This is a genomic window from Halarchaeum rubridurum, assembly GCF_014647115.1.
Lineage (GTDB): Archaea > Halobacteriota > Halobacteria > Halobacteriales > Halobacteriaceae > Halarchaeum > Halarchaeum rubridurum.
Window position 1 is genome coordinate 1 of sequence record NZ_BMOO01000004.1, and the last position, 221113, is coordinate 221113.

General features: G+C 69.4%; 231 protein-coding genes, 5 tRNA genes and 1 pseudogene. 117 read left to right on the forward strand and 120 right to left on the reverse strand.

Annotated features, from left to right (window positions below; all coding sequences use genetic code 11):
- Window positions 1-71: 71 nt before the first annotated feature.
- Both IEX84_RS08785 and IEX84_RS08790 read right to left on the reverse strand, forming a co-directional pair.
- Window positions 72-1433 carry a GntP family permease gene (locus IEX84_RS08785; protein WP_188871988.1) on the reverse strand — a complete coding sequence of 454 codons (1362 nt, stop codon included), beginning with the start codon at window positions 1431-1433 and terminating at the stop codon, window positions 72-74.
- Window positions 1434-1481: 48 nt separating this feature from the next.
- A complete protein-coding gene (locus IEX84_RS08790; RefSeq protein WP_188871990.1) occupies window positions 1482-2531 on the reverse strand; it encodes an ArsA family ATPase in 1050 nt (349 codons plus the stop codon).
- Window positions 2532-2850: 319 nt separating this feature from the next.
- On the opposite strand from IEX84_RS08790, the gene IEX84_RS08795 reads away from it, so the two are divergent.
- Entirely contained in the window at window positions 2851-3069 is a 219-nt protein-coding gene (locus tag IEX84_RS08795) for a hypothetical protein (RefSeq protein WP_188871992.1), read from the forward strand.
- Between the two features lie 274 nt (window positions 3070-3343).
- On the opposite strand, the gene IEX84_RS08800 is transcribed toward IEX84_RS08795, so the two are convergent.
- On the reverse strand, window positions 3344-4441 hold the full coding sequence (locus IEX84_RS08800) for a pyridoxal phosphate-dependent aminotransferase (protein ID WP_188871994.1): 1098 nt from the start codon (window positions 4439-4441) through the stop codon (window positions 3344-3346).
- A gap of 25 nt (window positions 4442-4466) precedes the next feature.
- A complete protein-coding gene (locus IEX84_RS08805; protein ID WP_188871996.1) occupies window positions 4467-4751 on the reverse strand; it encodes a DUF7571 family protein in 285 nt (94 codons plus the stop codon).
- A gap of 108 nt (window positions 4752-4859) precedes the next feature.
- On the opposite strand from IEX84_RS08805, the gene IEX84_RS08810 reads away from it, so the two are divergent.
- From IEX84_RS08810 to IEX84_RS08820, 3 genes are read left to right on the forward strand one after another with little or no spacing between them, the layout of a single operon-like run.
- The gene (locus IEX84_RS08810; protein ID WP_188871998.1) at window positions 4860-5219 is read left to right on the forward strand and encodes a nuclear transport factor 2 family protein; all 360 of its coding nucleotides are present in this window, start codon (window positions 4860-4862) and stop codon (window positions 5217-5219) included.
- A 46-nt stretch (window positions 5220-5265) separates the two neighbouring features.
- On the forward strand, window positions 5266-5781 hold the full coding sequence (locus IEX84_RS08815) for a CinA family protein (protein ID WP_188872000.1): 516 nt from the start codon (window positions 5266-5268) through the stop codon (window positions 5779-5781).
- Complete coding sequence (locus IEX84_RS08820; RefSeq protein WP_188872002.1) at window positions 5778-6290, forward strand: metal-dependent hydrolase; 513 nt, start codon at window positions 5778-5780, stop codon at window positions 6288-6290. The genes IEX84_RS08815 and IEX84_RS08820 overlap by 4 nt, the downstream gene beginning before the upstream one ends.
- Before the next feature lie 10 nt (window positions 6291-6300).
- Here IEX84_RS08820 and IEX84_RS08825 read toward each other — a convergent pair whose 3' ends face one another.
- Complete coding sequence (locus IEX84_RS08825; RefSeq protein WP_188872004.1) at window positions 6301-7056, reverse strand: PHP domain-containing protein; 756 nt, start codon at window positions 7054-7056, stop codon at window positions 6301-6303.
- A gap of 90 nt (window positions 7057-7146) precedes the next feature.
- Here IEX84_RS08825 and IEX84_RS08830 point away from each other — a divergent pair, with 90 nt between their 5' ends.
- Entirely contained in the window at window positions 7147-7431 is a 285-nt protein-coding gene (locus IEX84_RS08830) for a hypothetical protein (RefSeq protein WP_188872006.1), read from the forward strand.
- Between the two features lie 286 nt (window positions 7432-7717).
- Here IEX84_RS08830 and IEX84_RS08835 read toward each other — a convergent pair whose 3' ends face one another.
- The 3 genes from IEX84_RS08835 to IEX84_RS08845 form a co-directional block, all read right to left on the reverse strand.
- Window positions 7718-8155 (reverse strand): transcription elongation factor Spt5, encoded by a 438-nt coding sequence (locus IEX84_RS08835; protein WP_188872009.1) that lies wholly within the window; start codon window positions 8153-8155, stop codon window positions 7718-7720.
- Between the two features lie 3 nt (window positions 8156-8158).
- Window positions 8159-8335, reverse strand: coding sequence for a protein translocase SEC61 complex subunit gamma (locus IEX84_RS08840; RefSeq protein WP_188872011.1), 177 nt, complete (start codon window positions 8333-8335; stop codon window positions 8159-8161).
- Window positions 8336-8401: 66 nt separating this feature from the next.
- Window positions 8402-8857: a methylated-DNA--[protein]-cysteine S-methyltransferase gene (locus tag IEX84_RS08845; protein WP_188872013.1), complete on the reverse strand. Its 456-nt coding sequence runs from the start codon at window positions 8855-8857 to the stop codon at window positions 8402-8404.
- Window positions 8858-8951: 94 nt separating this feature from the next.
- Between IEX84_RS08845 and trpC the strand changes: the two genes are divergently transcribed.
- The 6 genes from trpC to IEX84_RS08875 all read left to right on the forward strand — a co-directional run bounded on the left by trpC (window position 8952) and on the right by IEX84_RS08875 (window position 14889).
- Window positions 8952-9719, forward strand: coding sequence for an indole-3-glycerol phosphate synthase (gene trpC, locus IEX84_RS08850; RefSeq protein WP_188872015.1), 768 nt, complete (start codon window positions 8952-8954; stop codon window positions 9717-9719).
- Window positions 9716-10984 (forward strand): tryptophan synthase subunit beta, encoded by a 1269-nt coding sequence (trpB, locus tag IEX84_RS08855; RefSeq protein WP_188872017.1) that lies wholly within the window; start codon window positions 9716-9718, stop codon window positions 10982-10984. The genes trpC and trpB overlap by 4 nt, the downstream gene beginning before the upstream one ends.
- Complete coding sequence (gene trpA / locus IEX84_RS08860) at window positions 10981-11814, forward strand: tryptophan synthase subunit alpha (protein WP_188872019.1); 834 nt, start codon at window positions 10981-10983, stop codon at window positions 11812-11814. The genes trpB and trpA overlap by 4 nt, the downstream gene beginning before the upstream one ends.
- Before the next feature lie 26 nt (window positions 11815-11840).
- Entirely contained in the window at window positions 11841-12620 is a 780-nt protein-coding gene (locus IEX84_RS08865) for a 2-amino-3,7-dideoxy-D-threo-hept-6-ulosonate synthase (protein WP_188872021.1), read from the forward strand.
- A 42-nt stretch (window positions 12621-12662) separates the two neighbouring features.
- Window positions 12663-13451: an SDR family NAD(P)-dependent oxidoreductase gene (locus tag IEX84_RS08870; RefSeq protein WP_188872022.1), complete on the forward strand. Its 789-nt coding sequence runs from the start codon at window positions 12663-12665 to the stop codon at window positions 13449-13451.
- A gap of 271 nt (window positions 13452-13722) precedes the next feature.
- On the forward strand, window positions 13723-14889 hold the full coding sequence (locus IEX84_RS08875) for a 3-dehydroquinate synthase II (RefSeq protein WP_188872024.1): 1167 nt from the start codon (window positions 13723-13725) through the stop codon (window positions 14887-14889).
- Window positions 14890-14902: 13 nt separating this feature from the next.
- Here the strand turns inward: IEX84_RS08875 and IEX84_RS08880 are convergent, their stop codons facing one another.
- Both IEX84_RS08880 and lonB read right to left on the reverse strand, forming a co-directional pair.
- Window positions 14903-15346, reverse strand: coding sequence for a DUF7575 domain-containing protein (locus IEX84_RS08880; protein ID WP_188872025.1), 444 nt, complete (start codon window positions 15344-15346; stop codon window positions 14903-14905).
- A gap of 130 nt (window positions 15347-15476) precedes the next feature.
- Complete coding sequence (lonB, locus tag IEX84_RS08885; RefSeq protein ID WP_188872027.1) at window positions 15477-17516, reverse strand: ATP-dependent protease LonB; 2040 nt, start codon at window positions 17514-17516, stop codon at window positions 15477-15479.
- Between the two features lie 177 nt (window positions 17517-17693).
- Between lonB and IEX84_RS08890 the strand changes: the two genes are divergently transcribed.
- Both IEX84_RS08890 and IEX84_RS08895 read left to right on the forward strand, forming a co-directional pair.
- Window positions 17694-18221: a nicotinamide-nucleotide adenylyltransferase gene (locus IEX84_RS08890; RefSeq protein WP_188872029.1), complete on the forward strand. Its 528-nt coding sequence runs from the start codon at window positions 17694-17696 to the stop codon at window positions 18219-18221.
- Between the two features lie 43 nt (window positions 18222-18264).
- Window positions 18265-19017 carry an SAM hydrolase/SAM-dependent halogenase family protein gene (locus IEX84_RS08895; protein WP_188872031.1) on the forward strand — a complete coding sequence of 251 codons (753 nt, stop codon included), beginning with the start codon at window positions 18265-18267 and terminating at the stop codon, window positions 19015-19017.
- Here the strand turns inward: IEX84_RS08895 and IEX84_RS08900 are convergent, their stop codons facing one another.
- Window positions 19018-20856, reverse strand: a complete 1839-nt coding sequence (locus IEX84_RS08900; protein ID WP_188872033.1) for a flippase-like domain-containing protein — start codon at window positions 20854-20856, stop codon at window positions 19018-19020.
- Window positions 20857-21088: 232 nt separating this feature from the next.
- Here IEX84_RS08900 and IEX84_RS08905 point away from each other — a divergent pair, with 232 nt between their 5' ends.
- Window positions 21089-21331 carry a DUF7123 family protein gene (locus IEX84_RS08905; RefSeq protein WP_188872035.1) on the forward strand — a complete coding sequence of 81 codons (243 nt, stop codon included), beginning with the start codon at window positions 21089-21091 and terminating at the stop codon, window positions 21329-21331.
- A gap of 13 nt (window positions 21332-21344) precedes the next feature.
- On the opposite strand, the gene IEX84_RS08910 is transcribed toward IEX84_RS08905, so the two are convergent.
- From IEX84_RS08910 to pyk, 5 genes are all read right to left on the reverse strand, one after another.
- A complete protein-coding gene (locus IEX84_RS08910) occupies window positions 21345-21941 on the reverse strand; it encodes a winged helix-turn-helix transcriptional regulator (RefSeq protein ID WP_188872037.1) in 597 nt (198 codons plus the stop codon).
- A gap of 60 nt (window positions 21942-22001) precedes the next feature.
- Window positions 22002-23207: an SPFH domain-containing protein gene (locus IEX84_RS08915; protein ID WP_188872040.1), complete on the reverse strand. Its 1206-nt coding sequence runs from the start codon at window positions 23205-23207 to the stop codon at window positions 22002-22004.
- A gap of 293 nt (window positions 23208-23500) precedes the next feature.
- The gene (locus IEX84_RS08920) at window positions 23501-24073 is read right to left on the reverse strand and encodes an NfeD family protein (protein ID WP_188872042.1); all 573 of its coding nucleotides are present in this window, start codon (window positions 24071-24073) and stop codon (window positions 23501-23503) included.
- A gap of 69 nt (window positions 24074-24142) precedes the next feature.
- A complete protein-coding gene (locus IEX84_RS08925; protein ID WP_188872044.1) occupies window positions 24143-24343 on the reverse strand; it encodes a DUF7312 domain-containing protein in 201 nt (66 codons plus the stop codon).
- Window positions 24343-26094, reverse strand: coding sequence for a pyruvate kinase (gene pyk, locus IEX84_RS08930; RefSeq protein ID WP_188872046.1), 1752 nt, complete (start codon window positions 26092-26094; stop codon window positions 24343-24345). Before pyk ends, IEX84_RS08925 begins: the two co-directional genes overlap by 1 nt.
- 109 nt (window positions 26095-26203) lie before the next feature.
- On the opposite strand from pyk, the gene IEX84_RS08935 reads away from it, so the two are divergent.
- Window positions 26204-26689 (forward strand): hypothetical protein, encoded by a 486-nt coding sequence (locus IEX84_RS08935; protein WP_188872048.1) that lies wholly within the window; start codon window positions 26204-26206, stop codon window positions 26687-26689.
- 21 nt (window positions 26690-26710) lie between these two features.
- Here the strand turns inward: IEX84_RS08935 and IEX84_RS08940 are convergent, their stop codons facing one another.
- The 5 genes from IEX84_RS08940 to proS all read right to left on the reverse strand — a co-directional run bounded on the left by IEX84_RS08940 (window position 26711) and on the right by proS (window position 35606).
- On the reverse strand, window positions 26711-27769 hold the full coding sequence (locus IEX84_RS08940) for an NAD(P)-dependent glycerol-1-phosphate dehydrogenase (RefSeq protein WP_188872050.1): 1059 nt from the start codon (window positions 27767-27769) through the stop codon (window positions 26711-26713).
- A 46-nt stretch (window positions 27770-27815) separates the two neighbouring features.
- On the reverse strand, window positions 27816-28805 hold the full coding sequence (locus IEX84_RS08945; protein WP_188872052.1) for an NAD-dependent epimerase/dehydratase family protein: 990 nt from the start codon (window positions 28803-28805) through the stop codon (window positions 27816-27818).
- Between the two features lie 51 nt (window positions 28806-28856).
- Entirely contained in the window at window positions 28857-29420 is a 564-nt protein-coding gene (locus IEX84_RS08950) for a hypothetical protein (RefSeq protein WP_188872054.1), read from the reverse strand.
- Between the two features lie 66 nt (window positions 29421-29486).
- Entirely contained in the window at window positions 29487-33971 is a 4485-nt protein-coding gene (gltB, locus tag IEX84_RS08955) for a glutamate synthase large subunit (protein ID WP_188872056.1), read from the reverse strand.
- A 129-nt stretch (window positions 33972-34100) separates the two neighbouring features.
- A complete protein-coding gene (gene proS, locus IEX84_RS08960; RefSeq protein WP_188872058.1) occupies window positions 34101-35606 on the reverse strand; it encodes a proline--tRNA ligase in 1506 nt (501 codons plus the stop codon).
- A gap of 101 nt (window positions 35607-35707) precedes the next feature.
- On the opposite strand from proS, the gene IEX84_RS08965 reads away from it, so the two are divergent.
- Window positions 35708-35860 (forward strand): hypothetical protein, encoded by a 153-nt coding sequence (locus IEX84_RS08965; protein WP_188872060.1) that lies wholly within the window; start codon window positions 35708-35710, stop codon window positions 35858-35860.
- 94 nt (window positions 35861-35954) lie between these two features.
- Here IEX84_RS08965 and IEX84_RS08970 read toward each other — a convergent pair whose 3' ends face one another.
- Window positions 35955-36434, reverse strand: a complete 480-nt coding sequence (locus IEX84_RS08970; RefSeq protein ID WP_188872062.1) for a hypothetical protein — start codon at window positions 36432-36434, stop codon at window positions 35955-35957.
- 242 nt (window positions 36435-36676) lie between these two features.
- Between IEX84_RS08970 and IEX84_RS08975 the strand changes: the two genes are divergently transcribed.
- The 3 genes from IEX84_RS08975 to IEX84_RS08985 all read left to right on the forward strand — a co-directional run bounded on the left by IEX84_RS08975 (window position 36677) and on the right by IEX84_RS08985 (window position 39725).
- The gene (locus IEX84_RS08975; protein WP_188872064.1) at window positions 36677-38596 is read left to right on the forward strand and encodes a beta-CASP ribonuclease aCPSF1; all 1920 of its coding nucleotides are present in this window, start codon (window positions 36677-36679) and stop codon (window positions 38594-38596) included.
- Window positions 38597-38762: 166 nt separating this feature from the next.
- A complete protein-coding gene (locus IEX84_RS08980; protein ID WP_188872066.1) occupies window positions 38763-39146 on the forward strand; it encodes a methylglyoxal synthase in 384 nt (127 codons plus the stop codon).
- An 81-nt stretch (window positions 39147-39227) separates the two neighbouring features.
- Window positions 39228-39725 (forward strand): DUF7332 family protein, encoded by a 498-nt coding sequence (locus IEX84_RS08985; protein ID WP_188872068.1) that lies wholly within the window; start codon window positions 39228-39230, stop codon window positions 39723-39725.
- On the opposite strand, the gene IEX84_RS08990 is transcribed toward IEX84_RS08985, so the two are convergent.
- From IEX84_RS08990 to IEX84_RS09000, 3 genes are all read right to left on the reverse strand, one after another.
- Window positions 39722-40573, reverse strand: a complete 852-nt coding sequence (locus IEX84_RS08990) for an endonuclease III domain-containing protein (protein WP_188872070.1) — start codon at window positions 40571-40573, stop codon at window positions 39722-39724. The two genes, IEX84_RS08985 and IEX84_RS08990, sit on opposite strands and share 4 nt — an antisense overlap.
- A gap of 63 nt (window positions 40574-40636) precedes the next feature.
- Complete coding sequence (locus IEX84_RS08995; protein ID WP_188872072.1) at window positions 40637-41281, reverse strand: alpha/beta hydrolase; 645 nt, start codon at window positions 41279-41281, stop codon at window positions 40637-40639.
- Entirely contained in the window at window positions 41282-41704 is a 423-nt protein-coding gene (locus IEX84_RS09000; RefSeq protein WP_188872074.1) for a DoxX family protein, read from the reverse strand.
- A 135-nt stretch (window positions 41705-41839) separates the two neighbouring features.
- Between IEX84_RS09000 and IEX84_RS09005 the strand changes: the two genes are divergently transcribed.
- Window positions 41840-42166 carry a winged helix-turn-helix transcriptional regulator gene (locus tag IEX84_RS09005; protein WP_188872076.1) on the forward strand — a complete coding sequence of 109 codons (327 nt, stop codon included), beginning with the start codon at window positions 41840-41842 and terminating at the stop codon, window positions 42164-42166.
- A 233-nt stretch (window positions 42167-42399) separates the two neighbouring features.
- Here IEX84_RS09005 and IEX84_RS09010 read toward each other — a convergent pair whose 3' ends face one another.
- Both IEX84_RS09010 and IEX84_RS09015 read right to left on the reverse strand, forming a co-directional pair.
- Window positions 42400-42693, reverse strand: a complete 294-nt coding sequence (locus tag IEX84_RS09010) for a hypothetical protein (RefSeq protein WP_188872078.1) — start codon at window positions 42691-42693, stop codon at window positions 42400-42402.
- Window positions 42694-42898: 205 nt separating this feature from the next.
- A complete protein-coding gene (locus IEX84_RS09015) occupies window positions 42899-43315 on the reverse strand; it encodes a DUF371 domain-containing protein (RefSeq protein ID WP_188872080.1) in 417 nt (138 codons plus the stop codon).
- Between the two features lie 279 nt (window positions 43316-43594).
- Between IEX84_RS09015 and IEX84_RS09020 the strand changes: the two genes are divergently transcribed.
- From IEX84_RS09020 to IEX84_RS09040, 5 genes are all read left to right on the forward strand, one after another.
- A complete protein-coding gene (locus tag IEX84_RS09020; RefSeq protein ID WP_188872082.1) occupies window positions 43595-44494 on the forward strand; it encodes a coiled-coil protein in 900 nt (299 codons plus the stop codon).
- A 205-nt stretch (window positions 44495-44699) separates the two neighbouring features.
- Window positions 44700-45701, forward strand: a complete 1002-nt coding sequence (gene sppA, locus IEX84_RS09025; protein WP_188872084.1) for a signal peptide peptidase SppA — start codon at window positions 44700-44702, stop codon at window positions 45699-45701.
- Between the two features lie 106 nt (window positions 45702-45807).
- Complete coding sequence (locus tag IEX84_RS09030) at window positions 45808-46935, forward strand: DUF373 family protein (RefSeq protein WP_188872086.1); 1128 nt, start codon at window positions 45808-45810, stop codon at window positions 46933-46935.
- Window positions 46936-46978: 43 nt separating this feature from the next.
- A complete protein-coding gene (locus IEX84_RS09035; protein ID WP_188872088.1) occupies window positions 46979-47743 on the forward strand; it encodes a diphthine--ammonia ligase in 765 nt (254 codons plus the stop codon).
- An 84-nt stretch (window positions 47744-47827) separates the two neighbouring features.
- A complete protein-coding gene (locus IEX84_RS09040; protein ID WP_188872090.1) occupies window positions 47828-48895 on the forward strand; it encodes a PAS domain S-box protein in 1068 nt (355 codons plus the stop codon).
- A gap of 1 nt (window position 48896) precedes the next feature.
- On the opposite strand, the gene IEX84_RS09045 is transcribed toward IEX84_RS09040, so the two are convergent.
- Complete coding sequence (locus tag IEX84_RS09045) at window positions 48897-49871, reverse strand: sugar phosphate nucleotidyltransferase (protein ID WP_188872092.1); 975 nt, start codon at window positions 49869-49871, stop codon at window positions 48897-48899.
- A gap of 93 nt (window positions 49872-49964) precedes the next feature.
- On the opposite strand from IEX84_RS09045, the gene IEX84_RS09050 reads away from it, so the two are divergent.
- A complete protein-coding gene (locus IEX84_RS09050; protein ID WP_188872094.1) occupies window positions 49965-50255 on the forward strand; it encodes a transcriptional regulator in 291 nt (96 codons plus the stop codon).
- Here IEX84_RS09050 and IEX84_RS09055 read toward each other — a convergent pair.
- The 4 genes from IEX84_RS09055 to IEX84_RS09070 all read right to left on the reverse strand — a co-directional run bounded on the left by IEX84_RS09055 (window position 50252) and on the right by IEX84_RS09070 (window position 53533).
- A complete protein-coding gene (locus IEX84_RS09055) occupies window positions 50252-50692 on the reverse strand; it encodes a Rieske (2Fe-2S) protein (RefSeq protein WP_188872096.1) in 441 nt (146 codons plus the stop codon). The two genes, IEX84_RS09050 and IEX84_RS09055, sit on opposite strands and share 4 nt — an antisense overlap.
- Window positions 50692-51465 (reverse strand): helix-hairpin-helix domain-containing protein, encoded by a 774-nt coding sequence (locus IEX84_RS09060; protein WP_188872098.1) that lies wholly within the window; start codon window positions 51463-51465, stop codon window positions 50692-50694. The genes IEX84_RS09055 and IEX84_RS09060 overlap by 1 nt, the downstream gene beginning before the upstream one ends.
- Before the next feature lie 26 nt (window positions 51466-51491).
- The gene (locus IEX84_RS09065) at window positions 51492-52289 is read right to left on the reverse strand and encodes a shikimate dehydrogenase (RefSeq protein WP_188872100.1); all 798 of its coding nucleotides are present in this window, start codon (window positions 52287-52289) and stop codon (window positions 51492-51494) included.
- Between the two features lie 104 nt (window positions 52290-52393).
- Window positions 52394-53533 (reverse strand): sodium:calcium antiporter, encoded by a 1140-nt coding sequence (locus IEX84_RS09070; protein ID WP_188872102.1) that lies wholly within the window; start codon window positions 53531-53533, stop codon window positions 52394-52396.
- A 106-nt stretch (window positions 53534-53639) separates the two neighbouring features.
- On the opposite strand from IEX84_RS09070, the gene IEX84_RS09075 reads away from it, so the two are divergent.
- The 3 genes from IEX84_RS09075 to IEX84_RS09085 all read left to right on the forward strand — a co-directional run bounded on the left by IEX84_RS09075 (window position 53640) and on the right by IEX84_RS09085 (window position 57249).
- Window positions 53640-55091, forward strand: coding sequence for a D-aminoacyl-tRNA deacylase (locus tag IEX84_RS09075; protein ID WP_188872104.1), 1452 nt, complete (start codon window positions 53640-53642; stop codon window positions 55089-55091).
- 26 nt (window positions 55092-55117) lie between these two features.
- A complete protein-coding gene (gene ftsZ / locus IEX84_RS09080) occupies window positions 55118-56257 on the forward strand; it encodes a cell division protein FtsZ (RefSeq protein ID WP_188872106.1) in 1140 nt (379 codons plus the stop codon).
- A 98-nt stretch (window positions 56258-56355) separates the two neighbouring features.
- Complete coding sequence (locus tag IEX84_RS09085) at window positions 56356-57249, forward strand: dihydrodipicolinate synthase family protein (protein WP_188872109.1); 894 nt, start codon at window positions 56356-56358, stop codon at window positions 57247-57249.
- A gap of 136 nt (window positions 57250-57385) precedes the next feature.
- Here the strand turns inward: IEX84_RS09085 and IEX84_RS09090 are convergent, their stop codons facing one another.
- From IEX84_RS09090 to IEX84_RS09100, 3 genes are all read right to left on the reverse strand, one after another.
- The gene (locus tag IEX84_RS09090; RefSeq protein ID WP_188872111.1) at window positions 57386-58066 is read right to left on the reverse strand and encodes a type I 3-dehydroquinate dehydratase; all 681 of its coding nucleotides are present in this window, start codon (window positions 58064-58066) and stop codon (window positions 57386-57388) included.
- A gap of 24 nt (window positions 58067-58090) precedes the next feature.
- Window positions 58091-58459, reverse strand: a complete 369-nt coding sequence (locus IEX84_RS09095; RefSeq protein ID WP_188872113.1) for a hypothetical protein — start codon at window positions 58457-58459, stop codon at window positions 58091-58093.
- 96 nt (window positions 58460-58555) lie between these two features.
- Complete coding sequence (locus tag IEX84_RS09100) at window positions 58556-59524, reverse strand: transcription initiation factor IIB (RefSeq protein WP_188872115.1); 969 nt, start codon at window positions 59522-59524, stop codon at window positions 58556-58558.
- Between the two features lie 124 nt (window positions 59525-59648).
- Between IEX84_RS09100 and IEX84_RS09105 the strand changes: the two genes are divergently transcribed.
- Window positions 59649-60386, forward strand: coding sequence for a helical backbone metal receptor (locus IEX84_RS09105; protein ID WP_188872117.1), 738 nt, complete (start codon window positions 59649-59651; stop codon window positions 60384-60386).
- A 45-nt stretch (window positions 60387-60431) separates the two neighbouring features.
- Here the strand turns inward: IEX84_RS09105 and IEX84_RS09110 are convergent, their stop codons facing one another.
- Both IEX84_RS09110 and IEX84_RS09115 read right to left on the reverse strand, forming a co-directional pair.
- The gene (locus tag IEX84_RS09110) at window positions 60432-61757 is read right to left on the reverse strand and encodes an APC family permease (RefSeq protein WP_188872119.1); all 1326 of its coding nucleotides are present in this window, start codon (window positions 61755-61757) and stop codon (window positions 60432-60434) included.
- A gap of 76 nt (window positions 61758-61833) precedes the next feature.
- Entirely contained in the window at window positions 61834-63147 is a 1314-nt protein-coding gene (locus IEX84_RS09115) for an APC family permease (protein WP_188872120.1), read from the reverse strand.
- A gap of 125 nt (window positions 63148-63272) precedes the next feature.
- On the opposite strand from IEX84_RS09115, the gene IEX84_RS09120 reads away from it, so the two are divergent.
- Window positions 63273-64229 carry an LLM class flavin-dependent oxidoreductase gene (locus IEX84_RS09120; RefSeq protein WP_188872122.1) on the forward strand — a complete coding sequence of 319 codons (957 nt, stop codon included), beginning with the start codon at window positions 63273-63275 and terminating at the stop codon, window positions 64227-64229.
- A gap of 49 nt (window positions 64230-64278) precedes the next feature.
- Here the strand turns inward: IEX84_RS09120 and thsA are convergent, their stop codons facing one another.
- The 3 genes from thsA to IEX84_RS09135 form a co-directional block, all read right to left on the reverse strand.
- Window positions 64279-65847: a thermosome subunit alpha gene (gene thsA, locus IEX84_RS09125; protein ID WP_188872124.1), complete on the reverse strand. Its 1569-nt coding sequence runs from the start codon at window positions 65845-65847 to the stop codon at window positions 64279-64281.
- A 137-nt stretch (window positions 65848-65984) separates the two neighbouring features.
- Window positions 65985-66905 (reverse strand): glycosyltransferase family 2 protein, encoded by a 921-nt coding sequence (locus tag IEX84_RS09130; protein ID WP_188872126.1) that lies wholly within the window; start codon window positions 66903-66905, stop codon window positions 65985-65987.
- Between the two features lie 45 nt (window positions 66906-66950).
- The gene (locus IEX84_RS09135) at window positions 66951-67655 is read right to left on the reverse strand and encodes a class I SAM-dependent methyltransferase (protein WP_188872128.1); all 705 of its coding nucleotides are present in this window, start codon (window positions 67653-67655) and stop codon (window positions 66951-66953) included.
- A 199-nt stretch (window positions 67656-67854) separates the two neighbouring features.
- Here IEX84_RS09135 and IEX84_RS09140 point away from each other — a divergent pair, with 199 nt between their 5' ends.
- The 3 genes from IEX84_RS09140 to IEX84_RS09150 are packed head-to-tail and all read left to right on the forward strand — an operon-like array spanning window position 67855 to window position 69626.
- Entirely contained in the window at window positions 67855-68124 is a 270-nt protein-coding gene (locus IEX84_RS09140; RefSeq protein WP_188872130.1) for a MarR family transcriptional regulator, read from the forward strand.
- Window positions 68125-68129: 5 nt separating this feature from the next.
- The gene (locus IEX84_RS09145; RefSeq protein WP_188872132.1) at window positions 68130-68885 is read left to right on the forward strand and encodes an MBL fold metallo-hydrolase; all 756 of its coding nucleotides are present in this window, start codon (window positions 68130-68132) and stop codon (window positions 68883-68885) included.
- 51 nt (window positions 68886-68936) lie between these two features.
- Window positions 68937-69626: a YkgJ family cysteine cluster protein gene (locus tag IEX84_RS09150; protein ID WP_188872134.1), complete on the forward strand. Its 690-nt coding sequence runs from the start codon at window positions 68937-68939 to the stop codon at window positions 69624-69626.
- 391 nt (window positions 69627-70017) lie between these two features.
- Here the strand turns inward: IEX84_RS09150 and IEX84_RS09155 are convergent, their stop codons facing one another.
- Complete coding sequence (locus IEX84_RS09155) at window positions 70018-70458, reverse strand: TRAM domain-containing protein (protein WP_188872136.1); 441 nt, start codon at window positions 70456-70458, stop codon at window positions 70018-70020.
- A gap of 90 nt (window positions 70459-70548) precedes the next feature.
- A complete protein-coding gene (locus tag IEX84_RS09160; protein WP_188872138.1) occupies window positions 70549-72246 on the reverse strand; it encodes a radical SAM protein in 1698 nt (565 codons plus the stop codon).
- 115 nt (window positions 72247-72361) lie between these two features.
- On the opposite strand from IEX84_RS09160, the gene IEX84_RS09165 reads away from it, so the two are divergent.
- Window positions 72362-72520: a DUF7559 family protein gene (locus IEX84_RS09165; protein WP_188872140.1), complete on the forward strand. Its 159-nt coding sequence runs from the start codon at window positions 72362-72364 to the stop codon at window positions 72518-72520.
- The gene (locus tag IEX84_RS09170) at window positions 72517-72912 is read left to right on the forward strand and encodes an Hsp20/alpha crystallin family protein (protein WP_229732347.1); all 396 of its coding nucleotides are present in this window, start codon (window positions 72517-72519) and stop codon (window positions 72910-72912) included. Before IEX84_RS09165 ends, IEX84_RS09170 begins: the two co-directional genes overlap by 4 nt.
- A 67-nt stretch (window positions 72913-72979) precedes the next feature.
- Here IEX84_RS09170 and IEX84_RS09175 read toward each other — a convergent pair whose 3' ends face one another.
- The gene (locus IEX84_RS09175; RefSeq protein ID WP_188872143.1) at window positions 72980-74032 is read right to left on the reverse strand and encodes an NAD(P)/FAD-dependent oxidoreductase; all 1053 of its coding nucleotides are present in this window, start codon (window positions 74030-74032) and stop codon (window positions 72980-72982) included.
- A gap of 238 nt (window positions 74033-74270) precedes the next feature.
- On the opposite strand from IEX84_RS09175, the gene IEX84_RS09180 reads away from it, so the two are divergent.
- Window positions 74271-74429 (forward strand): hypothetical protein, encoded by a 159-nt coding sequence (locus tag IEX84_RS09180; protein WP_188872145.1) that lies wholly within the window; start codon window positions 74271-74273, stop codon window positions 74427-74429.
- Here the strand turns inward: IEX84_RS09180 and IEX84_RS09185 are convergent.
- From IEX84_RS09185 to IEX84_RS09265, 17 genes are all read right to left on the reverse strand, one after another.
- On the reverse strand, window positions 74426-75202 hold the full coding sequence (locus IEX84_RS09185) for a DUF7388 family protein (RefSeq protein ID WP_425342209.1): 777 nt from the start codon (window positions 75200-75202) through the stop codon (window positions 74426-74428). The genes IEX84_RS09180 and IEX84_RS09185 overlap by 4 nt on opposite strands.
- Window positions 75203-75342: 140 nt before the next feature.
- On the reverse strand, window positions 75343-75936 hold the full coding sequence (locus IEX84_RS09190) for an NUDIX hydrolase (protein WP_188872147.1): 594 nt from the start codon (window positions 75934-75936) through the stop codon (window positions 75343-75345).
- A 46-nt stretch (window positions 75937-75982) separates the two neighbouring features.
- On the reverse strand, window positions 75983-76522 hold the full coding sequence (locus IEX84_RS09195; protein ID WP_188872148.1) for a DUF7109 family protein: 540 nt from the start codon (window positions 76520-76522) through the stop codon (window positions 75983-75985).
- 30 nt (window positions 76523-76552) lie between these two features.
- Window positions 76553-77644 (reverse strand): glycosyltransferase family protein, encoded by a 1092-nt coding sequence (locus tag IEX84_RS09200; protein WP_188872149.1) that lies wholly within the window; start codon window positions 77642-77644, stop codon window positions 76553-76555.
- A 46-nt stretch (window positions 77645-77690) separates the two neighbouring features.
- Window positions 77691-78578 (reverse strand): SDR family oxidoreductase, encoded by an 888-nt coding sequence (locus tag IEX84_RS09205; protein WP_188872569.1) that lies wholly within the window; start codon window positions 78576-78578, stop codon window positions 77691-77693.
- Between the two features lie 2 nt (window positions 78579-78580).
- Window positions 78581-79009 carry a DUF5791 family protein gene (locus IEX84_RS09210; RefSeq protein ID WP_188872151.1) on the reverse strand — a complete coding sequence of 143 codons (429 nt, stop codon included), beginning with the start codon at window positions 79007-79009 and terminating at the stop codon, window positions 78581-78583.
- A 34-nt stretch (window positions 79010-79043) separates the two neighbouring features.
- Entirely contained in the window at window positions 79044-81722 is a 2679-nt protein-coding gene (locus tag IEX84_RS09215) for a DUF7286 family protein (protein ID WP_188872153.1), read from the reverse strand.
- Window positions 81719-82210: a DUF7284 family protein gene (locus IEX84_RS09220; RefSeq protein ID WP_188872155.1), complete on the reverse strand. Its 492-nt coding sequence runs from the start codon at window positions 82208-82210 to the stop codon at window positions 81719-81721. The genes IEX84_RS09215 and IEX84_RS09220 overlap by 4 nt, the downstream gene beginning before the upstream one ends.
- Window positions 82207-82596 carry a DUF7285 family protein gene (locus IEX84_RS09225; RefSeq protein WP_188872157.1) on the reverse strand — a complete coding sequence of 130 codons (390 nt, stop codon included), beginning with the start codon at window positions 82594-82596 and terminating at the stop codon, window positions 82207-82209. Before IEX84_RS09225 ends, IEX84_RS09220 begins: the two co-directional genes overlap by 4 nt.
- Window positions 82577-83044 (reverse strand): DUF7283 family protein, encoded by a 468-nt coding sequence (locus IEX84_RS09230; protein WP_188872159.1) that lies wholly within the window; start codon window positions 83042-83044, stop codon window positions 82577-82579. Before IEX84_RS09230 ends, IEX84_RS09225 begins: the two co-directional genes overlap by 20 nt.
- A 36-nt stretch (window positions 83045-83080) precedes the next feature.
- Window positions 83081-84766: a hypothetical protein gene (locus tag IEX84_RS09235; protein WP_188872161.1), complete on the reverse strand. Its 1686-nt coding sequence runs from the start codon at window positions 84764-84766 to the stop codon at window positions 83081-83083.
- A complete protein-coding gene (locus IEX84_RS09240) occupies window positions 84763-86556 on the reverse strand; it encodes an ATPase, T2SS/T4P/T4SS family (RefSeq protein ID WP_188872163.1) in 1794 nt (597 codons plus the stop codon). Before IEX84_RS09240 ends, IEX84_RS09235 begins: the two co-directional genes overlap by 4 nt.
- Window positions 86553-87077 carry a DUF7311 family protein gene (locus IEX84_RS09245; RefSeq protein ID WP_188872164.1) on the reverse strand — a complete coding sequence of 175 codons (525 nt, stop codon included), beginning with the start codon at window positions 87075-87077 and terminating at the stop codon, window positions 86553-86555. Before IEX84_RS09245 ends, IEX84_RS09240 begins: the two co-directional genes overlap by 4 nt.
- Window positions 87074-87559, reverse strand: coding sequence for a DUF7310 family coiled-coil domain-containing protein (locus tag IEX84_RS09250; RefSeq protein ID WP_188872166.1), 486 nt, complete (start codon window positions 87557-87559; stop codon window positions 87074-87076). Before IEX84_RS09250 ends, IEX84_RS09245 begins: the two co-directional genes overlap by 4 nt.
- A 45-nt stretch (window positions 87560-87604) precedes the next feature.
- Window positions 87605-88954, reverse strand: coding sequence for an alkaline phosphatase family protein (locus IEX84_RS09255; RefSeq protein ID WP_188872168.1), 1350 nt, complete (start codon window positions 88952-88954; stop codon window positions 87605-87607).
- A 166-nt stretch (window positions 88955-89120) separates the two neighbouring features.
- A complete protein-coding gene (locus IEX84_RS09260; RefSeq protein WP_229732348.1) occupies window positions 89121-89270 on the reverse strand; it encodes a hypothetical protein in 150 nt (49 codons plus the stop codon).
- Window positions 89271-89403: 133 nt separating this feature from the next.
- The gene (locus IEX84_RS09265; RefSeq protein WP_188872172.1) at window positions 89404-89934 is read right to left on the reverse strand and encodes an inorganic diphosphatase; all 531 of its coding nucleotides are present in this window, start codon (window positions 89932-89934) and stop codon (window positions 89404-89406) included.
- A 114-nt stretch (window positions 89935-90048) separates the two neighbouring features.
- Here IEX84_RS09265 and IEX84_RS09270 point away from each other — a divergent pair, with 114 nt between their 5' ends.
- Window positions 90049-90402: a PadR family transcriptional regulator gene (locus IEX84_RS09270; RefSeq protein WP_188872175.1), complete on the forward strand. Its 354-nt coding sequence runs from the start codon at window positions 90049-90051 to the stop codon at window positions 90400-90402.
- Between the two features lie 21 nt (window positions 90403-90423).
- On the opposite strand, the gene IEX84_RS09275 is transcribed toward IEX84_RS09270, so the two are convergent.
- Window positions 90424-90972 (reverse strand): DUF7108 family protein, encoded by a 549-nt coding sequence (locus IEX84_RS09275; RefSeq protein ID WP_188872177.1) that lies wholly within the window; start codon window positions 90970-90972, stop codon window positions 90424-90426.
- Window positions 90965-91561 (reverse strand): ribonuclease HI, encoded by a 597-nt coding sequence (rnhA, locus tag IEX84_RS09280; RefSeq protein ID WP_188872179.1) that lies wholly within the window; start codon window positions 91559-91561, stop codon window positions 90965-90967. Before rnhA ends, IEX84_RS09275 begins: the two co-directional genes overlap by 8 nt.
- 133 nt (window positions 91562-91694) lie before the next feature.
- Between rnhA and IEX84_RS09285 the strand changes: the two genes are divergently transcribed.
- The 5 genes from IEX84_RS09285 (at window position 91695) to IEX84_RS09305 (ending at window position 96965) form a co-directional block, all read left to right on the forward strand.
- Window positions 91695-92405, forward strand: coding sequence for a phosphoglycerol geranylgeranyltransferase (locus tag IEX84_RS09285; protein WP_188872181.1), 711 nt, complete (start codon window positions 91695-91697; stop codon window positions 92403-92405).
- 76 nt (window positions 92406-92481) lie between these two features.
- Window positions 92482-93783: an aspartate--tRNA(Asn) ligase gene (aspS, locus tag IEX84_RS09290; RefSeq protein ID WP_188872183.1), complete on the forward strand. Its 1302-nt coding sequence runs from the start codon at window positions 92482-92484 to the stop codon at window positions 93781-93783.
- A gap of 565 nt (window positions 93784-94348) precedes the next feature.
- Complete coding sequence (locus IEX84_RS09295) at window positions 94349-95182, forward strand: pantoate kinase (protein ID WP_188872184.1); 834 nt, start codon at window positions 94349-94351, stop codon at window positions 95180-95182.
- Between the two features lie 121 nt (window positions 95183-95303).
- Window positions 95304-96065, forward strand: a complete 762-nt coding sequence (locus IEX84_RS09300; RefSeq protein WP_188872186.1) for a 4-phosphopantoate--beta-alanine ligase — start codon at window positions 95304-95306, stop codon at window positions 96063-96065.
- 78 nt (window positions 96066-96143) lie between these two features.
- The gene (locus tag IEX84_RS09305) at window positions 96144-96965 is read left to right on the forward strand and encodes a DUF7551 domain-containing protein (RefSeq protein WP_188872188.1); all 822 of its coding nucleotides are present in this window, start codon (window positions 96144-96146) and stop codon (window positions 96963-96965) included.
- A 13-nt stretch (window positions 96966-96978) separates the two neighbouring features.
- Here the strand turns inward: IEX84_RS09305 and IEX84_RS09310 are convergent, their stop codons facing one another.
- Both IEX84_RS09310 and dcd read right to left on the reverse strand, forming a co-directional pair.
- Window positions 96979-97884 (reverse strand): thiamine-phosphate synthase family protein, encoded by a 906-nt coding sequence (locus IEX84_RS09310; RefSeq protein ID WP_188872189.1) that lies wholly within the window; start codon window positions 97882-97884, stop codon window positions 96979-96981.
- Window positions 97885-98493 carry a dCTP deaminase gene (gene dcd, locus IEX84_RS09315; RefSeq protein ID WP_188872191.1) on the reverse strand — a complete coding sequence of 203 codons (609 nt, stop codon included), beginning with the start codon at window positions 98491-98493 and terminating at the stop codon, window positions 97885-97887. It lies immediately after the preceding gene.
- Between the two features lie 100 nt (window positions 98494-98593).
- On the opposite strand from dcd, the gene pth2 reads away from it, so the two are divergent.
- The 8 genes from pth2 to IEX84_RS09355 all read left to right on the forward strand — a co-directional run bounded on the left by pth2 (window position 98594) and on the right by IEX84_RS09355 (window position 102782).
- Window positions 98594-98932 (forward strand): peptidyl-tRNA hydrolase Pth2, encoded by a 339-nt coding sequence (gene pth2, locus IEX84_RS09320; protein WP_188872193.1) that lies wholly within the window; start codon window positions 98594-98596, stop codon window positions 98930-98932.
- A complete protein-coding gene (gene truD / locus IEX84_RS09325; protein ID WP_188872195.1) occupies window positions 98932-100332 on the forward strand; it encodes a tRNA pseudouridine(13) synthase TruD in 1401 nt (466 codons plus the stop codon). Before pth2 ends, truD begins: the two co-directional genes overlap by 1 nt.
- A gap of 42 nt (window positions 100333-100374) precedes the next feature.
- A complete protein-coding gene (locus IEX84_RS09330) occupies window positions 100375-101097 on the forward strand; it encodes a DUF2103 domain-containing protein (RefSeq protein WP_188872197.1) in 723 nt (240 codons plus the stop codon).
- 139 nt (window positions 101098-101236) lie between these two features.
- On the forward strand, window positions 101237-101524 hold the full coding sequence (locus IEX84_RS09335) for a 50S ribosomal protein L37ae (RefSeq protein ID WP_188872199.1): 288 nt from the start codon (window positions 101237-101239) through the stop codon (window positions 101522-101524).
- Between the two features lie 6 nt (window positions 101525-101530).
- The gene (locus IEX84_RS09340; protein ID WP_123074201.1) at window positions 101531-101665 is read left to right on the forward strand and encodes a DNA-directed RNA polymerase subunit P; all 135 of its coding nucleotides are present in this window, start codon (window positions 101531-101533) and stop codon (window positions 101663-101665) included.
- A gap of 22 nt (window positions 101666-101687) precedes the next feature.
- The gene (locus tag IEX84_RS09345; protein WP_188872201.1) at window positions 101688-101960 is read left to right on the forward strand and encodes a KEOPS complex subunit Pcc1; all 273 of its coding nucleotides are present in this window, start codon (window positions 101688-101690) and stop codon (window positions 101958-101960) included.
- A gap of 194 nt (window positions 101961-102154) precedes the next feature.
- Window positions 102155-102535 carry a prefoldin subunit beta gene (locus IEX84_RS09350; protein WP_188872203.1) on the forward strand — a complete coding sequence of 127 codons (381 nt, stop codon included), beginning with the start codon at window positions 102155-102157 and terminating at the stop codon, window positions 102533-102535.
- Between the two features lie 4 nt (window positions 102536-102539).
- Window positions 102540-102782 carry a DUF3194 domain-containing protein gene (locus IEX84_RS09355; protein WP_188872205.1) on the forward strand — a complete coding sequence of 81 codons (243 nt, stop codon included), beginning with the start codon at window positions 102540-102542 and terminating at the stop codon, window positions 102780-102782.
- A gap of 280 nt (window positions 102783-103062) precedes the next feature.
- Here the strand turns inward: IEX84_RS09355 and IEX84_RS09360 are convergent, their stop codons facing one another.
- The 4 genes from IEX84_RS09360 to IEX84_RS09375 all read right to left on the reverse strand — a co-directional run bounded on the left by IEX84_RS09360 (window position 103063) and on the right by IEX84_RS09375 (window position 107293).
- Window positions 103063-104994: a DUF2070 family protein gene (locus IEX84_RS09360; RefSeq protein WP_188872208.1), complete on the reverse strand. Its 1932-nt coding sequence runs from the start codon at window positions 104992-104994 to the stop codon at window positions 103063-103065.
- 6 nt (window positions 104995-105000) lie between these two features.
- Window positions 105001-105552, reverse strand: coding sequence for a GMP synthase subunit A (locus IEX84_RS09365; RefSeq protein ID WP_188872210.1), 552 nt, complete (start codon window positions 105550-105552; stop codon window positions 105001-105003).
- Window positions 105553-105627: 75 nt separating this feature from the next.
- Entirely contained in the window at window positions 105628-106443 is an 816-nt protein-coding gene (locus IEX84_RS09370) for a hypothetical protein (RefSeq protein WP_188872212.1), read from the reverse strand.
- A 232-nt stretch (window positions 106444-106675) separates the two neighbouring features.
- Complete coding sequence (locus IEX84_RS09375; protein WP_188872214.1) at window positions 106676-107293, reverse strand: DUF7097 family protein; 618 nt, start codon at window positions 107291-107293, stop codon at window positions 106676-106678.
- 81 nt (window positions 107294-107374) lie between these two features.
- On the opposite strand from IEX84_RS09375, the gene IEX84_RS09380 reads away from it, so the two are divergent.
- From IEX84_RS09380 to IEX84_RS09390, 3 genes are all read left to right on the forward strand, one after another.
- Window positions 107375-107719, forward strand: coding sequence for a DUF192 domain-containing protein (locus tag IEX84_RS09380; protein ID WP_188872570.1), 345 nt, complete (start codon window positions 107375-107377; stop codon window positions 107717-107719).
- Between the two features lie 256 nt (window positions 107720-107975).
- A complete protein-coding gene (locus IEX84_RS09385; protein WP_188872216.1) occupies window positions 107976-109508 on the forward strand; it encodes a 2-isopropylmalate synthase in 1533 nt (510 codons plus the stop codon).
- Window positions 109509-109662: 154 nt separating this feature from the next.
- A complete protein-coding gene (locus IEX84_RS09390; RefSeq protein WP_188872218.1) occupies window positions 109663-110028 on the forward strand; it encodes a DUF7522 family protein in 366 nt (121 codons plus the stop codon).
- A gap of 97 nt (window positions 110029-110125) precedes the next feature.
- Here IEX84_RS09390 and IEX84_RS09395 read toward each other — a convergent pair.
- From IEX84_RS09395 to IEX84_RS09435, 9 genes are all read right to left on the reverse strand, one after another.
- Window positions 110126-110210 (reverse strand) — tRNA-Ser (locus tag IEX84_RS09395).
- Window positions 110211-110272: 62 nt separating this feature from the next.
- Window positions 110273-110665, reverse strand: a complete 393-nt coding sequence (mnhG, locus tag IEX84_RS09400) for a monovalent cation/H(+) antiporter subunit G (protein WP_188872220.1) — start codon at window positions 110663-110665, stop codon at window positions 110273-110275.
- Window positions 110662-110946, reverse strand: a complete 285-nt coding sequence (locus IEX84_RS09405) for a monovalent cation/H+ antiporter complex subunit F (protein ID WP_188872222.1) — start codon at window positions 110944-110946, stop codon at window positions 110662-110664. The genes mnhG and IEX84_RS09405 overlap by 4 nt, the downstream gene beginning before the upstream one ends.
- A complete protein-coding gene (locus tag IEX84_RS09410) occupies window positions 110943-111617 on the reverse strand; it encodes a Na+/H+ antiporter subunit E (protein ID WP_229732349.1) in 675 nt (224 codons plus the stop codon). The genes IEX84_RS09405 and IEX84_RS09410 overlap by 4 nt, the downstream gene beginning before the upstream one ends.
- Window positions 111614-113176 carry a complex I subunit 5 family protein gene (locus IEX84_RS09415; protein WP_188872224.1) on the reverse strand — a complete coding sequence of 521 codons (1563 nt, stop codon included), beginning with the start codon at window positions 113174-113176 and terminating at the stop codon, window positions 111614-111616. Before IEX84_RS09415 ends, IEX84_RS09410 begins: the two co-directional genes overlap by 4 nt.
- Complete coding sequence (locus IEX84_RS09420; protein ID WP_188872226.1) at window positions 113173-113511, reverse strand: sodium:proton antiporter; 339 nt, start codon at window positions 113509-113511, stop codon at window positions 113173-113175. The genes IEX84_RS09415 and IEX84_RS09420 overlap by 4 nt, the downstream gene beginning before the upstream one ends.
- The gene (locus IEX84_RS09425) at window positions 113508-113987 is read right to left on the reverse strand and encodes an MnhB domain-containing protein (protein ID WP_188872228.1); all 480 of its coding nucleotides are present in this window, start codon (window positions 113985-113987) and stop codon (window positions 113508-113510) included. Before IEX84_RS09425 ends, IEX84_RS09420 begins: the two co-directional genes overlap by 4 nt.
- On the reverse strand, window positions 113984-116350 hold the full coding sequence (gene mbhE / locus IEX84_RS09430) for a hydrogen gas-evolving membrane-bound hydrogenase subunit E (RefSeq protein ID WP_188872230.1): 2367 nt from the start codon (window positions 116348-116350) through the stop codon (window positions 113984-113986). The genes IEX84_RS09425 and mbhE overlap by 4 nt, the downstream gene beginning before the upstream one ends.
- A gap of 263 nt (window positions 116351-116613) precedes the next feature.
- Window positions 116614-117024 carry a hypothetical protein gene (locus IEX84_RS09435; RefSeq protein ID WP_188872232.1) on the reverse strand — a complete coding sequence of 137 codons (411 nt, stop codon included), beginning with the start codon at window positions 117022-117024 and terminating at the stop codon, window positions 116614-116616.
- Window positions 117025-117264: 240 nt separating this feature from the next.
- Here IEX84_RS09435 and IEX84_RS09440 point away from each other — a divergent pair, with 240 nt between their 5' ends.
- The 12 genes from IEX84_RS09440 to IEX84_RS09495 all read left to right on the forward strand — a co-directional run bounded on the left by IEX84_RS09440 (window position 117265) and on the right by IEX84_RS09495 (window position 130260).
- Window positions 117265-118014, forward strand: coding sequence for a DNA-directed RNA polymerase subunit epsilon (locus IEX84_RS09440; RefSeq protein ID WP_229732350.1), 750 nt, complete (start codon window positions 117265-117267; stop codon window positions 118012-118014).
- 269 nt (window positions 118015-118283) lie between these two features.
- Window positions 118284-119831, forward strand: a complete 1548-nt coding sequence (locus IEX84_RS09445) for a sodium:solute symporter family protein (protein ID WP_188872234.1) — start codon at window positions 118284-118286, stop codon at window positions 119829-119831.
- Window positions 119832-119976: 145 nt separating this feature from the next.
- Window positions 119977-121017, forward strand: a complete 1041-nt coding sequence (locus tag IEX84_RS09450) for an AbrB/MazE/SpoVT family DNA-binding domain-containing protein (RefSeq protein WP_229732351.1) — start codon at window positions 119977-119979, stop codon at window positions 121015-121017.
- A 263-nt stretch (window positions 121018-121280) separates the two neighbouring features.
- Window positions 121281-122393 (forward strand): agmatinase family protein, encoded by a 1113-nt coding sequence (locus tag IEX84_RS09455; protein WP_188872236.1) that lies wholly within the window; start codon window positions 121281-121283, stop codon window positions 122391-122393.
- Between the two features lie 196 nt (window positions 122394-122589).
- On the forward strand, window positions 122590-124752 hold the full coding sequence (locus IEX84_RS09460; protein WP_188872238.1) for a type II/IV secretion system ATPase subunit: 2163 nt from the start codon (window positions 122590-122592) through the stop codon (window positions 124750-124752).
- On the forward strand, window positions 124749-126575 hold the full coding sequence (locus IEX84_RS09465; RefSeq protein ID WP_188872240.1) for a type II secretion system F family protein: 1827 nt from the start codon (window positions 124749-124751) through the stop codon (window positions 126573-126575). The genes IEX84_RS09460 and IEX84_RS09465 overlap by 4 nt, the downstream gene beginning before the upstream one ends.
- Window positions 126572-127306 (forward strand): DUF7289 family protein, encoded by a 735-nt coding sequence (locus IEX84_RS09470; RefSeq protein WP_188872242.1) that lies wholly within the window; start codon window positions 126572-126574, stop codon window positions 127304-127306. Before IEX84_RS09465 ends, IEX84_RS09470 begins: the two co-directional genes overlap by 4 nt.
- Window positions 127303-127758: a DUF7266 family protein gene (locus tag IEX84_RS09475; protein ID WP_188872244.1), complete on the forward strand. Its 456-nt coding sequence runs from the start codon at window positions 127303-127305 to the stop codon at window positions 127756-127758. The genes IEX84_RS09470 and IEX84_RS09475 overlap by 4 nt, the downstream gene beginning before the upstream one ends.
- Window positions 127755-128441 (forward strand): DUF7263 family protein, encoded by a 687-nt coding sequence (locus IEX84_RS09480; RefSeq protein ID WP_188872246.1) that lies wholly within the window; start codon window positions 127755-127757, stop codon window positions 128439-128441. The genes IEX84_RS09475 and IEX84_RS09480 overlap by 4 nt, the downstream gene beginning before the upstream one ends.
- Window positions 128434-128862 carry a DUF7262 family protein gene (locus IEX84_RS09485; protein ID WP_188872248.1) on the forward strand — a complete coding sequence of 143 codons (429 nt, stop codon included), beginning with the start codon at window positions 128434-128436 and terminating at the stop codon, window positions 128860-128862. The genes IEX84_RS09480 and IEX84_RS09485 overlap by 8 nt, the downstream gene beginning before the upstream one ends.
- Window positions 128859-129401, forward strand: coding sequence for a DUF7261 family protein (locus tag IEX84_RS09490; RefSeq protein WP_188872250.1), 543 nt, complete (start codon window positions 128859-128861; stop codon window positions 129399-129401). The genes IEX84_RS09485 and IEX84_RS09490 overlap by 4 nt, the downstream gene beginning before the upstream one ends.
- 202 nt (window positions 129402-129603) lie before the next feature.
- Window positions 129604-130260: a hypothetical protein gene (locus IEX84_RS09495; RefSeq protein WP_188872253.1), complete on the forward strand. Its 657-nt coding sequence runs from the start codon at window positions 129604-129606 to the stop codon at window positions 130258-130260.
- A 317-nt stretch (window positions 130261-130577) separates the two neighbouring features.
- Here IEX84_RS09495 and IEX84_RS09500 read toward each other — a convergent pair whose 3' ends face one another.
- Entirely contained in the window at window positions 130578-131096 is a 519-nt protein-coding gene (locus tag IEX84_RS09500; protein WP_188872255.1) for a hypothetical protein, read from the reverse strand.
- Window positions 131097-131870, reverse strand: coding sequence for a nucleotide-binding protein (locus tag IEX84_RS09505; RefSeq protein ID WP_188872257.1), 774 nt, complete (start codon window positions 131868-131870; stop codon window positions 131097-131099).
- Between the two features lie 153 nt (window positions 131871-132023).
- On the opposite strand from IEX84_RS09505, the gene IEX84_RS09510 reads away from it, so the two are divergent.
- Together IEX84_RS09510 and IEX84_RS09515 are read left to right on the forward strand one after the other, a co-directional pair.
- Complete coding sequence (locus IEX84_RS09510; RefSeq protein WP_188872260.1) at window positions 132024-132965, forward strand: UbiA family prenyltransferase; 942 nt, start codon at window positions 132024-132026, stop codon at window positions 132963-132965.
- Window positions 132966-133070: 105 nt separating this feature from the next.
- Window positions 133071-134729, forward strand: a complete 1659-nt coding sequence (locus IEX84_RS09515) for a histidine kinase N-terminal 7TM domain-containing protein (protein WP_209590381.1) — start codon at window positions 133071-133073, stop codon at window positions 134727-134729.
- A gap of 51 nt (window positions 134730-134780) precedes the next feature.
- Here IEX84_RS09515 and IEX84_RS09520 read toward each other — a convergent pair whose 3' ends face one another.
- Together IEX84_RS09520 and IEX84_RS09525 are read right to left on the reverse strand one after the other, a co-directional pair.
- Entirely contained in the window at window positions 134781-135239 is a 459-nt protein-coding gene (locus IEX84_RS09520; RefSeq protein WP_188872262.1) for a hypothetical protein, read from the reverse strand.
- Window positions 135240-135733: 494 nt separating this feature from the next.
- Window positions 135734-135807 (reverse strand) — tRNA-Tyr (locus tag IEX84_RS09525).
- Window positions 135808-135910: 103 nt separating this feature from the next.
- Here IEX84_RS09525 and IEX84_RS09530 point away from each other — a divergent pair.
- From IEX84_RS09530 to ftsZ (IEX84_RS09540), 3 genes are all read left to right on the forward strand, one after another.
- Complete coding sequence (locus IEX84_RS09530) at window positions 135911-136456, forward strand: double zinc ribbon domain-containing protein (RefSeq protein WP_188872574.1); 546 nt, start codon at window positions 135911-135913, stop codon at window positions 136454-136456.
- Between the two features lie 168 nt (window positions 136457-136624).
- Window positions 136625-136798, forward strand: coding sequence for a ribbon-helix-helix domain-containing protein (locus IEX84_RS09535; RefSeq protein ID WP_188872263.1), 174 nt, complete (start codon window positions 136625-136627; stop codon window positions 136796-136798).
- Window positions 136799-136801: 3 nt separating this feature from the next.
- Window positions 136802-137974 carry a cell division protein FtsZ gene (ftsZ, locus tag IEX84_RS09540; RefSeq protein ID WP_188872265.1) on the forward strand — a complete coding sequence of 391 codons (1173 nt, stop codon included), beginning with the start codon at window positions 136802-136804 and terminating at the stop codon, window positions 137972-137974.
- A 94-nt stretch (window positions 137975-138068) separates the two neighbouring features.
- Here ftsZ (IEX84_RS09540) and ncsA read toward each other — a convergent pair whose 3' ends face one another.
- On the reverse strand, window positions 138069-139040 hold the full coding sequence (gene ncsA / locus IEX84_RS09545) for a tRNA 2-thiolation protein NcsA (RefSeq protein ID WP_188872267.1): 972 nt from the start codon (window positions 139038-139040) through the stop codon (window positions 138069-138071).
- A gap of 112 nt (window positions 139041-139152) precedes the next feature.
- On the opposite strand from ncsA, the gene IEX84_RS09550 reads away from it, so the two are divergent.
- Window positions 139153-139758 carry a TetR/AcrR family transcriptional regulator gene (locus IEX84_RS09550; protein ID WP_188872269.1) on the forward strand — a complete coding sequence of 202 codons (606 nt, stop codon included), beginning with the start codon at window positions 139153-139155 and terminating at the stop codon, window positions 139756-139758.
- 126 nt (window positions 139759-139884) lie between these two features.
- A complete protein-coding gene (locus IEX84_RS09555; RefSeq protein ID WP_188872271.1) occupies window positions 139885-140523 on the forward strand; it encodes a DUF7095 family protein in 639 nt (212 codons plus the stop codon).
- A gap of 133 nt (window positions 140524-140656) precedes the next feature.
- Here IEX84_RS09555 and IEX84_RS09560 read toward each other — a convergent pair.
- A pseudogene (locus IEX84_RS09560) lies at window positions 140657-141442 on the reverse strand (class I SAM-dependent methyltransferase); the annotation flags it as partial.
- Between the two features lie 267 nt (window positions 141443-141709).
- Entirely contained in the window at window positions 141710-142588 is an 879-nt protein-coding gene (locus IEX84_RS09565) for a deoxyribonuclease IV (protein ID WP_188872275.1), read from the reverse strand.
- Between the two features lie 91 nt (window positions 142589-142679).
- Here IEX84_RS09565 and IEX84_RS09570 point away from each other — a divergent pair, with 91 nt between their 5' ends.
- A complete protein-coding gene (locus tag IEX84_RS09570) occupies window positions 142680-143213 on the forward strand; it encodes a redoxin domain-containing protein (protein ID WP_188872277.1) in 534 nt (177 codons plus the stop codon).
- A 116-nt stretch (window positions 143214-143329) separates the two neighbouring features.
- Here IEX84_RS09570 and IEX84_RS09575 read toward each other — a convergent pair whose 3' ends face one another.
- Window positions 143330-143650, reverse strand: a complete 321-nt coding sequence (locus tag IEX84_RS09575; protein ID WP_188872279.1) for a tRNA-binding protein — start codon at window positions 143648-143650, stop codon at window positions 143330-143332.
- A gap of 88 nt (window positions 143651-143738) precedes the next feature.
- Here IEX84_RS09575 and IEX84_RS09580 point away from each other — a divergent pair, with 88 nt between their 5' ends.
- The 4 genes from IEX84_RS09580 (at window position 143739) to IEX84_RS09595 (ending at window position 147557) form a co-directional block, all read left to right on the forward strand.
- The gene (locus IEX84_RS09580; protein WP_188872281.1) at window positions 143739-144161 is read left to right on the forward strand and encodes a hypothetical protein; all 423 of its coding nucleotides are present in this window, start codon (window positions 143739-143741) and stop codon (window positions 144159-144161) included.
- A gap of 142 nt (window positions 144162-144303) precedes the next feature.
- Window positions 144304-145140, forward strand: coding sequence for a helix-turn-helix transcriptional regulator (locus IEX84_RS09585; RefSeq protein WP_188872283.1), 837 nt, complete (start codon window positions 144304-144306; stop codon window positions 145138-145140).
- A gap of 125 nt (window positions 145141-145265) precedes the next feature.
- Complete coding sequence (locus tag IEX84_RS09590) at window positions 145266-146438, forward strand: ABC transporter substrate-binding protein (protein WP_188872286.1); 1173 nt, start codon at window positions 145266-145268, stop codon at window positions 146436-146438.
- A gap of 6 nt (window positions 146439-146444) precedes the next feature.
- Window positions 146445-147557, forward strand: coding sequence for a FecCD family ABC transporter permease (locus IEX84_RS09595; RefSeq protein ID WP_188872288.1), 1113 nt, complete (start codon window positions 146445-146447; stop codon window positions 147555-147557).
- A 3-nt stretch (window positions 147558-147560) separates the two neighbouring features.
- On the opposite strand, the gene IEX84_RS09600 is transcribed toward IEX84_RS09595, so the two are convergent.
- Window positions 147561-148709 (reverse strand): methionine synthase, encoded by a 1149-nt coding sequence (locus IEX84_RS09600; protein WP_188872291.1) that lies wholly within the window; start codon window positions 148707-148709, stop codon window positions 147561-147563.
- 111 nt (window positions 148710-148820) lie between these two features.
- On the opposite strand from IEX84_RS09600, the gene IEX84_RS09605 reads away from it, so the two are divergent.
- The 3 genes from IEX84_RS09605 (at window position 148821) to IEX84_RS09615 (ending at window position 151595) form a co-directional block, all read left to right on the forward strand.
- Complete coding sequence (locus tag IEX84_RS09605) at window positions 148821-149582, forward strand: GAF domain-containing protein (RefSeq protein WP_188872293.1); 762 nt, start codon at window positions 148821-148823, stop codon at window positions 149580-149582.
- Window positions 149583-149647: 65 nt separating this feature from the next.
- On the forward strand, window positions 149648-150556 hold the full coding sequence (locus IEX84_RS09610; RefSeq protein ID WP_188872295.1) for a serine/threonine-protein kinase RIO2: 909 nt from the start codon (window positions 149648-149650) through the stop codon (window positions 150554-150556).
- Window positions 150557-151004: 448 nt separating this feature from the next.
- A complete protein-coding gene (locus tag IEX84_RS09615; protein ID WP_188872297.1) occupies window positions 151005-151595 on the forward strand; it encodes a 50S ribosomal protein L15e in 591 nt (196 codons plus the stop codon).
- Window positions 151596-151674: 79 nt separating this feature from the next.
- Here the strand turns inward: IEX84_RS09615 and IEX84_RS09620 are convergent, their stop codons facing one another.
- The 5 genes from IEX84_RS09620 to IEX84_RS09640 all read right to left on the reverse strand — a co-directional run bounded on the left by IEX84_RS09620 (window position 151675) and on the right by IEX84_RS09640 (window position 158133).
- Window positions 151675-152658, reverse strand: coding sequence for a hemolysin family protein (locus tag IEX84_RS09620; RefSeq protein WP_188872299.1), 984 nt, complete (start codon window positions 152656-152658; stop codon window positions 151675-151677).
- A gap of 39 nt (window positions 152659-152697) precedes the next feature.
- A complete protein-coding gene (locus IEX84_RS09625) occupies window positions 152698-154470 on the reverse strand; it encodes a P-loop NTPase family protein (RefSeq protein WP_229732352.1) in 1773 nt (590 codons plus the stop codon).
- Window positions 154471-154512: 42 nt separating this feature from the next.
- On the reverse strand, window positions 154513-154965 hold the full coding sequence (locus IEX84_RS09630) for a GtrA family protein (protein ID WP_188872301.1): 453 nt from the start codon (window positions 154963-154965) through the stop codon (window positions 154513-154515).
- 166 nt (window positions 154966-155131) lie between these two features.
- Window positions 155132-157294 carry a catalase/peroxidase HPI gene (gene katG, locus IEX84_RS09635; protein ID WP_188872303.1) on the reverse strand — a complete coding sequence of 721 codons (2163 nt, stop codon included), beginning with the start codon at window positions 157292-157294 and terminating at the stop codon, window positions 155132-155134.
- Window positions 157295-157512: 218 nt separating this feature from the next.
- Window positions 157513-158133: a DsbA family oxidoreductase gene (locus IEX84_RS09640; RefSeq protein ID WP_188872305.1), complete on the reverse strand. Its 621-nt coding sequence runs from the start codon at window positions 158131-158133 to the stop codon at window positions 157513-157515.
- Between the two features lie 177 nt (window positions 158134-158310).
- Here IEX84_RS09640 and mutS (IEX84_RS09645) point away from each other — a divergent pair, with 177 nt between their 5' ends.
- On the forward strand, window positions 158311-160947 hold the full coding sequence (gene mutS / locus IEX84_RS09645; protein ID WP_188872307.1) for a DNA mismatch repair protein MutS: 2637 nt from the start codon (window positions 158311-158313) through the stop codon (window positions 160945-160947).
- A gap of 120 nt (window positions 160948-161067) precedes the next feature.
- On the opposite strand, the gene IEX84_RS09650 is transcribed toward mutS (IEX84_RS09645), so the two are convergent.
- Window positions 161068-162870 (reverse strand): outer membrane protein assembly factor BamB family protein, encoded by a 1803-nt coding sequence (locus IEX84_RS09650; RefSeq protein ID WP_188872308.1) that lies wholly within the window; start codon window positions 162868-162870, stop codon window positions 161068-161070.
- A 313-nt stretch (window positions 162871-163183) separates the two neighbouring features.
- Between IEX84_RS09650 and IEX84_RS09655 the strand changes: the two genes are divergently transcribed.
- The 4 genes from IEX84_RS09655 to IEX84_RS09670 all read left to right on the forward strand — a co-directional run bounded on the left by IEX84_RS09655 (window position 163184) and on the right by IEX84_RS09670 (window position 169805).
- The gene (locus tag IEX84_RS09655) at window positions 163184-164098 is read left to right on the forward strand and encodes a tetratricopeptide repeat protein (protein ID WP_188872311.1); all 915 of its coding nucleotides are present in this window, start codon (window positions 163184-163186) and stop codon (window positions 164096-164098) included.
- 250 nt (window positions 164099-164348) lie between these two features.
- Window positions 164349-167555 carry a tubulin-like doman-containing protein gene (locus IEX84_RS09660; RefSeq protein ID WP_188872312.1) on the forward strand — a complete coding sequence of 1069 codons (3207 nt, stop codon included), beginning with the start codon at window positions 164349-164351 and terminating at the stop codon, window positions 167553-167555.
- A complete protein-coding gene (locus IEX84_RS09665) occupies window positions 167552-168994 on the forward strand; it encodes a P-loop NTPase family protein (protein ID WP_188872314.1) in 1443 nt (480 codons plus the stop codon). The genes IEX84_RS09660 and IEX84_RS09665 overlap by 4 nt, the downstream gene beginning before the upstream one ends.
- 82 nt (window positions 168995-169076) lie before the next feature.
- Entirely contained in the window at window positions 169077-169805 is a 729-nt protein-coding gene (locus IEX84_RS09670) for a hypothetical protein (protein WP_188872316.1), read from the forward strand.
- Between the two features lie 335 nt (window positions 169806-170140).
- On the opposite strand, the gene nucS is transcribed toward IEX84_RS09670, so the two are convergent.
- Window positions 170141-170860, reverse strand: a complete 720-nt coding sequence (gene nucS, locus IEX84_RS09675) for an endonuclease NucS (RefSeq protein WP_188872318.1) — start codon at window positions 170858-170860, stop codon at window positions 170141-170143.
- A 112-nt stretch (window positions 170861-170972) separates the two neighbouring features.
- Here nucS and lysW point away from each other — a divergent pair, with 112 nt between their 5' ends.
- Genes lysW through IEX84_RS09690 form a run of 3 tightly spaced genes read left to right on the forward strand, consistent with a single transcriptional unit; the run spans window position 170973 to window position 172890 of the window.
- On the forward strand, window positions 170973-171137 hold the full coding sequence (lysW, locus tag IEX84_RS09680; protein ID WP_188872320.1) for a lysine biosynthesis protein LysW: 165 nt from the start codon (window positions 170973-170975) through the stop codon (window positions 171135-171137).
- Window positions 171138-171995, forward strand: a complete 858-nt coding sequence (gene lysX, locus IEX84_RS09685) for a lysine biosynthesis protein LysX (RefSeq protein ID WP_188872322.1) — start codon at window positions 171138-171140, stop codon at window positions 171993-171995.
- Window positions 171996-172050: 55 nt separating this feature from the next.
- Window positions 172051-172890: an acetylglutamate/acetylaminoadipate kinase gene (locus IEX84_RS09690; protein WP_188872324.1), complete on the forward strand. Its 840-nt coding sequence runs from the start codon at window positions 172051-172053 to the stop codon at window positions 172888-172890.
- A 132-nt stretch (window positions 172891-173022) separates the two neighbouring features.
- Here the strand turns inward: IEX84_RS09690 and IEX84_RS09695 are convergent, their stop codons facing one another.
- On the reverse strand, window positions 173023-173181 hold the full coding sequence (locus IEX84_RS09695; RefSeq protein WP_188872326.1) for a hypothetical protein: 159 nt from the start codon (window positions 173179-173181) through the stop codon (window positions 173023-173025).
- A 171-nt stretch (window positions 173182-173352) separates the two neighbouring features.
- Between IEX84_RS09695 and IEX84_RS09700 the strand changes: the two genes are divergently transcribed.
- The 3 genes from IEX84_RS09700 to mutL all read left to right on the forward strand — a co-directional run bounded on the left by IEX84_RS09700 (window position 173353) and on the right by mutL (window position 179158).
- Complete coding sequence (locus IEX84_RS09700; RefSeq protein ID WP_188872328.1) at window positions 173353-174183, forward strand: ion transporter; 831 nt, start codon at window positions 173353-173355, stop codon at window positions 174181-174183.
- 212 nt (window positions 174184-174395) lie between these two features.
- Window positions 174396-177062 carry a DNA mismatch repair protein MutS gene (gene mutS / locus IEX84_RS09705; RefSeq protein ID WP_188872330.1) on the forward strand — a complete coding sequence of 889 codons (2667 nt, stop codon included), beginning with the start codon at window positions 174396-174398 and terminating at the stop codon, window positions 177060-177062.
- A 44-nt stretch (window positions 177063-177106) separates the two neighbouring features.
- Entirely contained in the window at window positions 177107-179158 is a 2052-nt protein-coding gene (gene mutL, locus IEX84_RS09710; RefSeq protein WP_188872332.1) for a DNA mismatch repair endonuclease MutL, read from the forward strand.
- Window positions 179159-179168: 10 nt separating this feature from the next.
- Here the strand turns inward: mutL and IEX84_RS09715 are convergent, their stop codons facing one another.
- Window positions 179169-179762: a flavin reductase family protein gene (locus tag IEX84_RS09715; RefSeq protein ID WP_188872334.1), complete on the reverse strand. Its 594-nt coding sequence runs from the start codon at window positions 179760-179762 to the stop codon at window positions 179169-179171.
- Window positions 179763-179843: 81 nt separating this feature from the next.
- Between IEX84_RS09715 and kdgK1 the strand changes: the two genes are divergently transcribed.
- Both kdgK1 and IEX84_RS09725 read left to right on the forward strand, forming a co-directional pair.
- Complete coding sequence (gene kdgK1, locus IEX84_RS09720; protein WP_188872336.1) at window positions 179844-180797, forward strand: bifunctional 2-dehydro-3-deoxygluconokinase/2-dehydro-3-deoxygalactonokinase; 954 nt, start codon at window positions 179844-179846, stop codon at window positions 180795-180797.
- A gap of 42 nt (window positions 180798-180839) precedes the next feature.
- Entirely contained in the window at window positions 180840-182234 is a 1395-nt protein-coding gene (locus IEX84_RS09725) for a dihydrolipoyl dehydrogenase family protein (protein ID WP_188872338.1), read from the forward strand.
- Window positions 182235-182390: 156 nt separating this feature from the next.
- Here the strand turns inward: IEX84_RS09725 and ubaA are convergent, their stop codons facing one another.
- The 3 genes from ubaA to IEX84_RS09740 all read right to left on the reverse strand — a co-directional run bounded on the left by ubaA (window position 182391) and on the right by IEX84_RS09740 (window position 185821).
- On the reverse strand, window positions 182391-183200 hold the full coding sequence (gene ubaA / locus IEX84_RS09730) for an SAMP-activating enzyme E1 (protein WP_188872340.1): 810 nt from the start codon (window positions 183198-183200) through the stop codon (window positions 182391-182393).
- A gap of 57 nt (window positions 183201-183257) precedes the next feature.
- Window positions 183258-184685, reverse strand: a complete 1428-nt coding sequence (locus IEX84_RS09735) for a DUF6498-containing protein (RefSeq protein ID WP_188872342.1) — start codon at window positions 184683-184685, stop codon at window positions 183258-183260.
- A gap of 137 nt (window positions 184686-184822) precedes the next feature.
- Complete coding sequence (locus IEX84_RS09740) at window positions 184823-185821, reverse strand: PLP-dependent cysteine synthase family protein (RefSeq protein WP_188872344.1); 999 nt, start codon at window positions 185819-185821, stop codon at window positions 184823-184825.
- Between the two features lie 105 nt (window positions 185822-185926).
- Here IEX84_RS09740 and IEX84_RS09745 point away from each other — a divergent pair, with 105 nt between their 5' ends.
- Window positions 185927-186397 (forward strand): hypothetical protein, encoded by a 471-nt coding sequence (locus IEX84_RS09745; protein WP_188872346.1) that lies wholly within the window; start codon window positions 185927-185929, stop codon window positions 186395-186397.
- 325 nt (window positions 186398-186722) lie between these two features.
- Here the strand turns inward: IEX84_RS09745 and IEX84_RS09750 are convergent, their stop codons facing one another.
- Genes IEX84_RS09750 through IEX84_RS09760 form a run of 3 tightly spaced genes read right to left on the reverse strand, consistent with a single transcriptional unit; the run spans window position 186723 to window position 188286 of the window.
- A complete protein-coding gene (locus tag IEX84_RS09750) occupies window positions 186723-187760 on the reverse strand; it encodes a tyrosine-type recombinase/integrase (protein ID WP_229732353.1) in 1038 nt (345 codons plus the stop codon).
- The gene (locus IEX84_RS09755; protein ID WP_188872348.1) at window positions 187757-187942 is read right to left on the reverse strand and encodes a hypothetical protein; all 186 of its coding nucleotides are present in this window, start codon (window positions 187940-187942) and stop codon (window positions 187757-187759) included. Before IEX84_RS09755 ends, IEX84_RS09750 begins: the two co-directional genes overlap by 4 nt.
- Window positions 187939-188286, reverse strand: coding sequence for a PadR family transcriptional regulator (locus tag IEX84_RS09760; RefSeq protein WP_188872350.1), 348 nt, complete (start codon window positions 188284-188286; stop codon window positions 187939-187941). The genes IEX84_RS09755 and IEX84_RS09760 overlap by 4 nt, the downstream gene beginning before the upstream one ends.
- A gap of 212 nt (window positions 188287-188498) precedes the next feature.
- Here IEX84_RS09760 and IEX84_RS09765 point away from each other — a divergent pair, with 212 nt between their 5' ends.
- Genes IEX84_RS09765 through IEX84_RS09775 form a run of 3 tightly spaced genes read left to right on the forward strand, consistent with a single transcriptional unit; the run spans window position 188499 to window position 189665 of the window.
- A complete protein-coding gene (locus IEX84_RS09765) occupies window positions 188499-188834 on the forward strand; it encodes a MarR family transcriptional regulator (RefSeq protein WP_188872352.1) in 336 nt (111 codons plus the stop codon).
- Between the two features lie 4 nt (window positions 188835-188838).
- Window positions 188839-189147 (forward strand): hypothetical protein, encoded by a 309-nt coding sequence (locus tag IEX84_RS09770; protein ID WP_188872353.1) that lies wholly within the window; start codon window positions 188839-188841, stop codon window positions 189145-189147.
- Between the two features lie 2 nt (window positions 189148-189149).
- Window positions 189150-189665, forward strand: a complete 516-nt coding sequence (locus IEX84_RS09775) for a hypothetical protein (RefSeq protein WP_188872355.1) — start codon at window positions 189150-189152, stop codon at window positions 189663-189665.
- Between the two features lie 965 nt (window positions 189666-190630).
- On the opposite strand, the gene IEX84_RS09780 is transcribed toward IEX84_RS09775, so the two are convergent.
- The 3 genes from IEX84_RS09780 to IEX84_RS09790 form a co-directional block, all read right to left on the reverse strand.
- On the reverse strand, window positions 190631-191776 hold the full coding sequence (locus tag IEX84_RS09780) for a DNA-methyltransferase (RefSeq protein WP_188872357.1): 1146 nt from the start codon (window positions 191774-191776) through the stop codon (window positions 190631-190633).
- Window positions 191777-191788: 12 nt separating this feature from the next.
- A complete protein-coding gene (locus IEX84_RS09785) occupies window positions 191789-194050 on the reverse strand; it encodes an ATP-binding protein (protein ID WP_188872358.1) in 2262 nt (753 codons plus the stop codon).
- 193 nt (window positions 194051-194243) lie between these two features.
- The gene (locus IEX84_RS09790) at window positions 194244-194840 is read right to left on the reverse strand and encodes a site-specific integrase (protein ID WP_188872360.1); all 597 of its coding nucleotides are present in this window, start codon (window positions 194838-194840) and stop codon (window positions 194244-194246) included.
- 175 nt (window positions 194841-195015) lie between these two features.
- Between IEX84_RS09790 and IEX84_RS09795 the strand changes: the two genes are divergently transcribed.
- From IEX84_RS09795 to IEX84_RS09830, 8 genes are all read left to right on the forward strand, one after another.
- Window positions 195016-195420: a hypothetical protein gene (locus tag IEX84_RS09795; RefSeq protein WP_188872362.1), complete on the forward strand. Its 405-nt coding sequence runs from the start codon at window positions 195016-195018 to the stop codon at window positions 195418-195420.
- A gap of 3 nt (window positions 195421-195423) precedes the next feature.
- Window positions 195424-195564 carry a hypothetical protein gene (locus IEX84_RS09800; RefSeq protein WP_188872364.1) on the forward strand — a complete coding sequence of 47 codons (141 nt, stop codon included), beginning with the start codon at window positions 195424-195426 and terminating at the stop codon, window positions 195562-195564.
- A complete protein-coding gene (locus IEX84_RS09805; RefSeq protein ID WP_188872366.1) occupies window positions 195561-197084 on the forward strand; it encodes a hypothetical protein in 1524 nt (507 codons plus the stop codon). The genes IEX84_RS09800 and IEX84_RS09805 overlap by 4 nt, the downstream gene beginning before the upstream one ends.
- 2 nt (window positions 197085-197086) lie before the next feature.
- Entirely contained in the window at window positions 197087-197329 is a 243-nt protein-coding gene (locus tag IEX84_RS09810) for a hypothetical protein (protein WP_188872368.1), read from the forward strand.
- 53 nt (window positions 197330-197382) lie between these two features.
- Entirely contained in the window at window positions 197383-197925 is a 543-nt protein-coding gene (locus IEX84_RS09815) for a hypothetical protein (RefSeq protein ID WP_188872370.1), read from the forward strand.
- Window positions 197926-197927: 2 nt separating this feature from the next.
- Window positions 197928-198707, forward strand: coding sequence for a hypothetical protein (locus IEX84_RS09820; protein ID WP_188872372.1), 780 nt, complete (start codon window positions 197928-197930; stop codon window positions 198705-198707).
- Entirely contained in the window at window positions 198700-199935 is a 1236-nt protein-coding gene (locus IEX84_RS09825; protein ID WP_188872374.1) for a DnaA/Hda family protein, read from the forward strand. The genes IEX84_RS09820 and IEX84_RS09825 overlap by 8 nt, the downstream gene beginning before the upstream one ends.
- A 187-nt stretch (window positions 199936-200122) precedes the next feature.
- Window positions 200123-200521: a hypothetical protein gene (locus tag IEX84_RS09830; protein ID WP_188872376.1), complete on the forward strand. Its 399-nt coding sequence runs from the start codon at window positions 200123-200125 to the stop codon at window positions 200519-200521.
- A 32-nt stretch (window positions 200522-200553) separates the two neighbouring features.
- On the opposite strand, the gene IEX84_RS09835 is transcribed toward IEX84_RS09830, so the two are convergent.
- The 5 genes from IEX84_RS09835 to IEX84_RS09860 form a co-directional block, all read right to left on the reverse strand.
- A complete protein-coding gene (locus IEX84_RS09835; protein WP_188872378.1) occupies window positions 200554-200745 on the reverse strand; it encodes a hypothetical protein in 192 nt (63 codons plus the stop codon).
- Entirely contained in the window at window positions 200742-201290 is a 549-nt protein-coding gene (locus IEX84_RS09840) for a hypothetical protein (RefSeq protein ID WP_188872380.1), read from the reverse strand. Before IEX84_RS09840 ends, IEX84_RS09835 begins: the two co-directional genes overlap by 4 nt.
- A 169-nt stretch (window positions 201291-201459) precedes the next feature.
- Window positions 201460-201909 carry a hypothetical protein gene (locus IEX84_RS09845; RefSeq protein ID WP_188872382.1) on the reverse strand — a complete coding sequence of 150 codons (450 nt, stop codon included), beginning with the start codon at window positions 201907-201909 and terminating at the stop codon, window positions 201460-201462.
- 287 nt (window positions 201910-202196) lie between these two features.
- Window positions 202197-202303: transfer RNA gene (locus IEX84_RS09855), tRNA-Ile, on the reverse strand.
- 214 nt (window positions 202304-202517) lie between these two features.
- Window positions 202518-202590: transfer RNA gene (locus tag IEX84_RS09860), tRNA-Asn, on the reverse strand.
- Between the two features lie 102 nt (window positions 202591-202692).
- Between IEX84_RS09860 and cca the strand changes: the two genes are divergently transcribed.
- Window positions 202693-204054: a CCA tRNA nucleotidyltransferase gene (gene cca, locus IEX84_RS09865; protein ID WP_188872386.1), complete on the forward strand. Its 1362-nt coding sequence runs from the start codon at window positions 202693-202695 to the stop codon at window positions 204052-204054.
- On the opposite strand, the gene IEX84_RS09870 is transcribed toward cca, so the two are convergent.
- The 3 genes from IEX84_RS09870 to IEX84_RS09880 form a co-directional block, all read right to left on the reverse strand.
- Window positions 204033-205046, reverse strand: a complete 1014-nt coding sequence (locus tag IEX84_RS09870) for a histone deacetylase family protein (protein ID WP_188872388.1) — start codon at window positions 205044-205046, stop codon at window positions 204033-204035. The two genes, cca and IEX84_RS09870, sit on opposite strands and share 22 nt — an antisense overlap.
- The gene (locus tag IEX84_RS14825) at window positions 205043-205480 is read right to left on the reverse strand and encodes a histone (RefSeq protein ID WP_188872390.1); all 438 of its coding nucleotides are present in this window, start codon (window positions 205478-205480) and stop codon (window positions 205043-205045) included. Before IEX84_RS14825 ends, IEX84_RS09870 begins: the two co-directional genes overlap by 4 nt.
- Window positions 205481-205652: 172 nt before the next feature.
- Window positions 205653-207074 carry a single-stranded DNA binding protein gene (locus IEX84_RS09880; protein ID WP_188872392.1) on the reverse strand — a complete coding sequence of 474 codons (1422 nt, stop codon included), beginning with the start codon at window positions 207072-207074 and terminating at the stop codon, window positions 205653-205655.
- Between the two features lie 233 nt (window positions 207075-207307).
- On the opposite strand from IEX84_RS09880, the gene IEX84_RS09885 reads away from it, so the two are divergent.
- Together IEX84_RS09885 and IEX84_RS09890 are read left to right on the forward strand one after the other, a co-directional pair.
- Window positions 207308-207380: transfer RNA gene (locus tag IEX84_RS09885), tRNA-Arg, on the forward strand.
- A 486-nt stretch (window positions 207381-207866) separates the two neighbouring features.
- The gene (locus IEX84_RS09890; protein WP_188872394.1) at window positions 207867-208463 is read left to right on the forward strand and encodes a DUF309 domain-containing protein; all 597 of its coding nucleotides are present in this window, start codon (window positions 207867-207869) and stop codon (window positions 208461-208463) included.
- A gap of 35 nt (window positions 208464-208498) precedes the next feature.
- Here IEX84_RS09890 and IEX84_RS09895 read toward each other — a convergent pair whose 3' ends face one another.
- The 4 genes from IEX84_RS09895 to IEX84_RS09910 form a co-directional block, all read right to left on the reverse strand.
- Window positions 208499-208723, reverse strand: coding sequence for a hypothetical protein (locus IEX84_RS09895; protein WP_188872396.1), 225 nt, complete (start codon window positions 208721-208723; stop codon window positions 208499-208501).
- Between the two features lies 1 nt (window position 208724).
- Window positions 208725-209591 carry a M48 family metallopeptidase gene (locus IEX84_RS09900; protein ID WP_188872576.1) on the reverse strand — a complete coding sequence of 289 codons (867 nt, stop codon included), beginning with the start codon at window positions 209589-209591 and terminating at the stop codon, window positions 208725-208727.
- Window positions 209592-209724: 133 nt separating this feature from the next.
- The gene (gene azf, locus IEX84_RS09905; protein WP_188872398.1) at window positions 209725-210492 is read right to left on the reverse strand and encodes an NAD-dependent glucose-6-phosphate dehydrogenase Azf; all 768 of its coding nucleotides are present in this window, start codon (window positions 210490-210492) and stop codon (window positions 209725-209727) included.
- A gap of 45 nt (window positions 210493-210537) precedes the next feature.
- Window positions 210538-211317: a hypothetical protein gene (locus IEX84_RS09910; protein WP_188872400.1), complete on the reverse strand. Its 780-nt coding sequence runs from the start codon at window positions 211315-211317 to the stop codon at window positions 210538-210540.
- Between the two features lie 124 nt (window positions 211318-211441).
- Between IEX84_RS09910 and IEX84_RS09915 the strand changes: the two genes are divergently transcribed.
- Together IEX84_RS09915 and IEX84_RS09920 are read left to right on the forward strand one after the other, a co-directional pair.
- Complete coding sequence (locus IEX84_RS09915) at window positions 211442-211786, forward strand: dihydroneopterin aldolase family protein (RefSeq protein WP_188872402.1); 345 nt, start codon at window positions 211442-211444, stop codon at window positions 211784-211786.
- A 70-nt stretch (window positions 211787-211856) separates the two neighbouring features.
- Entirely contained in the window at window positions 211857-212303 is a 447-nt protein-coding gene (locus tag IEX84_RS09920) for a DUF5790 family protein (protein ID WP_188872405.1), read from the forward strand.
- Window positions 212304-212382: 79 nt separating this feature from the next.
- On the opposite strand, the gene IEX84_RS09925 is transcribed toward IEX84_RS09920, so the two are convergent.
- The gene (locus IEX84_RS09925) at window positions 212383-213120 is read right to left on the reverse strand and encodes a creatininase family protein (protein WP_188872407.1); all 738 of its coding nucleotides are present in this window, start codon (window positions 213118-213120) and stop codon (window positions 212383-212385) included.
- Between the two features lie 176 nt (window positions 213121-213296).
- On the opposite strand from IEX84_RS09925, the gene IEX84_RS14960 reads away from it, so the two are divergent.
- The 3 genes from IEX84_RS14960 to IEX84_RS09935 all read left to right on the forward strand — a co-directional run bounded on the left by IEX84_RS14960 (window position 213297) and on the right by IEX84_RS09935 (window position 216571).
- Window positions 213297-213455 carry a DUF7563 family protein gene (locus IEX84_RS14960; protein ID WP_425342208.1) on the forward strand — a complete coding sequence of 53 codons (159 nt, stop codon included), beginning with the start codon at window positions 213297-213299 and terminating at the stop codon, window positions 213453-213455.
- Between the two features lie 75 nt (window positions 213456-213530).
- Window positions 213531-215384 carry a UvrD-helicase domain-containing protein gene (locus tag IEX84_RS09930; RefSeq protein WP_188872409.1) on the forward strand — a complete coding sequence of 618 codons (1854 nt, stop codon included), beginning with the start codon at window positions 213531-213533 and terminating at the stop codon, window positions 215382-215384.
- Window positions 215385-215386: 2 nt separating this feature from the next.
- Entirely contained in the window at window positions 215387-216571 is a 1185-nt protein-coding gene (locus tag IEX84_RS09935; protein ID WP_229732354.1) for a M24 family metallopeptidase, read from the forward strand.
- Window position 216572: 1 nt separating this feature from the next.
- On the opposite strand, the gene IEX84_RS09940 is transcribed toward IEX84_RS09935, so the two are convergent.
- The gene (locus IEX84_RS09940; RefSeq protein ID WP_188872411.1) at window positions 216573-216848 is read right to left on the reverse strand and encodes a DUF7533 family protein; all 276 of its coding nucleotides are present in this window, start codon (window positions 216846-216848) and stop codon (window positions 216573-216575) included.
- Window positions 216849-216928: 80 nt separating this feature from the next.
- On the opposite strand from IEX84_RS09940, the gene IEX84_RS09945 reads away from it, so the two are divergent.
- Window positions 216929-217531 (forward strand): riboflavin synthase, encoded by a 603-nt coding sequence (locus tag IEX84_RS09945; RefSeq protein ID WP_188872413.1) that lies wholly within the window; start codon window positions 216929-216931, stop codon window positions 217529-217531.
- An 8-nt stretch (window positions 217532-217539) separates the two neighbouring features.
- Here IEX84_RS09945 and IEX84_RS09950 read toward each other — a convergent pair whose 3' ends face one another.
- A complete protein-coding gene (locus IEX84_RS09950) occupies window positions 217540-218550 on the reverse strand; it encodes a PrsW family intramembrane metalloprotease (protein ID WP_188872415.1) in 1011 nt (336 codons plus the stop codon).
- A gap of 81 nt (window positions 218551-218631) precedes the next feature.
- Here IEX84_RS09950 and IEX84_RS09955 point away from each other — a divergent pair, with 81 nt between their 5' ends.
- Window positions 218632-219009, forward strand: a complete 378-nt coding sequence (locus IEX84_RS09955) for a DUF7532 family protein (RefSeq protein ID WP_188872417.1) — start codon at window positions 218632-218634, stop codon at window positions 219007-219009.
- On the forward strand, window positions 219006-220424 hold the full coding sequence (locus tag IEX84_RS09960) for a DUF402 domain-containing protein (RefSeq protein ID WP_188872419.1): 1419 nt from the start codon (window positions 219006-219008) through the stop codon (window positions 220422-220424). Before IEX84_RS09955 ends, IEX84_RS09960 begins: the two co-directional genes overlap by 4 nt.
- A gap of 181 nt (window positions 220425-220605) precedes the next feature.
- Here IEX84_RS09960 and IEX84_RS09965 read toward each other — a convergent pair whose 3' ends face one another.
- The gene (locus IEX84_RS09965) at window positions 220606-220986 is read right to left on the reverse strand and encodes a NifU family protein (RefSeq protein ID WP_188872421.1); all 381 of its coding nucleotides are present in this window, start codon (window positions 220984-220986) and stop codon (window positions 220606-220608) included.
- Window positions 220987-221113: the final 127 nt, after the last annotated feature.

Here is a 221113-nt window from a genome sequence, read left to right on the forward strand (position 1 = left end):
AATCTCTCCGCTTCAACTCCTTTGATTTAGCGCCCCACCCCGACGCCGTCTAATGATTCAACACAGCCGTTTCAGGCCACCGCGACGACGATGTGCTTGAGGACGACGATCCAGACGATGCTGACGATGCCGAGCGCGAGCGTGGCGAGCGTCCACGCCTGGTAGGCCGTGGCGGTCTCCATGTCGGAGAACTCGGTGATTATCCAGAAGTAGGAGTCGTTGGCGTGGCTGACCGTCATGCTCCCGGCGCCGATGGCGAGCACGGCGAAGACGCTCCCCCACGTGCCGGCGAGGCCGAGGTTGGGGAGGAGCGGCGCGACGATGCCGGCGGTGGTGAGGATGGAGACGGTCGAGGAGCCGAGCGTCGTCTTGAGCGCGGCGGCGAGGATGAAGACGGCGATCAGGCCGAGCCCGAGGCCGCCGAGGGCGTTGCCGACGAAGTCCTGGAGCGGGAGCGCGCCGAGGACGCTCCCGAACGCGCCGCCCGCGCCGGTGACGGCGAGGATGACGGCGGCGTTCGTCAGCCCCTCGCTGACCCACTCGCTCGACATCTCGTCGGTGTACGTCGGGACGGTGGCGAAGCCGACGAACGCGCCGATGATGAGCGCGACGGAGGGGTCGCCGACGAACTGGAGCGCGCTCTGGAGTTGGCCGGTGACGAACGCGGGGTTCTCCGCGCTCGGATAGGTGGCGACGCTGCCGAGCGCGATGAGGACGATGGGGATGACGAGCGGGGCGAACGCGGCGGCCGGCGAGGGGAGCTGGCCGTACTCGGCCTCGATCTCCTCGACGGTCGTCTCGGGTGCGGGGTCGATCTCGTAGTTCGAGGCGACGCGGTCGGCCCACTTCGCGGCGACGAATATCACGGGGACGCTGACGACGAGGCCCGTGAGCATCACGAGGCCGATGGGTGCGCCGAGGATGCCCGCGGCCGCGATGGGGCCGGGCGTCGGCGGGACGAAGACGTGCGTCGTGTAGAGCCCGCCGGCGAGCGCGACGGAGACGGTGGCGAGCGAGAGCGACGAGCGCTCCGCGATGGCGCGGTTCAGCCCGGAGAGGATGACGAACCCGGAGTCACAGAAGACGGGGATGCTGACGAGCCCGCCCGTGGCCGCGAGCGCCTCGGTCGTCAGGTCCTCGCCGAAGAAGCCGAGGACGGTCTCGGCGATGACGATTGCGCCACCGGACTTCTCCAGGATGGTGCCGATGATGGTCCCGGCGAGGATGACGATGCCGATGTAGCCGAGCGTCCCGCCGAAGCCGTCGGTGACGAGCGTGGCGGCCTCGGCGGGGTCGATCCCGCCGAGGAGCGCCGTTCCGTACGCGGCGACGAGCAGCGTCAGGAACGCGTGCAGTTCGAGTCGCGCCGTCGCCACGACGATGAACGCGACGGCGAGCAACAGTAACGCGAGCAGTGCGTAGCCCTGTAACATACGCTCCGTACTGGGCGTCCGCTAGTAATAATCATTATGTTCGAGTCGTCAGGCGAGACAGGCCGCGACGACGCGGAGGGCGTCGGGGCCCCGGACCTCCTCCGCGAGCAGCGGGACGCGCTTCACGTCGTGGCCCCGGAAGAGGTCCTGGGCCTCCGCGAGCGCGTCCTGCTGGACGTCCCAGCGGCGCTGGCAGAACGCACACGCATCGAGGTTCGGCGAGACGAACGTCTCCGCGGGGACCTCGGGCACCACGTCCACGAGCGGCTCCATCACCTTGTTCACGACGACGGTCGAGACCGGGATGCCGAACTCCGCCAGGCGCTCGCGGAGGCGCTTGGCCTCCGTCACGCTCATCCCCTCGGGGACGGTGACGATACGGAAGTCCGTCCGCGCCGGGTCGGTCAGGACGGCGCGGAGTCGCGTCACGCGCTCGCGGACCTCCTCGACGCCGGCCATCCCCGCGTCCGCGTCCGCGCCGCCGCCGAACAGCCCCTTCATCGAGTCCATCATCCCGCCCATCTTCTCGCGGAACTGGAGCATCCGCCCCATCATCGAGTCCATCAGCTCCGGGAGTTCGAGCAGGCGGAGCGTGTGGCCCGTCGGCGCGGTGTCGACCACGACGCGCTCGAAGCGCTCGTCGTCGAGGTACTCCACGAGCAACTGCATCGCCGCCGCCTCGTCCGCGCCCGGCATCGGCCCGCCGAGCGGGGTCGCCATCTCGTCGCCCGCGCCGCCGAGGAGGTCCCCGAGGCCGCCCATCGGCCCCGCACCGTCCTCCCCGCCGAGGCCCATCGCGCCCGCGCGCTCCATCGCCTCGTCCGGGTCGATCTCGACGCCCCAGAGCGGGACGTCCTCGCGGAGCCGCCCGGGCTGGCTCGGGACGTCCACCCCGTACGTGTCCGAGAGGCTGTGCGCCGGGTCCGTCGACACCACGAGCGTCGGCGTCCCGTCCGTCGCGCTCGCCAGCCCCGTCGCCGCCGCCATCGTCGTCTTTCCCACGCCGCCCTTCCCGCCGTAGAGGACGTACTCCGCCGTCCCCGCCGCCACGCTCGGCGCGTCGAGGTCCTCGACGGCCTCCACTTCGAGTTCGCTCATACGTGGGTGAGGGGGTTCCCGTCAGGTAGGTCCTCCGTCTTTTTCCCGTTCGGGTCGCACGAAGCGCGAACCTCTCGAAGCAAAAACACGGTCCGCGCGAGCGAAGCGAGACGTGGGGCGAGCCGGGCCACAGGTCCCGCGAGAGAGAAAATCCCGCACGGTGAAACTCGCGCCCACGCCACGGGTGCGCTGGACCGGATGCGTTCGATACAGACCCGTCTGGACCGAATCGAAGAGATGATTCCGCCACGACGTGACCGAAGCAGCCAGTGTATCTACTGTCGAAAAGGCTATTCGGTTACATAATCGAGTTGCCAGTATGGGGGAACATGATGGGGATAATGGCTTGAGAGAAACGATTGTAACATTTCTTGGAGAGTGGCAGCTAGGAGCGATCCTTCTAGTCGGTTCCACTATTGTCGGGTTTGTTTTTGGCGCTATTGTGGGATCGGTGTGGTCTGGATTTTTCGGGGTAGTTAGCGTCGTTATCGGCTCAATACTGGCATTTTCTCTATTCTCGTACTTGCTCTACGGGTGATAAGGCATCACGTCTACTAAACAGTCGTTTCACGACGAGCGACGACGCATCGAACGAGGCGGGCTAGCGTTCGCGGGACGAGCGGTCCAAGGGACCCGGTAGTCCCGCGGTTCACTCGCGCAAAGCGCGAGGCGCAAGGACCACCGGAGGTGGTCCGCCGCGCTTTTGCGTGCGAGACGACGGAGTCGCCTCACTGCATAGGAAGAAACGACGCTTCTTCCGATGGCCGACCGTTTGCCAGCGATGGCGAAGCCGTCGCACAGCAAACGGTCGTTTAGAAGAACTCGACTAACCGTTCGGCAGCGGTCTCGACGCGCGGGGTGACGAGTGCGAAGCGGAGCCAGTCGCTGCGGGCGTCGCCGAAGGCTTCGCCGGGCATGCCGGCGACGCCGGCCTCGTCGATGAGGCGTTTGGCGTTCGCCATCGTGCCGGGGTAGTCGGGGAAGCGCGCGAGGACGTAGAAGGCTCCCTCGGGCGTCGTGTATTCGGCGCCGGCGCGGTCGAGGGCGGCGGTGAAGGTCCGAACGCGCTCGCGGAGGCGTTCGCGGTTCGCCTCGTGGTAGGACGCGTCAGTCGTTTCGAGGGCGCGGAGGACGGCGGCCTGGGCGGGCCTGCTGGTCGCCACGTTCGTGAGCATGTTGCGCGTTCGGGCGGCGGCGGCGTCGCGCTCGGGGAGGACGGCGTACCCCACCCGAAAGCCCGTGATGGCGTACGTCTTCGAGAAGGAGTTGGTGACGACGACGTGCTCGGAGTCGAAGGCGAGCGCGGAGGTGAAGGTGCCCGTGAAGTCGTAGTGGTCGTACACCTCGTCGGAGACGAGCATCGCGTCGTTCGCCTCGGCGATGCGGACGAACTCGCGCATCGTCTCCTCGCCGTACACCGCCCCCGTGGGGTTGTTCGGGGTGTTGACGACGATGCAGGCGGTCTCGTCGCTCGCGGCGGCGCGGACGTCCGCGGGGTCGAGGCCGCCGTCGTCGGCGACGGGGACGAAGCGCTGGACGCCGCCGAGCATCTCGGCCTTCCCGGGGTAGTAGGGGTAGACGGGGTCGGCCATGAGGACCTCGGAGCCGTCGAAGCGTTCGAGGGCGCGGGCCATCCCGAGGGTGTTCGCCATGCCGCCGCCGTTGGTGACGATGACGCGCTCGGTGGCGACGCCGCGGCGCTCGGCGACGCGCTCGCGGAGCTCGCGGAGGCCGGCGCTCGGCGGATATTGGAACGCCTCGCCGCCGGTGTCGGCGTAGTCGTGGAGGCCCTCGCCGATGCCGTCGGGCGCGCCCCAGTCGGGGTTCCCCGAGACCATGTCGACGACGTCGCGGTCGGCGGCCTCCGCGTACTGCATCACCGTGAAGAAGAGCGGTTCCTCGTACTCCATGCGGGGAACCGCGGCCGCGAGGGTGTTAAGCGCTTCCCGACGAGGACGAGGCCGCGTCGCGCGTCCACCCGGGGTCGCGGCCGGTCCGGGCGATGTGGCCGGCGCGACAGGCCGGACAGACGTCCGGCGTCTCGTCGGTGCTCCGCGGGACGTACACCGCCCCGCCGCACTCGACGCAGGCGTCCGCGACGACGGTCGCGCAGTCCGCACAGACGTTGAAGTCGTCGACCGTCAACTCGCGGAGAGGTTCGAGTCGTTTGTCCAGGACGTACTCGTCGATGACCGACCCGCAGTTCTGACACGATTGCATAGCGATCCGTATTGGTGTCTGTTGGCACGGCACATATAGTTGTCCCCCGAGTGGCGAAGCGACGCGCGGGCCGAACCGCTTACGTGTGCGACGCGACCCACAACGGGTATGACGAACAACGCGGACCCGGACGCGGCGCGACGCTACTACGACCTCGTCGACGACGAGGACTACGAGGGCCTGCTCGGGCTGTTCAGCCCCGACATCGTCTACGAGCGCCCCGGTCAGCCCGCCATCGAGGGCCTCGCGGACATGGAGGCGTTCTACGAGACGGGCCGGCCCCTGGAGGACGGCGAGCACACGGTCTTCGACGTCGTCGCGGACGGGGACACCGTCGCCGTCCGCGGGCGCTTCGAGGGCGTGCAGGACGGCGAAACGGTCGCCTTCGGCTTCGCGGACTTCCACGAGTTCGACGACGAAGGGTTCATCGCGCGGCGCTACACCTACACGGACCGGGACACGGTCTGAGACGACACCCACAAGCGCAATACCGCTCCTCTCTCTACACCGGTGTATGCGCGACTACGCCGACGACCCGCCGGTCGAGGAGCGTCTCGGCGACGCCCTCCGCGCGGCCGGTGACACCATCGCCACGACGGAATCCTGCACGGGCGGCCTCGTCGGGTCGCTCCTCACGGACGTCCCGGGCTCCTCGGACTACTTCGACCGGACGTACGTCACCTACACCTACGACGCGAAACTCGACACCGGCGTCTCCCGCGAGGCACTCGACGGCCACGGCGCGGTGAGCGAACCCGTCGCCCGCGAAATGGCGCGCGCCGTCCGCGACGCCGCGGGGACGACGTGGGGCGTCTCCACGACGGGAATCGCCGGCCCGACGGGCGGGAGCGAGACCAAGCCCGTCGGCACCGTCTACGTCGGCGTCGCGCACGCCGGCGCGTGGGGCGCGGACGACACCTACACGACCGTCGAGCGCTACGAGTTCGACGGCGAGCGGACCGAAATCAAAGAGCAGATCGCCCGGCAGGCGCTCGACGACGCCCTCGCCGCCGTGGAGGCCCGCGAGTGAACAAGAAAGACCACATCCTCAACGGCGGCCTGCTCGGGATCGGTCTCGGCTTCGTCCTCCACCCGGAGGGGAACGTCCAGACGCTCGTCACGATGGCCGCCGTCTTCGTCCCCGTCGTCCTCGGCGCGCTCTTCCCCGACATCGACACCGAGTTCGGCAAGCACAGAAAGACCCTGCACAACGTCTTCGTCGTCGCCCTCCTCTACGGCTACACGATCTACTTCGGGAACCTCCAGTGGGTGTGGATCGGCGTCGTCTCCCACTTCGTCCTCGACGTCCTCGGCTCGAAGCGCGGCATCGCGCTCTTCTACCCGCTCTGGGACGAGGAGTTCGGCACGCCCGTCGGCGTCACGACGGCCTCGCAGTACGCGACGGTCATCACCATCGTCATCACGCTCGTCGAGCTCGCCGCGGTGTACGCCCTCCTCACCTACGCGCCGAGCGTCATCCCGAACGTCGACCTCTCCGCGGTCTCCGTGCAGGCCCTCGGGCTCGCGCCGTGGGTGTGACCCCCAGTACTCAGTAGACCCGGACGTCGTCGAAGCGCCCCTCGTAGGCGATGTGGCGCGGGTGGGTCGGCTCCATCCCCGAGAGCAGGACGCGGTCCATCTTCTCGTAGGTGTTCTCCCACGCGAGGTGACAGAACTCCGCGCGACAGCGCAGGGTGTGTCGCCACCCGGTGCGGTGTTCGACGCGCCGCGGCGCGCCGTCCTCGAAGGCCGCACAGAGGTCGGCCGCGCTCTCGATGTCGCGCTCGAACGTCGTCCACACCTCCCCGACCGTCGCGCGCCGGTGGGCGTAGCTCGACCCGAACGCCGGGAGCCCGTGGGCCTCGACGAGTTCGCGCGCCCGCTCGTTCTGGTACGGCCACTGCTTGGGGTTGTACACCTCGCCCGCGGCGAGTCGGTCGCCGTAGCGCTCGAAGTCGGCGGGCCCGAGGCTCACCGTCGCGAACGTCGGGTGCGGCGCGAGCACGGTCGCGTCCTGCTCGTCGAAGGCCCCGAACGCGCCGTCGAGCGTGATGAAGTCCGGGACCGGGTCCTCGAGGCCGAGCGCGAGCACGTGTCTGCGCGCCTGCCACGGGCCCGTGAAGACCTCGCGGGCCGGGACGACGAGGAGGTCGTCGTCGGTGAACGCCGCGGCGCGCTCGCGGATCGCCGGGAGGCGCGTGAAGTGCGGTGCGTACACGAGCACGTCGATGCCGCGGGCCTTCGCACGCGCCGCGACGTCGGCGTCCAGAACTTTCACGTGTGGGTCGACGCGGGTCTCCGTCACGCGACGGCGTACGCGGGGCGAGGCTTTTAGCGTTACACTTTCGCGCGCCCGGCCGGACGCTTTTTCCGCGCGCCGCGAGACGCCCCGGTCATGACCGACGACTGGCGCGACGACGACATCGACGCCGTGCTCCGCGTCCTCTCGCAGGGCGGACTCGGCGTCTCGCCCGCCGGAATCGCCGCGAACGCCGACGCGCTCCTCGACGAACACCTCTCGATAACCGACGTCGAGGCCGCCCTCGACGCCCTCGCCGAACGCGACATCGTCGAGACGCTCGACAGCGACGCCTCGGGCGCGTACTACCGGCTCACCGACCACGGCCGGGACTACGTCGACGCCGAGTTCGCGGCGAACGCCTTCGGCTACGTCGACTGAGCGGAGAGCCGAAGGGACGCGACGCGAACCGTCGTTCGGTCGGTTCGGCGGTCCGCGCCCCTCCGGGTCACCGCGTTCCCCGCTCGTGTTCGTGTCGCCGGGGAACGCGTCGCGTCGCTCGGCGTTCCTCGAAGTCGTCTCACGGCGCTTCGCGCCGTTCGACGGGCGACATCTCGCTCGTCGAGCCAGTGGGACGCGCCGCGTCCCCACCCTGTTCGACTGTTCGAGGAGCTATCGCTCCTCGCTATCCGCGTGAATGAGAACGAACGCGGGGTCGGGGAACGCGCTAGCGTTCCTCGGAGTCGAGCACGCGAATCTGGTCCCCACGGACCGTGACGGGGATGGGGACGGTGGCCTCGTAGAGTTCGACGGTGACCTGGTCTTTGCCCTCGTCGATGCGCTGGACCTGGGCCTTCTCACCCTTGAACGGGCCGGCGATGAGTTCGACGATGTCGCCCTCCGCGATGCCCTCGACGTCGGGCTTCGGGCTGAGGAAGTGCTCGACCTCGCTGATGGAGGACTCGCCGGGCACCATGCTGCGCGCGTGGGGGATCTCCTCCATGACGCGCGAGATGACGGCGTCGTTGTCCGCCTCGACCATCACGTAGCTGGTGAGCGCGTCGGGCGCGAGGACGGCGTGGATCTCGTTCTCCTCGCGGTTGGCGATCATGCTCGCGACCGTCTGCTCCTGGCTCGCGGTCGTCTTGACGGCGAACACGCCCATACGTTAGACACCCGTCCCGGGGATGACGCCCATGACGAGGAAGATGACGAAGCCGATGATGCCGATGAGGAGGATACCGGCCCCGGCGATGAGGGCGATCTGGGAGAACTCCTCCCACTCCGGGGTGCTGGCCAGTTTCAGCACCCGCGTGTACGCTGAAAGCTCTAGGGGAACGTCCATACGGGCGATTCGGCGTCGGTACTTTTCTATCTTCCGCAACGCTCGCGGGGCGCGGCGACGCGATCCTCAGAGGCCTTCGAGGCTGCGGAGCTTCTGCTCGACGTCCGGGGGCGCGCCGCTCGGGGCGTCCCGGACGCAGTGGTCGGGGACGAGGAGGGGGACCGGGTTCTCGGCGAGCGCGGTGCGCGCGAGTTGTCGGTCGGCCTCCTCGTCGGCGTCGAGGCCGGGCGTCATGCGCGTGAGCGTCTCGACGGTCACCTGCTCGCCGTAGCCGACCTCGCGGACCTTCTCCAGCACCGCGCGCTGGTTCGTCGGCATCGTGAGCCCGACGGCGACGTCGGCGAAGTCGTCCTCGACGCCCTCGAAGTAGGCGCTCAGGCGCTCGAAGAGCGGGTGGTCGTCCCGGGCGTCCTCGTCGGGGTCCTTCGGGAAGGAGACGTCGATGACGCGGTCGCCGGCGACGCCGAGCTGCACGTAGCGGTCGAGGTACGTCGAGGCGAGCGCGTAGATGCCGGCGTCCATACGCGCCCGGTCGGCCAGCGCGGACTTGAAGGTTCGTGGTCCCGACGGTCGGAGGGAAACTCTCTTGTACAGATACGTGCATCAGTGTACAGTAATGGACGATAGTCTCGCACCACAGGTGCGTTCGATCCTGCGCGCGGCGCGCGAGCGCGACGTCGCGGACGGCCGGGTGTCGGTCGAGCCGCGCCCGCTCGGAGCGGCGTTCACGGACGCCGAGGCGGACGGACGCGTGCCCGTGATCGCGGAGGTGAAGCCGACGAGCCCGACGACGGAGGGCGAGCGGACGGACGACCCCGTCGAGCTCGCGGAGGCGATGGTCGCCGGCGGCGCGAGCGCGCTCTCCGTGCTCACCGAGCCCGAGCACTTCGGCGGCTCGACGGCGAACCTCGAACGGGTGCGGGCGGCCGTCGACGTCCCCGTGCTCCGCAAGGACTTCGTGGTGCGCGAGGCGCAACTCGACGCCGTCGAGGCCGACGTCGTGCTCCTCATCGCGCGCTTCATCGGCGACGACCTCGAACGGCTCCACGACGCGGCGCGCGAGCGCGGCTTCCAGGTGCTCGTCGAGGTCCACGACCGCGCAGAACTCGAACGCGCCCTCGACGCGGGTGCCGAGTACGTCGGCGTGAACAACCGCGACCTCGCCGAACTCGACGTGGACCTCGGGACGTTCGAGGACGTCGCGCCCGCGGCCCCCGAGGACGTGACGCTGATCGCGGAGAGCGGAATCAGCTCGCCCGCGGACGTCCGGCGGATGCGCGCGGCGGGCGCGGACGCGCTCCTCGTCGGCTCCGCGATCATGGACGGCGACGTCGCCGCGAACACCGAAGCGTTGGTGAACGCGGAGGTGGTGGAGTCCACATGAGCCGACGCGAGACCGCCGCGGACGCGGAGACGAACGCGGGCGCGAGCGCGGGGAAGTTCGGTCGCTACGGCGGCCAGTACGTCCCCGAGGTCCTGATGCCCGCGGTCGAGGAACTCACGGACGCCTACGAGCGCTACGTCCTGGAGAACGAGGACGGCTTCGTGGACGACTTCCGCGAGCGCCTGCGCGACTTCGGCGGGCGACCCACCCCGCTGGGACGCGCGGACAACCTCTCGGAGCGGTACGGGATCGACGTCTACCTCAAACGCGAGGACCTCCTGCACGGCGGCGCGCACAAGCTGAACAACGCGCTCGGGCAGGTCCTGCTGGCGAAGTACATGGGGAAAGAGCGGATCATCGCGGAGACGGGCGCGGGCCAGCACGGCACCGCGACGGCGATGGCCGCCGCGTACCTCGACATGCCCTGCGAAATCTACATGGGTCGGACGGACATCAACCGCCAGCGCCCCAACGTCTTCCGGATGCGCACCCACGGTGCGGAGGTCAACCCCGTGACCGTCGGTTCCGGGACTCTGAAGGAGGCGACGAACGAGGCGATGCGCGACTGGGCGACGACCGTCGAGAACACCCACTACGTCATCGGGTCGGTGGTGGGTCCCCACCCCTTCCCGACGATGGTCCGGGAGTTCCAGTCCGTCATCAGCGAGGAGGCCCGCGAGCAGGCCCGCGAGCAACTCGGCGGGCTCCCCGCGGCCGTCATCGCCTGCGCGGGCGGCGGGTCGAACACGATGGGCGCGTTCCACGAGTTCGTCGGCGACGAGGACGTGGACCTCTACGCCGTCGAGGCAGGCGGCTCGGGCCTCGGCGTCGAGGAGTCGGAGAACTACGCGCCGAACTCCGCGAGCCTCGGCACGGGCTCCGTCGGCGTGCTCCACGGCGCGAAGACGAAGCTCCTCCAGACGGTCGAGGGCCAGATCGTCGAGTCCCACTCGGTGTCGGCGGGCCTCGACTACGCCGGTGTCGGCCCCGAGCTCGCCCACCTCGTCGACGAGGGGAGAGTGACGCCCGTGAACGTCGGCGACGACGCGGCGCTCGCGGCGTTCCACCGACTCTCGCGCGAGGAGGGGATCATCCCCGCGCTGGAGTCGAGTCACGCCATCGCCTACCTGGAGGCGTACGAGGGCGACGGCCCCGTCATCGTGAACGTCTCGGGGCGCGGCGACAAGGACCTCGACACCGTCATCGAGGAGTCCGAGAAGCGTGACCTCGATGAGGCCCCGGACATGGAGGTGTTCCGCGCGTGAGCGCCGACGACGTCACCGCGGCGTTCGCGGACGGCCCCGCGCTCGTGCCGTACGTCGTCGCGGGCGACCCGAGCGCCGACGCCACCGAGCGGTACGTCGAGGCGCTCGTCGACGGCGGCGCGGACGTAATCGAGCTCGGCCTCCCCTTCTCGGAGCCCATCGCGGACGGCCCGACGATTCAGGAGGGCATCCGGCGCGCGCTCGACGCCGGGATGACGCCGGAGCGCTATCTCGACCTCGTGCGCGACCTCGACGTCGACGTCCCGGTCGTCTGCATGACGTACTACAACCTCCTCCTCCAGTACGGCGAGGGCGACGAGGTCGAGACGTTCGTCGAGGCGGCGGCCGACGCGGGCGTCTCCGGGCTCATCGTCCCCGACCTCCCCGTCGAGGAGTCCGCGGAGCTCGAGGCCGCCTGCGAGGCGCACGACGTCGCGCTGATATTCATCGTCGCACCGACCACCACCGCGGAGCGCGTCGAGCGCATCCTCGGGCGGGCCTCGGGCTTCGTCTACGTGCAGGCGCGCATGGGGACGACGGGCGCGCGCACCGACGTCTCCGAGGACACCTACGAGAGTCTGGAGCGGCTTCCCGAGGGCGACCTCCCGTACGCGGTCGGCTTCGGCGTGAGCGAGCGCGAGCACGCGAGAGCCATCGTCGAGGGCGGCGCGGACGGCGTCGTCGCCGGCAGCGTCTTCGTCGACATCGTCGCGGAGGCCGAGAGCGTCGAGGCGGCCGCCGCGGCGCTGCGCGAGAAGGCCGCGGAGCTGACGGCCGGCATCGCGGACGCGACGCCGGGCGGAGCGCCCGAACCGGAAACGACAAAGTAGCCCGTACGGTACCACGTACCAACACGATGCACACGGGTACACGGGCACGCCTCGACCGGATCGGCACGGACGGCAACTACCTCACCGTCCCGATGGACCACGGCGTCACGCTCGGGCCGGTCGCGGGCCTGCGCGACATCGAGTCGACCATCGACGCGGTGACGAGCGGCGGCGCGGACGCCGTCCTCACCCAGAAGGGGATCGCCGAGCGCGTCCACCCGAACAAGAACGACGCGGGCTACATCGTCCACCTCAACGGCTCGACCGTCATCGGCCCGGACGAGAACGACAAACGCCAGACGGCCACCGTCGAGGACGCCGTGCGCGCCGGCGCGGACGCCGTCTCCTTCCACATCAACGTCGGCAGCGACCACGAACCCGACCAGCTCACCGCGCTCTCCGAGGTGACGAGCGAGGCCCACCGGTTGGGACTGCCCGTGCTCGCCATGGCGTACGCCCGCGGCCCCGGCGTCGACGGCCACGACCCCGAGGCGCTCGGACACGCCGTCCGCCTCGCCGAGGAGCTCGGGGCGGACCTCGTGAAGACCGCCTACTCGGGCGACGCCGAGAGCTTCGCGCACGTCGTCGGCTCCACCGCCAAGCCCGTCATCATCGCCGGCGGCAGCCCCGAGGGCGACCGCGCGACGCTCGCCGCCGTCCGCGGCGCGATGGACGCCGGCGGCCGCGGCGTCTCGATGGGCCGTTCGATCTTCCAGCACGACGACCCCGGTGCGATGGCCAGCGCCGTCTCCGCCATCGTCCACGACGACGCGGCCGTCGACGACGCCCTCGCGCACTTCGACTGAGTCCCCCGATTCCTTTTTTCCGCCGCCGCGCTATCGGTCGCCGTGGGACGACTCAGCTACGACTTCGACGGCGAGACGGTGATCGTGACCGGCGGCAGTTCCGGTATCGGACGGGCGGTCGCGGCGCGCTTCGGCGAGGCGGGCGCGACGGTCGTGGTCGCCGACGTGGACGAGGAGCCGCGCGACGTGGACGCCATCGTGCCGACCGCCCAGCGCATCCGCGACGCCGGCGGCGAGGCGCACTTCGTCGAGACGGACGTCTCGGACCCCGACGACGTCGAGAGCGTCGTCGCGGCCGCCCGCGAGTTCGGCGGCGTCGACGTGATGGTGAACAACGCGGGAATCAGCCGGCAGGCCCCCTTCCTCGACATCGACCCGGACGACCTCGACGCGCTCTACGAGGTGAACGTGAAGGGCGTCTTCGTCGGCACGCAGGCCGCCGGCCGCGACATGGTCGAGCGCGACGACCCCGGCTGTATCGTCAACACCGCCTCCATCAGCAGCGAGGTGAGCCAGTTCGGCCAGTCCGCCTACGACGTCTCGAAGGCCGCGGTACAGATGGCGACGCGCGGGGCCGCCCTCGAACTCGGCGAACACGGCGTCCGCGTGAACGCCGTCGCGCCCGGCCACATCGGCACCGAAATCACCGAGGGGTGGACCGAAGAGGCGCGCTCGTACGACCGCGAGAGCGACCTCCTCAAGCCGTTGCCGCTCGGCCGCGCCGGCACGCCCGAGGACGTCGCGGGCGCGTTCTGCTGGCTGGCGAGCGAGGACGCGGCGTACGTGACGGGGGAGACGGTGACCGTCGACGGCGGCTGGCTCGTCACCTGACACCTCACGGTGCGTTCTGCTGGCTGGCGAGCGAGGTTCACGAGAGCGGCGCTCTCGTGAGCCAGCCGGGCCGGCGACGCCGGTCCGGCGCTGACGCGGCGTACGTGACGGGGGAGACGGTGACCGTCGACGGCGGCTGGCTCGTGACGTAACGCCCCGACGGCGCTCCCCCCATCGCTCGACGCACGGTCGCGTCGCGCCGCCGGCGATACCGACGGGCGGCGTGGCCGTAGTCGCCACGTTCAAGCCGCAGCGTACTGAGGTGCAACTAATGACACGCGAAGTGTGGCTGAAGGCCGACGGTGCCGTCGGCGACTGGGAGGCGCGAAAGCGACGCATCACCGCCGGTCTCGAAGCCGGCGTCGACTGGGTGCTCGTCGACGAGGCCGACGTCGCGCGCGTCCGCGAACTCGGCCAGGTGAACGTCGCCGCGTTCACGAGCGAGGACGCCGACGTGATCGGCGAAGCGGAGGACGACGCCGCCGAGGCCGACGCCTACGTCGTCGGCAAGAACGGCGAGGGCGACGGCACCGTCGACCTCCCCAGCGACTTCTCCGGGAGCGCGGACCTCACGACGCTCCGGCGGAACGACGACGTGACGGGCGCGTACGTCCGCATCCTCGGCAAGGAGTACGAGGCGTTCGCCGAGGCCGCCGCCGAGACGGCCGACTACACGTTCGTCGTCGGCGAGGACTGGACGATCATCCCCCTGGAGAACCTCATCGCGCGCATCGGCGAGGAGACGACGCTCGTCGCCGGCGTCACCACCGCCGAGGAGGCCGACACCGCCTTCGAGACGCTCGACATCGGCGCGGACGCCGTCCTCCTCGACAGCGACGACCCCGACGAGATCAGACGCACCGTCGGCGTCCGCGACCGGGCGGAGCGCGAGACGCTCGACCTCGAATGGGCGGAGGTCGTCGAAATCGCCGAGGCCGGCGCGGCCGACCGCGTCTGCGTCGACACGGGGACGCTGATGGACGGCGACGAGGGGATGCTCGTCGGCTCGATGAGTCGGGGGCTCTTCTTCGTCTACGCCGAGACCGCGGAGTCGCCGTACGTCGCCTCGCGGCCCTTCCGCGTGAACGCCGGCGCCGTCCACGCCTACATCCGGACGCCCGGCGGCGGCACGAAGTACCTCGCCGAGCTCGAGAGCGGCGACGAGGTGCAGGTCGTCGACGTCGAGGGCCACACCCGCGAGGCCGTCGTCGGGCGCGCGAAGATCGAGCGCCGCCCGATGTTCCGCCTCACCGCCGAGACCGACGACGGCGACCGCATCGACACCCTCATCCAGAACGCGGAGACCATCAAGGTCGAGACGGAGGACGGCCGCACCGCCATCACGGACGTCGAGGCCGGCGACCGCGTCAAGGTCTTCACGCAGGAGGGCGGCCGTCACTTCGGCGAGCAGGTCGAAGAGCGCATCATCGAGAAGTAGGGACCGACCCTCCCTAGGCGTCGCGGTCCGGATTCCGGTTCTCCTCGCCCGGATACTCCCACTCCAGTTCGGTCGTACACCACGGGCAGAAGTCGAGTTGGGTGTCGAGTTCCTTCCCGCAGACCGGGCAGGTCGGTTCGCCGCTCGCCGAACGCGCCGGCGTCGACTGACGGACGGCGAGGAAGTAGGCGTCGACGACGTTGCAGAGGCGCACGATGAGGAGCGCCGCGGCGGCCTCCGTGGGCAGCGTCGCGGCGCTGAGCGCGCCGAAGTCGCCGTTCGCGAGCGCGAGCTGGTACGTCTGGATGAGCGAGTCGGGGACGAGGACGTACGCGGTGGCGAAGGAGAGCACGACCCACCCGAGTGCGCGGAGCCACGCCCGAAGGTACGCGTGTCCGATCCCCGGGTATATCACGGAGAGGGCGGCCGCGACGACGCCCCTGCGGTTGACACTCACGGTTACGCGGTATAGACCGGGGTGGCTCTTAAACGCGGTCCTCTCGGGCGACGCGCGGCGGGAGCGCACGATGCGACGGGAGGACGGAACGGAAAACCGGAAACCGAGAGCCGAGAACGAGCGCGCCGTCCTACTGCGGCGACGGGCTACCGCCCTGCGCACCGGCGCTGCCCTTCTCCAGGGCGCCGCCGGTGATGTTCTTCAGCCGGTCGACGAGCGAGTCCTTCTCGGGCTCGCCGACGAGCGCGAGGTCGAGGACCTCGCTGATGTGGCTGACCGGGATGACCTCGATCTGGTCTTTGTACTCGTCCTCGATCATGACGTCCTGCTCGTTCGCCTTCGGGATGATGACGCGGTCACAGCCCGCCTTCGCGGCGGCCTCGATCTTGTGCGTCACGCCCCCGACGGGGAGGACGTCGCCGCGCACGGAGAGACTGCCGGTCATGGCGAGGTCCTGCGCGATGGGAATGTCTTCCAGGGCGCTGATGACGGCGGTGGCGACCGTGATGGACGCGGAGTCACCCTCGACGCCCTCGTAGGACTGGACGAACTGGATGTGGATGTCCTTGTCCGCGATGGATTCCCCGGTATATTTCTTGATGATGGCGGAGACGTTCTCGACGGCCTCCTGGGCGATTTCCTGGAGCTTCCCGGTGGCGTATATCTCGCCGCCCTCGCCCTGCCGGGGCGTGACTTCGGCCATGACGGGCATCATGATGCCGGAGTCCCCGCCCATGACGGCGAGGCCGTTGACGCGGCCCACGGCTTCGCCGTCGGAGGTCTTCAGCTCGTAGTCCTTGCGGCGCGCGATGTAGTTGTCCGCGACCTGCTGCTCGATGGAGCGCGAGCGCTTCTTCGCCTCGAGGACGTCGTCGCGCTCGGTGTACTCGTGGCCCTTCGAGCGGGCGATGTCGCCCGCGACGCGGACGAGCCCGCCGAGGTTACGCAGTTCGAGCGTGAGGTGCTCCTTGCGGCCCGCGCGGCGTTTCGCCTCAAGGATGACCTCGCGGACGGCGTCCGGCGTGAAGTCCGGGAGCTGGCCGTCGCGTTCGACCTCCTGGGCGACGAAGCGCGCGAACTTCCGGCGCATCTCCGGGGTGTCGTCGATGGTGTCGTCCATGTACACCTCGTAGCCGTACCCCTTGATGCGCGAGCGCAGCGCCGGGTGCATGTTCTCCATCGCGTCCATGTTCCCCGCGGCGACCATGATGAAGTCGCAGGGGACGGGCTCGGTCTGCACCATCGCGCCCGAGGAGCGCTCGGACTGGCCGGTGATGCCGAACTCGCCCTCCTGAATCGCCGTCATCAGGTGCTGTTGGGAGCGGACGTCGAGCGTGTTTATCTCGTCGATGAACAGCACGCCCTTGTTGGACTTGTGTATCGCGCCGGCCTCGACGCGCTCGTGGGCCGGGGTCTCCATGCCGCCACTCTGGAACGGGTCGTGGCGAACGTCACCGAGGAGCGCGCCGGCGTGCGCGCCCGTCGCGTCCTCGAAGGGCGCCGTCTGGCGCTCGGCGTTGTTGATGAGGAGCTTCGGAATCATCGCGTCGCTCCCGCGATTCGAGTAGCGGAACGCGAAGTAGATGATCCCGGCCGCGAGGATACCGAGGAGGATCGCGCCCTCGACGAGGAAGGCGTAGCCGACCACGACCGCGAGGACGATCCACATGAGGAAGGTGCGCATCTGGTTGCGCTTTCGCACCTCCTCCTGGTGGGCCTCGACGATCTGGTCGCCCTTCCCGGCGGGGACGGTCCGGACCTTCGGTTCGTTCGAGTCGTCCGGGTTGTGGTAGACGAGGACGTCCTGCAGACTCTCCTTCGGGAGGAGTTGGCTCATCGCCTTCGCCAGCATGGACTTCCCCGTCCCCGGAGTGCCGATCATCATCACGTGACGGTGCTGTTTGGCCGCGCGCATCACGATGTCGCGGGCCTCCTCCTGGCCGATAACCTGATCGACCAGGCGGTCTGGCACCTTGATGTCCGCCGTCGAATCGACCTTGAGGCCGCCGAGGAGGTCGTCCTCCGCTGCGTCCTCGTCGATCTCGACGTCGCCCTCGACGTCCACTTCGCTACCGAGGTCGTCGAGGTCGCCGTCGGGCGAGGGGTCCGGGCGGGCGTCGGTGTCGTTCTCCCCCTCGTAGGGAGTGTCGGTCGTACGGTCGTTGCTCATAGAACCCTTATCGCTAGCTGTTCGAAGGGGTGCGCGATTGATATACTTTCTCCCTCCGCGGAGCGACGAAAACGCCCGACACCGGCGCGGAGCGCCGGATATTCGCGGGGCGGTGAGGACGTCTCGCCACGCTTATGCGGGCCCGGTGGGTGAGTGTGGGTACCGAATCACTACACCATGACTCGTGGGTTCTACATCGGGCGGTTCCAGCCGTACCACCAGGGTCACCACCGCGTCGTGGCGGACATCGCCGAGGAGGTCGACGAGCTCGTCGTCGGCATCGGAAGCGCGGACCAGTCCCACAGCGTCCGCAACCCCTTCACGGGCGGCGAGCGCATCATGATGATCACGAAGGCGCTCGCCGACCTCGACCTCGTGACGTACGCCGTCCCCCTCGAGGACATCAACCGCAACGCCGTCTGGGTGAGTCACGTCCGCTCGATGAGCCCGAACTTCGACGTCGCGTACTCCAACAACCCGCTCGTCGTCCGCCTCTTCGAGGAGGCCGGCATCGAGGTCCGGGGCTCCCCGATGTTCGACCGCGAGGTCCTGCGGGGCACCGAGATACGCGAGCGGATGATCGCGGGCGACGACTGGACCGAACTCGTCCCCGACGCCGTCGAGAACGTCGTCTCCGAGGTCGACGGCGTCGAGCGGATTCGACAGGTGAGCGACACGGACGTCGAGGCAACCCCGAACGACTGAGCGACCCCCGCGCTTTTCTCGCTCGCTCGCGTTCGGCCCCGACGTGATAACCCTCGCCTCCGACTTCGGCTCGCCCTATCCGGCGGCGATGCGCGGCGTCCTCTGTGCGCGCACCGACGCCCGCCTCGTCGACGTCGCACACGACTTCCCGAGACAGGACGTCCGCACCGCGGCGTTCTGGCTCCGCGAGCTCCTCCCGACCTTCCCGGCCGCCGTCCACCTCGCCGTCGTCGACCCGGGCGTCGGCACCGACCGCCGGCCGCTCGTCGTCGAGGCGGGCGAACACGCCCTCGTCGGCCCCGACAACGGGCTCCTCCTGCCCGCCGCCCGCGCGCTCGCCGACGGCGCGGACGTATCGTGCTACGAGATACCCGTCGAGGACCCCGAGAGCGCGACGTTCCACGGCCGCGACGTCTTCGCGCCCGCCGCGGCCGCCGTCCACGACGACGGACGAGCGGCCCTCGACTATCCGCCCGTCGACGACCCGGTCGACCTCGCCTTCCCGGAGCCGACCGTTCGCGGCGACGAGGCACGCGGCGAGGTGCTCGTCGTCGACGGCTTCGGGAACGCCATCACCAACGTCCCGGGCGACGTCCTGACCGGACGCTGGGGGACGTACGCTCACGTCGACGGCGAACGCGTCCCGGTCGCGCGGACGTACGACGCCGTCGGGGCGGACGAGCGACTGCTGACGGTCGGGAGCCACGGGAACGTCGAACTCGCGGTGAACAGGGGACGGGGCGACGCGGCCTTCGGCGTCGAGGCCGGGAGTCGAGTCCGGCTCGCGCTCCCGTGATCAGTCGGTCGTCCGGGTCTCGGTCTCCGTCTCGACCGCATCGGCACCCGCGCCCTCGACGGCCTCGGTGAGCGAGACGTTGAGCGTGAGCATGCTGACGACGCCGCCGGCGACCGTGACGACGTTCTTCACGGCGTGGTCGACGATGGCGACGGCGAGCGCCGCGGGCGCGGTGACGGGCGTGAGCGCGACGACGAGCAGGGTGAACGCGCCCTCGTAGAGCCCGATGCCGCCGGGCGAGAGCGGGAGGACCTTCGCGAGGTTCCCCACGGAGACGGCGAAGAAGCCCGTGGCGAGGAGCGTCCAGAGCGGGAGGTCGACCCCGAACGCGACGAGGACGCAGAGCGCGGTGACGACGTCGATGACCCAGACGAGGACGCTCGTCGCGCCGACGCGCGCGAACGCCGGGCCGTCCGCGGCGACGGTCTGCACGTCCGCGACGAACGACTCCACGACGCCCGCGACGAGCTCGACGTAGCCGTCGTCGCTCGCCCACTCGACCACGCGGCGGACGTAGCCGCCCTCCATCCGGGCGGACGCGACGATGACGACGACGGCCGCGATGGCGAGCGCGCCCACGAGCCCCGCGACGGCGAGGGCGGTCTCCGCACTCCGCTGGTCGGCGCCGAGCGCGTCGCCCGACACCGCTCCGAGAATCGCCGCCACCTGCTCGGGCGCGAAGGCCGCGAGACCGAGCAGAACCGACCCCGCGAGGAGCGTGATCGTGAGCAGGTCGAAGACGCGCTCGACGGCGAGCGACGCGAACCCGGACGTGTAGGGGACGCGACGACGGGCCTTCACGACGTACGCGCGGATGAAGTCGCCCCCACGCATCGGGAAGACGAGGTTCCCGGTCTGCGAGACGAACACCGCTCCGGTGAGGAACCCGACGTCCGCCCTGTAGCCCAGTTCCGAGAGGATGTCCCGGTAGCGGAGCCCGCGCAGCGGCCACGAGAGCGCGTAGACGGCCGCGCCGAGCGCGACGAGCGCGGGGTCGGCGTCCGCCATCGCGGCGAGCACCGAACTCGGGTCGAGGTAGAAGAGCATCAACCCGAGCGCGACGAGCGTGAGCGCGATGCCCGCGAGCGCGCCCGTCCGCCGGTTCACGTACGGGGCGACGCTGAACTCCCACCAGCAGCGCACGACCTGCGAGCCCATCCCGAAGACGTCGCGCACCAGATCGACCTTCGAGTCGCCCTTCGGCTCCCAGTCGACCGGGAACTCGTGGACGCGGAGGCCCCGGCGTTGCGCGCGGACGAGCATCTCCGTGTCCCAGAACCAGTGGTCGTCCTCGACGTCGGGTTCGAGCGTCTCGAAGGCCCGGCGCGAGAACGCCTTGAAGCCACACTGGTGGTCGCGCAAGTCGGAGCCGAGGAAGAGGCGCGCAGCGAGGTTGAACCCGCGGGAGGGGACGCCGCGTTTCGCCGGCCGGTCCGCGACGTTCTCCGACATCCACCGCGACCCGGTGGCGACGTCGTACTCGCCCGAGCGGACGCTCTCCACGAGGTGTTCGAGGTGGCGCATGTCCGTCGCCAGGTCCGTATCGAAGTAGACGAGGACGTCGCCGTGTGCGGCTTCGAAGGCCGCGTCGAGCGCGCCGCCGCGACCGAGGCGCTCGTCGCTGTGGAAGTGCCGGACGTCGTCGAACGCCGCGGCGAGTTCGTCCGCGATCTCGGGCGTGCGGTCGTCGCAGCCGTCCTCGGCCACGACGACCTCGTAGCTCCCGGCGGGGAGGAACGCACCGAGCGCGTCGCGCGTCGTGCGGACGGTGTGTTCGATGGTGTCCTCCTCGTTGTACGCGGGGAGGACGACGCTGACCTCGATCTGCCGGTCGCTCATCTATCAGTACTCGCCGCGCTCGGAGTAAGTACCTTCTGCTCTCCGGTATCGCGGGTGTGGACCGCGGGGGACGTCGTCGTTTTCGCCTTCCTACCACGTCGGCCCCGAGCGGGCTCGCGTGCGCCGACTTCGAAGTACCGGAAGTCGCGTTTCGACAGGCTAGGACGCCTGAGGAGCGCGTTTCGATGGCTGTACCAAACCCCCTATAGCCGTTCCCGCCCTTCCGAGACGTATGAGCACGAGCGCGGCCACGGCGACGAGCACCCTCACCCCGAAACAGGAGCGCATCCTCGCGTACCTCCGCGAACACGCCGGCACGCGGACCTACTTCAAGTCGCGGCTCATCGGCGACGCGCTCGACCTCTCGGCGAAGGAGGTCGGGACGAACATGACCGCGATACAGCAGGGCGACTACGGGGTCGACGTCGAGAAGTGGGGCTACTCCTCCGCGACGACGTGGAAGGTCTCGCTCTGACTCGCGGGTCCCCTCAGGGGTCGTACGCGAGGAGCGTGTCGGCCTCGCGGGCGAGCGCGGCCGCCCGGTCACCGAACGAGTTCGCGTAGCGCACCACGAGGACGAGCACCGTCTCCGGCCGCGTGATCGCGTAACCGCCCTCGCGGGTGAGGAGGCCGACGCCGTCGAGTTCCGCCGCGTACTTGCTGATCGTGCCGCGCGAGACGCCCGCGGCCTCCGCGAGCGCCGCACCGTCCGCGTCCGGGTCGCGCAGGAGCGTCACGAGCATCGCCCGGGGCGTCTCGCGGCGGAGGTAGCCGAGCGTCACCTTCTCGAAGTCGGCGAACTCCCCCGCCGGGTAGAAGCGCCGGTAGTCGCCGTCCCGGTAGCTCTCGACCGCGCCGGCCTCGACGAGCCGCCGGAGGTGGTGTTGAGCCTCGCCGGTCCCGAGTTGGAGGTCGTCGCGGAGCTTCGAGAAGTGCGCGCCGGGCGTCGTCGTCAAGTAGCCGCCAATCGCGCCCCGGACGTCGCTCTCGCCCGCCGCCTCGTCCGCGAGACCGACGAGCGGGCTCGCCGCCCCGACCGCGGCGAACCGTCTGAGGGTGGCGCGCTTGCTCTCGTCGATCCCCATTCGAGTACGGCTAGGTCGGGCGCGCGCAAAAAGTTTCGGACGCCCGCGGACGCGCCGGCGTTACGAGCGCTCCGACTCGGTCTCGGCGTCGTCGGGCGCGTCGGTCGGCGCGTCGGACGACCCCGCGGGCGACGCGCCCCCGGTCCCGCCCTCGAACTCGGCATCCATCTCCTCGATGACCTGGTCGGTCTCCTCGGCGCCCGTGTCCTGCCCGGCCATCACTTCCTCCGCCTGCTGTTCGAGCTGCTCCGGGTCGACGTCCGCCTCCTCGCTGATCTCGTTCAGCAGTTCGTCGATGCTGTCGAGCCCGAGGAGCTCGCGGGTCTCCTCGTCGAAGTCGAGGCTGTCCAGCCCCTCGGACTGCGTCGCCACGTCGCTGTCCGTGAGGTGTTTGCCGTAGCGCCCGACGAGGCTCGTGAGCTCCTGCGGGAGGACGAACGTCGTCGACTCGCTCTCGCCCATGTGCTCGATGGCCTCCATCCCGCGCTCGATGACGGCGCGCTCGCCCATCGACTCCGCGGACTTCGCGCGAAGGACGGTGGAGACGGCGTCACCTTGCGCTTCGAGGACCTGCGACTGCTTCTGGCCCTGCGCGCGGATGATGTCGGACTGCTTTTGGCCCTGAGCCTCCTCGATGGAGGACTGGCGTTCCCCCTGCGCTTCGAGGATCATCGCGCGGCGCTTGCGCTCCGCCGACGTCTGTTGCTCCATCGCCTGCTGGACGTCCTTCGAGGGGTTGACCTCCCGCACTTCCACGCTCTCGACCCGGATACCCCACTCGTCCGTTGGCTCGTCGAGCTCCTTGCGGATGCGCGCGTTTATCTCCTGGCGCTTGTTCAGCGTGTCATCGAGCTCCATGTCGCCGATGACGGCACGCAGCGTCGTCTGCGCGAGGTTGGAGACGGCGCGTTTGTAGTCGTCGACCTCGAGGAAGGCCCGCTTCGCGTCCATCACGCGGATGTAGACGACCGCGTCCGCCGTCACCGGCGAGTTGTCGCGCGTGATGGCTTCCTGACGCGGTACGTCGATAGTCTGCGTCCGCATGTCGAACGTGTACGTCCGCGAGACGAACGGCGGGATGAAGTTGATACCCGGTTCGAGGAGCCCGCGGTACTCCCCGAAGACCGTGAGGGCCTTCTTCTCGTAGGCGTCCACGATCTCCACCATCTGATAGACCGTGACCGCCGCGAGCGCGACGAGGAGCACCGCCACGACCGTAAGCGGCAGGCTCCCGCCGACCGTCTGCAGCGGAACAGCTGGGACCATACGTGCACGGTCACACAAGTCGGGGATAAATCTTCGCCCCAACCGTTTGCTGTGAGCGCCCTGCGGGCGCTCCGGCAAAAGCTCGACCAAAACCCGTCGAGCCTCCCGACGGTCGGCTCTCGGGTCCGCTCGCTCCCGGCGGTCGCTCGCGGGAGGGACACCGACTGCGTCCGCGTCCGCCTCCCGCCCCCGCTCAGCCGCCGCCCACCGCTTCACCTCCCGCACCCATCGACCGCTCCCGCCTCGCCTACCGCTCCGCTCCCGCCTCGCCTACCGCTCCGCTCCCGCCTCGCCTACCGCTCCGCTCCCGCCTCGCTTTCCGCGTCCGCATCCGTCCCGCTTTCCGCATCCGCCTCACGTCCCGCGGCGAGTTCGCGGTCGATGTCGTCCACACCGTCGGCTTCCGCGACGGTGAGCACGTTCCCCCCACCGGGGTCGACGACGAGCACCTCGACGCCGTCCTCGATTGCGTCCGCGCCGTCGATGGTGCGCGCGGCGTACGTCGGGTCGAAGCCGCCGGCGTCGCGCAGGCGTATCTGCCCCGTCGAACCCGTGACGCGCTCGGTGACGACGCCGCGCGCGCCGCGCAGCGACGTCGACCCCTCCGTCTTCCCGCGCCCCGTCCCCTCGTAGAACTCGAAGCGCCGGTAGCCCCAGAGCGCGAGCGCGCCCACGGCGAAGACGAGGACGGCGAGGACGACGGGCGTGACGACGCCCGGGAGGAGCACGCCGGCGAGGCCCGCCGCGAGGAGCGCGACGCCGATGACGACGAAGTGCGCGCCCGGCGCGAACGCCTCCGCGATGCAGAGTGCGACCCCCGCGACGACGAGGACGAGCGAGAGCGACGCCCCGAATAGGTTCGCCATGGGTGTCACTCGGGGTGCGACCGGGAAGAACGTTACCCGCGAGCGGGCGCGACGGTCGGCGACCGCGACTCAGAGGAGCAAGAGCGCGAAGGTGCCGACGGCGAGCGCGACGCCGACGACGAAGAACGCGACGTTCTCGGCGCTCGGCGAGCCGGGCTCGACCGGCGGGCTCTCGGGCTCCTGCGCCACGGCGCCGTCCTCGCCGACCTCGTCGACGCCGAACCGCCACTCCCCGTCGTCCGTCGCGTCGTCACCACCGGTCCCGGCCATCAGCGTTCACCCTCGCCGCTGACGCGGCCGCCGTAGACGACGCCGCGTTCGCCGTCGACGGTGACGACGTCGCCGTCCGCGACCGCCTCGCTGAGCGCCGCGCTCCCGACCATCGGGAGGTCGAGTTCGCGCGCGACCATCGCCGCGTACCCGGTCAAGCCGGTGTCGGCGCTGATGACGCCCGCGAGTCGCTCCAGGTCGCCCTCGAACTCGCCCTCGAAGTCGGCGGAGAGGACGGCGATGGCACCGTCGGGGGCGTCCGCGAGGTCGCCGTCCGCGACGCGGTAGACGGGGCCGCTCACGCGACCGCCGACGACCGACCGGCCGGTGGCGACCGTCTCGGCCGCGACGTGGACCTTCAGCGTGTTCGTCGTGTCCGTCCCGTCGAGTTCGGTCATCATCCCGGAGATGACGACGACGGTGTCGCCGGAGTCGACGACGCCGGCGTCGATGGCCGCCGAGACGGCGTTCTCGATAACGGCGGAGGCCCCGCCGGTCGTGTAGTCGGCGTACTGGGGCGCGATGCCACAGGAGAGCGCGAGGTGCCGCCGAACGTCGTCGTTCGGCGTCGTCGCCACGACCGGCATCGCGGGACGGAACTTCGCGGCCTTCCGCGCGGTGTAGCCGGATTCGGAGGCGACGACGACCGCGCTCGCGTCCACGTCGCGCGCGAGGTAGCGCGCGGAGCGCGCGAGCGCGTCCGTCCGTGAGTCGTCCGCCTTCGGGACGCGCTGTTCGCGGAGTTCGTCGTACTCGTCGCTCGCCTCGGCCTCGCGGACGATGCGGTCCATCGTCTCGACGACGTGGACCGGGTCGTCGCCGACCGCGGTCTCCGCCGAGAGCATCACGCCGTCCGTGCCGTCGAGGACGGCGTTGGCGACGTCACTCGCCTCCGCGCGGGTGGGCCGGCGGGAGTGGACCATCGAGTCCAGCATCTCCGTCGCCGTGATGACCGGCGACCCCGCCTCGCGGCACTTGCGGATGATTCGCTTTTGGGTCACCGGGACGTCCTCCATCGGGCACTCGACGCCGAGGTCGCCGCGCGCGACCATCACGCCGTAGGCGGCGTCGATTATCTCGTCGAGGTTCTCGACCGCGCCCGCCCGCTCGATCTTGGCGATTATCGGGATGTCCGCGCCGAACTCCTCCAGCGTCGAGGAAATCTCGTAGACGTCGTCCGCGCTCCGGACGAACGACGCCGCGACGAAGTCCGCGTGCTCCTCCGCGGCGAGTTCGAGGTCGCGGCGGTCCTTCTCCGTGACGACGTCGAGGTCGAGGTCGACGCCCGGGACGTTCACGCCCTTTCGGGAGCCGAGTTCGCCGCCGCTGACGACGTGTGCGGTGACGACGCCGTCCGCGACGGCCTCGACCCGCGTCTCGATGCGGCCGTCGTCGAGCAGGACGACGTCGCCGGGTTCGACCGCCGTGATGTCGTTCGAGAGGCCGATGCGCTCGGGCGTCGCGGTGTCGCCGACGGCGAACTCCACGGTCGCGTCCGTCTCGATCTCGATCGGGGCGTCTATCTCCGCCGTGCGGACCTCCGGACCCTGCGTGTCGAGCATCACCGCGAGGGGTTCGTCGGTGACGTCGTCGACCTGCCGGACGGTGTGAATCCGCTCGCGGCGGTCCGCCACCGTTCCGTGGCTCGCGTTCAGTCGTGCGACGCTCATCCCGGCGTCCGCGAGTTCGCGGACCGTCTCCCGGTCGTCCGTCGCCGGGCCGAGAGTGCAGATTATCTTCGCGTTCCTCATTGTCGCCCGCTTCGCTCGCGGTGCGGTAAAAGGTCGGGGGTTACTACGTCCCGAGTTCCATTTCTCGAACTGGCGCTACGCTCTTCCCCACGGGGCGCCTACGCGGCGTATGGGCCCGAGGACACGAATCGTCAGCGTACTGCTCGTCGCCGCGTTCCTCGTCGCCGTCGCACCCGGGAGCGTCGCGGCGGCCGGCGACTGCACCACCGGTGAGGTCGCGCACTCGGACGTCGAGGCGTTCGTCGCCGGCTACAACGACAGCACGGACCGGCTCCCCGGGCTGCTCCGCGACCGCCTCGCGGACGAGCGCGTCGCCGTCGACGTCGGCGGCGTGAACGCCACCTACACCCTGCACACGAACGGGAGCGCGCACGTCACGACGGTCGAGAACGGGAGCGTCGACCCGACGCTCCGCGTGACGACGACCGCGAGCGTCGTCTGTAACGCCACGGCGTCCGACGACCCCGCGGGCGCGATGCTCGCCGCCTACGACCGCGGTGACGTCGACGTCGAGGGCGTCGGCATCGTCCGCGGCGCGGCCGTCACGGTCGGGAAGGCCGCCTACGGCGTCGGGAGCGCCCTCGGCATCTGGTGAGGGCGAGAGTGAGGAGCGACCTCAGACGACCCCGGTTTTCGCCACGGCCTCGCGCGCCGCGGCCTCGCTGAGACCGTTCCCGAGAATCGTGTAGCGGTCCCTGATCTCGTGGGCGGTCGTGAGCGCCTCCAGGAGTTCGTCGTCGTCGATGCCGAGCGCCGCGGCCGTCGTCGGCGCGTCGATGGCGTCGAGGGCGTCGCGGACGGCGCGCCAGTCGCCGCGCTCGCCGCTGTGGAGGTACTCGGTGACGATGGCGGCGACGCCGACCTGGTGGCCGTGGAGCGCCTTCCCGGGCGCGATGCGGTCGAGCTGGTGGCTCACGAGGTGCTCCGCGCCCGACGCCGGCCGCGAGGAGCCCGCGATGCTCATGGCGACGCCCGAGGAGACGAGCGCCTTCACGACCATCCACGCCGCCTCCTCCAGGCCCGGTCGGACGCTGTCCGCGCTCTCCACGAGGAGTTCGGCGGTCATCTCCGCGAGCGCCGCCGCGTACTCGCTGTATTCGACGTTCTTCAGCCGGTTCGCCAGCCGCCAATCCTTCACGGCGGTGTAGTTCGAGATGATGTCCGCACAACCCGCGGTCGTGAGCTCCCACGGCGCGTCGGCGAGCACGCCCGTGTCCGCGACGACGGCGACCGGCGGGTCCGCGGCCACGCTGTGACGCGTATCGCCCTCGGGGACGGAGCCGCGCCCGGAGACGATGCCGTCGTGGCTCGCCGCCGTCGGGACGGAGACGAATCCGAGGTCGCAGCGGTCGCTCGCCATCTTGGCGATGTCGATGGCCTTCCCGCCGCCGACGCCGATCAGGTACGCGACCTCGGCGGCCTCGGCGGCGTCGATGACGCGCTCCACCGCGTCGAAGCTCGCGGTGTCGACCTCGACGAGACCGGGGTCCGTGCCGGCCGCCTCGTACTGCGCGACGATGTCCGCCGCCGCCACCTCCTTCGGCGTCGGGCTCGTGACGACGAGCGGCCGCCCGCGGAGGTGCGTGTCCGCGACGACGTCCCGGACGTCCCCGAGGACGTCGTGGCCGACCACCACGTTCCGCGGGAGCTTGATCCACGACGTTTTGGTGAACATACCGGCCCGTCGGGGGCGCGCGACAAAGCGGTTGTCCTCTCCGCCCTCAGATAGTGTCGAGGACGGAGAGGACCGTCTCCTCCGCCGCCCGGTCCGGGCCGTGTTCGGTCCCGGTCCGGTCGCTCTCGCGGTGGTCGGCGGCCGTGCGCGCCATCGCCTCCCCGACGGGCGTCGAGGACCAGCCGAGCGCGGCCAGCTTGTGCGTATCGAGCAGGTGCGGCGCGGGCCGGTAGAGCGGGAACGACCCGAGGTCGAGGCCCGCGGTCGAGAGTTCGCGGTCGCTCGCGCGGACGAGTTCGACGTCGGTGTCGAGGGCGTCCGCCGCCGCGCGCACCGTGTCCGCGAGCGTGAGCGCGTTCCGGTCCCCGACGTTGTACGCCTCCCCCGGCGTCCCCGACTCGGCGACGATTCGGAGCGCGGACGCGACGTCCTCGACGTACGCGCGCTGCCAGAGGTTCGTCCCGTCGCCGGGGACGACGACCCGGTCGTGCGTCCCGACGCGGTGCAGCCAGTAGTCGAGGCGCTCCGTGTAGTCGTGGGGGCCGTAGACGACCGTCGGGCGCACCGCCATCGCGTTCACGCCGCGCTCGGCCGCGCGAAAGACCATCCGGTCGCCCTCCGCCTTCCGGTTGCCGTACGTCGCGTCGGTATCGTCGGCGGCCTGGTCCGCCGAGCAGTCCCGAAGCGGCGTCTCCCCCTCGCGCTTCGGGACATCGTCGGCCGCGTACGACGCCCCCGAGGAGACGTAGACGTACGCGCCGACGTCCGCGAATATCTCCGTCGCCTTCCGGACGTCCCGCGGGTGGTAGGCCGCGCAGTCGACCACGACCTCGGGTTCGACCTCCCGTTTCGCCGTGAGGAGTTCGCGGTCGTTCGCCCGGTCCCCCTCGTAGTGATGAACGCCGTCCCGCTCCGCGAAGGGGTTCGCGTGCTCCCCGCGGTTGAACACCGTCACCCGGTAGTCGTGCGCCAGTAACTCCTCGACCGTGTGCCGGCCGATGAACCGCGTCCCGCCGACGACGAGCGCTTCGTCCATACCGACGGATCGCGCGGCCCGCAAAAAGGGGTGACGGGCTCGGTCGATAGCTCAGACGACGCGGAAGCGCGCGACGTACGCCGTCCATCCGTCGTCGCCCTGCGCCGCGACGCTGAACGCGTACGTCCCGTCGTCGAGGTCGAGCGGCCCGCAGCCAATCGCGTCGTCCTCGGGCGTCGGTGCCGTCCCCACGCCGAGCAGCCACGCCTGCGACGCCCCCGGCGGGAGCTCGCGCCACGGTTCGACCGTCGCGTCCGGCGCGACCCGTTCCCAGCCGGCCGCCGTCTCGCGGTGGACCGCCCAGTCGTAGGGGTTCGTGCCGAGCGTCGACGCGCCGCCGTTCGACAGCGTGAAGCGAAGCGTCCCCGGCGCACCGAGGGACGTCGCCGACGGCCGGAGGACGACGGGCGCATCCGCGCCCGTCGTTGCCGCACAGACCGTCCGGTCGGCGTCGCGGAGCGCCGGACAGCTCTCCTCGACGGGGGTCGTGGTCGTCCCGTCGCCCCCGCCGTCGGTGCCGTTCCCGTCGGTCCCCGAGCCGTTCGTGCAGCCGGCGAGCGCGACGCTCACCGAACCGGCGAGTACGGCACAGAGACGGCGTCGTGAGAGCGGCATACCGTCGTCGACGCGTCGGACGCGAAAAGCCGTTTCGGGGGGTGAAACGCGCGTTTCAGCCGGCGGTTAGTCCGCGCGGCCGGTCGCCTCGGGTTCGCTCGCCGCGGGCGCGGGGAGCGACTTGCGCGCGTCGTCCTCCGGGCGCTCCGCGATGGCGTCCGCGTAGGCGTCCGGCATGACCTTCACGAAGTCGTCGCGGGCGTCCGACCACGTGCCGAGGAGGGTGGCGGCGCGGTCCGAGTCCGTGTACGCCTCGTGGTTCTGCACGAGCCGGCGGAGCATCGCCTCGTCCTTATCGGAGAGGTCGTCTTCCAGGGTGACCATCCCGGCGTTGGCCTTCTCGGCGAGTTCGTCGTCGGGGTCGTAGACGTAGGCGATCCCGCCGCTCATCCCGGCCGCGAAGTTGCGCCCGACGTCGCCCAGCACGGCGACGACGCCGCCCGTCATGTACTCGCAGCCGTGGTCGCCGACGCCCTCGACGACGGCCTTGACGCCGGAGTTCCGGACGCCAAAGCGCTCGCCGGCCGTCCCGTTGACGTAGAGTTCGCCGTCGGTCGCGCCGTAGAGCGCGACGTTCCCGATGAGGGTGTTCGTCGCGGGGTCGAAGGGGGCCTCGTTGGGCGTGTTCACGACGACCTTCCCGCCGGACATGCCCTTGCCGACGTAGTCGTTCGCCGCGCCCGTGAGGTTGAGCGTGACGCCCTGCGCGAGCCACGCGCCGAAGGACTGCCCGGCGATGCCGTCGAGGTCGAGCGACACCGTGTCGTCCGGGAGCCCGTCGCCGCCGTGCGCCGTCGAGACGGCGTTCGAGAGCACGCCGCCGACCGCGCGGTCGACGTTCGTCACGTCGGTCTCGACGCGGACGGAGTCGCCGGCCTCGATGGCGTCGCCGACCGCCTCCAGGACGTCCCAGTCGAAGTGCTCGTCGTGGTCGGTGTCCTGCTCGCGCGTCCGGTGGCGGTCGTCGTTGTCGACGGGGTCCGCGATGACGCGCGAGAGGTCGAGCGTCCGGGCCTTCGGGTGGTCGACGTCGCGCTGGTCGAGCAGCTCGGTCCGCCCGACCATCTCGTCGAGCTCCGTGAAGCCGAGCTCGGCCATGATCTCACGCAGCTCCTGCGCGACGAACATCATGAAGTTCACGACGTGCTCGGGCTGGCCGGGGAAGCGCTCGCGGAGCTTCTCGGACTGCGTCGCGATGCCGACCGGGCAGGTGTTCGCGTGACACTGCCGGGCCATCACGCACCCCGAGGTGACGAGGCTGCCCGTCCCGAAGGCGAACTCCTCGGCGCCGAGGAGCGCGCCGATGGCGACGTCGCGGCCCGTCTTGAGCCCGCCGTCGACGCGGAGCGTGACCCGGGAACGCAGGCCGGTCTCGCGGAGGAGCTGGTTCGCCTCCGCGAGGCCGAGCTCCCACGGGAGGCCGGCGTGCTTGATCGAGGTCTTCGGGGACGCGCCCGTCCCGCCGGCGTGCCCGGAGATGTGGATGCAGTCCGCCTTCGCCTTGGCGACGCCGGCGGCGATGGTGCCGATGCCGGCCTCGGAGACGAGCTTCACGTGCACGCGGGCGTCCGGGTTGCCCGAGCGCAGGTCGTAGATGAGCTGCTTGAGGTCCTCGATGGAGTAGATGTCGTGTTGGGGCGGCGGGCTGATGAGGCCGACGCCGGGCGTCGAGTAGCGGACGCCCGCGATCATCTCGTTCACCTTCGAGCCGGGGAGGTGGCCGCCCTCACCGGGTTTGGACCCCTGCGCCATCTTGATCTGCAGGTCCTCGGCCTCGGAGAGGTACTCCGAGGTGACGCCGAAGCGCCCGGAGGCGACCTGCTTGATCTTGCACTCGCGCTCGGTGTCGAAGCGCTCCGGGGGCTCGCCGCCCTCGCCGGTGTTCGCCTTCGCACCGATGGAGTTCATCGCCTCCGCGTTGTTCTCGTGGGCCTCGGGGCTCAGACTCCCGAGGCTCATCGCGGCCGTCGAGAAGCGCTCGACGATGTCCGCGGCGGGCTCGACGTCTTCGAGCGGGACGGCGTCGCGCTCCGAGCCGTCGATGTCGATGAGCCCGCGCAGCGTCTGGAGCTGCTGGGTCTGGTCGTCTATCAGCTCGGAGAACTCGCCGAACTGCTCGTAGTCGTCCGAGCGGACCGCGGCCTGCAGGGCGTTGACCGTCTGCGGGTTCCACTGGTGGAAGCGGCCGTTCGAGGTGTTCGTGAACTCGCCCTGTCGTTCGAGGTCGACGTCCTCGCTGCCGTACCCCTGCTGGTGGCGTTCGCGGAGGTCGTCCTCGATCTCGTCGAGGCCGATGCCGCTCGTCTTGTTCGGCGTCCCCTCGAAGTACTCGTCGACGAGCCCGTCGTTCAGGCCGACCGCCTCGAATATCTGCGCGCCGCGGTAGGATTCGACCGTCGAGATGCCCATCTTGGACATCACCTTCAGCAGGCCCTGTTCGAGCGCGTCGACGTACGTGTCGACGGCTTCGGCGTCGTCCATCCCGTCCGGGCCGGCGACGAGGTCCGTCACCGTCTCCATGGCGAGATAGGGGTTGACCGCGCCCGCGCCGTAGCCGACGAGCGTCGATATCTGGTGGACGGTCCGGGGGTCGCCGGACTCGACGACGAGGCCGGCGCGCGTGCGCAGGCCCTCGCGGACGAGGTGGTGGTGGACGGCGCTCGTCGCCAGCAGGCTCGGGACCGCGAGCCGGTCGCGCCCGACGTCGCGGTCGGAGAGCACGACGATCTCCGCGCCGTCGCGGATCGCGGCCTCGACCTCCGCCCGGACGTCCTCGACGGCGTCTTCGAGGTCCGTCTCGGGGTCGTAGGTGATGTCGACCGTGACGTCCGGGACGTCGGTGTCGCGGACGCGCGCGAGGTCGTTGTCCGTGAGGACCGGGGAGTCGAGGACGACCTGGTTCGCGTGCGCGGGCGTCTCGTCGAGGAGGTTGCGTTCGCGGCCCAGTCGGGTCTGGAGGGAGGTGACGACGTCCTCGCGGATGTAGTCGATGGGCGGGTTCGTCACCTGCGCGAACATCTGGCGGAAGTAGCTGAACAGCGGGATGTTGAACTTCGAGAGCACCGCCAGCGGCGTGTCGTCGCCCATCGAGCCGACGGGGTCCTTCCCGGCGTCGAGCATCGGTTCGAGGACCTCGTTCAGCTCGTCGTGCGTGTAGCCGAAGGCGGCCTGGCGGGCGCGCAGCGCGTCGCCGTCACCGCTCGGGAGCGGGTTCTCGGCGTGCCCCTCGTAGTGGGTCTGCTCGGCGTCGACCCACTCGCCGTACTTCTCGTCGGTGAGGTCGTCGAAGACCTCCTCGTCGGGGATGACGCGCCCCTCGGCGGGGTCGGCGACGAAGAGCTGGCCGGGCTGGAGGCGGCCGCGCTCGGCCACCTCGGCCGCGGGCGTCTCGATGGCGCCCGCCTCGCTGCCCATGACGAGCGTGTTGTCCGTGGTGACCTCGTAGCGACACGGCCGGAGGCCGTTTCGGTCGAGGGCCGCGCCGACGCGGTCACCGTCGGTGCCGACGACGAGCGCGGGGCCGTCCCACGGCTCGATGAGCGAGGCGTGGTAGTCGTACCACTCCTGGCGCTCGTCGTCCATCGCGTCGTCGCCCTCCCAGGCCTCCGGGATAAGCATCCGGAGGGCGTGGGGGAGGTCGCGCCCGCCTTGCATCAGGAGTTCGAGGGCGTTGTCGACGCTCGCGGTGTCGGACTGGTCGGGGTCGGGGATGACCGGCCGGACCGTGTCGAGTTCCTCGTCGCTGAAGCGCTCGCTCTCGACGTCGGACTCGCGGGCGCGCATCCAGTTGACGTTGCCCTTGATGGTGTTGAACTCGCCGTTGTGGACGATGTTCCGATAGGGGTGTGCGAGGTGCCACGCGCCGAGGGTGTTCGTGGAGAAGCGAGCGTGCACGAGGACGAACGTCGAGGCGAGACGCTCGTCCTGCAGGTCGAGGTAGTAGTCGCGGACCTGGTCGCCCTTCAGGAGGCCCTTGTAGACGAGGGTCTGTCGGTCGAGCGAACAGACGTAGAAGCGCTCGTGGTCGACGGCCTTCTCGACGGCGCGTCGGCCGACGTAGAGCGCGCGGTCGAAGTCGTCGTCGTCCATGTAGTCGGCGGGGGTGACGACGAGCTGGGCGACGTGGGGTTCGGAGTCGAGGGCCGTCTGCCCGAGGTCGGCGTTGTCGGTCGGGACGTCGCGCCAGGCGACGACGTCGAGGCCGTGCTCGTCGAGGGCCTCGGCGACGGCGTCCTTGCTGTCGGCGCGCTCGTCGGCGTCCTGCGGGAGGAAGAACGACCCGACGGCGTACTGCTCGGGCAGGTCATCGATCTCGTCGGCGAAGAAGTCGTCGGGTATCTGAACGAGGATGCCGGCCCCGTCGCCGGTCTTCTTCTCCGCGCCGGTCGTGCCGCGGTGTTCGAGGTTCGCCAGAAGGTCGAGACCGTCGGAAACGACGTCGTGGCCGCCCTCACCGTCGAGGTCCATGACGACCCCGACGCCGCAGTTCGAGCGTGCCTCGGCCGGGTCCGCGAGGCGCCGGCCGCCGCTCCGTGCGTCGTGCTCAGTCATATGTGACTGTAAGACACGCATCGGCGCATAAAACACCTTCCATCAGCACCTTAGGACATATAACCACAGCCTTAGACAATATAAGGCCGACCCCTTCACAATCAATAACGAGAAACGGGGCGCGTCGCGTCAGTACGAGCGGGCGAAGTAGGCCGTCTCGACCGCGTCGTCGCCGCAGACCGTACACTCGTCGTCCTCGCCGTGGATGGCCTCCGCGCGGTGGGCGTTGTCGCGGTGGTCGCCCTCGACGGCCGACTCGTCGAGCGGGACGGCGACGATCTCCGCGTGGACCTTCTCCTTGATGGCCGCCTCGCAGGCCTCGTCGCCGCACCACGGCGTGCGGACGTAGCCGCCGTGTTGGCCGATGGTTCCCATGATGTCCTCGGGGCTCTCCGCCTCCCGGACGTTCTCCTCCAGGTTCTCCTCGGCGGCGGCGTAGAGTTTCGCGTAGACCGTATCGAGGTGGTCCTCGACGTCCGCGACGAGCGTGTCGCGCTCCGTCGTCGTCTGCTCGCCGTCGGGGCGGTGGACGGCCGTGACCTCCGCGTCCGCGACCTCGTTCGGGCCGATTTCCAGGCGGAGGGGGACGCCCTTCAGCTCCCACTCGTTGTACTTGAAGCCGGGGTTGCGCTCGTCGCGGTCGTCGAGGTGGACGCGGACCCCCGCCTCTTCGAGTTCCGCCGCGATCTCCGCCGAGTACTGGAGGACCTCCTCTTTCGTGTCCTCCTGCCAGATCGGGACGATGACGACCTGCTCGGGCGCGACCGTCGGCGGCAGGACGAGGCCCTGATCGTCCGAGTGCGTCATGATGAGCGCGCCGAGCGCGCGCCACGAGAGCCCCCACGAGGTCGTGTGCGCGACGCGCTCCTCCTCGTCCTCGTCGCTGTAGGTGAGGTCGAAGGCCTCCGCGAAGGACTGCCCGAGGTTGTGCGACGTCGCGCCCTGCACGGACTTCCCGTCCGGCATCAGGGCCTCGACCGTCGTCGTCGTGTCCGCCCCCGGGAACTTGTCGTGGTCCGGCTTCGCGCCGCGCATCACGGGCATGGCGAAGACGTCCTCGTAGAGTCGCTGGTACTGATCGAGGCGCGTCAGGGTCTCCTCCCACGCGCCCGCCTCGTCCTCGTGGGCCGTGTGGCCCTCCTGCCAGAGGAACTCCTTCGTGCGGAAGAACGGTTTCGTCTCCGTCGCCTCCCAGCGGACGACGCTACACCACTGATTGAGCCGCATGGGCAGGTCGCGGTGCGAGCGCACCCACTGGGCCATGTAGGGCGCGATGATGGACTCGGAGGTCGGCCGGACGGCGAGGCGCTCTTCTAGTTCGTCGTGGCCGCCGTGGGTCACCCACGCGACCTCGGGGTCGAACCCCTCGACGACGTCCTTCTCGCGTTCGAGGTAATCCTCGGGGATGAACAGCGGGAAGTAGGCGTTCTCGACGCCCGTCTCGTCGAACCACTGATCGAGGTTGTCCTGGACGCTCTCCCAGAGGCTGTACCCGCGCGGGCGCGTGACGATGAAGCCACCCATCCCCTCGGGGGCGTAACTCGCCAGTTCGGCCTTCTCGACGACCTCGGCGTACCACTCGCCGGGGTTGTACTCCTTTTGCTCGGTGATGCCGAGCTCCTGGTCCTCGCTCATTGTCGGTTTCGAGGCCGACTGCGGCCTTAAATCTCCTGAAGGGGCCCGCCGACCGGACGGGGGATAGAGTTAAGTGGTATGCGGACCCATACCACGATGTAATGGGAGATACGAAACGCGGCCGCGAACGGAAGGGCATGGGCAAGCGCCAGCAGCGTCGCGAGCGCGAGATGTATCGAGCGCTCCGCGAGGACGACGAGCCCTCGGAGCCGTTCGTGCCCGAGGACACCGAGCTCTCCATCGGAAGCGACTGAGGGGGCGCTCGCCGCGGTCGCATCGGTGTCGGTCACTGGTCTGGTCATTCTTCCCGCGCGCCGGGAACGGTAGGTCCCGGCGACGCGGTCGTCGCTACGGCTCGAAGGGGTTCTCGCGCTCGCGCCACGCCCACCCGGGGAGCCGCGTCTGCACGCCCGCCGCGAGCGCCGCGTCGAGGTCGTCGAGACCCGCGCGGCCCGGCGTGTCCGCGACCGCCGTCACGTCCGCGTAGTGGAACGTCGCCTCCGCGAGCAGTCGGAGGGGCTGCTCGCCCGCGAGCGTCGCCGCGAGTTCGCGCCCGAGCAGTTCGTCCACGACGAACCCCGGGTAGTCGTCCGCGACGTCGAGTTCGCGCAGGCACATGGCGAGGCCGGTGACGTTGACCGCCCGGTCGCCGTCCGCGAAGACCGCGTCGATGGCGTCCCGGTAGTCCGTCTCGTCGATACCCGGCACCTCGGTGTCGAACGCCGCCCCGAGGTCCGCGCGGACGGCGTTCACGACCGGAACGACCGCGTCGGCGCGCTCGCGGAGGCGCTCGTGTTCCGCGCGAACCGTCGTCGGTGTCACGTCCATGGGACACCTCCCGGGGCGGCGACCGTCTACCTTGCGAAGGTGTTTTATAACCGCACGGGTATAGACCCGGGCAAGCGGGTTTTCACGACTGCTCCCGCGGGACCCACGGGCGACACCCGTGGGTCGACCGCACTCACTACGATGACATCTCTCGGCCAGTCACCGAGCACGGGACGTGCGGACGGTGCGTCCCGTCCGCGCGCTCGTGCCGTGACGCCCCGACGAAGCCCGCCAGGTTCACTATGAGCTCCGTAGACACGCAACTCGAAGAACTACAGCAGACGATTGCGGACGAAGTGCCACCGGACATCTCGGTTACCGAGGTCAAGTACGAGGGTCCCGAACTCGTCGTCTACACCCGCGACCCGAAGAAGTTCGCGGAGAACGGCGACCTCATCCGTCGGCTCGCCTCCCAGCTCCGCAAGCGCATCACCGTCCGGCCCGACCCGGACGTCCTCTCCCCGCCCCGCGAGGCCCGCGAGGAGATAATGGACGTCGTCCCCGAGGACGCCGGCGTCACCGACCTCGACTTCCACGAGGACACCGGCGAGGTCGTCATCGAGGCCTCGAAGCCGGGCATGGTCATCGGACGCCACGGCTCGACGCTCCGCGAAATCACCCAGCGCGCGGGCTGGACCCCCGAGGTCGTCCGCACGCCGCCCATCGAGTCCTCCACCGTCCGGAACGTCCGGAACTTCCTGAAGACCGAGCGCGACGACCGCCGCGATATATTGGAAAAAGTCGGGCGACAGATTCACCGCGAGGAGATGTCGGACGACGAGTACGTCCGCATCACGACGCTCGGCTGCTGTCGCGAGGTCGGGCGCGCGAGCTTCATCCTCTCGACGCCCGAAACGCGCGTCCTCATCGACTGTGGGGACAAGCCCGGCAGCGAGGACGAGGTGCCCTATCTGCAGGTCTCGGAGGCGCTCGGCGCCGGCGCGAACACCATCGACGCCGTCGTCCTCACCCACGCGCACCTCGACCACTCCGCGTTCATCCCGCTGCTCTTCAAGTACGGCTACGACGGCCCGATCTACTGCACGGAACCCACTCGGGACCTGATGGGGCTCCTGACGCTCGACTACCTCGACGTCGCCGCCAAGGAGGGCCGAACGCCGCCCTACGACTCAGAGATGGTCCGAGAGGCCATCAAACACTGCATCACGCTCGACTACGGCGACGTCACGGACATCGCGCCGGACGTCAAGCTCACCTTCCACAACGCCGGCCACATCCTCGGGAGCGCCGTCACGCACTTCCACATCGGCGACGGCCTCTACAACGTCGCGTTCAGCGGCGACATCCACTACGAGGACACTCGCCTGTTCAACGGCGCCGTCAACGACTTCCCGCGCGTCGAGACGCTCGTCCTCGAATCCACGTACGGTGGCCGGAACGACTACCAGACCGACCAGGAGGACTCGGAGCGCAAGCTCCTCGAAGTCATCAACGAGACCTACGAGCGCGGCGGGAAAGTGGTGATTCCGGCGTTCGCCGTCGGGCGCTCCCAGGAGCTCATGCTCGTCCTGGAAGAGGCGATGCGCAACGACAAGATTCCGACCATGCCTATCCACCTCGACGGGATGATATGGGAGGCCACCGCGATTCACACCACCTACCCCGAGTACCTCCGCGACGACCTCCGCGACCGCATCTTCCACGAGGACGAGAACCCGTTCCTCGCCGAGCAGTTCAACCACATCGACGGCGGCGAGGACGAACGCATGGACGTCGCCGAGGGTGAGGAGTGTATCGTCCTCTCCACCTCCGGGATGGTCACCGGCGGCCCCATCATGTCCTGGCTCGAACACCTCGGGCCCCAGGAGGACAACCAGATGATCTTCGTCGGCTACCAGGCCCAGGGGACGATGGGTCGGCGCATCCAGAGCGGCTGGGACGAGATTCCCATGGGCGGTTCCGGTGGTCGGACCCAGCACCTTCAGCTCAACATGGACGTCGCCACCGTCGACGGCTTCTCCGGCCACGCCGACCGGCAAGGCCTCGAGAACTTCGTGCGCACGATGAACCCGCGCCCCGAGAAGGTCCTCTGCGTGCACGGCGACGAGCGCTCCACGCAGGACCTCTCCAGCGCCCTCTACCACGACTACAACATGCGGACGTTCGCTCCGAAGAACCTCGAAACGTTCCGCTTCCTGTAGCCCGACCGTTCGCGCCGCGAACGGCCTTCGGGCGTGCCGGTACCGCCCGAGCGAGCGTGGCCCCGTTCCTCGGCCGGAGCGAGGCGCCTCCGCTCACTCGCCGCGACGGCCGGGAAGGAGCCGACGTGGACACTAGCTTCTTACTCCCACCCCCCGGAGTGTCGGTATGCGTATCGCGCTCATCGCGCACGACGAGAAGAAACCGGCCCTCATCGACTTCGCGCAGACCCACGAGGAGCGCCTGGCGCAGTTCGACCTCATCGGGACGGGGACGACGGGGAAGCGGATCATGGAAGAGACGGATCTGGAGGTCGAGCGGAAGGCCTCGGGGCCGTACGGCGGGGACATGATGATCGGTGCGGAGGTCGCCGAAGGGACGTGTGAGGCGATAATCTTCATCCGCGACGTGTTGACCGCCCAGCCCCACGAGCCCGACATCTCGGCGCTGTTGCGCATCTGCGACGTCCACGACGTCCCGCTGGCGACGAACCTCGCGTCGGCGGAGCACGTCATCGACGGCCTCGCCGCCGAGGTCGGGGCGGACGGGTAAAGCACCCGGGACGGCCAACGTGGTTAAAGGGCTCCTGTCACAACTACCGGTGTGTTCTCGTCCCGTCACGTTCTGATCGCGTTGAGCGTTCTGGTGGTCCTCGCACCCGCGGGTGCACTCGCCCAACCGACCGGCACCCCCGCGGCGACGGACCGGCCCGGCGGGGCGAATCAAGTCTGCTTCGACGAACCCGGCCACGAACTCGGGATGGGCAACGAGAGTCGGGGCGTCACCATCGACGGCGTCGTCCACACGTCGCTGTTCGAGCACCTCATGACGCGCGGCGGCGTCGGCGTCGAGATGTACGGGAAGCTGAACGGGTCGACGATACTCGCGCTCCGGACGGGCGTCGTCTTCGACGGCGTGCAGAATCCCGGGCGGTTCGTCTCGAATCCCTTCGACTCGTTCGCGGTCGTCTACGATTACCGCTTCCAGTTCCCGATGTTCTCGGCGCTGACCGGGAACGACTTCGGACACAGTTCGAGTGACGCCGGCATCGAGGGCGTCGAGGAGGCGGAGTGCAGTTGGGGTGATGGGGGCGCGTCGAACGCGAGCGGCCACTCGAACGCGGGCGCTTAGTCGGCCGTGTCGGTCGCGTCCGCCGGGTCGACCACCTCCCCCGTGTCGGGGTAGACGCCGACCTGCGCGCAGCAGTCGGCCATCGGGCAGGCCTCCGGGTCGTCGAGGCACGCGGGTTTCCGGGCGCTGCAGAAGTCCCGTCCGAACTGGATCATCGCCGTGTGGCCGAAGCCGCACTTCTCCGCGGGGAGGTCGCGCTCGATAGCTTCCCGTACCGCCTCGTGGTCGGCGTCGGGCGGCGCGAACCCCATCCGGCGCGCGATCCGGTGGACGTGGGTGTCCACGGGGAAGACGCCGTCGCGCCCGCCCGCGAAGAGGAGGACGCAGTCGGCCGTCTTCGGCCCGACGCCCTTCATGTCGAGGAGCGCGTCGCGGACGTCGTCGGGGTCCTCCCGCTTGACGAACGCGTCGAAGCCGGCCGCCCCGCCGTACTCGTCCAGCACGCGCTCGGCGAGGCGGACGAGCGTCTCCGACTTCCGGTTGTAGAGGCCCGCCGAACTGATAGTCTCCGCGAGGTCCGGCTGGTGGGCGTCCGCGAGCGCCGCAGCGAGGTCGTCGTCGGCGTCGACGTCGGCGTCATCGGCGGGTTCGGGGCCGTAGCGCGCCATCAGGGCGTCGTGGGCGGGCTGGCTCGCCGTATCGGAGGTGTTCTGCGAGAGGACGGTGCGGACGAGACACTCGAAGGCGTCCTGTCCACCGTAGGTCTTCTGCCAGTAGCGTTCGCCGAGGCGGTCGACGACGCGCTCGACGAGCGGCGCGTCCGGGTCTTCGCTCGCGTCGAAGGCCGCGGCCGCGCCGCCGCCCGCGTCGCCGCCCGAGATGTTCCGGGTCGGCTCGTCGTCGCTCATACCCGCCGAAACGAGCGGGGGATACACGTACGTACCGGCCACGGCCGCGGGTACTCGCGGCCCTCAGTCACCGAGGCCGGCCACGAGGTCGTTCACGGCGTCGACCTCGTCCGCGAAGATGCCGTGAGGCGCGTCCGGGTAGAGGCGCTCGTCGACGGCCGCCCCGAGGTCGTCGAGGACGTCGGTCGTCTCGTGGACGCGCGACTCCGGAATGTGGGGGTCGGAATCGCTGCAGCCGACGAAGGCGGGCGTCCCATCGAAGTCGCCACCGTAGCGCTCGCGCTCGATGGTCTCGCCTATGAGCCCCCCGGAGAGGGCGACGACGCCGCCGTAGCGCCGGGCGTTCCGCGCGGCGTACTCGGTCGTGAGACACGCCCCCTGCGAGAACCCCAGCAGGAGGACGTTTCGATACGCGATTCCGGCGTCCGTCAGCGTCCCGACGGCGCGCTCGACGACCCCGAGCGCGGAGTCGAGGTGCGGTTGGTTCGATTCGGTCGGCGCGGTGAACGGGTTCGGGTACCACGTCCGGTTCGCGGCCTGCGGGGCGACGCACGCGACGTCGTCGCGCTCGAACTCGTCGGCGAGCCCGAGGACGCTCCCCGCGGTCGCACCGCGGCCGTGAATCAGCACCACGCCGACGTCGGCGTCCGCGGGGTCGGGACCCGCGGTGGCGAACCCGGCGTCCGCGTGGGGGTCGTTCGCCGCCATCTAGAACAACCCGACGTTGAGCGCGTACTGCCAGTCGACGCCGCCGAGCGCGAGGAAGCAGAGCGCGCCGCCCGCGAGCCCGACGTTCTTCAGGAACGCCGTCTGCTCGTCGCTGCGCTGGTCCTCCGGTGCGGCCCAGTAGTCGTGAATCGTGACGGCGGAGACGAGCAGGAAGACGGCGAGCGCGCCCGCCGCGAGCACCGGGAACGCGCCGACGACGATGGCGAGGCCGCCGAGGACGAGCATCCCGCCGGAGACGAGGACCCCCGCCGTCGGCGCGGGGACGCCCTTCGACTCCGCGTAGCCCGCCATGTAGTCGGTCGCGCGGAAGTGGTTGAGCCCCATGTAGGCCAGCGTGAGGCCGAAACAGAGCCGCGCGAGGAGGAAGACCTCGCCGGCGAGCGGCGTGTTCGCGACCGCCATCAGAGCGCACCTCCCGTCCGGCCGCTGGTCGTCGTTCGGTCCGCCGCGGTGTCGCACACTGGTTGCATCACGTCACCTGATACGGTGGCGAACTACTTATTCGCACGCGAACGTACACGTAAGTAGGTGACACCCGTGTCAGTAGGTTCCGAGGTCGAGGTCGAGAACGAGGAGGCCTGCGCGGCCGTCGACTCCCTGGAGTTGATCGGCTCGCAGTGGCGACTCATCGTCCTCTACGCCCTCCAGGACGGCGAGAAACGGTTCAACGAACTCAAACGCGCCACCGGCGCGAACGCCCGCACGCTCTCGCGCGTCCTCGACGACCTCGGCGACGCCGGCCTCGTCTCCCGGCGCGTCGAGGAGGACGCCCCCATCGCCACCTACTACGCTCTCACGGAGAAGGGCGGCGCGCTCTGCCCCGTCTTCGACGAGATAGAGGCGTGGGCGGACGAGTGGCTCTAACGCACGACCGTTTACTCTGCGCGCGGCTTCGCCGCGCTCGGTAAAAGCTCGACCAAAAGCGCGTCGCGCTCCCGTTGGTCGCGCTCGCGCCTCGCCTACGGCGAGTGAACCGGCGACCGTCCGGGCTCTCCGAGCCACTCGGTCGCCGGACGCTAACTCCGTAGTTTGACCCAGCGTTCTCGCGGTAGAACGTCCGCTAGGTGGGTGTGCGTACTTCTCAAGACAGACTCCACTCACTCAGCCCAGATTACCTCTGGAGCCAGTATGAGGAGGCCGAGAAAGACGATGAGGACACCGAGGCCAACTATTCGAAGCACTCCTGCTGAACGCTGTCGGGTCGGCGGAAGAGATTCGGCTATCCCGGTGAACGCGAACGCGATACCCAAAAAGAGCATATTGTGAGGGCCGTCGAGCACAATGGCGAAATACGCCCAGCAGAGGAGGCAAATGACGGAGAAGAGTGAGAAGAGGAGCCCCTTCCGCCGTCCATCTGGCTCACGAAACAATATCCGGCGAACTGTGTTCACACGTACTAACAGATGTTTGACCAAGTAAATTGTTCGACTGTATCTAACATAGTCGGGGCGGTCTGCGGTCTATCGTACTCGCGCCGGTCGGCGCGAGTTTCGACGCGAATCTCCGATTCGTGCTTTTTTCACCCGTGTTTTTGCGGGGAGGGGTCCCCACAGCGAGCGAAGCGAGCGAGGAAACCCGACCCGGAAAAACAGGGTTCTACTCGACGGTGAGGGTGAACGTCGCCTCGGCGCCGTCGGCGAGGGCGGCGACGAGGGCGTCGTCGAACCCGTCGGCGGCGTATTCGGCGTCGAGCATGACTGTCCGGTCGTCGACGTAGTCGCTCGTGCGCCCGACCATGGAGCGCTCGCTCGCGTAGGTGAGGGCGGGGTCGCCGCGACCTTCGACGGAGACCTCGTGGCCGTGGGCTTCGAGCGTCGCGGTGACGGTCGCGTCGGCGTCGCTCACGGCGGCGACGAACGCCTCGTCGAAGTCGGCGGGGGCGCGGTCGGCCTCGACGGCGAGGATGCAGTCGCCGGCGGGCGTGAGGTAGTCGTCGGTCGTGACTTCGAACGTACTCGCGTGCGCGGCGGTGACGTTCTCGTGCCCGTGCGCGCGGACGACCTCGCGGTGCATGTCCCGGAGTAGCCCGCGGGGCGTATTTCAGTCCGTCCGTTCGGCCGCGGCGCGGACCGGCGAGGCTGCCACGTACGCGCGGTGTGCTAGCTGTTTACAACACCTCAGACAGCGGAAATTTTAAGTGCGGGAAACCCATACGTGGGAGTACCAGAACGCCGCGGGCGTTCGTCAGCACCGTTCGAGAATGAACCGACGCTCTCCTTACGACGGGCAACAGGACACCACGAGCGGTCGCCGTGCGCGACGCTCCGGCGGTATGGAACCGAGGATCAAACAATGGTAGAGGAAGCAACTCTCGAAGTATCCGACGCGGACGAACTGATCACCGACGAAGAGCTCCAGGAGAAGTCCAAGGGGCAGCTCATCAAGAAGGCGGGTCAGTTCCGCGACCGACGTAACGAACTCAATCAACTCGCTTCTTCGCGCGCCTCCGACCGCGACGACCTCAACGCCAAGACGCGCGAGAAGGTCGACGAGGCCCAGGAGCACCGCGAGAAGCGCGACGAGCTCAACGAGCGCGTCCAGGAGCACAAGGAGCAGCGCAACGAGCTGAACGCGAAGGCCAACGAGCTCTTCGACAAGGTCGACGAGCGCAAGGGCGACCTCGAACTCGACGAGGGCAAGGACCTCGACGAGCTCAAGGAGGACATCGAGCAGCTGGAGTTCAAACAGCAGACCGAGGTCCTCTCCCCCGAGGACGAGCGCGAGCTCATCGAGAAGATCGAGAACAAGCGCGAGGAGTACCAGAAGCGCAAGGAGACCCTCGAGGACAACGACGACCTCGAAGACCTCGTCGACGAGGCCGAGGAGGTCCGCGCCGAGGCCTCGAACCACCACGAGAAGGTCACGGAGCTCGCTGACGAGGCTCAGCAGCACCACAACCAGATGATCGAGGCCTATCGGGAGGCCGACGATATCCGCGACGAGGCCGACGAGATGCACGAGAGCTTCGTCGAGGCCCAGGAGTCCGCCGACGCCCACCACGAGGCCTTCGTCCGCGTCCAGAAGCGCCTGCGCGAACTCGACAAGCAGGAAGAAGAGGAGCGCAAGGACGAGCGCGCCGCGAAGCAGGAGGAGGCCCGCGAGGAGGCCGAGGAGATTTACGAGCGGTTCAAGGAGGGCGAGACGGTCGACACCGAGGACCTCCGCAAGCTCCAGAAGTCCGGCCTGCTGTAAGTCCGGCATCGACGCAGTCTTTCCCCGTTTTCTCTTGTTTTCCACCCGGCGAGTGGCTACCACGCGCCGCGCTACGTGACGGCGGGCCGAGCGTGCCGCGCCACCCGGTGAGTGGAGCGCGACGCCGTCCGACAACAGGTAACGTGACGACGCGTACGCGACCGTGACCCGTGCGTTTAGGTGACTCGCGCACCCCGAACGCGGTATGGACACCTTCGGGAAGCGACTGGGGCGGTTCGGGCTCGTCGTCGTCGCCGTGCTCGTCGCGCTCGTCGTCGGCTGGACGGTCTTCGTGCGGGTGCCGGGCGACGTCGCCGACCTGCTCGGCGTCGTGCTCGTCCTCGCGCTCGGGGTCGCGACCGCGCGGGCGGCGGCTCGAATCGGTCGGCGGTGGCTCGCCGCGTACGACGTCGCGGAGGTCGCGGTCGAGGGGCCGATCACCCGCGACGGGAACACGGGCGGGGTGACGGGCGGGGTGGTGACGCCGCCCGCCGACGCCGTCGTCGAGCAGATAGAGCGGGCGGACGACGACCCGAACGTGGAGGGGCTGCTCGTGGAGCTGAACACCCCGGGGGGCGAAATCGTCCCGAGCGACGACATCCGGCTCGCCGTGGAGCGCTTCGAGGGGCCCGTGGTCGCCTACGCGACCGACCAGTGCGCGAGCGGCGGCTACTGGATCGCGTCGGCGTGCGACCGGCTGTTCGCCCGCGAGGGGAGCCTCGTCGGGAGCATCGGCGTCATCGGCTCGACGGTGAACGCGGCGGAGCTCGCCGAGGAGCTCGGCGTCTCCTACGAGCGCTTCGCCGCGGGGAAGTACAAGGACGCCGGCCAACCCCTCAAGGAGCTCGACGCGGACGACCGCGACTACCTCCAGGGGATCGTCGACGACTACTACGACGACTTCGTCGAGCGCGTCGCGGAGGGCCGCGGCCTTGACCCCGAGACCGTCCGGGAGACGGAGGCGCGCGTCTTCCTCGGCGGGGAGGCCGAAACGCGCGGCCTCGTCGACGAGCTCGGGACGGCGCGCGACGCGGAGGAGACGCTCGCGGACGAGCTGGGTCACGAGGTGACGGTGGAGGCGTTCCACGCGTCGCCCGGCCTGTTCCGACGGCTCCAGGGCGGTGGACGCGCGCTCGCACGGGCCGCGGGGGCGGGCGTCGCGGACGCGCTCGCGGGCGACGACGACGCCGAGTTCCGCCTGCGCTGACGCGCGGTTTCGCGCGTCGAGCGCACGGGGCCGGCGACGCCGAGGGCGCGAGCGGCGCGCGAGTGTGAGTCTTTTTACGCGGCGCGCGCGAGGAACGGAACGTTCGATGCGTACGTTGGTCGTGTGTGTCGACCGCGCGGGCGACGTCGCGCGGTCGACGGAAGTGGCGCTGCCGGTCGTCGGCCGGGACGCCGTCGAGTCCCTGGTCGTCGACCTCGGGTACCGCGACCCGGAGGACTCCACCGTCAACTGCCTCCTGGAGGCGCTGCGCGTCGGCGCGGACGTCGAGGACGGCGGCGACGAGGCGGTCGTCGCGGTCGTCTCCGGCGCGGCGGACACCGCGGTCGGGGCGGACCGCGCGCTCGCCGCCCAACTCGACGAACTCGTCGCCGCGCACGACCCGGACACCGCGGTGGTCGTCATCGACACCGCGGGCGACGAGGGCGTCGTCCCGCTCGTGGAGAGCCGCGTCCCCGTGGACGCCGTCGACCGCGTCGTCGTCCGGCAGGCCCGCGACATCGAGAGCACGTACTACCTCCTGAAGCAGTTCCTCGCGGACGAGGAGCTGCGCGAGAGCGTCCTCGTCCCCCTCGGGGTCGTCCTCCTCGTCTTCCCCGTCCTCCTCACGGTCACGGGGAGCCTCGCGCTCGCCATCGCCTCCATCACGGCCGTCATCGGCGCGTTCCTCCTCTATAAGGGCCTGAGCGTCGACGAGCGCCTCGGAGCCGTCTCCTCGCAGGCCCGCGAGGCGCTCTACTCGGGGCGCGTCTCCATCGTCACCTACGTCATCGCGGCCGGGTTGACGCTCGTCGGGGCGTTCGCGGGCGCGCTCGGCGTCTCCGGGCTCGGCGACGCCGGCGCGTTCGTCGCCGCGATGGCGTTCGTCTACCACAGCGTGCCGTGGCTCGCGCTCGCCGCGCTCGCGGGCGCGACCGGCCGGCTCACCGACGAGTTCATCCGCGAGGAGGGGGTGCGCGCCTCCTACCTCAACCTCCCCTTCGGCGCGGTCTCGGTCGGCCTCGTCGTTCGGGGGTTCAGCGCGTACTTCGTCGAGCAGGCGGGCGTCATCGCGCCCGTACACACGCCCGCGCTCCCGCTCGTCGCCGCGAGCGTCCTCTCCCCCGAGGAGCGCCTCACGGCGTACGTGTTGCTCGGCGTCCTCGTCAGTCTCGTCGGCATCCGGGTGTCGAGTCGGCTCACCGCCGACGGCCGCGGGCGCGACGAGACGCCGTAGGCCGGAGCGCGGGACCTTTAGCCGTCGGGGCGTACGGGAGCGTATGAGCGACGGCGACGCGAACGGCGGCGACGGGCGGGGGAGCGAGGCGGCCGACGGCGAGTGGGTGGCGCTGTTCTCCGGCGGAAAGGACTCCAGTTGGGCGCTCTACGAGGCCCTGCGAGCGGGGATGAACGTCACGCACCTGCTCACCGTCCACCCGAGCGAGGACTCCTACATGTACCACGTGCCGGCGACGCGCCTCACGAGCCTCGCCGCCGAGAGCATCGGTATCGAGCACGTGAACGTCGAACCCGACGACTTCGACGCGCCGAACGCCGTGGACGCGGGCGCGCAGGGCGACGCCGAGCTCGAACCGCTGGAGCGCGCGCTGCGCGACCTCGCCGACGACCTGGAGGGAGGGCTCGCGGGCGTCACCGCGGGCGCAATCGAGAGCGAGTTCCAAACCTCGCGCATCGAGGCGATGGCCGACCGCCTCGGCTGTGAGGTGTTCGCGCCCCTGTGGGAGGAGGACCCCCGCGAACTCGGCGAGGCGATGCTCGAGGCGGGTTTCGAAATCACGATCCTCCAAGTCGCCGCGTACGGCCTCGACGAGTCGTGGCTGGGCCGAACGCTCGACCACGACGCGCTCGACGAACTCGACGCGCTCAACGACGAGTACGGCGTCCATCCGCTCGGCGAGGGCGGGGAGTTCGAGACCTTCGTCACCGACGGCCCACACATGGAGCGCCCCATCGAGCTGGCGTACGACACCGTCTGGGAGGGGAACCGCGGCCACGTCGAGATTACCGACGCGCGACTCGTCTGAGCGTTCGACGGCGGTGCGGGGCGGTTCCAGCGGGGACGAGTGAGGCCGGAAACCATTAACAGCCGGTGCCCCGAGTACGTCCGTATGGGGGACGTCGCGGATTTCGTTCGGGCCGGGGGATCGCTCCGCGAGGAGTCGGAGTTCCTTCGGGTGCTCGTTGAGAACAGCTCACAGGGGATTCTGACAATCGACACGGACAGCGTCGTGTTGTTCGCCAACCCGGCAATCGAGCGCATCCTCGGCTACACGCCCGAGGAGTTGGTCGGGAGTTCGAAGATGACGATAATCCCGGAGCGCCTGCGCTCGGCGCACCAGAGCGGGCTGGACGCGTTCGTGGAGACGGGCGAGAAACACATCGACTGGGACGGGGCCGAGTTCCCGGCGCTCCACAAGGACGGCCACGAGGTTCCCGTCTCCGTGAGTATCCGCACGCACGAGTACGACGGCGAGCAGGTGTTCACGGGGATGTTCACGGACATCACCGAGCGCAAACACCGGGAGGCGGCGCTCCGCGAGCAGAAGGCCGAACTGGAGGAGTTCGCGGACGTGCTCTCGCACGACCTGCGCAACCCGTTGCAGGTGGCGAAGGCACAGCTGGCGCTCGGGCGACACGCGGAGGACGCCGCGGAGCGCGAGGAGTTCTTCGACACCGTCGACAAGTCGCTCGACCGGATCGACGCGATAATCGAGGACATGCTGGCGCGCGCCCGCGACGAGGGGGAGGCGCGGACGCCCGACACGCTCCTGTTGCACGCGAGTGCGCGCGCGGCGTGGGACACGGTGGCGACGCGGAACGCGACGCTGACGCTCCCGGACGGCGCGTGGCAGGTGCGGGCGAGTCGGAGCCGGCTCAGGCAACTCTTCGAGAACCTCTTTCGCAACGCGGTGGAGCACGGCGGCGACGACGTCGCGGTCCGCGTCGGTGTTCTCGACGACGGCTCCGGGTTCTACGTCGCCGACGACGGCCCCGGGTTCGACGACGGCGTGAAGGCGAAGTCGGTGACGGGTGAGGGCCCCGTCGGGGGCCACTACGGCCTCCACATAGTCGGGACGGTCGCGTCCGAGCACGGGTGGGAGATGCGCCTCGCGGACGCCGTCGGGGGCGGCGCGCGAGTCGAGTTCCACGACGTGACGCTGGTCGAGAAGGAGTGAGCTACTCGCCGTCGTCGTTCGTGATGTGCGTGTGCGCGCCGACGAGCGCGCCCGAGAAGTCGATGTTTTCGAGGCGGGTGTCGCGGTCGATGATGGAGTTGCGGACGTCGCACTCGTAGAGGGTGGCGTCCGGGAAGACGACGGCGCGGTCGAGGCTGGAGTCGAAGACCTCCGCGCCGCCCATGACGTGGACGTCGTCGCCGACGACGGTGTTCTCGACGGTGGCGTCGTCGTCGACGAGCGAGTCGCCGTCGAGGGTCCACGCGACGGCGTCGAGGTAGGACTCGGGCGTCCCGATGTCGAACCACGCGCCCTCGAAGGTGTAGGCGTGGACGCCGGTCCGGGCCTGGAGCCACTGGATGAACCACCCGGGTTCGTCGGGGTTCTCGCCGGCCGCGAGATACTCGTCGAAGAGCGGCACGACGTCCTCGGGGAAGGCGTAGCAGGCGATGGAGACGAGCGTGCTCTTCGGGTCGTCGGGTTTCTCCTGGAAGTCGACGACCTCGTCGCCGTCGAGGTCGACGAGCCCGTAGGACTTCGCGCGCTCGTAGCTCCCGACGTCGTAGGCGGCGAGCGTCGGCGTCTCCTTCGACTCGAAGAAGTCGAGGAAGTCAGCGACGTCGAAGCTGATGAGGTTGTCGCCGGCGATGACGAGCGTGTCGTCCGCGACGTTCTCGCGCTCGAAGAGCTGGGCGAGCGCGCCGACGACGCCGAACTTCTCGTCCTCCTCGCTCGTGTCCTCGATGGAGAGCGTCGGCTTCTCGTACGCCGAGTCGGCGAGGTGCTCGCGGAAGTCCTCGGCGAAGCGCTCGTTCGTCGAGACGTACACCTCGTCGATTCGGTCGTCGGCCTCCAGCTCGCCGAATATCCGGTCGATGACCGTTGAGTCCCCGACGGGGAGGAACATCTTCGGGCGGTTCTTCGTGATGGGCCAGAGCCTCGTCGCGTACCCGCCCGCCAGCACGACGGCTTTCATACGCGCACCGACCACCGCGCTCGGTAAGTCCTTTTTGCTCTTCCGGGGTGTACGCACCGCTAGCGCTAAATCGCGAGACGCCCCAGTGGAGGTATGGAGTCACGGACGACGCGAGAGCGCATCGCCGACGCGCTCCGCGAGGGCCCGGAGACGCCGAGTTCGCTCGCGGAGGCGTTCGAGGTGACGCCGCACGCGGCGCTCGGGCACGTCGAGCACGTCGCACAGTCCGTTCGGAGCGCCGCCGACGAGGAGTTGCTCGTACGCCCGCCCGAGTGTCGGGAGTGCGGCTTCTCGGGGTTCGACGACCCGCTGAACCTCCCCTCGCGCTGTCCGGAGTGCAAACACGAGGGCATCGAGGAACCCGCGTTCGTCGTCGAGGACTAGAAGCCGAGGCGCTCGCCGGGGTTCGTCGAGCGCCCGCGGTCGGCGTCGGCGCCGGTCGCACGCTCGCTCTCGCCGACGCGGACGACGTCGTAGTCGTCGTCGACGAGGTGGACGGCCCCGTCGGCGACCGCGACGTCGGCCGCGTCGAGCGTCGCGCCCTCGGGCGGCCCGAAGTCGCAGTAGCCGCTGTCGCAGTCGAAGGTCGCGCCGTGTTTCTTGCAGACGAGTTCGTCGTTCCGGACCGTCGCGCCGTCGCCCGCGTCGAAGCGGACGTCCGTCCAGTGGGGACAGACGTTGCGCCACGCCGCGACATCCCCGCCGCCGACGCGCACGAGGACGAACTCGACCTCCTCGCCCGCGGCGTTCCGGAGCGTGACGAGCAGCGTCGACTCGGGCGGGACGTCGTCGAGAGCCGCGAGTCGGGTGCCCGCCGCCATCAGTCGAGGCGGTCGGCCGCGTCGTCCACCCAGCGGCGGATGCGCTTGGGCGAGAGGCCGGTCTCGTCGGCGAGGTCCGCGACGTCCGCGTCGGCGAGGTCCGCGACGGTCTCGACGCCGGCGTCAGCGAGGCGCTCGGCGTACGCGGGGCCGACGCCCGAGATTATCTCGACGGATTCCGCGCCCTCGGTGTCGGGGACGTCGTCGGTGTCGTCGGGTTCGACGTCGTCGACGTCGGTCTCCATGTCGGCCTCGCTCGGCCCCGCGGCCTCCGCGGGTTCGGCGGCGTCCGCGGGCGAGGCGGGTTCGGCCTCCTCGACGGCGTCGTCGACGAGCGATTCGGTGGACGCCGCCGCGTCGGTCGCCGCGGCGGACGGGTCCCCGTCCTCGTCTTCGTCCTTGCTGTCCACGCTCTCGGATTTCTCGGTACCGGCGTCGCTCTCGACCTCGCTTTGGGAACTCGCACCCTCGGCCTCGCTGTCCGCACTCTCCGCCACGTCCTCGGTCGGATCAACGTCGTCGACGTCGGTCGTCACGTCGTCCGCGCCGGGGCCGGCGGCCTCCGCGGGTTCGGCGGCCTCGGCGGGCGAAGCGGGGTCGCCCTCCTCGACGGACTCCTCGACGAGCGACTCCGTGGACGCCGTCGCGTCCGTCGCCGCGGCCGGCGGTTCGTCGACGCCGTCACGGTCGTCGGTGACGGTGGCGTCGTGCCCCCGTCCGGACCCGCCGGAGCCGAGTCCGAGCAGCGTCTTGAGTTTCGAGATGAGGCTCATACACCCGGGTAACACCCGGGGAGGACTTAAACCCGGTCCCGGAGCGCGGCGTTCATCGCGTCGACGGGCGCGTCGCGGCCGGTCCAGCGCTCGAAGGCGGCGACGCCCTGATAGAGGAGCATCCACGCGCCGTCGATGGTCGTCGCGCCCGCCGCGTCGGCCTCGCGGAGGAGGCGAGTCTCCAGGGGCGAGTAGACGGCGTCGAGCACCGCGAGGTCGCCGTGGAGGGCGTCCGCGGGGACGGGCGAGACGTCCTCCTCCATTCCGACGCTGGTCGCGTTCACGAGGACGTCCGCGTCCGCGAGGACGTCCGGGAGGGCGTCGAGTCCGGAGGCCGTCGCGCCGACGTCGTCGGCGAGGGCCTCGGCGCGCTCCACCGTCCGGTTGGCGACGTGGACGCTCGCACCGTCCTCGACGAGCGCGACGGCGGCCGCGCGGGCCGCCCCGCCCGCACCGACGAGCACGGCGTCGGCACCCGCGAGCGGCACGTCGAAGCGCTCGAAGGAGCGTCTGACGCCCGCGACGTCCGTGTTGTGGCCGGTCGGGACCGGCCCGGAGAAATCGACGGTGTTGACCGCGCCGACGCGGCGCGCGAGGTCGTCCGGTTCGACGGCGTCGAGGGCGTCCCGCTTGAACGGGATGGTGACGTTGAGGCCGGCGAGGCCGAGCGTGTCGGCGGCGGTGATCGCCGCCGCGCCGTCCGCGGCGTCGGGTTCGAGCGTGACGTAGCGCGCGTCCATGTCGCGGGCGGCGTAGGCGGCCTCGTGCATCGGCGGGGAGAGCGAGTGCCCCACGGGGTTCCCGATGAGTCCGTAGACGTCCATGGCGGTGCGGGGGCGGCCGGCGGCAAAAGTCCCCCGCTCGCGCGCCGTGGGGTCGACGGAGGGTGCGGACGTCGAGGCGGAGCGACGACGGCGTCGGCGTGCGCTCAGTGGCCGGCGCTGGCGGTGACGCCGAGCACGAGCACGAAGTAGACGACGAGGGCGATGAAGACGGCGTAGAAGAGCCCGCCGACGAGGAAGGGGCGGGGCTTCATCGGGTCCTCGGCGGCGGTGCGCGCGCGGAGGTAGAGGATGCCGCCGGAGACGACGGCGAGGACGACGGAGACGGCGTTGAGGAAGCCCGAGGTTCCCCAGGCGAGCGAGAGGTCCCAGTCCGTGAAGACGATGCCGAGGGTGACGGGGAGGGTCCCCTGGAACGCCATCGCGCCCGTGATGTTGCCGAGCGCGAGGGTGTCCTTGTCGCGGCTGATCCAGAGGACGGAGTTGAACTTCTCGGGGAGTTCGGTGGCGAGCGGTGCGATGAGGAGCGCGACGATGGCGATGGGGACGTCGAGGACGTGCGTGGAGAGCCACTGGACCTCGCTGACGAAGAGGTGCGCGCCGCCGACGATGACGGCCAGCGCGAACAGCGTCTGGGCGGCGACGAGGACGAATCGGGGGTTCTCGCCGTGCTCGCGCGGGTCGTAGCCGAGTCCGGCGAGGGCGCGCTCGACGAGGAGGCCGAGGTGGAGGGCGTCGATGTCCTCGCTCTCCGTGAGTTCCCCGCTGCGGAGCGAGCGGACGAGGTAGACGAGGTAGAGGACGAGGAGGAACGCGGCCATCGCGTACTCGACCGGGCGGGCGTCGACGAACGCCGCGGCGAACGCGACGACGTAGCCGACGAGGAAGAAGGAGAGGTCGCGGCGGGTCGCGGCGTCGTTGAAGTGCATCTCGTCGCCGAACGTCCGGCGGTCGCGAAAGCGGAGGACGCTCGCGCCGACGAGGAACATGGCGATGGTAGCGAGCATGAAGGGCGCGCCGAGTATCGCACCGACGCCGACGTGCGCGGCCTCCTCGCCGCCCTGCAGGATGGCGAGCACGGGGATGAGGGTCTCGGGGAGCGCGGTGCCGACGGCCGCGAGGATGCTCCCGGTCGCGGATTCGCTGACGCCGAGGCGGTGGCCGAGCCACTCGACGCCGTTGGTGAACACCTCCGCGCCGGCGAGGAGGAGGGCGAACGAGCCGAGGAGGAGGAGCGAGCGGTCGGCCGTCGCGGAGAGGAGCGCCGGCGCGAGCCCGTGATACATGCCTCCGCGTAGCGCGAGCGGCTTTGTAAGCGCGTCCATTCCCCCGCCCCCACCCCGGGTTCTGCCGACCCGACGGCCCTAAGCGCGCCCGCGCCGTTCGCCCGGTATGACTGTCGGAATCATCGTGAGTCGCGCCGACAGCGCGTCGGTACGGATCGGCGAACAGCTACGCGAGCGCGCCGACTGGGAGCGTGCGGGAACGGGCGCGGACGGCGCGAGCGAGGAGGCGGCGAACGCGGAGGCGGCCGAGGGGGAGGAGACGAACACCGAGAGCGCGGCGAGCGCGGACGACGTCCCCGCGCCCGTCGCGCGCTACGTCCGCGAGGGCTTCGAGCTCCTCGCGTTCGAGCCGTGGCACCTCGAACTCGACGGGGTCGCGGCGGCGTTCGACGACCCCGACGTCGTCGTCTTCGCGTCGCGCCACGCGGGCGAGACGGGCCCGCTCCTCACCGCGCACTTCACGGGGAACTTCGGCGCGGCGGAGCACGGCGGGTCGGACCGCGCGCTCGCGCCGGCGTGCCCGAACGCCCACCGCGCGGTCGTGCGGGCGCTGGCCGAGCACGCCCCAGAGGGGTACGACGTCGGGATGGAGTGCACCCACCACGGCCCGACCGAGGTCGGCGCGCCCTCGATGTTCGTCGAGCTCGGCTCGTCGGAGGCGGAGTGGGGGGACGACGCGGGCGCGGCGGCGGTCGCGGACGCCATCCTCGACCTGGAGGGGGTCGCGCCCGAGACCGAGCGGACCGTCGCGGCCTTCGGCGGCGGCCACTACGTCCCGCGTCCCACCCGAATCGTCGAGGAGACGGACTGGGCGGTCGGGCACGTCGCGGCCGAGTGGTGTCTGGACGACCTGGGCGACCCCCGCGAGCACCGGGACGTGGTCGAGCGCGTCTTCGCGGCGAGCGGCGCGACGCGCGCCGTCGTGGACGGCGAGAAACCCCGACTTCGTGACGTGATCGACGACCTCGGCTACGGCGTCGTGAGCGAGACGTGGCTCCGCGAGACGACGGGCGTCGCCCTTGACGTCGTCGCGGCGCTCGAAGGGGAGCTGACGGGCGTCGACGAGGGACTGCGCTTCGGCGACCCGGCGCGCGAGGCGGGCGCGGACGGGGCGGAGCCGGCCACCGACGCCCTCATCGTCGACCACCCGGACGACCTCTGGGCGGACGCGCACAGCGTCGACCCGGACGCGGCGCTGGCGGCGGCCCGGGAGCACGCGCTCGCGTACACGACCGAGGAGAACGGCAACCGCGTCGCGGGCGACATCGCGTTCCCGGACGCGGACGCGTACGACGCCTACGTGGACGCGCTCGTCGGGCTCCTGCGCGAGAAGTACGACGAGGTCGGGCGCGACGACGGGACGGTCCGGATCACCGACACCGCCTTCGACCCCGCGGCGGCGGCCGAACGCGGCGTCCCCGAGGGCCCGAAGTTCGGGCGGTTGGCAGACGGGGCGGCCGTCGAGGTGGACGGCGAGACGGTCACGCCCGCCGACGTCGCGCGCGAACGGACGGAGACGTACGGGCTCTCGAATCCGAGCGAGGGAAAAGGTAATTAAACACTTCTCGTTTACTGTATAGGCAAATGGACTCCATCGTGCAGGACGCAATCGACGAGGCCGAGGAGGACGAGGCGTCCTCCACCGGCGTCTCCCCCGACGCAGGCGGTGGGGGTGGCGGGGGCGACTCCGGACGGATGTCCGACGAGGAGCTGCTCGGGGTGCTCGAAGAGCTCCAGACGAACATCACGGTCGTCGGCTGTGGCGGCGCGGGCTCGAACACGGTCAACCGGATGTTCGAGGAGGGCATCGAGGGCGCGAAGCTCGTCGCCGCGAACACCGACGTCCAACACCTCGTCGACATCGAGGCGGACACGAAGATTCTCATCGGCCAGGAGAAGACCCGCGGGCGCGGCGCCGGGTCGCTCCCGCAGGTCGGCGAGGAGGCCGCGCTGGAGTCCCAGGACGAGATCAAGGAGGCCATCTCGGGCTCCGACATGGTCTTCGTCACCGCCGGACTCGGCGGCGGCACCGGCACGGGGAGCGCCCCCGTCGTCGCCGAGGCCGCCCGCGAGGCCGGCGCGCTCACCATCAGCATCGTCACGACGCCGTTCACCGCGGAGGGCGAGGTCCGCCGGAACAACGCCGAGGCCGGCCTGGAGCGTCTGCGCGACGTTTCTGATACAGTTATCGTCGTCCCGAACGACCGCCTGCTCGACTCCGTCGGGAAGCTCCCGGTCCGGCAGGCGTTCAAGGTCTCCGACGAGGTGCTGATGCGCTCCGTGAAGGGGATCACGGAGCTCATCACGAAACCCGGCCTCGTCAACCTCGACTTCGCCGACGTGCGTACCGTCATGGAGAAGGGCGGCGTCGCCATGATCGGCCTCGGGGAGTCCGACAGCGAGTCGAAGGCGGTCGACTCGGTCAAGAGCGCCCTCCGCAGCCCGCTCCTCGACGTCGACATCGGCCAGGCGAACTCCGCGCTCGTGAACGTCACCGGCGGCCCAGACATGTCCATCGAGGAGGCGGAAGGCGTCGTCGAGGAGATTTACGACCGCATCGACCCCGACGCGCGCATCATCTGGGGGACCTCGGTCGACGAGGAACTCGACGGCGAGATGCGCACGATGGTCGTCGTCACCGGCGTCGAGTCCCCGCAGATATACGGGCACAGCGACGACGCCGAACTCGACACGAGCGGCCGCGACATCGACTACGTCGAATAGAATCGGCCCGGTTTCCCGTTCGTGACGGCCGCGTCGCCCGCCGCGATGTCGCCGTCGCGTGGCAGAATCGTTATGTATCGAGGCGATGACCGACAGGTATGCGCGAGACCGACGTACTCTGTCCGCTCGTCACGCCGATGGACGCCGACGGGGAGATCGACGACGAGGGCCTCGACGCCGTCGTGCGCGGCGTCCGCGACGCCGGCCTCGACGGCTTCGTCCCCTGCGGGACGACCGGGGAGTTCGCCAGCCTGACGCGCGCGGAGAACCGTGCGGTCGTCGAGCGCGTGCGGGAGAGCGCGGGCGACGACGCGACGGTGATCGCCGGCGCGGGCGCGACGTCCGTCCCGGACACCGTCGACGCGCTGACCGACGCCGCGGAGGCGGGCGCGGACGCCGGCCTCGTCGTCGTCCCCTACTTCCACACGGCGAACGCCGCGGACGGGAACGCCCGCTTCCTCCGCCGCGTCGCCGAGCGGAGCCCCCTCCCCATCTACCTCTACAACATCCCGGCGTGCACGGGGAGCGAAATCCCCGTCGAGACCGTCGTCGAACTCGCCGGGCGCGACGACGTCCACGGGCTGAAGGATTCGAGCGGCAACTTCGGCTACTTCACCGACGCCCTCGCGGCGACGCCCGACGACTTCGCGGTGTACCAGGGCGTCGACGACCAGCTCGTCCCCGCGGGGCTGATGGGGGCGAGCGGCGGCATCAACGCCCTCTCGAACGCGGTGCCGGAAGTGTTCGCGGCCGTCCGCGAGGCCCTGAACGCGGGCGACGACGAGCGGGCGCGCGAGCTCGGCCGCGGCGCGCTCAAACCGCTGTTCGCCTTCTGTGCGGACCACGGGTTCGCGCCGGCGACGAAGGCCGCGCTCGCCGCGCGCGGCCGTATCGACGACGACGCCGTCCGCCCCCCGCTCGTCGAACTCGACGAGGGCGCGCGGGCGGCACTCGACGCGGCCGTCGAGGACGCGCTCGCGCTCGTCGACTAGCCCTCTGAGCGTCGCCAACTCAGGTACTCGACCGTTTGCTGCGAGCGCGCGGCGGCGCGCTCTGGCAAACCCTCGGCGAAAAGCGCTGCGCACCCCCTCCGGGGGTGCTTGCGCCTCGCGCTCCCGCGCGAGTCGGTTACGCCCCGCGGAGGTCGTCGACTAACCCTCTCAGCGTCGCCAGGTCGTACTGGCCGGGGGCCGTGGCGTCGGCGGGGTCGACGGGCGCGTAGCCGATCCGTGAGCCGTAGACGGGGCAGACGGCGCGGGAGTGGCGGCCGGCCTCACCCATCGCCATCGTGGCGACGCGTTCGCCCTCGACGTCGTACTCGTGGGTCACGCTGACGAGGTCGAGGACGTCGGTGCGCTCGACGGCCGTGACTGCGAGTTTGGCGACGTCGCCGTACTCCAGGGCGTTCCCGAGAATCCCGCGCATGTCCTGGCGGAGCGGCGTCCCGTCGAAGTCGTGTGCGGAGACGACGACGGACGCGCCGTGCTCGCGGGCGGCCTCGCGGACGGTCCGGCCGCGACCGTCGAGACAGGTGTCGAGTTCGAGGTCGATGGCACCGACGGCGTCGTGCTCGACGGCGTCGCGGAGCGCGTCGAGGCGCGCCTCGTCGTCCGCGGCCTCGCCACCCTGGCCGTCGTGGCGGTTCGTCACGAGGAGCGGGAGGTCGCCGTCGTAGTCGCGGAGCTGTGCGGTCGGGTTCTCGGCGAGGTCCATGCGGAACTCGACGGCGTCGGCGTGCCCGCGGGCGGCGGGCTCGTCGGCGAGGTCGGCCGTCGCGGCGCAGAGCGTGAAGTCGTCGAAGGGGAGCACGAGCGGGGTTCGCCCGCCGCGCTCTTAGGCGCGGGGGATTCGCTCCAGGACGAACCGCCCGCCGTACTCCGCGGCGAGGAACGTCGCGGCGGCGGTGAGCCCGATGGTGGCGTACTGGCCGAGCGCGAGCGCGAGGACGAGCGCGCCGACGACACAGCCGGCGACGATGCCGCAGAGCGCGGCGACGACGCCGACGGCGAGCGCGCGCTCGCGCTCCGCGGGGACGGTCTCGGGGTCGAGCGCGACGTCCATCACGGGAACGGCGACGGCGAGGCCGACGGCGAACGGGAACGGCGTCGGCGCGACGGTCGAGACGACGCCGGCGACGGCCCCGGCGAGGAGCGCGCCGGCGACGAAGACGGCGGCGCGGACGTGGAGGGCGGGCGTGTGCACGGCCGCGTGTTGGCGCGCCACGGCCTAAAAGCGACGGTCGGCGGCGGCACGGCTGAGGGGGAGACGGGACGGCGCGCAGAAGGGAGTGCCGCGGCGTTACGCGGGGAGGGTGTCCTCGGCTTCGAGGAGCTCGTGGTAGCGGTTGCGGATGGTGACCTCGCTGATGTCCGCGACTTCGCTGACCTTCGCCTGCGTCGTCTTCTCGTTGGTGAGGAGCGCGGCGGCGTAGACGGCGGCGGCGGCGAGGCCGACCGGCGACTTGCCGGAGTGGACGCCCTTGTCCTTCGCGGTCTTGAGGAGGTCGCGCGCGCGGTGTTCGGCCTCGTCGCTGAGACCGAGCGAGGAGGCGAAGCGCGGGACGTAGCTCTCGGGGTCCGCGGGCCGGACTTCGAGGCCGAGCTCCCGGATAACGTAGCGGTAGGTCCGGGCGATTTCGGCCTTCTCGACGCGCGAGACGTCGGTAATCTCGTCGAGGCTGCGCGGGACGCCGGCCTGTCGGGCGGCGGCGTACACGCAGGAGGTGGAGACGCCCTCGATGGAGCGCCCCGGGAGGAGGTCCTCCTCCAGCGCGCGGCGATAGATGACGGACGCCGTCTCGCGGACGTTGTCGGGGAGCCCGAGCGCCGACGCCATCCGGTCGATTTCGCCGAGCGCCTGCTTGAGGTTGCGCTCCTTGGCGTCGCGGGTGCGGAAGCGCTCGTTCCACTTGCGCAGGCGCTGCATCTTCTGGCGCTGGTTCGAGGAGAGGCTGTTGCCGTAGGCGTCCTTGTCGCGCCAGTCGATGTTCGTGGAGAGCCCCTTGTCGTGCATCGTGTTCGTCGTCGGGGCTCCGACGCGCGACTTCTGGTCCTTCTCCTGGGAGTCGAACGCGCGCCACTCGGGGCCGCGGTCGATGTCGTCCTCGTCGACGACGAGGCCGCAGTCCATGCAGACGGACTCGCCGTGCTCCTCGTCGGCGACGACGAGGCCGCCACACTCCGGACACTCGTCGGTCGATTCGGTGGTGTCTTCCTGCTCCGTTTCGCGCTCTCCGTGCTGTCGTGCTCTGGTGCGTGCGTTTTGCATACTGCGTGTGCCCCCGGAAAACCCGGAAATCGTCGTGACGTCTTCCTTTTCGCAAAACACACTTAACGGTTCCGTAATAGACCGACAGCGGTATGCGTAGGCGGGCCATACTCGGGCATCGTTCGTGAGAGTCTGTTCGCTCGCGCCGGCCGCGACAGCGACCGTCGTCGCGCTCGGCGCCGAGGCCGACCTCGTCGGCGTGACGCACAACGCGACCGTCGAGGTCGATGCACCCCCGGTTGGGGGGTGGCTGAACCCCGACTACGACCGCCTCGCCGACGTCGACCCGGACGTCGTCCTCACCGGTGACGCCCTCCAGCGCGACGTCCGCGACGAGCTCGACGCGCGCGGATACGACGTCCGACACCGCGAGCCGACGCGCCTCGCCGACGTCCTCGCGGGGTTCGCGGCGCGGGGCAACGACGTGGGTCGGGCGGCGGCGGGCGAGCGCCTCGAAGCCGACTGCCGCGCGCGAGTCGAACGCGTCCGCGAGGCCGTCGCGGGTGCGGAGCGCCCGACCGTCTACTGCGAGGAGTGGGACGACCCGCCGATGGCCGCGGGCAACTGGGTGCCGGACGCGGTGCGCGCGGCGGGCGGGCGCCACCCGTTCGTCGAGCCGGGGGCGCGCTCCCGGGAGGTCGAGCGAGAGGTGGTCGAGGACGCAGACCCCGACCACGTCGTCGCGCACTACTGCGGGCGCGGGGGCCGCGGGGGGCGCGCCCGGCCGGACTTCGACGCGCGCGGGTGGGACGTCGACGCCGCGGTGCACGTCCTCGACGACGCGCTGCTCAATCAGCCGAGTCCGGCGCTCGTCGACGGCATCGAGGCGCTCGCACGGCGACTCCACCCGGAGCGCGCGTGACCGGGGCGTCCGGGGCGGGCGACACGCGCGACGCGTCCGCGGTCGCTACACGAGGCGCTCGAACTCCTCGATGCCCTCGCTGATGGTGTCGCGCTCCGTGAAGTAGAGGAGTTCGAGGGCGAGGACGGCGGCGGCGACGACGCAGACGACCCAGAAGACGTGGCGCTCCGCACTCCAGAGGTGGTAGACGAGGAGCGGGACGAAGCAGGCCATCCCGAGCGCGCCGAGGGCGGGCGGGATGGGGTTGATGTCGTCGTCGTCGCGTTCGCGGACGGCGAGGTAGCACATCGCGCCGAAGACGACCATGAACGCGATGGAGCCGAAGGAGGTGATACCGTTGAGGCTCCCGTAGGCGGCGAACGCGGCCGAGAGGACGCCGATGAGGAGGACCGTGCGCTCGGGGACGCCGTCGGCGTCGCCGTCGCCGGCCTCCTCGGGGAGGAGCGAGTCCGAAATCATCCCCTTGGCGAGGTTCGCGCTGGAGAAGAGGGTGCCGTTTATCGCCGAGCCCGTGGAGAAGAGCGCGGCGACGGAGACGACGACGAAGCCCGCGTGGCCGACGAAGGTCTGCTCGACGGCGTACGCGAGCGCGCGGTCGGGTTCGGACGCGATGAGGTCGGGGCTGACGAGGCTCGTGACGACGACGGCGATGAGCGCGTCGATGACGATGCAGATGAGTATCGAGGAGTAGACGCCGATGGGGAGGTTCTTCAGTGGGTCTGCGATCTGGTCCTGGTCGTACATCAGGAGCTGCCACCCCTGAAAGGAGACGAAGCTGATCGCGGTCGCCATGATGACCGGCGTCCCCTGCCGGACCGTCGAGAGCCCGTATTCGAGGCTGGCGTTCTTCCAGCCGTACCAGAGCCCGAGGCCGATGAAGGCGACGAGGATGGAGACCTTGGTGACGACGAGCGCCTCCTCGGAGGTGCCGGTGGCGCGCGCCCCGAGGAGGTTGAAGCCGACGAAGATGCCGACGGCGACGACGGCGAGTATCGGGTGGAGCGGGAGGCCCGCGACGGCCGTCCGGCCGACGAGACCGATGGCGAAGCTCCCGAAGGCGTAGGCGTACATGGCGATGGCGCCGACGTAGCCGAAGAGGAGCGTCCACCCCACCATCCCCGAGAGCGTCGTGTTGTCGACGAACTCCTGGAGTTGCGCGACGCTCCCCCCGCGGTTCTCGCCCTTCGCGTTGAGCTTGAGGTACGAGTAGGCCGCGCACAGCGACCCGAGGCTGGCGAGCGTGAACGCGAGCCACGACGCGGCGTGCGATATCTGGACGACGACGCCGAGCACGGAGAAGACCCCGCCCCCGATCATGCCGCCGACGGCGATGCTGACCGCGCCGAACAAGCCGAGTCGGTCGTCACCCATACACCCGCCCGTTCGGCGGACCGCCATTTCGGTCCTGTGGCCGTCGTGCCCCCGAATAACCAAAGAATCGGACGTATCAGAGGCGGTCCTCTGCGCGCTTGGCGGCGCGGGCGAGGCGGGTGCGCTCGAAGTACGTGAGCTCGACGACGAAGAGCGCCGCGAGCGTGAGGACGACGAAGCCGAACGTCTCGGGTTCGTGGGCGGCGAGGTGGTAGCAGAGCAGCGGGAAGAGACAGGCGGCCCCGACGACCCCGACCGCGGGCGGGAGCGGGTGGACGCCGTCGTGGTCGCGCTCGCTGAACGCGATGGCGCTCATCGTGCCGAAGACGACGAGGAAGGCGAAGGAGGCGAGCGCCGTGATACCATCGAGCGTCCCGTAGACGGTGAGCCCGAGCGTGACGATGCCGAGGAGGAGGACGGTGCGCTGTGGGACGCCGTCGCCGTCGCTCGACGCGACGCGGTCGGGGAGGACGTCCTCGTCCGTCATCCCGTTCGCGAAGTGCGCCGCGGAGAAGAGCGTCGCGTTGATGGCGCTCCCCGTCGAGACGACGGCCGCGACGGCGATGACCGTGAAGCCGAGCGACCCGAGGACGGGTTCGGCGGCCTTCGCCAGCGCTATCTCGCCGTATCGGGCGATCTGTGCGGGCGTGAGGAGGCTCGTCGTCGTGACGCCGACGAGGACGTACGTGGCGACGGCGGTCGGGATAGCGACGTAGACGGCGCGCGGAATCGTCGTCTCGGCGTCGGCGATGCTCTCCCGGTCGTAGAAGAGCAGCTGCCATCCCTGGAAGGCGACGAAGGAGACGCCGGCGGCGACGACGGGCGCGACCGTCGCGGCCCCCGCGGTCCCGAAGTCGAGCAGGCCGTTCGCGCTCCCGTAGACCGCCGCGAGGACGCCGAAGCCGACGAGGACGAGCATCTTCGCGGCGACGAGGACGTTCTCCGCGGTGCCGGTGGCGCGCGCGCCCATACGGTTGAGCGCGACGAAACCCACGACGGCGAGCGCGGAGACGAGCGGCCGCGCGAGCCCGCCGAGGACCTCGCGCAGCCCGAGGAGGCCGACTGTGTACTCGCCGAAGGCGTAGGCGTACATCGCCATCGAGCCGACGTAGCCGAAGAGGAGCGTCCACCCCACCATCCCCGCGACCGTCGTGTTGTCCGTGTAGCGCTGGACGAAGGTGACCGAAGCACCCGTCCGGTCCGACACCGCGTTGAGACGGTTGTACGAGTAGCCCGCACAGAGCGCGACGACGCCCGCGACGACGAACGCGAGCCACGTCCGCGTGCCGGCGATCCGCGCGACGACGCCGAGGACGGAGAAAATCCCGCCGCCGATCATCCCGCCGAGCGCGATGGAGACCGCCGAGGGGAGCCCGAGTCGTTCCGACATCACGCCGCCGTAGGGCGAGGGGACGCTTAGGGGTACGGGCCGGCGGGGGTGACGGAGCGGACACGCGAAGCGAGGCGCGCCGCGGCCCCGAACGCTAAACGAGCCCCGGCCGTACGCCGTCGCGTATGCGCTTTGGCTACCACAACGCCTCGTTCCACTACCCCGACGCCGACGACGCCTTCGAGGGCGCGATGGCGCTCGCGCGACGCCTGGAGGGCGCGGGCTTCGAGTGGGTCTCCGTCATGGACCACCTCTGGCAGCTCCCCTTCGTCGGCGTCCGCGACGAGCCGTTCTTCGACGCCTACACGACGCTCCCGGCGCTCGCCCGCGAAACCGGGTCGATGGACCTCTCCGCGCTCGTGACGAGCCCGCACTACCGCAACCCCGCGATGCTCGGCCGCCAGCTCGCCACGCTCGACCACGCGAGCGGCGGGCGCGCCGTCCTCGGCATCGGCGCGGGCTGGTTCGAGGAGGAGTACGACGCCTACGGCTTCGACTTCCCCGAGATTCCCACGCGCGTCCACCAGCTCCGCGACACCGTGAACCTCGTGCGTGCGATGTGGACCGAGGAATCCCCCGTCACCTTCGAGTCCGACTACCACGACGTCGAGGAGCTCTACCTCGAACCCAAGCCCGTCCAGGACGGCGGCCCGGACGTCCTCGTCGGCGGCGGTGGCGAGGACCTCACCCTGAAGGCCGTCGCGGACCTCGCCGACCGCTGGAACGTCCCCGGCGTGAGCCCCGAGGCGTTCGCGCACAAACTCGACGTCCTAGAGGGGTACTGCGAGGACTTCGGGACCGACTACGACGCCATCGAGAAGACCGTGCTCCAGACGGTCATCGTCCGCGACGACGAGGACGACGCCCACGCCGTCTACGAGGACCTGCAGAACGAGACCGCCGCGGCCGACCCGACGCCGCGCGGCGAGTACCGGGGGCTGGTCGGTACGCCCGCGCAGGTGAAGGCGGGCATCGAGCGCTTCGAGGCGGAGGGCGCGGAGATGGTGATGCTCCGCGCCGAACGCAACGACCCCGAGACGATAGACCGGCTCGTCGAGGACGTCGTGCCGGAGATGGGGTGAGTGTCGGACGCGGAGAGCGCGCCGTCGACGCGCGCGACGGGAGGCCGCGTCACTCCGCGGCGATGACGTCGTCGATGCGGACGACCATGGTCGCGGCCTCGGTGGCGGAGGCGAGCGCCTCGTGCTTGACGGCGGCGGGGTCGATGACGCCGTGGTCGACGGGGTCGGCGATCTCGCCGCGTTCGCCGACGGTGACGACGCCGGCGCGGCCGGTCTCGTTCGCGGCGCGGAGGTCGACGAGGGCGTCGATGGGGTCCATGCCGGTGTTCTCGGCGAGGGTACGCGGGAGGGCGTCGAGGGCGTCGGCGTAGGCCTCGGCGGCGAGCTGGGCGCGGCCGTCGATGCGCGCGGCCTCATCGCGGATGCGGTCGGCGATGGCGATTTCGACGCAGCCGGCACCGGGGACGACGCCGCCGTCGTCGAGGGCGACGGCGACGACGTCGAGGGCGTCGCCGATGGCGCGTTCGAGTTCGTCGAGGACGTGCGCGGTGCTCCCGCGGACGAGGAGGGTGACGGTGCTGGCGTCGGCGCCGCCTTCGATGAACGTGAGGTCGTCCCCGCCGTAGCGTTCGACGCGGACGGACTCGGCGGAGCCGAGGTCGGCGTCGTCGACGTCGTCGACGCTCCCGACGACGGTCGCGCCGGTCGCCGAGGCGATTGCGTTCACGTCGGACTGCGTCACGCTCTCGAAGGCGAGGACGCCCGCCTCGGCGAGGAAGGCGGCGACGCGGTCGTCGATGGACTTCTGGGAGACGAGGACGTCGACGCCGGCGTCGCGGACGGCCTCGGCGTAGCGGCGGAGTTCGCTCTCCTCGGCGTCGAGCGCGGCGCTGAGCTGGTCGACGCTCGTGATGGTGTACTCGACGTCCGCGCTGGTCTCGCGGGTGTCGAGTTTCGCGTCGAGGACGAGGACGCTGGCGTCGGTCACATCGCGGGGCATGTCGTCGCGGACGGGGTCGGTGTCGGCGACGATGCCGCGGACGAGTTCGGTCGCGCCGGAGGAGGCGCCGGATTGGGCGTGGACGCGGACGGCGTCGCGGTTCGCGCCCTCGTCGTCCGCGACCTGCTGGACGGCCTCGACGACGAGGTCCGCGAGCGCGTCGGCGTTCGCGTCGCCCGTGCCCTTCCCGGTCATCGAGGTGGCGGCGACGCGGCGGAGGAGGTCGTCGTCGACGTCGTCGTCGAGTCGGAGGTCGTCGATGGCGGCGTGGCCGATGTCACGCGCGGCCGCGTACCCCTCGACGATGGTGGTCGGGTGGACGTCGTCGGCGAGGAGGTCCTCGGCCTTCGCGAGGAGTTGCCCGGCGAGGACGGAGGCGGTGGTGGTGCCGTCGCCGACCTCGTCCTCCTGGGTCCGGGCGACCTCGACGAGCATCTGCGCGGCGGGGTGTTCGATGTCCATCTCCTCTAAGATGGTCACGCCGTCGTTCGTGATGACGACGGTGCCGGTGGAGTCGACGAGCATCTTGTCCATGCCCCGGGGGCCGAGGGTCGTGCGGACGGCGTCGGCGACCGCCTTCCCGGCGGCGATGTTCGACGTCTGCGCGTCGCGCCCGCGGGTGCGCTGCGCGTCGTCACCGAGGATGAACACCGGACTTCGAGTACCCTGTACGGACATAGGTGCAGGAGAGGCTAGCAGGTCTACATATAGTTTCCGTGGCGTGTGCTGTGCAAGAACGCGAGAGCGGTGCTGACGCGGGCGGCGACGGGCGACGGCACGGGCAGGTGACGAGCGGATACCCGACTACGGGTGGCTCACGGGTCGTAGCGCGACATCGCGCGGTCCATCCGCGAGGAGACGCCGTTGGGGTTCCGGGTCGGGGTGCGGTCGCGGCGTCGCGCCCGGAGGCCGTCCTCGACGCCGGCGGCGGCGTTCGCCACGACGGCGCGCCCGCGGGAGAGCCACGAGGAGGGCGTCTCGTCGCCGCCGAGCACGTTGCGCGCCGCGGTGCCGGCCTCGCGGAGCGCGTGCGTGACAGCGCGCCACGCGACGGGGGGGCTGAGGCCGTAGTTCTTGGCGAGGCGATAGCCGAGGGCGCGGTACTTCAGGCCGGTCGCGGACCCGTCGGGGGTCTCGGCGACGCGGTCGGGCACGTCGTCGCCCTCGGCGCGCAACACGGCGAAGGCGGGCTTCCACGCGACGCGGAGGTCGAGGCCGGCGAGGCGGTGGGCGGCGTCGCGGGCCGCACCCGTCTCCAGGTACTCGTCGAAGCCGTCGAGGGCGTCCGCGGCCGCGCGGGTGAACGCGACGTTGCCGCCGTCGAAGTAGCGGACGTCGCGGCCGGCGACGGTCTCTCGCTCGCACTCCTCGGTTGTGACGCCGCCGGAGACGGCGCGGTGGACGGGACCGGTGACGACGTCCGCGCCCGTCTCGATTGCCGCCGCGAGCGCGTCGTACCACTCCTCGCGGACGACCGAGCGGTGGTCGACGAAGGCGACGACGTCGCCGCTCGCGGCCGCGAGCCCGGCGTTCCGGGAGGCGTTGATGTTCCGCTCGGGGAGTTCGAGGAGGACGTCGACGGCGGGGTGGTCGCGGACGAGCCCCGAGGTCCCGTCGCTTGAGGGACCGTTGACGACGACGACCTCGACGTCGGGGAGGCGCGTATCGAGGGCGTCGAGGACGCGCGCGAGGCGGCGGCGCGCGTTCAGGGTGGGGACGACCACCGACAACTCCATAGCACTACCGAGCGGGGCCGCGCGTAAAAACGCCGCGGCACGGCGTCAGACGTGCGCGTGCCAGTAGGAGACGGACGCGAGGTGGTCGCCGAACGGGGTGTCGCCGACGGCGACGTCGGCGTCGCGGATGGGGTCGGCGAGCCAGCCGGGGAGCTTGCGGTAGAAGCCGTAGGGGAGGACGAAGTCGTGGGCGTCGCTGCGGAGCGTGAGGCCGGCGCCGCGGAGGAGGTCGTGGACCTCGCTCGTCGAGTAGAGGCGCGACCCCATCGGGAGCAGGGAGTTGTAGAGCGAGCGCGTGCTGTAGCGGTTGAAGGTGTCGAAGAAGACGTCGGCCTTCGAGACGCGGGCCATCTCGCTGAGGAACTTCGCGGGGGTGTCGGCGAGGTGGAAGAAGCGCATGGCGAAGACGGCGTCGAAGTAGTCGTCGGGGAAGGGGAGGCGGGCGGCGTCGCCGCGCATGAACGCCAGGTGGTCGTCGACGCCGACGTCGCGGGCCTTCGCGCGCCCCTCGCGGAGCATCGCCGCGGAGATGTCCATCCCGGTGATGTCGGCGCCCCGCTGGGCGCAGAGGACGGTGAACCGGCCGGTCCCGCACGCGACTTCGAGCACCCGCTTGCCGTCGAGCGGGCCGAGGGCGTCGAGAACCGCCTCCTTCTCGCGGCGGTCGATGAGCCGGCCGCCGCCGGAGAAGCGCTTGTCCTCGTACTCCGCCGCGACCTCGTCGGCCTGGTACCACTCCTGTCCCTTCACGGTCTACTCGTCTCTACCTCGGCGGGGAGGTAAAACGATACTGGATGCGCGCCGGCGTGGGGAACGTCGCGGCGAGTCGGGACGCCCCACCGACGGGCGACCGCCCACGGGACCCCCTCGGATACGACCTTATACTGTATAAGGACCGAGGGCGTCGAAAGTACCAACCTTTATCTACGGGTGTGTGCGATTTACTGCCATGAGTACGACGGGAGAGCAGCGACGTTCACCGATAAAACACGACGAGGAGTTCCGCGAGCGCCTCCGCGAACTCCCGCCGAGCGCGAAGCTCGTCGCGAAAGTCCTCGAAACCGAGGAGCCCCTCTCGCAGGGCCAGCTCGCCGAGGAGTCGCTGCTGCCGGACCGAACCGTCCGCTACGCCCTCAACCGCCTCGACGAGGCCGGACTCGTCGACTCGCGCTATAGCTTCCGCGACGCGCGCAAACAGGTCTACTTCCTCGACCACTGACTCGCGTGCCCGGCGTCGAGCGCGTTCCCGTCCCCGTCGACTACCCCGTCCCGAGCGGTCGGACGAACGCGTACGTCGTCGACGACGTCCTCGTCGACCCCGCCGCGCGGTGCGCTCGACTCGACGACCTGGACGGAGTCGCGCACGTCGTCGCCACGCACACCCACGCCGACCACGTCGACGCGCTCGCGCACTACACAGAGCGGACCGGTGCGACCGTCTGGGCGTACGCGCCCTACGCCGAGCGCTTCGCCGACGCGACCGGCGTCACACCGGACCGGACCTACCGCGAGGGCGACGCCATCGGGCCGCTCGACGTCGTGGCGACCCCCGGCCACGCACCCGACCACGTCGCGTTCGCTGTCGGCGACACCTACCTCGTCGGCGACTGCGCTCGCGCCGGCGGGAGCGTCGCCATCACCGACGAGGGCGACCTGCGCGCGTCCCTCACGAGCCTCCGCCGCCTCTACGCCCGGGCGCCCGACAGGCTCTATCCGGGCCACGGCGAGCCGATACGTCGGCCCCGCGAGCGCCTCGCCGAAATCGTCGCGCACCGCCGCGAGCGCGACCGGGACGTCCTCGCCGCCGTCGCGGCCGGGGCGGGGAGCGTCCCCGAGGTCGTCGACGCCGTCTACGAGCGCGACCTCGGCGACTACCGCGGTCTCGCCGCCGCGACCGTCCGCGCGCACCTCGAGAAACTCGTCGTCGAGGACCGCGTGACGCGCGAGACGACGCGCGACGGCGTGCGGTATCGTGAGTGAGGGGACGGTGGACGCGGGAGGTTTTTCCGGGTCGCGCGCCGACGCATCGGCATGGAGCGCCTCGAAGACGAACTCGACCGCGCGCGGGAGTTGGAGGTGGCCGCGCTCGCGGACGCCATCGAGGAGATCGGCTTCGAGTGCACGCGCTGTGGCGGCTGTTGTAAGGGCCTCGGCGAGGAGCACACGGCGACGGTGTTTCCCGAGGAGGTCCGCGAGCTCGCCGACGCCGAGGAATTGGAGTGGCGCGACGTCGCGCGCCCGATGCCGTTCGGCCTCGACGCCGACGGGACCGGCGAGACGTTCGAGTGGGCCCTCCAGACCGACGACTGCGGGGATTGTGCGTTCTACGAGGAGGACGACGCGAGCGCGGCGAGCGGCGGGGACGCCGCCGACGGGGAGCGCGGGACGGGCGCGTGTACCGTCCACGAGCACCGCCCGCTCATCTGTCGGACCTACCCCTTCTCGGTCGCGCTCGGCGGGACGAGCCAGCCGATGGGCGAGGCCGTCGACGAGGCGGGGATGGTCCGCGCCCACGAGTGCGAGGGGTTGGGACGCGACATCTCGCGGGCCGACGCCGAGGAGCTCGCCGCGGCGCTCAAAGAGCGCGCCGTCACGGAGCTAGAGGAGGCAATCGCCGTGCGCGACGAGTACGACCCCATCAACGCCGGCCCGGACGAGACGGTCGTCCACGACTCCGAGGGCGCGAAACGCCCCGACGGCACGCGGTACGAGGCGGAATAGCTCTCGACGGCCGAGCGAAGTGAGGTCGGAATTTTTCGCCCATGTTTTTGCGGCGAGCGGGTAGCGGAGCTACCCCGAGTCGGAAAAAGATGGGATGGCACGCGGTACGAGGCGGAATAGCTCTCGACGGCCGAGCGAAGTGAGGTCGGAATTTTTCACCTCCGCGAGAACCGCGTTCTCGCTGATCCCGCACTCACTTCGCCGCACGGGCGACTCGTGGGTCGCCCGTGCGGCCAGCGGAACGCGACGCGTCACGCGTCGTTCGCGCGGACCATGTTTTTGCGGCGAGCGGGTAGCGGAGCTACCCCGAGTCGGAAAAAGATGGGATGGCACGCGGTACGAGGCGGAATAGCTCTCGACGGCCGAGCGACGCGAGAGGAGAGAGGGGGAGTCAGGCGTCGGCGTCGTCCTCGATGGTCTCGCCGACGGCGAAGTTGGACTTCACCTGCGTGATTTCGACCTTGACGCGGTCGCCGATTTCGACGCCGGGGACGATGATGACGTAGCCGCGCTCGACGCGCGCGATGCCGTCGCCCTGCTTGCCGATGTCCTCGATTTCGACGTATCGGATTTCGCCCTGCTCGACGGGGGGCTGTGGCCCCTCGCCGGTGGCGTCGCCGGTCGCGGGCGTGGCGCTCCCGGAGGCGGTGTCGGACGGGGCGGCGTCGCTCGCGCCGGCGTCGTCGCGCTCGATGAGCGCGACGCGATAGACCTCGCCGGGGTCGACGGCACCCGTCTCGATTTCGCTGGTCGGGACGCGGACGACGTACTCGTCGTCGCTGACAGTCACTTCGGCGTTGAACAGACAGAGGAGCTGATCGGAGATTTCCACTGTGAGACCCTCGTGGTGTCATCGGTATCGTCCATAATAGTTCTACCCCAACCCGGCCTCTGCCCCGGTGTCCGAGGCCGGTGTCGGCCCCTACCCGCGGGTGAAGCGCGCGAGGTCGGCGTCGCCGGGGGCCTCGCTCGGTGCCTCGTAGGGGCGGTTGACGACGATGTCGCCCGCGGTGCCGGAGCCGACGCCGGGGAGCGCGCGGAGTTCGTCCATCGACGCCGCGTTGAGGTCGAGTGGGTAGGGGACGCCGGTGACGGAGCGATAGCCGTGGTCGGTGACGGCGACGTCGGTGACGGTCCCGAGTTCGCGCTCGCCGGGGACGGCGACGAGGAGCGCGTACGTGCCGAGCGAGCGCCCGAACGTCTTGCCGTCCTGGTGGTACTCGAAGTGGACGTCCTCCAATACGGTGCCGGGCGGACAGACGCGTTCGAGCATCGGCTGGTCGACGTCCTCGCGGACCGCGCTCTTGTACCGCTTGAAGCGCTGTTTGTTCGCCCGCGCGACGTCCGCGCCCGTCTCCGCCATCTCGGTGCCCTCGAAGGCCATCACCTGCCGGATGTTGATGCGCCGGAGCATCAGCCCCTCCTCCAGGACGCGTTCGAGGAAGCGCTTGTTGTGCTCGTAGGTCTCCTCGCGTTCGCCCTTCAGGCCGTGCAGGAGGTTGATGCCGGGGAGGAGCTTCGGGAGGCGCTCGACGTCGTCGCCCGTCGAGGGCCCGACGCGCTCGTCGTCGCCGGGCCGCCAGCCGCCCTCCTCGTTGACGATGCGGACGGCCTCCAGGCACTCGTCGGCGTCCACGAGGAGGTTGTTCTCCTCTTGGACGACGGGGTCGGCGGATTCGAGGCCGAACGCCGCGGTGTCGCCGGGCGTGTTGTGCTCGGCGATGACCCGAATTGCCTCCCGCGACTGCTCGGGGTAGTCCACGATGGTCACGGGGTTCATGTTGTCGAGGTGGAGTGTCCCGAGGTCGGGGACGGCCTCGCGGATGCCCCCGTAGAGCGCGCGGAGGGCGTCGGGGTTCGGGGCCTCGCCGTCGCCGCCGTAGGCGAGGATGTCCGCCTGCCGGCCGATGCGGTAGTCGTTCACGCCGGCGTCGGCGAGCGCCGCGACCTCCGAGACGACGGAGTCGGGCGTCCGGAAGTCCGGGTCGCCGTACATCGGCTCCGTGCAAAAGGAACAGCGGTAGGCGCACCCCCGCGAGGTCTCCAGTTCCGCGATGAGGTAGTCGGGGTGGTTGGGGTGTTGCTCGACGACGAACGCGCCCGCCTCGGCCCACCGGTCGAGTTCGTCGTTGTCCCGGTAGCGGTCCTCGAAGCCCTCGAGGCCGCTTGCGACGAGGTCGTGGGCGGCGGCCTCGACGTCCGCCATGGCGAGGAAGTCGAAGTCGAGGTCGTCGCGCGCCATGTCCTGCGCGCCGGCGTTCTCCTCGCCGACGCCGAAGCGAATCGGGCCGCCCATCAGGCTCGTGCCGTCCGCGGTCCACGCGAGCTCGCGCACCTCGTCGGGTTCGGCGGGCGTCCCGCCCACGTACTTCCCGGGGACGGTCATCCCGCCGAGGTAGATCATCAGGTCGGCGCGCTCGACGTCCAGCCAGCGCGAGCGGTCCTCGCGGAGCGCGTCGATGGTGTGGTAGGTGATCCGCTCCGGGGGGACGCCCGCGTCGACGAGCGCGCCCGCCGTGTAGCGCGGATACGTGGAGATGTACGGCGGCACCCCGAAGTGGGCCGGCTCGTCGACGTAGCCGTCCACGATGGTCACGTCGAGGGTCGCGGGGTCGGTCATGGGCGGGGAAGGGGTTCGACGCGTAAAAACGCGCCCGTCCCGGCGCGCCGCACGCGGACCGGCCGGACTCGCGGAAGCCCGCGCGTTTATTGGCCCCGCGGGCGAACGCGGGAGTATGCCCGCGACGATGGAAGTCGAGTGTACGGCGGACGACTGCGAGCTCGACATGGCGGAACTCCACTACACGTACGACGTGCCGGACGACGTCTCGACCGCCGACCTCCGGTGTCCCTACTGCGGGTCGGAGACGTCCCTCGAAGAGATAGAGCTGTGAGCGACCTCGTGACGTACGGCGAGGCCGCGAGCCGCGCCGTCCTGAAGCGCGTCGGTCGCGCGATGAGCCGCGTCCAAGAGCGCACCCCGCTGGCCGTCGACGTCCTGGAGAGCGACGACGAGTACCTCCTCGTCTTCGACGCGCCGGGCGTCGAGACGCGCGACGTCGAGGTCACGGCCGAGGACGGCGGCGTCACCGTCCACATCGACCGCTACCGGGAGTACCGCGACGGCTTCCGGACGCTGCTCGCCGGCCGCGGCCTCGCGCTCGACGGCCACGCCGACCTCCCGGCGGACGCCGCGGTGTCCGATCCCGACACGCGCGCCGAACTCCGAGATGACGGCACGCTCCACGTCTACGTGCCGAAGGGCGACGCCGTCGCCATCGAGTAGCGCGACACCCGACGACTCCCGCCAACGCCGAGCGCGCGGCGTCCCGGAATCGCCGCGCCCGCCGCGCTCAGAACCGCGTCGGGTCGAAGGCGCCGACGCCGTCGCGCTCCCCCAACACGTCTTCCGCGAGGCGCTCGCCGGCGGCGGGCGCGCGCATCAGCCCGTGGCCGTTCCAGCCCGCGCCGACGTAGAGGCCGTCCGCGAGTTCGCCGAGCAGCGGGTCGTTGTCCGGCGTCCGCGCGCAGACCCCCGCCCACGAGCGCCGGACCGGGACGCGCGCGTTCACGACGCGGTCGCGGAGCCGGTCGGTGAGCCGGTCGCGGAAGTCGTCGTCCGCGTCGCGGTCGTAGTCGTCGGGGTCGGCCGGCGTCGTGACGCCGTCGCCCGCGATGACCCCCTGCGGGTGCGGCCGGGCGTAGTAGTCCCGCGTCGCGTCGTAGAGGATGGGTATCGCCGGCCCGCCGGTGACGGCCGCCTGCACGCGGTACGGTTCGAGGGGCACCGAGACGCCGGCGTCCGCGAGTACCTCGCCCGTCCACGCGCCCGCAGCGACGACGACCGCGTCGTAGGCCGTCCCGTTCACCCGCGGCGGGTCGAGTGCGACCGCGGCGGGCGCGTCGGTCCGCAGCGTCGCGCCCGCCTCGCGCGCCTTCGCCGCGAGCAGGTCGACGTACCCCTCGGGGTCGACCGTGCCCGCCGTCCGCGCGAGGCCGGCGGCGACCACGTCGTCCGCCCGGAGCACCGGAAACCGGCGTCTGATGGCGTCGCTCTCGACGAGTTCGACGTCGCGGTCGTGGTGGTGCATCCGCTCGACCTGCTCGCGTATCGCGCCCGCGGCCGCCCCGCCCTCCGTGACGAACCAGAGGTAGGGCGCGTGCGCGAAGCGGAAGTCGCGCTCGCCCGAGAAGGCCCGGAAGCGCTCGATGGCGCGCTCGGCGAGCGCGACGTCGACGTCCTCGGCGTAGGCGTCATAGGCGATGCCGGCCGCGCGCGCCGTGCTCCCCGCGCCGAGGGCGTCGCGCTCGTACAGCGTCACGTCCGCGTCGCGGCGCGCGAGGTCGTAGGCGGCCGTGAGCCCGACGGCACCGCCGCCGACGACCGCGACCGAGCGCGCCGTCATCGCGGCCACCCCGTCGAGGCGCGACCACCCGCGGAGGCGGCCCGCCGTCCGTCGCCCGCGCGCCCGTCACCCGCGCGTCCGAGTCCGTGCATACGCATCGGTGACGTGGCGGCCACTTCAACGTACGCGGGTTCGACGCGGCGGGCGAAATAGCGGGACTGGCACTGTGAGGCCATCACTTTCACTTTCACCGCGCGCACGGGTGAGTTATTAGCAATCCCGGGGTGTAGGCCGGTGTATGAGCGTCGATGGTGCGGCGGTCGTCGGGGAGTCGAGTCGTGAGGAGGCGCGGATCGACGTCACGGAGACGTCGTTCGCGTGGGTGCGCTCGTTCGTCCGCGGGCGCGACGCGCACTTCGAGCGCGACGGCGAGAAGACGTACCTCGTCCTCGACTAGCGGAAGGCGTCGGGGCCGCGGGCGGGGTAGCCGACGACGGTGTCCGCACCGGCCTCTTTCAGTTCCGCGACGCGGTCGCCGACCGTCTCGGCGTCGCCGACGAGCGCGTAGTCGCGCACGGCGGCCGAGAGCACTTCGCGGGCGCGACCCGTCGCCGAGCCGTCCGTCGCCGCGTCGTCGGGGAGCGCGCGTCGAACGGGCCCGCGGCGGGCGGTGTAGTCGCCGACCGCGTCGAGGATGGCGTCCTCGTCGTCGTCGAGCACCACGGGCGCGTAGAGCGACACCTGCCCCTCGTAGCCCGCGGCGCGGAGCGCGCTGAGGTCGCGGTCCGTCGAGCGCGAGAGCAACTCGAACTGGCCGGCACCGGTGGCGAGCGCGACGCGCTCGATTCCCGCGGTGCCGACCCACGCGTCCGGGTGGGCCTCGACGGCCGCGCCGAGGCGCGGCGCGATGCGCTTGTCCCGCTCGTCGTCGTCGAGGTACGCGCCGTGGCCGGCGACGAGGACGCGGCCCGCCTCGGCCGGGAGCGACGCGGCGAGCGAGTCGTCGCCGAGCGGGTCGAAGCCCGCCGCGCGGACGGGCGTGGTGAGCCGGAGGTCGCGGGCGGCCGCGATGTCCGCGAGGACGTCGGACTCCGGGAGGTGTTCGCGGCCCTCGTAGTCGACGACGACCGTGTCGAAGGGGAGGTCGGCGGCGACGCTGACGTCGCACTCCATCGGCTTCAGCGCCACCGCATCAATACCGGTCTCGCGGGCGCGGGCCGTCGCGCTCAACGTGCCGTCCCCTCCGTGTCGGCGGCTCGGCGTGACTCGTTCACGGGTGAGAACTCAGAACGGTGCTGGAACGCGACCACTCGTCTGGACGACCATGTACACGCGTACTAGGCCGCGTCACCGGCAAAAGCGTAGCGGATTCAGGGCTCGGCGTCGGGGTCGACGACCCGGTCCGGCGTCGTCGGGCGCTCCCACCCGCAGGCGAGTTCGAGGAACTGCGCGAGGATGCGCCCGGTCGCCCCCCAGACCGTGTAGCCGCCGACGCGGAAGAAGTGGACGTCGAGTTCGCCGTACTCGGGGTGGTCGCGGCGCTCCAGCTCGTGGTTCGTGGGCTCAAGCAGCCCCGCGAGCGGGAGGACGGCGATCTCCGCGACCTCGCGGCGGTCCGGGTCGTACTCGCGGTCGGGGACGCGGGCGACGACCGGCGTGATCGCGTAGTCCGTCACGGTCTCGATGTCGTCGAGGCGGCCGACGACGCGCGCCTCCTCGGGCCGGAGGCCGATCTCCTCGTCGGCCTCGCGGAGCGCCGTCGCGGTCGCGTCGGCGTCGCTCGGCTCGCGGCCGCCGCCGGGGAAGCTCATCTGCCCGGGGTGTTCGCCGAGGTGGTCCGCGCGCTTCGTGAAGAGCAGCGCGGGGCCGTCGGCGCGCTCGACGACCGGCACGAGGACGGCCGCCTCGCGCGCCGCGTCCGCGGTCGTCTCGGGACGGCGGGTGGCGATGCGACCGAGGTCCATACGGATGTGCAGACACCTCGCCCCCTTAATCGTTCCTCGGGGCGCGTCACCGCGCGTCGGCGATGCGCTCGCGGACGTCCGCGAAGTCCGTGCCCGTCAGCGCCGCGGCGTCGTACGTGACGTCGATGAGCACCGCGGGGTCGGGCGGTTCGACGTCGCGTTCGGCATCGGCGTCGCCGTCCTCACCATCCGCCGCTTCGTCGCCCTCGTCGGCATCGTCGAGCGCGGCCACGTCGGCCGCGAGGCGCGCGCGGAGCGCCGTCTCGACGACGTCGCGCGGCACGTCGCGCCGCGGCGCGTCGAGCAGGTGCGGGAGGTCCTCACCACCGGAGGGGAGCGTCGGGAACGCCCGCGGGCCGGGGACGAGGAGCGATTCGTCGGCGTCGACCCCGTCGATACCGCCCGAATCGACGTCGAGGAGCGCGTACGCCGCGCGGGCGTCCGCGACGGCCGCCTCGTGCGCCGCGGGGTCGTGGTCGCCGCCGCGGCGGGCGGCGAGGTCCGCGACGGCGCCGGCGAGTTCGTCGCGCGTCAGGCCGCCGAAGAGGTCGCAGACGCCCGCGAGTTCGTCCGGGTCGAGGGGCATGGTCACTTCACCGTGCGCGTCGCGGGCGCTTCAACGTACCGCGTCGAGGTCCGCCGCGGCGGCCTCGCGCACCTCCGCGGTCGAGAGCGGCGCGTCGTCCCACGCGGGGAGGCGGGTGTCGGGGCCGGGCGCGCGCACCGCGGCGCGGTACGTCTCGACCTGCTCGCGCTCGGCGGCGGCGTCGTGCTCGAAGCCGTTGAACGTCGCGTCGGCCGCGTAGCCGCGCTCGAAGCGCTCCGCGGCCGCGACGTAGCGCTCGGGCAGGGTGTCGTAGTCGGGGTCGACGCCCGCCTCCTCGACGACGCGGAGGAGCGCGTCGCCGACGCCCTCGCTCATGTCGCCGAGCCCCGTGGGCCCCGAGACGGCGCGGTGGTCGTGCTCGTAGAAGCCGAGGTCGACCTGCGCGACGCCGTCGGGGCCGGTCGTCCGATAGGCCTCGCCGAGCGTCCCGACTTCGAGCCCCCAGCGCCGCTGGACGCGCAGCGAGCGCGCGACGTCGCCCGTCATCGCGCACTCGCCGGCGAGCGCGTAGCGGAACGCGCCGAGGTAGTCGAGGACCTCGTGGTCGTGGGCGTCGGCGAGCGCCGCGACCAGGGGCTCGTAGAAGAGCCGGAAGAGCCGCCCGTAGAGCCGGCCGGACTCCACGCGGGCGTAGTACCCCTTCGTGAAGTCGAAGTCGCCGGCGAGCGGCGCGAGGAGCTTCGGGACGTCGCGTTCGTCGTAGCTCTCCGCGTCCGCGTCGTGGAGGGCGACGTAGTCGGCGTCGGCGGCGAGCCCGAGCGCCAGCCAGACGTCCCGGCCCTTCCCCGCCGCGCCGTCGAGGCCGGCGGCGTCGAGCAGGTCGGCGAGGCGCGGCCCCGAACACCAGAGCACTTCCAGGGGGAGGTCGAAGCCGTCGAGCCACTCGCAGAAGGCCGGGACGCGCTCTGCGGGCGCGCGCAGCGGCACGAGCACGCGCTCGGGGTCGAGCGACGCGAGCGTCGAGAGGACGCCCTCCGCGGCCAGTCCCGCGTACTCCCGCTCGGTCATCGGGACGACGACCGTCGCGCGGCCCACCGGGGCGTCGGGGTCCGCCCCGCCGTAGTCGTGGAGCGTCGCCACCCGCTCCTGCGTGTAGTCCATGGGCGAGCGTGCGCGCGCCGACGGCAAAAGTCGGGCGAAGCGGGCGCTAGTTACCGGCGCGGTACGCGCGGACCGCGTCGGCGTACCCCTCACGGTAGGTCGGATACGCGTACTCGTAGCCGAGGTCGCGGAGGCGCGCGTTCGAGCAGCGCTTGCTCGTCGTGAGCCGCCGCCGCGCGGCCTCCGAGAGGTCGCCGTCGGCGAGGCGTTCGTCGCGCGAGACCGTCTCGGGGCGCGCGACGCCGCAGGCGTCGGCCAGCCAGGCCGCGAGCTCCCGGCGGTCGACGGGTTCGTCGTCGACCGCGAGCAACAGCGGTTCGTCCGTCTCGGTCAGCGCGAAGCGGACGACCCCCGCGGCGTCGTCGCGGTGGAGCATATTCAGATATCCCTCGACGACCGAGCCCGTCGTGTAGCGCTCCAGCCGGTAGCGCTCGGGGCCGTAGAGGCCGGCGAAGCGGACGACGCGACCCGCCATCCCGTGCGCCGCGGGGCGCTCGCGGGCGACGCGCTCGGCCTCGACGAGCACCTCCGTCTTCTCCGTGGTCGGTTCGAGGGGCGTGTCCTCGTCCACCCACGCCCCGCCGTGGTCGCCGTAGACGCCCGTGCTCGACGTGTAGACGAACTGGTCGGGGGCGCGCTCGCGCTCGCCGAAGGCGTCGATGGCGGTCCGAAGGCCCTCGACGTAGACGCGCCGGGCGGCGTCGGCGTCGCGCCCGCCGGAGGAGGCCGCGAAGACGACCGCGTCGGCGTCCGGGACGTCGTCGAGGCTCGCGGCGTCCGTCACGTCCGCGCGGATGGCGTCGAAGCCCGCCTCGCGTATCGCCGCGAGCCCGTCGTCCGAGCGCCGGACGCCGACCGGGTCGTGGCCGGCCGCGGCGAGCTGACGGCCGAGTTCGAGGCCGACGTAGCCGCAGCCGAGGATTGCGACCCGCATCGTCACCAGGGGTTCTCGACCGCGAGGTGGCGGACGACCCGCGCGTACTCCGCGAGCGTCATCTCGCGGCGGCCTTCGACCTTCTGCTGGAGCTCCTTCGGGTCGAGGTCGGTCTCGATGGCGCGCTGGAGCGCGCCGATGTCGACGACCGCGGAGCTCATCTGGAGCATCAGGTGGTCTCGGACTTCGAGGAGGTAGTCGTCGGCCGCGGGGTAGTCCGGCGAGCAGGAGAGGACCGCGGCGGCCTCGGCGAGCGTCACGGAATCGGGGTCGTCGACGACGGCCGCGACGCGCTCGGCCGAGAGGTCGGTCTCCGCGGCGACGGCCTCGGCGCCACGCTCCTCGACGACGGCGGTCAGCGCCGCCAGATACTGCGTCCGGAGCGACTCGGGCGCGGTCGCCTCGGGCTCGGCGATCTCGTCTGTGAGCATACCCGCGCTTGGCGCTCGGGCTAAATGGGGTTTCTCACTCGTCGCGCACCGTCCATCCCGCCGAGGTCTCGGTCATCCGGCCGACGTCGCCGACGCCGCGCGGGCCCGGCGGGACGACCGCGACGACGCCCGTCCGATACCCGAAGTCGATGCGCCGGTTCCGCCCGAGGCGCTCCGCGCGGCCGTCGCCGTCCACGTCGAGCGTCACGGGGGCGTTCGCGCGGACGTAGCGCAGCGAGCCGTCGGCGACGCCCGGCCGGCCGAGCGGCACGGCGACCGCGAAGCGCGCGTAGCCCCCGCGGGCCGCGACGTGCCACGCGTTCGCGGTGACGTACCACTGGCCGGGGAGGGGCAGGAGCGGCAGGCCCGAGGGGAGGAGCGCGAGCGTCGAACGCGCCAGCGCGCGCTCGGCGGCCGTCCCGACCGCGTCCGACGCGGTCCCCACGACACGCTCCCGGACCGGGTCGACGGCCGACCCGCCGACGACGAGGGCGGTCCCGGACTGCCGGTCGCGGACGGCGTGGCCGAGTCGCGCGGCGAGGAATCCCGGCCTCGCGGCACCCCGGGCGGCCGCCTCGTCGGCGAGCGCCGCGGGGAGCGAGCCGTTGGCGACCGCGAGCGCGCGCGTCCCGGGCGTCGACCAGCGCGCGAACGCGGCGTCGAGGGCGCGCTCCCGGGCCGCCGAGGGAAGCGTCGTGTGTCGCCGGAGCGTCGCCGCCATCGTCTCGCGCGCCGTGGCGCTCGCCCCGACGACCGCGTGTTCGAGCGCCGCGCGTTCGACTCCGGCCCGCTCGGCCGCGGACAGGGTTTGGGCGGCCACGGCGTACGAGACCGGTTCGGCGTGGCCCGTCCGTAGGAAGGCGAACACCCGCTCGACGATGTCCGCCGACGGCACCGTGAACAGGTTGTCGTTGCGGGCGGCGAGCGGGTAAGCGGGGTCCGCGACCGGCGCGTCCGCGGGCGTCACGCGGGCGAGCGAGAGGTACGCGGGGTCGGCGGAGACGGTCATCGGGACGGGTGGGGCGTCCGGACCGGCGAGGGCCGGCGGCGTGACGGCCACGCCGCTCCCGGTCAGTCGCTCGCGGAGCGCGGTCTGCGCCGTCGCCAGCGTCGAGCGCCGCGCGGCGACCGTCTCCCGCACCCGGTCGGCGTAGGCGGCACGGGCGAGCGCACCGGCGCGTTCGTCGACGGTCGGCGACGCCGGCATCCCCGCGACGGTCGCGTCGACGGCGGGCGGGAGGTCGGCGAGCGGGTCGCCGTCGAGGAACACACGGCGCTCCGCGTGCGTGGTGACGTTCCGGAGCGCCGCGTGCGTCCGCCCGAGGGCGTCGAGGACCGCGCGGCGGCGCGACGCGGGCACGTCGGGGTGGACGACGAATCGGGTGTCGAGCGTCCCGGCGACGGCGCGGCGCGCGAGCGAGCGGCCGAGCGCGTCGTCGATGGCGCGCCGGACCGCACGCTCGCGGACCCACGACGGGCCGTCGCTCACGTCGGGCAGGCCGCGTCCGGTCACGGGGCGCGCGCCGACGACGACGGCGACCCGGTAGCTCTCGTTGCCGACGGTGACCGAGCGCGAGGACGAGTCGACGCGCGTGTACCCCCGCGAAACGGCGGGCGTCGGCGGGCGGCCGTCGCTCGACACGCGGACGCCGAGACGGACGGCGACGGCGTACGCGCGCCGTATCGTCCCGTCGAGCGAGTCGTGACCGTCGCCGTCGCTGAAGGCGACGAGCGCGTCGTCCGCGGCGGGTTCGAGGGGCACCGGCTGGGGGTTCGCGGTCCCGGGGTCGACCCGCGAGAGCGCCTCGTTGGCGAGGGCCGCGCCGGTCCCGTTCCGTCCGTCGGCGGTCGCCCGCGCGCCGGCGAGCAGGTCCTTCGCCGCGACCGTGACGGCCGCGCGACGCGTCGCGCTGACGCCGAGCGGGTCCGCGCTCCCGAAGGTCGCGCGTTCGAGCGAGAGGACGCCGCGGTTCGTGGCGAGCGCGACGTGGCGGTTCGCCACGACGTTGGTGATCGGCGCGCCGCCGTACTGCGCGAGCCCCCGCGCCTCCGCGAGCGCGGTGAGCGAGACGGTGGCGCGACGCGCGAGGCCGGGACCGTCGGCGACGCCGCGGTCGAGGCGCGTTTCGAACACGCCGACGCGCTCGTGGACGGCGAGGACCGGCGTCGGCGCGGTGACGGTGATGGAGCGCTCGCGCGACTCGACGACGGCGCGTGCGCGGGTGGCGACGACGCGGACGCCGTCGATGCGGACGCGGAGCGCGGTGTCGCTCTCGACGCCGGTGAGCGTCACGCGGTCGATAGCAGCGTCGGCGTCCGCGGGCGAGTCGATTTCGGGGAGCGATGCCGTCGCGGTGACGCCGTCGAGCGTGACGGCGCTCGCGGGAAGCGCGTCCGCGACCGCGAGGTAGACGCGGAGGCGGAGGGCGTCCCGGAAGGGGTCGGAGGCGTTCAGGACGCGGCCGTAGGGCGTGTCGGCGCGTTCGAGCACCGGGTGCCGAGCAGCGTCGACGCTCGCGCGCAGCACGGCGCGCTCGGTCGCGGCGTGGGTCGCCGTCCACGACGCGTCGAGGGCGGGCCCGGCGTCGTACCCCGACGGCGCGGGCCGGCCGGCGATGCCGGCACCGAGCGCCGCGCTGGTGAGCAGGAGAAGCGCACCGATGACGGCGAACGGGACGCGACCGCGCTGGTCCGGGAAGGGGTCGAGCTTCACCGCGACCACGTCCGGAGGGTGAGGTGGACGGGCGCGTCGCCGCACGCGGGTCGCTCGCCGGTCGGCACCACGAACGTCACGGCGTCGACGGCGACGCCGGGCGGTGGCGTCGCCCCGGCGGTGAGCGTCGTCGCGCGACACGGGCCGTCGGGCCGCCACGACGCCGTGAGCGACGCGCGACCGGAGGCGTTGGCGAGGCGGCGGGCGGCGGCGCGTTCGACCGCCGCGACGTAGCCGGGCGGGGCAGTGTCGCCGCCGCGCGCGACGGCGGCGTCGGCGAACAGCGCGGCGACCGAGCCACGAACCGGAGCGCCATCGACGGGCACGGTGGCGGTGCTGTCGAGCGCGGCGCGCGCCGTCGCGGCGGGCGCGGTGTCGGCCGCCGGCGTCGGCGGCGCGATTCCGGCGAGCGTGACGACGGCCCCACCGACCAGGAGGACGCAGACGGCGACGTCGAGGACGGTACTGAGCCCGCGCGAGCGCGTCACGGCCACACCGCCACGGTGAGTCGCCCCGGTCTGACGCGGTCGGGGCCGACGCGGACCGGGAGGGGTGCAGCGGCGACGTCGGCGCGGCGCGGGCGGGGCGGCCCGACGGTCCAGACGCGCGTCGGCGTGCGGAGCGTCGCGTTCAGCGAACCGGTGTGCGAGAGCGTACGGACCGCGGGGCGGAGCGTCGCGGGGTCGGCCGGCCCCGGGCCGAGGTCGGCGACGAGGGCGGCGAGCGCGTCGTCATCGGCCGTCGTCGGCGTCGCGTGGCCGGTCGGGACGGCCGCGTAGGCGGACGCGTAGACGCCGAGCGCGATAGTGAGCGCGAGGACGGCGGCGAGCGCGGCGGTCGGTTCGACCTGCGCCCTACCCGAGGAGCGTGACATCGCCACCCCCGAGACGAACGCGGCGAGCGGTCAGCGAGTCGGCGCACGGCCGCCAGCCGGCCTCGGTGCCCGAGGCACGGGCGCGGCGGACGTCGGCGCGGAAGTCCCCGAGCGTGGGGTAGACGACGCTCGGCGACGCTCCCCGGAGGACGCGGCGGAGCGCGGGGGTGTCGGCGGGCGTGATCGGGCGCGCGAACGTCGCGTGCGTGGTGCCGGCGTCGTTGCGGAGCGCGACGCTCGCGGAGCGGACGCGGACGGTCGTCGCGGTCGTCGGGACGGTGCGCGCGGCGGCGTGGTCGCCGGCCGTGACGGCGTCGGCGGCGTTGGCGACGGCGGTCGCGTCCGGCGTCGGTGTGCTCGGGACGGCGGCGACGGCCGCGAGCGCGGTTCCGGCGACGAGCGTGAGGGCGACCCACGTCGGGAGCGCGTCGCCCTGCGTGTCGAACATGGACCCGGGTGAGCCGCCATCGCGTAAGAACTCGCGCTAGAGCAGGAGCGCGGTGACGGCGGCGGCGCAGGCGTAGCACGCGCCGGCGCTGGCGAGCGCGACGCCGACGCGGTGGCAGAGCGGCGCGGGCCGGAATCCGCGGTCGAGGCAGACGGCGAGCGCGGTGAGGACGACGGCGGACCACGCGACGTAGCCGCCGACGACGAGGCCGAGCGTCGGGACGACGAGCGTGCTCCCGGTGCCGTCGAAGGAGCCGACGTGGCCGGCGAGCGTGACGGTCGCGCCGGCGATGACGGGCGCGAACAGTCCGGCGGTTCGGACGAGGGTGTCGACGAGGTCCGCGAGGTCGGCGCGCGCCTCGGTTTCGAGGCGGTGGACGGCGTCGAGGCCGCCCGCGACTTCGGTGAGAACGCGTCCGCCGGCCGCGCCGCCGGTCGCGGCGTCGAGGACGAGGCGGACGGTCCCGGCGGTGCGCGGGCCGTGCTCGGGGCCGAGGACGCCGCGACGGCCGAAGAAGGCGGCGTCGAGCGGCCGGCCGAGCGCGCGGCGGGTGCGGTCGGCGGCGGCGAACAGCTCGCCCGCCGGCCCGTCGAGGGTGCGGCCGACGGCGGCGACGGCAGTCTCGGGCGGGTCGCCGGCCGCGAGGCGTCGGCCGACGACGGCCGTGGCGTCGGGGAGCCCGTCGGCGACGCCCGCGGCGCGCTCGTCGAGGGCGAGGACGGGCCGGGTGGCGACGGCGAGCGCCGTGCCGAGCGCGCAGCACGGGGCGGTGACGGGGAGCGCCCAGGCGACGCCGAGGACGAGACAGCCGACGGCGGCGAAGGTGCCGGCGCCGAGTCCGGCGAGCGCGGCCCGGCGGCGGTCGAGGACGCGGTCGGCGTCCGCGCGACCGGCGGGGAAGACGGCGGGGCGGTTTGCGAGCGCCCACGCGGCGACGCCGAGGAGCGCGAGGGGGAGGACGACGTCGTAACAGACGGCGACGAGGCCGAGCGGGAGCGCGACGCCGGCGGCGGGCGCGACGGGGACGAGGCCGACGAGCGCGAGCGGGAGGATAACGCCGAAGGCGTAGACGGCGTTGACGGGGCCGCGAACGGCGCGGGCGCCCTCGCGGACGTGGCGGTCGGTGGCGTCGCGGGCGGCGGCGAGCGCGCGGTCGAGGACGCGGCCGCGGTCCGCAGTCGGGGTCTCGACGGCGGCGCGGACGAGCGCGACGGCGCGGCGGAGGCCGGGCGTCGGGAGCGACGGCGCGACGGCGTCGAGCGGTGTTTCGGGCGTGCCGGCACTCGCGCGGACGGCGTCGGCGAGCGCGTCCGAGAGCGGGTCGTCGCCGGCGTCGGCGGCGAACGCGGCTGCGCCCTCGGCGGAGGGTTCGATTCGAGCGCGGAGGGCGAGGCGGGCGACGAACCCCGGGCCCGCGCCGACGAGCCGGCTCTCGTGGAGGGCGAGAACGAGCGACGGCACGTACCGGACGGCGCACGCGCCGGCGAGGGCGTAGGCGACGACGGCGAGCGCCGCGAGGGGTGCGACGGCGACGGCGAGGAGCGCGAGGGCGGCGAGGACGACGAACAGCGCGGTGACGCGCGTGACGTCGGCGGGTGTCGCGCGCCAGCCGAGCGCGCCGAGCGTGCCGCCGAGGTCGTCGGGAGCCGGGAGCGGGACGTCGGGGAGTCGCGCGGCGATGCGGACGAGGGCGTCGTCGAGCGCCGCGGCGGGGCGGCTCACGGGCGCGTCGCCGCCTCGGCCGCGAGCTCGCGCTCCCGCGCGTCGAGCGCGTCGGACACGGCGGTGGGCGCTTCGCCCGGTCGGGCGAGCGACGCGAGGAGGGCCGACTCGGCCAGTCGCGGGGTCGCCCGGAGGCGCGTGCCGTCGAGGGCGTAGAGCGCGTGGAACGCCCCGTCGTGGTACTCCTCGATGCGCGTGACGCGGTGTTCGCCGTCGACGCGCCCGGCGCTGACGACGAAGTCGGTGGCGTCGAAGGCGGAGGGCGCGACGCCGAGGTCGGAGACGACGCGCTCGCGGACCGCGGCCCCGTCCTCGCCGTGGATGGTGCCGAGGACGGCGCTGACGTGCGCGCCGATGCGCATCGCCTCGTAGAGCGTGCCGGCCTCGGTGCCCCGGACTTCGCCGACGACGAGCGCGCCCTCACCGAGGCGGAGCGCGGTGCGCAGCGCGGCGTCGGGCGAGAGCCCGTCGCCGTCGAGGTCGGTGCGGAGGCCCTGCACGTCGCGGCCGTCGCGCTGGAGCGCCGTCACGGGGAGCTCGGGGGTGTCCTCGACGACGACGGTGCGGACGTCGCGGGGGAGTTCGGCGAGGAGCGCCGACAGGAGGGTGGTCTTGCCCGCGCCGCGCGCGCCCGCGACGAGGCCGGCGGCGCCGCGTTCGACCGCGAGCGAGCAGAGCGCGGCCGCGTCGGGCGGAAGCGTCCCGCCGTCGACGAGGCGCGCGAGCGTCCAGACGTCGCCGCCGTGCGCGCGGAACGCGAACCCGGGACCGTCGCTCGCGGGGCCGGTGACGCCGGCGACGCGGACGCGGCGGCCCGCGACGTCCTCGGCGACGGCGTCGAGCGTGGGGTCGGCGCTGGAGAACGCGCGCCCGCTCCCGGCGCGGAAGCGGGAGGCGAGGGCGCTCGCGCCACCCGCGGTGAGGCGGACGTTCGTCCGGTGGCGCTCGCCGTCGCAACGGACGTAGAGCGGCGTCGAGTCGGCGGGCGCGGGCGCGAAGACGTCGCTGACGCGCTCGTCCGCGAAGAGGTCGTCGAGGACGCCGTAGCCGCGGGTGTGTTTCCGGAGGACGCGCGCGAGCGGCGCGACGCGGGTCGGGTCGTCGACGACCGCTGCGACGGCGCGGTCGGGACGCGGGTCGTCGGCGGCGACGAGGCGGTCGACGGCGGCGTCGAGCGCGCGGTAGTCCGCGGCGTCGAGCGCGGCTTCGGCCGGCACGAGGTGGTAGAGCGGGAGGGCGTCGGGACGCTCGTAGCGGCGGACCGCGGTGTCGGGAGCGACCTCGCGTTCACCGCGGAGCGTCGCGTCGGTGGGCGGGGCGGGGTCGACGTGCGCGAGCGCGACCGCGGGCCCGCGGTAGGCCGCGAACGCGCGTTCGGGTGCAACGTCGCGGGCGGCCGCGAGGCCGGTCTCGACGGCGAGCGACGCGACGGTGCCGGCGCGGCCGGCGGCCTCGCGAGCGGCACCGAGCGGGTCGCGTCGGGCGCGCGCGGCGAGTCGGGGGTCGACGGTGGCGACGCGCGCGGCGAACGCCCCGGCGGCGACGAGGCGCGCGACGGCGTCGGGGCCGTATCGGCGTTCGAGCCCGCACGCGGTGACGCGGACGGCGTCGGTGTCGCGACCGTCGAGCGCGCGGACGACCGCCTCGCGGCAGGCGGGTTCGGCGGCGAGGTCGCCCCGCCCCGGGCAGTCGTCGGCGGTCACGTCGAGCCGGCCGTCGGCGGCGTCGTGGACGCAGGCGCACGCGGGGGGCGCGTCGCCACGCGGCGGGAGGAGGTCGGTGAGGGTCACGCCGCGCCGTCGTGCCGCGCTCGGGTATAAACCGTCGCCCCCGCGGCCGGCGCGACGACGACGGTCGGCGTCCGGTCGACGAGCACGTAGCGGAGCGTGAGCGTCGCCCCGTGGGTGATTCGGAGGCCCGTCGCGTCGTCGCGCAGGGTGCCGTCCGCAGCCCGAACGCGGAGGTCGACGGGGAGGAGAGTCGTCCGGAGTTCGCCGCCGACGCGGACCGCGGCGACGTCGGTCGTGGGGGCGTCGGGCGTGTCGGGCGCGCTCCCGACGAGGAGCGCGGCGGGAGCGGTCGCGGCGTCGGCTCGCGGGAGCGTGAGCGCGACGGTCCGCTCGGCCGCCGGCGCGCCGGGCGGGGCGGGCGTGCTCGCGGCGAGGGCGACGACCGCGTCCCGGACGTCCACGGCGGCGACGTGGCCGGCGCTCGCGGCGTTCGCCTCCCGGGCGTCCTCGACGACGGGCGCGGCGGCCGCGGTCAGCGCGCCCGCGAGTGCGACCGCGAGGAGGACGCGGAGGACGGTCACCGGAGGAGGCGACCGAAGAAGCCGGTAGCGTCGTCTTCGGGTTCCGAGGACGCCGGCTCGGGGAGGTCGGGAAGCGGATGCGTCGGCCGCGGGCGTTCGGCGGCCGCGAGCGCGGCGTTCGCGCGGCGCTCGACGGACTCGTTCACGGCGTCGACGCTCCCGACGTACCCCTGGAGGGATTGGACGGCGGCGTCGAGGTCGTCGAGACGGCGCTCGACGGTCGAGAGGCGAGCGGCGAGCGCGCGGTCGGCGTCCGCCGCGGCGCGGGAGTCCGCGGTCGGTGTCGGGTCGCGCTCCGGCGTGTCGTGTGCGGTCCCGTCGGTCGGGTGGTCGGGGTCGGTCGAGTGCGCCGCGTCGAACGCGCGCTCGACGGCGCGGAGTCTGGCGTCGACGTCGGTGCGCTCGGGCGCGGACGGGGCGTCGCCGCGGTCGCCGTCGTGCGTGTGCGAGTCGGCCGTCTCGGCGCGGAGGTCGGTGGACACGCGACGCGATGGTCGCGCGTTCGTACAAGAAGTCGCGGGGGCCGCTCAGCCCTTGACGAGGCTGCCGCCGTCGAAGTCGGCGGCGTCGAAGTCGATGTCGAGGAGGTCGAGCATCGTCGGCGTCAGGTCGAAGAGGTTCGCCTCGTCGATGGCGACGTCGGGCGCGTCGGTGACGAGCGTCGCGTTGTCGAAGGAGTGCATCCCGTTGCGCGGGCCCTTATCGAAGACGGCCTCGCTGCCGCGGAAGCCGGCCTTCAGGTCGAAGCCGTGGTTCGGGATGGCGACGAGGTCGGGTGCGATCTCGTCGTGCTCGCCCGCGAAGGCGTCCTCCTTCTCGACGACGCGCTCGACGACTTTCTCGCCGTTCGGGCCTTCGAGGGCCTCTATCTCGGCTTTGAGCTCGTCGCGGACGTCGTAGTAGTCGTCCTGTGCGACGCTCCCGCGGGGTTCGCGGCCCTCGAGGTTGAGGTAGAAGCGCCCGGGGACGAAGGCGTACGCGCGCGTGTCGTCGTCGATGTCCGCGAGGCTGTCGTGGTCGTCGTCGGCGAAGGAGAGCCACCCCTGCGCTTCGAGCCAGTGATTGAGGTGGACCTCGTAGTCGAGCGTCGTGAAGCCGTGGTCGGAGGCGACGACGAACGTGACGTCGTCGGGGGCGGCCTCGCGGAGCTTCCCGATGTACTCATCGACCTGCCGGTAGAAGTCGAAGAACTCCTGGTCGTATTCGCCGTCGCGCTCGTAGTCCTCGAAGAGGAAGTGGTTGACCCGGTCGGTCGTCATGAAGACGCCGAAGAAGAGGTCCCAGTCGCCCTCCGTGAGGTAGTGGTCGAAGGCCTCGTAGCGCTTATCGAGGGTGTGGTGGGCGTCCTCGACGAAGTCGGTCTTGTCCTCGTCGTGGCCGAGTTTGGCGTTGACGTCGATGCGGTAGCCCTGCTCGTCGAGGTAGTCGCCGACATCGCTCGGGTGGGAGGCCTTCTTCACGCCGGGGGAGAGGAAGCCGGAGACCATCCGGTCGACGTTGCGCTGTGGCGGGAAGGTGACGGGGACGTTGAAGACGGAGGCGCGCCGGTCGGCGTCGACGACGCGGTCCCAGAGGCGTGTCGCCTGCACGTCGCGGCCCATCGGCACGTACGTGTCGTACGTGCCGGTCTCTCGGTCCTGGAAGCCGTAGACGCCCGTCTTTCCGGGGTTGACGCCGGTCGTGAGGGAGGGCCAGCAGGCGCTCGACTCGGGCGGCACGATGCTCTCGATGGCGCCGCCGGCGCCCTTCTCCGCCATCGCCGTGAGGTTCTCGAACACCTCGGGGTGGTCCGCGATGAGTGAGTAGGGTACGCCGTCGATACCGATGAACGCGACCCGCGGGCCGTCGTCGCCGCGGAGCCGGTCGAAGAGTCCCATACCGTCCCTGTCCGGGCGCGCGGCTTAAGAACGTTCGTTCGCGTCGGCTTTCGCCCCTGTCTACGAGCGTGGCGAACGCGGCGGCGGACCGTGAGGGGGGTCCGAGTGACGCGACAGGTCGGGGTGGGGCGGGACGGATGACGCGTCGGCGCGATAAGGGGTGGGACTACTCGTCGTCCGTCGCCGTGGCGTCCTCCGCGGCGTCCGCGTCACCGCGTGCGACGTCACCGTCGGTGGCGTCGGCGTCGCCCCCGTCGAAGTTCGTCGGGACGACGGTGAGGTGGTCGAGGCCGACCGTGGGCCGGTTCGTGGACATACCCGACTGTCGGGCCGCCACGCCCAAAGTATTACCCATACGCATAACGCATCGGTGGGGCGGCGACGGATACCCGCCGGTAATCGGCGTCGCGGCGCGGCGGAAAAACGGAGGTCGGCTATCGGGGACGAGGTTAGAAGTTCTCGTCGTAGAGTTCCTGGGCGTGCTCGATGGCGTCCTTCGCCGTCTGGGCGTCCTCCCAGTCGCCGACGGAGACTTCCTTGCCCTCTTCGAGGTTCTTGTAGGTCTCGAAGAACTCCGCAATTTCGGCCTTCTTCTGGTCGGTGAGGTCCTCGACGTCCGTGATGTGGTCGTAGCGCGGGTCCTCCTCGGGGACGGCGATGACCTTGTCGTCCTGCTCGCCGTCGTCGTCCATCCGCATGAGGGCGACGGGGCGGGCCTCGATGACGCACTCGGGGAACGTCTGGTCCTTCACGAGGACGAGGACGTCGAAGGGGTCGCCGTCGTCGTAGTAGGTCTGCGGCATGAAGCCGTAGTCCGAGGGGTAGTGGACGTTGCTGTGGAGGACGCGGTCGAGCACCGTGCCCGGGATGTCCTTGTCGTACTCGTACTTGTTGCGCTCGCCCTTCAGACACTCGACGACCGCGTAGACGGTGTCGGGCGCGTCGGGTCCGGTTTCGAGGTCTTCCCAGAGGTTGACCATAACGGTTTGGTGTGCGATTGACGACGTAAAGGGCCTTTCGGGTCGCCGAGACGGGGGCTCAGCGTCGGAATCGTGAGAAGCGTTTAAGTACCGTCTGTGTCATTAAATACAACTATGTCAGAGGCACAACCCGCGGCGCGTACCGGCGTCCGCGATCTGACAGCGTTCCAGAAGAACATCCTCGTCGTCCTCGCCGAGGAGCCACGATACGGGCTCGCGGTCAAGCGGGAGCTCGAGGAGTACTACGGCGAGGAAGTCAACCACGGCCGGCTCTACCCGAACCTCGACGACCTCGTCGAGGAGGGCATGGTCGAGAAGAGCGAACTCGACAAGCGGACGAACCAGTACGCGCTGACGGACGCGGGCGTCGAGGCCGTCTTCGACGACCTCTCGTGGGCGCTCGGGAAGTTCGTCGCCACCGACGAGCGCGCCGAACGGGTTCGCGACGTCGTCGCCGAGCACGAGTAACGAAGCGGCCCGAGCGCCGCACTACGGCTTCTCTTCGTCAACGACCGCGAACGCGTAGCGCAGCGAGTCGGCGAGTCGTTCGAGTTGCGCCTCGGTCGGCCACGCGTTCCGCACGAGGTACTCCTCGCGGAACTCCGCGAGTTCCTCGCGCGTGAGGTCCTCGATCCGCTTCGCGTAGTGGTTGCTGGCGAAGTCGGCGAGCGACGTCACCGTCTCGCCGTGGACGCTCCCATGTGCCTCGTGGACCGCGCGGGCGATTCCGCGGTTGTGCGTGGCGACCTCGTCCCACTCGTCGGGGTCGCCCGGCCCGCCGAGGGGGCGCTCGACGGCCTCGTCGGGGTCGAAGGCGTCCATCCGTATCGTCCCCGTCTCGTCGAGCCACGACTCGGGGTAGCAGACGAGCGTGACGCCCCCATCGTCCCCGCGCTCGCGGGCGGCGTACCCCGCCTCGGCGAGCAGGGCGTCGCGTTCGTCGCGGTAGGCCGCGGCCTCGTCGGGGTCGCTCGCGCGCAGCGCGAGGCGGGTGAGGCGTTCGGCCTCGGCGACCGTCGAGTCGGGGAGCTCAGGCATTATCGAGCGCCTCGTTCGCGAGGTCGTCCGCGCGCTCGTTCACCTCCCGCGGGACGTGCGTTATCGACCAGTCGTCGAAGTCGCGGAGGAGTTCGCGGACGCGCACGCGGCGTTCACGGAGGTCCGGGTCGTTGGTGTCCCACTCGCCCCGCACCTGCTTGGCGACGAGCTGGGAGTCCCCGCGTATCTCGACCTCGTCGAAGCCAAAGCGCGTGGCGGCCTCCAGGACGGTGATGAGGGCGTCGTACTCCGCGCGGTTGTTCGTCGTGGCGCCGATGGTCTCGCTCCCCTCGGCGACGATGCCGTCGCCGGGCGAGACGAGCACCCAGCCGACGGCCGCCGGCCCGGGGTTCCCCCGGGACGCGCCGTCGAAGTAGGCGTGGACGCGCCCGCCGCGCTCGCGGAGGACCGCGGTGACATCCACGGGGCGTTTGCCCTGCACGACCACCTGGTCGTCGTAGGCGACGGCGCTCGCGTCGCCGAGCGTCGCCCGCCAGCGCTCGTGGTCGGTGTTCCCCTCGGCGAACGTCGCACCCGCCTCGGCGAGGCGCTCGCGTGCCGTCTCGGGGTCGCAGTCGATGACCGGCATTCGAGTGGAAATCGGGGTGGTGCGAGTAAATGGGTTGCCGTTCGGGACCGCGCTCGACCGGGCGCGCGGGGCGGGCGAGCGCGCGACGCGGCGGTCCGAAGGGGTTTTGCTGGCCCGGAGTGACACTCCGAGCATGCACACCCCGTGGGCCGACTGGGACCACGTCCTCAAGGTCGACCCGGACAAGGACCTCGTCGATGGTGAGACCTTCGACGACGTCTGCGAGACCGGGACGGACGCCATCGAGATCGGCGGCACCCTCGACGTGACGAGCGACAAGATGGAGCGCGTCATCGACGCCTGCCGGACGCACGACGTTCCCCTCTACCAGGAGCCGTCGAACCCCGCGGTCGTCGTCGACGACGAGGCCCTCGACGGGTATCTCGTCCCGGTCGTCATGAACGCGGGCGACGTCGCGTGGGTCACGGGCGCGCACAAGGAGTGGGTCCGCATCGACGACGTCGACTGGGCGCGCACCGCGACCGAGGCGTACATCGTCCTGAACCCGGAGGCCTCCGTCGCCGAACTCACGGACGCGGACTGCGAGCAGGACGCGGACGACGTCGCGGCGTACGCGGAGGTCGCGGAGCGGATGCTCGGGCAGGACGTCGTCTACGTCGAGTACTCGGGGATGCTCGGCGACCCGGAGAAGGTCGCGGCGGCCCACGACGCCCTGGAGGAGGCGACGCTGTTCTACGGCGGCGGCGTCCACGACTACGACGACGCCTACCTGATGGGCGAGCGCTCGGACGTCGTCGTCGTCGGCGACCTGCTGCACGACGAGGGGTGCGAGGCGGTCCGCGAGACGGTCGAGGGCGCACGCGACGGAAAGGCCGCGCGCTGAGACCCGCGACCCGACCCGACCACCCCGGCCGACGCGAAGGGCGGCATTTAAGCGCGCCACGCCGATATGGGCGCGTATGGACGAGAGAACGTACACGGCAGACGCCGAACCGGGCGACCACGTGACGGTCGCCGGGTGGGTCCACGAGGTCCGCGACCTCGGCGGTATCGCCTTCCTCATCCTCCGGGACAAGTCCGGGAAGATTCAGGTGAAGTTCGAGAAGGACGAGATGGACGAGGAGCTCGTGGAGACGGGCCTCGGCGTCCACCGCGAATCCGTCATCAGCGTGACGGGCGGCGTCGAGGAGGAGGAGCGCGCCCCGACGGGCGTCGAGATGCTCCCCGAGTCCCTCGACGTGCTGAACGAGGCGGACGCGGAACTCCCCCTCGACCCCTCCGGGAAGGTCGACGCCGACCTCTCGACGCGCCTCGACAACCGGACGCTCGACCTCCGCAAGAAGGAGGTACAGGCGATATTCGAGATTCGCGCCGAGGTCCTGCGCGCCGTTCGGGACTACTTCCGCAGCATCGGCAGCACGGAGATCAACACGCCGAAGATCGTCGCCACGGGTACCGAGGGCGGCACGGAGCTCTTCCCAATAACGTACTTCGGCGAGGAGGCGTTCATGAACCAGAGCCCGCAGCTGTTCAAGCAGCTGATGGTCGGCTCCGGGCTCGAACGCGTCTTCGAGGTCGGCCCGATCTTCCGCGCGGAGGAGCACAACACGCCCCGCCACCTGAACGAGGCGACGATGATCGACTTCGAGTCCGCGTTCATCGACCACGAGGAGGCGATGGACGTCTGCGAGGGCACCCTGAAGGCGGCCTACGAGGCCGTCGAGGAGAACTGCGAGGCGGAGCTCGACCTGCTCGGCTACGACGACTTCGGGACGCCGGACGGCGACTTCCCGCGTCTCACCTACGAGGAGGCCATCGAGCGCATCAACGCGACGGGCGAACTCGACGAGCAGCTCGTCTACGGTGACGACCTCTCCACCGAGGCCGAGCGCGCGCTCGGCGACGACGTCGGCGGGCACTACTTCATCACGGACTGGCCGAGCGAGATCAAGCCCTTCTACATCCAGGATTACGAGGACGACCCGACGACCTCGAAGGGCTTCGACCTGATGCACCCGCGCATGGAGCTCGTCTCCGGCGGCCAGCGCGAACACCGCTACGGGGCGCTCGTCGAGGGCTTCGAGCAGCAGGGCCTCGACCCGGAGCAGTTCGACTACTACACGAAGATGTTCAAGTACGGGATGCCGCCCCACGCGGGGTGGGCGTACGGCGTCGAGCGCCTCGTCATGACGATGCTCGGGCTGGAGAACATTCGGGAGGCCGTCCTCTTCCCGCGGGATCGGCAGCGGCTCTCGCCATAGGCGAGAACGCTGACGAGCCGGAAAGACGCTGACGCGTCGACGCGACCGGCAGCGTCTCAGCCCGTAGGGCCGGACGCGGTCCGACGAGCCGGAGCACGTCGAACGAGCGGAGCGAGCCTCTCGCTGTTCTCGCGTGACCAGCAACGACTTCTCGCCGTAAGACGGGGCCGCTCCGTCGGGCCGCTCGACGGCGCGCGACGGCGCGGCCGTGGCGGTCGCTCGCGGGGGGTCGTGTTTCGAGGACGTCGAGCCGTGCGTGCGGTCCCAGACCGGAGGGGAGCGACCGCGCGGGGTGTGGACGCAACGGACCGGCGTGGTCCGTCGCGTTCCCCCGGTGGCCGATGGCTCCCCCCTCAAGGGAGTGGCCGGATTCTTCGGTTATCGAACTGTCTCCCGCGCGGGAGATTCGACAATCGACGCCTCCAGCCGTGGGCGTGAGGACGTACGCCGACCGCCCGGATGACGGTTTTGGCTCGGGAGCAGACATATCCACTCGGGCCGGTGTCGGCAGGGTGGCCGCGACGAACTGCAAGCCTTAACCGGGGGCCGCACGGACCACGGGACGATGACCGACGAGGCCGCGGCGTTCGTCCCCGGGCACGTCACGGGGTTCTTCTCCGTCCACCGGGCCGGGACGCCGACGAAGACGGGGTCGCGGGGGGCGGGCGTGACGCTCGCGGACGGCGTTCGAGTCCGGGTCGCGCCGGCGGACGAGCGGCGGGTGACGCTGAACGGCCGCGAGGCCGACGTCCCGGCGGTCGAGCACGTCTTGGACGCGCTCGACGCGACGGCGGCGGTGTCGGCGTCGACGGACCTCCCCGTGGGCGCGGGATTCGGCGTCTCGGGCGGGATGGCGCTCGGCGCGGCGCTGGCGGCGAACGGCGCGTTCGAGGGCCGCTACTCGGAGAACGAACTCGTCCGGCTCGCCCACGAGGCGGAGGTGACGGCGGGGACGGGGCTCGGCGACGTGGTCGCGCAGGCGCGCGGCGGCGTCCCGATTCGCCTCGACCCGGGCGCGCCGCCCCACGGGCAGCTCGACGGCGTACCGGCCACGGGCCGTATCGAGTACGTCTCGCTGGGCGAGCTCTCGACGGCGGACGTGCTCGCGGGGTCGACGGCGCGGCTGTCGTCGGCGGGCGTGCGGGCGCTCTCGGCGCTGCGCGAGCGGCCGACGATAGCGGGGTTCGTCCAAGAGTCGCGGCGGTTCGCGGAGGAGGCCGACCTCCTCACGCCGGAGGTCGAGGACGTCGTCGCGGACGTCGTCGACGCGGGCGGCGAGGCGTCGATGGCGATGCTCGGGCACACGGTGTTCGCGCTCGGACACGGGCTGAGCGACGCGGGGTACGACGCGACGGCGACGCGCGTGCACGACGCGGGCGCGAGCCTCACGGGCGAGTAGCGCGGAACGAGCGGAGTGGACGAGTGCAAGCGGAGTGGGCGGGGCGAGCGGGACGGGCGAGTGCGAGTACGGACGACGGGGAGGCGCGGCGTTTTTGACGGTACGCGGTCGAATCTGGGGTATGAGCGACGAGGTCGACGTGCCGGCGGACCACCCGCGCTATCAGTCGTTGCTGACGCGCCACCGTATCGAGGCGGGCGTGGAGAAGGGAATCACGAGCACGCAGGGATTGATAGCGGAGGGTCGCGGGGAGGCCTTCGATTACCTGCTGGGCGAGGAGACGACCCCGAGCGCGGACCGGGCGGCGCGCGCGGCGGCGGCGCACTTCCTGCTCGCGGCACACCCCGTGATCAGCGTGAACGGGAACGTCGCGGCGCTGGTGCCCGAGGAGGTCGTCGAGTTGGCCGAAGCGACGGGGGCGGACATCGAGGTGAACCTCTTCGGGCGGACGGAGGAGCGCGTGCGCGCCATCGCCGAGCACCTCCGCGAGCACGGCGCCGAGGAGGTGAAGGGGTTGACGGCGGACGCGCGCATCCCCGGGCTGTCGCACGAGCGCGCGAAGGTCGACGCGGACGGCATCTACGACGCCGACGTCGTGCTCGTCCCGCTGGAGGACGGCGACCGCGCGGAGGCGCTGGGCGAGATGGGGAAGACGGAGATAGTTATCGACCTGAACCCGCTCTCGCGGAGCGCGCGCGTGGCGGCGGTGCCCATCGTGGACAACATCCTGCGCGCGCTCCCGAACGTGACGCGCCACGCGCGCGACCTCGCGGGGGCCTCCGACGCGGAGCTCGCCGAAATCGTCGAGGCGTTCGACCCGGCGGCGGCGCTCGACGACGCGGAGCGTCGTCTCCGGGAGGGGGCGGTCGCGGAGGACGAGTGACGCCGGGACCACAACACCCATTACGTTTTAGGCTAGCCTAAAGGTATGGCGCGACAGCCGACGCGGGTGGTGGTGTAGATGGTCGGGCGGACGCTCGACGAGATTCGCGAGCGTCTGGAGGGGTACGCGTGCGACGACGGCCCCTACTACCTCGCGTGCGCTCGGACGGGCGAGCGGCCGATTCCCTCGGGCGACCGGCGCTTCCCGGACCGGGAGACCGCGACGCGGGCCGCGGACCTCGTGGACGCCTACCGGGCGGAGTTACGCCAGTACGACCCGCACCTCCCCCACCGGGACGTCATCGTCCGACAGCTCCCGCGGGAGGCGGCGACAGACGTCGGGGGCGTCCACACGCCGACCGACCGGAGCGAGTTCTGCCACGAGGTCGCCGCGGCGGTCTTCGAGACGCTCTCCGGGGGCGGCTTCCGCGACGCCGAGCGCGCCGTGATGGACGCCTACCTCGACGCCGCGGAGACCGTCGACGACCCCGACGACCTCTGTCTGCTCCTCCTGCGGAGCATGGGCGCGGTACTCGACGAGGCGCTGACCGTCCACGAGCAGGAGGTGGTGTTGAACCGCGCGGCGGGCCGACTCGACCCCGTCGCCGCACCGGACGACGCGCTCACGGACAGCCTCGACAGCGTCGCGGCCGCCGGCCTGCTCGACGCTTACCGCGTCGACGGGCCGGGCGACTCCCCGACGGTCGCCCTCGACGGCTACGCGCTCGGGCGCGGCCGGCGGGTGCTCACGCTCCCCCTGGCGGTCGAGTTGCTCCGACGCCGCCCCGGCGCGGACGTCCGCTTCGAGCCGACGGACGACGACGAACCGGGCTTTCGCGTCACGGTCGTCGACCGGGCGTGCCACCGACCGCAGGGCCTCCTGCGCGTCGGCACCTCGTAGCGGACGTCCGCACTCAGCAGAACGCGCGGACGGCCGCGGCGACGCTCGGCGCGTCGTCGCCGAGCACGTAGACGATCGGTTCGACGCCGTAGCCGCCGGTCTGGTAGAGCGCGCGCGCCTCTGGCGCGTCGACGAGCGCGTCGCGGACCACGGTGCGGACGTCGGCGGACTCGGACTCCGCGGGGAACTCCACGGGCTCGTAGCCCGCGTCGGCGAGCGCGTCGATGAGGTCCGCCGAGTAGGCGACGTTGATCGCGGCGCGCGCGTCGCTTCCAGCGTCGCGGGCCGCGAGGAGCACGGTCGCGACGTGTGCGGAGACGCCGAACTCGGGGTCCGCGGGGACCGTCGTCCGTCCCATCACGTCGAATATCCGCCCGGGGACGCCCGCGACGTCCTCCGGGGTCTCCGCGTCGGGGAGACACTCGACGAGGTTCGAACCGACCGCGGGGATGAGCGTGGCGAACCCGGACGTCCGCTCCAGGAGTTTGACGCCGCGGCGGAGGTCCGCGAGGACGTGTTCGCGCTCGCGGAGCGCCCCCTCGCCCGTCCCGCGGAAGTCGACGTCCACCCCGGCGAGTTCGGGCATCTGCTCGGTGTGGATGTCCGCGAGGACGTCGCCCGGCGCCTCGAGGTCGCGCACGAGCGCTTCCGCCTCCGCGAGTGCGCCGACGCGCGAGAGCGTGCCGTCCGCGAGCCCGTCCGCCACCTCCGCGACGTGCGCGGTGACGCGCTCGTCCGTCTCTATCTCCGCGCGCGTCCCGACCTCCCCCTTCGCGTACTTCGAGACCGCGCTCTGACTCACGCCGAGCAGGTCGGCGACCGCCTGCTGGGTGAGCCCGCGCTCCCGCAGCGCCGCCGCGAGCAGCGAGCGGTAGGTGGGCAAAAACTCGTCGACGACGACCTCCTCCAAGAAGCGCATCTACGCGTCCCCTCCGCCCCCGGACTGGTCGCCGCCGAACTCCGCGTCGCCCTGGATGCGCGAGGCCTGCGGGCCGTCCTGGTCCTGGTACTTCGAGCCGCGCTCGGCGCCGTACGGCCGCTCGGCGGGCGAGGAGAGTTCCGTGAAGACGAGCTGGCTGATCCGCATGTCGGGTGTGAGCGCGACCGGGGTCTCGCCGAGGTTCGAGAGTTCGAGCGTGACCTTCCCGTGGAATCCCGGGTCGATGAAGCCGGCCGTCGCGTGCACCACGACGGCGAGCCGGCCGAGCGAGGAGCGCCCCTCGACCTGCGCGACGAGGTCCGGGGGGACTTCGACGCGCTCTTTGGTCGTGCCGAGGACGAAGTCGCCCGGGTGGAGGATGAACTCCTCGTCGGACTCGACGTACGTCTCGCTCACGTACTCCTCGACTTCCGTCTGGTCCGTCGGGTGGATGCAGGGGATGTTGGCGTGCTGGAACTCGAGGAAGCGCTTGCCGAGCCGGACGTCGATGCTCGCGGGCTGTATCTGAAGTTCGGGGTCGTCGAGGGGTTCGACGACGAGGTCCCCGGCCTCCATGCGGTCGAGGAGGTCGGCGTCGGAGAGGATCATACGCACGGGGAGACGCCCGGGCGTGTTAAGCGACTCTCTCTCCGTCCGCTCTCAGGCCGCGGGTCGCCACGCCTATGCCGCCCTGGTCGCTCCTTCCGGTATGAAGCAGGTCATCGCCGCCCGGACGGACCTCGGGATGGGGCGGGGGAAGCTCGCCGCGCAGGTCTCACACGCCGCCATGAACGCCGCGGAGAACGCCGACCCCGAGAGCGTGAAGGCGTGGAAGGACGCGGGGCAGCCGAAGATCGTCGTGAAGGTCGGCTCCGAGTCGGAGCTCCTGGAGGTCGCGGAGAACGCGCGTCGGCGCGGGCTTCCGACGTCGATCGTCCGGGACGCGGGACGCACCCAACTCGACCCCGGGACGGCGACGACGTGCGGGGTCGGACCCGCGCGGGACAACGAGGTGGACGCCGTTACGGGCGACCTCTCGCTCTACTGATGCGCGACGCCCACGATATCGAGCGAGCCGTCGGCATCGACCACTACGTGAGCGACGCGCCGGGGACGGGGGGGTCGCTGCGCGAGTCCGCCGCGGACTTCCGCGTGCGCGAACTCGAGGCGTTCGACACCGAGCCCGTGGACGCCGACACGGGCGACTACCCGCACCTCGTCTTCCGCGCGACGCTGACGAACTGGGACACGAACGGGTTCGCGCGCGACCTCTCGAACAAGCTCGGTATCAGCCGCGAGCGCGTCTCGTGGGCGGGGACGAAGGACCGCAACGCCGTCACGACCCAGCTGTTCAGCGTGCGCGGCGTCGACGCCGCGGACCTCCCCGAGATCGGGAACGCGGCCATCGAGCCGGTCGGGCGCGCGGGCCGGCCGATACGCTTCGGCGACCTCCGCGGGAACGCGTTCACCATCGTCGTCCGCGACGCCGACCCGGACCCGGTGGACGACGTGACGCGCGAGCTCACGGCGTTCGGCGGCGCGGACGGGGACGGCGGGAGCGGGGCGCGTGGGGCGAGCGATGTGGGCGGCGAGGCGGACGACGGCACGGGCGACGCGACAGGTGGCGCGACGAGCGTCGGCGTCCCGAACGTCTTCGGCCAGCAGCGCTTCGGGAGCTATCGGCCCGTCACCCACGAGGTCGGCCTCGCGGTCCTGCGCGGCGACTGGGAGGGTGCGGTGATGGCGTACGTCGGGAACCCCTCGCCGGACGAGCCCCCGGAGACCCGCGAGGCCCGAACGTTCGTCGAGGAGACGCGCGACTGGAGCGCGGCCATCGAGCGCTTCCCGCGACGCCTGCGCTACGAGCGCGCGGTGCTGAACACGCTCGCGGAGAACGGCGGGGGTAGTGAAGAGGACTACCGGGAGGCCCTCGAAACCTTCCCGTCGAACCTCCAGCGCCTCTTCGTACACGCCGCGCAGTCGTACGTCTTCAACCGAATCTGCTCGGAGCGCCTCGAACGCGGGTTGCCGTTCGACCGGGCGGTCGCGGGCGACGTCGTCTGTTTCGCGGACACGGACGGCGAACCGGTCCTCCCCGACATCGACCGCACCCAGCGCGTCACCGAGGGCCGCGTCGAGGTCGTGAACCGACACCTCGAACGCGGGCGGGCGTTCGTTACCGCGCCGCTCGTCGGCACCGACACCGAGTTCGGCGAGGGCGAACCCGGCGAGATCGAGCGCGCGGTCTGCGCGGACGTCGGAGTCGAGCGCGACGACTTCGACCTCCCGGGGTCGTTCGGGTCGACGGGGACGCGACGCGCGATACTCCTCACCACCGACCTCGCCGTCTCGCGCGACCCGCTCACCTTCGAGTTCGCGCTCCCGAAGGGGAGCTACGCGACCGTCCTCCTGCGCGAGTACCTCAAGAGCGGGCCGCTCGACCTCTGAGGAAGCAGGGCGGTTTTACGTCACGCCCGCCTTCTCGCCGGCATGGAGTGTTCGCGTTGCGGGACGCCGCTCGAAAAGCCGGGTGACTACTGCCTGGTGTGCGAGACCCGCAACGCCGACGCCGTGGTCGTCCACGCCGAGTCCGACCACGCGACCCTCACGTTCCTCGACGAGGACGAGGTGGTGGGTCGGACGGACATCACGACGACGCCGGAGGACGACGCGGACCTCGAGGGCAGGCGCGTCCGGAACTTCGCGGGGCGAATCGCGGACGAGGTGCGACGAAAGCGCCCCGAGGAGGTGTACGTCGCGGGCGACCGTGACGTCGTGCAGGCGGTGCGCGCGGACCTCCACTACGACGTCTATCGCGTGCCCGCGGACGACCCCGTGGCGGCCGTCGTCGAGCGCCGCGGGGAGCGCGAACTCGACGTCGTGGAGAAGCCGCCGTCGGAGAAGGTCGGCGGGACGCACAGCACGCTAATCGGCGGGCGGGTCGGCCAGCGCGCGATTCGGGAGGTGGCGGCGCACCCGCACGTGAAGAAGGTGATTCCGGGGCCCATCGACGCGAGCGGGTCGGGCGCGCGCGGCGGCGTCCGGGCGAAGGTGACGCGGGCGGACGGCAACGGGAACGTCCGGTTGTTGATCCGCGACGGCTCCAGCGTGCAGGAGAACCGCGTCGTCACGACGGCGATGGACCGCGAGATGGGCGAGCGCGTCCGCGACGACCTCAACGAGGCGCTGGAGGACGCGGAGCTCACGGGGTAGAGACGGGGCCGAACGGAACGTCCGGGGGCGAGCAGGCGAGTGAGAGGGGAGAACGGGACACGAGGACGAGCGGGTCCGCGAGTGGCGCGGCCGTCGACTCGTAGGGCTTATGTGCGCGCTGGGGCTAGTGGTCGATATCATGGCCAGCAAGGGCTCCAACAGCACCGGTAGCGCGGGACGCTTTGGCGCGCGCTACGGTCGCGTCGCACGACGCCGCGTCAGCGAAATCGAGGGCGACACGAACGACGACCACACCTGTCCGGACTGCGGCTCCGACGCCGTCGACCGCAAGGGGACGGGCATCTGGCAGTGCGGGAAGTGCGGCTACAAGTTCGCGGGCGGCGCGTACCGGCCGTCGACGCCCGGCGGCGAGTCCGTCGCGCGCTCGATCCGCACCGCGCTCGCCGAGGAGGAGTCCGAGGCGTAACGGTCGATGTCGTACAAGTGCTCCCGCTGTAAGCGCGACGTCGAACTGGACGCCTACGGTGGCGTCCGCTGTCCCTACTGTGGGCACCGCGTCCTGCTGAAGGAGCGCAGCCGCGACGTCAAGGAAGTCGACGTCCAGTAACGCGCCGTCGAGTCCGAGAGACGTGCGCGCGACCCACCGGACGTCACTCACCTTCTCCTACGAGTCCGAGTCCGTAGCCACGGCTGTCGCCGCCGCGGTCCGCGTCGAAGCCGGCGAAATCGAGGGCGGGCGGACGCGGGCGAGCGTCGAGCGCGACGGCGAGGCGGTGCGCGTCACGGTGACGGCGGCGGACCTGACGGCGCTGCGCGCCGGAGCGAACACGTGGACGACGCTCGTCGCCGTGGCGGAGCGAGGACACGATGCCGGACGCACCCACGCGGACCTAAGCAAATAGGTCGTAGATACTTCTGGATGGGGCGTGTCCCTTCGGGTGCCGGTTCGACGGGCGTGCCGGGCGCTCGTTCTTCGGGCCCCGGCCCGTCCGAATCCCCCCTCCCCCCTCTCGACCGGCTTTTCACGACCGACGAGCGCCAGCGACGGCGTCCGGCAAAGCGGGGGTTTTTACCTCCGGGCGTGCACGTTCCGGGCATGCAGGGCAACCTTCCGCCCGAGGCGCAGGAGAAGCTCGAAGAGCTGCAGGACCTTCAGGAGAAGGCCCAGACGGTCGCGGCCCAGAAGCAGCAGGCCGAGACGCAGCTCAGCGAGGCCGAGACGGCGCTCGACGAGCTCGACGAGATCGACGAGGACACCGTCATGTACCGCGAGGTCGGCGAGCTCCTCGTCCAGACCGACTACGACGAGGCCGCCGAGGACCTCGAAGAGAAGGTCGACAACCTCGAAATTCGCGTGCAGTCCCTGGAGAAGCAGGAGACGCGCGTCGAGGACCAGTTCGAGGAGCTCCAGGAGGAGCTGCAGAACATGCTCGGCGGTGCGGGCGGCATGATGGGCGGCGGGCCCGGCGGCGCGTAAGGCGATGGTCGACGACGAGACGGTCGTCCAGACCGCCGCGGAAGCCGCGGAAGGCTACCTCTTCTCGCGGGTGAAGCAATCGGACGTTCGCGACCTCGACGTCGCGGTGACGTTCGAGGACGGCGTGCTCACGATGGACGTCTACGTGAACGCGCCGGCGGCCGACGTCGACGAGGACGAGCTCGCGGACGAGGCGGCGCGCGTCGGGCGCGAGGCAGTGGACGACCTGTTCGCGGCCGAGGAGTAGGCCGCGAGCGCTCGCGGTTTCTGCGGTCGTCGTGAGACGAGGAGCGCCGAGTGGCGAACACCGACCCGCGTACTCGCGCGGCGGTCGGGCCGGGATTTCGCTGGCCGCCGCGCGTCGCTCGTGTTACACGAGGAGCGATGGCGCCGTCCTCCGGGAAGAAGGCGCGGGCGGCGCGGACCGTCGCGAGTGGGGGTCCGTCCCGAGCGCTCCGTGTTCGCGGGGGCGTCGACGGAGTCGTAGTGCGAGGGGCGGCATCGTCGCCCCCGTCGCGAAAGCGGCCCTACGTCAGGAAGAAGATGAGCGCGCTGACGAGGACGGTGGCGGCGACGACGACGGCGCCGAGGACGCTCCCGAGGGCGATGACGGCGTTCGCGTGACTGGCGAGCGTCTCGGTGCGGTCGTTGCCGAAGACGGTGACCTCGGCGTGTTCGGTGGCGACGCCGGCCTCGACGGGTTCGAGGTCGTCGACGGCGTCGCCGGCGAGGTCGCGGACGAGCGCGGCGAGTTCGCGCTGGTCGATGACGTCGCCGACCTGGTTCTCGGATTTGACGGTGTTGACGATGTGGGTGTCGGTCGTCATGATTTCGACGGCGTCCGGGGCGAAGCCGTGGGCGTCGACGAGCGCGTCGACGAGGTCGCCGCGGAGGCCGGGTTCCATGTTGTTGCCGTCGACGAGGACGTAACACGCTCTCTGTCCCCCGACGTCGGTGACGGCGACGCGGACGCCGAGCGGGCCGATGCCCTCCTGTGGCGTCCAGACGGTGCGGTCCCAGGCGACGCCGAGGGAGAGCGGGCCGCGTTCGGCGTCGGCGAGGCGTGCGCCGAGGTCGCCCGCCCCCTCGATGAGGTGGAAGGAGCGGGGAGAGCCGGGGACGACGTGGCCGAGGTCGTCGCCCTGGAGGCCGTTGTTGGAGTTGTGGGCGTCGGCGAGGAGGACGTCGTCGAGGCCGGCGCGGCGCGCTTCGGCGGCGGCGGCGAGGCCGACAGCGTACTCGACGTCGTCGGCGAACTCGGGCGCGAAGGTGGCGACGAGGAACGCGCCGTCGTCGCCGAACCCCTGGCCGAGGAGGCTGGCGTCGCCGTGCGCGGTGCGGACGCCGGGGGTCGCCTCGCGGTCGTACTCGACGTTCGCGGCGGCGCGTTCGGCGGCGTCGACGAGCGTGTCGACCTCGCGCTCGGTGACGAGGTTGAAGTCGTGGCCGGCGGTGGCGTGCGGCGGGAAGGCGAGGCCGGTCGCGGTCTCGGCGACGCGCTGGGGGAGGTTGCCGCCACCGATTTCGCCCATCGGCCCGGGATGTATCATCGGGAGGACGAAGCGGGCCTTCTCCTCGCCGGGCTCGCGGCTGTCGCCGCTCGCTCGTTCGGCGTCGCTTCGCTGGCGCTTCGCGCCGCCGGGGCGGCGAAAGGAGAGGACGGTGACGGGGACGATGGCGTCCTCGCCGATCTGCTCGAAGAAGTCCTCGAGTTCGCGGGTTCCCTCGGCGATGTGGCCGATGAATCCCCGTAAGAAGTCGAGGCCGGAGACGCCGAGGCTCTGACGCCACGGGCGGTCCATGGTGCGCACGAAGCCGTAGGCGACGAGCGCGTAGAGGACGCTCATGCCGACGAGGAGAAGGAGGTCGTTCGGCGTGACGAGGAGGAGACGCGAGGGGGCGCTCTGGGGGCGCGAGAGGTAGGCGTTGAGCAGCGGGACGTCGACGGTGAGGTAGCGCATCGTCCCGCTGTAGACGAAGAGGAGGACGCCCGCGGTGACGGTCTGGATGCTCGCGGGAATCGCGGCGAGCAGGAGGCTGTTGCGCGAGACGGCGAGGACGACGAGCAGGCGCAGGGCGAAGACGAGCGCGAGCGCGGCGATGAGGACGTCGAAGACGAAATTCTGCCCGAGGCGCGTGAGGACGGCGATGACGCTGGCGACGGCGAGCAGCGCGACGACGATGAGCTCACAGCAGAGCGCGAGGAGCGACGAGCGATTGTACGTGAGTTGGCCGTCGAGCCAGCCGTCGACGGGCGTGGTGAGGAGGCTGGCGACGACGGTCGGGACGCCGATGAAGAAGACGCCCTGCCAGGCGTCCTCCAGGGGGTACGAGGAGGTGAACGCGCCGACGCCGGCCAGCGCGGCGACGAGGAGAGCGAAGGTGAGACTGGCGTACCAGTTCGGCGCGCGGAAGATGAACCGCGAGAGCGCCGCGAGGTCGCCCTGCGTCTCGGTCATGGCGACCTATTCGCAGCGCGCGAGGAAGTTCTCGAAGACGACGTCGCCGGCTTCGGTGTGCGCGACCTCCGGGTGCCACTGGACGCCGTAGCGTTCGCGCTCGGGGTCGCTCATGGCCTCGATGTCGCAGACGTCGCTCGTCGCGGTGCGAGCGAAGCCGTCCGGGACGGCTTTGACTTCGTCGGCGTGGCTCGCCCACACGCGCGTCTCGGGGGCGAGCGAGCCGACGATCGGGTCCTCGTCGTCCGTGATCTCGACGGTGACGTCCGCGTAGCCGCCGTACTCGCCACCGCCGACGTCGCCGCCGTACTCGGTGGCGATGAACTGCATCCCCAGACAGATGCCGAGGATCGGCACGTCGAGGTCGAGGTACTCGTCGCAGCGTCCGGTGCGGTCCATGCTCGGGCCGCCCGAGAGGACGAGGCCGTCGTACGCGGCGAGGTCGCTCGGCGCGGTGTCGTTGTCGACGAGTTCGGTGTCGACGCCGAGGTCGCGGAGCGCGCGGTGTTCCAGGTGCGTGAACTGGCCGTGGTTGTCCACGACGGCGATGCGCGTCATAACTGGGGGTAGCGTTCGTCGGCGTAAAAAGTCCTCGCAGTCGCGTCGGAACGCGCGACGGGCGTCGGACGGTCGTTAGGCGACGACGTCCGCGTCCGTGAGGTACTCGTCGCGGACGCGTCTCGCCTCCGGGCCCTCCGGGACGATTCCGGGCGAGGTCGGCGGCGCGTCGAAGCGCCCGGGGTCCGGCGTGAGCGGTTCGAGCAGGTCCGCGAACACGTCGTCGCGCCGGCCCGTCATGTAGACGAAACCACCGTACGCGCGGTCCTCGCGCGGTGTCTCGTCCGGGTCCGGGAACTGCTCGCGGACGACGGCCCCGCCTTCGCGGACGTACGCGGCGGCCTCCCGCTGGGCGTAACGGCTCTCCGCGTAGTAACGCTCGCCGTAGTCGTCGTCGTAGTCGACGCCGGCGTGCATCGGCGACTCGAAGCGGACACCGCCGTCCGGGAGTCCGCCCTCGAGGAAACAGAAGTTCGCCGTGAACGAGTCGGGGTAGCGCAGGAGAACGAGCACGCAGACCTGGTCGTCGAGCGCGGTGTGCTCCTCGATACGCAGGAGACACTCGCGGTAGTAGACGGCGAGTTCGCCGACCCAGTCGTCGCGCTCGCCCTCCACGTAGGCGTCCGCGACGTCGTCGTACCCGTCGCCGACGAGTCGGCACAGCCGGTGCTCGAAGCCGTTTCGCATCTCCTCGACGAGGTAGTCGAGCGCGACCGACAACGGGACGTCCGGGTCGGCGAGCAACGCGGCCTGCCGCTCGCGGCCGTCCGCGACCCGCATCATGTTCTCGTAGTGTGCCCGCTCGGCCTCGGCGTCCGGGAGCGGAACCCGTACCGCCCGTCGATAGAGCGCATCCACGCCGTGTTCGATCCGCGCCCGTCGCTCGTCCATCTCGATGCAGGTCGGGGACGAACACGCATCAATACGTCGTTCGTGTCGTCCGCCTACCACGTCTCGTCGGCGACGGTCGGACTTCGAGCGCGGCGTCGCGGGCGCTGCTCGCGGGTCGACCCTCCACGCTCACGTGTCCCGCTCCGCTCGGCCCGCGTGACTCACGAGTCACTCCGTTCCCCGTTCTCCTTCTCGCGGTCCTCGCTCCGGTCGGCCCGCGTGGCTCACGGTGTTACCGCTCGCTCTTCTCGCGGTCCTCGCTCCGCTCGGCCCGCGTGGCCGCCGTCTCGAACCCGAGTTCGTCGAGTTCGGCGCTCCGACGCCCCTCCGCTTCCGCGAGCGCCTCGGCGCTCGGCGAGGCGTCGTCGTCGATCCGCGCCCACGAGTCGTGGACCGCGGCGTGACACCACCGACAGAGCGTGACCGTGATCTCGTGACTCACGCCGTCGTCCGCGTCGCCGGCCGGCCCGTCGCGCTCGCTCGCGGGTCGTCCCTCCCCGCTCACGTGTTCCGCGGACTCGCTTCGCTCGTCCGCGTACGCCAGATGATGCTCTTCGAGGAGCGGCCGGGCGTCGGTGTGGGCGTCGCGGCGCTCTTCGAGGCCGCAGCGGGCGCACTCGCGGGCGTCGCTGGTCGAGCGGTAGTGCGGGCAGTCGCGCCACTCGCAGTCGCCCGCGGCGGCGGGGCAGCGGTAGTCCTCGCTCGCGCGCTCCGCCGCGAACGCGCGGTCGTGCTCGGGGTGCTCGAAGGCGTAGCGACACGTGCCGTCGCCCATGACGTGGTCGCAGACCCCGGCGTGCGCGTAGGGGTCGTCGACGCCCACGGCGGTCCCGGTCGGGGTCTTCTTCATCGGCTCCACCTCGCGCCGGGAGCGCCAAAACGCTTCCGCGCGCCCCGAAGAGCCAAACGCGTCGCGGCCCTCGCGATGGACGTGCGCGTCATCCACGAACGCGACGGCGACACGGCGACGCTGGCGAGCGACGTCGACGTCGCCGACTCGTTCCTCGCGCGGGCCCGCGGGCTGATGTTCCGAGCGTCCGTCCCGGACGACTACGCCCTCGTCTTCGAGTTCGACGAGCGAAAGCGCCGCGACGTCCACATGGTGTTCGTCCCGTTCCCCATCGACGTCCTCTGGCTCGCCGACGACGAGGTCCAGGCGGTCGAGACGCTGTCGGCGTGGACCGGCCTCGGGGCCGCGGACGCGGACCGGCTGATCGAGCTCCCGGCGGGCGCGGCGAGCGACGTCGGCGTGGGCGAGACGGTGCGCGTCGAGTGAGCGCGGTCGGGCGCGGACCGCCGTACCGCGACCCCGACGCGACCCCGGCACGACCTCGACACGCAACCCCGACGCGACGGCCCCACTATCACGGTCGTTCCCGACGGTTCCGACCACTTTATGTGCGTCGGCGTCCTCGGTGCGAGTACGATGACGTCAGACACGACGACGTCGGAGGATAGAGGAAGTCGCCGCAAGGCGGCTGGCCGTGAAATCCGACGGTAACGAAACCACACCAACCGACAGCGAGTTCTCGATGGACTTCTTCTCGAACACCACCCTCAGCGACGGCGACGTACAGTTCCTCGACACGACCCTCCGCGACGGCGAACAGGCCCCGGGGGTGTCGCTCAGCCCGGACCAGAAGGCGGACATCGCCCGCCGCCTCGACGACGCCGGCGTCGCCGCCATCGAGGCCGGGAGCGCCTGCACGAGCGCCGCCGAGCGCGAGACCATCCGGCGCGTGACGAGCCTCGGCCTCGACGCCCGAATCACGAGCTTCTGCCGCGGCGTCGAGCGCGACGTCGACCTCGCGCTCGACTGCGACGTCGACGGCGTCCACATCGTCGTGCCGGCGAGCGACCGGCACATCGAGGGGAAAGTCGGGTCGAGCCGCGAGGACGTCGTCGAGAAGACCGGCGAACTCGTCGCCTACGCGAAAGAGCAGGGCCTCTGGGTCGAGGTCATCGGCGAGGACGGCTCGCGCGCCGACTACGACTACCTCGAAGCGCAGGCCGAGGCGGCCTTCGAGGCGGGCGCGGACCGCTTTTGCTTCGCCGACACCGTCGGCCACGCCTCGCCCGAGGCGGTCTACGAGGGGGTGGCGCGCCTCGCCGACCACGGCCCCGTGGGCGTCCACACGCACGACGACCTCGGGCTCGCGGTGACGAACGCGTTCGCGGGCCTCGCCGCCGGTGCGGACCTCGTCCACGGCACGATCAACGGCATCGGCGAGCGCGCGGGCAACGTCGCCCTGGAGGAGGTCGCCATCGCGCTCTGGCACTGCTATGGCGTCGAACCGATGGAGACCGAGGCGCTCTACGACCTCGCCACGGCCGTCTCGGAGGCGACGGGCGTCCGCCTCCCGCCGAACAAGGCCGTCTCGGGCGAGAACGCCTTCGCCCACGAGTCCGGCATCCACACGGACGGGACGCTGAAGGACGAGCGGATGTACGAACCCTACCCGCCGGAGGCGGTGGGGAGGGAGCGCCGTCTCGTCCTCGGGAAGCACGCCGGGCGGGCGGGCGTCCGCGCGGCGCTCGCCGAACACGACGTCGAACTGGACGACGACGCCCTCGCGGCGGTCGTCGAGCGCGTGAAGACCCTCGGCGAGAAGGGCCGGCGCGTCACGGACGCGGACCTCCTCACCATCGCGGAGGACGTCCGCGGACGCTCGCGCGAGCGCCGCGTCGAACTCCTCGATTTGACCGCGGCGAGCGGGCAGGGGACCCCCTCCGCGAGCGTCCGCCTGCGCGTCGACGACGACGAGCGCAGCGCCGCGGGCACGGGGAGCGGGCCCGTCGACGCCGCGATGAGCGCGGTCCGGCAGGCGCTCGGCTCCGAGTTCTCCTTCCACCTCGAATCGTACCACGTCGACGCGATAACGGGCGGGACGGACGCCGTCGTCACCGTGGACGTCGAAGTCTCGCGCGGTGACCGGTCGGTGTCGGTCTCCGCGAGCGACGCCGACATCACGGTCGCCAGCGTCACGGCCGTCCTCGACGCCCTCGACCGCCTCCTCCCCGAGGCCGACGCCGAAGAGGGGGATACCGTGCCCGCTGACGACTGAATCCAGTCCGAGGGTAGCGAGGACTGGAGGGACGCAAGCGGGAGCGGCCCTCGGGAGCGACCACGTTGGAGTGGAACGCCGAGCGTCGCCGCCGCGCCGTCCCCGTGTCCTACCCCATACGTTTAGGTGTGGGAGTTCGTAGCACATACAGACCATGAACGATACGGTACGGGAGGAGCTGACGCGCGCGTGTCGAAGCGCCATCGGGGATTCGCTCCGGAGCATCGTCCACTTCACCGCCGACGGCTACGAACAGCTCTACTTGCGCGAGGACCTGGAGGCGTCGGCGGATTTGGCGTCGTTCGTGGAGAACGAGCGCCGCGGGTTCGAGCGCCGAGAGACGGGCGCGAACTCCGAGCTCGGCGGCTACGAGTACACGATACACAGCCACGCGGACGGCGCGTTGACGCGCGTCGTCACGGACGACGAGGGCGTCTTCGTCACGACCGACCCGCTCTCGACGGCGCGCTTCGAGGAGGTGGCGACGGCGGTCCGGGAAGTGCTCGACGGGACGAACTGAACTGCGGGAGTAAAAACGGATAGACGAACGGAGGCGCGAACGGGCCGCACGAACGGAGTAACGGGGCGCTATCGGGGTAGCGACGGAAGGAGTGGAGCGCCGAGGGTGAGATTTGAACTCACGAGTCCGTGTGGACAGTTGCTTTCGAGGCAACCGCCTTGGCCAGGCTAGGCTACCTCGGCTTACTTCGGCGTAGTCGCCTTCCGACTTTAGCCGTTTCGATTCGCGCCCACGGCGGCGCGGGCTACTCCTCCTCGCCGTACATCTCGACGTCGAGTTTGCGGGCGGCCCGCGAGATGAGGTGCGCGCCCGTGGGCGCGGTGACGAAGAGGAAGACGATGCCGACGAGGGAGGTGAGCCCGGCGCCGAAGGGACCAAAGCGGACGAAGCCGGCGAGGAACATCGAGGCCGCGCCGAGCGTCGTCGCCTTCGAGGTGGCGTGCATCCGGTTGTAGACGTCCGGGAAGCGCAGCAGGCCGATGGTGCCGACGCAGAGGAAGAACGTCCCGACGACGACGAGCGCGGCGACGACGGCGAGCCGGAGCGCCGAGGGGCCGGCCGCGGCGTGCCCGGCCTCGCCCGCGCCCTCGGTCGCGGCGACGGCGACGGCCGTGCCGAGGGAGAGCGCGAGGCTCATTCGATGATCGCCCCCTCGGTGAGGTACTTCGCGGCGACGACCGTCGTCACGAAGCCGACGATGGCGAGCATCACGGCGACGAGGACGAAGAACGACCGGTCGGCCTCCAGGGCGTGGACGACGACGATGCCGACGACGCACGTCGAGATGGTGTCGAGCGCGACCGCCCGGTCGGGGACGGTCGGGCCGACGACGACGCGGTACGTGCAGGCGAGCGCGCAGAGCGCGGCGATCGCGCCGCAGGCGACGAGGACGAGGTGGTAGAGTTCGGGGGCGTTCATCGCTCGTCCACCCCCGTCTGGTCGGCGTCGGCATTCGCGCCGTCGGCGGCGTCGGCCGGCGCGTCCTCGGTGTCGGCCGCCGCGTCGGCGTCTGTGTCCGCCGGCGGCTCCCACGCGCCTTCGAGGGCGGCCTCGCGGGGCGCGCGCTCGGAGTCGACGTCCTCGCCGAAGATGTCGATGGCGTAGCGCTCCCAGCGGCGTATCGGGGCGACGAGGCCCTCGACGTCCGCGGTGTCGACGGCGTGGACGGAGAGGGCGTTCGCCTCCGCGTCGTAGTCCATGGTGAGGGTGCCGGGCGTGAGCGTGATGGAGTTAGCGATAGTCGTAATCGCGGCGTTGCTCTCGACGCGCAGCGGGACGACGACGACGCCGGGGTCGAGGCGCGGCGACGGGGAGAGCACGCGCTTTGCGACGTCGACGTTCGCGGTGAGGAGCTCGTATCCGAAGTCGAGGACGTAGACGACGACACCGCGGACGAGCGTCGGCGTCCGGCCGAGGTCGCTGCGACCCGGGAAGAGCGTGCGGAAGGTGTACGTGACGGGGAGCGAGAGGACGAGGCCGGCGACGAAGCCGGCGGCGATTCCCCGGAGCGTCCCGGGCGCTTCGGCGACGAATATCCAGACGACGGCGAAGCCGACGCCGGCGGTCACCCAGCGCGGGATGGATTTCACGCGACACCACCCCCGAGCACCGCGCGGACATAGGCGTCGCGGCCCGGTCCGGTGGCGACGTGACCGGCGGCCTCGGCGAAGCCGTAGACGGGCCCGAAACCGACGCCGACGGCGACGATGCAGCCGGCGAGAGCGACGACGACGGCGAGCCGGACGGGGTCGAGCGCGCCCATCGACGCGACGACGTCGGTGCGCTCGCCCCAGAAGGCGCGGTTCCACGTCCGCGAGACGTACGCGATGGTGAGCACGGCACCGGCGACGGCGACGGCGAGCGCGACGGTCGCGTCGCCGAGCGCGGCCGCGCGGAAGACGAGGAGTTTGCCGAAGAAGCCGGCGAGCGGCGGGATGCCGACGAGGGAGAGCCCGCCGACGAGGAACGCCCCGGCGAGCGTCGGCGAGCGGCCGGCGAGTCCCCCGAGGACGTCGAGTTCGGTCGTGCCCGCGGCGTCCTCGACGAGGCCGCCGACGAGGAAGAGCAGGGGCTTGGCGAGCGCGTGGTTGAGCGCGTAGACGAGCGCGGCGGCGACGCCGACCGTTCGGAGGTCGGGGACGGCGGCCGCGACGGCGAGCGGGAGGACGATGAAGCCCACCTGCCCGATGCTGGAGTACGCGAGCGTCTCCTCGAACGTCGGGCGGTCGAGCGCGGCGAGGCCGCCGACGAGGATGGACGCGCCGGCGAGCGCGAAGAGGACGGGCCCGTAGGCCGCGAGGAGGTCGCCGGCGAGGCCGCCGAGGGTGAAGGTGGGGTCGGCGGCGGCGAAGACGACGAAGCCGACGCGGATGACCGCGTAGACGCCGACCTTCTTGGCGACGCCGGCGAGCATCGCGGCGGCGGGGGCGGGCGCGGCGGCGTACGCCGAGGGCACCCACCACTGGAAGGGGACGAGGCCGGCCTTCAGCCCGAAGACGGCGAGCAACAGGAGCGAGAGACCGAGGACGGGCGTCGCCTCCGCGGGGGAGGCGGCGGCGAGCCAGCGCGCCATGTCGGCCATGTTGAGCGTGCCCGTGACGCCGTAGAGGCCGCCGACGGCGAGGAGCATCAGGCTGGAGCCGACGAGGTTGAGCACGACGTAGCGCGTCGCGGCGAGCGTGCCGTCGCGGCCGCTGTAGAAGGCGACGAGGCCGTAGGAGGCCATGAGGGTCACCTCGAACCAGACGAAGAGGTTGAAGAGGTCGCCGGTGAGGAACGCGCCCGTCGAGCCGACGAGGAGGAAGTGAAAGAGCGTGTGGTAGGAGACGCGCTGGCCGGGCGCCTTGAGGTGTCGGACGCTGTAGACGAGCGTGAGCGGCGCGACGACGGCCGTCATGGTGAGCATGAAGCCCGAGAGCGGGTCGGCGACGAGCGTGATGCCGTAGGGCGCGCGCCAGTTCCCGACCTGATACGCGAGGGTGTTCGCGGGCCAGACCCGCGCGAGGAGCGCGAAGGTCGTGGCGCTGTACGCGACGACGCCGACGAGGCTACACGTGCGCTGGACGCGCGGCGCGAAGCGCACGAGGATGCAGGTAATCGCGGTGACGAGCGCCACGAGCACGGGCGCGATGACGAGGTTCGTCGTCATCGGACCGCCCCCTGGATGTCGTCGAGGTCGATGGAGCCGTGCTCCTGGTACGTCCGGTAGACGAGGACGAGCAGGAGCGCGGTCGTGGCGAAGCCGATGACGACGGCGGTGAGCACGAGCGCCTGCACGAGCGGGTCGGTGATCGTCCCGCCGTGGCCGAGGATGGGCGCGACGCCGCCGATGCCGCCCATCGTGACGAGGTAGACGTTCGTCGCCTGCGAGAGCACGAGCACGCCGAAGACGACGCGCACGAGGTCGCGGCGGAGGACGAGGAACGTCCCCGCGGTGAACAGCACGCCGAGGGCGAGCGCGAGGACGACTTCGGCGTCGCTCATTCCGCGCCCACCACCGAGATGATCGTGAGGAGCGCGCCGACGACGACGGCGTAGACCCCGAGGTCGAAGACGACGGCGGAGGCGAGCTCGATGTGTCCGAAGAGCGGGACGGTCGCGTAGCGGAACGTCTGTGTCATGAAGGGGATGGTCGTGTCCGTGAGGTAGCCGTAGAGCATCGCGGCGAGACCGCCGGCGACGGCGACGGCGAGCCCGGCCGCGTAGAGCGTCTGGTAGTCCCGAACGACGCCGTGCTGGACGTGCTCGACCGCGGTCTCGACCTCGCGGCCGAAGACGTCCTCCTCGACGACGTCGAGGCCGTACGCGAGGTAGGCGAGCGCGACGACGGAGGCGGTGAGCACGCCGGCGATGAAGCCGCCGCCCGGGAGGTTGTGCCCCTGCAGGAAGAACGCGAAGGAGACGACGAACCCGAGCGGGAGGACGAGGCGCGTGATCGTGCGCAGGATGACCGTCGTCATGGCGTCTCACCCCGCTCGCGCATGACGATGAGGGTGAGCACCGTCACGGCGGCCATGGCGACGACGCTGATCTCGCCGAGCGTGTCGAGGCCGCGGAAGTCGACGAGGATGACGTTCACGATGTTGTGACCGCCGGCCTGCTCGACCGTATTCTCCACGAAGTAGGTGGCGATGGCGTCGGGGCTCGCGTCGGTGGCGACGAGCGTCGTGACGGTGACGAGGCCGCCGACGAGCACGGAGATGACGGCGTCGCGGGCCGCCCGGGAGCGCTCGATGCGCCCGTAGTAGCTCGGGAGTTTGTCGAGGATGACGAGGAAGACGACGAACGTCACGGTCTCGACGACGACCTGCGTGAGCGCGACGTCGGGCGCGCTGGCGAGGACGAAGAAGACGGTGACGGCGAAGCCGACGACGGAGAGCGCCATGACGCCCGCGACGTGCGAGGGCGCACGGACGGCGGCCACGGCGGCCACGGCCGCGACGGCGAGGATTATCGTGAGCCCCGCGCCGAGCGTCGGGCCGGCGGTCGGGACGGCGATGCCGGTGGCGAGGTAGCCGAAGCCGGCGAGCGCGACCGCGCCGACGAACGTCCACGCGGCGTACGTCCGCAGATGGCCGGTCCAGAGAGCGCGCTGGACGCGCGTACTCGCGTGGTTCGCGCCGTAGACGAAGCCGTCGTACCAGCCGTCGGCGCGCAGGACCGGGAGCGCGCCGAGGAGGCCGCGGGTCGCCCACCGGACGGTGCGCCACCGGAGGTAGCAGACGATGCCGCCGGCGATGGCGAGCGCGCTCATGACGACGGCGGGCGAGACGTACGTCGGGAGGTAGTAGTGGAAGCTCGCGGCGTGGCCGGCGGCCTCGGGGCCGAGCGTCGCGCCGACGACCCAGCCGACGAAGGACTCGACGGGTGCGAGGGGCGCGCCGAGCGCGGCCGTGATTCCGCCGAGGCCGATGACGCCCGCGATGGCGGCGAGGGCGACCGGCGGGCCGGTCATCGACCACGGCGCGCGGTGGACGTGGCCGAGCGTGTCGGGGCGCTCGCCGAAGAAGACGGCGAGGAAGCGAAGCGAGTAGGCGAGCGTGAAGACGCTGCCGACGACGGCGACGACGGGCGCGAGCCACGCGAGCCCGCCGGCGTGGTGGGCGAACTCGTAGCTCGCCTCGAAGAGGAGCTCCTTCGAGTAGAAGCCGTTGAACGGCGGGACGCCGCCCATCCCGAGCGCGGCGACGACGGCGACGGCCGCGGTTATCGGGAGGTCGTGGCGGAGGCCGCCGAGGTCGTCGAACGCCCGCGTCCCCGCTTCGTGGGCGACGATGCCGGCGACGAGGAAGAGCGCGGCCTTGAACGCGGCGTGGTTGAGGATGTGGAAGACCGCGGTCTCGGAGCCGAGCGCGCCCGTGAAGCCGAAACCGGCGACGATGAGCCCGAGGTGGCTCACCGTCGAGTACGCGAGGAGCTCCTTCAGTTCGCTCGCGCAGACGGCGAGGATCGCGGCGACGAGCATCGTGCAGAGGCCGAGCGCGACGAAAATCTCGGTCCAGTGGTCGCCGACGAGAATCGGGCGGACGCGCCCGAGGAGGAAGACGCCGGCCTTCACCATCGTCGCGGAGTGGAGGAAGGCCGAGACGGGCGTCGGGGCGGCCATCGCGTCCGGGAGCCAGACGTGGAAGGGAACCTGTGCGGATTTGGTGGCTGCACCGATGCCGACGAGCGAGAGTATCGGGAGGAGTAAGCCCGCCCGCTCGACGGCGGCGCGGGTCGCGGCGGGCTCGGCGAGCATCGCGGCCAACGAGTAGGTGCCGACGGTGCTCGCCAGGAGCACGAAGCCGACGAGCATGAAGAGGCCGCCGCCGACGGTGACGAGCATGGCCTTCCGCGCGGCGTAGCGCGAGTCGCGGCGGTCCGAGTAGTGACCGACGAGGAGGAAGGAGGCGACGCTCGTCAGCTCCCAGAAGCAAAAGAGGACGACGAGGTCGCCGGCGTAGACGACGCCGAGCATCGATCCCATGAACGCGAGCATCGTCGCGTAATACTTCGGCTGGCCGGGCTCGCCGCGCATGTACCCCGCGGAGTACAGGAAGACGAGGACGCCGACGCCGCTGGCGAGCGCGCCGACGAGCGTGGCGAGGCCGTCGACGTAGAAGCCGAGGGAGACGGAGAGCGGGCCGACCCACGAGACGGCCGCGCCGCCGTGCGTCCCGGCGAGCGTGACGACCAACCCGAAGCAGACCGCGGCGACCGCGGCCGCGTAGTACGCAGTCCGGTTCCCGAGGGCCCGCGCCACGAGTGGCGTGGCCGCCGCGGCGGCGAACGGCAGCCCCACCAGGGCGAGGAGGACCCACAGGTCGGGTGTCGGTTGCACGTTCGAGTCGTAGGGGAGTCCGAGTATAAAGGTGGCCACGATTCGTCGTGTTGGGGAACCGCCAGAATACAGAAGTAGGTACGCGGCCTCGATACTGGTGCGCGGCGCTCCGGCGACACTCGTCGGCGTCGCCCTCGGAACCACCACCACCCTCACCATCCTGACGTCGGCGGTGGCCGGGGCGTGCGCTCTGTCGTCGCACGAGCGTCGTGCGCTCCGCCGTCAGGTTCTCGCGCCCGTCAGAGGCGACCGCCGAGCGGTCGCTACGACGACACGACGTCCGGGTCGTAGAGCGACCGGCACGCGCAGTCGGCGTCCACGTGTCGCTCCACGAAGCGCGGGATGACCGCGTGCGCGAGTCTGTTCTCGGGGTCGGGGACGTCGTCCCGTTCGGCGAGCACGTCGTCGACGACATCGCGGAGGACCGAGAGCGCCTCCCGGGTCGCCTCGCGCGTCCCGTAGCCCGCGACGGGGTGGTCGGAGACGTGTCGCGTCCCGTCCTCGTGAATCGTCGAGAGCAACACGTGATAGGGGCAGGTCTCGTCGGTCGGCGACTTCGACACCCAGAGGTCGACCGCGAACGCCGGCGTGACGCGACGGCGCCACCGGCGCTCGGTGTCCCGGGCGCGCTCCGCGGTCACCTCGGTCCACGCGTCGGGGAGGGAGTCGTCCATGACCGCGCGTTCGGTACCGCGAGCCAAGAAACGCCGGGGCCGGTCGCGCCGTCGCTTTAAGTCGTTCTCGTCACAAGCAGTAGATACGACCGAGGGACGCCCCGCTTCTCGGGCGTCCAACGCCGACCGCCGAGCGGCGGTGCACGCGCTTCTCCGATACGCCGGCGGCAGACTCATTTCGCCGTCCCTCGACGTCGGGTAGTCGTGCGTTTATCCGTCTGCGCACGGTAGCGGGAGTCGATGACCGACGCCGCCACGTCGGCCCCCGAGTTCGAGGTGGTCGACGAGGAGCAGTTCAGCCAGCGGCCGGGGGACGGTGCGCTCGCGCGCGCCGCCCACAGGCGCGACACGACGGTCGGCCGGTGGGGACCGACGAGCCCGAGCGCGACGCAGATCGGCCGCGCGCGCTCGCCCGACGCGGACGTCTCGGAAAGCCTCCGTCGCCTCCACGAGGAGCGCCACCCGGCGACCGAAGGCCACGGCGCGCGCCAACACCGCCTCGAGAAACTGCGGATCACGCACGCGCTCTGTAACGACCTCGACGTGACGCCGTGGCAGCGCGACCGCGCGCTCGGCGTGATGGTCGACCTCGACCTGACCGCGTTCGGGAGCCAGCGCGCCATCGAGAAGGTCGCGCTCGTCACCATCCGGCACGTCGTCGACGACGAACGCGAGCGCTATCTGGGTCTGCAGGACCAGGCGTGGCTCGCCGAGCAACCCCCCGAGCGCCTCGAAAGCCTCTACGAGCAGTTCACCTCGCTCACGGACGACCCGCGCTTCGAGGCGCTCGCGGAGAAACACGGGCTCTCGATCACGTCGCTCAACCGTCTCCGGCGCGTGCTGCGCGCACAACTCGACGAACAGGACCTCCACGGCGCGGTCTACGGCCGCAACCCCTACCGCGACCCGAACCTCCCGAGCGCGGACCTCGACGCTGACGACGGCGGCGATGCGGATGCGGACGACGGCGGAGACACCGACACGGCGTAACGCGACCGTCCCGTCCGGCCCCGTCGGCACCCTCTTACACCTTATACAGTATCCACACCCTCCGAGGGGCCAAGGGGGTGTGAACGGTTCCCGTCTGTTGAGAGTGTATCCGAGAAACTAAACAACCCCAGGATAAGTCCTTTATGGCTGGTTGGTTGTCGTAGCGTCGTGGAAGATATGCACGCGTTCGTCAACCAAAGTCCGGAGGAACGTGGGGAAGTTCGCGTATCGGGTCGGAATCGGTGGACGGGGTACCAGGGGTGGTGTTCGTGAGTCCCATCGTCATCGGGCTGATCGGGATCGTCGTCCTGATGCTCGGCGTCGGCTTCTACGTCTCCCGGAAGGTGAAGGGGGACAGCGTGAACTACATCGTCGCGGGCCGGGGGTTGATCCTCCCGCTCGCGGCGGCGACGCTGATGGCGCAGTCGCTCGACTCGAACGCGACGCTCGGGAACACGGACCTCGTCGCGTCCGCGGGCTTCTGGGCGGGCGCGGCGCTCCCGGTCGGCCTCGCCACCTGCCTGTTCCTCACGGGGTTGTTCTTCGCCAAGCCGATGAACCGGATGAACCTCGTGACGCTCCCGGACTTCTACCGGCGCAAGTACGGCCGCGTCGTCGAGGTGCTCTCCTCGGGCGTGATGCTCCTCGCGTACGCCTTCCTGCTCGCCGGCAACCTCGTCGCCGGTGGCTACCTCTTCCAGATATTCCTCGGCTTCGACTACACGATCGGCGTCGTCGCCATCGCCGCGATAATCTTCAGCTACACCGTCGCCGGCGGGCTCTTCTCGGTCGCGTACACCGACGTTATCCAGGCCGGCATCGCGCTCGTTGGCTCGCTCGCCCTCATCGTCTACGTCGCCACCCACTACGGGCTCACCGTCCCGAGCGGGATGGGGCCGACCGCGTTCGGTCAGCTCACCAATCCCGCGCAGGGCGCGTACATCAACTGGGCGTCGATAATCGCGCTCGGCCTCGGCGACATCGTCGCCATCGACTTCATGGAGCGCGTCTTCGCCGCCGACGACCCCGAGACGGCCCAGAAGGCCTGCTTCATCGGGAGCGCCGGCACGCTCATCATCGGCATCCCGTTCTCCGTCGTCGCGCTCTCGATGCCGTCGATTCTCTCATCGCTCGGCGTCCAATCCGGCAGCGAGGCGATGCTCTACACGCTCCTCCAGACCGGCGTGCCGACGTGGCTCGCCGTCCTCGTGTTGGGCGGTATCGTCGCCGCCTCCTTCTCGACGGGCGACGGCGCGATTCTCGGGACGTCCGCCGTCCTCGCGCGCAACGTCGTCGGCATCCGCGTCGACGAGAGCGCCCACGAGGACGAGCACGCGGCGGCCGACGCGGACGACGACCTCGTCGACACGGACGCGGACAAACTGCTCACGACGACGCGGCTGATGGCGGTGCCCGTGACGGTACTCGGGGTCTTCTTCGCCCTCCAGGTCGCCCAGACCGGGATGCTCCTGCTGCTCGCCTTCGACGTGATGCTCGCCGCGCTGCTCGTGCCGTTCGTCTTCGGGCTGTTCAAACCCGACTTCGCCACGCGGCAGGCCGCGCTCGCGTCGATACTCACGGGCTCGCTCACCCGCCTCGTGCTGTTCGCGCTCGTCCCGACGACGTACGCGATTCCGAACTCCCTGCTCTACATCCAGAACCCGTGGTTCACGCCCGCGTTCGACGGCCTCCCGACGTTCATCGCGCCCGCGCTCGCGCTCGTCACCTACGTCGGCGTCGCCGCGGTCACGGAGGATGCCGAAGTCGAGGAACGCGCGCGCACCCACGCGGGTGCCGCCGAACCGATGGACGACTGACGGACCCCACCGCTCGCTCCCGCTCGTCCTCTCTCGTTCGGTTTTGGGTCGTAATAGCGAATGTCGCGGACAGGAATAGGCGTATATGGTTTCAGTACACACACCTACAACGAGTATGGATGGTCGTTCGTGAGAAAGTATCGGGGTGGAAGACGCCGTGACGGGTGAGGACGTCCGCATCACGCGGAAGGTCCAACAGCTCGGTTCGTCGACGCTCGCGGTGACGCTCCCCGCGGAGTGGGCGCGCGAGCACGACGTGGAGAAGGGGGACTCGGTCGTCGTCCAGCGCGACGAGAGCAGCGGCTCGCTCCTCGTCGTCCCCGACCGCACGCTGATCGACGACGCGGAGACGACGGTGGACGCGAGCGGGCTCGACGCCGACGCGCTGCGCCGCGCCGTCATCGCCCAGTACGTTCTGGGGCGGCGGCTCGTCCACGTCACCGACGACGGCCCGATTGCGCCCGGCCACCGCGACGCCGTCCTCGACGCCGAGCGCGGGCTGATGGGCGTCGGCGTCGTCGAGGAGACCGCGGAGGCGATGACGCTCCGGTGTTCCATCGCCGCCGACGACTTCGAGCTCCCGACGCTCCTCGGCCGCCTCGACCGCACCGAGACGACGATGCGCAGTGAAGCGCTCGCCGCGTTCCTCGACGGCGACGCCGAGCGCGCCCGCGCGCTCACGCAGCGCCACGCGCAGGTGGACAAGCTCTTCTACCTCCTCCTGCGCGTCCTCTTCGCCACCTACCGGAACCCCGACCTCAACCGCGCGGTCGGCGTCGACACCGGCTTCCCGCTGATCGGCTATCGCTCCGTCGCCCAGGACGTCGTGTTGATGGCGGACGCCGCGACGGACCTCGCCGCGCTGACCGACGAGCCGGTCCCCGAGGGCGCGCGCGAGCACCTGCGCGAACTCGCGGACGCCATCGACGACGCCGCGGACGCCGCGCGGAACGCCGTCGTCGAGCCCTCGTACGCTGACGTCACACGCGCACGCGAGGCGCTCGACCGGGCGCGCGAACGCACCGACGCCGCGAACGACTACCTCGAACGCGAGCGCCCCGAGCCGCTCCTCCGCCTCCAGCGCGCCGTCTGCGCCCTCGGCGGCGACGCCCGCCACGTCCGGGACACCCTCGACGTCGCCACGCGCCTCACCTTCCGCGACGGCAGCGGCGCGACGCCCGAGTAGGGCGTCCCAGACCCGTTTTCGACGGCGGTCACGTCCGCCGAGCGACGCGTCCATCACTACCGCTCGACACGTGACGCGCGTCGCGCGAGCGCGTGACCTTATATGCCTCTAGGTGTCGAAGGCGACTCGAACCGTTGGGGGACGCACCAACCCCGCATACGAAACAGTACACATCCAAATCAAAGCTTTTCATACCGGATAGAAAAGGTGTGAGCGTCGAAAGAAGCGCACGAACGAGTGCGTATAACGGAGAAAGAAACACGATGACGGAAAACAACTGCAACGGAGCGGACATCTACGGCGACGCGCACAAGGAGGCGAACGAACCCATCTTCAGCGGCATCCCCTCGTTCCTGAAGCTCCCCGAGGTCGACCGGAGCGAACTCGACGAGGCGGACGTCGACGTCGGCATCCTCGGCGCGCCGCTCGACACGGCGACGACCATCCGGCCGGGGACGCGCTACGGCCCGCGCGCGGTCCGCGCGGCCTCCACCGTGCCGTCGCCGCCCTACGAGCACTTCAACATCGAGACGGGCGTCGACCCCTTCGATCACTTCAGCGTCGCGGACACCGGCGACGCCCAGGTCTCGCCCGGCGACACCCGGGGGAGCCAACTGAACATCGAGGACGCCGTCGCGGAGATAAGCGAGCAGGCGACGCCGGTCGTCATCGGCGGCGACCACTCGATCAGCTACCCCGACATCAAGGGGTGGGCGGAGGCCAACGGCTACGAGGACATCGGCCTCATCCACTTCGACTGCCACGCCGACACGGGCGACGACGGTCTCACCGGCTTCGAGTACGACCACGGCGCGTGGGTCAAACGAGTCTACGACGAGGGCATCATGGCCGGCGAGAACTACACCCTCATCGGCCCGCGCGGCTTCTGGCCGGGCCCCGACACCTACCGCGACATGCGCGACGCCGGCATGAAGTGGTACACCGCGGACGACGTCGCCGCGATGGACCTCTCGGAGATCGTCGCGGACGCCGTCCGGCGCGCCACCGACGACACCGACGCCGTCTGGATATCCTTCGACGTCGACGTCATGGAGCCCGCGTACGCGCCCGGTACCGGCGAACCCGAGCCCGGCGGACTCGTCCCCCGCGAGGCCATCTCCATGGTCCGGGAGTGCGTGAAGGAACTCGACCCCGAGGCCTTCGGCTTCGACGTCGTCGAGGTCTCGCCCGCCTACGACACGAGCGACACCAACTCCTACAACGGCGGCGTCACCTCCGGCTTCGCCAACCGCCTCATCATCGAGGTCCTCGGGAGCATGGCACTCGCCGCCCAGGGCAAGGAGTCGGGCGAACCGATCAGGCCGAAGGAACCGCTCGGCGTCCCGCCGGAAGCCGAAACGCCCGCGGACGACTAGCGTGATCGCGTAGCGATCACGTCGTGGCGAGCGGGGAGCACAGCGACCCGCGAGCAGCGCGGTCGCGTAGCGATTCACGTCCGAGCGCGCGGCGACGCCGGCCACGTCTGCCCGGACGCCGCGCGGGCCGACCCCCGACAGACGTGTTACCTACCACCAACGTCCCGCTTATATACATATCCGTTCTGATAGGAGTATGGATTTTCCGGTTCCCCCCATCGTCGCGCCGGACGACCCCGACGCGTGGTACGCCCCCGAGGTCCGCGCGCAGTACGAGGTCCACCCGAACGTCGTCGTCACCGTCCGCGACATCGGGACGGACTTCACGTACGACGTCCGCGAACCCGTCCTCCCCGCGGCCGACGCCGCGGCGCGCGAGCGGATCGCGGCTCACTTCGCCGACGCGGGCCTCGAACGACCGCGGACGCGCGAGGGGTGCGTCGAGCGCGTCGCGGCCGGCCTCGACGCGAAACACCGCCGTATCGTGGACGGCCTCGCGCCGCGCGCGAAGGCGAGCCGCCGTCGGCTGCGCTACTACGCCCTGCGCGACCTGCGGTGTCTCGGCGACCTGACGCCGTACGCGCTCGACGAGCGCATCGAGATCGCGGACGCGAGCGACGAGCGCCTCGTCGTCCACACGGTCGATTACGCGCCCGCGCTGACGGCTCTGCCGGCGCGGCCGGACCACCTCGGGCGCTTCCTCTCCGAGCGCGTCGAGACGTACACCGTTCCCTTCGGCGACGTCGACGTGCCGGTCGTCGTCTACCGCGAACACCTCCTCGGCGCGGACCCCTTCGACCTCCAGTACGCCGTCCAGGAGCCCCCGTTGCTCCCCGGCGACGCCGAACTGGTCGCGGCGTGCAAGGACCGCATCTGGGAGACGAACGTCGACGAGGTCGTCGCGGACCGGACGAGCTTCGTCCGCGAGCACGCCGAGCGCTACCTCTCGCGCGCGCTCGCCGCCGAGCAGACCCGCGCGTGGCGCGACGCCGTCGGCTATCGCGTCCGGGCGGCGCTCGCGGCCTACGACCTCGCCGTCCCGCCGGTGAGCCGGCGTTTCGAGGACGGCCGCCTCGACGACCTCGTCTACTACGTCCTCCGGGATTTCGTCGGCGACGGCGAGCTCACGGTGCCGATTCGCGACGACAACCTGGAGGACGTCGAGGCGAATCGCGTCGGCGAGCGCGTGAAGGTCGTCCCTCGGGGTGGTGACGAGCGCGTCCCGACGAACCTCGTCTTCACGGACGAGGCGCGCTTCGTCAACCTCGTCACCCAGCTCGCGGCGAGCGACGGCGTCGAGTTGAACGCCGCGCGCCCCTCCGCGAAGGTGAACCTCCGACCGCCCGAGGTGGACGCCGACGTCACGATACGCTGTGCGGTCGCGCTCCCCGTCATCAGCGCCGACGGCCCGCACGTCTCCATCCGCAAGCAGTCGCCCGACCCGCTCACGCCCGTCGACCTCGTGCGCGCGAACAGCATGCCGACGGAGGCCGTCGCGTACCTCTGGCTCGCCTACGAACACCACGCCGCGGTCCTGTTCAGCGGCGCGACGGGCGTCGGGAAGACGACGCTCATGAACGCGCACCTCCCGTTCGTCCCGTTCGACGACCGACCGGTCAGCATCGACGAGGGCTCCCGAGAGGTCAGACTCCCCCACGAGACCGGCGTCTCGCTCACCACGCGCGACCACGAGAGCGAGTTCAAGCGCGTCACGATGGCCGACCTGATGACCGAGACGAACTACCTGAACCCCGACGTCGAGGTCATCGCGGAGATAAACAGCCCCGCGAGCTTCGAAACCTTCGGCGAGGTCCTCAACACCGGCCACGGCGTCATCGGGACGACGCACGCCGAGGACGTGGAGACGCTCGTCAACCGCGTCACCGAGCGCGGCCTCCCGGCGTACCTCCTGCGCGAGGTCGACCTCGTCGTCTTCCCGCGCCACGTCGACGGCGAGCGCTACGTCGGCGAGCTCGTCGAACTCGTCCGCGACGACGACGCCCCCGCGGACGGCGAGGTCGTCAACGACGGCGTGGCGGTCAGATACCGCCGGCTCGTCGAGCGCACCCACGACGGCGGCTTCCGAGTGAGCGGCGGCGAGTCGGCGTTCCTCGCGCGTCTCGCGGCCCGGACGGACCGCCACGTCGACGACGTCCGCGCCGAGTACGAGCGCAAACACCGCTACGTCCGCTACCTCGTCGAGCACGACGTGAGCGACGTCGACGCGCTCTTCAGCTTCCTCGCGGACCTGCGCGTCGACGAGGCCGCGACGGTCGAGCGCGTGCGGCGCGGGCGCGACGCCGGCCCGAACCCGCGGCCCGCGGACGCCGACGACCGCGACGACCGGAGGGTGGCGTGAGAGGGGTGCGGGGCCTCGACCGGGCGTGTTACGCGCTGTTCGGCGGGCGCTCCGAGCGCCCGCGACACGAGCGCGACCGGAGTCACTACCGCGCGACCACGATCACGACGGGCTTCGACGTCTACGTCGCGCGCGTCTACGCGGCCGCGGCGCTCTGTGCGCTCGCCGTCGGCGCGCTGGGCGCGGGCGCGTGCCTCGCGCTCGGCGGGCCGCTGTTCGTCGCGCTCCCGGGCGTACCGCACGGTCTCGTGGCCATCCTCGCGGGCGTCGTCGCGGCTGTCGCCGCCTTCGAGGGCGTCGTTCGGGGCGGCGGGCGCTACCTGCAGGCGGCCGCGCTCGCCCGACGCGCCGACATCGAGCAGACGCTCCCGAGCGCGGTGCGCTACCTCCGCGTGTTGGCCTCGGGCGGCGCGGACGACCGGACGCTCGTCGCGCGCGTCGCCGAGCGCCCCGACGCCTTCGGGGAGACGGCCGCGACCTTCCGCACCGTCCAGTCGCGCACCGAACTCACCGGGAGCATGGGCGAGGCGCTTCGCGTCGTCGCCCGCGACACGCCCTCCCGAAGCCTGCTCGCGCCGTTCCTCCTGAAGTTCCGCGAGCACGCCCAGCAGGGCCCGGACGCCGTCGAGAGCTTCCTCGAACTCGAAGCCCGGATGCTGGCGAACCACCAGTCGCGCGCGAACGACGAGGCCGCGGGCTTCCTCGAACTCCTCGCCGAGCTGTTCGTCGTCCTCCTCGTCGTCCCGACGCTCCTCGTGGTCGTCGTCACCGTCCTCAGCGTGCTCGCGCCGTCGCTCGACCGGTCGGTCGCCACCGCGTTCGGCCCGGTGTCGCTGCGCGCGCTCGTCGTCTACGGCTGTGCGGCGTGCGTCCTCGTCATCGGCGCGGGCGCGGCGGCGCTCGTCGACTCCCTGCGGCCGACCGGCTACGGGCTCGACTGGTACGTCCGCTCGTCGAGCGTCGAGGGGGTGCTCGCGGGCGCGCTCGACAACCCCGCGAACGCGGTCGTCGTCGTCCTCCCGCTGGGCGCGCTCACGGGCGTCGCCCTCCTCCTCACCGGTCTCGACGCCGTCAACGCCGCGTTGCTCGGCTACGCCGCCGGCGCGATTCCCGTTGGCGCGATTGCGGTGCGCCGGGCGCGCCGCGACGACGCGAAGGACCGGGAGATCAAGGACTTCGTGCACGGCGTCGCCGGCCACGTCGGGCTCGGCCAGCCGTTCGCGGCCGCGGTCGAGGCCGTCGCGCGCGACGCGCACCTCGGGCCGCTGCGGGCTGACGTCGCCGACCTCGCGTTCAACCTCGGGCTGACCGCGTACGGCGACGAGGTGCGCGCGACGGCGCTCGCGCGCTTCACCGAGCGAATCGGCACGCCGCTCGCCGGGCGCTCCATCGGGCTCGTCACGGGCGCGCTCGACGCGGGGAGCGACGCCGAGACGGCCTTCGAGGCCCTCCAGATGGAGATCGGCCGGCTGTACGACGAGCGCAAGGCCCTCCGCTCGCAGCTGCAGGTGTACGTCGCCGTCGGGTGGACGACCGCGCTGCTCGTCGTCGGCATCGTCGTCGTGGTGAACACGTACGTCCTCGGGAGCTTCGCGCAGCTCGCGGCCGTGAGCGGGAGCACCGCGGGCCTCGCCATCGACCCCGCGGCGGTCGACCCCGCCCGCGAGCGCTATCGCTTCTACGTCGTCACGCAGGCGACGATGCTCGCCTGCGGCTGGTTCGCCGGCGCGGCGAGCCGGGGGCGCTACGAGGCGCTGTTGCACTCCGGGCTCCTCGTCGTCCTGACGTACGCCGCCTTCGCACTCGCGGGGGTGATGCGGTGAGCGCGAGGCTGGAGGGCGAAAGCGCGACGTGCCGCGGCCAGTCGCACGTCGTCGGCGTCGCGCTCCTCTGTTGCGTCGCCGTGGTCTCGATGGCCGCCGTCACCGGGAGCGTCGGCGGGGTCGTCGGCGAGACGGCCGCGAACGCCGACGCGACGCGGGTCGCTGACGCGCTCGACGGTGCGGTCGGGCCGACGGTGGGGACAGGACACGCCACCAGACGCGTCCCCTTCGCGGCGGGCCGTCTCCACACCGCGGCGCGCGACGTCCGCGTGCTGGACGCGAACGGGACGGTGGCGCGGTATCGGACGAACGCCGTCACCTTCGACGCCGCGAACCGGGGCGTGACGAGCGTCGCGGGGACGACCGTCGTCCGAACGCGGGGGTGGGCGCGCGTCACGGGGCCCGTCCGCGCGACGGCCGTCCCCGACGCGCTCGTGCTCGACCTCGTGGTCGTCGAAGGCGACGTCGACGTCTCGGGACGCGGCGGCGGCGCGACGCTCCGAACGGACACGACGGTGACGCGCGAGACGCTCGCGGGCGGGACGTACCGCCTCGCCGTCGAGACGCGACACCCCGAGGCGTTCGCGCGTCGCTACGGGCGCGACGGCGTCCCCGGCGCGGTCGTCGGCGAGCGGGACTTCGACGGCGACGGAATCGAGAGCGTCGTCGTCGCGTACCCGCCGGCCGCGCGGGCGTACGTCGTCGTCCGGACCGTGGAGGTGGCGGTGTGAGGACGGACCGGGGGTTGACGCCGGTCGTCTCGAAGACGCTCGGGATCGGGATCGTCCTCTGTTACGTCGCGCTCGTGTCGACGACGCTCTACGGGGGCGTCGTCCCGGCGGCGGAGGCGGACGCCGCGGCGACGCTCGGCGACCGGGTGCTCGCGGCGGGGTCCGTGGCCGTCGAAGACGCGGTGCCGAACGCGGCCGCGGCGTCGGTGCGCGTCCGAGCGGCGGTGTCGCTCCCCGCCACCATCGGCGGACGCCCCTACGAGCTCCGGGCGACGAACCGGACGCTCGTCCTCGACAGCCCCGTGCGCGGCGTCGGCGGGACGGCGTCGCTGAGCCTCCCGGCGCGCGTGACGGGCGTCGAGGGGACGTGGCGGAGCGACCGGCCGGCGGTCGTCGTCGTCACCGGGAACGCGAGCGCGTGCTCGGTCGAACTTCGCGAGGTGCCGGCGTGAGTCGCGGGCGCGGACAGGCCTCCCTGCTCGCGCTCGGCGTCGCGTTGCTCCTCGTGACGGGCGCGCTCGGCGTCGCGCTCGCCGCCACGCACGGGGCGTTCGCGGCCGTGGACCGGGACGCGGCGGACGCCCGGCTCGCGGACTCGCTCGCGGCGCGCGCCGTCGCCCCGGACGGCCCGTTCAGCGACCGAGCGCGCGCGAACGTCCTCGACGGGGCGGCGCTCCGGAACGCGAGCGCGGCCGACCTCGGCGCACTGTTCCCGGCCGCGCGCGGTCACGCCGTCCGCATCGCCCTCGACGGCGACGTCGTCGCGGCGGCGGGCGACGCGAGCGCGGGCGCGACGAGCCGGCGGCTCGTCCTCGTCACGAGCGCGGAGACCCGGACGTACGGCCCGCGCTTCGAGACCGGGACCGGGTTCGCCCTCCGCGGGCGGGTCGACGCCCTCGACGTCACGCTGACCCCGCCGAACGGCACCCGGGTCACGGCCGTCCGCGTCGGCGGGCGCGTCGCCCTCTCCGACCCGCGCGGGCTCGCGGGGGCGTATCGCGTCGCGGTGAGCCCGTACCGGAACGCGAGCGTCGCCGTCGACGCCGACGGCCCGCTCCCCGCGGGGAGCGTCGTGCTCGTCGCGCACGGCGAGACGACGCGGACGGCGGTGCTGGAGGTGCGCGCCCGTGCGTGAGGCGAATCGTGCGTGGTCGGGCGGTGGCGGTGCTCTCCGCGGACGCGACCGCGGTCAGCTCAGCCTCCCGTTGGTCGAGGCGATACTGGGCGTGCTGGTGATACTCGCCGTCGCGGGCGGCTTCGCGCTCGGCGTCCCGGAACACGGAGCGGAGCACCGACTCGACCTGTACGCGAGCGACGCCGCGACCGTGCTCGTCGCCGAGGCCGACGCGGGAAACGCGACGGTGCTCGCGGACGGCGAGCCGGGACGCGCGGCGCTCCGGGCGCACCTCGACGCGATGCTCCCCGCGAGTTGCATGTACCGCGCGACGACGCCGTGGGGGACCGTGGGCTATCCGCGCCCGCCCGGAGTGGCCGTCGGGCGCGCGACCGTCCCGAGCGCCGCGGGTCCGGTCACCGTCGAGGTGTGGGACGCGTGAGCGGGCGCGAGCGGGGCGGACGGGGCGAGCGCGGGCAGCTCGTCCTCGTCGCCGCGGTGGTTATCGCGCTCGCGTTCGTGCCGGCGCTCGCCGCCGTCCTCCAGTTCGGCTACGCGGGCGACGCGGACGCGATGGCGGCCCGCGACGGAACGGCGACGGCGACCGTCGCCGCGCTCGACCCCGCCGTCGACACGGCGCGGCCCGGGCTCGCGGCGAACTACACGTGGACGGAGCGGACGGCGGCCGTCGCGGCCTACCGGAACGCGCTCGACGCGAACGTCGCCCGAGTCGAGAACGCGAGCGTCGGGGGCGGGCGCGTCGTGCTGGCGGCGACGAACGCGAGCGCCGCGACGCGGTGGGCGGCCGAGTCCTGCCCGAGCGGTCGCGGCCGGGTCTTCGGACCCTGCGAGGCCGTCGACGGCGTCGTCGTGCAGGAGCGCGCGAACGAGACGCACGTCGTCGCCGTGGCGTTCGACGTGACGGTCGTCGGGGAGGGAAGCGAGACGCACCTGACGGTCGCGGTCAAGCGCGCTACGTGACTATCGCGCGCTCGTATCTGCGGAAACAACAGTAAGCGGGACGCATATCAGGGAATATGTGATACCAGAGAAAACTCACTATGTGAGTTTTCTCTGAGTTCCAGATATATGAATATACTGGCCGCCTGAATCTGTGAGGTCGAGAAGTCAAAAGGGTGCTAAGCGAAAGTTTACACAGACGTAGTGGAAGAGGGAAAATGTAGTGCCAGAGAAAGAGCGTCCGAGTCAAGATCGCCAATCCAGCTCGGAATCTGAAGAAACACCGCCTGCAGAAACCGTAGAAGAAGCAGCACTCGAAACAGTCCGTCAAGAGTCACGAACAGTCCTTAGCGAGCAAGTCAGCCTTCTCAACGATATTGATGACAAAGCGATGCGGACCGTTCGGACCGCCGTCCTACTCTTGGGCCTCGTCATCTCCGCCATCAAACTCAGCGACCAGCCAGTTGCTCCAAGTGAGATTGGACCCCTGGTATTCTCCATCGGTTCATCTGGGATTGCATTACTTCTTCTTGCGGTTCTTCTCGGATCGATCACGTACTCATACTCAAAACCGGAGCTCGGCGTCAGCAAAGACCACCGGCGTGACGTTGTTCGAGGAGGCTATTCAAACAAAGAATGGCTTCGACTCCAACTTAACGAGTATGATGAATGGATAGATGACATGTCTGAAACAAACTCAATAAACGCATTTCTCCTTACAGTCACACAGATATCCCTCATTACAGGAATTGGTTCACTGCTGTTAGCGTTTGTTAAGTCTGCTAAAATTAGTAGCTCCGCTCTCGAGATGCCAATTATAGTAAGTGGCGTGGGACTGGGGGTTACTGCGGTAGTTTTATGGCTCGCAAAGCGAAACTAGAGGACACGATGGGGCGCTCACCAAAAACGAATGCCGAGCTTGAACCACAGACTGGTAACAAAGGCCCCGGACCTGTCCTTCGAAAAGCCGGTTCGAAGGTTTGGAACGCATTCCGTCGGTAGTTTGTTGTCTTTTGCCGTAGGTTAGTTGAATAGATAGCGAAGCGTACACGTACTCTTCTCCAACCTGGCTTTCAATAGTCGTACAAACGATTTTTGGTAGTAATCAGTCATACAGGCCGAGCACGCTCTATAATCTGGCAATCCCAAGATGAAGAGCCAAGCTGACAAGATTGATACTCAGCCGCGAAAAGTGTGTCAGCCGTCGAGGTCTCCGAACCCGAGTTCGGCGGCGCGTGCTTCGGCGTCCGCCCGGGCGCGCTCGCGGATGGCCTCGACGCTCGCGTCGTCGTCGAGGAAGGCCGTGACGGCGTCGGGGCCGGTGTCGGGCGACGCGGGCGCGCGCTCTCGGGTGCGTTCGGCGAGCGCGGGGTCGCCGGCGAGACGCTCCGCGAGCGCGTCGGGGTCGACCGCAGCGTCCGGGCCGAGCGGCGGGTCTGTGTGGTCGTAGAAGCGAACGTGGTAGGGGCCGGGGAGCGCGAGCGCCGACACGGCCTCGTCGCCGACCGGGCCGGTCGAGTGGCGCACGCGGACGGGGACGCCGTCCTCGAAGGCGACGAGGCCGTCGCCGCCTTCGCCGAGCAGGAGCGCGTCCGCGGGGACGAACTCGGCGTAGCCGGTGACGGCGTCGTCGAGGGCGCGTTCGAGGGCGACGGCGGGGTCGGCGACGACGCGCGAGAAGGTGAGGTCGCCCCCGAAGGCCGCGCGGACGTCCATCTACACCTCCTCTGGGATGACGGCGCTGCGGAAGCGGTCGGCGAGCGCCTCGCCGTCGCCGCTGTCGACGTCGATGGCGGCCGCGGCGTCGTAGTACGCGTTCGCGGCGGGGCTGTCGGGGGCGTGGGCGAGGAGGGGGCGGCCGGCGCGGCGGGCGGCGCGGGCGGCGTCGTCGTCCGGGACCGCGCCGACGATGGGGCCCTCGAAGTAGCGTTCGGCCTTCGGCGTGATGCGCTCGATGCCGTCCTCGGGGCGGACCTTGTTGAACAGGACGCCGGCGACGCCCGTGCCGTACGACGCCGCGTACTCCTGGACTTTGAGGGCGTCGGAGAGCGCGGGGACGGTGGGCTGGGTGACGAGGACGACGCGGTCGGCGAGGACGATGGGGAGGACGGAGGCGGCGGAGTCGAGCGCCGCGGGGGAGTCGAGGAGGAGGACGTCGGTGTCGGCGGCGAGTTCGGCGACGACGTCGCGGAGTCGCGCGGGGTCGGCCTCGCGGAACCCCGCGAGGTCGGTGCCGCAGGGGACGACGGTGAGCCCGAAGCGCTCGTAGCAGGCGTCGGCGACAGCGACGTCGCGGTCGCCGAGGAGGAGGTCGTGGAGGGTGACGTCGGCGTCGTCGAGGCCGGCGTGGAAGAGGAGGTTCGCCATGCCGGTGTCGGCGTCGACGACGGTCACGTCGTACGTCTCGGCGAGCGCCAACCCGAGCGCGAGCGTGCTCGTCGTCTTCCCCGTGCCGCCCTTGCCGCTGGCGACGGCGAACGCTTCGACCATTTGCTACCTCCTAGCGACCGGCGGGTAAAAGCACGCTGGTCGGTGTGTGCGGGCGTGAGCGCCGCGATTGCGCGGCAGGGAAGGATTTGACGCACGTGGCCGTCCTCGACTCCGACGGCGGCCGGGCGGTGACGCGGCCGCCGCTCGCTGCGCATGTCAAGCCAAACCGACAGCCCGTCCCTCGCGTGGGGCGGCACACGAACGGTGTACAGCACGCTCGCGGCCCTCTCCGAGTACGGGACGCGAGCGAAGGACGCGTTGGTGTACAGTTCGGCGTACCTCGTGGTCATCGCCGCCGTCGAGGTGGTGACGGCGATGGTCGCGCTCTCGCTCCCGCCGAGTCCGGCCCCGCTCGTCATCGCCCTGTTGACGTTCGCGGTCTACGTCGGCGACAGAATCGCGGACGCAGCAGAGGACGCCGCGACGAGCCCGGAACGGGCCGCGTTCGTCACGCGCCATCGCCGCCTGTTCTCGCTCGGGACCGCGGCGGCGTACGGGCTCGCGGTCGCGCTCGCCGTCCTCGGCGGCCCGCTCGCGCTCGCCGTCACGCTCCTCCCCGGGGCGTTCTGGATACTCTACGCCTCCGACTGGCTCCCGTCGCTGAGCCGCTACGCCAGCCGGCTGAAGGATGTCCTCGTCGTCAACTCCGCGGTCGTCGCGCTCGCGTGGGCGGTCTGCGTCGTCTGCCTCCCGCTCGCGTACGCGGACGGCGCGTTCACGCCGACCGCGGCCGTCGTCTTCGGCTACTTCTTCCTCGACACCTACGTCAACACGGAGATTCCGAACCTCCGCGACCGCGAGGGTGACGCCGCGAACGGAGTCGCGACCCTCCCGGTCGTCCTCGGGGTCCGGCGCACCCGCCACGTCCTCTACGCGCTCGACCTCGTCCTCGTCGCGGGGATCGCGCTCGCGTTCGGCGCGGGTATCCTCGGCGTCGCGATGACCGCCGGTGTCCTCGTCGGCCTCGGCTACGCGCTCTGTCTCGCGTGGTTCGTCGGCCGCACGGAGCGGTACGGTCGCCTCGCAATCGCCGGTGAGGCGAAGCACCTCCTCGTCGTGGCCGTCGTCGTCGCGCTCGGCGCGGCCGGCTTCTGAGTCGGGCACGGACACCGCGTCCAGTCGCCCGACTGAAACGTTTATTTCTCGGTCGTCGTCGGTTGATTCATATGGGTGTGGTGGCTTGTACCGAGCAGTAGTACCGTGCTGCTCCTCACCGCGCTCCTGCTCGTCTCGATAGCCGTCGGGACCGGAGCCGCGATCCTCGCGTGGCGGGAGCGACCCAAACCCGGGGCGTTCCCGCTTGTCGCGCTCCTCGCCGCGCAAGTGTGGTGGTCGACGTGCATCGTCTTCCGCCTCCGCGCCGACACCGTCCCCGCGAAGCTCCAGTGGTTGCACCTCGGCTGGCTCGGCGTCGTCTGCGTCCCCGTGGCGTGGCTCTGCTTCGCGCTCGAATACACCGGCCGGGACCGATACCTGCGCCCGCGGTACGTCGCGCTCCTCTGTGCCGTGCCCGCCGCCACGGTCGCGCTCGTCGCCCTCGGCGGCCACGACCTCCTCGTCGTCGAGTCACACACCATCGGCGCGAACGGCGTCGTGCGCTTCGAGCAGGGCGGGCCGTGGTACGCCGTCGTCGCCGGCTACACGTACCTCCTCGGGCTCTGCGGCGTCGCGGCAATCGTCGAACTCGTCGGGAGCGACGCCGTCGCCTTCCGCGGGCAGGGCGTCACGCTCCTCGTCGGCCTCGCCGCCCCCTGGGTGACGAACGTCGCCTTCCTCCTCGGCACCTTCGAGACCGCGGGCGTCGACCCGACACCCATCGCGTTCGCCGTCTCCGGCGTCGCCTACCTCGGCGCCATCACCCGCTATCGGCTCCTAGAAACGAACCCCGCGCCGCGGCGGCGCGCCCGCCGCCTCGTCTTCGACGGGATGCGCGAGGGCGCGGTCGTCCTCGACACGAACGGCAACGTCGTGGACGCGAACGAGTACGCGGTCGACGCCCTCGGCATCACGCGGGAGTTGGTGCTCGGCGAACCCGCGACGCGCGTCATCCCCGAGTACGAACGTCTGCGCGACGGGAACACCGCCGGCCACCTGACGCTCGGCGACGGCGACGACGCGCGAACGTACGACGCCGCCGTCACGGACGTGAGCGACGTCCACGACCGCCACATCGGCTCCATCGTCACCTTTCACGACGTCAGCCGGTACGTCAGACAACGCCAACGCCTGGAGGTGCTCAACCGCGTCTTACGCCACAACATCCGCACGGAGACGAACGTCATCCACGGCTACGCCGAGCGCTTCGGCGACAGCGACGCCGGGCGGATAGTCCAGGAGCGCGCCGCACGCATCGAGGCCGTCGGCGAGAAGGGCCGACAGGCCGTCGAGTTGTTCGAGCGGACCCGCGAGGAACACACCGGCCGACCGCTCGCCGGCATCCTCGACGACTGCGTCACGCGCGTCCGCGAGAGCCACCCCGACGTCGACGTGTCGTACGACCCGCCGCCCGCGGACGTCGTCGTTTCGAGTGCCCTCAGCGCCGTCTTCGACAACCTGATCGAGAACGCCGCGAGACACAACGAGGGCGACGAGCGCCACGTGACCGTCGAGACCCGGCCGGACGCCGAGGAGGTGTCCGTGGTCGTCGCCGACGACGGGCCCGGAATCGACGCCCAGGAGACCGACGTCATCCGCGACGGTGGCGAGAGCGCGCTCCGCCACGGGAGCGGCCTCGGCCTCTGGATCGTCCGCTGGGGGACCGAAATCGCCGGCGGCCGCGCCGAGTTCGACGACCGCGAACCGACCGGAACCGCCGTCACCGTCACCGTCCCGCGACTCGACGCGCCGAGCGGAGAGTAGGCGACCCTCGCGGCCGATACCCCGAAAAGAGGGGGAGAACGGACGGGCGCGTCAGGACGGTCGGATGATCGCGGCGACGTCCGCGTCGTCGAGGTCGTCGGGGAGCGCGGCGAAGCGCTCCGCCGCACGCTCGCGCGCCGCCGCCGTGCCCTCGCCCGGCGACGTCTCGTAGAGCGTCGCGACCGCCTCGCGGTACGCCGCGATTCGCCGCGCGCGGTCGGCGACCCGTCGAACCGTCGCCCCGTCGGCGTCGGGCGCGAGCACGCCGTCGTACGCCGCGGTGTCGACCGCCTCAGCGGTCTCCGAAACTGCGACGACCGCGAGCGACCCGTCGGCGCGCTCCCGAGCCGCCCGCACGAGCTCGTCCGGGTCGTCCACGGCGTCCGGGGCGAGCAGGAGGAGCGTCCCCCCCGGGATACGCTCCGGGAGCGCGGCGCGCGACTCGACGTGGACGCAGCGCTCGTCCAGCACACCGACGAGGGACGCGTCCGAATCGACGACCAGTATCACTGCACCGGGATAGTTTCACCCCATCGAGGATAATACTTCGGTATGAGACAGCTGAAATTACCGCTCGGCGACGTGTTGAGGGCGTCTCCGTCGCATAAGAGAGGAAGACCGCCAGCGAGGAGGTCGTCACGTCCGGGGACTGCTCGCGCGCGTGCTCGGAGACCGTGGCGGCGGCGGTATCCGTCACTGATCACCCTCTGATTCAGCCGCGAGAATCACGAGACAGCGGTGACCCTGGACAGGTCCCCCGTTCAACTCACCTTTTCGGGTAGCTTGCAGGAAATCGAAAACCGGTACGAGGGAACTATCTGCCCGGAGTTTACAGCGTTTCCACTTCTGCGTGGAATCGGCGGGAAGTAAGATCCGCCCTCCCCGATCGTGAACTCCGGGAGACGACCTCGCTCCGCTCGGCTGCGACTCCCGTGCTCAAATCGGCTCTCGGGATTTTCGACTCGCACGCGACTCGCTACGCTCGTCGGTTCGAGTCAGGAAAATCCGCCCTCCCCGATTTGAACGGGGGGCAAGCCGATCTACAGTCGGCTGCTCTACCAGTCTGAGCTAAGGGCGGGCGCATCGAAACGTAGGCCGTGGTACGAATTTAAGACTTCTCATTCGACACCGCCAGCGGGGCGTGGTTTCAAATGGGCGGGCGTCGTATGACCCGCTATCGCATGTCGAAGATAACGTTCCGGGCGGACGCGGACCTCGTCGAGCGCGTCGAGGCGCTGGACGCGTCGAAGAGCGAGGTGATGCGCCGCGCGCTCCGGGCGTATCTCGACGACGACGCGAGTGAGACGGCGTCGGACGCGACGCCGGGGAGTCTCGACGCGCTGCTCGACGCGCGGATCGACGAACGGGTGGACGAGCGGGTCGCGCGTCGCCTCGACGAGGAGACGAGCGGGGACGTGACCGTAAACGTGAACGTCGGGGAGACGGCGGACACCCCGGCGGGGTCGGACTCGCGCGTACGCGAGGCGGATTCGGCGAACGACGCCGCGGGACCCGTGTCGGACGCGACGACCGCGGAGGCGTCGGACGCGCGGGCGTGCCCGCAGTGTGGCGAGTCGCTGGCGGCGGAACACGCGTTCTGCCCGAACTGCGGGGAGCGGGCCGGTGGACGACCCGCGTGCGAGTGCGGCGCGGAGCTCCGTTCGGACTGGGCGTTCTGTCCGGACTGCGGGCGTCGGACGATGGCGGGCGACGTCCTCGACAGGTAAGACACGGTCGTTTACACAGCCATTAACTATTTATGCAGGTCCGTTGTCGTTGTGCGTACGTAAGACGGAGGTCTTACGGTGAATCGGCCGGGTCCGCGTCGGTGCGTCCGGTTCGTGATGCTGTGTAAGACACCGAAGGCCAGTCCGTCTTGCAGGGGAAGACCAACAATGGAGCGTGTGACACTCCGGATTCCGAAGCAGCAGATCGAGGAAGTCGAGGAGATGGTCGAGCTCGGGAAGTTCCCGAATCGCTCGGAGGCCATCCGCTCGGCGGTCCGCGAGATGCTGGACGAACAGACCGACTCGAAGTCGAACGAAAGCCGCAGCTGGGCGAAGGTGTAACAGATGCAAGATATCGTCAACGACGCCCTCGAAAACGCCGAAGCAGAACAGCGGGACCTGAGCGACGTCGACAGCGATGACAGCGAGTTCGGGGACCCCCGAATCGTCATCGTCGGTGCCGGCGGTGCGGGTAACAACACGATCAACCGGCTGTACAACATCGGGGTCGAGGGCGCGGACACCGTCGCCATCAACACCGACAAGCAGCACCTGCAGATGATCGAGGCCGACACGAAGATACTCGTCGGGAAGTCCCTGACGAACGGCCTCGGTGCGGGTGGGGACCCCTCGATGGGCGAGCGCGCCACCGAGATGGCCCAGGGAACCATCAAGGAGGTCCTCGGCGACGCGGACCTCGTCTTCGTCACCGCCGGCATGGGTGGCGGGACGGGGACGGGTGCGGCACCCGTCGTCTCCAAGATCGCAAAGGAGCAGGGCGCCATCGTCGTCGGGATGGTCTCGACGCCGTTCAACGTCGAGCGCGCCCGCACGGTGAAGGCCGAGGAGGGCCTGGAGAAGCTCCGCGACGAGGCGGACTCCATCATCGTCCTCGACAACAACCGCCTGCTCGACTACGTCCCGAACCTCCCCATCGGCAAGGCGTTCTCCGTGATGGACCAGATCATCGCGGAGACCGTGAAGGGAATCTCGGAGACCATCACCCAGCCGTCGCTCATCAACCTCGACTACGCCGACATGACCGCCATCATGAACCAGGGCGGCGTCGCGGTGATGCTCGTCGGCGAGACGCAGGACAAGAACAAGACGGACGAGGTCGTGAAGGACGCGATGAGCCACCCGCTCCTCGACGTCGACTACCGCGGCGCGTCCGGCGGACTCGTCCACATTACTGGTGGACCGGACCTCACGCTCAAAGAGGCCGAGGGCATCGCGGACAACATCACGGAGCGCCTCGACAACTCCGCGAACGTCATCTGGGGCGCGCGCATCCAGGACAACTACAAGGGCAAGGTCCGCGTCATGGCGATCATGACCGGCGTCCAGTCCGCGCAGGTGCTCGGCCCGTCCACGCAGAAGCAGGCCGATAAGTCCCGCGCGGAACTCCAGGACTTCGAGGCGGACAGCGCCGGCGGGAGTTCGGACTGGGAGGGCGCGACGAGCGACGGCGGCCAGGACGAACTCGAACAGAACAACGGCCTCGACGTCATCCGCTAACGCCGTTCAGTTCTTTTTCGCGGCCAGTACCAACGGCCAGCGACCGCGTTCCGCGCGTCTTCGTGCGTCTTACGCGCGCGTCCGACACGTGGGCTCAGTCGGCGGCGTGGACGGCGTCGACGAGGTAGCACTTCCGACAGACCTCGCGGGTCGTCGGCGCGCCACACTCCACACACTCGTTCAGGTCGGACTCGTCCCCCGGGCTCCGGTATCGCTCGGCGGCCATCGCCGCCAGCTCCTCGTAGCCGGCCATGATGCTGTGTCGGGTGCCGGGGTGGGCCTCCTCCAGGGAGAGGAGGAGGTCCTGTATCTCGCCGCGGAACGCCTCGCTCGAATGCGGACACTCGGCCATGTGGACCGGGAGGTCTCGCAGTTGGGCGTAGAGCGCGACCTCCTTCTCCGGGACGTCGCGCAGGGGCTTCGCGCGCGGCGTCATCCCGGCCTGGGCGTTGCGCTCGTCGAAGGGGCCGAGCGAGGCGTCGAAGTGTTTCGCCATCTGCTCCGTGTTCCCCTCGAAGACGTTCATCAGCGCGGTCTCGGCCTCGTCGTCGAGGTTGTGGCCGGTGAGGAGTTTGTCGGCCTCGTACCCCTGGGCGTACTTCGAGAGGAGGTCGCGGCGGAAGACGCCGCAGTACGCGCAGGCCGCCATGTTCTCGGGGTCGCTCTCGACGACGTCGTCCATCTCGACGTCGAACTCCTCGGCGTAGGAGACGACCTCGTGGGCGATGTCGAGGTCGGCGGTGAGTTCCTCGCAGGCGTCGACGCTCTTGTCGCGGTAGCCGGCGATACCCTCGTGGACGGTGAGCGCGACGAGTTCGACGCGGGGGTCGTCGGCGAACGTCTCGTGGAGAATCTGCGTGAGCACGACCGAGTCCTTCCCGCCGGAGAGGCCGACCAGCCACGTCTGAGGGTCCTCGGGCGTCGCGGAACTCGGCAGGAGGTCGTCCTCGCGGACGCGACGGCGGACGCGGCGCTCGACGGACTCGCGGAAGTGGTGTTCGCACAAGTGGTTCCCCGAGTACGCCGCGTGCATGACCGCCTCGCGGTCGCACTTCGTGCACTCCATCGCGTCACCGTTGTCGACGCGCGCGTTTCACCATTACGGAGGGGACGGGGGACACGCAAAACGGCGGGAACCGATACGCTTTCCTGTTTGACTAAGTGATTAGTCAACGAAAATGGGCGAGGACACGGGAACGGAACGCTCGGAGACGCAGACGGCCATCATGGAGGCGACGTACCGGGCGCTGTGCGAGCACGGCTACGCGGACCTGACAATGCAGGCCATCGCCGACGAGTTCTCGAAGTCGAAGTCGCTCATCCACTACCACTACGACACGAAAGAGGAGTTGTTGGTGGCGTTCCTCGACTACCTCCTCGACGGCTTCCTCGCCAAGGTCGAGGAGACGAACGACGGCGACGACCCGCGCGAGCGCCTCGACACCCTCGTCGACATCCTCCTCTCGGGCCCCGAGGAGTCCGAGGACTTCCAAATCGCGATGCTCGAACTCCGCTCGCAGGCCCCGTACGTCGAGGCGTACCGCGAGGCGTTCGCGGCGAACGACCAGCATCTCGTCGGGCTGCTCGCCGACACGGTCGCCGCGGGCGTCGAGAGCGGGGTCTTCCGCGACGTCGACCCCGAGCGCGTCGCCGAGACGATTCTCGTGATGATCGACGGCGCGCGCTCGCGGAGCGTGCTCTTCGGCAGCGGCGACACCGTCGCGCACACCAGACGAGCCATCGACGGCTACGTCCGCTCGCACCTCGTCGCCGACGAGGAGTAGAGAGCGGCGGGAAACGAAGGAGAGGCGAGAAGAAAAGGAGAGAGGCGAGAAGAAAAGGAGAGAGCGAGAGGAAACGGGGAAGAGCGAGAGGGAAAACGCGTTGTGGTCCGAGCGCCTTCGTGCCGTATGGACCGCGACGCCGCGCTGGATCACGTCGAGCGTGTCCTCGATACGGTGAGCGACGGCGACCTCCCCGTGCCCGTCACGGAGTGCTGGGTCTACGGCGAGGTCGCGCTCGGGAAGGACCCGCTCACGCGTCTCGACGTCTACGTCACGAAGGACCTCCTCTTCGGTGGTGAGCCCGCCCCGGACCTCGACGCCGAGTACGGCGTGGAGGGCCTCGGCCGCACCGTCGACGCCGCGTGGGCGCGCGAACACCCCGAGTGGGTGCGCACGGACGACAGCGGCTACGTCGCCCCCGAGAAGTGCCTCGCCGCCCAACTCCTCCCCGAGGGCGAACCCGTTCACCTGGAGGTGTGCAACACGGGCTTCGAGCGCAACGTCACCCAACGCGCCGAAGGGGCGCGAGCCGCCGGGAACTACGAGCAGGTCATCGACCCGCGGGGCGTCTGCCTCTACGCGGAGGGGCGACGCGACGACGAGACGCTCGACAAACTCCGCGAGGGCGCGCTCGCCTTCCCGACGCTCGAAGACGCCCTCGGGATGCTCGGCTTCGACGACGAGGAGGCCGAGACGGCCGCCGCGGCGATGCGCGCCTACGAAGCGGAACAGGAAGGGACGACGGTGCGCGGCGACGTCGTCTGAGTCAGGACTCGGGCACGTCGACGGCGTCGCGTTCGGTATCGGTCTCGCCCGCGTCCGCGTCGCCCCCGCTCTCGCGCGGGTCGTCGCCGTCGGCCTCGTCCGCACTCTCGCCCCCGCTCTCGTCGGCCGACGCCACGCGGCCCGCGACGACGTAGAAGGGGACGACGGCGCGGCGCTCGTACTCCCCCGCGGCCATCGCGTCGACGACGGCGCGGCCCATCGCCTTCCACTCGCTCTTGAGTTCGTCGACGCCGGTCCGCGAGAGGCCGCCGCGTCGGAGCGTCGGCGCCTGCTCCTCGATACGCGTGCCCGCCGCCTTCGCCTTCGCGGCGTCGAGCGCCGGCGCGTCGTAGGGCGGTCGGACCGTCCGCTCGTGTTCGTACCGGCGGCTCTCGACGTCCGAGAGGCCGACCTCGCGGAGGAGCGCGGCCGCGCTCGACCCGAGCGTGACGTCCGTCTCGACGCCCGCGATGTAGGTGTCGCGCGCCCGCTTCGCCAGCGGGGCCTCGGCCGCGACGCTCGACTCCACGACGACCTCGGCGTTGTCCGGCTCGACGCAGGCCACGAGGTCCGCGGAGACGCGCGCGAACTCCGCGAGCGCCGCCCGGGGCTCCGGGAGGTTGATGAGGAGCGCCTGACAGACCACGAGGTCGAAGGCGTCGTCGCGGAAGGGCAGACGCGTCGCGTCGCCCAGCGCCCGCGCGTCCGCGTCGGCCGCCCGGAGCAGGTCGGGGTCGGCGTCGAGCGCCACCACCTCGGCGTCGCTCTCCTCGCGGAGGACGCGCGTCAGCTCGCCCGTGCCACAGCCCACGTCGAGGACCCGCGTCCGCGAGTCGAGGGCGAGCGGCGCGAGCGCCGACCGGTCGGCCCACATCCCGCGACGGGTGTCCGTCAGGTAGTCGGCGGAGAACCGTCTCACTGCGAACGCGTAGGTGCGGGAGGGAGGAAACGCTTATCGCTCGCGGCTGCGCCGCTCGCCAGAACGTCGCGCTTCGCGTTACTCAACCCAGCGCGGCTCACGGGTCGTTCCTCCCCGCTCACCAGAACGTCGCGCTTCGCGTTACTCAGCGCGACACAGCTCACGGGTCGTCCCTCCCCGTTCGCTAGAACGTCGCGCTTCGCGTTACTCAGCGCGACACAGCTCACGGGTCGTCCCTCCCCGTTCGCTAGAACGTCGCGCTTCGCGTTACTCAGCGCGACGCAACTCTCGCACGTGCTCGATGTTCCACGCGTACGAGCGCCCGTCCTCCGTCGGCGTCTCCAGGGCGAGCGGGACGTCGCGGATCGCCTCGTGGTTCAGGAAGGCCTCGAAGCCCGCGTCCCCGATGTAGCCGTCGCCGATGTGGGCGTGCTCGTCCTTGTTCGTGCCACACTCGTGCTTGGAGTCGTTGAGGTGGACGTACTTGAGACGCTCCAGGCCGACGACGTCGTCGAGTTCGGCGAGGGTGTCCGCGACGCCCTCGGGCGTGGAGAGGTCGTAGCCCGCGGCGAAGGCGTGGGCGGTATCGAGGCAGATGTCGAGGTGGGTGTCGGCGAGGTCGAGGACGGTGGCGAGGTGCTCGAAGTCGCCGCCGAGTTTCGTACCGCTGCCCGCGTCGCTCTCGATGAGGATGGTGACGTCGTCGGGGACGTCGAGGGAGTCGATGACGCCGGCGGCGTTTTCGAGGCCCTGCTCGACGCCCGCGCCGGTGTGCGCGCCGAGGTGGACGTTCACGTAGGGGATGTCGAGCTCGTGGGCGGCATCGACCTCCTCTTGCATCGCCGTCCGGGACTTCTCGCGGAGGTCCTCCTTGGGCGTACAGAGGTTGACGAGGTAGGAGGTGTGGATGACCCACGGGCCGACGTCGTGTTCGGCGCTGGCGTCGCGGAACGCCGCGGCCTCCTCGTCGTCGACGTCCGGCGACTGCCAGACCTGCGGGGAGTGCGTGAAGATTTGCCCGCAGTTGCCCCCGACGTTCCGCTGTCGCCAGACGGCGTTCTCGATGCCGTCGCCCGGCGGGGATTCGGGGTCGCCCGAGGTCTTCGAGCCCGCGATGGAGACGTGCGCGCCGACGTTGAGGGACATGCTCGGGGGGAGGGTGGCGGCGAGCAAAGGGGCTTCGGAGTCCGTCGCGCGGGCGGAACGCACTTCGGTCCCGCAACCCTGTGTGGCGACTATGAGCGAACCGCTCGCCGTGGGGGACGTCGCCCCGGACGTGACCGCCCCGCTCGTCCGCCCGGACGGGCGCACGGCGGACGTCGCGCTCTCGGCGTTGACGGACGAGCGGCCGACGCTCCTCGCCTTCTACACGAACGACTTCAGCCCGGACTGCATGGCGGAGTGGTGTTCGTTCCGCGACTACGGCTGGTTCGCCCACGACGAGCGCGTGCAGGTCGTCGGCGTCTCGCGCTCGCACGCCGCGACCCACAAGCGGTTCATCGACTACCTCGACCTCGACTTCCCCCTCTACGCCGACCGCGACCTCGCGCTCGCGCGGGCGTTCGGCGTCGACTACCGGACGTTCGGGCTCTTCCGACGCTCGAAGCGCTCCGTCTTCTTCCTCGATACGGACCGGACGATTCGCTACCGGTGGGTCGGCGACCACCCGCTCGACCCGACGCGCGACCAACCGCCCCTGGAGGAGATACGGGCAGCCGTGGAGGACACCCTCGACGAGGACGCGGGCCCGGAGACCTTCGGATTCGAGTGAGGGGCGAAACGCTTTTGATGATTTAGGTAGACCTAAAGGACGGATGCGGTGCGGCCGCGCGGTCACTGTTCAGACTCATACCGACCGCGGGGCTCCCCGTCCCATAGCACTCCTGCTCAGTAGAGTTCGCCGCCGAGTGGCACCGCTTCGTCGGGGCCGACGAGCATCGGGTGGCCGTCGTCGTCCGGGACGCCGAGCGTGAGCGCGTCGGACTCGAAGCCCGCGATGTTCACGGTCCCCAGATCGACGGCGCAGAGCACCTGTCGGCCGACGACGTCCTCGGGGTCGTGGTTGTAGCCGAGTTGCGCGGCGGAGTGGCGTGTCTCGTCGCCGAGGTCTATCTCCAGTTTGAAGAGCTCGGGCTTGCGGGCCTCCTCGAAGCGTTCTGCGGCGCGAATCTCGCCGACGCGGACCGTCGTGTCGAGCGGGCTGCTCATACGTCGTGGCGCGGGCGGGCGAGGCTTCAAGCTTCGCCTCGCGGCCGGGTTCCGAACGAGGCTTGTGGGTCGAGACGCACGGACGCGTATGGCCTTCGAGTCGCTGCCGGCGCGCCCGCTTTCGCACGACGAGGTGATGGCGCTCTCGGCATCCGGTCGGTTCGCCGACGTCCGCCCCGTGAACGCCTTCCACTACCCGGAGCGCGAGACGCAACTCATCACCGCAATCGTCTTCGTCACGGAGAGCGGCCTGCGCGCCGTCGACTACGACCCCGCGGCACGGGAGTGGCGCGTCGTCCGCGAGGAGCCCCTCGACGGACCCGAGGACATCACGGACGTCCCGGACGCGCTCTTGGGAGACGTGCAGGCGGAGATCGAACAGCGCGTCAGCGAACTGGAGGACGCGGGCGTCGTCGGCGCGACCGCGGCGCGCGACGACACGACGGAGGTCCGGGACGCCACCAGCCTCGGGAGCGTCCTCTACGACCAGTACACGGACGACGACGCGTAAACGCGACACGGGGGAGACGCGCAAGCGGGTACGACTCGGCGTGCGCGTTCGTCCGCGGGGACCGGGAGCCGCGCCACCCCGCCGCGATGGCGGACCGATGGAAACTGGTTTAGGCCGTCCTAAAATACGTGTCAGCAGGGAGATGAAGACGAAGAACACGGACGGGACGCGGACCGACGCCGTCGAGACGGTGGCCTTCCTCGCGCGCTCGGAGCACCGCGTTCACGTCCTCGAACTGCTCGCGGACGGGACGCGAACGCGCGAGACGCTGCTGACGGCGACGGGCGTCGCGCGGGTGACGCTGAGCCGTATCCTCGGCGACCTCGAAGAGCGCGGCTGGATCGAGAAGGACGGCAACGAGTACGCCCTGACGGAGTACGGCGGGCTCGTGTACGACGACCTCGCGCGGCTGTTGGGGACGGTGTCGCTCGGCGAGTCGTACCCGGACATCGTCGGGCACCTCCCCACGGAGTGGTTCGGTTTCGACGCGCGCCACCTCGCCGAGGGGTCGCTCGTCGCCGACGAACACGCGGATCCGCTCGCGGCGGCGCGAACCGTGGCGAACGCCGTCCGCGGCGCGGACACGGTCCGGGCGCTCGTCGGGTCGTTCGTCAGCCTCCCCCTGTACGCGTACGCGGAGGCGATGCGGACCGGGGACGAACCGGACGCGGAGATCGTCTTCGGCGGCGGCACCGAGTCCGTCGTCCGCGACGACGACGGGATCGCGGACTGCGTCCGCGCAATCGAGGCGAACGCGGGGACGCACGTCTACTACAGCGTCGAGGAACCGTTCCCCTGCAACGTCGACCTCGTCGACGACGAGACCGTCTATCTCTCACTCCCCCGCGAGCGCGGCGGCGGCTTCGACGTCATCGAGTGCGACCACCCGGCCGTCCGCGAGTGGGCGCGCGAGCGCTTCGAGCGGACGCGGACGCGCGCCGCCCCGTACGCCGCCCAGCCGACCGCGGTCGGCGACTGAGACGCGCGGGGGCGGGCCGAGTGAGGGGGGGAGTACCGACGGGCTTCACACCGTGTTACGCGTATCGCGGCGTGTTACACCGAACGCCGGGAGGCACTAAGTCGTTTTAGGCGAACCAAAAGGACATGGTACGAAGACGGCGCGTGCTCGCGAGCGGTGCGAGCCTCGTCGCGGCCGGCCTCGCCGGCTGCAGCGGCGGTAGTGGCGACGAAACGACCACGAGCGAGGCGACGAGCACAGATGCGGGGACGGAGTCGTCGGACGGAACGACGCCGTACACGGTCCACATCGAACCGAACGACCCCTACACGTTCGAGGAAGTCCCCGAGACGTACGGCGTCGTCTCCGGGCCGCTGCTCGACGTCGGGATGGCGCTCGGCATTCACCCGAGCGCGACGACCGGCCTCGAACGCGCGCCCCTGAAGTTCTACGACCTCCTCGGCCTCGACTTCGACGAGAGCGAGGTCACCAAGCTCGCCAGCGGTGCCGAATCCGGCTACGACAAGGAGAACTTCTACGCGGCGAACGCGGACGTCTGGCTCATCCCCAAGAGCACGCTCGCGCGCTTCACGAGCTGGGACGACGCCGACTACGAGGAGATCGAGTCGCAGACCGGCCCCTTCCTCGGGACGCCGCTGCGGTTCGCGCCGACCGCCGCCGTCTCCGAGTCGCCGAACCCGTACACGCTCTACGAGGCCTTCGAGAAGTACGCCACGGTCTTCCAGCGCCACCGGCAGTTCGAGGCCTGGCAGTCGATGCACGACGACCTGATGCGCACCATCGAGGAGGGCCTCCCGCCGGAGGACGAGCGCCCGACGATTGCCGCCATCTGGCGCGGCGTCAGCCCCGATTCGGGACAGTTCCGCATCGCCCCCCTCCACCGCCTCGGGAACAACACGAAGTCCTACTACCGCCTCGGGATGCGGGACGCCTTCGAGGGCCACTACCCGGACGGCCCCATCGGCTACGAGGAGCTCCTCGACGTCGACCCGGACTACATCGGTGCCGTCGGGATGCTCACCTCCGCGACCCACGAGGAGTTCGTGAACACCGTCGTCGAGCCCTTCGAGAACAACGAGAACGGCCAGCAGCTCAGCGCCGTCCGGAACGGGAACGTCGTCCGGAGCGCCGGTCAGTACATGGGCCCCATCGTCGATATGTTCTCGACGGAAGCCGTCGCCAAGCAGGTCTATCCCGACACGTTCGGCGAGTGGCCGGGTCCCGTCGGCGACCTCGCCGAGGACGAGCGGCTCTTCGACCGCCAGCGCCTCCTCGACGTCGTCCACCGCGAGTTCTGACGCTCGATGGGCAAGGTTTCTGACGCGCTCGCCGAGCGGCGCGCGGCGTGGGACGAGTGGTACGCGAACTCGAAGCTGGCCGCGGTCGCGCTCGGAAGCCTCGCCGTCCTCCTCGGCGCGACGCTCCTCCAGGTGAGCTTCGGGGCGTATCCGCTCACGCTCGCCGAGGCGTGGCACACGGTCTTCGACCCTGAGGTCCTGTTCAGCACGGCGGCGTGGCACGCCTTCCTGCTCGGCGGCGGCCTCCCGGAGTGGTTCACCCGCCAGCAGCTCATCGTCTGGAACATCCGCCTCCCGCGTATCCTCGTCGGGATTCTGGTGGGCGCGAACCTCGCGGTCTCGGGCGCCATCTTCCAGATCGTCACGCGCAACGAACTCGCCAGCCCGTACGTCCTCGGAATCAGCGACGGCGCGGGCCTCGTCGTCCTCGTCACGCTGACGTTCGTGTCGAGTCTGCTCCCCGTGATGCCGGTGCTGGCCGCCCTCGGCGGCGCGATAGCGTTCCTCATCGTCTACGCCATCGCGTGGAAGAACGGCACCAGTCCCGTCAGGCTCGTCCTGGCGGGCGTCGTCGTCGGAACGGTGTTCGGCTCCGTCCAGCGCGCGCTGTTCTTCTTCATCGACGACCTCAGCGTCGTCATGTCCGCCCAAGCGTGGTTGTCGGGCTCCCTGCTTGGCACCGACTGGGGACAGGTGCGCCTCGCGCTCCCGTTTACGGTCCTCGCGCTCGCGCTCGCGCTGGCCGTGACGCGTCACCTGGACGTCCTGTTGCTCGGCGAGGAGACCGCACGGTCGCTCGGGATGCCGGTCGAAAAGATGCGCTTCGCGGTGGCGGGCATCGCCATCCTCTCGACGGCCGCCGCCATCGCCGTCGCCGGGTTGGTGGGGTTCGTCGGCCTCATCGTCCCGCACATGGTGCGCAACATCGTCGGGAGCGACTCGCAGCGCCTCCTCCTCGGGTGTCTGTTCCTCGGGCCGGCGCTCCTCGTCGGCGCGGACGTCGGCGCGCGCCTCGCGCTCAGCCCGGTCCAACTCCCCGTCGGCATCATCACGGGCCTCGTCGGCGGCCCCTACTTCCTCTACCTCATGCGGAAAAAGAAGGACCTCGGCTCCGTCTGACGTTCAGTAGAGCCGCTCGGTGGCGAGCGCCGCGCCCTCGACGAGCGCGTCGAGTTTCGCCCACGCGATTTCGGGGCTGACCATCCCGAGGCCGGCCTGCGTACCGAAGCCGCAGTCGGGCGCGGCGACGATTTCGGTGTCGTCCGGCGCGGCGTCCGCCACGCGCTCGATGCGGTCCGCGATGGTCTCCGGGTGGTCGATGATGTTCGTCTTCACGTCGACGACGCCGGGGATGAGCGTCCAGCCGTCCGGAACCGGCTCCTCGGCGAACGCGCGGTACTCGTGCTGGTGGCGCGGGTTCGCCTGCTCGACGCTCAGCCCCGTGATGTCCGCCTCGTAGATGACGGGGAGCATGTCGACGAGGTCGACGTCGAGGTGGCCGGGGCCCTCGTAGCTCCCCCAGCAGGTGTGGAGGCGGACCTGCTCTTCGGGGACGTTTTCGAGGGCGTCGTTGAGCGCCTCGACGTGGCGGCGCGTCGCCCCGCGGATGTCCTCGATGGACGCCTCACGGAAGGCCTCGGTCTGGCCCGCGGTGAGGAGTTCGGGGGCGTCTATCTGGAGGGTGAAGCCCGCGTCCGCGACGAGCTCGTACTCCTCTTTCATCGCGGCGGCGACGTCGCCAAGGTAGTCGTCGTAGGCGTCGTAGTAGTCGTTGACGTGCGTGGAGGTGACGACGCTCGGCGACGCGGCGGTCATGAAGGTGTCCGCGGGGTCCGCGTCGAGGTCGTCGAGCGCGTCACGGAAGCCCCGAATCTCCGCTTCGGCCTCCTCGTGTCCCGTGTACTCGATGGGGCCGGTGACGACCGGCTGCTCGGAGAGGTCGATGACGTCCGTCTTGAACGTCTCGTCGGCGTACTCGGGGTAGTCCTGGAGGTCCGCCCAGAGTTCCGTCTCGCGGGTGCCCTCGATACCGCTGAGGCGGTTCTGGACGTACCAGTTGAAGGAGACGCGGGGCTGCTCGCCGTTGTTTATCGAGTCGAGGCCGACGTCGAGCTGCCGCCGGACGACGTCGTGCGTCGCCTCCGTCGTCGCGCGCTCCCACGCCGCGTCGTCGACGTCCTCGCCGTCCTGTTTCGCCGTCAGGAGGTCGAGGAGTTCGGGCGGCCGGGGGAGGCTACCGATGTGCGTCGTTCGAATCTCGTCGTCCGTCATGATGTACTACGAGAATAATCCTCTGTCACAATATAACTAGTGGTATTGACGCGCGGGACGTGTGGCCCGCCGGCCGACAGGTTATCAAGGGACGCACCCGCATTTTCGCCCGTGAGCGACGAGGGGGAGCTCTCGGTCGTCCACGTGACGACCGACACGACGGAACGCGCCGGACCGGCGGTGGGGGCCGCCGACGGCATCGACGCATCGCACAGACGAATCGACGAGGCGGCGGACGTGGGGGACGCGGACGCGCTCCTCGCGGGCGCGGACGTCGCGGGGAGCGAAGCGCTCGCGGGGCTAATTCGTGCGAACGACGCGGCCTGCGTCGTCGCGGACCCGACGACCGACGACGAGACGACGGCGGGGACGCTCCGGCGCGCCGTCGCCGAGGGGTGGCGCGGCTATCCCGTCCCGGCGAGCGAGCGCGCGCGCCTCGACGCGCTGGGAGCGTACGATTTCGACGACCCGACGCTGCGCGCGCACCTCCGGGGGATGACGACGACGGCGCGCGAGTGTCTCGACGCCCGCGCGGCGTTCGTCGGCCTCGTCGGGGAGCGCCACGAGACCTTCCTCACCGCGGAGGGCGTCGACCTCCCCGACCGCGAGCGCGGGCGGGCCGTCTGCGCGCACGGTATCACGAACGACGGCGTGCTCGCCGTCGACGACGTCACTGCATCCGAGCGCGGGGCACGGGTCGCCCCGGACCTCGCCAGTTACGCGGGCGCACCGCTCGTCGCGGGCGGCGAGCGCGTCGGGATGCTCTGCGTCGCCGACGACGAGGCGGGGGCCTTCGACGAGGCGGACGCGGCGGTGCTCGAACGCCTCGCCGAGCAGACCGCGCGCCACGTCGAGCGCTACGGCGCGACCTGAGGGACGCGGGGCGTCTCGGGGGGTGTCGCGGGGCTTTTATCGCGCGCCGACCTACCCGGAGGGAGATGGTACGGAACGTCGCCGAGGACGTCGCGGCGCTCGAACAGGAGGACTTCAACCTCCTCTCCGGCGTCGAGCACGGGATGCGCTTCTCGGAGTGGGTGGCCCGCGAGAAGCTCCCGGACTTCGCGCGCCTCACCGCCGAGGAGGTCGACTACCGCCTCGACCGCGTCGAGGACCGCGGACTGGTCGAGCGCCAGACGATTCAGTACGAGGGGTTCCGGCTCACCTTCGAGGGGTACGACGTCCTCGCGCTGAAGGCGTTCGCGGAGCGCGAGACCGTCTCGGGCTTCGGCGCGCCGCTCGGCGTCGGCAAGGAGAGCGACGTCTTCGAGGTGGAGTCGTACAAGCCCATGGCGCTCAAGTTCCACCGCGAGGGGTACACGAACTTCCGCGAGGTCCAAAAGGAGCGCGACTACACGAGCGACAACGACCACGTCTCGTGGTTCTACACGGCGCGCAAGGCCGCCGAGCGCGAACACGACGCGCTCCACGCGCTCTACCCGGACGTGAACGTCCCGCGGCCGATCGACCAGAACCGCCACGCCATCGTGATGGAGAAGGTCGACGGCGTCGAACTCAACCGCGCGAAACTCGAGGACGACCAGGTCGTCGGCGTCCTCGACTTGATCCTCCGCGAGATAGCCAAGGCGTACGACGAGGGGTACGTCCACGCCGACATCAGCGAGTACAACGTCTTCGTCCGCGAGGACGGCGTGTTGCTCTTCGATTGGCCCCAGTCCGTCCCGACGGACCACGAGAACGCTCGGGAGTTCCTCGGGCGGGACGTCCGAAACATCGTCTCCTACTTCCGCCGGAAGTACCCGAACCCGACGCCCGAGACGGACGTCGAGGCCGTCGCGGACGCCGTCGCCGACGACGCCTTCACGAGCGTCCGGGACTACCCGGCGTAGCGCGGACATTCCGGTCGAATTTGTGCCCGATTCGGACCGAACTCCCGCACTATCTCGAAAAACCGGTATATACCCGCGGTCCGACGGATCAGGCGGAGGCTCGTTCGTGGCATACACGCGGACGACGGCACGTCGCGGTATCGTCGCCGTGTCGGAGCCCGCGAGCGAATCTGCGCTCGACGGCTCCGTAAGCCTCCCCGGGTCGTCGGCCGGACGGCCCGGTCCCCGCTGTGCGCTCTCCTTCCCCTGCGTCTCTCGGTGCGAGGACGGCGTTCGCACCGGCGACCGGCCAGTCCCGCATCCGTTTCCGAAGGCCTTAACCTCGTCACGAGGGAAGAACCACTAACTCGTCGGCGCGGGCCCGACGGGCACCCGCCGCGGCGTCGCCGCGACGGGACGAAATGTGGTGCGCCCCGCGCACTGAATCGCAAGCGCCCGCGGACACACTATGGCACGAAGCTTCTACTCCCACATCAAGGACGCGTGGAAGCAGCCCGGCGAGGGCAAACTCGCCGAGCTGCAGTGGCAGCGAAAGCAGGAGTGGCGCGACCAGGGCGCCATCGAGCGCGTCGAGCGCCCGACGCGCCTCGACAAGGCGCGCGAACTCGGCTACAAGGCCAAGCAGGGCGTCGTCGTCGCCCGCGTCGCCATCCGCAAGGGGACGGCGCGCCAGCAGCGCCACAAGGCCGGTCGCCGCACGAAGCGCCAGGGCGTCAACCGCATTGGCCGCGCGAAGAACCTCCAGCGCATCTCCGAGGAGCGCGCCTCCCGGAAGTACCGCAACCTCCGCGTGCTCAACTCCTACTGGGTGGGTGAGGACGGCTCGCAGAAGTGGTTCGAAGTCATCCTCCTCGACCCGGAGCACCCCGCCATCCAGAACGACGACGACCTCGGCTGGATCGCCAACAACAGCCAGGAGAACCGCGCGTTCCGCGGTCTCACCTCCGCCGGCCGCAAGGGCCGCGGCCTCCGCAAGCGCGGGAAGGGCACCGAGAAGACCCGCCCCTCGAAGAACGGCGGGACGCAGCGCAAGAAGTAACACCGCAGTTCCGTTTCTCCCGTTTTCCACGCCCCGTAGCGGCCGCGCTGTGAGTCCACGCGCTGGCCGCGCGCCCCCCTCAGCGACCCCGCCAGACGACTTCGTCGGCGACGTCCGAGCGCGTGACGACGCCGGTGACGCGGTCGCGCGAGTCGGTGACGACGGCGAGTGACGCCCCCGTCTCCCGGAACTCCGCGAGGAGGTCGTCGACCGTCCACGACTCGCGGGCGAACGACGCGTCGGCGAGGACCTCGGCGAGGGGCGCGTCGGCGGCGACGGCGCGTTCGGCGTCGGCGAGGGAGACGACGCCGCGGACGTCGTCGAGGTCGTCGCCGTAGACGGGGACGGCGTCGACACCGGCGTCGAGGCAGGCGTCGCGGGCGTCCGCGGGGGTGGCGCTCGCGGGGACGGCGACGACGGCCGCGCGCGGCGTCATCACCTCCTCGACCGCGGTCTGTTCGAGGTCGAGGACGGCGTGGACCATCTCGCGTTCGTCGGCGTTGACGACGCCGAGTTGCGCGCCGGTGACGAGGAGCGCGCGTATCTCCTCGCGGGTGACGTAGGGCGGGACGGCGTCGGCACCGCCGAGGAGCGAGGTGATGGCGTCGGAGGCGACGTCGAACGCCCAGACGACGGGCGAGAGCGTGCGTTCGAGGAGGGCGACGGGGCGGGCGACGGCGAGCGCCCACGATTCGGCGTGCGCGACGCCGTACGCCTTCGGGGCGACCTCGCCGAAGAGGAGGACGAGGACGCTCGTGACGACGGTCGCGGCGACGATGGCGGGCCCCGGAGCGAAGAGCGACACGGTGAGCGTGGCGATCACCGTCGAGAAGGCGACGTTGACGACGTTGTTGCCGACGAGTATCGTGACGAGCAGGCGGTTCGGGTCCTCGCGGAGGTCCCGGAGGGCGCGCGCACGCCGGTCCCCGCTCGCGGCGAGCGATTGGACGCGGTGCCACTGGAGGGAGAACGCGGCGATTTCGGCGGACGAGAAGAACGCGCTGCAGGCGAGGAGGAGGAGACAGAACACGCCCGCGAGCACGAGGAAGGTGGGCTCGACCATACGGGAGGCGTGGGGCGCGCGGACCGTAAGCGCTCGCGCCTACTCGTCGACTTCGGTCCCGGTCCCGGTATCGGCGTCGGCGTCGGCCGCCTCGTCGGCGTCCGCGTCCGCGTCAGCATCCGCGAGCGCGTCGCGGAGCGTCCCGAACGCCGCGCGGTCGGCGTCGTCGGCGTTCGCCACGAGGCGCTCGACGATGAACTCCGGCGTACTGCGGCCGACGACGCCGAAGCGGGGCTGGTAGTCGACTTCGAGCGCGAGGTCGCCGGCGAGCCCCTCCGCGAAGATGCCGTCGATGCGCGCGACGCCGGGGAGCGGGTCGAGGTCGTCCGCGAGGTGGGTGACGTAGACGCCGAGGGCGTCGCGGTCGGCGGTGAGCGAGACCAACCCGTGGAGGAGGTCGGCGGCGCTCCCGGGTTCGGTGATCGCCTCGAACTCGTCGACGAGCATGAGGGTGCGCCCGTCGGCGGCGAGCGGCGGGACGACGGAGCGCAGCGTCGTCTCCAGGACGCCGGCGTTGAAGCTCGCGTGGCGGCGGTGGAAGACGAGGCGGTCGAAGTCGCCGACGAGGGCGCGCTCGGCGGGCACGGGGAGGCCGAGCGAGGCGAGCGTCGCCACCTCGGCGAGCGTCTCCAGGAGGGTCGTCTTCCCGCCGGAGTTCGCGCCCGTGAGGACGCTCACGCGGTCGCCCGAGGGCGGCCCCGCGAAGCCGTGGTCGCCGAGCGCGTACGTCACGGGCTGGACGTCGACGCCCTGGGTGCGGAGGTCGAGGTTACGCGCGCCGACGACGGCGAGCGTCGCGTCCTCGGTGTACTCGGGCCGCGTCAGGTCGGAGGCGATGGCGAAGCGCGCGAGCGAGCAGGCGAAGGCGGCGTCGGGGACGGCGTCGGCGGCCGCCTCGACGTCGGCTTCGGCGTCGGCGACGGCGGCGTCGAGGTCGTCGCGCACGGTGGCTTCGCGTTCGGTGGCGGCCTCGCGGCGCGCGTCGGCGAGCGAGCGGAGCGTCGTGCTCACGAAGTCGGCGGCGTCGCTCGCCTCCGTCGCGGCGTGCTCGCGGACGGCGGCCGCCTCGACGCCCGTCGCGTCCACGACGTGCTCGACGACGGCCTCGCGGAAGGCGTCGGGGCCGCGGACGTCGCCCGAGCGGACGTCGTCGAGGACCGCGACGGTGTCGGCCGCGAGGCGCTCGACGGCGTCGGCCTGCTCGCGGAGAGCGTCGAGGCGGTCGTCGTACCCCTCGCGGACGCCCGCGTCACCCTCGCGGTAGCGGAGCGCGGCCGCGGCGTCGCGCAGCGCCTCGGCATCGAGGTCCGCGAACGCGGCGAACGTCCCCTCGGTGAGACCGGCCTCCACGAGCGCGAGCGCGGTCTCGACGGCCGCGCGGTCGCCGGCCTCGCGGCTCTCGTGTTCGGCGAAGGCGTCGACGGCGGCCTCGCGCTCGGCGTCGTTCAGCCCGCGCCACGTCTCGATGGCCGCGTCGATCTCGTCGAGGCGCCGCTCGGCGGCCGCGTGCGTGTCGAGCGGCGCGAGCACGCGGATGCGGTCGCGGGCGCGGTCCGTGAGGGCGTGGTCGGTCGCGGCGTCGAGCACGCCGTTGTAGACGTCGCGCGCGTCGTCGGTGGCGAAGACGTCCGCGTCGCCGTCGTCCGTCGCGCGGCGGAGGATACGGGTGGCGCGCCCCGCGGGGACGCCGGCCTCCACGAGCGCGCCGACGTCGGCGGACTCGATGGCGCGGACCGCCGCCCGCTCACCGAGCGACTCCGTGAGGAGCGCGGCGGTCTTCGGGCCGACCCCCCAGTAGTCCTGTAGTCCCATACCGACCCCGTGGCGCGCGGGGCGAAAAACCGTACCGTTCCCCTACGACGTCAACGCGTACCACTCGCTCCCGACGTAGTTGCAGAGCCCGCCGCCCGTGACCGCGGAGAGCGACGCGAGCCAGTAGGGGGCGGCGAGCCACCGCAGACCCGCGGTGAGGACCGCCGTGTAGACGAGGTAGCCGAGCGTGCAGACGCCGAGGTAGCGGACGAAGCGCCGTCTGAGCTTATCGGTCGCCTCGAAGGTGTAGCGGCTGTTGAGCGCGAACGTCCACGTCGCGGCCCCGAAGAAGGCGACGAACGCCGAGACGACGTAGGGGGCGTCGCCGAGCGTGGCGAGGAGGAGGACGACGTTCAGTATCGCCCCCGAGAACCCGACGGCTCCGAACTCGAAGACGCGGACGGCGCGCTCGGGCCGGCAGAACCGTCCGACGCCGGCGCGTCTGGCGGCGGTTTCGAGCGCCGCCTCGACGCGCGCGAGCGTGGAGTCGGTCATGACCGAGACTGGAGGACAGTATCGCCGTGAGACGGATAAAGGTTGTCGCGGCTCGGCGGGGTGAGCGCGTCGCGGAAGACGGAAAACGAAAAACCGCAGGGGAAGAGGGGTGGGCCGGCGGTCGGTCGCCGGCCCGGACGGAGTGGGGCGGTGGCCCCGGGAAGCGTCAGTCGAGGTCGAAGCGGTCGAGGGTCATGACCTTGTGCCAGACCTCGACGAAGTCCTCGACGAGTTTCTCCTCGCCGTCCTCGGCCGCGTAGACGTCCGCGTGAGCGCGGAGGCGGGCGTTGGAGCTGAAGATGAGGTCGAAGCGCGTGGCCTCCCAGACCTGCTCGCCGCTGTCACGCTCGTAGCCCTCGAAGACCTGCTCGTCGTCGGAGACGGGCTCCCACTCGTAGTCCATGTCGAGCAGGTTGACGAAGAAGTCGTTCGTGAGCGCGCCGGGGTCGTCCGTGAGGACGCCGCGGTCGGTGTCGTCGTAGGTCGCGCCGAGCGCGCGCATCCCGCCGACGAGCGCCGTCAGCTCCGTGACGGAGAGGTTGAGGAGTTCGGCCTTATCGACCATGCGCTCCTCGAGGGTGTCGTAGAGGTCGTTCCAGTCGCCGTCACCGAGGTAGTTCCGGAAGCCGTCGGCCTTCGGCTCCAGCGGCTCGAAGGAGTCGGCGTCCGTCTGCTCGGCGGTGGCGTCCGTGCGACCCGGCTCGAAGGGGACGTCGACGTCGTAGCCGGCGTCCGCGGCCGCGTCCTCGACGCCGACGTTGCCGCCGAGGACGATCAGGTCCGCGAGGGAGACCCGGACGTCGTCGTCGCGGGACTCGTTGAACTCGGCCTGAAGCTCCTCGTAGGTGTCGAGGACGTCGGCGAGCGCCTCGGGCTCGTTCGCCTCCCAGTTCTTCTGGGGTTCGAGGCGGATGCGCGCGCCGTTCGCGCCGCCGCGCTTGTCGCTGTCGCGGTACGTCGAGGCGGACGCCCACGCGGTCTTGACGAGGTCGGTGCGCGAGAGGTCGGCGTCGCGGATCGCGGCTTCGAGTTCCGCGACCTCGTCCTCGCCGACGGTCTCGTAGTCGGCGTCCGGGATGGGGTCCTGCCAGACGAACTCCTCGTCGGGGACCTCGGGACCGAGGAAGCGCTGGGCGGGGCCCATGTCGCGGTGGATGAGCTTGTACCACGCGCGGGCGAAGGCCTGCTGGAACTCCTCGGGGTTCTCCTTGAAGTTCTCGAGGACCTCGCGGTAGTCCTCGTCGTGCTTCAGGGCGACGTCCGTGGTGAGCATCATCGGCTGCTCGGACTCGTCGAAGTCCTGGGCGGCGGGGGCCTTCTCGATGTCCTCACGCTCTTCCTCGCTGGCGGGCCGCCACTGCCACGCGCCGCCGGGGCCCTTGTGCGGTTCCCACTCGTACTCGAGGAGGTTGTCGACGTAGCCCGTGTCCCACATGGTGGGCGCGGAGTTCCACGGCCCCTCGATGCCGCTCGTTATCATGCCGGCCTTCTCGAAGTCGTGGTCCCAGCCGAGGCCCTGATCCTCCATCGGGGCGGCCTCGGGTTCGGGGCCGACCTCCGTCTCGTCGTCGGCACCGTGGACCTTCCCGAAGGTGTGGCCGCCGGCGATGAGCGCGACGGTCTCCTCGTCGTCCATCGCCATCCGGGAGAACTCCTCTCGGATGTTCGCCGCCGAGCCCTCGAGGTCCGGTTCGCCGTAGGGGCCCTCGGGGTTCACGTAGATGAGGCCCATCACGGTGTTGGCGAGCGGGTCCTTGAGGTTCCCGACCTCCTCGTCCTCGAAGCGCTCGGGGTCGGTGGTCTCCCACTCGGTCTCGGGGCCCCACTCGACGGCCTCGTTGGACTTGTACTCGTCCACGCGGCCGCCGGCGAAGCCGTACGTCTCGAAGCCCATGGTTTCGAGGGCGACGTTCCCCGCGAGGACGATGAGGTCGCCCCACGAGAGCGCACGGCCGTACTTCTGCTTGACCGGCTGGAGCAGGCGGCGGGCCTTGTCGAGGTTGACGTTGTCGGGCCAGCTACTCTCCGGGGGGAGCCGCTGAAGCGCGCCGGACGCGCCCGCGCGGCCGTCGATGGTCCGGTACGTCCCGGCGCTGTGCCAGGCCATCCGGATGAACAGCGGACCGTAGGTCCCGTAGTCGGCCGGCCACCACTCCTGCGAGTCGGTCATCACGTCCTGGATGTCCGACTTCACCTCGTCGAGGTCGAGCTCCTGGAACGCCTCGGCGTAGTCGAAGTCCTCACCGTACGGGTCGAGCTCCGCGGCGTTGTCGTCGAGGATGTCCAGTCGCAGCAGCTCCGGCCACCACTCCTGATTTGACCAGGTCATCTTGTACGCGATTGCACACGCGTTATGAGCATAAACATACCGATTGCTTTCGATACGCGACCGTAATTTTCCCCGTGGCGCCCGAGTCTTTGCGTACCGGAAACAATAGTTTGTGAATAGCGCGTCGAGAGGGGGGGAAGCCACGCGGCGACGGCCGGAAGTACCCGCCGAAGAGGGGAGTGGCGACCGCCGGGCGACTATCGGCGGCGGGGGAGTCGCTACTCGCCCTCGACGAGCCGGCGGAGCTGCTCGGGCGGGACCGCGCCGCGCGCCGCGTACCCCTCGTACGCGAACGTCGGGACGCCCGTGACGCCCTGCTGGTGGGCCTCCCCGAACTTCGCTTTCAGCGTCTCGCGGAGGTCCTCGTCCGCCACCGCCTCGCGGATTTCCTCGGGGCCGATTCCGACCTCGTCGGCGATGTCGGCGAGGACGTCGACGTCGCCGATGTCGCGCTCCTCCTCCCAGAGCGCCGTAAAGAGCGCCCGGTCGAAGTCGAGCCACGTCTCGTAGTCGCGCGTCTCCTTCACGTGGTAGGAGGCGACCTGCGCGTCGAGGGAGTCGACCTCGTCGCTGGCGAACGCCGACGCCATCTCGTCGGCGTCGTACTCCTCGCGGAGGCGCTCGACGTTCTGTCTGGCCTGCTCGTAGTACTCGTCGTCGTGCCCGCTCTCGCGGACGACCTCGCCCTCATCATCGCGCTGATTCGAGCGCAGGTCGAAGGGGTGCCAGTCGATCTCCAGGTCCTCCTCGCGGGACGCCTGGTACTCGGCGAGCGAGCGTCGCCCGAGGTAGCAAAAGGGGCAGACGTAATCCGAGAAGACGGTGATGGTCTCGGCCATGGGGAGAGAACGCGCCGAGGCGGAAAGAAGCCGGCGGCCCCGGCACGGACGGCGGGTAGCGACGACCGACAGCGGCCGGCGAGACGTGGAGGGGTGACGGGGAGCGACGACCGAACTCGGAGCCCGGAGTCGCCCGACGCGATGGGTATTTCCGCGGCGGCGCGCTCACCTAGCGGTATGGACGCGGCTCTGGGACCACCGGCGGCGATGGCCGACCACCGGGAGGAGCTGACGCCGATGATGGCCCAGTACCACGACCTCTGTGCGGAGTACGACGACTCGCTCGTGCTCTTTCAGGTCGGGGACTTCTACGAACTCTTCTGCGAGGCGGCGGAGACGGCGGCGCGCATCCTGGAGATCACGCTGACGAAACGCGAGGACTCGACGGGGAGCTACCCGATGGCGGGCATCCCCATCGACAGCGCGGCCTCCTACATCGAGGGCCTGCTGGAGGCGGGCTACCGCGTCGCGGTCGCCGACCAGGTCGAGGACCCCGACGAGGCCAGCGGCATCGTCGAGCGCTCCGTGACGCGCGTCGTCACGCCCGGGACGCTGACCGAGACCGAGCTCCTGCGCTCGGACGACAACAACTTCGTCGCCAGCCTGACGCGCGGCGACGAGGGGTACGGCCTCGCCTTCCTCGACGTCTCGACGGGCGACTTCGTGGCGACCGGCCCGGACGCCGCGGCGACCGTGCGCGACGAGATCGCGCGCTTCGACCCCGCGGAGGCCATCGTCGGCCCCGACGCCTCGGCCGACTGCTTCGCCGACGACTGCATGGTCACCGCGTACGACCCCGGGGCGTTCGCGGCCGACGCGGCGCGCGGGCGCGTCGCGGACTACTTCGGGTCGCCGGACGCCCACCTCGGCGGCGAGGCGGAGGTACGGGCCTGCGGCGCGCTGCTCGCGTACGCCGAGTACACCCGCGGCGGCGAGGGCGAGGACGACCGCCTCGACTACCTCACGCACCTGACGCGCTACGACCCCCGCGAGTACATGGTGCTCGATGGCGTCGCGCTGCGCTCGCTCGAACTCTTCGAGCGCCGGAGCGTCCACGGGAGCGAGGGCACGGCGCTCGTGGACGTCCTCGACGAGACGGCGTGCGCGCTCGGCGCGCGGCGGCTGAAGGACTGGCTCCGCCGCCCGCTCGTCGACGCCGACCGCATCGAGGCGCGCCACGACGCCGTCGGCGAACTCGTCTCCGACCCCCTCACGCGCGACGCCCTCGCGGACGACCTCGCGGACGTCTACGACCTCGAACGCCTCATCTCGAAGGTGTCGCGCCGCCGCGCGGACGCCCGCGACCTCCGCTCGCTGAAGGCGACGCTCGACGTCGTTCCGGGGGTCATCGACGAGCTCGCGGACGCGGAGAGCGACCTCCTGTGCGATCTACGTAGTCGTCTCGACGGCCTCGACGACGTCCGCGAGCTCATCGGGAACGCGATCCACGAGAACCCCAAGCGCGAACTCACCGAGGGCGGCATCATCGCGGACGGCTACGACGAGGCGCTCGACGACCTCCGGGGGACGCGACGCGACGGCGAGCAGTGGATAGACGACTTAGAGACCCAGGAACGCGAGCGCACCGGCATCGACTCGCTGAAGGTCGGGCACAACTCCGTCCACGGGTATTACATCGAGGTGACGAACCCGAACCTCGATTCGGTCCCGGAGAACTACGAGCGCCGGCAGACGCTGAAGAACTCGGAGCGCTTCGTCACGCCCGAGTTGAAGGAGCGCGAGGAGGAGATACTGAACGCCTCGGCGCGCGCGGACGACCGCGAACTCGACCTCTTCCGGGAGGTCCGCAGGGAGGTCGGCGAGGCCGCCGAGCGCGTCCAGCGGGTCGCGGACGCCCTCGCCGCGCTCGACGCGCTCTGCTCGCTCGCGGCCGTCGCGGCCCAGTACGACTACTGCCGGCCCGAGGTCGGCGCGGACGGCTTCGAGATCGAGGGCGGGCGACACCCCGTCGTCGAGCGGACGGAGGAGTCGTTCGTGCCGAACGACCTCTCGCTCACGCGCGAGACGCCGCTCGCGGTCGTGACGGGGCCGAACATGAGCGGGAAGTCGACGTACATGCGCCAGGCGGCGCTCGTCGCGGTGCTCGCGCAACTCGGGAGCTTCGTGCCGGCGCGCGCCGCGCGCGTCCCGCTCGTCGACCGGGTGTTCACGCGCGTCGGCGCGAGCGACGACATCGCGGGCGGGCGCTCGACGTTCATGGTCGAGATGACCGAGCTCGCGGACATCCTCCGCGACGCGACAGAGAACTCCCTCGTCGTGCTCGACGAGGTCGGGCGCGGGACGAGCACCGCGGACGGCTACGCCATCGCGCAGGCCGTCACGGAGCGCCTCCACGACGAGGTCGGCGCGTACACCCTGTTCGCCACGCACCACCACGACCTCACGGCGGTCGCCGACGACCTCGACGGCGCGCGCAACCTCCACTTCCGCGCGGCGCGCGAGGGCGACGACGTCACGTTCGTCCACGAGGTCGCCGAGGGCGCGGCGAGCGCCTCCTACGGCATCGAGGTGGCCGAACAGGCCGGCGTCCCGCCGGGCGTCGTCGAGCGAGCGCGCGACGTCGTCACCGAACGCGCGAAAGCCGTGGACGAGGAGGACGGGGACACGGACGCAGAGACGGGCGCAGCGATAGACGCAACCGAAGCCACAACCGCCGACGCGAGCGCCAGCGCCGACGGCGGGAACGCGGACGCCGACGCCGCGGTGCTGGACGAGCTCGCGGCGCTGAACCTCGCGGAGATGACGCCCATCGAGGCGTTGACGACGCTGAACAGGCTCCAGCGGGAGCTCTAAGGCAGAAATATTTGATCAACTACCGCGTCCATCTGCATATCGTGTGAGGCAGACACTTATCGGCTAATAATTCAATGCAGCCGCTAGAATAGACGGGTATTCCTCGGCGTGAAAAGTCGACTATATACTTTTGTTGAACCCATAGTCGGCTCGCTTGTACCGCTGTGAGATTTCTATCATATCGGTAAAATCGTGACTGTCGCTGTCGTACCACCATGATAGCAATATTAGCACAATCTTCTCTGACTCACTAATTTCATACTTCTGGCCAATTCTTCTGACTACTTCTGGGATTATTTCTCCATAGTCCGCTGTTAAATCGGAAAGTGTCTTAATATCGGCCGATGATAGTGCTTCAACTGTTGTGTCACTTACTATAGTAAGGCCATCCAGATTAGTCGAGGGGAGGGCTACTTCTCTCTCAAATGTGACTGTAACCGGAGTCTCCAGCAATGGCACAGTACTTCTCTCAATCGTCTGCTCGGCGCGCTTGAAGCCGTTGCGGGCCTGCCGGAAACGAATGCGGGAAACCGTCTCGTTACCAATCAAATACTGAACAATTGCGTCTTGGAAGTTTTGCTCAGATGATTGCAGGTCTTCCGCTAGTGATGACCGTTGTTCGCGCTGAGTCGTCACGGTGTTGAGCGCCATTTTTGTAGTTTCAAGTCTAGCTTTAGGATCCTCTATATTATCGCCATCAACCGATTTTGCTGCCTCAATCGCTCGTTTGAGTTGTGTGATCGCTTCTGCGTACGCGTTTTCAGCCCGTACATAATCACCGCTTGCTTTGGCCGTCTCAGCACGGTCAATCGTTTCAATAGCGAGTTCTTGCAGTTGGCTCGGCTCAGCTGGATAGTCCTCGGGTTCCGGGTCGGGTATTTGTCGCAGTTCTGGGTCGGTAGTACTCGTATCGCTTGGTTGGGTTGGCCCAGAGGAGCGGGCGGACCAGTACTGCCGTATGAATTCTCCTACACCAAGAACTCCACCTGCGACAAGGAAGAGAGAAATCGGAAGTTGATTTTCTTTGAGGAGGGTGAATAACGTTGTCTCATCTGAGCCTCGGCTTATTTCAGTAGTAGCTGTGGTCGGAGTACTGGAGTTTTGGCGTGGTCTAGTAGTAGTTGGGATTATGACCGACTGTTCGGCGTACCGCCAGTCAGCGTGATGTCCGAGTGTCCCCAGTGTAGTGCGAGACCCTTCACTGGAGCCAGTAACCCCAGCGTCCACCGCATAAAGGGATCGGTAGCCACTAACGAATATAGTGCCATCTACTACGGTCGGCGATGACCGCCCCAGACCGTATGCCTGTGGTTCAAAGGCCCACTCTTCTTCACCCGTCTCGGCATTCACCGCATACAGGTTCGAATCTCTACTACCGACGAAAACCGTCCCATCCACCACCGTCGGCGATGAGCGAACCTGACCGCCGGTAGCGAAGGTCCACTCCTCTTCGCCCGTCTCGGCATTCACCGCATACAGGTTCGAATCTCCACTACCGACGAAAACCATCCCCCCCACTACCGTTGGTGATGACCACCATAGATACTCGTCTTTGAAGGCCCACTCCTCTTCGCCCGTCTCGGCATTCACCGCGTACAGATTCGAGTCACTACTAACGATGAAAACTATCCCATCCACCACCGTCGGTGATGAGTGAACCCGACCGCCGGTATAGAAGGCCCACTCTGCTTCACCCGTCTCAGCATTCACCGCGTACAGGTTCCGGTCCATACTACCGACGAAAGCCGTTCCATTTACTACCGTTGGCGACGAACCACCTCCACCATAGGTGAAGGCCCACTGTAGATCTCCGGGATCAGCAGCAGCAGTAGTAGAGGTCGTATAACCTACAATACCTAATGCAGTGAACGCGCTGGTCGTCCTGAGAACTTGTCGCCGTCCACACACTGGTGTATCACTCATACGTCTATAATAGATCACATAGAGGTTAATTGATGGGGCCTATCTAGTGCCACTGTTCAGATTAGAGTTGAGGGATGAGGCGGCCGGGCACTGTCTAGTTCTGGATCTCGTTAATCGGTGTCCTTCCATCAAGAGTCTGACGCAGTCTGTAGCGGTTGTAATAAGGCATGAACTGTTCAATTTCGACAGCGGTTTCATCAACTGTGACCCGCTTCGGCTGCGCCTCAAACGGGTCACATCCGCTGTCAGCTCTAAACAATATGATCGTACTCTTGGTAAAGTTCAAGTGAGTGTCACGGATACACACAGCCAAATGGGATGGGACTACGCGACCAATCAATCCGAGCTTCCTGATCGGGTTATCGGTCACCTTGAGGACGAAGGATATACCGGCAATCAGTTTGTGGTTGGCTTTCCCGTTAAGAAGGGGGTTATTCGGACAAAATCGATACTTACGCTCATATCTAATGATCTGTACGTAGTTTCGATCAATTTATTTGACGAGACGGGGACTGTATGGAGATTGTCGGAATTAGATTCGCTCATTGTCAAAGGGGGCGACGGCGATTACCGCATTTACGTAGCCGATACGACGGACTCAAAGCTAGTTTGTTCAGCTACTGGATCAGAACGGATGATCGCGTTCTTGACCGCCTTGCATAGAGAGTACAGTGAAATAGTTGATATTGAAGCTCCACCGGCACTACTCAAGCAGTCTAAGGAGTCAGAAGATCATCATAGACGGGATCAGCGTAATGGCAAGCGTGCGCATGCACATTGGGAATATGCGGACGCACTCGTCGAACGAGGTGAGTATGAACATGCGGTCCGTGAGTATGATTCTGCTCTTACGAAATATCGTACGGCTCGGATGAGCGCCATGGACGAGGAGCGTATCGATAAGTTCGACCAAACGATTAATACAATTTCTACTGCTCAAGAAAACGCCGAGGAAAAGCGAGATGTAGTGGCGGAGGTGGCGAAGATACTGAAAGATGCAGAGACCCACCTCACAGAAGCGAGTGATGCGCTTGCAACCGAGCGGAGTGTAGTAGCTCAGACGCGCTATCGACAGGCGGACAACCGTTACAAGGAGGCAGAAGAGAAGTTGTCTTCCGTCGAGGTTAACGATCTGAATCTGGAGGTGGAGGGCCAATCATTTACTAGTCGTACCCAAATCAAGACGCGTCGAGAAATGGCTTCTGCTGGGCTCTTTATTTGCAGCTAGCTAGTGTGACATCTACAGAAAAGTGGAGCAAATGCCTCAATAATCGACCCCGGGGTGGTTTATGTCTATTTCGTGCTGTGTAATCGGACGCTGATGGCCTAGACAAATCGTATTTCGAATCCGAATGGAGGAGGGTGGGAGATGACAAGTCGGGAAATAAAAGTCTGTTGTAATTTTTTAAATTAACTTATTATATGTATGTATTTAATCCTATCGTTTATGTCGGTATGCTGTGACCCTTCTGGTAGGAATGACACTTCCGGATCAAATTTTTAGTATCGGCGGGGCAGGCAAGGACATCGGTATGGAAATCCTTGAATCAGAGTGGGTTCTTCGAGAGGTACTCCAACCACGCCCCGACCCAGAAACACTTACCATAACATTCCTCGACACTGCATCTGAAGAAAAGAATGATGACCTGGAACGTATCAGCGATATTCGTCAAAAGCGCGATGAAATCAAGGAAGAATATCGGGAAAGTTCAGAAGGAGGACGAGTTGGGGACGTAAAAGTCAGATACAAACTAATCACCGAAAACATCATGCTCAACAGTCGGATTGATCTCGTGGGAGACGACGTCGTTCCACGAATTACATCCGGCACCGGAATCCCAGAGCAGAACTGGTGGGTTTCAGAAAAGCATATCGAAGAAAACCTCAATTTCGCGAAGGGGGCTGTCCGAAAACGGGGGCTCGGCAAAGCTATGTACTACAAAGCATACGCCGAGGATGACCAACTCGCTACGATGATCGACATCCCTTCGAAGGGGGAGATTGCGATCATATCCGGAATTGGTGGCGGTACGGGCTCCGGTCTGTTCATCGATGTCGCCCAAGAACTGACCAAGAAGATGCCGACAGCCGATATTACGCTCTTCGGTGTTCTTCCCAACCATACAGAAGGACTACGTGAGAACGCGAATGCATTCGCTGCACTCTCCGAACTCGAATGGCTTAGCCTTACAGGTAATCCACTATTCAAGGACCGAATTCTGATGCCTATTGACCCCACGGGGTTCGATGGTAAACGGGGTAACCGCGTCGAATCTGATCAGATGATCGAAGAGTTCGACCAAGCCGCGGTATACCTCCTCCTTGCATATTATAATAACCAAGGAATGGAAGACGTCTTTAGTGGATCACCACAGTTTGCGCCATTTACGATAGGTATCCCCCAAATTCTCCGGTATAACGTAGAAGCGATTCAGGAGGCGCGGAAGTCTATCGAGAATATCCTCAACTTCAAAGAAGACGCGCTTGACGCAGAGCGAGACATCTACGAGGAAGTGGAGATATTCCTTGATTCACAATACGGTGAGGTCGATGGTGGACTCCGGGGAGAAGAGGAAAGTGATCTATCGAACCGGCTGACGACCTTTGAGTCACTCCTCGAATTCGACCTTTTTGAAGAGTTAGAATACGAATCTGTCAATCTGTTTCGGGAAGTTCTGGCCGACGCCGCCGAAGAATCGGAAGAGATAGGGGAACAAATAGATATCATCGGTGGCTCGCTACGAGCGGGCGTCGCGATGCCGAATGAGCAGACGACGTACGCAGATAATGTTGACGCTCATCTCTCAGAGGTCCTGCAACAAGACCTCGATCTCATCACACGCCGGAAACAGATCCTAGAACAGAAAAGCGCGATCGACAACAACCGCGTCCGCCGTGCCGTCGAATCCATCCTCGGACTCGAAGATGCAGCAAGTAGCGCCGGCAGAACGGTCCGCCGATTAGAATCACAGCTATCCGAAGCAGAGGAAAAGCGAGCGCGACTCAACGAAGAGCTCGCAGAAGCAGCTAGCAAGCTAGAGTCAATCCGCGAAGAGCAAAAAGAGGAAGTCAGTGCAGATGTCTCTCGGTGGGAACGGGATATTGAACACCATATAGAGCAACTTTCAGCGATCGCCTACGACGAGATCAAGCGGGATCTCGACTCACTTCAGACAGCTCTCTCGCAATACAGAGGTGAAATCGTAAACTCGGGGAGCACTGAAGAAGTGGAGAACGTCAACCCTGGTGAGGTCAATACTGCGCTTGACTCACTCGAGGAATCTCTTCGACCAACCGGCGTCTCTATTGAGGACGACAAGCGAGCAATCCAGCGATCACTCTCCGAACTCCAGAACGCCCGAAAAGCATACATTCACCTCGAACGGGAAGAGAGTACGCTCGAGCGTCTCGCACCATGGGACTCCTCAACGAAAGAAGAGAAACAGGAAGCACAGAAGACCTTCCGAATGGCGTCGAACCGTCTTGACGACACCGGCGTGTTCTCCGTTGGACCACCAAGCGCACAGTTTTCCTCAGAGCTCGAATATAACCCAGATCCGGTGTTAGGAAAGGTTGAGGAGAGACAGGATGAACTCGAAAAGGACATCATCGATAAACTCCGCGATCAGCTCGAAGAGGAACTACCACGCGAGGTGAAAGATGACCTAGAACGCGAATTGGACGAGCAAGAAATCGACCGTGAGGCCTGCCGTGATATCGCTCGACGTGTATTTGAAAACGAGTTGGACGGGACAGCAGATATTGAATCGCGTCGAGAGAACCTCAACTCACGGATAGAAAACCTCGACGAAGATATCAGTCTCTACGAATCAGTGATCGACCTATTTGAGTCGGTCAGTAACCGCCGCGGGGTGTTCAAAGACCACCAATCGTCGTTCCAAGAGGCATTATCAGACTTCGACGAACGGTCAAGCCGATCTGTCACAACGGAATCGGAGGACTATGTCTACATAAAGAATGTCCAGCCACAGCAAGTATTCCAAGCAACCGGAAGCAAAACGCTCTCCGACACTGGCCTGTTCAACAATCGTCAAGAGCTAAATCGAGTTCGAGACAACCTCGAAGAACTAGCGAACAACACACTTGATCGTCAGTACACCGGCCTCCAACGGCGTAAGCTGAGTCATAACGGTCGTCGCTACTCAGATCTCCGGGTTCGTGTCGCAGTATTAAGCGAAGCGGTCGACCAACTCGAAAGCGACACAATCAACCTCAAGTCTACATACGAGGAAGCCTTTGATCTCGAAGGGAACCCGACAAAGCAACGATATAGTGCCTGGAACGCCGATATCGGTGATGACTGGGATATCGGGATGGCGGTGTTTGTTGACGGCGTCTTCTTTGATAATATTCGGAAAGCCGTGCAAGCAGACGGCTACGCGAGCGGCTATGAAGAATGGGCAACTAATCCCGACGTTGATATCCAGATTCATCATAGCCTCGGACTCGAAGACGGGCACTATGTCCGTCGGAAAGGCACTCTTAACGTCGAATCGAGCGACGACGTGAGCTTCTTACTACAAGATGAATCGGATGTCGTAGACGGTCTCTTGCAAGAGTGGTCTGAACAGATTAATTCGCTGGCAGACGATGCGCCAGATGGCACGAAGCTCAAAGAGGGGGTAGACGAGATGGAGAGCGAGCAGGGAGGTGGATCATCGTGAAGGCGGTTAAGGCGATACAACAGAACTCTGAAAAAGTCGTCCTCGCAGTCTATATGGCCGCTATCGTGGTGTTTGCGGCCTTGCTTACCCCCATGCTCGGAGATGCGTGGCGTGGGGGCGGCCTCACCCGGTTCCTCTTCCGAACACGGCTACTCGTCGGATTGAGTCTCGACGTCATTGCCTCCGCCCTACTCGGCCTCTACTTCGGGTTCCTCCTCCTCATGGTAGTGGACACTAAAAAGCGCCTACAGGGAGTCTTATTGTTCGCTGGTTCAGTTATCGCACTTATCATTCTATCTGGTATGGGACTCCTGTTGCCGAATATCGATTCAATATCAAACCTCCCGTGGATTGCTATCGGCCTCGCCGCTAGTGCTTTCCTCGGAGGAGGGCGAACGCTCTCAAACATTACTTCCGGAGGTGTGTTGGAATTCCGGGGAGCGTCAAAGGCAATCTACTACATCCTTACAGCCGTCGTTGTGTTGAGCTTCGTTGAATTCCATCTTGAATATCAGCTACCGGTTAGTATTACCGCAGGTGGCATCTCATTGCCACCTAACTTTTCACCAAGAATTCAGATAATCGGTGGTGCACAGCAGATAATATTCCACACAATACTCGTTACCGGATTCGTCGTCACAGCTCGTCGCTTCGTCACATACGACGCCGAACAAGATTTCTTCGTCCTCGGTCCGAAGGCATCGGGGAAGTCGCTCTTGCTCGTTGGTTCTTATCTTGAAGCACTTAACCGACTAAACAACAAGGAGCAACAAGTTCCGCTTGACCCGAGCCAAGATCTTATGAATCTGGTCGGTGAACTAGATCGCCAACAGGATGGGTGGTTCGTAGATGCGACTCGCCAGCGAGAGCTGGAGGATCTACAATTCAAATACGTTCACGGCTCTATTTTCCCACGAAATGTACAAGTTTCAACGCTAGATTATGCAGGCGAGCTGCTTGAGCAACTCCCAGACGCGCTGATGAGTGCCGGATCAAGCGGAGACCTTCCATCAACGGTGAATCAAGCTTCCCGTTCAATTCAGGAGGCGGATACTCTCGTACTGCTAATTGACTCAAACCGATTTCTGGAGAATGAGCGCCTTGATATTGAGCCGTATTTCGATATCCTCCAAGCCACGGACAGTAAGGAGGTCATTCTTGTCGCGACAAAGTCCGACATCTTCGCAGAAGAATTTCGTGAGGAGCAAGGTCTGCAGGCTCAGCAGTATTTCGACGAGTTCAAGCAATATGTCGACGATCGGCTCTCGCAGAACCAGTCGGTCCAAGCGCTCAAAGCTCAGACAGATCAACCGGTTATTCACCCAGTCTATTATCAGACACGAATTGACGAAAACGGGGAGCGCGTCCCGATGCGTAACAGTGGATCGGTCGCAACAGTTGGGTTTGATCGCCTACTCGATATGCTAGGGGAGAAGTAAGATGACGAGCGTACAGATCTATGATTCGCAGGGATATCCGCTTAGTGAACAGGGAGACGCACGAGATCGGACGATCCAAGAGATGGGTCAGTACGGCGTTGTGTTCTCGCTTGAATTCGGATCTGTCACTGAGGTCATCGTCTATTTCCGCGGTTACGAGAGTCAAAGTGGCCGGATGGAACAATACTACGCTCGAGCTATTTCAGATATGCAACCAGATCTGACCGACATCAATAGCGCAATTATCTCGAAAGCAGAACAACGCCACGGCTTAGAGATCGAAGAGTCAGCAAGTGGTGAGAATTTCTTCAATACTCTCCAGAAGTCCATCAAGCGAGAAGTTGCCTCCCGAGACCAATGTAATCGAATAAATTATCTACTCTCGCGGGGCCACCAGCTCCGGTTCGGGATTCCGAGCTATGAAGAAGGGCTTCAGCTCATCTCACAGATACAAGGCATGAAGCCAGGGCTCCGAGTTGCAGTTGTCCAAGGTGAAGGTAGGGTCCCCGACTCACTTGGCCAGTACGACCTCGTTATCGAGAAAGGGGACTACGTATCCCTTGAGCCGCTTGATAGGACGGAAGAGCTGATGGATCCAAGTACGGTGGATCACTCTACAGACGACCGCACGATTTCGGTCGATAATCGAACAATCAATCTAACAGCTGCACTCGAGTCAATCGCCATCAGTGTCGGCGTTATCGTCTTACTATCTCTACTTTATGTCGCAGTAGCTCTGATCGGCCTCCATTACTTAAATACGTCACTACCTGGAGCAGAGGTGATCAAGAATACTATCTGGATCTGGTAGGCATCTCAGCTCATACCTCAACCGACGGTCAGCATCTCCATGTTTTCCTTCAGTGGTTTCCTTATGTACGACCAATTCATCGGGACAGGGTTACGCTAGCGAAAAACGGTTCCCGAACGTATATTAACGAGGCCGGGAAATTTGAGCGGCCAAGCCGCGGTTGGCCGGGACGGCTATTCAAGAAGGTCCGTCAGCACGCTGGCAGTACCGAGGACAAGTAGTGAATCAGCTCTGAATCAGTCCCTGAGACATTCTCCTTGGCCACCGGTAACGGTTGAATAGTTGACTTATTTTCGCATTCTCAAGAAGTTAGATCAAATAGTGGAACCGAAGACTTACGGCTCCAGGCTCACGAACTCGTGGCCGTCGCGGGCGAGCACGCGGCGCGTTCGCGGCGTGCAGGAGGGCGCGACGAGGATGCCGCGGACCTCCGCGTCCGCGTGGAGGTCACGCGAGAGCGCGTCGACGTAGCGCGCGAGTTGGCTCGCGGCGTCCGGGCCGGCGCGGACGGCCTTCAGTTCGACGGCGACGGGGCGACCGCTCCGGTCGCGCCCGAAGACGTCGACGGGGCCGGCGGGCGTGTCGCGCTCGGCCGCGAGCGCGCTGAACCCCGCCTCGACGAGTTCGGGGTCGGCGAGGACGCGCTCCTTGAGGTCGGCCTCGGTCCCCGACACCTCGACGTCGGCGTCGCGCTTCTCGACCGGCATCGCGCTCGCGCGGGCGACGCGCTCGAAGGTCACGACGAGCTCCTCGTCGGGCGACTCGCGCGTCGCGGTGAGGCGAACCGCGCCGTCCTCGTGTGCGACGTCGACGGCGTCGGCGCTGAGGCGGTTCTGCGGCGTCGGACCGTCGGCGGCGTGCACGAGGAGCGTGCGGTCGGGTTTGAGCGCGACGAGGCGGTCCGCGGGGCCGGCGGAGGAGCGCGTCCGGCCGTCGTAGGCGACGTGACAGCGCCCGAGGAGCGTGCAGAAGGCGCCGCGGTCGCGGGCGTCGCGGACGAACGCCGCGGCGACGGCGGGCGCGGGATCGACGAGGGCGTCGGGCGTCTCGGACACGCAGCGTACTCGGCGGCGGAGGGAGAAAAGCGACGCGGCGAGCACTCGGCGCGCCGGTGCGGGCGGGAGCGGGAGGTGCAAACCTAAGTAGCCGGTCCGCGAACGCCGGCGTATGTCCGAGTGCCCCGAATGCGGCGCGGAACTGGAACTGGCGGAATCGGTCGAGACCGGCGAGATCGTCGACTGTGGCACCTGTGGTGCGGAGCTCGAAGTGACGGGCGAGGACCCCGTGATGCTCGACCTCGCGCCCGAACTCGACGAGGACTGGGGCGAGTAGATGCGGCTCGGCTTTTGCTACTCGCGCATCCGGAAGGACGAGACCCTCCTGCTCGACACGCTCCGCGAGCGCGGTCACGACGTGGCGAAGATCGACGTCCGCGAGCCGCGTTTCGCCATCGACGAGCGGCCCGAGGAGTTCGACGACCTCGATCTCGTTCTCAATCGCTGTCAGGAGTCCTCGCGGGTGCGCTACGTGAGCCGGTTCTGCGAGCACTACGACGTCCCCGTCGTGAACGGCTCGGAGCCGACCTCGACGTGCGCCGACAAGGTCCGCGGGAGCCTCGCGCTCGCCGACGCGGGCGTCCCGACGCCCCGGACCGAGGTCGCCTTCGACGTCGAGAGCGCCCTCGACGTCGTCGAGGCCTTCGGCTACCCCTGCGTGCTGAAGCCCGTGACGGGGTCGTGGGGGCGGCTGATGGCGAAGATCGACACGCGGGACGCCGCCGAGGCGATCCTCGAACACAAACAGACCCTCGGGAGCTACGAGCACTCCGTCTTCTACGTCCAGGAGTTCGTCCCGAAGCCCGACCGGGACATCCGGGTCGTCGCGGCGGACGGCGAACCCATCGCGGCGATGACGCGCTCCTCGAAGCACTGGATCACGAACGCCGCGCGCGGCGGCGAGGCGACGGCCTTCGAGGTGGACGACGAGGTCGCGGCCCTCGTCACGCGCGCGAGCGACGCGGTCGGCGGCGGCCTCCTCGGCGTCGACATGATGGAGACCGGAAGCGGCTACACCGTCCACGAGGTGAACGCGACCTGCGAGTTCAAGGCGCTGAACGACGCGGTCGACGTCGACGTCCCCGGCGGAATCGTCGACTGGCTGGAGACGAAAGCGGGGGTGAGCGCCGCGTGACCAGCGTCGAACCCGCGGCCCGACTGGGTCACACTCACCACCGGGGGTGGTTCGCGTGACGGTCGTGGTGAAAATCGGCGGCGCGAAGGCCGTCGACCCTGAGGGCGCGCTCGCGGACGTCGCGGCGCTCGCGGACGACGGCGAGGACGTCGTCGTCGTCCACGGCGGGTCGACGATGGTCGACGAGACCCTCGAACGCCTCGGTATCGAGCCGGAGTACGTGGAGACGCCGGGCGGCGTCGTCGGGCGCTTCACGGACGAGGCGACGATGGAGGCGTTCAAGATGGCGATGCCGGGCGTCGTGAACACCGACCTCGTCGCCGGCCTCCAGAACCAGGGCGTGGACGCCGTCGGCCTCTCCGGCGTCGACGGCGGCCTCCTGACGGGCCCGCGGAAGTCCGCGGTGCGCGTCGTCGAGGACGGAAAGAAGAAGATCAAGCGCGGCGACCACTCCGGCACCATCGAGGACGTCAACGACGACCTCCTCACGCGGCTCCTCGATGGGGGGTACACGCCGGTCGCGTCGGTGCCGATGCTCGGCGTCGAGGACGACGGCTCCTACACCCCGGTCAACAGCGACGCCGACCGCTCCGCGGCGGCGGTCGCGGGCGCGCTCGACGCCGACCTCGTACTCCTCACGGACACGCGGGGCGTCTATCGGGACCCCGAGGACCCCGAGACGCTCATCGAGCGCGTCTCGACGCCCGCGGAGTACGACGAGCTCCGGACGGCCGCCGAGGGGTTCATGAAGCGGAAGGTGATGGCGGCCGAGGAGGCGCTGCGCGGTGGCGCGCCCTCGGTCGTCGTCGCGGACGCGAACGCCGACGAGCCGATTCGCTCCGCGCTTCGGGGCACCGGGACGACCATCGAGCGCGACGCGCTCCCCGAGGAGTAGCGCGGGGCGGCGCGTCGCTGTCGGTAGAGCGGGAGGGCGCTCCCGCCGCTTGGCGACGGTGAGAGCGCGAAGAAGCGGCGCGACGTCGACCGTCGCACCTCGGTCGTATCTAGTCCCTGTGACGAGAGCGACTTAAACGACGTCGGTGGTCGTCCGGCGGAGGGCAACGACGAGGACCGCGACGCCGACGAGGAACGGCGTGGCGAGCGGCGGTGCGTGGAGGGCGTCGAGGACGAGGGAGCCGACGCCGACCAGAACCGCGGCGAGGGCAGCGACGGAGAGCGCGCGCATAGAGGTACGACGGACGACCGTCGCAAAGAACTGCCGCTCCGCGACGTGGCGGTGGGCGCCCCAGAACACGGGGCGACCCTGCTCGTATCTACTACTTGTGGCGAGAACGACTTAAATGACCGGCGGGGCGTGGGCGTCGGTGTTATGCGTCGCGGGCGTGGCGTCGTAGACATGGACGGCGACGGCTCGACGGCGAGCGTCCGGGGGCGAGTGCGTTTCTACCTCCAGGACGGCGAGACGGCGGCGGGGCGCGCGCTCGACGCCGCGCTGTTCGCGTTGAACCTCGCGTTCGTCGCCATCTACGTCGCGCAGACGTATCCGCTGTCGGCCGACGTCCGCGCGGTCCTCTGGAGCGCGGAGCTCGCCATCGCCGCCGTCTTCGCGGTCGAGTACGCCCTCCGCGTGGGGGTCGCCGACGACGCGCTCGCGGCGGTCCGCGACCCGTACGCGCTCGTGGACCTGCTGGCCATCCTCCCGACGTTCGCGGTGTTCGTCCTCCCGGCCTCGGCGGTGGCGTCCATCGGCTTCCTCCGCGCGGTCCGCGTCGTACGCGTGCTTCGGTTCTATCGGTTCACGCGGGACGCCGAGTTCTTCTTCGGGACGGTCTCGGACAACGTCCTCCGCGCGGCCAAACTGCTCGTCACCGTCCTCGTCATCCTCTTCGTCTCCGCGGGGCTCTTCTACAGCGCCGAGCACGCCGCGAACCCCGCCGTCGGGACGTTCGGCGACGCCTTCTACTACACCGTCGTGACGCTCTCCACGGTCGGCTTCGGCGACGTCCTCCCGGTGACGACGCTCGGGCGGTGGGTCACCATCGCAGCGATAATTGCCGCCATCATCCTCGTCCCACAGCAGGCGAGCAAGATAGTCAAGAAGTGGACGCGCCGCGAGACGGTCGACGTCACCTGCCCGAACTGCGGGCTCTCGGCGCACGACCCCGACGCCTCGCACTGCAAGGCCTGCGGGCACGTCATCTACCAGGAGACGGACGGCACGGAGTGAGGGGACGACGGGCGGGAGGCGAAACGGGACGGAGCCGTCGCTCCGTGCGTGGCGTCGGTCGCCCCAGAACACGGGGCGACCCTGCTCGTATCTATTGCTTGTGACGAGAACGACTTAAAGAGCCGCGGGCCGGCGAGGCGGTGCGTTCTTACTCGCCCGCGGCCACTTATCGCCATGATCGAGACGCCCGCGCGGACCGGGGTGAGGGCGGCGTGACCGGCATCGTCGAGGAGTTCCTCGCGCTGAAGGAGGAGTCGGACGCGGACGTCCTCGCCATGCAGGTCGGGGACTTCTACGAGTTCTTCGCGGACGACGCGCGCCTCGTCGCCGACGAGCTCGACCTGAAGGTCTCCGAGAAGTCGAGTCACGGCTCGTCGTACCCGATGGCGGGCGTCCCCCTCACGGAGTTGACGCCGTACCTGAAGTCGCTCGTGGAGCGCGGGTACACGGTCGCGGTCGCCGAGCAGCGCGGCGACGACGACACGACGCGCGAGGTCACGCGAACGGCGACGCCGGGCACCCTCCTGGAGGCGACGGGCGCGGACGCGCGCTACCTCGTGGCCGTGGTGCGCGACGGGGACACGTACGGCCTCGCGGCGGTGGACGTGACGACGGGGACGTTCCGGCTGACCGAAGTGGAGGACGAGCGGAGGGCGCTCGCGGAGCTCGGGCGCTTCAGCCCCGAGGAGGTGTTACCGGGGCCGACGCTGCGCGGCGACGACGACTTTTGCGAGGCGGTACGGGAGGATACGGACGCGACCCTGAGCGTCCACGGGACGGAGGCGTTCGCGCCCGGGAAGGCGACGCACGAGGTCCGCGAGCGGTTCGGCGAGGGCGCGCTGCGTGCGGTCGGCGTCGAGTCCGAGGGGCCGGGCGCGCGGGCGGCGGGTGCGGCGCTCGACTACGTCGCGGAGACGGGCGTCGGCGTGCTGTCGTCACTGACGCGGCTCCAGCCCTATCGGGCGGACGACCACGTCGCCCTCGACCCGACGACGCGGCGGAACCTCGAACTGACGGCGACGATGCGCGGCGAGCGGGAGGGGTCGCTGGCGGCGACGCTCGACCACACGGTGACGGCGATGGGCGCGCGACGCCTGGAGGCGTGGCTCGTCCGGCCGCTCCAGCGGCGCGCGGAACTCGAACGCCGCCACGACTGCGTCGCGGCGCTCGCGGACAACGCGCTCGAACGCGACGCGGTGCGCGAGACGCTGGACGGCGCGGCGGACCTCGAACGCCTCGCCGCGCGCTGCACGTCGGGGAGCGCGGACCCGAGCGCCCTGAAGCGCGTCGTCGACACCTTGGCGCGCCTCCCCGACCTCCGCGAGCGCGTGACGTCGTCGCCGTCGCTCGCCGACTCGCCGCTCGGCGACGTGCTCGACCGGGTGGACGCCGAGGCCGCCGCCGACCTCCGCGAGACGGTGGACGACGCGCTCGCGGACGAGCCCGGTGGCGAGACGGGCATCTTCGCGCGCGGATACGACGACGAACTCGACGAGCTCGCGGCCGAGCACGACGACCTCGTGGCGTGGTTCGACACGCTCGCCGAGCGCGTGAAGGCGGAGAGCGACCTCTCGCGGGTGACGGTGGACCGGAACAAGACGGACGGCTACTACCTCCAGGTCGGGCACTCGCAGACGGACCGCGTCCCCGAGTCGTACCGGGAGGTGAAGACGCTGAAGAACTCGAAGCGCTACCGCACGGAGGAGCTCGACGCGAAGGAGCGCGCGCTGTTCCGCGTCGAGGAGGAGCGCGCGGCCCGCGAGCGCGAGCTGTTCGACGAGCTCCGCGCGGAGGTCGCGTCGCACGCCTCGCTGTTGCAGGACGCGGGACGGGCGCTCGCGGAACTCGACGCGCTGGCGTGTTTCGCGGAGCACGCGAGCGCGAACCGCTGGACGCGCCCCGAGTTGCGCGACGACCGGACGCTCGACGTGACGGCGGGTCGTCACCCCGTCGTCGAGCAGACGGTGGAGTTCGTGCCGAACGACGCGCGCTTCGGCGAGGGGCGGCGCTTCCTCGTCGTCACGGGTCCGAACATGAGCGGGAAGTCGACGTATATGCGCCAGACGGCGCTCATCGTGTTGCTCGCGCAGGCGGGGAGTTTCGTGCCCGCCGACTCGGCCGCGGTCGGGCTCGTCGACGGCGTCTACACGCGCGTCGGCGCGCTCGACGAGCTCGCGCAGGGGCGCTCGACGTTCATGGTGGAAATGCAGGAGTTGAGCAATATCCTCCACTCCGCGACCGAGGACTCCCTCGTCGTGCTCGACGAGGTCGGGCGCGGGACGGCGAGCGACGACGGCATCAGCATCGCGTGGGCGGCGACGGAGTACCTCCACAACGAGGTGCGCGCGAAGACGCTCTTCGCCACGCACTACCACGAGCTGACGGAGCTCGCGGCGCGCCTGGAGGGCGTGCAGAACGTCCACGTGACGGCGGAGGAGCGCGACGGCGACGTGACGTTCCTCCGGACGGTCGCGGACGGCCCCGCGGATCGCTCGTACGGCATCCACGTCGCCGACCTCGCGGGCGTCCCCGACCCCGTGGTGTCGCGCTCGCGCGACGTCCTCGAACGCCTCCGCGCGGACGAGGCCGTCGACGTTCGGGGCGGCTCGGGCGGGGGGAGCGAGGGGAGCGAACAGGTCGTCTTCGACCTCGGGAGCGGCGAACTGCGGGCGACGGGCGACGGCGGGGGCGACGACGGCGAGGCCGGCGGGAACGGTGGGCGGGAACGCGGCGGCGGGAGCGAGGCCGGCGACGGGAGCGACGCGCTCGACCCCGAGGCGGAGGCGGTCCTCGACGAGCTCCGGGGGACGGACGTCAACAACTCCTCGCCGCTCGACCTGCTCCAGCGGGTCAACGAGTGGCAGAAGCGGCTCGACTGAGCGACGAGCGTCGGATTCATGTGGGCGTGCGGCCATCGACGGCCATGAGCGAGGGCGAGGACGGAGACGCCGAGATACGCGAACTCGACGCGGCGACCATCGACCGCATCGCGGCGGGCGAGGTGGTCGAGCGGCCCGCGTCGGTCGTGAAGGAACTCGTCGAGAACGCCCTCGACGCGGACGCCACGCGGATCGAGGTCGAAGTGGCGGGCGACGGGACGGACGAACTCGTCGTGCGCGACGACGGCGTCGGGATGACGCGCGCGGACGCCGAGGTCGCAGTCGAGCGCCACACGACGTCGAAGATCAGGGACGCGACCGACCTCGCGCGCGTCGGGACGCTCGGCTTCCGCGGCGAGGCCCTACACACGATTGCCGCGGTGTCGCGGCTGACGGTGACGACGAAGCCCCGCGGCGGGCGCGGGACCGAGGTCCGCGTCGTCGGCGGCGACGTCGACGCCGTCGGCCCCGCGGGGCGCGCGCCGGGGACGACGGTGGCGGTCCGCGACCTTTTTTATAATACGCCGGCACGCCGCGCGTTCCTGAACGCCGAGAGCACCGAGTTCGGGCACGTCAACCGCACGGTGTCGCGCTACGCGCTCGCCAACCCGGACGTCGCGGTGTCGCTCGAACACGACGGGACGGAGACGTTCGCCACGCCGGGCGACGGGGACGTGCGCTCGGCGCTCCTCGCCGTCTACGGCCGCGACGTCGCGGCGTCGATGATCGCCGTGGACGCCGCGCCCGACCGGACGCTGGAGCGCGTCGAGGGATACGTGAGCCACCCGGAGACGACGCGCTCGACGCGTGACTACCTCGCCACGTACGTCAACGGCCGCTACGTGAGCGACCGGCTGCTCCGCGAGGCCATCGTCGAGGCCTACGGCACGCAGTTGGCCGCTGATCGCTTCCCGTTCGCCGTCCTCGACGTCGAACTCCCGCCGAGCGAAGTGGACGCGAACGTCCATCCGCGGAAGATGGAGGTGCGCTTCGAGGACGAGCCGGGCGTCCGCGCGGCCGTGACGGACGCGGTGCGCGACGCCCTCCGCGAGCACGGATTGGTGCGGACGAGCGCCCCGCGCGGCGCGTCGAAGCCGACGGACGCCGCGATTACCCCCGAGCGCGATAGCGTCGAGCGCGGTGACACGGGCGAATCGGGCGGACGCGGCGACCCGAGCGATGGTGGGGACGGTGGCGGGTCGGCGGGAGGCACGACGAACGGGTCGACGGAAGGAACGACGGGCGGACCGACGGGCGAGGCGGCGAGCGGACGGCACGCGTCGTCGCGCGGCGCGTCGGGGTCGGACGACGGTCCGCCGAGCGCGTCGCCGTCGGCGGCGGAACGTGCGTCGTCGGGACCGCGCGGGTCGCACACCGACGCCGGTGCGACGTCGTCGTCGGGCCGACACGCGGGCGCGACGCGGAACGCCCGGTTGCCCGGGACGGCGGACGCCGGGACGGCTGACGGGACGGCGGAGCGCGAGCGCGAGCGTCTGCCGCCGCTGCGCGTGCTCGGACAGCTCCACGGGACGTACGTCGTCGCGGCGACGGACGACGGCCTCGTGTTGGTCGACCAGCACGCGGCGGACGAGCGGGTGCGCTACGAGGCACTGCGCGAGGAACTCGGCGGCTCGCCGGACTCGCAGGCGCTCGTGACGCCGGCCGAGGTGTCGCTGACGGCGGCGGAGGCGGCGAGCTTCGAGGCGGCGCTACCCGCGCTCCGCGAGGCGGGTTTCGAGGCCGAGGTCGAAGACAGAACGGCGGTCGTGACGGCCGTGCCCGCGGTGTTCGGGCACGCGCTGGACGCCGAGCTCGTCCGGGACGTGCTCGCGTCCGCGACGAGCGCCGCGGCGGACGACGACGTGCTCGACGCCGCGGACGCCTTACTCGCGGACATGGCGTGCAAGCCCGCGATAAAGGGGAACACGTCGCTCCCGGAGGGGGACGTGACGGCGCTCCTCGACCGCCTCGACGGCTGCGCGGAGCCGTGGGCGTGCCCGCACGGCCGACCGGTGCTCGTCGAAATCGACGCGGCGGAACTCGACCGGCGCTTCGAGCGCGACTACCCGGGACATCAGGACCGCACGCCCGAGTGAGAGTGCGCGTTCAGTAGCGCCGCTCGAACTCGACAGGGTCCGTGTGCGTGTAGTAGGGGCCGCCGAGGCGACCGATAGTCGTGATTTCGCGGGAGTCGACCTGGCCGTCGCGGGTCGCCTCGTCGGCGACGTGGAAGCGCACGACGTCGCCGATGAGCATGGTGCGGCCGTGAATCTCCTGGCGGTCGTGGAGGGTGCACTCCATGGCGATGGGCGCGTCCGCGACGTACGGGGCGTCGATTCGGTCGCACTCGGCGCGCTCGACGCCCGCGAGGTCGAACTCGTCGCCCTCCTCGGGGCCCGGGTCGGCGGCGGTGTGGTCGACCGTCTCCAGGACGTCGGCGGTGGCGACGCTCACCGAGAAGACCTCGGTGTCGATGGCGTTCCGCGGGGTGTCCTTCAGGTCGCCGTCGCGGCGGCTGGCCGTGAACAGCACCGACGGCTCGTCCGCGCCGACGTACGTGTAGGAGCTGAACGGGGCGAGGTTGTCGGTCCCCGCGGCGTCGCGCGTCCCGACCCACGCGACCGGGCGGGGGCTGACGGCCGTCTTGACGATGCGCTCGCGCTCGCTCGGCGAGAAGTCGTCGGTATCTCGTGCGAACATTGGTCACCGATAGGGGCGAGGGGCGTATGAGTGGGCGGGGAATCCCGCGGATTGATTTGGGGCGGCGTCGTCGGCCGAGACATGAGCGACCTCGTGACGTTCGGCGAGACGATGCTGCGTCTCAGCCCGCCCGGACAGGAGCGCATCGAGCGCGCGTCCGAACTGGAGTTCCGCGCGGCGGGCGCGGAGAGCAACGTCGCCGTGAACGCCGGTCGGCTCGGTCTCGACACCGCGTGGCTCTCGAAACTGCCCGACAGCGCGCTCGGGCGGAAGGTGACGGCGACCGTCGAGTCCCAAGGAGCCGAGGCGGACGTCGTCTGGAGCGACGAGGGCCGACAGGGCACCTACTACCTCGAGCAGGCCTCAACGCCGCGCCCGACGAACGTCATCTACGACCGGGCGGACGCGGCGGTGACGACGGCGACGCCCGCGGAGCTCCCCACGGAACGAATCGAGAGCGCGGACGCGTTCTACACGTCGGGCATCACGCCCGCGCTCTCCGACACCCTCGAGGAGACGACGGCGGCCCTGCTCGCGCTCGCGCGGGAGGCCGACACGACGACCGTCTTCGACGTGAACTACCGCTCGAAGCTCTGGAGTCCCGCGGAGGCGCGCCCGGTCCTCGAATCGCTCTTTCCCGACATCGACGTGCTCGTGACGGCGGTCCGCGACGCCCGGACCGTCCTCGGGCTCGACGGGGACGCCGAGCGCGTGGCGCGCGACCTCGCCGAGGAGTGGGGGTTCGAGACCGTCGTCGTGACACGGGGCGCCGAGGGCGCGCTCGCGTGGCACGCGGGCGACGTGGTCGAACAGCCGGCGTTCGAGGCCGACACGCACGACGCCGTGGGGACGGGCGACGCCTTCGTCGGTGGCTTCCTCGCGCGGCGGCTCCGGGGCGACGGCGTCCCCGCCGCACTGGAGTACGCGGCCGCGACCGCGGCGCTCAAGCGCACCATCCCGGGCGACACCGCGCTCGTCACGCCCGCGGAGGTCGAGGGCGTCCTCGACCGCTCGGGCGACGACATCGCACGCTGACGGCCCCCTCGCTTTTCCTCACCGCCGCGCGTAGACGACCGTATGCACGTCCTCGTCATCGGTGCGTACGGGAGCGCGGGCGTCGCCGCCGCGGAGGTCCTCGCGGACGCCGACGTCGAAGTGACGCTCGTCGACGACGGTGAGCCGGGCGGCGGGCTCTGCATCCTCCGGGGCTGTATGCCCTCGAAGGAGGTGTTGAGCGCCGCCCACCACGGCCATCAGGCCCGCTCGGACCCGCGGCTCGACGCCGACGTCAACGTCGACTTGGAGCGGGTCGTCGCGCGCAAGGACGACCACACAGCGTCGTTCGCGCGCCACCGCCGCGACGCCGTCCACGACCTCGCCGAGCGCGAAAACGTGACGTTCCACCACGAGACCGCGCGGTTCGTCGACGACGGCGTGGTCGCGGTCGGCGACGAGCGCTACGAGCCCGACTACGTGGTCGTGGCAACCGGCTCGACGCCGCGAACACCCGACCTCCCCGGCATCGACGACGTAGACGTGATGGACTCGGCGGACGTCCTCGACGCGACCTCGTTGCCCGACTCGGGCGTCGTCCTCGGCTTCGGCGCGGTCGGCCTCGAACTCGTGCCGTATCTCGCGGAGGCGGGCGGGACGGACCTGACGGTGATCGAGCACGACGCGCGGCCGCTCGACCGGGCGGCCCCCAAGGTCGGCGACGGCATCGTCGAGTGCTACCGCGAGGAGTTCGGCGTCGACGTGCTGACGAACGCCGACGAGCGACGCGTCGAACCGACGGCCGACGGGGGCGTTCGACTGACCGTCGAGCGGGCGGACGGCGTCGAGACGGTCGAGGCCGACCGGCTGTTCTGCTTCACCGGTCGCGTCCCGACGGTCGAGGGCCTCGGTTTCGAGGCGACGCGAGTCGAGCCGGACGCGGGATGGGTCGACCCGGGGACGCTCCGGGCGCGCGACGACCCGACGGTGTTCGCCGCGGGCGACGTCGTCGGCGCGCGCGAACTCCTCCACACCGCAAAAGAGGAGGGCGCGGTCGCGGCGCGCAACGTCCTCGCGGACTGGCGCGACGAGGCACTGGAGACGTACGACCCGACCACGCACCGCGTGGTCTTCGCGGCGGCGGGCGTCTACCCGTACGTCACCGTCGGGATGACGCCCGGCGAGGCGGAGAATGCGGGCCACGACGTGCTGACGGCGTCGCGGAAGGCGAGCGACGACGGCGTCTTTCGGACGAAGAACGCCGCGCGCGGCCGGGCGGAACTCGTCGTCGACGCGAACGACGGCACCGTGCTCGGCTACCACGGCTGGCACTACGAGGCGGACGTGATGGCGAAGACCCTGCAGGTGCTCGTCGAGGCGGGAATGGACGTCCGGGACGTCCCGGACCGGGCCTTCCACCCGACGACGCCGGAGATAATCGACGGCCTCGTCAGGAAGGTCTCGGAGGAGCTCCGGTAGCGCGGGCGCTCGACGTGGCGAACAGGCGGCACGGGGAGAGGGGGTCGTCGCGCACGTCGCGCCGCCGGTTTCGCGGGGCGTGCGCGGGCGGTCGTCAGGGCGCGGGCATACGCCGGGGGTCGTCCCGGCTTCGGTGAAGAAGTCGCGGGTGGAGGGTCAGGCGACCGTGCAGCCGCCCGTGTACTCGACGTCCTCGACGCTCTCGATTGGGTCGTCGCCGCAGACCGGGCAATCGGGGTCGCGGGCGATGGGGACCTCCTCGAAGCCGACGCTCGCGGCGTCGTAGTGGAGCATTCTCCCAGTGAGGAGGTCGCCGACGCCGAGAATCGACTTGACGGCTTCGGTGGCCTGCAAACACCCCATCGTTCCGGGGAGCACGCCGAGGACGCCCGCGGTCGCACAATCCGGGACGGTCCCCTCCTCGGGGGCCTCGGGGAAGACGCACCGGTAGCAGGGGCCGTCGGGGGTGACGGTGAGCGCTTGGCCCTCGAACTTGTATATCGCGCCGTGGCTGAACGGGACGCCGGCGAGCACGCAGGCGTCGTTGACGAGGTAGCGCGTCCCGAAGTTGTCGGTGCAGTCGACGACGAAGTCCCGGTCACTGAGGAGGTCGCGGGCGTTCTCGCGCGTCAGGCGGACCGCGTGGCCCTCGAAGTTGACGTCGGGGTTCAGGTCCGTGACGTAGCGGCGCGCGGAGTCGACCTTCGGGGTGCCGACGTCCGCGTCGCGGTGGAGTATCTGACGCTGGAGGTTCGAGCGCTCGACGGTGTCGTCGTCGACGACGGCGAGCGTGCCGACGCCGGCCGCGGCGAGGTACTCGATGACGGGCGAGCCGAGGCCGCCCGCGCCGACCACGAGGACGTCGGCGTCGAGGAGGGCGGCCTGGCCCTCCGGGCCGACGTCGTCCATGATGATGTGGCGGGAGTACCGGTCGAGCTGCGTGGGGTCGAGGTCGAGACCGGCCATGGGTGAACGTGGCGCGCGAGGGCAAAACGGGTGTCGGTGGGCGAAGCGTGGGGGCCCTCAGAGGTAGTAGACGGCGACGACGACGAACGGCCCGACGACGGTGAGCGAGAGGAACGCGACGACGATGACGGCCGGGTCGCGGCTGACGTGCCACGCGAGCGCGGGGACGCACGCGAAGGCGGCGACGAACGCGAGCGCCGCGTACGCCACCGTCCGGTTCGGTTCGGGGCGGTCCGCGGGACGCACGGGGAGGTCGAGCGCGAGGACGGCGGCGGCGAAGTCCGCGAACGGGCCGACGGTCGCACGCGTCCGCTCCGGGTCGTACGCGGCGTCCGGCCAGTACCCCTCGTTCGGCTCGCGCCAGTCGAGTTCGACGAGCGCGGTGTCGGCCACCCGGTCGACGAGGCGGCGGGGTATCAACCCCTCGCAGGCGGCGAGCGGCGCGCGCCACTGCGGTTCCTCGAGCAGGCGGTCGTGGCCGACGAGCGCGTCGCCGTAGCGGTGATACGCCATCGTCCCGAGCTGGAGGTAGCGGCCCGCGGCACCGAGACAAACGCCGGCGAGGAGCAGCGAGGCGGGGAGGAGCGCGAGCGGCGAGCGGAGGACGACCGCGAGGAAGACGGTGGCGATCGCACAGAGGAACGCGGGGCGGCTGACGAGCGTCGCCAGTCCCCGGCAGGCGCACTCGATGCGGACGGCGCGCGAATCCGGCGTGCGGACGGCGTCCGGGTCGCCCTCCGGTACCGGCACGGTCGGGGCGTCGACGGTCGTGTCCCGGTCGCCGAAGACGGCTGCGAGGACGCCGTCGCCGGGTTCGTCGTCGCTCACGCGGCGGTACGTCTCCGCGAGGAGTTTCGCGGCGACGACGCCGACGACGACCACGAGGCCGCCCGTCCGGAACGACTCGCTCGCGGCGACCGGGACGGCGAGCAGGAGCACGAAGACGGTCTGCTGGCCGGTGTGGGAGATCGCCATGCGCGGCGAGGTATGTTCGTACTCGCGCTCGCCGACGTACTCGCGGGCGAAGGAGACGCCGTGCGCGACGGTGATGGCGAGCGCGCCCGCGGCGACGGTGAGCCAGCGCGCGTCGCCGAGGGCGTTCCACAGGTCGAGCGTGGCGGCGAAGAAGAGGCCGATACCGACCCAGACGACCCCGAGCATCGAGAGTTGGAGGAGCGCCGTCGGAACGTTACGAACGTAGAACGTGTGACCCCGATACGTCCACCCACCGCGCTTCTCGCGCAAACCGGCGAGTGGGAGGGTGTTCGTGCGCACCGAGCGGTCGAACGGCACCGCGAGCAGCGCCCGCGGCACGCCCCAGAGCGCGGCGACGCCCATCTCGACCCAGTAGAGGACGAGCACCGTGAGGAGGTCCCAGCCGAAGGCGAGGACGCCCGCGAGCGGGTAGCAGTTCGCGGCGACGACGACGAGGAGCGACGCGGTGTGTCGCGCGGTCGCCCGAGCGTCGGTGTCGGGGTCGCTCACGGGCGGACGGACGAGGCGTGGCGGTCGGCGAGCGGGCGAGTGTCGGTGTCGGGGTGGTCGACGAGCGGGGCGGGGAGGGCGGCCATCACGCCCCGCTTTCGTGGCGACCCGGAAAAACGACGGGGGTCGGGCGGCCCTCAGAGGTAGTCGTCCCAGAGCGGGATGTGCGCGTAGCGGTCACCCCGGTCGGGGAACGGCACGACGACGACGTCGTCGGAATCGAGGTCGCCGCGGTCGGCGAGGCGCGTCACCGCGGCGAGCGCACCCCCGGAGGACGCCCCGACGAGGAACTCGCCGTCGACGCGGAGGTGGTCGCGGACGAGCGCGTCGTCGTACTGCCCGGCGTCGTGGATCGTCGGGTCGCGTCCGGCGTAGCGTTCGCGGAGGCGACGCGCCTCGTAGTACGCGTCCGCCGTCGGGACCGAGAGCACGTCGTCGAGTTCGTCCGGCGCGTATATCTCCGGCTCGTGGTAGCGCGACCCACGGACGTATTTGAGGCCGTCGATGCCGTGGCGCGGCTCCGCGGGTTCGTAGCCGACGACCGTGACGTCGCCGCGCTCGCGGAGCGCCCGCCCGACGCCCGTGACGGTGCCGCCCGACCCCGCGCCCGCGACGAAGTGCGTGACGCGCCCGTCCGTCTGCGCGCCGACCTCCGGGCCCGTCGTCCGCTCGTGGACGCCCGGGTTCGCCGGGTTCGCGTACTGGTCCGGCATGTAGGCGTCCGCCTCGCGCACGCGTCGGTCCGCGAGGTCGAGCATCGCCTCGTAATCCGGCGCGTACGTCACCGTCCCCCCCGCCGTCCGAATCGCCTCGGCCTTCTCCACGGGCGCTTCGTCCGGCATCACGATCTCGACGTCGTAGCCGCGCGCGACGCCGAGGCGCGCCAGCGCCGTCCCCGTGTTCCCCGAGGAGGGCTCGACCACGAGCGTCCCGTCGTCGAGGTCGCCCGCCGCGACCGCGGCGTCCAGCATCGAGCGCGCGATCCGGCTCTTCACCGACCCGCCGCCGTACGGTTGCGCGTGGAGGTTGTACCACTCCGGCTTCGCGTACACCTCGCAGGGCACGCCGGGGTGCTCGACCCGCAACAGGGGCGTCTCGCCGATGTGCGACTCGTCTATCGGCGGTGCATCGACCATGGAGAACGGGAGGAGCGCGCGAGTAAAGAAGGAACGGGCCGGGAAAGGAGAGGGTGAGCCGACACCGTCATTCAAGAGCGCTCGCCGTGTAGCCCAGCGCACACGATGAACGGCGACGGCGACGTACTGGAGGACGCGCGGTTCGTCCTCGGGAACCACTTGGACACCCTCGAAGAACTGAACACGCGCGCCTACCAAGTCATCAGGCTCAACGCCGTCATCCTGACGATCATCGCCGCGGGCCTCTACCGGACGCGCCCGTCCGGGCTCCTCCTCGTCTACACAGCCATCGGCGTCCTCGGACTGATCGGCGCGTCCGTGTGGTGTTTCGGGCTTCTTCGCGGCGCACCGGTCGGCGCCGGCATGAACGCGGACAGCTTCGAGGAGTTCGTCGAGGACGGCATCGACGCCGACGACTACTTCGACCACGCCGTCGGGACCATCTACCCCGCGGCGATCCGCGACGCGAAACGCTCGGCGTCGCAGCAGGCCTACCGGCTCAACTACGTCTACGCCATCGAGGGTGGCTCGATCGTCTGGATCGTCTTCAGCGCGGTCGTTACCCACCCGATATAGGGGGAACGTATACGGTGCCGCGCGTACGAACCGCAGGTATGTCTGACGACGGAGACGACGAAAGCGAGGGCTCCCCGTTCAGCAACGAGGAGCCGAGCGAGACGTACAAGGGGTTCGCGGAGAACGCCGACGAGGACAGCGACGAGGAGTGACGAACGCGGGGGACGGCGGCACGTAGATCCTCCCGTCGCTCGACGGCGAAACGCACTGCTGCCTTGGCGTCGAGACGTGACGCCGGCCGGAGAACGGCGAATACTGGGATGGGCCCTGGCGGATGGTGACTGCGCGGTTCGCAGGGTCGTGAGTGTCGGTGTTCCAGCCATCGTTAGAGGTCGGGAAGGTAGTTGCGGCGCTGTTCGGATTTCTCGCGGGCGCTTCGCCGGTCGTAGTGTTTGTCGAGGATTCCCTCGCTGGCGTCGAGGCGATCTGAGACGATCCGGCGGGGAACGTCCTCACGTCGGTAGGCGGTGACGCGGCCGCTCCGAACGTCGTGCGGGGAGCGACTTGACGGGCAGTTGCTCGCGCGAGCCGCGTCCGTCGCTTCGCACTCTGCGGGGTCACGGTCGTGCGGACAGGGACAGTTCCGCCAGCACGGCCGCGTGATGGTGTACAGCGTGTCGCGGAGTGTGCTGGTGTGGGGGCGGCCGTAGCAAGTCGTCAGGAGTGGCTCGTTGCCGTACTCGTCGACGACGTCGTTGCGGGGGCCGTTGACGTAGTCGCGGAGCGTACGGGCGACGCGCGGACTGATCGCGTTCCAGCGTTCGCCCTTCTCCTTGTTCTTGAGCGGGCAGTCTTCGCCCGGCCGGTGAACGAATTGGAGGCCGGGGTCGTTCCCGTCAAGGGAGACGTCGGCGAGGTTCAGCCCGCGGAGTGCGCCGATGCGCGCGCCGGTGTGCCACATCAACAGGAGGGTGACGTGGTTGCGGCTGGCGTACTCGTAGCGTTCGAGATAGTCGAGGATGTCCTCGGCGCGCTCAGGTTTGAGCGTCGTTTCGGAGACGTCCTCACCGCCGCTCACGGTTGGAAGCGGGACTTTCTCGCGGAGTGTGCTCGGAACGGCGTCGACGTCGGCGGCGAATCGGAGGAACGCGCGGAGCGTCGAGAGCTGGCCGCGCAGAGTGACGGCGGCGATAGGCTCTCGGTTTCCGCCGTTCCCCTCGCGTCGCCAGATGCGGTACTCGTAGAGATCGCGGCCACCGAGTTCGTTCAGGTTCTCGATGTCGTTCTCCTCGCACCACTGGATGAACGCATCGAGTCGGTAGCGGTGTGATTGGAGGGTGTCGGCGCTGATTTCGTCGCGCCGTGCCTCCAGGTACATCTCAACGCCAGTCTCGGGATCGAGTGAGTCGAGGTCGCGGGTCATAGGTCCTCCTCTAACTGGGTGATCGCGTCTTGGAGGTCGTTGATCGCGTCCTCACCATCGACGGGTTGTACCGTCAACTGCCGGTAGGCGCGGTGGACTGTTTCGGCGACTTCGGCGCACACGGATTCCTTCCGCTGCCCTGCTTGCTTGGGCGGCGTGGGGGCGTGCTCGGCGTCGCTCATGCGCCCGCCTCCGTACACGACGTCGTCCACGCCTTGCGAGCCGCGAGCGCCTGCTCGCCGGCGTCGGTGAGCGCGTATTCGTTCGTCCGCTTGTCCCGCTCGGACTTCGAGACGAGCCCCTCCTCGACGAGGTCGTTCAGGTTCGGGTACAGCCGGCCGTGGTGGACGACGTCGTAGCAGTACCCTTCGAGGTAGTCCTTCAGCGCGAGTCCCTTCGACGGCCCGCGCTGATTGAGAACGTGCAGTAGGTCGCGCTGGAACGCCGTCAGGTGACCGTATTTATCAGCGGGCGGTTCGTTACTGTCGTTGCGGGCGTTAGGGCCCGCATCGGTGGTTTCGGACATGGTCTGTCTACGAAACCATCCTTTTCGGGTCGGCGTTGCAGCGCCGGCCCGTACTCCGATAGCAGACAGCCATCGGCACGTGGATAGTTCCGTACTACATTCAAAACAGTATTGCCACTTATAATTTTGGTGTGCTACCTTAGAAGTCGGAAAGCGATTTTATAATGCAGTAGTCCCGTCTGGTTTTGAGGGTAGCGGTGTGAGTCGTTGTAATGCGACATCGTGCTGAATGGCAGAACCTCCTTGACGACCGCATCCTCGAAATCGCATCTGACGCGGCTGAAAGCGGCGAGGAGCCGATAAATGCGCGCGATATCAACGACCGCCTCCCGCAGAAAGACTACAATCTTGACTATATCCGCCGTCGCTGTGGAAAACTCACCGACGCGGGCCTCCTACAGCGCGTCCACCCCGATAATGCACTATGGGCAATTACCGACCGTGGACAGGCATACCTCAGCGAAGAGTACGACGTCGCGGCCGGCATGTATATCGACGAGATGAACGGGAACGGCGAAAACGACATCAGCGCCGACGAGCGGGTATAGATCGATGCCAGTTCGGATGCACGCGCGCTGGGTCGAGAAGGCCGACGAGGACGTCCTCGAGTACCTACGCGACCACGACCTCGCGACGCCGAGCGAGATCGCGCGCGCCATCCGAGCTCCCACGACGACACGACGTGTTCGCGAGCGGCTTCGCGTACTCAGTCAGGCCGAGTACGTCGCGCCCCTCGACGACGACTACGACGTCTACCAGCTCACCGTCTGGGGGCGGCTCTATCTCGACGGCGAAGTGCGCGCCGACCTACTGATTCCTGAGCCGAGTGCACAACGACCCGGACACGTCCTCCATACCTAACCATGCACAAGCGATTCGCCCCTCAGCGAAAGCACGATCTTCGTGAGAAACTCCAACAGTACAGCGGGAAGAGCGTCGGGGACGTAGTCAAGCGCCCTGGTAGTCGAGAAGAGTACGAGGTCGTCGACTTCGCCTACCGGGTCGAAAAAGAGGTCTTTGTCTACTGGTTGCGGCAAACCGACAGTCTACGCGGTGGTCCAGTAACTCACGAGGGACTGCAGAGGTGGGAGACCGTCGAAGGCGATAGTCAAGACCCCGAGCGTGAGGTGTTCCACCCCGGCGGGAACGACACGCGCATGTCCCGGGGATGGAAGGAGCAGCTTCGAAGCGAGTTCGCGAAGTACGTCACGAAGCAGGTCGGCGACACCGTGGAGCCCTACTACGACGATGGCCATTACGAAGTGGTTGATCTCGCCTATCGCTTCGAGGAGGGGGAGTTTGTCTACTGGGTGGAAGACGATGACGGCAACATCCAGATGCGCGACGACCTCGAGATGTGGGATACCGTAGAGAAATGATGATAGCTCAGACACCTTTCATGCCTGTGCCGGACGCACGGCGCTCCGACCACATCCTTGGATAGATGCCGAAAATCACAGACTCTACCGTTCTCTCCGCAGAAGACATCAAATGGCGGAATCGGAGTTTCTTCCGAAACCCAGAGCACACGTACATCACGAATCATCCGTCTCCACGAATGACCCGCCGAAAGATAGAGAACGTCCGGAATAGCGACCTTCGACGCGTAATTCGAGGTCTCCCCGAAGACGAACACCTCTACTCACAGTGCGCACTCTGGGTGCACGCCCTCGCAGGAAAGCAATTCTTCCCGGATGCAAACCATCGGACCTCCATGCTCACACTCCAATACCTGCTCGAAGAGAACGGGGTAACCGTTAGCGACTGGCCGGGGCAGGGCATTGAAGAAACAATCCGAGAGTCGAAGGAATTCCTCCGGTCAGCGGGGGCGCGTCGACTGGATCAACTATGGGAGAAAGACCCGCTGTACACGATTTGGTTAGACCACTTCGTCCAGCTGTTCAGAAGCCGCTCCTAAAGCCGGAGCTCAAGGTGACGATTAACCGGGTCAAGAACGCGAAATTAGTCGTCTTCGTCGCCGACCTGTACGTCGCCCATCGCGACGTACTCGTCGTGGCTCTCCCGCTCCAGCTTATCCATCTTCTCCTGAGCATCGCGGGGCATGGTTTTCTCTTGCCGTCTCGGCGGCATTAATGTTGTCCATGCCGCCCATGCCGCCCATGCTGAAATTAAGCCCGTTAGCTCTCGGAAAGACCGTACCGTTGGGTATTATCGATGAAATGGGAAGGGGTTCCATGCCGCCCATGCTGCCGCCCATCACGTCCCCGAACCGAATTATTTCGGAGCGTTTAGATGTATAAATGATCTGGTCCATGCTGTTGAGTCCACTAGACTATTCACGCTCACAATCGACCACTTCGGCATAATATCCCGAGTCAGCGAGCTACTCGATAACCCGTTTCTCGCCTTTCAAGAAATCAGAGTCCGAGTATAGTCGAAGATTCTCAGACGGATTTAAGTCAATCCCGACACCGCTCAATCCCATACTTTCAGCCACTTCAATCACTGTCCCCGAACCAGCGAACGGATCGAGAACAACTCCTGGCATCGTATCAGCGTCACAAGCACAACCCTCCCACCCTGCTGTCGTTTTCACTGGGAATGTGAATTCTCGGAAGTAACCACCAAGGACATCTTTCGCCTCTTTTGCGAGCTTTTTCACGTCCTCCGAATTGTCGACCTGCTGAATTTCCCTTCCCTTCCCAGCATCCGAGATACCGGTCGCTTGGATTGCTTTGAGGTGTTTCTCCTCCAAATCAGAGTCGTTGAACTTCTCCATCGCTCGGCGAGCCTGCTCACGCTCTTCGTTAAGTTGCCGTAGAGCTTTCTCTACCTGTCGGTGCTTCGGCTGCCCACATTCGGTGCAGACTGCAGGTGGGCAACCAGCAACGAGACATCGTTCAGCCAACTCCTCGGGGAACGGGGCGAGATGGGATTCGTTCCTATCGTGGGCGATTTCCCATACATCAATTGGGTCGTCGTAGATGTTCTTATATCCAAACTTGTCGAAGTAATAGTTATTCCGTGGTGTGAAATGGAAGATGTACTCGTGACGGTTAGTGAAACGGTCGTCGCTCGGATTGGGAACACCGTTCGGCTTCTTCCAGACGATCTCGCTTCGAACTAGCCATCCGCGCTCACGGGCAGCCTCTGCGACTTTCCACGGGACACCTAACCGTGACTTGCGACGATAGGTGTCCCCGATGTCGAGCAGAATTGTACCTGTATCACGCAGCACACGCTCCCACTCCTCAAATGCATCCATGAGAACGCTGACGAACTTGTCCACCGAGTTTTCTTGCCCGATTTGGTCTTCGTGGCCATAGTCGCGCTTCTGATAGTACGGGGGAGAAGTGGCGATGAGATCAACCGAGTCATCCGGAATCGGGATGTCACGGGCGTCTCCCTGCCGGATAACATTCGCTGGTGTCCGATCAACCTCCGGATATTGTAGTTTGTCGATAAGAGTCCTGCGAGACATTTGCTTTGGGTCTTTATCGCTCGTCGAGGTTATTTTATCTTTGCTCACTGGATTTCCGAGTTAGATGGTGTACTTGTCGAGTTGATCGTCGCTAACCGTTTGTTCAAGAAGAGACTGTGCAACCCCTTTCATAGTAGTTTCAATAACTGTCGAGAGGTCAACTTCTTCCCATGCTGGGTCGTCGCCATACTCATTTTCTAGCTCCAGATATTGCCCGATAGAGTAGAAGATAATGCCGAGCTTGTACGTCCGCTGAACGAACTCCTTTCCCGATTCTCGGAGATTGTGCCGACGAATGAAGTTGACTAGAGGTGCTGAGTCTCGATTGATGAACAGCACCATCTCTCCCTCATGGGTTGGCTCTACCGAGACGATAGACTGCTCATCGAAATCGTGCTCGTCCCATTCTTCTTTCTCAACCCAGTACGCGTCCGGGAAATCGAACCCTTGTGTGTTCGGCTGCTTTTCCTCCTGTGGTGGTTTCTTTTCCTCCTTCTCAACGGGCTCCGTAATCTCGATCTGGATTGTTCGCGTGAGTGTCCCATCCCCTGTCTGTGCCGGTTCAACCGTAAGTTGGAGTGGCATTGTGTGGCCAACGACTGCACCCTCAGGTGGTTCTAGAGTCAGCGTAAGAATACCATCCTTGAGACGGACAGATTTGACGATATTCGGGAGTGACGGCTTGATTTCACCGGGTTCAGTATTTCGTGTTAGATAGTCATCCTCGGCGTTTAGCTCAAACCGCTGCTTCGACTCTTGGTTCTCCGGGATGCGCTTTGTGTACTGTCCGTCTGCACCCTCCCACAGATCGTAGTTCGTTCGTGAGGTGTACTTCTTGACGATCTCGAAGTGGTCGGGGTAGAACTGCCCCTCATACTCCAAGTCTTTCTCACCTTCCGTGTCGATAGTTGGCTGCTTCTGCCCGGCCTTAAGGTATCCTTTGAGAGCGGGGTTTTTCGACAGAATTTCTTCGAGGATGTCGTCCTCTAACTCCTCAGTATCCTCCTTCGCCATCCGGTTCCGACGGCGCTGCTCCTCCTTCCGCAGCATCTCGTTTTCACTAACAACCTCCTCCAACTCTTCTTTCAGAACTTGTGCTGGTTCTTTAGATTGGAGGCGGTCGCGGGACGGTTTGAACAAGTCAACGATATCGGCGTCATTGATGTCGGAGAAGTCAATAACGACGAGGGCGTCTTTCGCGACCCGATTGAAGTTGCAGCGGCGCTTGAGGAAAGTCTGTCCTTGGTCCCCGTGCGTTTGTCCGTTAAGCGTGAATAGGATTGCCTGTTTCTCGTGCTTTCGACCGCGGACGAAGTTGACTTTTCCATATTCCGAGAGTCCCTCTTCGCTAATGATGTCGTCCGCTTTCATCAGGTAGATATGTATCGTCTTGGTGCCCAGAATGTCGTTGTCGAAGGTATACTCAATCTCATCGACATCCTGTATGAACTTGCGGTTGTCTTGGAGACGTGGGAGTAGGCCTTTGGTGTATACTCCTCCGTAACCGTCGTATCGTTCATCAGCCAGTTTGATAGGGAGCGGTGATTGAACGAGGTATCGCTCTAGACGACGGCGGAAATACTGGTTGATCTCGCTTTTTATTTCGCTCTGGTACTCAAAGCACTTGACGAATGACCCGTATGTCTTGTCGTTGATTGGGCCTTCGAAGGTAGGGACTTCGTCGTCAATAATGAGGTACTCATACCGTGTTCGGTCACGGTTTTTCCTCACGAGACTCCATGCCCACTTTTCCGGTTCATCGTAGGAGGCAGAAATTATGAGTTTGAAGCCACGGTCACCACAGAATGGGAGCACTCCGGTTGAACCCATTCCGTAGCGGCCTTGAAGAAAGTTGAACTCCTGTTTAAGTTTGCCAGGAGTGAGAACGTTGAGGAACGTTGATTCAAACCGCTCACGGGGCTGTCCCGTTCCGTTGTCATAGATTGAGAGGGAGAAGGGGCCATTTGGCTCACCTCGTGCAGTAAGTGTAATTTCCGCGTCGTCCTCGTCAACGAGCTCTTCCGCTGCTTCGTGGGTGTTCTCAAACTCGTCACCACTGTAACTATCACCATATCGTTGGTAGAAGTTCTTGAGCGTGACTGCATCGTTACTGTTTGTCAGTAGTTCAGTAAGTGCGGCCATCGCCTCTGACTGCTGATTCTCAACGATAGAGTAGTTGTTCTCCTCTTGACCGAGCGCAACCCACTCGGCGTCTGGATTCCCCTCAAATTCTCGGTGAACAAGCTCAGCGACTTCTTGATCGGTGTCCCGTTCTAGCAACAACTCCTCTGCTAGAGCCTTCATAGACTGGGATTGAGACATTAGCTGACACATTCATTTCCTATCGGTATATATGTTGTTGAGGAATTAGACAATAGAACTCTATAACATGTTCAGTAAGGCTCGAAGATTGTGCTCACCGAAGGGCTCCTCGGTGTCGTCGATCACTATACCGAGAGGTGAATAATACGATAAACCTCCTCAGCCAGTCGGATTTATTCACCCCTCAACTGGACTAGAGCCCCGCCTCAGCAAACTCTTCATTGATGACTTCGTCTGTGGGTGCGTTCAGATACGGCTCGATAGCTGAGAACGACGACCACCCGCCGACGTCCATGACGACGCGGGGGTTCATTGACTTCCTGACGAGGAGCGTCTGGGCGTAGTAGCGACGGAGGTCGTGGCTCGAAACTTTCTGCCAGTCCTCATCACCGATCTCGTCGCCGACGCGCTCGGCGGTCCGGGAGACGACGCGCTGCACCGAGCGCGGTGTGAGGTCGACGATGGACTCGTCGCGCTCGATGCCCTCGACGTTCGCGTAGCGCAGAAGATCGGACTCGACACTGTCGGGTAGGTAGGCGTCGCGTGGCTTCCCGCCTGAGCCCGTCGTGTCCTTCCCCTCGCGAACGCGGAGGCGAGCGACGCCGTCGACGTGGTGGACGTCAGCGGGGCGTACTTGCGGTATCTCGAAGCTCCGCAGGCCAACCTCGCCACCGAGGCGAATTATGAGCGCGTCTCGGTAGGAGCTCGCGGCAGCCTCAAGGCGTTCGTACTCTGCGGGGGTGAGCCAACATCGGTACGAGTGGTGGTTCTCGTTTCGCTCGATTCGCATGTCGTACTTCTCAAGACACCCCCGACATAAGCGAAAAACAGTTTGGGGGATTTCGGGGTGGTTTCGAGTCTATAGCGGAATCTGCGTCGTACTTCTTGGAGAACTAAGACGCGGTGTCGAGGCGTCTACGGCGGTATTTCTTTTTGGTATATGTTCGGGGGGAGACGAACCGGTGATGGCTCGTAACAACCTCGACCTAATCGACATCGTCGGCATGGCGCTCGTCGGGTTCTTCGGCCCGATGAGTCTCGACGCATACACAATCAAACTGAAGCTCTTCGGCGGCTTCGACTTCACAACCGTCATCTGGTCCGGCTCAGGTGCGGAAGTGACGTACGCGACGCTGCTGGCGCTCGGTGGCGTCGGCTGGATCGTCGTGGCGAACTTCTGGGCGGGCGACTGGGATATCGACGATATGGAGCCCTACCATATCGCCGCGATCGTCGTCGCGCTCGGCATCGTCCCCGTCTACGCGATCGTCCCCGCCGTGCAGAACGTGATGGCCGACTACAACTCCATCACGCTCGTCGTCGCCCTGGTGCAGGCGGGCTTCGGGCCGCTGCTCTCCTGGGAGGGCTAACCGATGCAGGCACTTGTTGCGTGCGCGGCGGCCGACGGCGGTGCGGGCACGCTCTCGGGGGTGCTCCCCGCGCTCGCGGTTGGACTCGTCGCGCTCTTCGGGGTCGTTGCTGTCGCTGACCACTATCGGGGTGGTCGCTCGTGACGTCCACTATCGGTCGCGTCGGGCGCGTCCTCCTCGCCGTCGCGCTCGTCTCCTCGATGGTCGCCGCCCCCGTTGCGGGCGCGACCGGCGACCCAGGAGGCCAGCCCGCGCTCGGCGTCTCCGACTCGACGACCTGCTCGGCGCTCGGGAGTGCCGCGGCGTTCGCCACGCTCGGTATGGCCGGGCCCGCCGTGCAGTCGACCTGCACGAGCTGGACGACCGCCCAGCAAGTCGAGGACACGGCGAACGCGGACGCAAACGTCACGAAGGCCGACCTCGAGATTGCCGCGCAAGCGCAGCGCACACAGTTCGAGACGACGCAAACCGTCTTTAACAATTATCTGAACGATAGTCGGTCGGCTGCTTGGATGGCCGCTGAGACTGCGGTCGCGAATTACTGGGCAAATACGGCGGCGGCTAATCGTAGTAAGGTTGAGGCGCGAGCGGCCGCGAGACAGGCGATTAAAGACTATTGGAGTGTTAAACAGGCGAATCTAATTCAGTCGTGGAACACTCAGATAGATACGTGGCAGACATTAGACGCGCGAGCGGCTGAGGAGAAGATATCAGGCTCATTCGTCTCGCCCACCCTTGAGAAGCTAAGGACTAACGATCCTACATATTTCGAACCGGCTAATCTTGAGATTAAGGACGTTAACGTAACTCTCGCTAATGGTACAAAAATCAGTGTTCAGCAAGCAATTGCTAAACATCAATTTATCGGGCCTGACACAAATACGTTGGACGTTTACCGATATACTCCGATGGGGACGTCCGGAACGCGTCAAATTCTGCTCCATAATCTGACTGTTGGGGATACTGCATTGCTGCCAACGCAATGGTACGTGTCGACAGGGGAGCGGATTCAGACGATCTCCAGCAATCAGATTAGTACCTCCTACAATTGGATCGACGGGATGTGGGGGGCGCTTCAGAACGACTCAATTAGCCCGAGCGCGATCACGTCGCGGACGACCGACCTCTACCGGATGAGCCCTGACGCGGGCGAGAACGCATCGCTCTACCGGGCGACCGCGGCGCTCTCCGGTCTCGGGCTTTCGACGCCGACTCTGGATGGGCTCGGGACGATGGAGGTGACGCACGGCGCGAACAACACGACCGATTACGGGCTGATCCTTGCGAATCAGGCTCCGAACGGCTCGTGGCAGGCGCACACGACCTATAACGCCTCGGCGATTCCGGGCGCGGAGTACCTGGCGACGACTGACGGTGAGCAAATCCCGCTCACGGGGACGTTCACGGTCGGGAACATCACGACGACGAACGGCGGCCAAATCGACAGCGTCGACGCGCAGCGCGTCGTCTACCGAACCTCGAACGCCACCCAGTACGTCGAGAAGATGGAGGCGTTGCTTAACCAGACGCAAGCCGCGCAACGAGGCGGCGGGGGTGGGCCGACTGGCGGCACGGGCGGGGGTGGCTCCTCGCCGGTGATCGTCGCCGGCCTGGGTGTCGCCGCCCTCCTCGCCGTCGTCTACCTCCAAAACCGGAGCAACTAGCGATGCTGTACTTCGCCTGGAAGGTGCTCCTCCGGCCCGTCCTCCCCTATCTCCTCGCGTTCGCCGGGCTCGTCGCGTTGGCGACCGCCGTCGGTGACGTGACGGGGTGGTGGGATATGCACGCGATCCTCCTTGATGCCGCCTATCGCGCGATCCGCGGGGCCGTCGACGCCGCCGTCGCGGCGGTCCAAGGCGTCATCGACAGCATCCTCGACGCAATCGCGTCTCGACTCAATCCGCTCTAAGCCGTCCGCGGTCGGCCACAGCGCCGGTTCAACTCCGGCGGCGGCTCCTCAAAATGAAGCGTCTGCTCCTCGTGCTGCTCGCCCTCTCGACCCTCGCGGTCGGCGTCGGGAGCGCGGCGGCCGCGAACAACACCACCACGACGACCGCCACAGGGCCGCCGGTGGCGACGGGTGGCCACCCGGTCGCCGTCGACGGCGTCCTCTCCGTTCAGGGCTGGACCTACGAGAATGGCCGGATGAACGTCACCCTCCAAGCCGCCCAGTACAAGTCCGCGACGTTGGCGGCGTCCGCAGAGTCCACCGGACGGGTCGCACAAGCCGCCTATCGCCAAGTCATCCTCCAGCGCGGCGAAACCCGAACCGTCTCACTCCCCGCCGACCGCGTCGACGGACAGGCGTCGGTGTCCGTGACGACCGGCGCGTGCATCGCTTCGGGGTCGTGTCCGACGATCTACTCGAACGACAACACCGGCCCGTGGCTCACCGGCTCGGCTGAAGTCGGCTGGCTCGGGGGCGCGGGACTCGCGCTCTTCTCCTGCGTTGCGATGGGCTGGTACGTGATGCGTCGTGGCGGAAACAGCCCGGAGGTGGCCTAACGATGCGGCCGACCTTCGACGGGTGGAAGGACCGGCTCACCTTCCTGAGCACGAACTCCCAGCTCGTCTCGGTCGTCCTCCTCCTTGTCGCGCTCGGTGGCGTCGCGGGCACGATCTGGCTGTTCACGAGTGGAGGCTGGGACGTCCCGCCGTGGGGCTGGTCGCTCCTCGGTGGGACGCTCGTGCTCACCCCGATTACGGTGCCGTCGGCCTACGCGATTGCGCGCTGGCTTCGCCGCCGCAACCAAGTCGTCGTCTATCTCTGTAACGCCGAATCCCACGCTGCAAACGAGGGGAAAGCGCAGGAGAAGTTCTACGTGCCACCCGATATTTGGGCGGAGAAGTCCATCGGCAGGTGGGCTCCGACGCCGCTGAACGGTGGCGCGGCGTGGCAGGTCCGGGAGTTCGACTGGAACGACGACCTCGGCGAGTTGTACGTCGAGGGCACCCCGATGCCCGAGCTGAACGACGACCGGATGTTCACCTGGAAGACGTACGTCGAGGACATCTACGGCGACCTCATCGACCGCTCCCACGCGCTCAACCGCGCACGCGACCGAATGAGCAAGATGGCCGTCGACGTCGAAGAAGCCAGCACGAACGAAGCCGCTGAAGCCCGCGAACGCGGCCAGATGCTCGACAAGACAGCCGCGAAAGACGCCTGGGAGGACGCGACCGGCGACCTCAACCAGCTCGCCGCAACCGACGACCTCCCCGACATCGACGACTACATGAACTACGACGAAACCGACGCCGAGACCGAGGGCCAGCCCGATGAGTGACGACGCCAACAGCGGTGACGACCTCTACACACCCGCGCAGTACCGCGAGCACGCCGACGGCTACGGCGCACGCGACGCTCTCGGCCACGAATACAGCGGGATCGTGCAGGACCCGAAGGTCTCGCGGTTCCTCGCCGTCCTCTCGAATCACTACGACCCGACCGACGCCGAGGACACCGAGGATATGCCGGGTCGGTGGGCCGATCTTGACGAGGTGCAGGACATCGTCTCCATCGCCGCGACCGAGCGCGGCCGTGACGCGATGGAGGACGGCGATATGCAGATGCTCAAGCACCTCACCGGCCAGACTGATCAACGCGCCGACGTCTCCGGCCTCAAGGCTATCGAGACCCTCAAATCCTTCATGACCGGGCCCGCGCCGATGTTCTACGAGTGGGCCGAGCCCGGCACCGGCAAGACGAACTTCGCGCTGCTCCTCGCCGAACTCTGGAAACGCGAGCACGACGGCCAGGCACTCGTCGCCTCGAACATCCGCACACTCCGCGAAACCGACGCATGGAGCACCAAGGGCGACCTCGCCACCGACGAAAGTGGCGACTTGGTCGTCGTCGACGAAGACGGGACCACGCTCGACGACGCCGAACCCCGTGGCGGGTGGCTCTCGAACTTCGGCGAACTCGAAGAGTGGCTCCAACAGGACGGCGACCCGATGAACAACGCACAGACACCGAAACTCTTCATCTTCGACGAAGCCAGCAGTAGCGCCGGCGGAAGCGGGTCCAGCGGCTATGAAACTAAGTCCAAGATGGGGCCGCTCGCCTACAAAATCCGGAAGTACGGCGGCTCGCTCATCGTGATCGGTCACGACGGCAAGGACGTCCATCCCCTCATCCGCGAGATGGGTGTTTGCGTTCACAAATCCGGGCTCAAGACCGCGACCTTCTACGAGGACGTGAAGAACCGCCGCGGGAAGGGCGAAATCGAGAGCATCGAGGGAATCCCCGAGACCGACTGGCGGTATGACGACAAGGAACCGACTGCGTGGTCGTGGTCGCGTGGCGACGAAGAGGAAGACATGGCACCGAAAGAACGTGACCGTCTCTACCGCATCGCCTTCGCAATCAAGCTTCGAGACGACGGCGTTTCAGTCGCTGATACCGCGAACTACGTCGATAGAAGCGCTGGCTGGGTGTCTGAGAGATACAGCGAATTCCAAGACGGCGAGCATATTGACGCCGTGAAGTTCTTCGAGGGAGAAACCGCATGACAGCGTCGGGTTTCAATCCCGTTCAGGTTCACACACCCCCCGCCGCACTCAATAATGAACGCGGGGTCGTGGCTGTCGTCGCCAAGGCTCCTCTGGAGGCTACCACCCCACGCTACCGGCCCCGCCCCCGTTTATATATAAGACGCGCGCGACGAGAACGCGTGGCTTCACCGAGGTCAGAATAAAGATGGGTGCGAAGAAATCGAAGCGCGCGAATCGGTATGGGACGCTCGCCGAGAAGCGCATGGCCGAGAAGTGGCGGCTCCAACGCGACGGCGTTCACACGTTCTGGCGCGACGCCGTCGACCCACGGGACGGGACGCCGTGGGAGTTGAAGGCAGCCGTCGTCGAGACCGCCAGCGGCCGCCCCGGCCGGTTCCGCGTTCGGGAGCACGCGCACGCCCAGCTCGTCGAGCACGACGGCCGCTACGGCTTCGCCGTCTACCGACGCGTGGGCCGCGGCATCAAGGTGCTCCGCTACCGAGCGCTCCCCGCCGATCAACTCCCCGTCTCCGCCTGGTACGGCTCCGGTGGCGAGTCCGATGAGCACGATCACACGAAGATCGCGCTCACCGACGTCTTCTAAAAACTACTGAGAAAGAGGGAAGATTTCCGCGACTATGCAGGTTCTTCTCGCTCGTCGCTCACTGTCGAGCGCGGGCTGGGGACGTCATCGGCGGTATGGTCATTGAGGAAGTGTTTCCATCGGTGCTCGCCCTCGTCGAACTCGTACCCACAGAGCGGGCACTTGACGAGCGTGACGGCGACCGCCGTTACCTGATACTCATAGTAGTAGTACTGGAGCGTCACCACTCATCACCCCCGTCAGCACGAGCAGCGGGCTCCGCAGCGTCGAGCTGGTCCCACTCGTCGGCGACCGTCTCGTGTTCATCGTCGTCGGCAGCGTCGAGGATGCGGGGGATGTCGCTGGGGAGGACGATACGGAGCATGGAGCGGCCACCCATCGGGCCGGCGCTCAATTCGTTGATGTAGCCCTCACGGCGGAGGGGCTGAATGAGGGTGGTGTCGCAGGCTCCTTTGTCGCGGCTGTGTTTCTGTGCGAGTTCCTGCTTGGCGACAGATTTGGGGATGGTGCCGTCATTGTTCCGTGCGAGGTCTTGGAGGATGCCGAGCGCGGTTTCGAGTTCGGGCGTGCTCGGTGGGCGGATGCGCGGACCCTCGTCGTCGTTGGGGTCGGGGAGGTAGTCGGCGACGGCCTCACGAACGAGTTCGGTGGCGTTGATGTCGTTCTCTTCGAGGTAGGCGTCGACACGCTCGCCGAGGTCGCCCTTGAAGCGCGTATCGGCGCGCACAACCGTTCCGGAGTGTGTCCCGCCAGTCTCCATCCGCCCCATCACGCATCACCTCCTGCCGCAACTGTGGGGGTTCCTGCGGCAGCACCTGAAACGGAGGTCGAAGAGACCCGCATCCGGGGGGTCCGGATCGAGGGGTCGTTTCGGGTGGAGGCAGTAGTGTCCGTACCCCCCTCCCCGTGGTTGTGGAGGGTGTGGTGGGAGGTGGGGGTCATTGGTTCGTCCACCTCTCTTCAGGTGCGACGTGATCCGGGCGTTCGATGGTCTCAACGTCATCCGGATCGTACGAGGGCTCGCGTCGTGGGCCGCCGTCCGCACGAAGGCCGGGGTCGGTGTCCGTCTCAGCGAGCACGGCGGTATCGACCGCCTCGATGCGCTCCCCGTCGACCGACGTCGCGCCGATGAACTCGGCCTTCCGCAACACGCAGAGATGCGCACACGGCACGCTCTCGTCGCTGTACTTGTAGCCGTCACAGTCACAGAAGCCGACACGTGCGCCGCGTTCGAGGCCGTACGTGACGTCGTGGGCGGCCGCGCCGTCGCGGAGCATCACGATGAACGTCGTGGGCCCGCGCTGCTCGATGAGCGCACGGTCGGGGTTGGCGCGCGTCCAGCTCGTTGAATCGGCGTCGCGGACGCTCGCGAAGTCGAGATACGTCACCGGTTGTCACCTCCGCAGTTCGGACAGGTACGACGTGGGAGCCCGCCGGGCGAGGTCGTCGTTTCGAGGCGACCGCCGCAGGTCGGACAGTAGTGGAGCGTGCCACTCACGCCGACCACCTCACTTCGGCTACGAGTTTCGGGGGACGGCGTCGCCCCGCGACCGGAGGGCGGTTGACATCCGGTGAATAACCCGGGATTCCCGAGGGAGTATTCGGGTGAATTCGGGGGGCAATCGGGGCTTTACCTGCTGGTATAGATTCGGCCAGGAAACGAGAGGTGTCGCGATGGGCCCTGGCGGATTTGAACCACCGATCACCCGGTGTCCCACAGCCACTCGGGACGAGCAGGCTGGTATGAGCCGGGGGCTGTAAACCAGACTGAGCTAAGGGCCCTCGTATCGCCGTATTGGGGCCGTGGTCTTTAGCGTGTCGGGATTCGTCCGGCAACGGCGGCGCGGCGAGTCCGTCGCAGTGGGGTACGTGAGTGGACGAGGAGGTCAGACACACGAGACGGTGAGCGTCTCGTGAAACGACGAACGAAGGGAGGAGCGCCAGCATCAGAAACGCGATGCGTTTCTGATTAGGCGTGATTCCTATGAGGAATGTACGCCGCCACCAGGGCTCGAACCTGGGACAACCTGGGTAACAACCAGGTGCTCTACCAACTGAGCTATGGCGGCTTGCTCGCACTCTGTCGTAGCGGTGTCGTTCAAATATGGCTTTCGTTTTCCCGTGGATGCGACCACCGACGGTTTTTGGAGCGGGGCGGGCGTAGCGAGGGCATGACCGAGACGGACGCCGTGTTGCGGGCGGTCCGGGAGCGCGTGGACCCGACGGCCGCGGAACGCGAGCGACTGCGGACGGTGGCCGAGCGGCTCGTGGAGCGCGCCGAGGACGCGGTTGACGAGCGCGGCCTCGACGCGGACGTCGTGCGCGTCGGGAGCACGGCCCGCGGGACGTGGGTGCGCGGCGACCGCGACATCGACGTCTTCGTGCGCTTTCCGCCGTCGCTGTCGCGCGACGAACTGGAGACACACGGCCTCGCGGTGGGGAACGCGGTCCTCCCGAACGGCCACGAGGAGTACGCCGAACATCCCTACGTGAAGGGGGAGTTCGAGGGGTACGACGTCGACCTCGTGCCGTGTTACGCGGTGGAGTCGGCCCGCGACATCCGCTCGGCGGTCGACCGCACGCCGTTCCACACCGAGTACCTGGAGGCGCGTCTCGACGACGACCTCGCGGCGGACGTCCGGCTCTGCAAGCAGTTCCTGAAGGGAATCGGCGCGTACGGCTCCGACCTGAAGACGGAGGGATTCTCGGGCTACCTCACGGAGCTCCTCGTGCTCGAATACGACGGCTTCGAGGCGCTCCTGGCGACGGCAGCCGACTGGCAGCCGCCGGTCGAACTCGACCCGGCGGGCCACGCGAACGCGAGCTTCGACGACCCGCTCGTCGTCGTGGACCCGACGGACCCCGAGCGGAACGTCGCGGCCGTCGTCTCCGCGGCGAACGTCGCGCGCTTCCAGCACTACGCCCGGCGGTTCCGGGAGGAGCCACGCGAGAGCTACTTCTTCGCGTCGCCGCGCGACCCGCTGGACGCCGAGGGGGTACGCGCGGCGCTCGACGAACGCGGAACGCGCGCCCTCGCGGTCCGCTTCGACGACGACTCGCTGCTCGATCTCGTCGAGGACCAGCGCTATCCCCAGCTCCGCCGCTCGCTCGACGGCCTCGTTCGGGGCTTAGAGGAGCGCGGCTTCGAGGTGGTGCGCGCGGCGACGTGGGCGGACGAGACGGCCGTCCTCTTCTGCGAGCTCTCGGTCGCGGCGCTCCCGGCGGTCGAGCGTCACCGCGGACCGCCGGTACACGTCGGCGGGCACGCGTCGGGGTTCTACGAGAAGTACGCGGACGACCCGGACGTCTACGGACCGTACATCGAGGGCGAGCGCTACGTCGTCGAGCGCGAGCGTGACGTGCGGAGCGCGGCGGCGTTCGCCGAGGAGGAGTTGGCGTCCGTGGCGCTCGGCCACGCGGTCGAGCGACTCGTCGCGGCGGACGACTACACGGTCCTCGCGGACGCGGAGGTCGCGGCGCTCGCGGCGGAGTTCGGCCGGGAGTTCGCGGCCTACTTCGACCCGAGACCGTAAGCCTCGCGGACGTCGTCGAGGACGGCCGCGGCCTCGTCGGAGGGGTCGGTATCGGGACCCTCCGGGACGAGACCGTCGAAGACCTCGTGGACCATCCCGACGCCCTCGGAGAGCGTATCGAGGCTGTACCCGCCCTCCAGAACGAAGGAGAGTGCGGCGTCACAGCGCTCGGCGAGGTCGCGCACGCGAGTCGTGAGGACGCCGTAACCGTCCGTCGAGACGTGCATCCGGGAGATGGGGTCGTGCCGGTGGGCGTCGAAGCCCGCGCTCACGAGGAGGAGATCGGGGTCGAAGGCCTCGATGGCGGGCGCGAACGCCTCGTCGAAGAGGAGGCAGTAGTCGGCGTCGTCCGCGCCGGCGGGGAGCGGGGCGTTCATCGTCGCCCCCTCGCCGTCGCCCTCGCCGGTCTCCTCGGTGTCGCCCGTCCCGGGGTAGAGGCCGTCCTCGTGGATGGAGCCGTAGAAGACGTCGCCGCGGTCGTAGAAGATGTCCTGCGTGCCGTTGCCGTGGTGGACGTCCCAATCGAAGACGGCGACGCGCTCGACGTCGCGCGTATCGAGGGCGTGCTGGCTCGCCACGGCGGCGTTGTTGAGGAAGCAAAACCCCATCGCGTCGTCCTCGACGGCGTGGTGGCCGGGGGGACGGCCGAGCGAGAACGGCGTCGTCCGGCCGCCGTCGCCGTCGAGCGCGGCGTCGACCGTCCACGTCGCCAAGCCGGCGGAGGCGAGCGCGGCGCGCCACGTCGCCTCGACCGCGACGGTGTCCGGGTCCCAACTCCCGCCGCCGTCCTCGCAGAACGCCCGAATCTCCTCGACGTAGTCGGCGTCGTGGACGGCGCGCGCGGCGTCCTCGGTGGCGGGCTCGGCCGTGACGTACTCGATGCCGTGGCGCTTCTGGAGCGCGCGCTTGATGGCGCGGATGCGGTCGGGATTCTCCGGGTGCCGGTCGCCCGGGTCGTGTTCCGCGCAGACGTCGCTGACGCCGAACTTCATCCGACGAGCTCGAAGTACGTCTCGACGTCCTCGGCCTGCACGGTGCGACGACCGGCGTGGCGGGCGAGCGTCGCCGCGCCGTCCGCGGCGTCGTCCGCGAACGCCTCCAGGTGCGCGGCGAGCGCGACGCGGGCGTCGGCCGACACGCGATACTCGTCCGGGATGTCGAGGCGGGCGATCCGGTCGACGGGCGCGACCGGCAGCGTCAGCTCGTCCCGCTCGGGCGCGTCGGTCGCGTCGAACCCGAAGTCCTCGACCATCAGGGTCTTGCGGCCCGCGTCGGTCGCGTGTTCCGCGGCCTCCCGGGCGAGGGCCGCACCGCGGCGTTGGATGCGACGAGCGAGTTCCTCCGCGGCGTCCGCGCTCACGCGGAGGTCGCCGGCCTCGCGCCGGATGACCGTGTCCACCGGCGCGAACGGGAGCTCGACACTCATACCGTGAAACGTGCGTGTACGACCCTTAACGTTTTCCGTCCCGGTCGCACGCCGCTCGTCGGCGACCGCCCGCACTCACGCACTCGTGGACGGGACCTCTCCGTCACCGATGCGCCACGGCGGGCAACCCGGGACGAGCCCCGGACGACTACCGGGACGACGAGGACCGGGACTAGCGGACTTCTTCGGCGTCGAGACGGTCGTCGCGCAGCGTCCCGCGGACCGTCACCGTCTGCCCGAGCGTGACGTCCGCGTCCGTCTCGACGCTCATCGTCTCCGTGCCGTCGTCGAGGATGACCGGGTCGCGCGCTTGCACGACCGTCCCGGTGAACTCGACGTCCTCGCCGTCGGCGTCCGCGTTGGCACCGACGTCGGTCGCGTCGGTGTCGCTCCCGCCGCTCTCGGGCGCGGTCCCGTCCGCGTACGCCCCGAGTCCGGTCGCCTCCTTCTCGGAGGCTTCGTCGTCTCCCACCGCGGTCGTCGCGCCGTCCGCGAGTTCGACGACGCTCGCACGCCACCCCGCGGAGGCCTCGATGTCGTCCTGCCAGCCGTCCTGAATCTCGACGTCCGTGAAGAGCACCTCGTCGCCCGGCCCGATGTCGCGGTCCGCCTTCTCGCCCCAGAGCGCCACCCGGATGTCCCCGGTGTCGTCCTGCAAGCGGACGTTTCGCACCTGGCCCTCGCTCCCGTCGTCGCGCTCGAACGTCCGCTTCTCGTCCGCGGAACGAATCACGCCCGCGATGTCCGCGACATCGTCGAGTTCCAACTGCTCGATGGGGGTCGCCTCGGGGACGAACTCGACGTCCTCGTCGACGGCCTCGACCGCCCCGCGGTTGCCGACGTGGAGTTCGGTCGAACCGTCGCGCTCCCGGACGTAACCGTCCACGACCTCCACGACGTCGCCCGGTCCGAACTCCTCGACGGCGGCCGTCCGCTCGTCCCAGAGCGTCACCGTCACGCGGCCCGTCTCGTCGCCGAGCGAGAGGTTGGCGACGCGGCCCTCGCTCCCGTCGTCCCGGTCGAACGTCCGGACCGAATCCGTATCGAGCACCTCGCCGACGAGCGTGACGTCCGAGATACCCACGGAGAGGTCCTCGACCCGATACGTGTCGCTTATCTGGACGTCGATATCCGTGTCGGGGTCGGGCTCGACGCGGTCCGCGCTCACCTCGACGCCGTTGTAGCCGTCCGACGGTCGCCCGGCCACGCGGATGACGTCGCCGGCTTGGAGTTCGTCGGCGGCGTTCGCGGCCTGCTCGTCCCACAGCGAGACGCGGACCGACCCGCTCTCGTCCGCGACCTCGACGTTCAGCACGCGGCCGTCCTCCGCGTCCTCGTCGTCGCGCTCGAACGTCCGGAGTTCGCCCACGGAGACGACCTTCCCGACGAACTTCGCCTCGTCCATCTCGGGGGTGACGTCCGCGATGCCGTTCACCTCCCCGTCCTGCAGTTCGTGCGCGAGGAGCATGGCGGCCGTCTCGTCGTCCGCCAGCCCACCCATCTGCTCGACCTTCTCCGCGACCGCCTCGCGGAACTCGTCGAGGGAGACCTCGTCGGTCTCCAGGTCGGCGTACGTATCCTCTATCGCACCCATGATAATCGTAGTTCGGACCAAGGTAGGCCCGCGCATAAGCGTTGTCCTTGCCCGTTTCCGGGCCGCTGTCGGTCGCTCATCGGCCGTACGTCGTCTCCCCATCCGCCTTGAACGTTCACCCCGACACCCGCCCAGTTCACGCCACCGCATATCGTCGCGTGCCGCGAGAGCACGACCCACGAGAGGGGGCGAATCGTAACCGCTTTACGTACCCTGCGGCTACGAAAGAGTGAGTCCGGATAGGGTAGTGGACTATCCTCTTGGCTTGCGGAGCCAGGGACCGGCGTTCAAATCGCCGTCCGGACGTTCCTTCACTTCGCTACGCGACGAGCCTTCGGCTCGTCGCTTCGCTTCGTTCAGTCACGTCCGGACTCCGCGAGACGCGTCCGCGTCTCGCTTGCCCACGCGCGCCGTCGGCGCGCGTGGACGCCGTCCGGACGCTTCGCGTAGTCAGCCTCGGCTTGGTATCCGCGTAGTCAGCCTCCACTCCAGATTTGCGTAGTCGGTCTTCACTCCGGATTTGCGTAGTCAGCCTCCACTCCGGGTTTGCGTAGTCAGCCTCCGCTCCGGATTTACGTAGTCGGCCTCCACTCCGGGTTTGCGTAGTCAGCCTCCACTCCGGGTTTGCGTAGTCAGCCCCCACTCCGGGTTTGCGTAGTCAGCCCCCACTCCGGGTTTGCGTAGTCAGCCTCCGCTCCGGGCTTGCGTAGTCGGCCTCCAATCGGTGTTCGTTCGATTTCCTCGTTCGTCGCGTGACGCCACCCCTTTCTCCGCGCGACGCGAACACGCACTATGGACGAGCGACTGCGACTGCGCGCCGGCGTCGCGGCGTTCGACGCCGGGGAGTACGCGGCGGCACGCGACGGCTGGCGCGAGGCCGATAGCGAGGAGGGCGAGGCGCTCGCCGACGCCGCGGCCGTAATCGTTCGCGGGCGCACCGGGTCGTTCGACGGTCTCGCGGCGGACGCGCACGCGGCGAGCGAGACGCTCGGGACGCTCGACGAAAAACGAGGGGTGGACGCGTCGGCACTCCGGGACTACCTCGGCGTCGTCGCGGGCGACCCCGAGGTGGTGGAGCGGCGCCTCCCACCCGCGATAGCGCTCGACGGGGAGCGAGTGACGCCGGACGACCTCGACATCGAGGGCGTGCTGGCGCTCGCGCCGGCGGTCGCGGCCGCGTCGGGTGGCGAGCGCGAGCGCGTCGAGCGCGCCGTCGAGTACGCGCGGGCGGACCTCGGGGAGGACGAGGCGGGAACGAGCGCGTTCGTGACGCTCTGCTACGACGTCGTGACCGACCCCGAGGCGCGCCCGGTCGCGTACCGACGGCTCGTGGAGCGCGTGGAACGCCGCGAGGCGCGGGAGAAGGACGTCGAGGGGCTGTTCGGGTAGCGTCGGTGGAGGAGAAGAGAGAACGGGGAAGAGAATTAGGCGACTGCGAGGTACGCCGCGACGGCGAGGCAGAGCGCGCCGAGGGCGCGGACGACCCACGTCGCGCGAGTCGAAGCGGGACCGTCGTCGCCGTACTGGCCGGTGCGGTCGGGCGTCGTCGCGCCGAAGGCGCTCAGGCGGAGGACGACGTCCGGCCGGGCGAGGCAGAGCGCGCCGAGACCGGCGCCGAGGCCGACGGCGAGCGCGGTGCGCGGGTCCACGCTACTCGCGGAGGCGCGCGATGCGCTTCTCGACCGGCGGGTGGGTGGCGACGAGCTTCGTCACGAGCGAGCGGTCGTCGTCGTCGAAGATGCAGAGCGCGCCGACCTGCTCGTTGACGCCGCCCGACTGGTCGCGCGAGCCACGACCGCGGCCGCGACCGCCGCGCTGGCGGGTGGTGGAGCCGCTCGGACTCGGGTTCTCGTTGCCGCGCTGAATCTTCTCCAGCGCGCGGGCGAGGGGTTCGCCGCTGCCGACGTAGCGCTTCGCGTCGGCGTCGGCGACGTACTCGCGGTAGCGGCTGATGGCGAGGACGAACAGCATCACGACGAACTGGACGGCGGTCCCGACGATCATCGAGAGGAAGAAGTCCGCGATGTCGTTGTCGCCGGTGAGGAGGACGAGCCACTGGGCGGCGATGCCGACGATGGAGGCGATCCCCTGGCCGATGACCATCGTGACGACGTCGCGGTTCTTCACGTGCGCGAGCTCGTGGGCGAGCACGCCTTCGAGTTCGTCGTCGTCGAGGGTGCGCGCGAGTTCGTTCGAGACGACGACGGTCGCCGCGCCCTTGCGGCCGACGGCGAAGGCGTTCGGGACGCCCATGTCGGCGACCATCAGGCGCGGCTTCTCGATGCCCATGTCGTCGGCGAGCGCCTCGACGCGCCGGTGGACGTCGCCCCACCGGCCCGATTCGGGCATCTCCTCCGCGCCGACCGAGCGCAACGCGGACCACTTGCCGATCTTGTACTGGACGCCGACGAGCGCGACGCTCCCGAGGAGGACGAGGAGGAGCGGGACGCCCATGGCGTACGCGATGGCGGCGACGACGGCGTAGAACGCGAAGAGTATCGCGCCCACGACCGCCATCCGGAGTTTGAGTCCGGGGTGTCTCATGGGCGGTGCTACGGGTTTATACCGGATAAGTTGGGTGGTCGCGTGTGACGGTGAAACGGGCGTCGGCGCGGGAGGGCGGAAGACGGATGCCCGATGGGGTGGGGGCCTAGACGTCGCTCTTGGGTTCGCCGGCCATCGTGTACTCGGCGGAGTTGTCCTGCGGGTCGTAGCCGAGCACGTCTTTCGCGCGCTCCAGGGAGTAGTATTTGCGGTCGTTGTCGCTGATACCGTAGACGATCTCGTAGCCGTAGTCGGCCTCGATGCAGCGCTCGAAGAGGTGCGCGCAGTCGCGGTAGGAGAGCCACATGGCCTGCCCGCGCTCGTAGTCGATTGGCGGGTGGCCCTTCGTGAGGTTGCCGATGCGGACGCAGGCGACCGAGAGGTCGTGCTCGTCGTGGTAATACCGCCCCAAGGTCTCGCCGGCGGCCTTCGAGACGCCGTAGAGGTTCGAGGGGCGGGGGAGTTCGGTGCCGTCGAGGCGATAGTCGTCGTCCGTCCGGTAGAGGTCGGGCTTGCGCTCCGTCTCGTAGTGGCCGACGGCGTGGTTCGAGGAGGCGAAGACGACCGTCTCGACGCCGGTCTCGACGGCGGCCTCGTAGACCGTCTGCGTGCCGTCGATGTTGTTCGTGAGGACGGAGTTCCACGGCGCTTCGGGGCGCGGGTCGCCCGCGAGGTGGACGACGACGTCCACGTCCGCCATCGCGTCGCGGACGGCCTCGTCGTCGGTGACGTCGGCGACGACGAATTCGTGGTCGTGCTCCTCCGCGGGGGGGTCGCGGTCGAACAGCCGCCACTCGTACGCGTCGCCGATACCCCCCAGCACCGCCCGTCCGACGCGTCCCTCCGCGCCCGTGAGGAGAACCCGTTCGTCCATTCGAGTCGAGATGGGGCGGCGAGGAAGAAGTAAGGCGCGGTTCGCTCAGGCGTCCGCGACGGTGGCGCGCGGGGCGTCGTCGCCCCCGTCCGCGGGCCCGGCGTCGTTGCCGGCGTCCGCGTCGTCCGCCGCGTCGCGGAGCTGTCGGTAGCACGCGCCGAGGAGCGCCTGCACGAAGACCCCCCAGACGGCACCGACGAGGCCGGTGACCACCCAACCGGCGACGGTCGTCGACGGGAGGACGACACCGAGGATGCCGACGACGACGAGGTAGACGACCGCCGGAACGAGGAAGGTGGCGAGGAGCCGCCAGCGGTGTCCGGCGGCGAGGTCCCACGAGGACTGCATCGCGGTGAACGCCGTCTCGTCCTCGACGGCGACGTAGACGAGCGTGAACGCGAGGCCGAGCGAGAGGTAGATGCCGGGAATCACGAGCAGGACGAAGCCGATGGTCACGAGGATGCCGACGACGATGGAGGCGACGAACCACCAGACGAGGGCGGGGCCGACGCGCCGGCTGAAGAACTCCCCGGGGATGTGGTCGGTAACGTCGCTCACCATCGAGCGGATGGCGACGATGCCGAGGTAGGCGATGCAGACGTAGGCGACGAGGCTGAGGACGCCGCTCGCGAGCGCGCCGACGGGGAGGACGACCGGCGCGACCTCGGCGGGCGAGACGGTCGACTGGAGGGCGGCGTTCATGTTCGTGGAGAACAGCGTGACGAGCAACTGGAGGACGAAGAACGCGCCCACGAGCGTCAACCCGGCGCGGGTGGCCGTGCGGCTGACGGCGGTTTCGAGCGCGTCGCCGATATTCAGGGACATCGTTCGCCCGATTCGGACCGGGGCGTGTTAGGGTTTCGGTCGATTTCGCCGGAAGACGGCGCGGGGCGGCGCGCGGGCGCGGCGAACGGGAAGGCCCATACCGGCGCGCGCCGGCCGTGACGGTATGGTCAGCAGTGCTGAGGAGGCGGCGTTCGAGGTCGGTATCAAGTTCGGGACGCTCTACCACCAGTTCGCGGGGACGCCGGTCAGCCCGGCGAGCGCGGGGAGCTTGGAGACGGCGATTGCAGAGGCGATAGAGAACCAACCCCACTGCGTGGACGTGACGGTCGACGTGTTGGAGGACGCCCTGGAAGCCGAGCTGGCGGACGGGCCCGCGGAGTACACGGAGTTGACGGGGCGCTTCATGGAGGTCGAGGTCGTCGTCGACTACGAGGGGACGCGCGCCGTCGCGCGGATGGCGATGGACGACGGCTACCCGCTGATGGAGCTGGTGAACGTCGGGGAGTAGGGGGAACGGAGGGGCGCCGGCGGCCGATTCGGGGCGGCGTTTTAAACTACGGGGGTGCGTAGCACGTCCCATGAGCCAATCCGGGTTGGACGACGAGGAGCTGTTCGGCGAGGCGGCGACCGAGATACGCGCGGACGTCGAGGACCACCTCGCGGCGGCGCGCGACGCGCTCCCGGCCGCGTCGGCGGTGTGGGACGTCGAGGCGGACAACACGCTCGGCGTGCTGAACGGCCTGCGAACGGCGCTCGCCGTCGAGGAGGTCGAGGAGCACCTCCGCGACGCGAAGAAGTGGTACACCATCGGGGAGCGCGCGGACGCCTTCGAGGACGCCGACGACCTCGCCGAGGAAATCGAGCGCATCGAGGACGTCCTCGACGACCTGGCGGAGGTGAGCGACGCGGTCGGCGACCTCGCCTCCGCGATTCCCGAACTCCGCGGGGAGTTGGAGGAGCTACACGCGGCGGGCGAGGACGAGGCGGCGGACGAGGACGAGGCGGCGGGCGAGGCAGACGAGTAGCGAGCGACCGACGGTAACACGATAGCGAGGGAGCGACACTCGCGTGCTCCCGTCGCGCGTCGCGTTCGACGACAGCGTCTCAGCGGTGCGGCACGGGGTCGTCGTCGCGTTCGACGACGGCGTCTGCGAGGTCGCGGAGGGCCTCGACGGCGAGCGAGAGGAGTTTTGCCCCGCGGTCGGCGCTGTCCTCGCCGGGGTCGCCGACGACGCCGTTCTCGCTGAACGCGGCCGAGTCGTGCGCGAGGTTGGTGTGTGAGACCCACTCGCCCCAGCGCTCGCTGGCGCCCTCGCGCGCGTCGTCGATGCGGTCCTCGCGGACCGCGTCGGGGTCGACGTGGCGGAGGAAGGCGGTTTCGAGGGGGCCGGCGTGGCCCATGTCGCTCGCGTGCTCGCCGACGGCGTCGAACCAGGTGAACGGGACGGCGTAGGCGTCGTCGTGGCGGCTGATCGCCGCGCAGACCTCGCCAAGCGCGGGGACGTTGCCGCCGTGGCCGTTGACGACGACGACGTCCGTCCAGCCGTGGTGGGCGAGCGACTGGACGGTCTCGCGGACGTACGACCGGAAGGTGTCGGGGGACACCCAGAGCGTCCCGGTGAACTGTCGGTGTTCCTCGGAGACGCCAACCGAAACGGTCGGCGCGACGACGGCCGTCCCGTCGTAGGCGTCGGCGGCGCGCTCGGCGACGGTCTCGGCGGTGAACGCGTCGGTCCCGAGGGGCGCGTGCGGGCCGTGTTGTTCGGTGCTACCGACGGGGAGGAGGACGACGTCGACGGCGGTCGCGTCGGCGTCGGTCCACGTGGCGTCCGCGAGGCGCATACGTCGACGTGGAGCGGCCGCGACTTGTAGCCCGCGAATCAATCACCGCGTGTGACGCGGCGAGGAGCGTCGGACCGGGGGACCATCGGTCGGTTTCGCGCCGGTACTGTCCGTGTTCGGATAGGTTAGGGGGCCAGTATAACTAAGGCGGGTTGCGTCCTACCCGAGTAGTGAGTATGCCGGACTGTCAGAACTGTGGGTCCTTCGTGACCGACGCGTACGCACGGGTGTTTACACCGGACGAGCACAGCGCCCCGCGCGTCTGTCCGAACTGCGAAGACAAGATACGAGACGGTGCCGAGGTCCGCGAAGCGCGTTCCACCCGTCGAACCTGAGCCGTCTGCGCCTCGTTCTCGTCCCGCCGCGGAAAGTCACGTCGCTTATACCCTCGTAGCTCCTGTACGTGTGTAATGAGTCAGTCGGAGCCACAGGTCACGCGCCTGTTCGGCGGTCCCGGCAGTGGGAAGACGACCGCGCTCCTCGACCGCGTCGAGGAGATTCTCGAGGACGACGACGTCGAGATACGGGACGTGCTGGTCGTCTCCTACACGCGCGCCGCCGCGGCCGAGGTGCGAGAACGATTGGCCGAGCGCCTCGACGTGAACCCGCGCTCGCTGCGCGGGAACGTCTCCACGATGCACGCGAAGGCCTACGAGCTCCTGAACCTCTCGCGGGGCGACGTCGTCGGCGAGGACGACAAGGAGGCGTTCTGCGAGGACTACGGCATCCCCTACGAGGACGAGTACGCCTCGGGGTCGCGGCGCACGGCGCGCTCGACGACGCTCGGGAACAAGGTCATCGCCACGAGCCAGTGGCTCCAGCGCACCGGGCGCGACGTCGCCGACTGGTACGACGTGCCGTTCCGCTGGGACGAAGAGGAGGTCCGCCTCCCCCCGGACATCGACGACAACGCTCAGGTCGGCAACAAGTACACGCCGACGTGGCCCTCCAGCGACGACCGGTACGACATCCCCGAGTGCATCCGCGCGTGGCGCTCCTACAAGGGCGAACACGACCTCGTCGGCTTCGCGGACATGCTCGAACGCGTCGAGCAGCGCTCGCTCGTCCCGAACGTCGATCACCTCGTCATCGACGAGTTCCAGGACATCACGAGCCTCCAGTACAAGGTGTACCAGGAGTGGAAACCCCACATGGACACCGTCCTCATCGCGGGTGACGACGACCAGGTCGTCTACGCGTGGCAGGGCGCGGACCCCGACCTCCTCCTCGAAACCGAGGTGACGGAGAACGTCGTCCTCCCGAACTCCTATCGGCTCCCGAGCGAGGTGCTGAAGATCGTCCAACAGGAAGTCGGCCACATCGAGAACCGCCAGGAGAAGGACCTGAACCCGCGCAAGGAGGGCGGGACGGTCGAGGCCGTCGACTCGCCGTCGATGCTCGACCTCGTGCGGAACGTCCGGCGGACCATCCAGACGACGGACGAGACGGTGATGATCCTCTTCCGCGCGCGCTACCAGCTCTTCGACTTCGTGGACGAGTTCATCACGGAGGGCATCCCGTTCAAGGCGCTCACGGACCAGCGCCTCTGGACGGACCGCCTCCAGCAGTACGTCGAGGCCGTCGAGGCCATCGACGCGGGCGAGCCCGTCACCGGACTGCAGGCGCGCCGGCTGATGGACATGCTCCAGGACTCGGCGTTCGGGACGAACGACCGCAGCGACTTCCGCGACGAGATCGACGCGCGCCGCGAGGAGGCCAGCGAGGGCGACGAGGCCGACGCCCCGCTCGACGAACTCGAGTTCAGCCCCGAGTTCATCCGCAACTGGGTGCCCTTCGTCCCCGCGCCCGCCGCGGCCGCCGACATGCTCCGAAAAGTGACGCGCTACCAGCGCCGCTCCATCGACGCCTACTTCCAGGGCGACTATCGCGGGATGAACTCGGACCGCGTCCGCGTCGGCACCATCCACTCCGCGAAGGGGCGCGAGGCCGACCACGTCTTCCTCGCCACCGACCTCACGGAGAAGGTCGTCGAGCAGATGGCCGCGACGGCCGACCCCGACGACCTCCCCGAGGGCGTTGAGGAGTTCACCCGACAGAGCGACCCCGTCCCCGTCCTGACGGACAACGAGCGCCGCGTCTTCTACGTCGGGATGTCGCGTGCCCGCGAACGCCTCGTCCTGATGCAGAACCTCGTGACGGGCGCGCCGACGCTCCCGCTCGACGTCCTGCTCTACGGCGAGCCGACGGGCGAGACGATGGAGGAGGCGCTCGCCGAGGCGGCCGCGCCCATCTCGATGAACTAGGCGTGACGGCGACGGACGGGCGGGCCGCGACGGCGCTCGCCGACGCCATCGACACCCGCGGTGCCGCCGCGTTCGTCCACGTCGGCGACCGAAGCGACGCGACGCTGCGCTACCTCGCGGGCCCCGCCCTCCCGGACCGCCCGAGCGCGTTCCTCCGAACCGCGACCGGCAAGCGCCTGCTCTGTCCGCCGCCGGGCGCGGCGAGCGCGGCCCGCGAGACGTTCGACGGGACGGTCGTCGCGGCCCCGTCGCTCGACGCGAACACCGCGGGGGAGCGCGCCGCGGCCGCGTTGACGGCACGCGACGCCACCGGCACGGTGTTGACGACGGCGTCGGTCCCGCACGCGGCCGCGCTCTACCTCGAACGCGCGGGCTACGAGGTGGCCTCGACGGACGCGCTCACCGCGGCGCGCGCGCGAAAGACCGCGGCGGAACTCGACCGCCTCCGCGCCGTCCAGACGGCCGCGGTGGCGGGCGTCGAGCACGCCGAAGCGGTGCTCGCGGGGGCGAAATGGGAGAGCGAAAGCCACGCCGACGCTGATGCCGACGCCGCGAGCCTCGTCCACGCGGGCGAGCCGTTGACGACCGCGGCCCTCCGCCGCGAGGTGAACGCGGCGCTTTCGCGCGCGGGCGTCGACCCCGCCGGGAACACGCTCGTCGCCGCGGGACCGTCGTGGCGCGACCCCGCGCTCGGCGGCGACGACCCGGTCCGGGCGGGCGACCCCGTCCTCGTCGACCTCGCGCCGCGCGACGCGGCCGGCTACCACGGCCGACTCGCCCGGACGTTCGTCGTCGACACCGACGGCGGTTGGGAGCGGCGCGCGCACCTCGCGGTGACGCGGGCGCGCGAGGCCGGCCTCGCAGAGCTCACACCGGGGAAACCGGCGAGTCGCGTGCACGAGGAGACGGCGGCGGAGATCGTCGCGTACGGCTTCGAGAGCGTCGGCGAGACGCGAACGGACGGCACGCGGGCGCTCGGCCACGGCGTCGGCCTCGCCCGCCGCGAAGCGCCCCGACTGTCGGGGGCCGGCGACCTCGAAGCCGGACACGTCGTGGCGCTCGCGCCGACGGTGTTCGACGCGGCGGAGGGTGGCGGCGTCCGTGTCGCCGACCTCGCGGTCGTCACCGCGGAGGGATACGACCTGCTCGCGGACTACGCGACGTCGCTGTCGCCGACGGACGGATAGGCTACTTCCCGTCGTCCGCGTCCGCGTCGGCATCGGCGTCCGCATCGGCGTTCGTATCCGGGTCACGTGCGACGGCACCGACGGCGCGCTCGGCCGCCGAGACGGCGACGTCGTCCGGGGTGCGGACGTAGCGCTCGAAACCGAGGACGAGCGCCGCGAGCCCGAGGAAGAGGAGGGCGAGGGGCTTCCCCGCGAGCGCGTACTGCGCGCCGAGCGTGATGAGCGGCGCGCAGAAGGCGAGGGTGACGACGAAGGAGAGCTGCGAGAGAATCCCCATACGCGCACGTGGGGGCGAGCGCGGGTAGGCGTTGCGTCGCAAGCGACAACACTTTCGTGATACGTCCCGGAATCGAGAGCATGTTCACCGGCATCGTCGAGACGACGGGCCGTGTCGCCGACGTCACGCGAGACGACGAGGGGCGGCGTCTCCGCATCGAGACCGACGGCATCGACGGCTTCAGTCACGGGCAGAGTGTCGCCGTCGACGGCGTCTGTCTCACCGTCGAGGCGCACGGCGAGACGGACGAGGGCGCGTGGTTCGACGCCTTCCTCGCCGCGGAGACCGTCTCGCGGACGAGCCTCGCCGAGCGCGAGGTCGGCGACGGCGTCGACCTCGAACGCGCGCTCCCCGCGGACGGGCGCTTCGACGGCCACGTCGTGCAGGGCCACGTCGACACCACGACGGCGGTACGGGAGATCGAGCGCGTCGGCGAGGACTACCGCTACACGTTCGCACTCCCCGAGGGGTACGAGCGCTACGTCGCGGAGAAGGGGTCCATCGCCCTCGACGGCGTGAGCCTCACGGTGGCGAGCGTGGACGACGACGCCGGGACGTTCGACGTCGCGGTCATCCCGACGACGCGCGCGGAGACCACACTCGACGAGCGCGACCCCGGCGACGCGGTCAACGTCGAACTCGACGTCGTCGCCAAGTACGTCGAGCGACTGGAGACGTACTAGGGACAGACCTACTCGTCGTCGCCGACGTACTCGATTGCGGGCGTCAGGTCCTCGAAGGGGTCCTCGTACGCGTCACCGGCGCCGAGGTCGGTGTAAACGTCGCGGTAACGTGCGAGCTTGCGGTAGAGGATGAGGAGGAAGACGCCGTCGTAGACGAGGACGAAGCCGATGAAGGTGAGGAGGTTCCAACTCGGGACGAACTGTGGGGCGTAGGTCACCACGGTGTTGTACGTCGCGTGGATCGCCGCGGCGATGAGCAGGCCCTTGACGACGATGGGGCCGCGGTTCTCCGAGTTGAACTTGGCGAGCCCGAGGTAGTAGCCGGCGAACGCCGAGTAGATGACGTGGCCCGGTCCCGCGAACGTCCGAAGCGTCGCGGTCTGGAACGCCTGCCCGAGCGCGGTCTGGAGCGTCGCGCTGTTCGCTGCGGTGAGGAACTGTTGTGTGATGTAGATCGTGTTCTCTATCGTGGCGAAGCCGAGTCCGGCAGCCGCGCCGTACACCGCGCCGTCGATTACAGCGTCGAACTTCTCGGAGCGATAGGCGTAGAGCCTGACGGCGAGCCACTTCACCGTCTCCTCGACGGGACCAACGACGACGAAGAAGAAGAGGACCATGGCGATGGGAGCCACGAAGTCCTTGAGGACGGTGTTGAGCACGGAGGCGAAGCCGGCGAAGAGGAAGCCGAGGACGAACGTCCCGACGAGCATCGGGAGCGGTTCGCGCATCGTGACGTCCATCCGCCAGACGGAGAAGACGAGGATCGCCGCGGGGACTATCGAGAGCAGGACGTAGACGCCGAGCAGGGGGTTCTGGAAGGCCGCGACGCCGACGATCAGGAACTGGGCGGCGAGGATGACCACGGCGAGCGCGATGACCGACCACCGACCGCCGACGGTGAGCCACCCGTACACCCGGGCGGCGAGTCGATCGAGCGCGGTGCGCTCCTCCCACGACGCCACGTCGTAGAGGTCGCGGCCGTCCGCGACGCGCTGTATCGGGTCGCGTTTCTGAGGCATGCGCGGCGGTACAGCCGGCTCTCTCTAAGTTCTTCGGGCGAGAGCGACGTTTTTTCTGCCGGTCGCGCGTAACTCGCGCGTATGCTCTTCGACCAGCCGACCCGGCGCGCGCTCCGCGATGCCGGCGTCTCGACCGACACCCTCCGCGACGTCGAGAAGACGGTCGCGCGCGAGGCGCGGGAGACCGCCACGGACGTCTCAGCGTTCTTCGCGGACCACGAGACCGTCTACTCCGACATGGAGCAGACGCACTCGAACGAGGCGTACCCCGAACACGACGTCGACTACTGCGACCTCTTCACGCACAGCCAGGACGTCCGCGGGTTCCTTCGCTTCGACACGTGGGGCGTCTACGTCGAGGGGGCCCGAACCCTCGACGACGGGACGGTCGAACTCGAACTCGGGCCGACGGTCCACGACCGGGTCCGGTTCGCGCCGACGCGGGACGCGCTCGAATGACTCGCGTTCGCGTCCGCGGGATTTACGCGACCGCGCTCACGGCCGTGTATCTCGACGACGGGCACACCGTCGTGCAGGCCTCCGAGCCGATCCGGGAGCGCTTCGACGCGTCGTTCCCGGACGACCCACCCGAGGCCACCGTCGAGACCACCGCGGACCGACAGGGCGTCGGGCTCTCCGGCGCGCCGTCGGCGGTCGCGTCGCTACGCGAGCGCTGTACCGGTATCGAGGACGACGCGCTCGACTGGGACGAGGCCGTACCGGCCGGCGCGGTGTTCGACGCGCGCGTCGCGGAGACGACCGGCGGCGGCGCCGTCCTCGACCTCGGCGAGGGGCGGGAGGCGTACCTCCCGTTCGACGCCGCGGACGGCTACGTCGAGACGGGCGACGCGCTCCGGGTCCAGATTCGGGACCCCGCGCCGCCGTGGCTCGACGGCCGCGCGACGGCCGCGACGGCGCTCCGGACGCCCGGCGTGGGCGCGCTCGCCGCGCTGGAGGAGGGCGACGCGCTCGTCGCGGCGACGCCCGACGGCACGGCCGAGCACGAGCTCGTCCAGACGACGGAGATGCTGAACGTCGACGTCCCCGACGCGTGGGCGGTCCGCTGGGGTCGCGCCGCCGACGGGGCGTCGTTCGCGGCGCTCCGCGAGGCGCTCGAAACCGCCGTCGAGCGCGTCGACGAGCTGGAGCAGGCGCTCGACGAGGCGGGCGAGGTCGACGCGCCACGCGCCGTTTACCGGCCGCTTGAGACGGCGTGGGTCTGGTTCGGCCGCGGCGCGCGGTTCGCGCTCGACGACCGACGGTCCGGGGCGACGGCGACGATGCCCGGCCACCACCGGACGAAGGCCGCGACGCCGGCCGCGAGCCGCGCCGTCGACTTCGCGGAGGCTGTCGGCGTCGAAGCGGAGGAGTTCCCCTTCGACGCGGTGTCGGCGGCGTTCGGGCCGCGCGAGGGTGACACGCTCGCCATCGAGCACGGGAAGCCGAGCGGCCGGCTCATCACGCTCGGGAGCGGGACGGTGACGAACTGCGAGCCGTCGACGGGGAAGGTGACGCTCGAACGCGAGATGCATCCCGGCGGCACCTACGACGCGCTCGGGACCGAACGCGAGGCCGGCGACGTCGCGACCACGCGCTTCCAGGAGGGCCGCGAGTGGTACATGACGCGCTACGAGACGTCGGACGGCACGAGCAAAGGCACCTACGTGAACGTCTCGACGCCCGTGGAGCTGTTTCCGGACGCGGTCCGGTACGTCGACCTACAGGTGGACGTCGTGAAGTACCCGGACGGGACGGTCGAGGTCGTCGACGAGGACGAACTGGAGGCGGACGTCGAGGCGGACGACGTCCCGCGCTCGCTCGCGGACCGGGCGCTCGACGTCGCGGACCGACTGGCGAACGGGCTGCGGGAGTGACGAGCGGACTACGAGGAGGGCGAACAGACGACGGGAGGTGTGTCCCGCGGGCGGCCCATCGCCGGTTTCGCGCCGGCCGCGCCGCGGCGGCTCGTCAAGGGGGCATAGCCGCGGCTGGGGTCGTCTTCGGATTTGAAGGTTCGCGGACGGACGCACCGACCGCGGGGACGAGCGGTATCCGCTAGAAGTGCATCCCGTCGGAGTTCGGGCTGCCCTCGCCGCGGCCGCCGCGCCCGCCCTCGTTCCGGTCGATGCCCATGTAGCTCTCGGCCTGCCCGGTAGTCCAGTCGGAACCGGAGTCGTCGGAGAACCGAACGGTGACGTCGGTGACGGACTCGAAATCGGCGGCGAGGTCGGTCTTGATCCGGTGGGCGGTCCGGGGGCTGATACCGCAGCCGGCGCACGCGCCACCGAGTTCGATGACGACTTCGCCGGACTCCCGATCCGCCTTCCGAACGGCGGAGTCGCCGCCGTGCATCTGTATTATCGGCATCTGGGACGTGAGCCACCGCTCGACGCGCCCGTGGAAGTCCTCGCCGTCCGTTTCGCTGGCCTCGCTCATAGTACGAGATGGGTCCGCACGCGTGAAAGGGTTCGGGTTCCGGTGTTCGCCCGGGGTCCGGTGTGCGCCCGGGGTCCGGGGGCGTTCGCGCTCGGGGTGCGCGCGCCGGCCGGAGGCGTGGGCTGCG

Bases quoted from the DNA above. Each gene is read 5' to 3' on its own strand.
- IEX84_RS08785 (WP_188871988.1), bottom strand. From the start codon at position 1,433: ATGTTACAGGGCTACGCACTGCTCGCGTTACTGTTGCTCGCCGTCGCG.
- IEX84_RS08790 (WP_188871990.1), bottom strand. From the start codon at position 2,531: ATGAGCGAACTCGAAGTGGAGGCCGTCGAGGACCTCGACGCGCCGAGC.
- IEX84_RS08795 (WP_188871992.1), top strand. From the start codon at position 2,851: ATGGGGGAACATGATGGGGATAATGGCTTGAGAGAAACGATTGTAACA.
- IEX84_RS08800 (WP_188871994.1), bottom strand. From the start codon at position 4,441: ATGGAGTACGAGGAACCGCTCTTCTTCACGGTGATGCAGTACGCGGAG.
- IEX84_RS08805 (WP_188871996.1), bottom strand. From the start codon at position 4,751: ATGCAATCGTGTCAGAACTGCGGGTCGGTCATCGACGAGTACGTCCTG.
- IEX84_RS08810 (WP_188871998.1), top strand. From the start codon at position 4,860: ATGACGAACAACGCGGACCCGGACGCGGCGCGACGCTACTACGACCTC.
- IEX84_RS08815 (WP_188872000.1), top strand. From the start codon at position 5,266: ATGCGCGACTACGCCGACGACCCGCCGGTCGAGGAGCGTCTCGGCGAC.
- IEX84_RS08830 (WP_188872006.1), top strand. From the start codon at position 7,147: ATGACCGACGACTGGCGCGACGACGACATCGACGCCGTGCTCCGCGTC.
- IEX84_RS08835 (WP_188872009.1), bottom strand. From the start codon at position 8,155: ATGGGCGTGTTCGCCGTCAAGACGACCGCGAGCCAGGAGCAGACGGTC.
- IEX84_RS08840 (WP_188872011.1), bottom strand. From the start codon at position 8,335: ATGGACGTTCCCCTAGAGCTTTCAGCGTACACGCGGGTGCTGAAACTG.
- IEX84_RS08845 (WP_188872013.1), bottom strand. From the start codon at position 8,857: ATGGACGCCGGCATCTACGCGCTCGCCTCGACGTACCTCGACCGCTAC.
- trpC (WP_188872015.1), top strand. From the start codon at position 8,952: ATGGACGATAGTCTCGCACCACAGGTGCGTTCGATCCTGCGCGCGGCG.
- trpB (WP_188872017.1), top strand. From the start codon at position 9,716: ATGAGCCGACGCGAGACCGCCGCGGACGCGGAGACGAACGCGGGCGCG.
- IEX84_RS08865 (WP_188872021.1), top strand. From the start codon at position 11,841: ATGCACACGGGTACACGGGCACGCCTCGACCGGATCGGCACGGACGGC.
- IEX84_RS08875 (WP_188872024.1), top strand. From the start codon at position 13,723: ATGACACGCGAAGTGTGGCTGAAGGCCGACGGTGCCGTCGGCGACTGG.
- lonB (WP_188872027.1), bottom strand. From the start codon at position 17,516: ATGAGCAACGACCGTACGACCGACACTCCCTACGAGGGGGAGAACGAC.
- IEX84_RS08890 (WP_188872029.1), top strand. From the start codon at position 17,694: ATGACTCGTGGGTTCTACATCGGGCGGTTCCAGCCGTACCACCAGGGT.
- IEX84_RS08900 (WP_188872033.1), bottom strand. From the start codon at position 20,856: ATGAGCGACCGGCAGATCGAGGTCAGCGTCGTCCTCCCCGCGTACAAC.
- IEX84_RS08905 (WP_188872035.1), top strand. From the start codon at position 21,089: ATGAGCACGAGCGCGGCCACGGCGACGAGCACCCTCACCCCGAAACAG.
- IEX84_RS08910 (WP_188872037.1), bottom strand. From the start codon at position 21,941: ATGGGGATCGACGAGAGCAAGCGCGCCACCCTCAGACGGTTCGCCGCG.
- IEX84_RS08915 (WP_188872040.1), bottom strand. From the start codon at position 23,207: ATGGTCCCAGCTGTTCCGCTGCAGACGGTCGGCGGGAGCCTGCCGCTT.
- IEX84_RS08920 (WP_188872042.1), bottom strand. From the start codon at position 24,073: ATGGCGAACCTATTCGGGGCGTCGCTCTCGCTCGTCCTCGTCGTCGCG.
- IEX84_RS08925 (WP_188872044.1), bottom strand. From the start codon at position 24,343: ATGGCCGGGACCGGTGGTGACGACGCGACGGACGACGGGGAGTGGCGG.
- pyk (WP_188872046.1), bottom strand. From the start codon at position 26,094: ATGAGGAACGCGAAGATAATCTGCACTCTCGGCCCGGCGACGGACGAC.
- IEX84_RS08935 (WP_188872048.1), top strand. From the start codon at position 26,204: ATGGGCCCGAGGACACGAATCGTCAGCGTACTGCTCGTCGCCGCGTTC.
- IEX84_RS08940 (WP_188872050.1), bottom strand. From the start codon at position 27,769: ATGTTCACCAAAACGTCGTGGATCAAGCTCCCGCGGAACGTGGTGGTC.
- IEX84_RS08945 (WP_188872052.1), bottom strand. From the start codon at position 28,805: ATGGACGAAGCGCTCGTCGTCGGCGGGACGCGGTTCATCGGCCGGCAC.
- IEX84_RS08950 (WP_188872054.1), bottom strand. From the start codon at position 29,420: ATGCCGCTCTCACGACGCCGTCTCTGTGCCGTACTCGCCGGTTCGGTG.
- gltB (WP_188872056.1), bottom strand. From the start codon at position 33,971: ATGACTGAGCACGACGCACGGAGCGGCGGCCGGCGCCTCGCGGACCCG.
- proS (WP_188872058.1), bottom strand. From the start codon at position 35,606: ATGAGCGAGGACCAGGAGCTCGGCATCACCGAGCAAAAGGAGTACAAC.
- IEX84_RS08965 (WP_188872060.1), top strand. From the start codon at position 35,708: ATGGGAGATACGAAACGCGGCCGCGAACGGAAGGGCATGGGCAAGCGC.
- IEX84_RS08970 (WP_188872062.1), bottom strand. From the start codon at position 36,434: ATGGACGTGACACCGACGACGGTTCGCGCGGAACACGAGCGCCTCCGC.
- IEX84_RS08975 (WP_188872064.1), top strand. From the start codon at position 36,677: ATGAGCTCCGTAGACACGCAACTCGAAGAACTACAGCAGACGATTGCG.
- IEX84_RS08980 (WP_188872066.1), top strand. From the start codon at position 38,763: ATGCGTATCGCGCTCATCGCGCACGACGAGAAGAAACCGGCCCTCATC.
- IEX84_RS08990 (WP_188872070.1), bottom strand. From the start codon at position 40,573: ATGAGCGACGACGAGCCGACCCGGAACATCTCGGGCGGCGACGCGGGC.
- IEX84_RS08995 (WP_188872072.1), bottom strand. From the start codon at position 41,281: ATGGCGGCGAACGACCCCCACGCGGACGCCGGGTTCGCCACCGCGGGT.
- IEX84_RS09000 (WP_188872074.1), bottom strand. From the start codon at position 41,704: ATGGCGGTCGCGAACACGCCGCTCGCCGGCGAGGTCTTCCTCCTCGCG.
- IEX84_RS09015 (WP_188872080.1), bottom strand. From the start codon at position 43,315: ATGCACCGCGAGGTCGTCCGCGCGCACGGGCACGAGAACGTCACCGCC.
- IEX84_RS09020 (WP_188872082.1), top strand. From the start codon at position 43,595: ATGGTAGAGGAAGCAACTCTCGAAGTATCCGACGCGGACGAACTGATC.
- sppA (WP_188872084.1), top strand. From the start codon at position 44,700: ATGGACACCTTCGGGAAGCGACTGGGGCGGTTCGGGCTCGTCGTCGTC.
- IEX84_RS09030 (WP_188872086.1), top strand. From the start codon at position 45,808: ATGCGTACGTTGGTCGTGTGTGTCGACCGCGCGGGCGACGTCGCGCGG.
- IEX84_RS09035 (WP_188872088.1), top strand. From the start codon at position 46,979: ATGAGCGACGGCGACGCGAACGGCGGCGACGGGCGGGGGAGCGAGGCG.
- IEX84_RS09040 (WP_188872090.1), top strand. From the start codon at position 47,828: ATGGGGGACGTCGCGGATTTCGTTCGGGCCGGGGGATCGCTCCGCGAG.
- IEX84_RS09045 (WP_188872092.1), bottom strand. From the start codon at position 49,871: ATGAAAGCCGTCGTGCTGGCGGGCGGGTACGCGACGAGGCTCTGGCCC.
- IEX84_RS09050 (WP_188872094.1), top strand. From the start codon at position 49,965: ATGGAGTCACGGACGACGCGAGAGCGCATCGCCGACGCGCTCCGCGAG.
- IEX84_RS09055 (WP_188872096.1), bottom strand. From the start codon at position 50,692: ATGGCGGCGGGCACCCGACTCGCGGCTCTCGACGACGTCCCGCCCGAG.
- IEX84_RS09060 (WP_188872098.1), bottom strand. From the start codon at position 51,465: ATGAGCCTCATCTCGAAACTCAAGACGCTGCTCGGACTCGGCTCCGGC.
- IEX84_RS09065 (WP_188872100.1), bottom strand. From the start codon at position 52,289: ATGGACGTCTACGGACTCATCGGGAACCCCGTGGGGCACTCGCTCTCC.
- IEX84_RS09070 (WP_188872102.1), bottom strand. From the start codon at position 53,533: ATGTATCACGGGCTCGCGCCGGCGCTCCTCTCCGCGACGGCCGACCGC.
- IEX84_RS09075 (WP_188872104.1), top strand. From the start codon at position 53,640: ATGACTGTCGGAATCATCGTGAGTCGCGCCGACAGCGCGTCGGTACGG.
- ftsZ (WP_188872106.1), top strand. From the start codon at position 55,118: ATGGACTCCATCGTGCAGGACGCAATCGACGAGGCCGAGGAGGACGAG.
- IEX84_RS09085 (WP_188872109.1), top strand. From the start codon at position 56,356: ATGCGCGAGACCGACGTACTCTGTCCGCTCGTCACGCCGATGGACGCC.
- IEX84_RS09100 (WP_188872115.1), bottom strand. From the start codon at position 59,524: ATGCAAAACGCACGCACCAGAGCACGACAGCACGGAGAGCGCGAAACG.
- IEX84_RS09110 (WP_188872119.1), bottom strand. From the start codon at position 61,757: ATGGGTGACGACCGACTCGGCTTGTTCGGCGCGGTCAGCATCGCCGTC.
- IEX84_RS09115 (WP_188872120.1), bottom strand. From the start codon at position 63,147: ATGTCGGAACGACTCGGGCTCCCCTCGGCGGTCTCCATCGCGCTCGGC.
- IEX84_RS09120 (WP_188872122.1), top strand. From the start codon at position 63,273: ATGCGCTTTGGCTACCACAACGCCTCGTTCCACTACCCCGACGCCGAC.
- thsA (WP_188872124.1), bottom strand. From the start codon at position 65,847: ATGTCCGTACAGGGTACTCGAAGTCCGGTGTTCATCCTCGGTGACGAC.
- IEX84_RS09130 (WP_188872126.1), bottom strand. From the start codon at position 66,905: ATGGAGTTGTCGGTGGTCGTCCCCACCCTGAACGCGCGCCGCCGCCTC.
- IEX84_RS09140 (WP_188872130.1), top strand. From the start codon at position 67,855: ATGAGTACGACGGGAGAGCAGCGACGTTCACCGATAAAACACGACGAG.
- IEX84_RS09150 (WP_188872134.1), top strand. From the start codon at position 68,937: ATGGAGCGCCTCGAAGACGAACTCGACCGCGCGCGGGAGTTGGAGGTG.
- IEX84_RS09160 (WP_188872138.1), bottom strand. From the start codon at position 72,246: ATGACCGACCCCGCGACCCTCGACGTGACCATCGTGGACGGCTACGTC.
- IEX84_RS09165 (WP_188872140.1), top strand. From the start codon at position 72,362: ATGCCCGCGACGATGGAAGTCGAGTGTACGGCGGACGACTGCGAGCTC.
- IEX84_RS09175 (WP_188872143.1), bottom strand. From the start codon at position 74,032: ATGACGGCGCGCTCGGTCGCGGTCGTCGGCGGCGGTGCCGTCGGGCTC.
- IEX84_RS09180 (WP_188872145.1), top strand. From the start codon at position 74,271: ATGAGCGTCGATGGTGCGGCGGTCGTCGGGGAGTCGAGTCGTGAGGAG.
- IEX84_RS09190 (WP_188872147.1), bottom strand. From the start codon at position 75,936: ATGGACCTCGGTCGCATCGCCACCCGCCGTCCCGAGACGACCGCGGAC.
- IEX84_RS09195 (WP_188872148.1), bottom strand. From the start codon at position 76,522: ATGCCCCTCGACCCGGACGAACTCGCGGGCGTCTGCGACCTCTTCGGC.
- IEX84_RS09200 (WP_188872149.1), bottom strand. From the start codon at position 77,644: ATGGACTACACGCAGGAGCGGGTGGCGACGCTCCACGACTACGGCGGG.
- IEX84_RS09205 (WP_188872569.1), bottom strand. From the start codon at position 78,578: ATGCGGGTCGCAATCCTCGGCTGCGGCTACGTCGGCCTCGAACTCGGC.
- IEX84_RS09210 (WP_188872151.1), bottom strand. From the start codon at position 79,009: ATGCTCACAGACGAGATCGCCGAGCCCGAGGCGACCGCGCCCGAGTCG.
- IEX84_RS09225 (WP_188872157.1), bottom strand. From the start codon at position 82,596: ATGTCACGCTCCTCGGGTAGGGCGCAGGTCGAACCGACCGCCGCGCTC.
- IEX84_RS09230 (WP_188872159.1), bottom strand. From the start codon at position 83,044: ATGTTCGACACGCAGGGCGACGCGCTCCCGACGTGGGTCGCCCTCACG.
- IEX84_RS09255 (WP_188872168.1), bottom strand. From the start codon at position 88,954: ATGGGACTCTTCGACCGGCTCCGCGGCGACGACGGCCCGCGGGTCGCG.
- IEX84_RS09260 (WP_229732348.1), bottom strand. From the start codon at position 89,270: ATGTCCACGAACCGGCCCACGGTCGGCCTCGACCACCTCACCGTCGTC.
- IEX84_RS09265 (WP_188872172.1), bottom strand. From the start codon at position 89,934: ATGGTCAACCTCTGGGAAGACCTCGAAACCGGACCCGACGCGCCCGAC.
- IEX84_RS09270 (WP_188872175.1), top strand. From the start codon at position 90,049: ATGTCAGAGGCACAACCCGCGGCGCGTACCGGCGTCCGCGATCTGACA.
- IEX84_RS09275 (WP_188872177.1), bottom strand. From the start codon at position 90,972: ATGCCTGAGCTCCCCGACTCGACGGTCGCCGAGGCCGAACGCCTCACC.
- rnhA (WP_188872179.1), bottom strand. From the start codon at position 91,561: ATGCCGGTCATCGACTGCGACCCCGAGACGGCACGCGAGCGCCTCGCC.
- IEX84_RS09285 (WP_188872181.1), top strand. From the start codon at position 91,695: ATGCACACCCCGTGGGCCGACTGGGACCACGTCCTCAAGGTCGACCCG.
- aspS (WP_188872183.1), top strand. From the start codon at position 92,482: ATGGACGAGAGAACGTACACGGCAGACGCCGAACCGGGCGACCACGTG.
- IEX84_RS09295 (WP_188872184.1), top strand. From the start codon at position 94,349: ATGACCGACGAGGCCGCGGCGTTCGTCCCCGGGCACGTCACGGGGTTC.
- IEX84_RS09300 (WP_188872186.1), top strand. From the start codon at position 95,304: ATGAGCGACGAGGTCGACGTGCCGGCGGACCACCCGCGCTATCAGTCG.
- IEX84_RS09305 (WP_188872188.1), top strand. From the start codon at position 96,144: ATGGTCGGGCGGACGCTCGACGAGATTCGCGAGCGTCTGGAGGGGTAC.
- IEX84_RS09310 (WP_188872189.1), bottom strand. From the start codon at position 97,884: ATGCGCTTCTTGGAGGAGGTCGTCGTCGACGAGTTTTTGCCCACCTAC.
- dcd (WP_188872191.1), bottom strand. From the start codon at position 98,493: ATGATCCTCTCCGACGCCGACCTCCTCGACCGCATGGAGGCCGGGGAC.
- pth2 (WP_188872193.1), top strand. From the start codon at position 98,594: ATGAAGCAGGTCATCGCCGCCCGGACGGACCTCGGGATGGGGCGGGGG.
- truD (WP_188872195.1), top strand. From the start codon at position 98,932: ATGCGCGACGCCCACGATATCGAGCGAGCCGTCGGCATCGACCACTAC.
- IEX84_RS09330 (WP_188872197.1), top strand. From the start codon at position 100,375: ATGGAGTGTTCGCGTTGCGGGACGCCGCTCGAAAAGCCGGGTGACTAC.
- IEX84_RS09335 (WP_188872199.1), top strand. From the start codon at position 101,237: ATGGCCAGCAAGGGCTCCAACAGCACCGGTAGCGCGGGACGCTTTGGC.
- IEX84_RS09340 (WP_123074201.1), top strand. From the start codon at position 101,531: ATGTCGTACAAGTGCTCCCGCTGTAAGCGCGACGTCGAACTGGACGCC.
- IEX84_RS09350 (WP_188872203.1), top strand. From the start codon at position 102,155: ATGCAGGGCAACCTTCCGCCCGAGGCGCAGGAGAAGCTCGAAGAGCTG.
- IEX84_RS09355 (WP_188872205.1), top strand. From the start codon at position 102,540: ATGGTCGACGACGAGACGGTCGTCCAGACCGCCGCGGAAGCCGCGGAA.
- IEX84_RS09360 (WP_188872208.1), bottom strand. From the start codon at position 104,994: ATGACCGAGACGCAGGGCGACCTCGCGGCGCTCTCGCGGTTCATCTTC.
- IEX84_RS09365 (WP_188872210.1), bottom strand. From the start codon at position 105,552: ATGACGCGCATCGCCGTCGTGGACAACCACGGCCAGTTCACGCACCTG.
- IEX84_RS09370 (WP_188872212.1), bottom strand. From the start codon at position 106,443: ATGGACGAGCGACGGGCGCGGATCGAACACGGCGTGGATGCGCTCTAT.
- IEX84_RS09375 (WP_188872214.1), bottom strand. From the start codon at position 107,293: ATGAAGAAGACCCCGACCGGGACCGCCGTGGGCGTCGACGACCCCTAC.
- IEX84_RS09385 (WP_188872216.1), top strand. From the start codon at position 107,976: ATGGACTTCTTCTCGAACACCACCCTCAGCGACGGCGACGTACAGTTC.
- IEX84_RS09390 (WP_188872218.1), top strand. From the start codon at position 109,663: ATGAACGATACGGTACGGGAGGAGCTGACGCGCGCGTGTCGAAGCGCC.
- mnhG (WP_188872220.1), bottom strand. From the start codon at position 110,665: ATGAGCCTCGCGCTCTCCCTCGGCACGGCCGTCGCCGTCGCCGCGACC.
- IEX84_RS09405 (WP_188872222.1), bottom strand. From the start codon at position 110,946: ATGAACGCCCCCGAACTCTACCACCTCGTCCTCGTCGCCTGCGGCGCG.
- IEX84_RS09415 (WP_188872224.1), bottom strand. From the start codon at position 113,176: ATGACGACGAACCTCGTCATCGCGCCCGTGCTCGTGGCGCTCGTCACC.
- IEX84_RS09420 (WP_188872226.1), bottom strand. From the start codon at position 113,511: ATGAGCGACGCCGAAGTCGTCCTCGCGCTCGCCCTCGGCGTGCTGTTC.
- IEX84_RS09425 (WP_188872228.1), bottom strand. From the start codon at position 113,987: ATGACGACGGTCATCCTGCGCACGATCACGCGCCTCGTCCTCCCGCTC.
- IEX84_RS09435 (WP_188872232.1), bottom strand. From the start codon at position 117,024: ATGGACGACTCCCTCCCCGACGCGTGGACCGAGGTGACCGCGGAGCGC.
- IEX84_RS09440 (WP_229732350.1), top strand. From the start codon at position 117,265: ATGACCGACGCCGCCACGTCGGCCCCCGAGTTCGAGGTGGTCGACGAG.
- IEX84_RS09455 (WP_188872236.1), top strand. From the start codon at position 121,281: ATGACGGAAAACAACTGCAACGGAGCGGACATCTACGGCGACGCGCAC.
- IEX84_RS09460 (WP_188872238.1), top strand. From the start codon at position 122,590: ATGGATTTTCCGGTTCCCCCCATCGTCGCGCCGGACGACCCCGACGCG.
- IEX84_RS09500 (WP_188872255.1), bottom strand. From the start codon at position 131,096: ATGGACGTCCGCGCGGCCTTCGGGGGCGACCTCACCTTCTCGCGCGTC.
- IEX84_RS09505 (WP_188872257.1), bottom strand. From the start codon at position 131,870: ATGGTCGAAGCGTTCGCCGTCGCCAGCGGCAAGGGCGGCACGGGGAAG.
- IEX84_RS09510 (WP_188872260.1), top strand. From the start codon at position 132,024: ATGTCAAGCCAAACCGACAGCCCGTCCCTCGCGTGGGGCGGCACACGA.
- IEX84_RS09530 (WP_188872574.1), top strand. From the start codon at position 135,911: ATGTCGAAGATAACGTTCCGGGCGGACGCGGACCTCGTCGAGCGCGTC.
- IEX84_RS09535 (WP_188872263.1), top strand. From the start codon at position 136,625: ATGGAGCGTGTGACACTCCGGATTCCGAAGCAGCAGATCGAGGAAGTC.
- ftsZ (WP_188872265.1), top strand. From the start codon at position 136,802: ATGCAAGATATCGTCAACGACGCCCTCGAAAACGCCGAAGCAGAACAG.
- ncsA (WP_188872267.1), bottom strand. From the start codon at position 139,040: ATGGAGTGCACGAAGTGCGACCGCGAGGCGGTCATGCACGCGGCGTAC.
- IEX84_RS09550 (WP_188872269.1), top strand. From the start codon at position 139,153: ATGGGCGAGGACACGGGAACGGAACGCTCGGAGACGCAGACGGCCATC.
- IEX84_RS09555 (WP_188872271.1), top strand. From the start codon at position 139,885: ATGGACCGCGACGCCGCGCTGGATCACGTCGAGCGTGTCCTCGATACG.
- IEX84_RS09565 (WP_188872275.1), bottom strand. From the start codon at position 142,588: ATGTCCCTCAACGTCGGCGCGCACGTCTCCATCGCGGGCTCGAAGACC.
- IEX84_RS09570 (WP_188872277.1), top strand. From the start codon at position 142,680: ATGAGCGAACCGCTCGCCGTGGGGGACGTCGCCCCGGACGTGACCGCC.
- IEX84_RS09575 (WP_188872279.1), bottom strand. From the start codon at position 143,650: ATGAGCAGCCCGCTCGACACGACGGTCCGCGTCGGCGAGATTCGCGCC.
- IEX84_RS09580 (WP_188872281.1), top strand. From the start codon at position 143,739: ATGGCCTTCGAGTCGCTGCCGGCGCGCCCGCTTTCGCACGACGAGGTG.
- IEX84_RS09585 (WP_188872283.1), top strand. From the start codon at position 144,304: ATGAAGACGAAGAACACGGACGGGACGCGGACCGACGCCGTCGAGACG.
- IEX84_RS09590 (WP_188872286.1), top strand. From the start codon at position 145,266: ATGGTACGAAGACGGCGCGTGCTCGCGAGCGGTGCGAGCCTCGTCGCG.
- IEX84_RS09595 (WP_188872288.1), top strand. From the start codon at position 146,445: ATGGGCAAGGTTTCTGACGCGCTCGCCGAGCGGCGCGCGGCGTGGGAC.
- IEX84_RS09600 (WP_188872291.1), bottom strand. From the start codon at position 148,709: ATGACGGACGACGAGATTCGAACGACGCACATCGGTAGCCTCCCCCGG.
- IEX84_RS09610 (WP_188872295.1), top strand. From the start codon at position 149,648: ATGGTACGGAACGTCGCCGAGGACGTCGCGGCGCTCGAACAGGAGGAC.
- IEX84_RS09615 (WP_188872297.1), top strand. From the start codon at position 151,005: ATGGCACGAAGCTTCTACTCCCACATCAAGGACGCGTGGAAGCAGCCC.
- IEX84_RS09620 (WP_188872299.1), bottom strand. From the start codon at position 152,658: ATGGTCGAGCCCACCTTCCTCGTGCTCGCGGGCGTGTTCTGTCTCCTC.
- IEX84_RS09625 (WP_229732352.1), bottom strand. From the start codon at position 154,470: ATGGGACTACAGGACTACTGGGGGGTCGGCCCGAAGACCGCCGCGCTC.
- IEX84_RS09630 (WP_188872301.1), bottom strand. From the start codon at position 154,965: ATGACCGACTCCACGCTCGCGCGCGTCGAGGCGGCGCTCGAAACCGCC.
- katG (WP_188872303.1), bottom strand. From the start codon at position 157,294: ATGACCTGGTCAAATCAGGAGTGGTGGCCGGAGCTGCTGCGACTGGAC.
- IEX84_RS09640 (WP_188872305.1), bottom strand. From the start codon at position 158,133: ATGGCCGAGACCATCACCGTCTTCTCGGATTACGTCTGCCCCTTTTGC.
- mutS (WP_188872307.1), top strand. From the start codon at position 158,311: ATGGACGCGGCTCTGGGACCACCGGCGGCGATGGCCGACCACCGGGAG.
- IEX84_RS09650 (WP_188872308.1), bottom strand. From the start codon at position 162,870: ATGAGTGATACACCAGTGTGTGGACGGCGACAAGTTCTCAGGACGACC.
- IEX84_RS09655 (WP_188872311.1), top strand. From the start codon at position 163,184: ATGGGATGGGACTACGCGACCAATCAATCCGAGCTTCCTGATCGGGTT.
- IEX84_RS09660 (WP_188872312.1), top strand. From the start codon at position 164,349: ATGACACTTCCGGATCAAATTTTTAGTATCGGCGGGGCAGGCAAGGAC.
- IEX84_RS09670 (WP_188872316.1), top strand. From the start codon at position 169,077: ATGGGTCAGTACGGCGTTGTGTTCTCGCTTGAATTCGGATCTGTCACT.
- lysW (WP_188872320.1), top strand. From the start codon at position 170,973: ATGTCCGAGTGCCCCGAATGCGGCGCGGAACTGGAACTGGCGGAATCG.
- lysX (WP_188872322.1), top strand. From the start codon at position 171,138: ATGCGGCTCGGCTTTTGCTACTCGCGCATCCGGAAGGACGAGACCCTC.
- IEX84_RS09695 (WP_188872326.1), bottom strand. From the start codon at position 173,181: ATGCGCGCGCTCTCCGTCGCTGCCCTCGCCGCGGTTCTGGTCGGCGTC.
- IEX84_RS09700 (WP_188872328.1), top strand. From the start codon at position 173,353: ATGGACGGCGACGGCTCGACGGCGAGCGTCCGGGGGCGAGTGCGTTTC.
- mutL (WP_188872332.1), top strand. From the start codon at position 177,107: ATGAGCGAGGGCGAGGACGGAGACGCCGAGATACGCGAACTCGACGCG.
- IEX84_RS09715 (WP_188872334.1), bottom strand. From the start codon at position 179,762: ATGTTCGCACGAGATACCGACGACTTCTCGCCGAGCGAGCGCGAGCGC.
- kdgK1 (WP_188872336.1), top strand. From the start codon at position 179,844: ATGAGCGACCTCGTGACGTTCGGCGAGACGATGCTGCGTCTCAGCCCG.
- IEX84_RS09725 (WP_188872338.1), top strand. From the start codon at position 180,840: ATGCACGTCCTCGTCATCGGTGCGTACGGGAGCGCGGGCGTCGCCGCC.
- ubaA (WP_188872340.1), bottom strand. From the start codon at position 183,200: ATGGCCGGTCTCGACCTCGACCCCACGCAGCTCGACCGGTACTCCCGC.
- IEX84_RS09740 (WP_188872344.1), bottom strand. From the start codon at position 185,821: ATGGTCGATGCACCGCCGATAGACGAGTCGCACATCGGCGAGACGCCC.
- IEX84_RS09745 (WP_188872346.1), top strand. From the start codon at position 185,927: ATGAACGGCGACGGCGACGTACTGGAGGACGCGCGGTTCGTCCTCGGG.
- IEX84_RS09750 (WP_229732353.1), bottom strand. From the start codon at position 187,760: ATGACCCGCGACCTCGACTCACTCGATCCCGAGACTGGCGTTGAGATG.
- IEX84_RS09755 (WP_188872348.1), bottom strand. From the start codon at position 187,942: ATGAGCGACGCCGAGCACGCCCCCACGCCGCCCAAGCAAGCAGGGCAG.
- IEX84_RS09760 (WP_188872350.1), bottom strand. From the start codon at position 188,286: ATGTCCGAAACCACCGATGCGGGCCCTAACGCCCGCAACGACAGTAAC.
- IEX84_RS09765 (WP_188872352.1), top strand. From the start codon at position 188,499: ATGCGACATCGTGCTGAATGGCAGAACCTCCTTGACGACCGCATCCTC.
- IEX84_RS09770 (WP_188872353.1), top strand. From the start codon at position 188,839: ATGCCAGTTCGGATGCACGCGCGCTGGGTCGAGAAGGCCGACGAGGAC.
- IEX84_RS09775 (WP_188872355.1), top strand. From the start codon at position 189,150: ATGCACAAGCGATTCGCCCCTCAGCGAAAGCACGATCTTCGTGAGAAA.
- IEX84_RS09785 (WP_188872358.1), bottom strand. From the start codon at position 194,050: ATGTCTCAATCCCAGTCTATGAAGGCTCTAGCAGAGGAGTTGTTGCTA.
- IEX84_RS09790 (WP_188872360.1), bottom strand. From the start codon at position 194,840: ATGCGAATCGAGCGAAACGAGAACCACCACTCGTACCGATGTTGGCTC.
- IEX84_RS09795 (WP_188872362.1), top strand. From the start codon at position 195,016: ATGGCTCGTAACAACCTCGACCTAATCGACATCGTCGGCATGGCGCTC.
- IEX84_RS09800 (WP_188872364.1), top strand. From the start codon at position 195,424: ATGCAGGCACTTGTTGCGTGCGCGGCGGCCGACGGCGGTGCGGGCACG.
- IEX84_RS09810 (WP_188872368.1), top strand. From the start codon at position 197,087: ATGCTGTACTTCGCCTGGAAGGTGCTCCTCCGGCCCGTCCTCCCCTAT.
- IEX84_RS09815 (WP_188872370.1), top strand. From the start codon at position 197,383: ATGAAGCGTCTGCTCCTCGTGCTGCTCGCCCTCTCGACCCTCGCGGTC.
- IEX84_RS09820 (WP_188872372.1), top strand. From the start codon at position 197,928: ATGCGGCCGACCTTCGACGGGTGGAAGGACCGGCTCACCTTCCTGAGC.
- IEX84_RS09825 (WP_188872374.1), top strand. From the start codon at position 198,700: ATGAGTGACGACGCCAACAGCGGTGACGACCTCTACACACCCGCGCAG.
- IEX84_RS09830 (WP_188872376.1), top strand. From the start codon at position 200,123: ATGGGTGCGAAGAAATCGAAGCGCGCGAATCGGTATGGGACGCTCGCC.
- IEX84_RS09840 (WP_188872380.1), bottom strand. From the start codon at position 201,290: ATGGGGCGGATGGAGACTGGCGGGACACACTCCGGAACGGTTGTGCGC.
- cca (WP_188872386.1), top strand. From the start codon at position 202,693: ATGACCGAGACGGACGCCGTGTTGCGGGCGGTCCGGGAGCGCGTGGAC.
- IEX84_RS09870 (WP_188872388.1), bottom strand. From the start codon at position 205,046: ATGAAGTTCGGCGTCAGCGACGTCTGCGCGGAACACGACCCGGGCGAC.
- IEX84_RS14825 (WP_188872390.1), bottom strand. From the start codon at position 205,480: ATGAGTGTCGAGCTCCCGTTCGCGCCGGTGGACACGGTCATCCGGCGC.
- IEX84_RS09880 (WP_188872392.1), bottom strand. From the start codon at position 207,074: ATGGGTGCGATAGAGGATACGTACGCCGACCTGGAGACCGACGAGGTC.
- IEX84_RS09890 (WP_188872394.1), top strand. From the start codon at position 207,867: ATGGACGAGCGACTGCGACTGCGCGCCGGCGTCGCGGCGTTCGACGCC.
- IEX84_RS09900 (WP_188872576.1), bottom strand. From the start codon at position 209,591: ATGGCGGTCGTGGGCGCGATACTCTTCGCGTTCTACGCCGTCGTCGCC.
- azf (WP_188872398.1), bottom strand. From the start codon at position 210,492: ATGGACGAACGGGTTCTCCTCACGGGCGCGGAGGGACGCGTCGGACGG.
- IEX84_RS09910 (WP_188872400.1), bottom strand. From the start codon at position 211,317: ATGTCCCTGAATATCGGCGACGCGCTCGAAACCGCCGTCAGCCGCACG.
- IEX84_RS09915 (WP_188872402.1), top strand. From the start codon at position 211,442: ATGGTCAGCAGTGCTGAGGAGGCGGCGTTCGAGGTCGGTATCAAGTTC.
- IEX84_RS09920 (WP_188872405.1), top strand. From the start codon at position 211,857: ATGAGCCAATCCGGGTTGGACGACGAGGAGCTGTTCGGCGAGGCGGCG.
- IEX84_RS09925 (WP_188872407.1), bottom strand. From the start codon at position 213,120: ATGCGCCTCGCGGACGCCACGTGGACCGACGCCGACGCGACCGCCGTC.
- IEX84_RS14960 (WP_425342208.1), top strand. From the start codon at position 213,297: ATGCCGGACTGTCAGAACTGTGGGTCCTTCGTGACCGACGCGTACGCA.
- IEX84_RS09930 (WP_188872409.1), top strand. From the start codon at position 213,531: ATGAGTCAGTCGGAGCCACAGGTCACGCGCCTGTTCGGCGGTCCCGGC.
- IEX84_RS09940 (WP_188872411.1), bottom strand. From the start codon at position 216,848: ATGGGGATTCTCTCGCAGCTCTCCTTCGTCGTCACCCTCGCCTTCTGC.
- IEX84_RS09945 (WP_188872413.1), top strand. From the start codon at position 216,929: ATGTTCACCGGCATCGTCGAGACGACGGGCCGTGTCGCCGACGTCACG.
- IEX84_RS09950 (WP_188872415.1), bottom strand. From the start codon at position 218,550: ATGCCTCAGAAACGCGACCCGATACAGCGCGTCGCGGACGGCCGCGAC.
- IEX84_RS09955 (WP_188872417.1), top strand. From the start codon at position 218,632: ATGCTCTTCGACCAGCCGACCCGGCGCGCGCTCCGCGATGCCGGCGTC.
- IEX84_RS09960 (WP_188872419.1), top strand. From the start codon at position 219,006: ATGACTCGCGTTCGCGTCCGCGGGATTTACGCGACCGCGCTCACGGCC.
- IEX84_RS09965 (WP_188872421.1), bottom strand. From the start codon at position 220,986: ATGAGCGAGGCCAGCGAAACGGACGGCGAGGACTTCCACGGGCGCGTC.